192 protein-coding genes, 13 tRNA genes, 6 rRNA genes, 6 pseudogenes and 1 riboswitch (2 of these 218 running past the window's edge) are annotated in these 230,686 nt (G+C 40.2%); of the genes and pseudogenes, 67 read left to right on the top strand and 150 right to left on the bottom strand.

Going from position 1 to position 230,686, the window contains the following annotated elements; all coding sequences use genetic code 11:
- Positions 1 to 232: the end of a (2E,6E)-farnesyl diphosphate synthase gene (gene ispA / locus HWV01_RS03485; protein ID WP_211674081.1), read on the top strand. 659 nt of this gene lie to the left of the window's left edge; only the last 232 of its 891 coding nucleotides appear in the window; the start codon falls outside the window, past its left edge; its stop codon occupies positions 230 to 232.
- 33 nt (positions 233 to 265) lie between these two features.
- Entirely contained in the window at positions 266 to 2,131 is a 1,866-nt protein-coding gene (gene dxs / locus HWV01_RS03480) for a 1-deoxy-D-xylulose-5-phosphate synthase (RefSeq protein ID WP_211674080.1), read from the top strand.
- 74 nt (positions 2,132 to 2,205) lie between these two features.
- Here the strand turns inward: dxs and HWV01_RS03475 are convergent, their stop codons facing one another.
- The 11 genes from HWV01_RS03475 to glyA form a co-directional block, all read right to left on the bottom strand.
- The gene (locus HWV01_RS03475; RefSeq protein ID WP_211674079.1) at positions 2,206 to 2,709 is read right to left on the bottom strand and encodes a phosphatidylglycerophosphatase A; all 504 of its coding nucleotides are present in this window, start codon (positions 2,707 to 2,709) and stop codon (positions 2,206 to 2,208) included.
- A complete protein-coding gene (thiL, locus tag HWV01_RS03470; RefSeq protein ID WP_211674078.1) occupies positions 2,706 to 3,773 on the bottom strand; it encodes a thiamine-phosphate kinase in 1,068 nt (355 codons plus the stop codon). The genes HWV01_RS03475 and thiL overlap by 4 nt, the downstream gene beginning before the upstream one ends.
- A gap of 180 nt (positions 3,774 to 3,953) precedes the next feature.
- Positions 3,954 to 4,376: a transcription antitermination factor NusB gene (gene nusB / locus HWV01_RS03465; protein ID WP_211674077.1), complete on the bottom strand. Its 423-nt coding sequence runs from the start codon at positions 4,374 to 4,376 to the stop codon at positions 3,954 to 3,956.
- On the bottom strand, positions 4,373 to 4,858 hold the full coding sequence (gene ribE / locus HWV01_RS03460; RefSeq protein ID WP_211674076.1) for a 6,7-dimethyl-8-ribityllumazine synthase: 486 nt from the start codon (positions 4,856 to 4,858) through the stop codon (positions 4,373 to 4,375). Before ribE ends, nusB begins: the two co-directional genes overlap by 4 nt.
- Positions 4,859 to 4,990: 132 nt before the next feature.
- The gene (gene ribBA, locus HWV01_RS03455) at positions 4,991 to 6,100 is read right to left on the bottom strand and encodes a bifunctional 3,4-dihydroxy-2-butanone-4-phosphate synthase/GTP cyclohydrolase II (RefSeq protein ID WP_211674075.1); all 1,110 of its coding nucleotides are present in this window, start codon (positions 6,098 to 6,100) and stop codon (positions 4,991 to 4,993) included.
- 48 nt (positions 6,101 to 6,148) lie between these two features.
- Complete coding sequence (locus HWV01_RS03450) at positions 6,149 to 6,814, bottom strand: riboflavin synthase (RefSeq protein WP_006031694.1); 666 nt, start codon at positions 6,812 to 6,814, stop codon at positions 6,149 to 6,151.
- Positions 6,814 to 8,163 carry a bifunctional diaminohydroxyphosphoribosylaminopyrimidine deaminase/5-amino-6-(5-phosphoribosylamino)uracil reductase RibD gene (ribD, locus tag HWV01_RS03445; RefSeq protein ID WP_249185433.1) on the bottom strand — a complete coding sequence of 450 codons (1,350 nt, stop codon included), beginning with the start codon at positions 8,161 to 8,163 and terminating at the stop codon, positions 6,814 to 6,816. The genes HWV01_RS03450 and ribD overlap by 1 nt, the downstream gene beginning before the upstream one ends.
- Complete coding sequence (gene nrdR, locus HWV01_RS03440) at positions 8,135 to 8,584, bottom strand: transcriptional regulator NrdR (RefSeq protein ID WP_067041250.1); 450 nt, start codon at positions 8,582 to 8,584, stop codon at positions 8,135 to 8,137. The genes ribD and nrdR overlap by 29 nt, the downstream gene beginning before the upstream one ends.
- Positions 8,585 to 8,758: 174 nt before the next feature.
- The gene (locus tag HWV01_RS03435) at positions 8,759 to 9,919 is read right to left on the bottom strand and encodes a DUF4124 domain-containing protein (protein ID WP_249185432.1); all 1,161 of its coding nucleotides are present in this window, start codon (positions 9,917 to 9,919) and stop codon (positions 8,759 to 8,761) included.
- Positions 9,920 to 10,178: 259 nt separating this feature from the next.
- Entirely contained in the window at positions 10,179 to 10,472 is a 294-nt protein-coding gene (locus HWV01_RS03430) for a hypothetical protein (protein WP_211674073.1), read from the bottom strand.
- A 312-nt stretch (positions 10,473 to 10,784) separates the two neighbouring features.
- The gene (glyA, locus tag HWV01_RS03425) at positions 10,785 to 12,038 is read right to left on the bottom strand and encodes a serine hydroxymethyltransferase (RefSeq protein ID WP_075471986.1); all 1,254 of its coding nucleotides are present in this window, start codon (positions 12,036 to 12,038) and stop codon (positions 10,785 to 10,787) included.
- A 225-nt stretch (positions 12,039 to 12,263) separates the two neighbouring features.
- Here glyA and torD point away from each other — a divergent pair, with 225 nt between their 5' ends.
- The gene (gene torD / locus HWV01_RS03420; RefSeq protein WP_211674072.1) at positions 12,264 to 12,917 is read left to right on the top strand and encodes a molecular chaperone TorD; all 654 of its coding nucleotides are present in this window, start codon (positions 12,264 to 12,266) and stop codon (positions 12,915 to 12,917) included.
- A gap of 72 nt (positions 12,918 to 12,989) precedes the next feature.
- On the opposite strand, the gene galU is transcribed toward torD, so the two are convergent.
- From galU to HWV01_RS03405, 3 genes are all read right to left on the bottom strand, one after another.
- Positions 12,990 to 13,925: a UTP--glucose-1-phosphate uridylyltransferase GalU gene (galU, locus tag HWV01_RS03415; protein ID WP_211674071.1), complete on the bottom strand. Its 936-nt coding sequence runs from the start codon at positions 13,923 to 13,925 to the stop codon at positions 12,990 to 12,992.
- Between the two features lie 60 nt (positions 13,926 to 13,985).
- The gene (locus tag HWV01_RS03410) at positions 13,986 to 14,993 is read right to left on the bottom strand and encodes an NAD-dependent epimerase (protein ID WP_211674070.1); all 1,008 of its coding nucleotides are present in this window, start codon (positions 14,991 to 14,993) and stop codon (positions 13,986 to 13,988) included.
- Positions 14,994 to 15,056: 63 nt separating this feature from the next.
- Positions 15,057 to 16,223, bottom strand: a complete 1,167-nt coding sequence (locus HWV01_RS03405) for a nucleotide sugar dehydrogenase (RefSeq protein WP_211674069.1) — start codon at positions 16,221 to 16,223, stop codon at positions 15,057 to 15,059.
- A 234-nt stretch (positions 16,224 to 16,457) separates the two neighbouring features.
- Between HWV01_RS03405 and HWV01_RS03400 the strand changes: the two genes are divergently transcribed.
- Positions 16,458 to 17,525 carry a hypothetical protein gene (locus HWV01_RS03400; protein ID WP_211674068.1) on the top strand — a complete coding sequence of 356 codons (1,068 nt, stop codon included), beginning with the start codon at positions 16,458 to 16,460 and terminating at the stop codon, positions 17,523 to 17,525.
- An 87-nt stretch (positions 17,526 to 17,612) separates the two neighbouring features.
- Here the strand turns inward: HWV01_RS03400 and pseI are convergent, their stop codons facing one another.
- The 9 genes from pseI to pseF all read right to left on the bottom strand — a co-directional run bounded on the left by pseI (position 17,613) and on the right by pseF (position 27,503).
- Positions 17,613 to 18,662, bottom strand: a complete 1,050-nt coding sequence (gene pseI, locus HWV01_RS03395; RefSeq protein ID WP_211674067.1) for a pseudaminic acid synthase — start codon at positions 18,660 to 18,662, stop codon at positions 17,613 to 17,615.
- A gap of 22 nt (positions 18,663 to 18,684) precedes the next feature.
- Positions 18,685 to 20,202: a UDP-2,4-diacetamido-2,4,6-trideoxy-beta-L-altropyranose hydrolase gene (gene pseG, locus HWV01_RS03390; RefSeq protein ID WP_211674066.1), complete on the bottom strand. Its 1,518-nt coding sequence runs from the start codon at positions 20,200 to 20,202 to the stop codon at positions 18,685 to 18,687.
- A gap of 61 nt (positions 20,203 to 20,263) precedes the next feature.
- Positions 20,264 to 21,550: an aminotransferase class III-fold pyridoxal phosphate-dependent enzyme gene (locus HWV01_RS03385; RefSeq protein WP_211674065.1), complete on the bottom strand. Its 1,287-nt coding sequence runs from the start codon at positions 21,548 to 21,550 to the stop codon at positions 20,264 to 20,266.
- Between the two features lie 28 nt (positions 21,551 to 21,578).
- A complete protein-coding gene (locus tag HWV01_RS03380; RefSeq protein ID WP_211674064.1) occupies positions 21,579 to 22,313 on the bottom strand; it encodes a cytidylyltransferase domain-containing protein in 735 nt (244 codons plus the stop codon).
- A 4-nt stretch (positions 22,314 to 22,317) separates the two neighbouring features.
- A complete protein-coding gene (locus tag HWV01_RS03375) occupies positions 22,318 to 23,202 on the bottom strand; it encodes an aldo/keto reductase (protein WP_211674063.1) in 885 nt (294 codons plus the stop codon).
- Between the two features lie 122 nt (positions 23,203 to 23,324).
- Positions 23,325 to 24,485 (bottom strand): UDP-4-amino-4,6-dideoxy-N-acetyl-beta-L-altrosamine transaminase, encoded by a 1,161-nt coding sequence (gene pseC / locus HWV01_RS03370; RefSeq protein ID WP_211674062.1) that lies wholly within the window; start codon positions 24,483 to 24,485, stop codon positions 23,325 to 23,327.
- Positions 24,486 to 24,492: 7 nt separating this feature from the next.
- Entirely contained in the window at positions 24,493 to 25,506 is a 1,014-nt protein-coding gene (gene pseB / locus HWV01_RS03365; protein WP_211674061.1) for a UDP-N-acetylglucosamine 4,6-dehydratase (inverting), read from the bottom strand.
- A gap of 174 nt (positions 25,507 to 25,680) precedes the next feature.
- Entirely contained in the window at positions 25,681 to 26,700 is a 1,020-nt protein-coding gene (locus HWV01_RS03360) for a FemAB family protein (protein WP_211674060.1), read from the bottom strand.
- 89 nt (positions 26,701 to 26,789) lie between these two features.
- Entirely contained in the window at positions 26,790 to 27,503 is a 714-nt protein-coding gene (gene pseF, locus HWV01_RS03355) for a pseudaminic acid cytidylyltransferase (RefSeq protein ID WP_211674059.1), read from the bottom strand.
- A 404-nt stretch (positions 27,504 to 27,907) separates the two neighbouring features.
- Here pseF and HWV01_RS03350 point away from each other — a divergent pair, with 404 nt between their 5' ends.
- Positions 27,908 to 29,182, top strand: coding sequence for an O-antigen ligase (locus tag HWV01_RS03350; protein ID WP_211674058.1), 1,275 nt, complete (start codon positions 27,908 to 27,910; stop codon positions 29,180 to 29,182).
- A 64-nt stretch (positions 29,183 to 29,246) separates the two neighbouring features.
- Here HWV01_RS03350 and HWV01_RS03345 read toward each other — a convergent pair whose 3' ends face one another.
- The 31 genes and pseudogenes from HWV01_RS03345 to HWV01_RS03200 all read right to left on the bottom strand — a co-directional run bounded on the left by HWV01_RS03345 (position 29,247) and on the right by HWV01_RS03200 (position 59,716).
- Complete coding sequence (locus HWV01_RS03345; RefSeq protein WP_211674057.1) at positions 29,247 to 30,680, bottom strand: MBL fold metallo-hydrolase RNA specificity domain-containing protein; 1,434 nt, start codon at positions 30,678 to 30,680, stop codon at positions 29,247 to 29,249.
- A gap of 142 nt (positions 30,681 to 30,822) precedes the next feature.
- The gene (galE, locus tag HWV01_RS03340; protein WP_211674056.1) at positions 30,823 to 31,836 is read right to left on the bottom strand and encodes a UDP-glucose 4-epimerase GalE; all 1,014 of its coding nucleotides are present in this window, start codon (positions 31,834 to 31,836) and stop codon (positions 30,823 to 30,825) included.
- Positions 31,837 to 31,909: 73 nt separating this feature from the next.
- Positions 31,910 to 32,575 (bottom strand): type II toxin-antitoxin system HipA family toxin, encoded by a 666-nt coding sequence (locus HWV01_RS03335; RefSeq protein ID WP_211674055.1) that lies wholly within the window; start codon positions 32,573 to 32,575, stop codon positions 31,910 to 31,912.
- A 45-nt stretch (positions 32,576 to 32,620) separates the two neighbouring features.
- The gene (locus HWV01_RS03330; RefSeq protein ID WP_249185431.1) at positions 32,621 to 32,866 is read right to left on the bottom strand and encodes a hypothetical protein; all 246 of its coding nucleotides are present in this window, start codon (positions 32,864 to 32,866) and stop codon (positions 32,621 to 32,623) included.
- Positions 32,867 to 32,875: 9 nt separating this feature from the next.
- Positions 32,876 to 32,947, bottom strand: a pseudogene (locus tag HWV01_RS22455) (hypothetical protein); the annotation flags it as partial.
- A gap of 33 nt (positions 32,948 to 32,980) precedes the next feature.
- On the bottom strand, positions 32,981 to 33,130 hold the full coding sequence (locus tag HWV01_RS03325; RefSeq protein WP_211674054.1) for a hypothetical protein: 150 nt from the start codon (positions 33,128 to 33,130) through the stop codon (positions 32,981 to 32,983).
- Positions 33,131 to 33,252: 122 nt separating this feature from the next.
- A pseudogene (locus tag HWV01_RS22355) lies at positions 33,253 to 33,354 on the bottom strand (helix-turn-helix domain-containing protein); the annotation flags it as partial.
- A gap of 288 nt (positions 33,355 to 33,642) precedes the next feature.
- Entirely contained in the window at positions 33,643 to 35,532 is a 1,890-nt protein-coding gene (locus HWV01_RS03315) for a nucleoside-diphosphate sugar epimerase/dehydratase (RefSeq protein ID WP_211674053.1), read from the bottom strand.
- Positions 35,533 to 35,730: 198 nt separating this feature from the next.
- A complete protein-coding gene (locus tag HWV01_RS03310) occupies positions 35,731 to 37,674 on the bottom strand; it encodes a nucleoside-diphosphate sugar epimerase/dehydratase (RefSeq protein ID WP_211674052.1) in 1,944 nt (647 codons plus the stop codon).
- Between the two features lie 139 nt (positions 37,675 to 37,813).
- On the bottom strand, positions 37,814 to 38,362 hold the full coding sequence (locus HWV01_RS03305; RefSeq protein WP_211674051.1) for a sugar transferase: 549 nt from the start codon (positions 38,360 to 38,362) through the stop codon (positions 37,814 to 37,816).
- On the bottom strand, positions 38,359 to 39,339 hold the full coding sequence (locus tag HWV01_RS03300) for an SDR family oxidoreductase (protein WP_211674050.1): 981 nt from the start codon (positions 39,337 to 39,339) through the stop codon (positions 38,359 to 38,361). The genes HWV01_RS03305 and HWV01_RS03300 overlap by 4 nt, the downstream gene beginning before the upstream one ends.
- A gap of 11 nt (positions 39,340 to 39,350) precedes the next feature.
- Positions 39,351 to 40,481, bottom strand: a complete 1,131-nt coding sequence (locus HWV01_RS03295) for a glycosyltransferase family 4 protein (RefSeq protein ID WP_211674049.1) — start codon at positions 40,479 to 40,481, stop codon at positions 39,351 to 39,353.
- A 477-nt stretch (positions 40,482 to 40,958) separates the two neighbouring features.
- Positions 40,959 to 41,873 (bottom strand): annotated as a pseudogene (locus tag HWV01_RS03290) (IS1595 family transposase).
- Positions 41,874 to 42,055: 182 nt separating this feature from the next.
- On the bottom strand, positions 42,056 to 42,877 hold the full coding sequence (locus HWV01_RS03285; RefSeq protein WP_211674048.1) for a polysaccharide deacetylase family protein: 822 nt from the start codon (positions 42,875 to 42,877) through the stop codon (positions 42,056 to 42,058).
- A 14-nt stretch (positions 42,878 to 42,891) separates the two neighbouring features.
- Positions 42,892 to 43,947 (bottom strand): hypothetical protein, encoded by a 1,056-nt coding sequence (locus tag HWV01_RS03280; protein ID WP_211674047.1) that lies wholly within the window; start codon positions 43,945 to 43,947, stop codon positions 42,892 to 42,894.
- 365 nt (positions 43,948 to 44,312) lie between these two features.
- A pseudogene (locus HWV01_RS03275) lies at positions 44,313 to 44,513 on the bottom strand (transposase); the annotation flags it as partial.
- A gap of 54 nt (positions 44,514 to 44,567) precedes the next feature.
- Positions 44,568 to 45,484, bottom strand: a pseudogene (locus HWV01_RS03270) (IS5 family transposase).
- Between the two features lie 206 nt (positions 45,485 to 45,690).
- The gene (locus HWV01_RS03265) at positions 45,691 to 46,716 is read right to left on the bottom strand and encodes a hypothetical protein (protein ID WP_211674046.1); all 1,026 of its coding nucleotides are present in this window, start codon (positions 46,714 to 46,716) and stop codon (positions 45,691 to 45,693) included.
- Positions 46,713 to 47,900: a hypothetical protein gene (locus HWV01_RS03260; RefSeq protein WP_211674045.1), complete on the bottom strand. Its 1,188-nt coding sequence runs from the start codon at positions 47,898 to 47,900 to the stop codon at positions 46,713 to 46,715. The genes HWV01_RS03265 and HWV01_RS03260 overlap by 4 nt, the downstream gene beginning before the upstream one ends.
- Positions 47,893 to 48,369: a hypothetical protein gene (locus tag HWV01_RS03255; protein ID WP_211674044.1), complete on the bottom strand. Its 477-nt coding sequence runs from the start codon at positions 48,367 to 48,369 to the stop codon at positions 47,893 to 47,895. The genes HWV01_RS03260 and HWV01_RS03255 overlap by 8 nt, the downstream gene beginning before the upstream one ends.
- Positions 48,370 to 48,441: 72 nt before the next feature.
- A complete protein-coding gene (locus HWV01_RS03250; protein WP_211674043.1) occupies positions 48,442 to 49,359 on the bottom strand; it encodes an IS5 family transposase in 918 nt (305 codons plus the stop codon).
- Between the two features lie 339 nt (positions 49,360 to 49,698).
- The gene (locus HWV01_RS03245) at positions 49,699 to 50,430 is read right to left on the bottom strand and encodes a hypothetical protein (protein ID WP_211674042.1); all 732 of its coding nucleotides are present in this window, start codon (positions 50,428 to 50,430) and stop codon (positions 49,699 to 49,701) included.
- A complete protein-coding gene (locus tag HWV01_RS03240; protein ID WP_211674041.1) occupies positions 50,400 to 51,059 on the bottom strand; it encodes a glycosyltransferase family 32 protein in 660 nt (219 codons plus the stop codon). Before HWV01_RS03240 ends, HWV01_RS03245 begins: the two co-directional genes overlap by 31 nt.
- Positions 51,046 to 51,924 (bottom strand): GT-D fold domain-containing glycosyltransferase, encoded by an 879-nt coding sequence (locus HWV01_RS03235; protein ID WP_211674040.1) that lies wholly within the window; start codon positions 51,922 to 51,924, stop codon positions 51,046 to 51,048. Before HWV01_RS03235 ends, HWV01_RS03240 begins: the two co-directional genes overlap by 14 nt.
- Entirely contained in the window at positions 51,899 to 52,825 is a 927-nt protein-coding gene (locus HWV01_RS03230) for a glycosyltransferase (RefSeq protein WP_211674039.1), read from the bottom strand. The genes HWV01_RS03235 and HWV01_RS03230 overlap by 26 nt, the downstream gene beginning before the upstream one ends.
- Positions 52,822 to 53,691 (bottom strand): NAD(P)-dependent oxidoreductase, encoded by an 870-nt coding sequence (locus tag HWV01_RS03225; protein ID WP_211674038.1) that lies wholly within the window; start codon positions 53,689 to 53,691, stop codon positions 52,822 to 52,824. Before HWV01_RS03225 ends, HWV01_RS03230 begins: the two co-directional genes overlap by 4 nt.
- Positions 53,688 to 54,392 carry a sugar phosphate nucleotidyltransferase gene (locus HWV01_RS03220; RefSeq protein ID WP_211674037.1) on the bottom strand — a complete coding sequence of 235 codons (705 nt, stop codon included), beginning with the start codon at positions 54,390 to 54,392 and terminating at the stop codon, positions 53,688 to 53,690. The genes HWV01_RS03225 and HWV01_RS03220 overlap by 4 nt, the downstream gene beginning before the upstream one ends.
- 14 nt (positions 54,393 to 54,406) lie before the next feature.
- Complete coding sequence (locus HWV01_RS03215; RefSeq protein WP_211674036.1) at positions 54,407 to 55,597, bottom strand: UDP-N-acetylglucosamine 4,6-dehydratase; 1,191 nt, start codon at positions 55,595 to 55,597, stop codon at positions 54,407 to 54,409.
- Positions 55,598 to 55,777: 180 nt separating this feature from the next.
- Positions 55,778 to 57,970 carry a polysaccharide biosynthesis tyrosine autokinase gene (locus tag HWV01_RS03210; protein ID WP_211674035.1) on the bottom strand — a complete coding sequence of 731 codons (2,193 nt, stop codon included), beginning with the start codon at positions 57,968 to 57,970 and terminating at the stop codon, positions 55,778 to 55,780.
- A gap of 111 nt (positions 57,971 to 58,081) precedes the next feature.
- Positions 58,082 to 58,513: a protein tyrosine phosphatase gene (locus HWV01_RS03205; protein ID WP_211674034.1), complete on the bottom strand. Its 432-nt coding sequence runs from the start codon at positions 58,511 to 58,513 to the stop codon at positions 58,082 to 58,084.
- A 39-nt stretch (positions 58,514 to 58,552) separates the two neighbouring features.
- The gene (locus HWV01_RS03200; RefSeq protein ID WP_211674033.1) at positions 58,553 to 59,716 is read right to left on the bottom strand and encodes a polysaccharide export protein; all 1,164 of its coding nucleotides are present in this window, start codon (positions 59,714 to 59,716) and stop codon (positions 58,553 to 58,555) included.
- A gap of 674 nt (positions 59,717 to 60,390) precedes the next feature.
- Between HWV01_RS03200 and HWV01_RS03195 the strand changes: the two genes are divergently transcribed.
- Positions 60,391 to 61,575 carry an LPS O-antigen chain length determinant protein WzzB gene (locus tag HWV01_RS03195; protein WP_211674032.1) on the top strand — a complete coding sequence of 395 codons (1,185 nt, stop codon included), beginning with the start codon at positions 60,391 to 60,393 and terminating at the stop codon, positions 61,573 to 61,575.
- Between the two features lie 87 nt (positions 61,576 to 61,662).
- On the opposite strand, the gene HWV01_RS03190 is transcribed toward HWV01_RS03195, so the two are convergent.
- The 4 genes from HWV01_RS03190 to hpt form a co-directional block, all read right to left on the bottom strand.
- Positions 61,663 to 62,364, bottom strand: coding sequence for a tRNA (guanosine(46)-N(7))-methyltransferase TrmB (locus HWV01_RS03190; protein WP_211674031.1), 702 nt, complete (start codon positions 62,362 to 62,364; stop codon positions 61,663 to 61,665).
- Positions 62,365 to 62,444: 80 nt separating this feature from the next.
- Positions 62,445 to 63,215 carry an ABC transporter permease gene (locus tag HWV01_RS03185; RefSeq protein ID WP_211674030.1) on the bottom strand — a complete coding sequence of 257 codons (771 nt, stop codon included), beginning with the start codon at positions 63,213 to 63,215 and terminating at the stop codon, positions 62,445 to 62,447.
- Complete coding sequence (locus HWV01_RS03180) at positions 63,212 to 64,207, bottom strand: ABC transporter ATP-binding protein (RefSeq protein ID WP_211674029.1); 996 nt, start codon at positions 64,205 to 64,207, stop codon at positions 63,212 to 63,214. Before HWV01_RS03180 ends, HWV01_RS03185 begins: the two co-directional genes overlap by 4 nt.
- Positions 64,208 to 64,409: 202 nt before the next feature.
- The gene (gene hpt, locus HWV01_RS03175) at positions 64,410 to 64,943 is read right to left on the bottom strand and encodes a hypoxanthine phosphoribosyltransferase (protein WP_211674028.1); all 534 of its coding nucleotides are present in this window, start codon (positions 64,941 to 64,943) and stop codon (positions 64,410 to 64,412) included.
- 316 nt (positions 64,944 to 65,259) lie between these two features.
- On the opposite strand from hpt, the gene HWV01_RS03170 reads away from it, so the two are divergent.
- Positions 65,260 to 65,889 carry a TetR/AcrR family transcriptional regulator gene (locus HWV01_RS03170; protein WP_211674027.1) on the top strand — a complete coding sequence of 210 codons (630 nt, stop codon included), beginning with the start codon at positions 65,260 to 65,262 and terminating at the stop codon, positions 65,887 to 65,889.
- Positions 65,890 to 65,946: 57 nt separating this feature from the next.
- On the opposite strand, the gene HWV01_RS03165 is transcribed toward HWV01_RS03170, so the two are convergent.
- Genes HWV01_RS03165 through HWV01_RS03155 form a run of 3 tightly spaced genes read right to left on the bottom strand, consistent with a single transcriptional unit; the run spans position 65,947 to position 68,802 of the window.
- Complete coding sequence (locus tag HWV01_RS03165) at positions 65,947 to 66,570, bottom strand: flavin prenyltransferase UbiX (protein ID WP_211674026.1); 624 nt, start codon at positions 66,568 to 66,570, stop codon at positions 65,947 to 65,949.
- Positions 66,571 to 66,626: 56 nt separating this feature from the next.
- A complete protein-coding gene (gene mpl, locus HWV01_RS03160; RefSeq protein WP_211674025.1) occupies positions 66,627 to 68,093 on the bottom strand; it encodes a UDP-N-acetylmuramate:L-alanyl-gamma-D-glutamyl-meso-diaminopimelate ligase in 1,467 nt (488 codons plus the stop codon).
- A gap of 4 nt (positions 68,094 to 68,097) precedes the next feature.
- Positions 68,098 to 68,802: an AhpA/YtjB family protein gene (locus HWV01_RS03155; RefSeq protein WP_211674024.1), complete on the bottom strand. Its 705-nt coding sequence runs from the start codon at positions 68,800 to 68,802 to the stop codon at positions 68,098 to 68,100.
- 102 nt (positions 68,803 to 68,904) lie between these two features.
- On the opposite strand from HWV01_RS03155, the gene serB reads away from it, so the two are divergent.
- Positions 68,905 to 70,056, top strand: a complete 1,152-nt coding sequence (gene serB / locus HWV01_RS03150) for a phosphoserine phosphatase SerB (RefSeq protein WP_211674023.1) — start codon at positions 68,905 to 68,907, stop codon at positions 70,054 to 70,056.
- A 90-nt stretch (positions 70,057 to 70,146) separates the two neighbouring features.
- Here the strand turns inward: serB and HWV01_RS03145 are convergent, their stop codons facing one another.
- The 14 genes and pseudogenes from HWV01_RS03145 to HWV01_RS03080 form a co-directional block, all read right to left on the bottom strand.
- Complete coding sequence (locus tag HWV01_RS03145) at positions 70,147 to 72,507, bottom strand: PilZ domain-containing protein (protein WP_211674022.1); 2,361 nt, start codon at positions 72,505 to 72,507, stop codon at positions 70,147 to 70,149.
- Positions 72,508 to 72,736: 229 nt separating this feature from the next.
- Positions 72,737 to 73,116: pseudogene (locus HWV01_RS03140) on the bottom strand (GGDEF domain-containing protein).
- Positions 73,117 to 73,385: 269 nt separating this feature from the next.
- Positions 73,386 to 75,056 (bottom strand): energy-dependent translational throttle protein EttA, encoded by a 1,671-nt coding sequence (gene ettA, locus HWV01_RS03135; protein ID WP_211675647.1) that lies wholly within the window; start codon positions 75,054 to 75,056, stop codon positions 73,386 to 73,388.
- Positions 75,057 to 75,361: 305 nt separating this feature from the next.
- Positions 75,362 to 76,228, bottom strand: a complete 867-nt coding sequence (locus tag HWV01_RS03130; RefSeq protein ID WP_211674021.1) for a hypothetical protein — start codon at positions 76,226 to 76,228, stop codon at positions 75,362 to 75,364.
- Between the two features lie 30 nt (positions 76,229 to 76,258).
- A complete protein-coding gene (locus HWV01_RS03125; RefSeq protein WP_211674020.1) occupies positions 76,259 to 76,990 on the bottom strand; it encodes a glycosyltransferase family 2 protein in 732 nt (243 codons plus the stop codon).
- Positions 76,987 to 78,567: a capsular biosynthesis protein gene (locus HWV01_RS03120; protein WP_211674019.1), complete on the bottom strand. Its 1,581-nt coding sequence runs from the start codon at positions 78,565 to 78,567 to the stop codon at positions 76,987 to 76,989. Before HWV01_RS03120 ends, HWV01_RS03125 begins: the two co-directional genes overlap by 4 nt.
- Positions 78,558 to 78,938 (bottom strand): HAD hydrolase family protein, encoded by a 381-nt coding sequence (locus HWV01_RS03115; RefSeq protein ID WP_211674018.1) that lies wholly within the window; start codon positions 78,936 to 78,938, stop codon positions 78,558 to 78,560. The genes HWV01_RS03120 and HWV01_RS03115 overlap by 10 nt, the downstream gene beginning before the upstream one ends.
- A gap of 288 nt (positions 78,939 to 79,226) precedes the next feature.
- A complete protein-coding gene (gene deoD / locus HWV01_RS03110) occupies positions 79,227 to 79,940 on the bottom strand; it encodes a purine-nucleoside phosphorylase (protein ID WP_211674017.1) in 714 nt (237 codons plus the stop codon).
- A gap of 100 nt (positions 79,941 to 80,040) precedes the next feature.
- A complete protein-coding gene (locus HWV01_RS03105) occupies positions 80,041 to 81,255 on the bottom strand; it encodes a phosphopentomutase (protein ID WP_211675645.1) in 1,215 nt (404 codons plus the stop codon).
- 62 nt (positions 81,256 to 81,317) lie between these two features.
- On the bottom strand, positions 81,318 to 82,649 hold the full coding sequence (deoA, locus tag HWV01_RS03100; RefSeq protein ID WP_211674016.1) for a thymidine phosphorylase: 1,332 nt from the start codon (positions 82,647 to 82,649) through the stop codon (positions 81,318 to 81,320).
- A gap of 191 nt (positions 82,650 to 82,840) precedes the next feature.
- Positions 82,841 to 83,614 (bottom strand): deoxyribose-phosphate aldolase, encoded by a 774-nt coding sequence (deoC, locus tag HWV01_RS03095; protein ID WP_211674015.1) that lies wholly within the window; start codon positions 83,612 to 83,614, stop codon positions 82,841 to 82,843.
- 663 nt (positions 83,615 to 84,277) lie between these two features.
- Positions 84,278 to 85,501: a NupC/NupG family nucleoside CNT transporter gene (locus HWV01_RS03090; RefSeq protein WP_211675643.1), complete on the bottom strand. Its 1,224-nt coding sequence runs from the start codon at positions 85,499 to 85,501 to the stop codon at positions 84,278 to 84,280.
- A 658-nt stretch (positions 85,502 to 86,159) separates the two neighbouring features.
- Positions 86,160 to 87,383, bottom strand: coding sequence for a NupC/NupG family nucleoside CNT transporter (locus tag HWV01_RS03085; RefSeq protein WP_211674014.1), 1,224 nt, complete (start codon positions 87,381 to 87,383; stop codon positions 86,160 to 86,162).
- 219 nt (positions 87,384 to 87,602) lie between these two features.
- Positions 87,603 to 88,370 carry a TatD family hydrolase gene (locus HWV01_RS03080; protein ID WP_211674013.1) on the bottom strand — a complete coding sequence of 256 codons (768 nt, stop codon included), beginning with the start codon at positions 88,368 to 88,370 and terminating at the stop codon, positions 87,603 to 87,605.
- Between the two features lie 122 nt (positions 88,371 to 88,492).
- Here HWV01_RS03080 and HWV01_RS03075 point away from each other — a divergent pair, with 122 nt between their 5' ends.
- On the top strand, positions 88,493 to 89,524 hold the full coding sequence (locus tag HWV01_RS03075; protein ID WP_211674012.1) for a GGDEF domain-containing protein: 1,032 nt from the start codon (positions 88,493 to 88,495) through the stop codon (positions 89,522 to 89,524).
- 80 nt (positions 89,525 to 89,604) lie between these two features.
- On the opposite strand, the gene HWV01_RS03070 is transcribed toward HWV01_RS03075, so the two are convergent.
- The 4 genes from HWV01_RS03070 to dauA form a co-directional block, all read right to left on the bottom strand.
- The gene (locus HWV01_RS03070; RefSeq protein WP_211675642.1) at positions 89,605 to 91,671 is read right to left on the bottom strand and encodes a S9 family peptidase; all 2,067 of its coding nucleotides are present in this window, start codon (positions 91,669 to 91,671) and stop codon (positions 89,605 to 89,607) included.
- Positions 91,672 to 91,841: 170 nt separating this feature from the next.
- Positions 91,842 to 93,716, bottom strand: coding sequence for a DEAD/DEAH box helicase (locus HWV01_RS03065; RefSeq protein WP_211674011.1), 1,875 nt, complete (start codon positions 93,714 to 93,716; stop codon positions 91,842 to 91,844).
- A 344-nt stretch (positions 93,717 to 94,060) separates the two neighbouring features.
- Positions 94,061 to 95,647 carry a peptide chain release factor 3 gene (prfC, locus tag HWV01_RS03060; protein WP_211674010.1) on the bottom strand — a complete coding sequence of 529 codons (1,587 nt, stop codon included), beginning with the start codon at positions 95,645 to 95,647 and terminating at the stop codon, positions 94,061 to 94,063.
- A gap of 80 nt (positions 95,648 to 95,727) precedes the next feature.
- On the bottom strand, positions 95,728 to 97,452 hold the full coding sequence (gene dauA / locus HWV01_RS03055) for a C4-dicarboxylic acid transporter DauA (RefSeq protein WP_211674009.1): 1,725 nt from the start codon (positions 97,450 to 97,452) through the stop codon (positions 95,728 to 95,730).
- A gap of 318 nt (positions 97,453 to 97,770) precedes the next feature.
- On the opposite strand from dauA, the gene HWV01_RS03050 reads away from it, so the two are divergent.
- The gene (locus HWV01_RS03050) at positions 97,771 to 98,688 is read left to right on the top strand and encodes a manganese-dependent inorganic pyrophosphatase (RefSeq protein WP_211675640.1); all 918 of its coding nucleotides are present in this window, start codon (positions 97,771 to 97,773) and stop codon (positions 98,686 to 98,688) included.
- Positions 98,689 to 98,782: 94 nt separating this feature from the next.
- On the opposite strand, the gene HWV01_RS03045 is transcribed toward HWV01_RS03050, so the two are convergent.
- The 9 genes from HWV01_RS03045 to HWV01_RS03005 form a co-directional block, all read right to left on the bottom strand.
- Positions 98,783 to 100,570 (bottom strand): long-chain fatty acid--CoA ligase, encoded by a 1,788-nt coding sequence (locus HWV01_RS03045; RefSeq protein ID WP_211674008.1) that lies wholly within the window; start codon positions 100,568 to 100,570, stop codon positions 98,783 to 98,785.
- 155 nt (positions 100,571 to 100,725) lie between these two features.
- Positions 100,726 to 101,166 carry a ribosomal protein S18-alanine N-acetyltransferase gene (gene rimI / locus HWV01_RS03040; RefSeq protein WP_211674007.1) on the bottom strand — a complete coding sequence of 147 codons (441 nt, stop codon included), beginning with the start codon at positions 101,164 to 101,166 and terminating at the stop codon, positions 100,726 to 100,728.
- Between the two features lie 11 nt (positions 101,167 to 101,177).
- Positions 101,178 to 101,579, bottom strand: coding sequence for a DNA polymerase III subunit psi (locus HWV01_RS03035; protein ID WP_211674006.1), 402 nt, complete (start codon positions 101,577 to 101,579; stop codon positions 101,178 to 101,180).
- Between the two features lie 34 nt (positions 101,580 to 101,613).
- Positions 101,614 to 101,689, bottom strand: a tRNA-Trp gene (locus HWV01_RS03030).
- Positions 101,690 to 101,766: 77 nt separating this feature from the next.
- Positions 101,767 to 101,842: transfer RNA gene (locus tag HWV01_RS03025), tRNA-Trp, on the bottom strand.
- 71 nt (positions 101,843 to 101,913) lie between these two features.
- A 5S ribosomal RNA gene (rrf, locus tag HWV01_RS03020) occupies positions 101,914 to 102,029 on the bottom strand.
- A 152-nt stretch (positions 102,030 to 102,181) separates the two neighbouring features.
- A 23S ribosomal RNA gene (locus HWV01_RS03015) occupies positions 102,182 to 105,075 on the bottom strand.
- A gap of 220 nt (positions 105,076 to 105,295) precedes the next feature.
- Positions 105,296 to 105,371: transfer RNA gene (locus tag HWV01_RS03010), tRNA-Glu, on the bottom strand.
- Positions 105,372 to 105,490: 119 nt separating this feature from the next.
- Positions 105,491 to 107,035, bottom strand: a 16S ribosomal RNA gene (locus HWV01_RS03005).
- The 16S, 23S and 5S rRNA genes sit together here with 3 tRNA genes alongside, the layout of an rRNA operon.
- Before the next feature lie 559 nt (positions 107,036 to 107,594).
- Here HWV01_RS03005 and rapA point away from each other — a divergent pair.
- From rapA to HWV01_RS02990, 3 genes are all read left to right on the top strand, one after another.
- Positions 107,595 to 110,507, top strand: coding sequence for an RNA polymerase-associated protein RapA (rapA, locus tag HWV01_RS03000; protein WP_211674005.1), 2,913 nt, complete (start codon positions 107,595 to 107,597; stop codon positions 110,505 to 110,507).
- A gap of 132 nt (positions 110,508 to 110,639) precedes the next feature.
- The gene (locus HWV01_RS02995; RefSeq protein ID WP_211674004.1) at positions 110,640 to 111,329 is read left to right on the top strand and encodes a pseudouridine synthase; all 690 of its coding nucleotides are present in this window, start codon (positions 110,640 to 110,642) and stop codon (positions 111,327 to 111,329) included.
- 27 nt (positions 111,330 to 111,356) lie between these two features.
- Positions 111,357 to 112,172 (top strand): DUF3530 family protein, encoded by an 816-nt coding sequence (locus HWV01_RS02990; protein ID WP_211674003.1) that lies wholly within the window; start codon positions 111,357 to 111,359, stop codon positions 112,170 to 112,172.
- On the opposite strand, the gene djlA is transcribed toward HWV01_RS02990, so the two are convergent.
- Entirely contained in the window at positions 112,169 to 112,960 is a 792-nt protein-coding gene (gene djlA / locus HWV01_RS02985) for a co-chaperone DjlA (RefSeq protein ID WP_211674002.1), read from the bottom strand. The genes HWV01_RS02990 and djlA overlap by 4 nt on opposite strands.
- 211 nt (positions 112,961 to 113,171) lie before the next feature.
- Between djlA and lptD the strand changes: the two genes are divergently transcribed.
- From lptD to putP, 7 genes are all read left to right on the top strand, one after another.
- A complete protein-coding gene (gene lptD / locus HWV01_RS02980; RefSeq protein WP_249185429.1) occupies positions 113,172 to 115,583 on the top strand; it encodes an LPS assembly protein LptD in 2,412 nt (803 codons plus the stop codon).
- Between the two features lie 252 nt (positions 115,584 to 115,835).
- Positions 115,836 to 117,134 carry a peptidylprolyl isomerase SurA gene (surA, locus tag HWV01_RS02975; RefSeq protein ID WP_211674000.1) on the top strand — a complete coding sequence of 433 codons (1,299 nt, stop codon included), beginning with the start codon at positions 115,836 to 115,838 and terminating at the stop codon, positions 117,132 to 117,134.
- A 12-nt stretch (positions 117,135 to 117,146) separates the two neighbouring features.
- Positions 117,147 to 118,130 (top strand): 4-hydroxythreonine-4-phosphate dehydrogenase PdxA, encoded by a 984-nt coding sequence (gene pdxA, locus HWV01_RS02970; RefSeq protein ID WP_211673999.1) that lies wholly within the window; start codon positions 117,147 to 117,149, stop codon positions 118,128 to 118,130.
- Positions 118,127 to 118,945, top strand: coding sequence for a 16S rRNA (adenine(1518)-N(6)/adenine(1519)-N(6))-dimethyltransferase RsmA (gene rsmA, locus HWV01_RS02965; RefSeq protein ID WP_211673998.1), 819 nt, complete (start codon positions 118,127 to 118,129; stop codon positions 118,943 to 118,945). Before pdxA ends, rsmA begins: the two co-directional genes overlap by 4 nt.
- A 14-nt stretch (positions 118,946 to 118,959) precedes the next feature.
- The gene (locus HWV01_RS02960; protein ID WP_211673997.1) at positions 118,960 to 119,337 is read left to right on the top strand and encodes an ApaG domain; all 378 of its coding nucleotides are present in this window, start codon (positions 118,960 to 118,962) and stop codon (positions 119,335 to 119,337) included.
- 59 nt (positions 119,338 to 119,396) lie between these two features.
- A complete protein-coding gene (locus HWV01_RS02955; RefSeq protein ID WP_211673996.1) occupies positions 119,397 to 120,221 on the top strand; it encodes a symmetrical bis(5'-nucleosyl)-tetraphosphatase in 825 nt (274 codons plus the stop codon).
- Positions 120,222 to 120,436: 215 nt separating this feature from the next.
- Complete coding sequence (putP, locus tag HWV01_RS02950) at positions 120,437 to 121,927, top strand: sodium/proline symporter PutP (protein WP_211673995.1); 1,491 nt, start codon at positions 120,437 to 120,439, stop codon at positions 121,925 to 121,927.
- 129 nt (positions 121,928 to 122,056) lie between these two features.
- Here putP and folA read toward each other — a convergent pair whose 3' ends face one another.
- The 6 genes from folA to HWV01_RS02920 all read right to left on the bottom strand — a co-directional run bounded on the left by folA (position 122,057) and on the right by HWV01_RS02920 (position 126,669).
- Complete coding sequence (folA, locus tag HWV01_RS02945) at positions 122,057 to 122,545, bottom strand: type 3 dihydrofolate reductase (RefSeq protein WP_249185428.1); 489 nt, start codon at positions 122,543 to 122,545, stop codon at positions 122,057 to 122,059.
- A 13-nt stretch (positions 122,546 to 122,558) separates the two neighbouring features.
- The gene (locus HWV01_RS02940; protein ID WP_211673994.1) at positions 122,559 to 123,026 is read right to left on the bottom strand and encodes a threonine/serine exporter family protein; all 468 of its coding nucleotides are present in this window, start codon (positions 123,024 to 123,026) and stop codon (positions 122,559 to 122,561) included.
- A complete protein-coding gene (locus tag HWV01_RS02935) occupies positions 123,023 to 123,880 on the bottom strand; it encodes a threonine/serine exporter ThrE family protein (protein WP_249185427.1) in 858 nt (285 codons plus the stop codon). Before HWV01_RS02935 ends, HWV01_RS02940 begins: the two co-directional genes overlap by 4 nt.
- A gap of 68 nt (positions 123,881 to 123,948) precedes the next feature.
- On the bottom strand, positions 123,949 to 124,737 hold the full coding sequence (locus tag HWV01_RS02930) for a heme ABC transporter ATP-binding protein (RefSeq protein WP_211673993.1): 789 nt from the start codon (positions 124,735 to 124,737) through the stop codon (positions 123,949 to 123,951).
- 4 nt (positions 124,738 to 124,741) lie between these two features.
- On the bottom strand, positions 124,742 to 125,794 hold the full coding sequence (locus tag HWV01_RS02925) for an iron ABC transporter permease (RefSeq protein WP_211673992.1): 1,053 nt from the start codon (positions 125,792 to 125,794) through the stop codon (positions 124,742 to 124,744).
- Between the two features lie 8 nt (positions 125,795 to 125,802).
- Positions 125,803 to 126,669, bottom strand: a complete 867-nt coding sequence (locus tag HWV01_RS02920; RefSeq protein WP_211673991.1) for a hemin ABC transporter substrate-binding protein — start codon at positions 126,667 to 126,669, stop codon at positions 125,803 to 125,805.
- A 216-nt stretch (positions 126,670 to 126,885) separates the two neighbouring features.
- On the opposite strand from HWV01_RS02920, the gene hutX reads away from it, so the two are divergent.
- Complete coding sequence (gene hutX / locus HWV01_RS02915) at positions 126,886 to 127,422, top strand: heme utilization cystosolic carrier protein HutX (protein ID WP_211673990.1); 537 nt, start codon at positions 126,886 to 126,888, stop codon at positions 127,420 to 127,422.
- A 27-nt stretch (positions 127,423 to 127,449) separates the two neighbouring features.
- Positions 127,450 to 127,986 carry a heme utilization protein HutZ gene (gene hutZ, locus HWV01_RS02910; RefSeq protein ID WP_249185426.1) on the top strand — a complete coding sequence of 179 codons (537 nt, stop codon included), beginning with the start codon at positions 127,450 to 127,452 and terminating at the stop codon, positions 127,984 to 127,986.
- Positions 127,987 to 128,104: 118 nt separating this feature from the next.
- Here hutZ and tilS read toward each other — a convergent pair whose 3' ends face one another.
- The 18 genes from tilS to rpsB all read right to left on the bottom strand — a co-directional run bounded on the left by tilS (position 128,105) and on the right by rpsB (position 149,078).
- Positions 128,105 to 129,427 carry a tRNA lysidine(34) synthetase TilS gene (tilS, locus tag HWV01_RS02905; RefSeq protein ID WP_249185425.1) on the bottom strand — a complete coding sequence of 441 codons (1,323 nt, stop codon included), beginning with the start codon at positions 129,425 to 129,427 and terminating at the stop codon, positions 128,105 to 128,107.
- 203 nt (positions 129,428 to 129,630) lie between these two features.
- Positions 129,631 to 130,581, bottom strand: coding sequence for an acetyl-CoA carboxylase carboxyl transferase subunit alpha (gene accA, locus HWV01_RS02900; RefSeq protein WP_211673989.1), 951 nt, complete (start codon positions 130,579 to 130,581; stop codon positions 129,631 to 129,633).
- 66 nt (positions 130,582 to 130,647) lie between these two features.
- A complete protein-coding gene (gene dnaE / locus HWV01_RS02895; protein WP_211673988.1) occupies positions 130,648 to 134,127 on the bottom strand; it encodes a DNA polymerase III subunit alpha in 3,480 nt (1,159 codons plus the stop codon).
- A gap of 76 nt (positions 134,128 to 134,203) precedes the next feature.
- Positions 134,204 to 134,803, bottom strand: coding sequence for a ribonuclease HII (rnhB, locus tag HWV01_RS02890; RefSeq protein ID WP_211673987.1), 600 nt, complete (start codon positions 134,801 to 134,803; stop codon positions 134,204 to 134,206).
- Position 134,804: 1 nt separating this feature from the next.
- Complete coding sequence (lpxB, locus tag HWV01_RS02885) at positions 134,805 to 136,028, bottom strand: lipid-A-disaccharide synthase (protein WP_249185424.1); 1,224 nt, start codon at positions 136,026 to 136,028, stop codon at positions 134,805 to 134,807.
- Between the two features lie 25 nt (positions 136,029 to 136,053).
- Positions 136,054 to 136,824, bottom strand: coding sequence for an acyl-ACP--UDP-N-acetylglucosamine O-acyltransferase (gene lpxA / locus HWV01_RS02880; RefSeq protein ID WP_211673986.1), 771 nt, complete (start codon positions 136,822 to 136,824; stop codon positions 136,054 to 136,056).
- Positions 136,824 to 137,240, bottom strand: coding sequence for a 3-hydroxyacyl-ACP dehydratase FabZ (gene fabZ, locus HWV01_RS02875; protein WP_371816355.1), 417 nt, complete (start codon positions 137,238 to 137,240; stop codon positions 136,824 to 136,826). The genes lpxA and fabZ overlap by 1 nt, the downstream gene beginning before the upstream one ends.
- 78 nt (positions 137,241 to 137,318) lie before the next feature.
- Positions 137,319 to 138,329, bottom strand: coding sequence for a UDP-3-O-(3-hydroxymyristoyl)glucosamine N-acyltransferase (gene lpxD / locus HWV01_RS02870; RefSeq protein ID WP_211673984.1), 1,011 nt, complete (start codon positions 138,327 to 138,329; stop codon positions 137,319 to 137,321).
- A 91-nt stretch (positions 138,330 to 138,420) separates the two neighbouring features.
- Positions 138,421 to 138,918 (bottom strand): OmpH family outer membrane protein, encoded by a 498-nt coding sequence (locus HWV01_RS02865; protein WP_211673983.1) that lies wholly within the window; start codon positions 138,916 to 138,918, stop codon positions 138,421 to 138,423.
- A 76-nt stretch (positions 138,919 to 138,994) separates the two neighbouring features.
- The gene (bamA, locus tag HWV01_RS02860; RefSeq protein ID WP_211673982.1) at positions 138,995 to 141,445 is read right to left on the bottom strand and encodes an outer membrane protein assembly factor BamA; all 2,451 of its coding nucleotides are present in this window, start codon (positions 141,443 to 141,445) and stop codon (positions 138,995 to 138,997) included.
- Between the two features lie 35 nt (positions 141,446 to 141,480).
- On the bottom strand, positions 141,481 to 142,836 hold the full coding sequence (gene rseP / locus HWV01_RS02855) for a sigma E protease regulator RseP (RefSeq protein ID WP_211673981.1): 1,356 nt from the start codon (positions 142,834 to 142,836) through the stop codon (positions 141,481 to 141,483).
- Positions 142,833 to 144,029 carry a 1-deoxy-D-xylulose-5-phosphate reductoisomerase gene (gene ispC, locus HWV01_RS02850; protein ID WP_211673980.1) on the bottom strand — a complete coding sequence of 399 codons (1,197 nt, stop codon included), beginning with the start codon at positions 144,027 to 144,029 and terminating at the stop codon, positions 142,833 to 142,835. Before ispC ends, rseP begins: the two co-directional genes overlap by 4 nt.
- Positions 144,030 to 144,041: 12 nt before the next feature.
- Complete coding sequence (locus tag HWV01_RS02845) at positions 144,042 to 144,938, bottom strand: phosphatidate cytidylyltransferase (RefSeq protein ID WP_211673979.1); 897 nt, start codon at positions 144,936 to 144,938, stop codon at positions 144,042 to 144,044.
- Between the two features lie 58 nt (positions 144,939 to 144,996).
- Positions 144,997 to 145,767: a polyprenyl diphosphate synthase gene (gene uppS / locus HWV01_RS02840; RefSeq protein ID WP_211673978.1), complete on the bottom strand. Its 771-nt coding sequence runs from the start codon at positions 145,765 to 145,767 to the stop codon at positions 144,997 to 144,999.
- 68 nt (positions 145,768 to 145,835) lie between these two features.
- A complete protein-coding gene (frr, locus tag HWV01_RS02835; RefSeq protein WP_211673977.1) occupies positions 145,836 to 146,393 on the bottom strand; it encodes a ribosome recycling factor in 558 nt (185 codons plus the stop codon).
- Positions 146,394 to 146,546: 153 nt separating this feature from the next.
- Positions 146,547 to 147,284 carry a UMP kinase gene (gene pyrH / locus HWV01_RS02830; protein ID WP_211673976.1) on the bottom strand — a complete coding sequence of 246 codons (738 nt, stop codon included), beginning with the start codon at positions 147,282 to 147,284 and terminating at the stop codon, positions 146,547 to 146,549.
- Positions 147,285 to 147,361: 77 nt separating this feature from the next.
- On the bottom strand, positions 147,362 to 148,240 hold the full coding sequence (tsf, locus tag HWV01_RS02825) for a translation elongation factor Ts (RefSeq protein ID WP_211673975.1): 879 nt from the start codon (positions 148,238 to 148,240) through the stop codon (positions 147,362 to 147,364).
- A 109-nt stretch (positions 148,241 to 148,349) separates the two neighbouring features.
- A complete protein-coding gene (gene rpsB, locus HWV01_RS02820) occupies positions 148,350 to 149,078 on the bottom strand; it encodes a 30S ribosomal protein S2 (RefSeq protein ID WP_211673974.1) in 729 nt (242 codons plus the stop codon).
- Between the two features lie 484 nt (positions 149,079 to 149,562).
- On the opposite strand from rpsB, the gene map reads away from it, so the two are divergent.
- From map to dapD, 3 genes are all read left to right on the top strand, one after another.
- Positions 149,563 to 150,402 carry a type I methionyl aminopeptidase gene (gene map, locus HWV01_RS02815; protein ID WP_211673973.1) on the top strand — a complete coding sequence of 280 codons (840 nt, stop codon included), beginning with the start codon at positions 149,563 to 149,565 and terminating at the stop codon, positions 150,400 to 150,402.
- A gap of 89 nt (positions 150,403 to 150,491) precedes the next feature.
- Positions 150,492 to 153,107 carry a bifunctional uridylyltransferase/uridylyl-removing protein GlnD gene (gene glnD / locus HWV01_RS02810; protein WP_211673972.1) on the top strand — a complete coding sequence of 872 codons (2,616 nt, stop codon included), beginning with the start codon at positions 150,492 to 150,494 and terminating at the stop codon, positions 153,105 to 153,107.
- 152 nt (positions 153,108 to 153,259) lie between these two features.
- A complete protein-coding gene (dapD, locus tag HWV01_RS02805) occupies positions 153,260 to 154,291 on the top strand; it encodes a 2,3,4,5-tetrahydropyridine-2,6-dicarboxylate N-succinyltransferase (protein WP_211673971.1) in 1,032 nt (343 codons plus the stop codon).
- Between the two features lie 60 nt (positions 154,292 to 154,351).
- On the opposite strand, the gene ptsG is transcribed toward dapD, so the two are convergent.
- The 3 genes from ptsG to HWV01_RS02790 form a co-directional block, all read right to left on the bottom strand.
- Positions 154,352 to 155,779 (bottom strand): PTS glucose transporter subunit IIBC, encoded by a 1,428-nt coding sequence (ptsG, locus tag HWV01_RS02800; protein ID WP_211673970.1) that lies wholly within the window; start codon positions 155,777 to 155,779, stop codon positions 154,352 to 154,354.
- A 439-nt stretch (positions 155,780 to 156,218) separates the two neighbouring features.
- Entirely contained in the window at positions 156,219 to 156,974 is a 756-nt protein-coding gene (truC, locus tag HWV01_RS02795; RefSeq protein WP_211673969.1) for a tRNA pseudouridine(65) synthase TruC, read from the bottom strand.
- A gap of 41 nt (positions 156,975 to 157,015) precedes the next feature.
- Entirely contained in the window at positions 157,016 to 157,342 is a 327-nt protein-coding gene (locus HWV01_RS02790) for a YqcC family protein (protein ID WP_211673968.1), read from the bottom strand.
- Between the two features lie 148 nt (positions 157,343 to 157,490).
- Between HWV01_RS02790 and HWV01_RS02785 the strand changes: the two genes are divergently transcribed.
- The 5 genes from HWV01_RS02785 to HWV01_RS02765 all read left to right on the top strand — a co-directional run bounded on the left by HWV01_RS02785 (position 157,491) and on the right by HWV01_RS02765 (position 160,454).
- Complete coding sequence (locus tag HWV01_RS02785) at positions 157,491 to 158,546, top strand: DUF3549 family protein (RefSeq protein ID WP_211673967.1); 1,056 nt, start codon at positions 157,491 to 157,493, stop codon at positions 158,544 to 158,546.
- A gap of 51 nt (positions 158,547 to 158,597) precedes the next feature.
- Positions 158,598 to 158,894, top strand: a complete 297-nt coding sequence (locus HWV01_RS02780) for a DUF3301 domain-containing protein (protein ID WP_211673966.1) — start codon at positions 158,598 to 158,600, stop codon at positions 158,892 to 158,894.
- 64 nt (positions 158,895 to 158,958) lie between these two features.
- Positions 158,959 to 159,186 carry a DUF2789 domain-containing protein gene (locus tag HWV01_RS02775; RefSeq protein ID WP_211675630.1) on the top strand — a complete coding sequence of 76 codons (228 nt, stop codon included), beginning with the start codon at positions 158,959 to 158,961 and terminating at the stop codon, positions 159,184 to 159,186.
- Positions 159,187 to 159,259: 73 nt separating this feature from the next.
- A complete protein-coding gene (locus HWV01_RS02770) occupies positions 159,260 to 159,589 on the top strand; it encodes a DNA-binding protein (RefSeq protein ID WP_211673965.1) in 330 nt (109 codons plus the stop codon).
- Between the two features lie 97 nt (positions 159,590 to 159,686).
- Positions 159,687 to 160,454, top strand: a complete 768-nt coding sequence (locus HWV01_RS02765) for a Zn-ribbon-containing protein (protein WP_211673964.1) — start codon at positions 159,687 to 159,689, stop codon at positions 160,452 to 160,454.
- 77 nt (positions 160,455 to 160,531) lie between these two features.
- Here HWV01_RS02765 and syd read toward each other — a convergent pair whose 3' ends face one another.
- The gene (gene syd, locus HWV01_RS02760; protein ID WP_211673963.1) at positions 160,532 to 161,101 is read right to left on the bottom strand and encodes a SecY-interacting protein; all 570 of its coding nucleotides are present in this window, start codon (positions 161,099 to 161,101) and stop codon (positions 160,532 to 160,534) included.
- A gap of 163 nt (positions 161,102 to 161,264) precedes the next feature.
- Here syd and queF point away from each other — a divergent pair, with 163 nt between their 5' ends.
- The 7 genes from queF to HWV01_RS02725 all read left to right on the top strand — a co-directional run bounded on the left by queF (position 161,265) and on the right by HWV01_RS02725 (position 170,379).
- Complete coding sequence (queF, locus tag HWV01_RS02755) at positions 161,265 to 162,119, top strand: NADPH-dependent 7-cyano-7-deazaguanine reductase QueF (RefSeq protein WP_211673962.1); 855 nt, start codon at positions 161,265 to 161,267, stop codon at positions 162,117 to 162,119.
- Between the two features lie 163 nt (positions 162,120 to 162,282).
- Positions 162,283 to 164,565, top strand: a complete 2,283-nt coding sequence (locus HWV01_RS02750) for a lipopolysaccharide assembly protein LapB (RefSeq protein ID WP_249185422.1) — start codon at positions 162,283 to 162,285, stop codon at positions 164,563 to 164,565.
- 90 nt (positions 164,566 to 164,655) lie between these two features.
- Positions 164,656 to 166,176 carry a GGDEF domain-containing protein gene (locus tag HWV01_RS02745; RefSeq protein WP_211673961.1) on the top strand — a complete coding sequence of 507 codons (1,521 nt, stop codon included), beginning with the start codon at positions 164,656 to 164,658 and terminating at the stop codon, positions 166,174 to 166,176.
- Between the two features lie 98 nt (positions 166,177 to 166,274).
- Positions 166,275 to 167,636 (top strand): nucleotide 5'-monophosphate nucleosidase PpnN, encoded by a 1,362-nt coding sequence (gene ppnN, locus HWV01_RS02740; RefSeq protein WP_211673960.1) that lies wholly within the window; start codon positions 166,275 to 166,277, stop codon positions 167,634 to 167,636.
- Positions 167,637 to 167,654: 18 nt separating this feature from the next.
- Positions 167,655 to 168,434: a flap endonuclease Xni gene (xni, locus tag HWV01_RS02735; protein ID WP_211673959.1), complete on the top strand. Its 780-nt coding sequence runs from the start codon at positions 167,655 to 167,657 to the stop codon at positions 168,432 to 168,434.
- Between the two features lie 230 nt (positions 168,435 to 168,664).
- A complete protein-coding gene (locus HWV01_RS02730; RefSeq protein ID WP_211673958.1) occupies positions 168,665 to 169,672 on the top strand; it encodes an isocitrate dehydrogenase in 1,008 nt (335 codons plus the stop codon).
- Positions 169,673 to 169,875: 203 nt separating this feature from the next.
- Complete coding sequence (locus HWV01_RS02725) at positions 169,876 to 170,379, top strand: hypothetical protein (protein ID WP_211673957.1); 504 nt, start codon at positions 169,876 to 169,878, stop codon at positions 170,377 to 170,379.
- A gap of 98 nt (positions 170,380 to 170,477) precedes the next feature.
- Here the strand turns inward: HWV01_RS02725 and rlmM are convergent, their stop codons facing one another.
- The 8 genes from rlmM to hemA all read right to left on the bottom strand — a co-directional run bounded on the left by rlmM (position 170,478) and on the right by hemA (position 178,662).
- Positions 170,478 to 171,614: a 23S rRNA (cytidine(2498)-2'-O)-methyltransferase RlmM gene (gene rlmM, locus HWV01_RS02720; protein WP_211673956.1), complete on the bottom strand. Its 1,137-nt coding sequence runs from the start codon at positions 171,612 to 171,614 to the stop codon at positions 170,478 to 170,480.
- 199 nt (positions 171,615 to 171,813) lie between these two features.
- Positions 171,814 to 172,722 (bottom strand): transcriptional regulator GcvA, encoded by a 909-nt coding sequence (locus HWV01_RS02715; protein ID WP_211673955.1) that lies wholly within the window; start codon positions 172,720 to 172,722, stop codon positions 171,814 to 171,816.
- A 317-nt stretch (positions 172,723 to 173,039) separates the two neighbouring features.
- Complete coding sequence (gene kdsA / locus HWV01_RS02710; RefSeq protein ID WP_211673954.1) at positions 173,040 to 173,894, bottom strand: 3-deoxy-8-phosphooctulonate synthase; 855 nt, start codon at positions 173,892 to 173,894, stop codon at positions 173,040 to 173,042.
- 39 nt (positions 173,895 to 173,933) lie between these two features.
- A complete protein-coding gene (locus HWV01_RS02705; protein WP_249185421.1) occupies positions 173,934 to 174,842 on the bottom strand; it encodes a SirB1 family protein in 909 nt (302 codons plus the stop codon).
- Positions 174,842 to 175,216: a SirB2 family protein gene (locus tag HWV01_RS02700; RefSeq protein WP_211673953.1), complete on the bottom strand. Its 375-nt coding sequence runs from the start codon at positions 175,214 to 175,216 to the stop codon at positions 174,842 to 174,844. The genes HWV01_RS02705 and HWV01_RS02700 overlap by 1 nt, the downstream gene beginning before the upstream one ends.
- A 2-nt stretch (positions 175,217 to 175,218) precedes the next feature.
- Positions 175,219 to 176,058 carry a peptide chain release factor N(5)-glutamine methyltransferase gene (gene prmC, locus HWV01_RS02695; protein WP_211673952.1) on the bottom strand — a complete coding sequence of 280 codons (840 nt, stop codon included), beginning with the start codon at positions 176,056 to 176,058 and terminating at the stop codon, positions 175,219 to 175,221.
- A 14-nt stretch (positions 176,059 to 176,072) separates the two neighbouring features.
- Complete coding sequence (gene prfA, locus HWV01_RS02690) at positions 176,073 to 177,161, bottom strand: peptide chain release factor 1 (RefSeq protein WP_211673951.1); 1,089 nt, start codon at positions 177,159 to 177,161, stop codon at positions 176,073 to 176,075.
- 250 nt (positions 177,162 to 177,411) lie between these two features.
- The gene (gene hemA / locus HWV01_RS02685; RefSeq protein WP_211673950.1) at positions 177,412 to 178,662 is read right to left on the bottom strand and encodes a glutamyl-tRNA reductase; all 1,251 of its coding nucleotides are present in this window, start codon (positions 178,660 to 178,662) and stop codon (positions 177,412 to 177,414) included.
- 149 nt (positions 178,663 to 178,811) lie between these two features.
- Here hemA and lolB point away from each other — a divergent pair, with 149 nt between their 5' ends.
- From lolB to HWV01_RS02610, 15 genes are all read left to right on the top strand, one after another.
- Entirely contained in the window at positions 178,812 to 179,423 is a 612-nt protein-coding gene (gene lolB, locus HWV01_RS02680) for a lipoprotein insertase outer membrane protein LolB (RefSeq protein WP_211673949.1), read from the top strand.
- Positions 179,407 to 180,264 (top strand): 4-(cytidine 5'-diphospho)-2-C-methyl-D-erythritol kinase, encoded by an 858-nt coding sequence (ispE, locus tag HWV01_RS02675; protein WP_211673948.1) that lies wholly within the window; start codon positions 179,407 to 179,409, stop codon positions 180,262 to 180,264. Before lolB ends, ispE begins: the two co-directional genes overlap by 17 nt.
- 178 nt (positions 180,265 to 180,442) lie before the next feature.
- Positions 180,443 to 181,387 (top strand): ribose-phosphate pyrophosphokinase, encoded by a 945-nt coding sequence (locus tag HWV01_RS02670; RefSeq protein ID WP_211673947.1) that lies wholly within the window; start codon positions 180,443 to 180,445, stop codon positions 181,385 to 181,387.
- Between the two features lie 250 nt (positions 181,388 to 181,637).
- Positions 181,638 to 182,228 (top strand): aminoacyl-tRNA hydrolase, encoded by a 591-nt coding sequence (gene pth, locus HWV01_RS02665; RefSeq protein ID WP_211673946.1) that lies wholly within the window; start codon positions 181,638 to 181,640, stop codon positions 182,226 to 182,228.
- An 88-nt stretch (positions 182,229 to 182,316) separates the two neighbouring features.
- On the top strand, positions 182,317 to 183,408 hold the full coding sequence (gene ychF, locus HWV01_RS02660) for a redox-regulated ATPase YchF (RefSeq protein WP_211673945.1): 1,092 nt from the start codon (positions 182,317 to 182,319) through the stop codon (positions 183,406 to 183,408).
- A gap of 382 nt (positions 183,409 to 183,790) precedes the next feature.
- A tRNA-Met gene (locus tag HWV01_RS02655) sits at positions 183,791 to 183,867 on the top strand.
- Positions 183,868 to 183,883: 16 nt separating this feature from the next.
- Positions 183,884 to 183,958: transfer RNA gene (locus HWV01_RS02650), tRNA-Gln, on the top strand.
- Positions 183,959 to 184,060: 102 nt separating this feature from the next.
- Positions 184,061 to 184,145, top strand: a tRNA-Leu gene (locus HWV01_RS02645).
- A 34-nt stretch (positions 184,146 to 184,179) separates the two neighbouring features.
- Positions 184,180 to 184,254 (top strand) — tRNA-Gln (locus HWV01_RS02640).
- A gap of 96 nt (positions 184,255 to 184,350) precedes the next feature.
- Positions 184,351 to 184,435: transfer RNA gene (locus HWV01_RS02635), tRNA-Leu, on the top strand.
- Between the two features lie 34 nt (positions 184,436 to 184,469).
- Positions 184,470 to 184,544, top strand: a tRNA-Gln gene (locus HWV01_RS02630).
- A 48-nt stretch (positions 184,545 to 184,592) separates the two neighbouring features.
- A tRNA-Met gene (locus HWV01_RS02625) sits at positions 184,593 to 184,669 on the top strand.
- 23 nt (positions 184,670 to 184,692) lie between these two features.
- Positions 184,693 to 184,777: transfer RNA gene (locus HWV01_RS02620), tRNA-Leu, on the top strand.
- A gap of 41 nt (positions 184,778 to 184,818) precedes the next feature.
- Positions 184,819 to 184,893: transfer RNA gene (locus HWV01_RS02615), tRNA-Gln, on the top strand.
- A 404-nt stretch (positions 184,894 to 185,297) separates the two neighbouring features.
- Positions 185,298 to 186,908: a methyl-accepting chemotaxis protein gene (locus HWV01_RS02610; RefSeq protein WP_211673944.1), complete on the top strand. Its 1,611-nt coding sequence runs from the start codon at positions 185,298 to 185,300 to the stop codon at positions 186,906 to 186,908.
- A gap of 10 nt (positions 186,909 to 186,918) precedes the next feature.
- Here HWV01_RS02610 and HWV01_RS02605 read toward each other — a convergent pair whose 3' ends face one another.
- Positions 186,919 to 188,091, bottom strand: a complete 1,173-nt coding sequence (locus HWV01_RS02605; RefSeq protein ID WP_211673943.1) for an FAD-dependent oxidoreductase — start codon at positions 188,089 to 188,091, stop codon at positions 186,919 to 186,921.
- 224 nt (positions 188,092 to 188,315) lie between these two features.
- On the opposite strand from HWV01_RS02605, the gene miaB reads away from it, so the two are divergent.
- The 5 genes from miaB to lnt are packed head-to-tail and all read left to right on the top strand — an operon-like array spanning position 188,316 to position 193,799.
- The gene (gene miaB, locus HWV01_RS02600) at positions 188,316 to 189,743 is read left to right on the top strand and encodes a tRNA (N6-isopentenyl adenosine(37)-C2)-methylthiotransferase MiaB (RefSeq protein ID WP_211673942.1); all 1,428 of its coding nucleotides are present in this window, start codon (positions 188,316 to 188,318) and stop codon (positions 189,741 to 189,743) included.
- Positions 189,744 to 189,774: 31 nt separating this feature from the next.
- Positions 189,775 to 190,812: a PhoH family protein gene (locus HWV01_RS02595; protein ID WP_211673941.1), complete on the top strand. Its 1,038-nt coding sequence runs from the start codon at positions 189,775 to 189,777 to the stop codon at positions 190,810 to 190,812.
- Positions 190,809 to 191,270: an rRNA maturation RNase YbeY gene (gene ybeY / locus HWV01_RS02590; protein ID WP_211673940.1), complete on the top strand. Its 462-nt coding sequence runs from the start codon at positions 190,809 to 190,811 to the stop codon at positions 191,268 to 191,270. The genes HWV01_RS02595 and ybeY overlap by 4 nt, the downstream gene beginning before the upstream one ends.
- Before the next feature lie 42 nt (positions 191,271 to 191,312).
- On the top strand, positions 191,313 to 192,197 hold the full coding sequence (corC, locus tag HWV01_RS02585; protein WP_211673939.1) for a CNNM family magnesium/cobalt transport protein CorC: 885 nt from the start codon (positions 191,313 to 191,315) through the stop codon (positions 192,195 to 192,197).
- Between the two features lie 57 nt (positions 192,198 to 192,254).
- Entirely contained in the window at positions 192,255 to 193,799 is a 1,545-nt protein-coding gene (lnt, locus tag HWV01_RS02580) for an apolipoprotein N-acyltransferase (protein ID WP_371816354.1), read from the top strand.
- A gap of 99 nt (positions 193,800 to 193,898) precedes the next feature.
- On the opposite strand, the gene HWV01_RS02575 is transcribed toward lnt, so the two are convergent.
- Positions 193,899 to 194,273 (bottom strand): SirB2 family protein, encoded by a 375-nt coding sequence (locus HWV01_RS02575; RefSeq protein WP_249185420.1) that lies wholly within the window; start codon positions 194,271 to 194,273, stop codon positions 193,899 to 193,901.
- A gap of 179 nt (positions 194,274 to 194,452) precedes the next feature.
- On the opposite strand from HWV01_RS02575, the gene HWV01_RS02570 reads away from it, so the two are divergent.
- Entirely contained in the window at positions 194,453 to 195,082 is a 630-nt protein-coding gene (locus HWV01_RS02570; protein WP_211673938.1) for an MBL fold metallo-hydrolase, read from the top strand.
- A 714-nt stretch (positions 195,083 to 195,796) separates the two neighbouring features.
- Here HWV01_RS02570 and HWV01_RS02565 read toward each other — a convergent pair.
- From HWV01_RS02565 to HWV01_RS02550, 4 genes are all read right to left on the bottom strand, one after another.
- Positions 195,797 to 195,873: transfer RNA gene (locus tag HWV01_RS02565), tRNA-Asp, on the bottom strand.
- Between the two features lie 83 nt (positions 195,874 to 195,956).
- Positions 195,957 to 196,072 (bottom strand): 5S ribosomal RNA (gene rrf / locus HWV01_RS02560).
- A gap of 141 nt (positions 196,073 to 196,213) precedes the next feature.
- Positions 196,214 to 199,107: ribosomal RNA gene (locus tag HWV01_RS02555) — 23S ribosomal RNA — on the bottom strand.
- Between the two features lie 291 nt (positions 199,108 to 199,398).
- A 16S ribosomal RNA gene (locus HWV01_RS02550) occupies positions 199,399 to 200,943 on the bottom strand.
- 532 nt (positions 200,944 to 201,475) lie between these two features.
- On the opposite strand from HWV01_RS02550, the gene HWV01_RS02545 reads away from it, so the two are divergent.
- Positions 201,476 to 203,410 (top strand): methyl-accepting chemotaxis protein, encoded by a 1,935-nt coding sequence (locus HWV01_RS02545; RefSeq protein WP_249185534.1) that lies wholly within the window; start codon positions 201,476 to 201,478, stop codon positions 203,408 to 203,410.
- Between the two features lie 14 nt (positions 203,411 to 203,424).
- Here HWV01_RS02545 and HWV01_RS02540 read toward each other — a convergent pair whose 3' ends face one another.
- Positions 203,425 to 203,973, bottom strand: coding sequence for a DUF924 family protein (locus tag HWV01_RS02540; protein ID WP_249185419.1), 549 nt, complete (start codon positions 203,971 to 203,973; stop codon positions 203,425 to 203,427).
- 446 nt (positions 203,974 to 204,419) lie between these two features.
- Here HWV01_RS02540 and nhaD point away from each other — a divergent pair, with 446 nt between their 5' ends.
- The gene (gene nhaD, locus HWV01_RS02535; protein ID WP_211673936.1) at positions 204,420 to 205,667 is read left to right on the top strand and encodes a sodium:proton antiporter NhaD; all 1,248 of its coding nucleotides are present in this window, start codon (positions 204,420 to 204,422) and stop codon (positions 205,665 to 205,667) included.
- 48 nt (positions 205,668 to 205,715) lie between these two features.
- On the opposite strand, the gene HWV01_RS02530 is transcribed toward nhaD, so the two are convergent.
- Together HWV01_RS02530 and HWV01_RS02525 are read right to left on the bottom strand one after the other, a co-directional pair.
- A complete protein-coding gene (locus HWV01_RS02530; RefSeq protein ID WP_211673935.1) occupies positions 205,716 to 206,939 on the bottom strand; it encodes an HlyD family secretion protein in 1,224 nt (407 codons plus the stop codon).
- Positions 206,933 to 207,226, bottom strand: coding sequence for an MFS transporter (locus tag HWV01_RS02525; protein WP_211675619.1), 294 nt, complete (start codon positions 207,224 to 207,226; stop codon positions 206,933 to 206,935). The genes HWV01_RS02530 and HWV01_RS02525 overlap by 7 nt, the downstream gene beginning before the upstream one ends.
- A gap of 244 nt (positions 207,227 to 207,470) precedes the next feature.
- On the opposite strand from HWV01_RS02525, the gene HWV01_RS02520 reads away from it, so the two are divergent.
- A complete protein-coding gene (locus HWV01_RS02520) occupies positions 207,471 to 208,673 on the top strand; it encodes a histidine kinase (protein WP_211673934.1) in 1,203 nt (400 codons plus the stop codon).
- A complete protein-coding gene (locus HWV01_RS02515) occupies positions 208,666 to 209,259 on the top strand; it encodes a response regulator transcription factor (RefSeq protein WP_211673933.1) in 594 nt (197 codons plus the stop codon). The genes HWV01_RS02520 and HWV01_RS02515 overlap by 8 nt, the downstream gene beginning before the upstream one ends.
- 292 nt (positions 209,260 to 209,551) lie before the next feature.
- Here HWV01_RS02515 and HWV01_RS02510 read toward each other — a convergent pair whose 3' ends face one another.
- The 4 genes from HWV01_RS02510 to rluD all read right to left on the bottom strand — a co-directional run bounded on the left by HWV01_RS02510 (position 209,552) and on the right by rluD (position 215,895).
- Complete coding sequence (locus HWV01_RS02510) at positions 209,552 to 210,991, bottom strand: sodium:alanine symporter family protein (protein WP_249185418.1); 1,440 nt, start codon at positions 210,989 to 210,991, stop codon at positions 209,552 to 209,554.
- 124 nt (positions 210,992 to 211,115) lie between these two features.
- Positions 211,116 to 211,211, bottom strand: a riboswitch (glycine riboswitch).
- 269 nt (positions 211,212 to 211,480) lie between these two features.
- A complete protein-coding gene (clpB, locus tag HWV01_RS02505) occupies positions 211,481 to 214,054 on the bottom strand; it encodes an ATP-dependent chaperone ClpB (RefSeq protein ID WP_211673932.1) in 2,574 nt (857 codons plus the stop codon).
- A gap of 98 nt (positions 214,055 to 214,152) precedes the next feature.
- Positions 214,153 to 214,908 carry a peptidoglycan editing factor PgeF gene (gene pgeF / locus HWV01_RS02500; RefSeq protein WP_211675615.1) on the bottom strand — a complete coding sequence of 252 codons (756 nt, stop codon included), beginning with the start codon at positions 214,906 to 214,908 and terminating at the stop codon, positions 214,153 to 214,155.
- A 6-nt stretch (positions 214,909 to 214,914) separates the two neighbouring features.
- Positions 214,915 to 215,895: a 23S rRNA pseudouridine(1911/1915/1917) synthase RluD gene (rluD, locus tag HWV01_RS02495; RefSeq protein ID WP_211673931.1), complete on the bottom strand. Its 981-nt coding sequence runs from the start codon at positions 215,893 to 215,895 to the stop codon at positions 214,915 to 214,917.
- Between the two features lie 137 nt (positions 215,896 to 216,032).
- Between rluD and bamD the strand changes: the two genes are divergently transcribed.
- Complete coding sequence (gene bamD, locus HWV01_RS02490; protein WP_045111887.1) at positions 216,033 to 216,770, top strand: outer membrane protein assembly factor BamD; 738 nt, start codon at positions 216,033 to 216,035, stop codon at positions 216,768 to 216,770.
- Positions 216,771 to 216,901: 131 nt separating this feature from the next.
- On the opposite strand, the gene hemE is transcribed toward bamD, so the two are convergent.
- Complete coding sequence (gene hemE / locus HWV01_RS02485; protein ID WP_211673930.1) at positions 216,902 to 217,966, bottom strand: uroporphyrinogen decarboxylase; 1,065 nt, start codon at positions 217,964 to 217,966, stop codon at positions 216,902 to 216,904.
- 503 nt (positions 217,967 to 218,469) lie between these two features.
- Here hemE and rsd point away from each other — a divergent pair.
- Positions 218,470 to 218,958 (top strand): sigma D regulator, encoded by a 489-nt coding sequence (gene rsd / locus HWV01_RS02480; protein ID WP_211673929.1) that lies wholly within the window; start codon positions 218,470 to 218,472, stop codon positions 218,956 to 218,958.
- 123 nt (positions 218,959 to 219,081) lie between these two features.
- Here the strand turns inward: rsd and fkpA are convergent, their stop codons facing one another.
- Complete coding sequence (gene fkpA / locus HWV01_RS02475; protein ID WP_211673928.1) at positions 219,082 to 219,834, bottom strand: FKBP-type peptidyl-prolyl cis-trans isomerase; 753 nt, start codon at positions 219,832 to 219,834, stop codon at positions 219,082 to 219,084.
- A 253-nt stretch (positions 219,835 to 220,087) separates the two neighbouring features.
- Here fkpA and HWV01_RS02470 point away from each other — a divergent pair, with 253 nt between their 5' ends.
- Complete coding sequence (locus HWV01_RS02470) at positions 220,088 to 220,309, top strand: SlyX family protein (RefSeq protein ID WP_045111891.1); 222 nt, start codon at positions 220,088 to 220,090, stop codon at positions 220,307 to 220,309.
- Between the two features lie 166 nt (positions 220,310 to 220,475).
- On the opposite strand, the gene slyD is transcribed toward HWV01_RS02470, so the two are convergent.
- The gene (gene slyD, locus HWV01_RS02465; RefSeq protein ID WP_211673927.1) at positions 220,476 to 221,048 is read right to left on the bottom strand and encodes a peptidylprolyl isomerase; all 573 of its coding nucleotides are present in this window, start codon (positions 221,046 to 221,048) and stop codon (positions 220,476 to 220,478) included.
- Positions 221,049 to 221,099: 51 nt separating this feature from the next.
- Entirely contained in the window at positions 221,100 to 221,303 is a 204-nt protein-coding gene (locus HWV01_RS02460) for a YheV family putative zinc ribbon protein (RefSeq protein WP_045111893.1), read from the bottom strand.
- A 189-nt stretch (positions 221,304 to 221,492) separates the two neighbouring features.
- On the opposite strand from HWV01_RS02460, the gene HWV01_RS02455 reads away from it, so the two are divergent.
- Positions 221,493 to 223,406, top strand: a complete 1,914-nt coding sequence (locus tag HWV01_RS02455; protein WP_211673926.1) for an ABC transporter ATP-binding protein — start codon at positions 221,493 to 221,495, stop codon at positions 223,404 to 223,406.
- A 46-nt stretch (positions 223,407 to 223,452) separates the two neighbouring features.
- Here HWV01_RS02455 and HWV01_RS02450 read toward each other — a convergent pair whose 3' ends face one another.
- The 8 genes from HWV01_RS02450 to HWV01_RS02415 all read right to left on the bottom strand — a co-directional run bounded on the left by HWV01_RS02450 (position 223,453) and on the right by HWV01_RS02415 (position 230,361).
- Positions 223,453 to 224,493 carry an oxidoreductase gene (locus tag HWV01_RS02450; RefSeq protein WP_211673925.1) on the bottom strand — a complete coding sequence of 347 codons (1,041 nt, stop codon included), beginning with the start codon at positions 224,491 to 224,493 and terminating at the stop codon, positions 223,453 to 223,455.
- Between the two features lie 186 nt (positions 224,494 to 224,679).
- Positions 224,680 to 225,039 (bottom strand): nuclear transport factor 2 family protein, encoded by a 360-nt coding sequence (locus tag HWV01_RS02445; protein WP_211673924.1) that lies wholly within the window; start codon positions 225,037 to 225,039, stop codon positions 224,680 to 224,682.
- 147 nt (positions 225,040 to 225,186) lie between these two features.
- Positions 225,187 to 226,536: a hypothetical protein gene (locus HWV01_RS02440; RefSeq protein ID WP_211673923.1), complete on the bottom strand. Its 1,350-nt coding sequence runs from the start codon at positions 226,534 to 226,536 to the stop codon at positions 225,187 to 225,189.
- Entirely contained in the window at positions 226,523 to 227,227 is a 705-nt protein-coding gene (locus tag HWV01_RS02435) for an energy transducer TonB (protein ID WP_211673922.1), read from the bottom strand. Before HWV01_RS02435 ends, HWV01_RS02440 begins: the two co-directional genes overlap by 14 nt.
- The gene (locus HWV01_RS02430; protein WP_211673921.1) at positions 227,199 to 227,600 is read right to left on the bottom strand and encodes a biopolymer transporter ExbD; all 402 of its coding nucleotides are present in this window, start codon (positions 227,598 to 227,600) and stop codon (positions 227,199 to 227,201) included. Before HWV01_RS02430 ends, HWV01_RS02435 begins: the two co-directional genes overlap by 29 nt.
- Entirely contained in the window at positions 227,601 to 228,107 is a 507-nt protein-coding gene (locus HWV01_RS02425; RefSeq protein ID WP_211673920.1) for a MotA/TolQ/ExbB proton channel family protein, read from the bottom strand.
- Between the two features lie 2 nt (positions 228,108 to 228,109).
- The gene (locus HWV01_RS02420) at positions 228,110 to 229,546 is read right to left on the bottom strand and encodes a MotA/TolQ/ExbB proton channel family protein (protein WP_211673919.1); all 1,437 of its coding nucleotides are present in this window, start codon (positions 229,544 to 229,546) and stop codon (positions 228,110 to 228,112) included.
- On the bottom strand, positions 229,546 to 230,361 hold the full coding sequence (locus tag HWV01_RS02415) for a DUF3450 domain-containing protein (RefSeq protein WP_211673918.1): 816 nt from the start codon (positions 230,359 to 230,361) through the stop codon (positions 229,546 to 229,548). The genes HWV01_RS02420 and HWV01_RS02415 overlap by 1 nt, the downstream gene beginning before the upstream one ends.
- Before the next feature lie 162 nt (positions 230,362 to 230,523).
- Here HWV01_RS02415 and HWV01_RS02410 point away from each other — a divergent pair, with 162 nt between their 5' ends.
- A protein-coding gene (locus tag HWV01_RS02410) for a YheU family protein (protein ID WP_211673917.1) crosses the window boundary here: on the top strand, positions 230,524 to 230,686 show its 5' portion. Its footprint extends 65 nt past the window's final position; the window shows 163 of its 228 coding nt (coding positions 1-163); it begins with the start codon at positions 230,524 to 230,526; its stop codon lies beyond the right edge, outside the window.

Raw genomic sequence — 230,686 nt, 5'->3', positions numbered from 1 at the left:
AGTACAAGATGACATTCTCGATATAACCAGTGATACTGAAACGCTCGGTAAACCTCAAGGTTCAGATGTTGAATTAAATAAATCAACATACCCTGCATTACTCGGTTTAGCTGGGGCACAAGAAAAAGCCCAAGCACTGTATCAACAAGCGATGTTCGCCTTAGAAACAATTCCGCATGATACGACCGTTCTCGCTTTATTTACGCAGTACATCATCGAGCGAAATAAGTAACAGATTCTAACAAAGTATAAAATTATAAACATTATGAGCTTAGATATTTCGAATTACCCTACATTAGCATTAGCAGACATCCCAGAAGAGTTACGTCAATTACCAGCGGATCGTCTGGATGACTTATGTGATGAACTGCGCAGCTATTTACTACATACTGTTGGTATCAGTGGCGGTCACTTTGCTTCAGGCTTAGGTGTCGTAGAATTAACCGTTGCCCTGCATTATGTCTACAATACCCCATTTGACAAATTATTATGGGATGTAGGTCATCAAGCCTACCCGCACAAAATTTTAACGGGTCGTCGTGACCGTATGTCAACGATTCGCCAAAAAGGGGGGCTACATCCATTCCCTTGGCGTGATGAAAGTGAATACGACCATCTCAATGTTGGTCACTCATCAACCTCAATCAGCGCGGCTCTCGGTCTTGCTGTTGCTGCAGATCAAGAAGACAAAAACCGTAAAACAGTCGCCATTATTGGTGATGGTGCCATTACCGGTGGTATGGCATTTGAAGCGTTAAACCATGCTGGCCATATCGACAAAGATGTACTGGTTATTTTAAATGATAACGATATGTCTATTTCAGAAAATGTCGGTGCGGTAAACAAACACTTAGCAAAATTATTGTCTGGTGTTGCTTACTCAAATTTCCGTGAAAACGGTAAGAGAGTACTGTCAGGTATTCCACCAATTAAAGAGCTTGCCCGTCGCGCCGAAGAGCATTTAAAAGGCATGGTGGTACCGAGCACATTATTTGAAGAATTCGGATTTAACTATATTGGTCCGATTGATGGTCATGATGTGAATGGCTTGGTTGAAACACTGCGTAATATGCGTAGTCTTAAAGGCCCACAATTCTTACACGTAATCACCAAAAAAGGGAAAGGTTACGCGCCAGCCGAGCAAGATCAGCTTGGTTACCATGCCGTGCCTAAATTCAATCCAGAAGAAGATACATTGCCAGTCGCAGCCGCATCAAAACCAACTTTCTCAAAGATATTTGGTAATTGGTTATGTGACGTAGCAGCAACAGATAACAAGCTCGCAGCTGTTACACCGGCAATGGGCGCAGGCTCGGGTATGATCAAGTTCTCTGAGACTTATCCAAAGCAATATTTTGATGTCGCAATTGCCGAACAACACTGTGTGACTTTCGCAGCAGGTCTCGCGATTGGTGGTCATAAACCTGTGGTTGCTATCTATTCTACATTTTTACAACGTGGTTATGATCAGCTGATTCACGATGTGGCCATTCAGGATATTCCAGTATTATTTGCTATTGACCGTGCAGGTCTAGTGGGTGCAGATGGTCAAACACACCAAGGTGCGTTTGATATTAGCTTTATGCGCTGTATTCCTAAAATGGTGATCATGACGCCAAGTGACGAAAATGAATGTCGTCAAATGCTGCATACGGGCTACCAGTATAATGGTCCTGCCGCAGTACGTTATCCTCGTGGCAGCGGTACTGGCATTGACGTTGAGCAAGCATTTACTGAATTTGAAATCGGTAAAGGCATCGTTCGTCGTCAAGGCGAGAAGGTAGCAATCTTATGTTTCGGTACGTTAATGCATAAAGCTATTCCAGCAGCTGAACGTTTAAATGCAACCGTTGTGGATATGCGCTTTGCCAAACCCTTAGATGAAGTATTGTTAGCTGAGATGGCGAATAGCCATGATATCTTAGTCACTATCGAAGATGGTGCGATCATGGGCGGTGCCGGTTCTGGTGTGAATGAATACCTAATGGCGAATAAGTTAATGACACCAACATTAAACTTAGGTCTGCCAGATAAGTTTATTCACCAAGGTACTCAAGATGAGATCTACGCTGAATTAGGCCTAGACGATATTGGTATTGAAGCGAGCATTAAGGCCTTTATCGCCCTATAATTTTAATGATTACAAATTGATAACGATTAAAAAAGGCGCTACTCGATTAATATCAAGTAGCGCCTTTTTGATTTTTACAGCGTAATGTAATAAATAAGTTGAACGCTCGCTAAGGCAAACACACCAGCCAGTACATCATCAACCATAATACCAAAACCACCATCAGTATTTCTATCTAGCCAACCAATCGGTCCTGGTTTCACAATATCAAAAAATCGAAATAGCGCAAAACCGAGAATAACCCAAACCCAGCCTTGTGGGGCCGCAATCATAGTAATGCCATAACCGGCGATTTCATCCCAAACGATGGCGCCATGATCGTGTACACCCATCGCTTTACTGGCACTTGCACAAATATATACACCAATCACTGACGCCAACGCGACAATGCCGATATATTGCCATAAGCCCAACTCTAAGACGCTCGTCATCAGCAAATACAACGGGATAGCAACAAGCGTTCCCATCGTACCAGGCGCTTTAGGAAATAAACCACTACCAAAACCAACAGCAGCGAGATGCACTGGGTTAGCGTAGTTTAATTTTTGTAATTCTGGCGATAAAAAATCTTTTTTCATTGGAAGTGATCCCATCCTTGCAAAGCTAACGTGGTTAATTGCTTGTCGTTAAAATAGTTAATTTGTGGTTCTCGTTGTTTCTGTTGCTCTATTTGTTTAAGTTGATCAGCCGAAACACTGGCTATTTCACCAATATGCGTAAATGGTAAATCATGCTCAGCCATCACTTTTTCTAGTTGCGCTCTATTCTCTGGCGATACTGTAAATAATAATTCATAATCATCACCACCAGCAAGTGCATACTGCGGCCATAACGCGTTACTTACATAAGTTTGCAATGCTGTTGATAAAGGTAACGCAGTTAGCTCAATATTTGCCGTCAGATTAGTACCACAAGCACGACTAGAGGCATTAAGTATATGTTTTAAGTCTGACGCCAAGCCATCAGACAGATCAATACAGCTGCTTGCAACATCAACCAGCGCTTGACCCGTACTGACTCTTGCGGTCGGACGTTGATGACGAGCAATCAAAAAACCTTTCTCGGAGTCCGTTAATGCTACTTCATTGGTATTTTCAGAGATAGTGTTATCAGGGTTATTCGCATCGATAAGTAATTTTAAGCCTGCGGCTGCATCTCCAATCGAGCCACTGCAATAAATTAAATCACCAGCTTTGGCACCGTGCCTCGGTAAGGCTTTACCTTGATCAACAAAACCTTGTAAAGTAAGTGTCAACGTCATATTGCCTTTCGTGGTATCACCACCAATCAAACTCACACCATAACGATGTAATTGTTGATGTAAACAATCACTGAAAACCGTTAACCACTCACAATCATAATTTGGTAAAGTGAGCGCCAATGAAGCCCACGCAGGTTGCCCCCCCATCGCGGCAATATCACTAATGTTCACTGCAACCAGTTTATGCGCCACATCCGCAGGGTTCGCATCACTAAGAAAATGAATACCACTGACCATGGTATCTGTGGTCACGACTAACTGTTTGCCCGCAGGCACAGACAAGATCGCACAATCATCACCGATTCCAGTGATGACATCGTCACGTGGAACCGATTTATTCGTAAAATATTGTCCAATTAAATCAAACTCGCCTGTCGCCATAGTACTGCTGTATCCATTATGATACCCAAACGGCTTGGGTATAGGTTGCAATTAATCTTGTTATTGTACTTTTAATTAAGGCCTAATTGTATTTTTAATTAATGTCTAGAGTGTGAATTTTAGGCATAAAAAAAGCCAGCAACCTGTGCTAGCTTTTTTGCATTGAAGAAAATAATTTAATTATTTTTTCAAACGTAATTGCAATTTACTTACAATTTTATCTAATACGCCGTTAACGAATTTGTGGCTATCTTCAGCACCAAAATCTTTCGCTAATTCGATAGATTCATTGATCACAACTTTATAAGGTACATCTTGACGCTTTAGTAGCTCAAATGTAGAAAGACGTAAAATCGCTTTCTCAACCAAGTCTAAATCATCCATAGGACGAGATAGGAATGGGCTCATCAACTCATCAAGTTCAGCATGATTTAAGCTTACGCCTAATACCAATTCACGGAAGTAAACTGCATCTGTGTCACTAAAATCTTGATCTGTTACAAATTGGTGTTCAATATTTGCAACAGTTTCTTGCGTCATTTGCCATTGATAAATTGCTTGTGTGGCAAACTGACGTGCCTTACTACGTTCCGAAGGTTTCATTTTTTCTCCAATAATACATCAACTTGATGCAAAACATTCACCATTTCAAGTGCACTTAGAGCAGCCTCCGACCCTTTATTACCAGCCTTGGTACCAGCACGCTCAATTGCTTGCTCAATTGTGTCAGTTGTTAACACACCAAATGCAACAGGAACATCATAGTCCATTGCAACTTGAGCAAGACCTTTATTACATTCGCCAGCTACGAATTCAAAATGTGGTGTACCACCACGAATTACCGTACCTAAAGCAATAATTGCATCAAACTGTTTTGTCGCAGCTACACGCTGAGTAACAAGCGGTAATTCGACAGCGCCAGGAACACGCACAATAGTGATGTTGTCTTCGCTAACTTGGCCAAAACGTTTTAGTGAATCGACAGCACCCGCTAACAAACTTTCATTGATGAAGCTGTTAAAACGAGAGATTACAATTGCAATTTTTGCTTCTGGAGCAGGAACATTTCCTTCGATAACTTTCATGTGTACAAATCCTATATCACGGCGCGTAATTTTACGGCCAATTTTAATTATTATGAATCGGCTGACGAAAGGGCTCGGATTGTACCAAGCTTTCGCCAGCAAGCAAACTTATTCTACGCCTATCTCTAAAACTTATTTAGAGATATATTCGACAACTTCTAGGCCAAAGCCAGATAGTGAATGGTAACGTTTGTCTGAGCTTAATAGCTTCATCTTAGACACGCCCATATCAGCTAAAATTTGAGAGCCTACACCGACACGGCGTGAAGTACCCTGCCATTTTGCTTTTGGCTGTGTTTCGCCTTTATCTTCTTGAGCAAATTGTTTCACTTTTTCAATGATATCGTTAGAGTCTTCTTCATTGCCTAAGATAACCATTACACCACCATCACGACCGATACGTGCCATCGCATCCGCTAATGACCATGAGATTTTACTCGCACGGTCGGTATGCAAAATATCTGTCATGGTATTTTGTACATGCACACGTACTAATGTTGGCTGCTGGGCAACAACATCACCTTTGCGTAGTGCATAGTGAACTTGATTATCAATAGTGTCACGGTAAGTCACTAAATCAAAATCACCGTGTTCGGTTGGTAGTTTACATTCAGCTACACGTTCAATGGTGGTTTCATTACTGTTACGGTATTCAATTAAATCAGCCACGGTGCCCAATTTAAGGCCGTGTTTTTCTGCGAAGATTTCTAGATCTGGACGACGCGCCATTTCACCGTCATCTTTTAGGATCTCAACAATCACACCAGCAGGCTCACAACCCGCTAGACGTGCAAGGTCACAACCCGCTTCAGTATGACCAGCACGTGTTAGTACACCGCCGTCTTGCGCTGCAAGTGGGAAAATATGCCCAGGCATAACAATATCAGCTGGTTTCGCATCGCCAGCAACCGCAGATAATACAGTTACCGCACGGTCAGTAGCAGAGATACCAGTAGTCACGCCTTCAGCCGCTTCAATCGACACAGTGAAATTAGTTGAGAATTGCGCCGTATTATCTTGAACCATCAAAGGCAGTTGCAGTTTTTCTACACGCGCTTTGGTTAACGTTAGACAAATTAAACCGCGACCGTGTGTCGCCATAAAGTTAATCGCTTCTGGCGTTACTTTGTCAGCGGCCATGATCAGATCACCTTCATTCTCGCGATCTTCATCATCCATCAAGATAACCATTTTACCTTGGCGGATGTCTTCAATAATATCTTCAATACGACTTAGTGCCATGCTCATAGCCCTTTTATAACAATTAAAAACTGATCGTGAATAGATGTTTTACTTTAAAAATCCATTACTCGCAAGAAAATCCATAGTGATGCCCTGCTCAGGTGTACTTGATTCAGCGGCTTTATCACCTAGCATAATGCGTTCTAAATAACGGGCAATAACATCTACTTCTAAGTTAACTTTACGACCGACTACATAACTTTCTATCGTTGTTTCTAATGCAGTATGCGGTACGATCGTCAATTTGAATTTAGCGCCGTCAATTTCATTAATAGTTAAACTGATACCATCAATTGTAATTGAGCCTTTTTCAGCGATATAACGGGCTAATTCGTTCGGTGCTTGTAACCAATACTCAGTCGCACGACCAAGTTTACTGATCTTAACAATCTCAGCAACGCCATCGACATGGCCACTGACTAAGTGACCACCAAGACGCGTGCTTAAGGTTAACGCTTTTTCTAAGTTTACCTTATCACCAATACGGTAATGCGCAAAACCAGAGCGTTTAATCGTTTCTAATGACACATCTGCGCGGTAACCATTGCCAAGTAATTCAACAACAGTAAGGCATACGCCATTCGTCGCGATACTATCACCGAGTTTTACGTCACTTAAATCAAGATCACCACTATCAACAGTGATGCTCACATCGGCCCCTTTTGGGGTTAAACCTGTGAGCGTACCCACGGTTTCAATAATTCCTGTAAACATTAGTATTCCGGTTTTGCTGTAATTCGAAGATCGTCACCGATCTGCGTGATATCGGTAAAGCTAAATGTAGGCACTTGCGCCATTTCAGTTAGCTCGCTTAATACTGCGAGTCCTCTGGCACTATCACCCATTAGCTTAGGTGCCAGATAAATAATTATCTCATCCACCAGCTTATTTTCAAGTAATGCGCCAGCCAGTGTCGCGCCTGCTTCAACCCACAGGTCATTAATATCCTGCTGGGCTAATACGGTCATTAACTGTTTTAGATCTATGTTATGGTGACGATCTTGCTCAATTTCAATTCGCGATACCGATTCATTCACTAATAACTGCTCGACAGCAGGATTTTCAGTCGCACCATTGACTATATTTTTAACACCATTAACTAATAGTATCTGACCGGGCTGTGAAAATAGCTTCAATTCACTATTCACTTTAGCAAGGTGTGTATCTAGTCGCCGATGATTATCCAGTACCACTCGTATTGGCTGACGTAGCTGTGGTTCTAATAACTCATCGTGAGACAAAGACTTGTCTACTTGAATTAGTGGCTTATCTGTTTTAATTCGTGGATAGTCGACTTGGCTTGCACCTAACTCACTATAACGCACATTAAGTGAAGCATCGTCCATAATAACCGTGCTGGCAGTCGATAAAATTGCACTGGCTTGTGCGCGGTATACTTGCACATCAGACCGTGCAGCAGGACCGGTGATCCATTTGCTCTCACCGTTTTTCAATGCTGTACGTCCGTCTAAGCTTGCCGCCATTTTTAAGCGTACAAACGGACGTTGTTCCTGCATGCGTAAGATAAAACCAGGATTCAACGCATGCGCTTGCGTTGATAATAAACCGAACCGTACTTTAATGCCCGCCGCGATGAGGATCGCAATGCCATTACCTGCTACTTTCGGATTGGGATCGACCATAGCAATGACGACTTCATTTACGTTCGCATTAACCAAGGCTGCTGCGCAAGGGGGTGTACGACCATAATGACTACATGGTTCAAGCGTCACATAACAAGTGGCCCCCTGAGCATCATCACCTGCGGTATTTAAAGCATGGATTTCAGCGTGAGCCTCACCCGCACGTAAATGAAAACCTTCACCGATGACTTTGCCAGCTTTAACAAGCACACAGCCAACATTTGGATTCGGAGCCGTGGTAAAACGGCCTTTTTGTGCAAGTGCGAGCGCACGTTGCATATGCAAATGGTCAGTATCATTGAACTGACTAATGGATACAATTTCTTCCAATAGTAGATCTAGCTCGGCACGTGATTTGTTTGGCATAATCAATGAGGACTCAGATAACGGATTATTTGTCGAGCTTGGCGATTTCTTCATTAAATTCTTTTACATCTTCAAAAGAACGATAAACAGAAGCGAACCGTACATAAGCGACTTTATCGAGCTTTTTCAATACGTCCATCACCAGTTCACCCAAAAAGCTTGATTCGATTTCACGCTCACCAGTAGCTCTTAAACTCGATTTTATTTGATTAATACCGAGTTCAATCTGCTCTGCGGCAACCGGACGTTTTTCTAGCGCACGATAAATACCATTAACGAGTTTATCTTCGTTAAAAGGTTCACGTGTATCATCCGTTTTAATGATACGTGGCATCACTAATTCTGCAGTTTCAAAGGTAGTAAAACGTTCATGACATTTCGCACACTCACGGCGGCGACGCACCTGATGGCCTTCAGCCACAAGACGAGAATCGATAACTTTAGTTTCAGTCGCAGAACAAAATGGACAGAACATAAACAATCCTATTGAATAATATTATTCTGAGTCTATCGTTAAATAGCAGGCGGGTACAGAAAAGTGAAGGTAATTTCGTGGAATTAATAAATAAGTTAACAGATTGTTGAATAATCAGTCGGTTTTCAATCACTATTGAAATGAGATAAAAACCGACCAATATTTTAGGATTGCTTATTCTGCACTGTGATTTACGTCACTGACAAACTGACTTGATACATCAATACCTTGTCTAACGAGTTGGCTCATTCCGGCCCGTGATAAGGGTAAGCGCGCATTGTGATTATAGCTTAGTCGACTTAACATTAACGCGGAGTTAACCTGTTTTTCTGAAGGTTGTTTCACGTCATTCGATTGATGACTCCGACTGCTTATTTCACTTTCAATCGCTTTAATTTGATCTGCGCTCTGCGTTAATTCTTTATTTTTCGCTGCCGCGCGACCCTGCCCCTTCGCACGAATAATCGACTCAGACTTAGCCAATTCAGCCACAGGGGTAATATCAGAGCTAAGTTTCGCTCGGAATAACTTTTGATTAATTTCAGCTAAAAATTTATTCTGCACTTGTTCAAGTGTAGCTTGCCGTTTGTTATCACGACTCGATTCACTTTTGCTCGCAACGAGCACAGGTTTATCAATGGTCAGCCCTTTATCTTTACGATTTAATTTTTTGTTAACACCCGCTAAAAATACGTTAGTCGCGTCAAAAGGCGCTAAGATATATGTCGGTGCAGGCATTAACTCAACAGCCTTAATCAAAGGCTTGGACTTAGGTTTAGCATGAACAACGACGATAGGAGCAATGCTTGGAGAGGCTTGAACAGTTTGCGGTGCATACTGACGTTTTAATTTATTCTGAATTTCAGCTAAGAATTTATTATGCTGCTTTACGGCAACATTCTCAATAACGGTTGAATCTTTCGGCCTTGTGGATGCAAGCTGTGTCGGTGTAATAGCGTGTATATTATTTACCGCAACAAGGGCTTTTTCTTTTTCAAGTGCAGCTTGTTTCGCAATAACGAGTACACGCTGCTGCGATTGCTTACGTAAGCGTTGTTGTTCAATTAGAACCAACTGAGGATCACGACGCGTCAGTACCTTTTCAACTTGGCGTTCGACGTTCGCATTAGCAATAATATCATCAAGCCCATCCAATAAGTTACTATTTTGGGTTGCTGATAAATCGTTTACGATATCATTCATTTCGACTGGCTTACGACTAGCGCGACTCTGTGCCGCATTTTTTTCCACAATCTGACGTGGAAACTGACTATAATGCATTGCACCATCGGTATCACGCCAACTATATACTTTAGCAAATGTAGAATAGCTCATTGAACCACATACTAACGCTAATATTAACCGCTTATAATTACTTATTGAATTCAGCATCATCCTTTATACCTCACTCTACTTATAGCCAAATTTGAGAATGCTATCTCAAGTGTTTATTTAGCTATTTATGTCATCCATCTATAACTACCTAACCGCAAATAGAATGAAATGTTGCCAACATGTTAACACCCACAAGTGTGATTTAAAACTCTCTCATTAAATTTAATTCGTAGGCTTCACAATTAAGCGATTAAATATGCTAACTACAATTAAATATAAGTGTATTGAATATGCGGTTAGCGTCAGAGTAACGATTAGTTAGCTCTGCATTTTTACCATACTTACCACAATGTTCCTGCGCCATATCAACTACTTCTATCGTGTCAAATTGACCGAGTTGATATTCATAAGAAGCACCATTTTCGGTTTTAGTTAATATATCAACAGAGCTACAACCAGTCACCACAACAACAAATGCTGTAATGCTTATCCTTTTACATATTTGCACGGGTATTTTTTTTACTGCATTTTTTAATAGAGGTTTATTCATCATATTTCCCATCCTTGGTCTATGAAACTGGATTAACAGCTGATCATACGATCGTAAGGCAATGAGAAAGCATGGAAATAGCATGGTTTCATCCATGAGTAAGTATGAAGGTATGAAGGTATGAAGGTATGAAGGTATGAAGGTATGAAGGTATGAAGGTAGAGAGGGTAATATTGTGATCATGAAAAATAAATACAAAAAAACCGTAAATGACAAACTTAAACTTTAATTCAAGTTAAGCATCATTTACGGTTAACAAATTAATCGTATTATTATAAACCGTTAGGCCTATAAATTAGATTACTTGCATACAGACTATTTATATACAGGGTACTCGGCACATAGCGCTTGTACGTTAGCACGTACTGTTGCAGCTACATCTTCATTACCGATGTTATCTAATACGTCACACATCCAACCTGCAAGTGCGCCTGCTTTATCTGCAGGGATACCACGGCGAGCCAGAGCAGGCGTACCGATACGTAGACCAGATGTAACAAATGGTGAACGTGGATCGTTTGGTACCGAGTTTTTGTTTACTGTGATATGTGCATTACCCAGTGCAGCATCTGCATCTTTACCTGAGTATTCTTTGCCAATCAGATCAACTAAGAATAGGTGATTTTCAGTACCGTTAGAAACGATCTTGAAACCACGTTCTTGCAATACTGCAACCATGCTTTTCGCACAATCAAGTACATTTTGTTGGTAAACCGCAAATTCAGGTTCCATCGCTTCTTTAAATGCAACCGCTTTAGCAGCGATAACGTGCATTAAAGGACCACCTTGACCACCAGGGAAGATTGCTGAGTTTAATTTTTTCTCAATCACTTCGTCTGCTTGCGCAAGGATCAGGCCACCACGTGGACCACCTAATGTTTTATGCGTCGTTGTTGTAACAACGTGTGCATGTTTCATTGGATTTGGATATAGACCAGCTGCAACTAAACCTGCAACGTGTGCCATATCAACGAATAGGAAAGCACCTACTTTATCAGCGATTTCACGGAATTTAGCCCAATCAACAACACCTGAGTACGCAGAGAAACCAGCAACAATCATTTTTGGTTGATGTTCAATTGCTAACGCTTCAACTTCAGCATAATCTAGCTCACCCGTTTCAGGATTAATACCGTACTGAACTGAGTTGTAGATTTTACCCGAGAAGCTTACGCTTGCACCGTGTGTTAAATGACCACCATGAGCAAGGCTCATGCCTAGTACAGTATCACCTGGTTTAACTAATGCCATGTAAACTGCAGCATTTGCTTGTGAACCAGAGTGTGGTTGTACATTCGCGTAATCAGCACCAAACAATTGCTTAGCACGTTCGATTGCTAAAGACTCAGCAATATCAACATACTCACAACCGCCATAGTAGCGTTTGCCTGGGTAGCCTTCTGCATACTTATTTGTAAGCTGAGAGCCTTGAGCTTCCATTACGCGTGGGCTTGTATAGTTCTCTGAAGCAATAAGCTCGATATGATCTTCCTGACGAGTTACTTCTTGTGTCATTGCTGCCCATAATTCTGCATCATAGTCAGCTATATTCATATCACGTGTAAACATCCGTTTTCTCCTGATTGAGATAATACAAGTTGGTTTGTAAACTAAATTTCGGCCACATTGTAACGCGACTAATACCAAGTTCCTACAATAAAGACTTGAGAAAATTTCAATTTTGCGTGAAAAGACTGCATTTTAATTTAACTTTGATCAAAACTGACTCCTCGGTTAAATTTATTCGCTATAATACTACGCAATTACAGCACTCATACCCATTTGGAGAACACAATGGATGAACTAACCCAATTATGCCAAACCCGTTCAGAGATCTACTGGTGGCTTTCAAGCACACTTGCAACAGAATTATCTGATGAGCAACTGGGTCAATACCAGTCAGCAGAAATCCAAAGTTTCTTACAAGGCTTAGCAGCAACACCCGCGTTAACCGTTTCAGTTGAAAAGCTAATCAGTTCATTAGCGGCAGCAAACCTACGTAACGACGCACGTTTAGAGTTATGTGCCGACTACGCACAAGTTTTTTTAGGCAACAGTAAATCATCTGCGCCCCCGTATGAGTCTGTGTTCACTAGTGAAGAAGGTCACTTGATGCAAGAAGCGTATCAAAAAATGATGACGCTACTCGATAAGCACAACATCAATATCAGTGATAAATACAGCGAGCCAGCCGATCATATTGCGATTCAATTAGACTTCATGGGTAACTTGATCTTAAAAACATTAGATTCGGAATCAGAAGCACAGATCCGCGCTAACTTCGCAATGCAGCACGACTTTTTACAAACGCACTTACTTAACTGGTTAGGCGATTTTGAAATTAAGGTTAAAGACTGTGATAAATTTGGGTTTTATGCGGCGGTAGTAGAATTGCTATTAGCATTCGCACAGCTAGATTCAGATTGGTTAGAAACTGAATTAGATTAATCTCTATTTAGATACAACAAAGGGCAGTAAACTGCCCTTTGTTTCATAACATTATAATTTCAAACTCACGTGTTATTTCAAGCCACTAATAAATGCTTGTAAATCAGCGCCTACTTCAGGGTGACGTAAGCCATACTCAATGAATGCTTTCATGTAACCTAATTTTGAACCACAATCATGTAACTTGCCGCTAATGTGGAAAGCTTCAACGGTTTCTAACTTCATCAGGTCATCAATCGCATCTGTTAACTGAATCTCATCACCTGCACCAGGTGCAGTGCGGGCAAGCAGATCCCAGATCGCTGCTGGTAAGACATAACGCCCTGCAACAGCAAGATTTGACGGCGCTTTATCTTGTGCTGGTTTTTCAATCACCGCAGTCATCTTAGTTGATTCACCTGCGCTAAGCTCAACACCACCACAATCAGCAACACCGTAACCAGACACTAAGTGCATTGGTACAGGTTCTACCATGATCTGACTAAAACCGGTTTCATTAAAGCGCTGCATCATGCTAGCTAAGTTTTCAGTTTTTAGATCTGCACTCACTTCATCCATCAGAACGTCAGGTAATACTACCGCAAACGGTTCATCACCAATAATCGGTTTCGCGCACAATACTGCATGCCCTAACCCTTTCGCTACACCTTGACGGATATGCATGATCGTCACACCTTTTGGTGCAATTGCTTGTACTTCCGCTAATAGTTGACGTTTAACTCGGTGCTCTAACGTTGATTCTAGTTCAAACGACGTATCAAAATGATTCTCGATGGCATTTTTAGAAGCATGCGTAACAAGCACGATCTCGGTAATACCCGCAGCCGCACATTCATTAACTATGTACTGAATAAGTGGCTTATCTGCGACTGGTAACATCTCTTTCGGGATCGCCTTGGTTGCAGGTAACATACGAGTACCTAAACCAGCAACAGGAATGACCGCTTTTGTTATTTTTGTTTGCTTCAAAATCTTATCCTTTTTGCACTTAATATACGGTATTTTCATATACAATATTTTTTATATACGGTGTTTTTTATATACGGTGTTTTTTATATACGGTGTAGTTTACACGTTATAAAAGTCGCGATACCAATCGACAAAGGCTTTCACGCCTTCTTGTACTTTTACTTTCGATGTGTAACCAGTCACTGCAAATAAATCTTGAGTATCGGCATATGTCGCGTAAACATCACCCGGCTGCATTGGCATAAAATTTTTCTTGGCTTCAATACCTAAAGAATCTTCTAACGCTTCAATGTAATCCATTAGTTTAACCGGACTACCATGGCCAATATTATACACTCGATAAGGCGCACTGCTGGTTGCGGGGCTACCCGTTTCAACTTTCCAGTCCGCATCCGGTGTGGGTATTACATCTTGAATTTGTAATACGCCAGCAACGATATCATCAATGTAAGTAAAATCACGTAACATATCGCCATTGTTATACACATCAATGGTTTCACCAGCAATAATTGCCTTGGTAAACTTGAATAACGCCATATCCGGACGACCCCAAGGACCATACACAGTAAAGAAGCGCAAACCAGTTGTAGGTACGCCATATAAATGTGAATAAGTATGCGCCATTAATTCATTCGATTTTTTGGATGCCGCGTAAAGTGAGATTGGATGGTCAACACTATCACTGGTACTAAACGGGGTTTTGTTATTTAAACCATAAACCGAGCTTGATGATGCGTAGACTAAATGCTTCACTTTATTATTACGGCAGCCTTCTAATACCGTTAAAAAACCGGTTAAATTACTGTCGGCATACGCCATTGGATTGTCAATGGAATAACGCACACCCGCTTGAGCGGCAAGGTGGATCACGCGATCAAATTGATGTTCAGCAAACAATGCCGCAACACCGTCACGATCGGCAAGATCGAGCTCAATAAAAGTAAATGACTCAGATTTTTTAGTATTAGCTAAACGAGCAAACTTTAAGTTCACATCGTAATAATCATTTAGATTATCAACACCAATAACCTGATGGCCTTGTTGACATAATAGTGCTGCACAGCGCGAACCAATAAATCCTGCTGCGCCTGTAATTAAATATTTCATTTGTTATTCACTTCCTGAATTCGGATATTAAGTGCAATTTTACTGATTCTAATCGAGACCAATCTAATCATTACCAAATAAGTCACGAGTATAGACTTTATCCGCAACATCAAGCAGTTCATCCGCTAAACGGTTCGATACTATGACATCAGCAAGGGTTTTAAATTCATTCAGGTCCGTCAGTACCGGTGACTTAAAGAATTCGCTCTCGGTTAATACTGGTTCATACACGACAACTTTAATACCCTTCGCTTTAATTCGCTTCATGATGCCTTGAATCGATGAAGCACGGAAATTATCCGAGCCAGATTTCATGATCAAACGGTAAACACCAACAACTTGCGGATTTTTTTCAATAATAGCATCGGCGATGTGATCTTTACGTGTCGAATTAGCATCAACAATGGCACTGATTAAACTGTTTGGTACATTTTTATAGTTCGCACGTAATTGCTTGGTATCTTTTGGTAAGCAGTAGCCACCATAGCCAAATGACGGATTATTATAATGACTACCAATACGCGGGTCTAAACCTACACCTTGTATGATCTGACGGGTATTTAAACCGTGGGTTTCGGCATAACTATCCAGTTCATTGAAATAAGCCACCCGCATCGCAAGGTAAGTATTCGAGAACAGTTTAACCGCTTCCGCTTCGGTAGAATCCGTAAACAACACATCTATGTCAGTTTTAACCGCACCTTGCATTAACAGATCAGCAAATATTTGTGCACGCTCAGACTGTTCACCAACAATAATACGTGAAGGGTGTAAGTTATCGTACAAGGCACTGCCTTCACGTAAAAACTCAGGTGAGAACAAGATATTATCGCAGCCAAGGCGCTGTTTGACTTCTTTGGTATAACCAACCGGTACCGTGGATTTAATCACCATGACCGCATTTGGGTTAATTGCCATCACATCTTTAATTACCGCCTCTACTGATTTGGTATTAAAATAGTTATTTACCACATCATAATCAGTCGGCGTTGCGATAATCACATAATCAGCACTCTCATAGGCAAGTTTCTTGTCAGTTGTTGCGGTAAGATTAAGCGCTTTATTGGCGAGAAAATCTTCAATTTCGGTATCGGAAATAGGTGATTTTTTAGCATTAATGAGATTAACTTTTTCAGCAATAATATCTAACGCTATCACGTGGTTGTGCTGTGCGAGTAACACGGCATTTGATAAACCAACGTAACCTGTACCTGCAATGGTAATGTTCATGGTGCAACCTGATTAGGGGTGGAAATAATATATTCCTGTATTCTAACAGTAAAATAATAATTATAGCCAAACAACATCAATTTGTTTGAGGTAACGATTCAATATGAATTCTAAAAGTCCCTATACCAGTCCTTATAAAGGATATGTTATTATTCGATTAATTCTTTAGTTTCTATTGAATAATACTTTGAAACCCACGTAATCATATTTAGCTAAATCAACCAAGGTAGTGTTATGAACTTATACGTATGTTCAACTTTACGGCATCTTCTTTTTTCATTATTAAAAGCATTCTCACAGCCCGATAAAAAAAGTCACATTTTTATGATCTCGGATCAACAAAATATTGATGCAGCCAATTTCGATCTAAGTAGCCTACCCGCGAATATTGAAGTTCACTTTATCCAGCGCCAAAGCATTAGAGCGACACTGTATAAAGGTATTTTTGGCAAGTTGATCAAATTAATGGCAATAAGAAATTTTAAATCGTCACCCGCAATACGTGAACATGTTCACCATGCGTTGTTCAAAAAAACGCTAGGAATCGATATACCACAATCGCCTGAAAATGAGCTATTTCTTTATAATGAAAGAAATAAAATGTCACGCTTATTTCGTTTAGCATTTGCAGAGTATTCCATCATCGAAGAAGGTGTAGGCAACTACATTGGAGTAAAGCTGAAAAAATCAGAAAAGATAATTGATTTTATCTTCAAGATAAAGCGCCAACATCGACACTTTGGTGATGACGCTCGCTGTAAACATATCTACTTACTAAATCCAAATAAAGGCCCTAAAGCACTGCAGCATAAAATTAAACCGATTAACTTTGTTAATGATAAAATCATCACCCAATATGGCTACAAGTTCTTCAAGTATGACGCGCAATACAATTACACCTTCATTATTGCAACTCAGCCTCATGTAATTGAAGAGTTTGACTTGCTCGTATACCAAAAATTTATACAAACATTAAATAAAAAAGGTATTCCATATGCGATCAAAGTTCATCCACGCGAAGATATTGAGTATTATAAACAAGCATTCCCAGGCGTCACGTTAATTGAAAGCAAAATACCCTTAGAGCTAATCATTTTTGGTGCAGAAGATAAGTGTCGAATACTCTCGATTTGCACATCAGCTGGTACTGGGTTTGAAAAATATTGCACGAGACTAAACTTGATTAAAGATGATGAATTGGAATCATTATATGAAATTTTTGATGATTTAGTGAAAGATACGAGTTTAATAGACAAACGTATTAAGCATTTATTTTCGGACGATCCAATCCTCGGCGCATAAGATTAACCGTTAATATTGGTAGCGAATAGCGTAAAATCAAGGATGACATTGAATCACCCTTTGCTAACGCTACCAATTCAATTTATTTTATTTTATAACATCAAATGTTAAAGCTGTTCCTCTCGGAATTAAACACTTCGCTTTTTTACCTAAGATTGCATCATAATGCTTTGGCGCTAAGCCAAATCCAGGACGAATACTCCTTACATTTTCAGCCGTCAACGTTTCTCCTGCTGCGATATCTTTTACCACATACAACGAACGTCTAAACTTCACATTACCTTGCTCAGCTTCAGTTCTCTCGTAATTTACCTTACCCATCGCTTGCCAAGCTATCTTCGTATCCGTGCATAATTCTGCAAGCTCTTTCGGTTCTAAAGAAAAGCTATCGTCAGCACCACCGCCGCTACGATCTAGAGTAACGTGTTTTTCAATCAGACATGCGCCTAAAGCAACCGAGGCAACAGCTGTAGCATTCTCTATCGTGTGATCAGATAAACCAGAAAGTACATTAAAACGAGTCGCGATATCCGCGATTGTTCTTAAATTATATTGATCTGCCGGTGCAGGATAACCGCTCACACAATGTAGTACGACTAATTCTTCACAGCCATTCTCTCTTGCTGTTGTAATAGCTTCTTCGATCTCAACTTTATTCGCCATGCCGGTTGAGATAATCATTGGCTTACCCGTTTGTGCTACGCGCTTAATCAAAGGTAAATCAATAACTTCGAACGAAGCAATTTTATAAGCAGGCGCATCTAGATCTTCAAGTAGGTCAACCGCAGTAAAATCAAAAGGGGAACTAAAAATAGTCATATCCAGTTCTTTTGCTTTTTCAAATAAAGGTTTATGCCAAGCCCATGGCATATGTGCGCCTTTATATAACTCATATAAAGTTTGGCCATCCCACAGCCCACCCCTAATTTGAAATTCATCAGAATCACAATCCATGGTAATGGTTTCATGGGTATAGGTTTGCAGTTTTATCGCATCCGCGCCAGCGTTCTTTGCTTCTTCCATAATTCTAAATGCACGGTTGATGTCACCGTTATGATTAGCTGAAAGTTCAGCAATAATATAGGGCGGATAATCAGGGCCAATTTTACGGCCATCTATTGTGATATATGATTTCATAGTAGTCTCAAATGTAATGTTTTTAAAACAGTGGGGGGCGAATAAAAGTATCACGTGAAAGACGTTGATAACTCGCCGAAGTAAATAGTTTTTGAGAGGCCAAATTAGCCTCTAATACCCTTGCATGTATTGTGATATTCGGGTGTATGCAGTCAATATAAGCGAGAGCTCGTTTCGCTATACCCTTACTATAAAAAGCAGGATCAATAAAGATGGAAACGAGGTACTCTCCAGGTCTAATGCGGTCAAGTCTAACAACACCAACCCTTTCTTGCTCCAAAGGACACTCAAGAAGATAAAAGTAGTCTTGATAACACGTCAACTTTTTCTTCATCCAACTTTGATGCTCATTCCAACTAGGAACAGCTGAATTTAAAGCGTACTTTCTCGTTTCAGACAGGCACTGCCATTCATATACCTTTTCAATATCAGAACTGCTTGCGCGGCGTATTTCCAAGCTAGCAAGATCATTATCAAACAACATCTGAATATGATGTAACACCCTTTGCAACCCCAACCCATCGCACAATGCCAAATTGGTATCACGAAATGAATTCCATTTAGTAAGCAAGGTTAGATAACCGCTAAGTAACTCTGATGATAAAGCGGTGATATTAACTCTAATCGCCGCTTCACAAGCCACTAAGTTCTGACTAATCGTATTTTGATTTTCGGCTAAAGGAACAATGATACTTGGAATGCCAAGACACGCACGCTCCCAAGATGTCGTTCCAGGTGCACCGATAGCAATACTATGTTCAAGCATCAACTCCGCCATGTTTTCGACAAAATCAATATGCTGAATCCAATCCTGATTCTCAACACAAAATGCTTTAACCTGCTCGTAATTGGGCGCTTTAGGCCCAAGTAATACCGTAACACAAGGTCTTAGTAAGGGATCTAGCGCTAACGCCTCGAGTACTTTTAGCGTAGCGTTAGGTTGATCAATCCCCCCCATTGAAATTAACACCTTTGGTTCAGCAGGTAGTAAATCGTTATCTAACGCTTGTTCACGGTAACGTGAAAAAAATGGATTCAATAAAGCAAATTCACAACCAGTCAGTATTTTCGCAGATTGATTGTGTTCTTGATACTCATCGACGACACGCATTAACGTTTGATCTAAAATCAAATCCGCATCATGCGTACGAACCAGATCATCAATCACAAATACTTTACAACCCAGTTGTTGTTTCACCCACGTTTGCCATTCTTGGTTTAAAGCATAGTGATCCACAATGAGCAAATCCGCATTACAGACTTGCTTGCATAAACTTTGCGCATCATCTAACCAAGGTACTTGTAACCAAGCTTGATAATCGCCGCTATTGCTAGGTTCAATAAGCGTTTGAGCTTGAACCAACTCATCGACATGAAAACCTTTATTACGTACAAATTGAATCAAGTCACCCGCTTGTGGACGACAAGCAAAACTAACCTTGTGCCCTTGTAATACAAGTGCCTGTGCAAGTACTAAGCAACGCATTACGTGACCACTACCGATGTGAATTGAAGCATCGGTGCGAATAACAATTTTCATTAAATTACCTTATCTTATTGGGTCTGCAGAAGAAGTCTGAATCTCGACTTAAAGCAACCGACTAACGAACCTTAAATAATGGCACTAAAGGTTCACATTCCAAGCGTGTTAGTAAATCTTTGTTTACCAGTGCTGTTTTCAAAATTGGTAATACTTGTTTATAGCAATTCATCAATGTATCGATATCTGCTCGACTATGTGAATAACTGATATTATGCGTACCTAATGTCAATATGCCACGCTTCAACATTTCTTGCATAAACAATGTTTTGATCTCATAACTGCTGTTTTCAGCTGTGTCCGAAATCAGTAAAAATGACCACGAAGGATGGCCGGCTGTCGATAAAAAATGTTCGCACTCTAATTCTTTAATTAATGCATTTAGTTCATCTAAGAGATACTCACCAGTAGCCAATAACACAGCCGGTACATTAAGCTTATCAACCTTATCCAATACCACTTTTGCAGCCGCTAAGGACGCAGTTTCGCCACCAAACGTCCCCGAAAAGAAGATATCTTCCATCAAATCCATAATTTCAGCTTTACCAACAACCGCTGATAATGGGAAACCATTCGCAAGCCCTTTACCGAAGGTTGCTAAATCAGGAGTCACACCAAAGTATTCTTGAGCACCACCTTTAGCAAACCGACAACCGGTAATGGTTTCATCAAAAATAAATACAGCCCCTGCTTCTTTCGCTACCTGCTGTACAGCCTGTAAATAACCCGCTTCCGGATACGTCACATTCATCGGTTCCATAATAATAGCCGCGATCTTTCCGTCGTGAGCCTTCACCAGCGCAGTCAGAGAGTCGATATCATTATATTTAAATACTTTGGTTAAATCCTTAGTTGACTCTGGCACACCTAAGCTTCGTGTCGTAGAACCAATATACCAATCTTGCCAGCCATGGTAACCGCAGACTAGTATCAGTTCTCTGTTGGTATAAGCGCGTGCTAAACGAATCGCGGCAGAGGTAGCATCACTGCCGTTTTTGCCAAATCGCACCTTTTCAGCACAAGGTATCATCTCAACCAGCTGCTCAGCGACTTCCATCTCCAACCTATGTGGCAACGAAAAACTCACCCCCGTCTTGATTTGATCACATACCGCGTTGGTAACATCTTCGTCAGCATAGCCAATCGACACACATAATAATGCGCTCATAAAATCGAGATATTCATTACCATCAACATCCCATACCTTAGAGCCTGCGCCTTTTTCTAAAAATAGAGGTGCAGCACCGACCGGGAATTGAACCGTGCTCTTAGAAAATGTCTGTGAAGCCAAAGGGATTGTTTGTAACGCTCTTTCAAGCATTTGCTCCGATATTTTATAACGTGTCATTCTATGATTCCTGTAATATGGCTCGCGACTAAGGGTTTATAAAACCTTCATTACGCTGAATATTTGTATTTATCTCTTGAAGTTCAGGTTTTTCTGCAAGTAATTTATAAATCGCATTAGCATCAAAATATTGCTCTTTAGCACCTAATATTTCATAGACTTGCGTTACAAATTCAAAATCTTGAGGTTCGTCAACTGTCCAACGATAACTTGAGTTATCAACATCAGAAATATATGCGCCCTTAATCAATCTTGGGTTATTGCGGATATAAGGGGTCACATGCTCTAAATCCACTTTAAACTTCGCATTTAGCCAAGCATCTTTTAAAGCAGAAAAACTCATTACTTCAACATCAAGTCCATCTGGAAATGTTTCGGGATCGACATTCGAGGTATAATCATTTTTATCGGCGATATGTTTCGCAATCACCGCATCTATAATTTCGGCATCCGAAAGTGGACAATCTCCCGTTAATCGCACGACAACATCCGCATTAGCCTGTAACGCGGCCTGATAAAAACGATCGAGCACATTATCCAGATCACCGGCAAAATACGCGACACCGATTGAAGTGCATAACTGCGTAAGACGGACATCACTCTCTTGGTTTGAGGTAGCAACAACCAATTCATCGATCAGTTTACTGCGTAATGTTCTCTCAATTTGCCGCTGTAACATAGGCTTACCAAGAATGGGCTTCAATACTTTATTTGGCAGTCGACGAGAACTGCATCGAGCTTGTAAGATCGCGACTACTTTCATCGTATCACTTCCATAATGACGGGTTAATTAACTGTTCAGAAGATGAAGCAAGACAACTTAAATCAAGCTTATTTTTAAACTGCGGTTCACTCAACAATTCTTGTACATAGTTAGATGCATCCGTAATTTCTATCAGTTGCTGTCGATTAAGACAACCGACGACACCGTAATCCATACATTCATTATTACTTAAATACAATAATGCTAACTGTAGCGGGGTCAACGACAATGTTTTGGCCAAATCAAAGTAACGCGTTAATTCAGGCTTAAATTGTTGTAGGTAAGTGGGCAGTTGATTATTCTCACTTAATAACAGCCCCTGCAAAAACAATGATCTGACATGGATTTCAACGCCCTGACGCTTAGCTTCATCTAATAACCCTGACTGTTGAAAACGTTGATCTAAACAATTAGCCGGAATTTGAATGATATCCAAGTCATGCATCGCAAGCGCTGATTCAAGTGCGTCGGGGCTATAAAAAGAAGCCCCTATATGCGCAATTTTTTGTTCACTTTTAAGTTCTGAAAGTATCTCAAAACTTTGCTTCGATTCTTTACTAAGCACATCTTGCTGATCATGAAATAAAATAGCGTGTAATTTACTGGTCTGCAATCGACTTAATGATTCATCAACGGACTTACGAATGTCCAAAGCATGTGTTTTTGAAGAGGGTATCTTAGAAATAAGATTAAACTCATTTCGTTTGTGACAAAGCTTACCAAGCACAGTCTCACTGTCGCCATATGCAGCCGCCGTATCCAACAGGTGAATACCAGCATGACTGGCGACTTGTAGAATATGTTGCGCTTCTATCGTACTGACTTTACCACTTTCATTAGTGATACCATAATCCAGACCAAACTGAACCGTACCTAAGATTAAATTCATGATGTTTACTTAGTGTTATATTTAGCGGAGTGAATAAAACGATAACAATTAACAGAATAAAGGGGGGAATGGACCTTCCCCCTCAATAGAATATGCACGCTTATAGAATTAACGTGACAATGCTAAGTAATTATTTTTGTAATCGAGTCTACAACTTGCTGCTGCTGAAGCGTCGTCATATGGTGATAAAGAGGAATACTAATCGCTTGCGTATAATAATCCTCGGCTTCAGGGAACTGTCCTTTACTAAAACCTAAGTCCTGATAATAAGGCTGTAAATGCACGGGGATATAATGCAGATTAACCCCAATTCCCGCCTCTCTAAGCGCAGTAAATACCTCAAGATGCGACAATTTTATCTCATCAAGTTTTAATCGGATCACATACAGGTGCCGACCCGAATAAGACGCGTTTATCTGCTTAGGTAATATTAACGGCAGGCCTTGCAATAACGTATCATAACCTGCGGCAAGTTGATTTCGTTTCGCAACAAAATCATCTAACCGAGTCATTTGACTTACACCTAACGCGGCTTGCATCTCTGTCATCCGGTAATTATAACCCAGCTCAATTTGCTGATAATACCAGCCACCATGTGTAGGTTCAGTCATTAACTCAGGATCACGAGTAATACCATGGCTACGTAACAATGCCATTTTATCTGCTAGTTGCGTATTATTGGTCGTCGCAGCACCACCCTCTGCTGTCGTGACAATTTTTACAGGGTGAAAACTAAATACCGTAATATCACTGTATTCACAGTTACCAATAGGTTGATCTTGATAACGACCACCAATCGCATGCGAAGCATCTTCAATAATAGCAAACCCATATTCTTGACCCAGGCGGTGGATCGCTTGCATTTCACAAGGTTGACCGCATAGGTGCACAGGGATCACGACCTTAGGTAAAGGCAAGTTATGTGCTTTCGCATATGCGAGCTTGTCTGCTAATTTTTCAGGGCTAAGATTGTATGTCTCTGCATCGACATCAACAAAATCAATATCAGCACCACAATAAAGCGCGCAATTTGATGACGCAACAAAGGTGATTGGCGTTGTCCATACCACATCACCCTTACCAACCCCAAGCGCTAAGCAAGCAAGATGCAATGCTGACGTAGCAGAATTAGTCGCCAGTGCATGACTTGCACCAGTAGCATTCTTAATCGCACTTTCAAATAACGGAACCTGCGGTCCTTGCGTCAAAAAATCAGACTTTAATACATTAATAACAGCATCAATATCATGCTGTGTAATCTCTTGCTTACCGTATGGGATCATAGGTTACTCACACTTCAAAATTAGCATCAACATGCTCTTTAATTAACTCTCGTAAGCTCTCAACCGTTTCCCACTCTGTATTAGTACCCGAAGTGTATCTAAATCCGAAGGGTACTTTTTTAGCCTTGTGATGAGAAAGGTAATCCTGCTCATTATAAGTAAATGATACTGAAGGTAAAATAGCGTAATAAGGACCAAGATCTATCGTATTTAAAGAATCGGTATCAGTCAGCATCTCTTCATGTAACTTCTCACCAGGTCGAATACCAACAATGCGTTGCTTACATTCAGGTGCAATCGCTTTTGCAACATCAAGGATCTTGTATGAAGGGATTTTCGGAATGAATATTTCGCCTCCAAGGTGATTACCCAGTGCAAACATAACTAAATTTACACCATCTTGTAACGAAATATTAAAACGTGTCATTTCTTCATGGGTAATCGGTAATACACCGTCTTTTTTCTTATCCATAAAGAATGGGATCACAGAACCACGCGAGCCCATCACGTTACCATAACGAACAACACTAAAACGGATGTCTTTAGAACCGCGTATGTTATTTGCTGCAGCAAAAAGCTTATCTGACGTTAGTTTCGTCGCACCGTATAAATTGATCGGTGCACAAGCTTTATCTGTAGAAAGCGCAACGACATCATTGACACCACAAGCCAGCGCAGCGTGAATGACGTTTTCAGCACCATCGACATTAGTACGTATGCATTCTGTCGGGTTATATTCTGCTGTATCTACTTGTTTAATGGCGGCAGCATGAATAATAACATCGACACCTTCACAGGCTTGCGTTAAGCGCGCTTTGTCTCGCACATCACCAATAAAGAAACGCAGTTGAGGATAATCAAAATCTGGATACTGCTGTTTAATGACTGATTGTTTTAGCTCATCACGAGAGTAGATGATGATTTTTTTTACATCTGGATAACGAGCTAAAATGGTTTCGATAAACTTTTTACCAAATGACCCTGTGCCACCAGTAATAAGAACTGATTTATTATTAAGCATTATTTCACCATCTTTTATTTAAATTATAATCATTTAAAATGACTGCGTTAAAACGCCAAAAAACAATGGCGTGTTAACATGATATTCTGATTTAATCCGCGTTTATGGCGGTTATTATATTCTTCTCGAGCATAAAAAAATACAGTCGATACGTTAAATGTTAATGAAGCCCTGTTAACCAAAGATAAATGCAGGGTACATATGGGTTGCAAACCCTTCTTTAAAGTAACCAATTTGAACTTCTTTCTCTGTCGGTGTATTACGATCGTACGGATAAGGTCGTTGTCCAATGCAATACGTCGTCAACCCTTGCGATTTCATATACTCAATCGCTTTATACTGCACAGCATGGCCCAAGGGTTGATCAAACAGTTCCCGTTTATAAACACCAACACCGTATAGACCTTGTTGTTGATTGATCATGAAATAACCCGCACCCACTAACTCACCGACATCATCTCTTAAGGTAACAAGGAAAGCATGTCCCGATAGTATCGCGGCATGCTGAGCATCCCAGGTTGACTGGGGACGAGTCTCACGTCCCGCTACAGCAATATGCAGTAACCTAAACTCTTCAAAAATAGCAGGACAGCTATCTGTAATAACGTTAATATCCCAACTGCGTAATCCCTTCGTCACCAACGGTCGAAAACTTTTTCTGAATCCACCTTTAATCACCTGCAAATCAAGCTTCAGATCAATGTATAAATAATGCGTAACATCAAGCCGTTTATATTGGTCTTGTAATGATTTATACCACTGCGAACACCCTTCACTAAGCATGTTATATTTAAACGTGCAGTTTGCTGATTTTGCAGTTCTGATTTCAGCTAAGATCAAATGCGCTGAATTAACTACCTTTTTAGCGACTTTTTCAGCCAAATTAGGAATTAATAGCGGGGGTAACAATTCACAACCGCTAGTGCCTAAACTAACTTTAGTGTCAGACTGTGAAATACTCAATGGCCATACAGCAACAGGTTTACCGCTAGCATAAAAAATCATTGATTGTTGTTGAAACTCGAGCGCTGACGAAAAATATAAATCATGATAGTCAATAGTATCCAGATCATAATCAACCATATGATTTGGTGCAGCTGACAGAACCACATTCCAGTCATCCCGAGACTCATCAAGATGACGAACGGTTAACCCACTATTTTTTATCAATTCTTTAATACTATCAAAATTCATATATTATCTAATCCAATCAAGCATGAATAACTAAGCGTTTTAGTCTTTGACAATAGCATCTACCGAAGCCATAGCCAAAATGGCGAACATTATAGCATTATTAAGGCATCATCAACCGAATCATTACGTCGCAACAACTCATACAAAAACACCGCCTTATTCCAATCGTCGTTTGTATCGATGTCCTGAACCTGAGATGCGTTCAAAATTAAAGGCTTCGCGTTTGATGAGAAAATAGGTTTCCCCGCAGAAAAGGCACCATAGGTACCCCAATAAAATTGTCCAGCGTCATGATAAGCAGACTCAAGATCCTGAGAGCGCGTATTAAAATATTCAGGTTGAAACATCTCAACCCTGCCCGTCTGATTCAGCCGAAATGCACGCTGAATAGGGAAAGTGAACTCAGTGGCACTAAAACAATAATCCAACCCTTCCGCAGTTAACATTTCAAGTCCTTTAACTAAGCTTCTCGGTGTGATGAAAGGAGCTGTTGCGTACAAGCAACAAATTAAAGCCGAGTCCTCCAATGCTAGTGTAATTATAGCATGCTGTATCACTTCAATTGTGGTCGCATAATCATCAGCAATACATGCAGGACGAAAAAAAGGGACTTCGGCGCCATGCTGTAAAGCAATATCGGCAATCTCTTGATTATCGGTAGAAACAATGACTCGCTCAAAGCACCCACTTGCTAAAGCAGCCTCTATTGAGTAAGCGATGATGGGCTTACCGCAAAATAATTTAATATTCTTTTGCGGTATTCTTTTACTGCCTCCACGGGCTGGGATGATCGCTATCTTCATACTCAAGTATCCTTTATATACGCCAACCAAATACAGCATTAGCAAATTCTACAAATATTGATAATATGCTGTTGTTATAGGTCACTATGTACATAAAACTAAAAATTGAGATTCAGAAACAGCTTGTTGTAATTACATTATGTCAGATTGACTAAATCATTTTAGTTACAATGTAAAACAAAGTGAAGTATATCAAACTATCTTCTTATATGTGAATAACCATGATAGATTCAGCCTTCAAATTTAGAGATCAAACCGGATCATATTATAATTTACTTTATTACTGATAAGTGTAAGAATCGCTCAATTAAAAACAACCTTATCAATAAGTCATTTAAAGACTACTGTCAGCATGACTTAACGTTGTCTCATAACATTCACAAATAGCTTAAAGTAGTAACACAATGAATATTGAACAAAATCACACACAAGACAATTTAGCACCAGAGCCGTCCTCTGGCTGGACAACCCTATCAACAGCAGGGGTGGTGATCTGTGCTTTACTTATTTTTCTATATCCGAAGGGATATATTCTTGGTACGATAATCTTACTCGTCATATCTATTACAGCAGGATTTTATAAAAAGTTAACTTGGCATAAAAACTTAACGTTATTAGCAGTAGCGATTATCATTTTTACTATTCCGCATATTATCAGCCTAATACAAGCAAGCGGGGATATCTCCAGTGTAAAAAAAGCAGCCAGAGGCATACCATTACTGCTTGCTGGTGCGTTCTTGATCCGTTTTAAACCAAAACAGCAATTTGTTTATGCTAGCTTTTCCTTAAGCCTTATCATTGCTTTTATAATCATGATTAACGAACAAATGACAGGATTTGACCGAGTTAACTATGCCGGGTTTAATATAAATCCATTAATGATTGCCATTGTTGCCGTTATCTCTTTTACTTTACCCAATATTCATACCAACAATATCAAGCTTCGTATTTTAACTTATAGTGGATTACTCTTAGGCGCTTCTACTGTGATAATTTCGAGTTCTAAAGGCGCAGCTCTAGCGCTGTTGACTGTTGTCTTAATTTTCTTATTGATGCCATCTAATTTTAAACGTGTGTCGAAAAAGGCATATGCGGGTATTATTTGTCTGCTAGTGCTCGGTTCCATCGCACTAACGTCTATCGGCAGCAATCCACTTAGCTCCCGATTCTCTTATGCTTCACACAATTTCATCACTCATATGAATTCAAATTCAGAAAACCAAATATCCTCAACTGCGATTCGTTTAGAACTATGGAAAGGAGCATTAGCCTTAGCACAGGAAAAGCCCATTTTTGGTTACGGTACCTTTCCAGCACAAAAACGAATGGGCGAGTTATATGATGAAGGCTACTTAGCTAGATATATGGCTAAGCAAACGCAAACACACTTCCATTCAATATATTTTCAAGCCCTCGGCAATCGAGGTGTTTTTGGTTTGTTCACAGTAATACTATTATTACTAATCCCTGGCTATATTCTACTTAAGAATAAATTAATCAATCCGACTTATTCACTCAGTGGTTTACTTGTGATAGTCAGTTATATAATAAGTGGTATTGGTGATGTATCGCTGTCGAGTACCTTAGCATCTATAACTTACTTTATACTGATGACTATCTGTATATCCCAAGTGTCGAATTACAAAAATACAGCGTTATATGCTAAAGCTAATACGTAACGTTAAATATAATGCCGCTAAAATGAAGAGTTATAACCTGTTTATCACTCTTCTCCTTTCAAATTTAAAATACCTTATTACTTGGCAATAATACCTGCGCATCCGGCACCAGTTCCCCAAGCTTTTCCGCAAACACCGTTTTCGCCCTTTCATCACCATGCACAATACGTATCTCCCGTGGTTTATGTTTGATGTGTTTTACAAAGTTAAGCAGGTCTTGCTGGTCTGCATGGGCAGAATAGCCACTAATGGTATGAATATCGGCATTAATGCTTATGCGCTTACCGTTAAGCTCAACATAGCCACCCCTTGGTCCATACTGTTGGATATCTCGACCTGGGGACCCCTGGGCTTGATAACCCACAAAAATCACATCGGCAGTGGCATCAGGTAAAAATTGCGTGAGGTAATTAACGATACGGCCACCGTTGCACATACCACTGGCAGCAATAACAATTGCGGGTTTCTTACGTTTAGATAAGTATTTCACTACGCTGAGGTGATCCTGATGACTGTCGATGGTGTGAAGTTGCTCAAAATCCAGTGGATGGCGACCCTGTTTTAACTTGCCTAATGCCTCTTTATCCCACAAGACTTTAAAGTCGCGGTATTTACTGGTGAAGTTTGCTGCCATTGGCGAATCGACGATTATTTCAATATTTTTCCATAAACTCGTCTCTGGGGCGCTGTGAATAAATTGCTCGATTTCGTAGAGTAGTTCCTGGGTGCGACCAATACTGAATGCGGGGATCAAGACCACACCATTATCACTCACCGCATGTTCAATGACGGCTTGTAACTTTTGGCTACGTTGATTACGGTGTTCGTGCCTTTTGTCACCATAGGTACTTTCAATAATTAAGGTGTCGGCGCGGTATGGCGATCGGGGGGATGATAATAATGGACTGTAGGAAGCGCCGAGATCACCGGAAAATACAACACGGTGACGGTGAATAGGTTTATCGGTGGCGAGTTCGATTTCGACATAGGCAGAACCAAGGATATGCCCAGCTGGACAAAAACGGATCTTTTGGCGTTGATAACAAACGTCATCTGCACTTATATCCTCTTTGGGTATTTTTAATACGTCAATGGAACACCACTTTTGATAGGGTACAGGAATAAGCTGTTTTTGTAATAATGAAAGGCAAGCTTGGATGAGTTTTTTATCGCGGGTAACGCCGACTTTAAGGGCGTCTTCGATAACAAGGGGAAGGAGCGCTGCTGTTGCTTCCGTCGTGTAAATAGGGCCAGTGAACCCTGCGGCTAATAAGTAAGGAATGCGACCGACATGATCGATATGGCAATGCGTGATGATAAGCGCTTTAACGGTGCGCACATTAAAATCGATAGCGTGTTGGTCTTTATTGTTGTTACCAGCGGCTTCAGAACCTTGAAATAAACCACAGTCGATCAGCACTGAATTATAATCATTCATATATAGCTGATGACAAGACCCGGTCACACCATTGACCGCACCGTGATGTAAAATACGCATTGTTCCGTCCTTGGAAAGTCATTAAACGATAAATAGAGCTATCAATTTAGAAATAATAGAACTATTAGTTTAAAGATAGATTCCAAGGAAGGTAATAGGTCAATGCGCTTATTTAAGTACGGCTTTAGCGCTTAATAATACTTTACAGCTTATAGCCATCGGGATTATTTGATTGCCAGCGCCACGTATCTGCGGTCATATCAGCAATACTACGCTCTGCTTTCCAGCCTAATTCTCGCTCGGCAAGATCGGTTGCAGCATAACATTGCGCAATATCACCTTCACGACGTGGTGATATTTGATAAGCGACTGTTTTACCCGAAGCCTGTTCAAAGGCTTTAACCATTTCTAATACACTGTAACCTTGACCTGTACCTAAGTTATACGTCACTAAACCTGGGTTAGTCATTAGCTTGTCTAAAGCTTTTAAATGCCCTAATGCTAAATCAACCACGTGAATGTAATCACGAACGCCAGTGCCATCAACCGTTGCATAGTCATCACCAAACACGCTTAATTGCTTCAGTTTACCCACAGCAACTTGTGAGATGTATGGCATAAGGTTGTTAGGGATGTCATTCGGATCTTCACCAATCAAGCCACTGTCGTGTGAACCCACTGGGTTAAAATAACGTAAACGGGCAATGTTCCAACTGTTGTCAGACTTATACAGGTCGGCAAGTATCTCTTCGACCATTAACTTAGAACGACCATAAGGGTTTGTTGCAGACGTTGGGAAACTTTCATCAATGGGCACAGAGGCTGGATCGCCATACACAGTAGCAGAAGAACTAAATACAAAGTTCTTTACATTGTGCACCGTCATCGCTTCTAAGATGTTAACCGTCGCCGCAATGTTGTTACGGTAATAAGTTAACGGGATCTGATTAGACTCCCCTACCGCTTTTAAACCGGCAAAGTGGATCACTGCTTTAATAGCATGTTTAGTGAAGATACGAGTTAATAATTCACTATCCAGTACATCACCTTGATAGAAGGTTACTGACTTACCAGTGATCGCTTTAACGCGCTTTAATGATTCTTCTCTTGAATTACATAAGTTATCAATCACCACCACGTCTTGATCGCTGTTTAATAACTCCAATACGGTGTGGCTACCGATATAACCTGCACCACCTGTGACTAAAATTGTCATGAATTTCCCTGTAGATTAATAATTGTGATTTAGAGTAAGAGAGCACGGTTTCGTTATCATCATACTGTCTTTTTTAAGTAAATTTACGTTTTTTATCATGTCGATATGTACTTTTACTAAAGCTAACCGACATGACTTTGGCAACTGACAACTCTATAGATTGGCGTAACCCAACAAACAATTTAATTTCATTGCTCTTGGTTAAATAATCCAAAATACCAGCCGCTAAATGATCAATCATTTGTTCTGCGTCGCGCATTTTAAAATCACCGCACTGGGCTAATTTAATCAGCTCTGCTTTGTCTGGAAAGACTTTACTACCGGCTAATTTCAATGCCATTTTATTATCAATGGTGTCATAAATCAGCGTATGGGTAATATCAAAAGGCGGTGAGACGAATACCTTTTGCATATCAGGGGTGTATTGCAATGCAAAGTTTTTAAGATGAGCATCACCATTACCAATCAGACAATTAAATACGATCAACTTATACATCTTTTTTACTTCATTTAAGTTATCAGTATATAAATGCGTGGCTTTGAGTAAGGTTTCATAACTACCAGTGTATTTTGCATCTGGGTTATTTGGTTTTTTCAGTAGTGTTGTAAAGTCTTCATAGCCTAACGAGGCATTATCTTCTTTATCAAAACGTTCAATAACAAAGGTTTCCAACTTTTCCAAGTTTTCAGATAAATAGGTCTTAGGTGGATTTAGTCCACAATACTCTGCCGCTTGCATACATACAAATTCATTCACCGTTAACAAATCAAATTCTTCATCAAATTATTTCACGATAAGGTCTTTTTGCTGCGATGTCCTATCTGTTCTTGGAATGCTGACTTTTGGCTGCACACCCGACAAGGCATTGCGTAAATAATATTGATTCAATAACTTTGGAAATAAAGGTTCTGGACTTGAATAAGATAAAATCTCATCAATTGATACAGCATCGACTTGTGGTAACTGTAACTCACTTTTATAAGTCAGCATGCCAACACCATTATCTTCTTGTAAAGCAAGTAAATACATATCATTGACATTGGCATAACGCGCCAGTTTTTCGGCTATATAACGACGGTTAAAACCTTCTGGTAAGTTTTGACGAAATATAGGGTGTAATGCACCAGATTTATAACCATCTAATTACGGTTTAGTCATTGTCAAAGATACATGTTGTAACGTTTGTATTGGCTGGAAATGGTGGACAGAGCCTTGGGTTAATAAACCAAGTTCGATGTTATTAGCATAAATTTGGATGCGGTCTATCTTCGGCGGTAATTTTGACAAGGTCATTATTCATCCCCAAACAAAGTATCAAGTTCATCCCAGTTCGGTAATTGACGTTTTTTAGGCTCTACCGTTAATTGTAAATCAAGCGCATCAAGGTAGCGCTCTAAAATATCCAAAGAACCACTAAATTTACCATTTTCAATTTGCGATAGTGTCGCTTTATTAATACCTGTTGTTGAAGCCAGCTGTTTCTGCGTTAAATTAAGCTCTTTTCTTGCTAAGGCAATTTTACGCCATTGTTCTTTCTTCGGCTCATTACAATCTATCCATCAGTATTACTATATACACTCCTAGAGTTTAGTATATAGCAAACAATGAGAGATAAAAACATAGATGTTACTATATAGCAAACAAATGCAGTGCATGCTTGTCAATTAGAAGGATAATAACCAGACTAGGCAACACCGCTGCATACGATCATCAAGGATCAGGCCACCACCATACGAATTTTGGAGAAGCGCAGTTCCATTTTCACAGATTAATTTGAAACTCAATGTTTCCGCTTCTAATTATCCTTAAGAAGCCTTCCAAACCAGATCGCAAATGCCATCTTTTGGCACAAACCCGGTTGGTGCGGCTAATAATAATTCACGGATCACTAAATTATCAAATCCCTGACATGCTATTTCTAATTTTGCTAATATTTGCTCTAACTCTTTCCAATTTAAGCAGATTTCATTAGCTGTCATGATCCGGCTATGATCGGTGTTTTCAACGTTATCACCAATCAGCAACTCTTCATAGAGTTTTTCACCTGGACGTAATCCAGTGATTTTTATTTCAATGTCACCATTGGGATTATGGTCACCTTTGACATCAAAACCACTTAAATGGATCATTTTAGCCGCGAGATCGTAAATCTTAATCGACTTACCCATATCTAATACAAACACATCGCCGCCTTTGCCCATCGCACCAGCCTGGATCACTAGCTGCGCAGCTTCCGGTATGGTCATGAAATAACGGGTGATATTTTTATCCGTTAAAGTAACAGGTCCACCTTTAGCAATTTGCTTTTTGAATAGCGGCACAACAGAGCCTGATGAGCCTAATACATTACCAAAACGTACCATACAGAAACGGGTATTGTGTGGCTGTTTCGCTAATGCTTGCAATACTAACTCGGCCATACGTTTGGTTGTGCCCATTACGTTGGTTGGACGTACCGCCTTATCCGTAGATATCAGCACAAAGTTACTGACATTAGCAGCAATAGCCGCTCTTGCTGTATATAAGGTACCAAAGATATTGTTACGTACGCCATCAACCACGTTATGCTCAACTAAAGGCACATGCTTATAGGCAGCGGCATGATAAACCGTTTCAACTTGGAAGGTTTCCATAACTGAAATTAACCGAGATTGGAATTGCACGCTGCCCATTAACGGAATAAGTTCAACAGTCAAACTATTATCGGTGATGTATTCTCGTAATTCTTTTTCGATGCTATATAAGTTAAATTCAGAATGCTCAAACAATACTAATTTTGTTGGTTTTAAATTAATAATTTGACGACATAATTCAGAACCGATAGAGCCACCAGCACCTGTCACCATCACCACTTTATGACTAATATTATCGGCCATTAATTCAAGATCTGGAGCTACGCTTTCACGGCCTAACAGATCAGCAATATCCACTTGCTTAAGCTGATCTACTTTATATTTTCCGTCAATTATATCTGGCGTACCAGGTATGCTCAGAACTTCAATATGTAGATGTTCAAGTTTCACCAATATTTTTTTACGCTGGCTAATGGAAGCACTTGGTATCGCTAGTAATACTTTTTTAATAGCAAACTCACTGATCAGCGTATCAATATCAGCAACAGACTTCACCTGTAAGCCCTGCAGCATTGAATGATGCAACGTATTATCGTCATCGATATAACAGATCGGACGGTATTCCATGGAGTGTATTAACGCTAAATTAAGCTGGCGACCCGCACTGCCAGCGCCATAAATAAGCACTGGAATGCCTGTATTTTTAGTCGTTTGTTGAAATACCATATTGCGTAACATCATACGTGCGCCGCCAATTAAGATCAGGGCATAAGCGAAGTAACTGAAGAAGAATCCAAACGGAAACTGAATACCCATAAATTTAGTCACAATATAGGTAATGATGATGGAGAAAATAATGCAACCGAAGCTTATTTTGTAGGCTTCAATACCAGAGTAACGAAAGATAGCTCGGTACATTCCGTATTTAATAAACAGACAAACAGAAAGCAATATCGATGGAATAACAATAAGCGCAATATTAGTCATGGCTATATCATCAATAGAGGGATGACTAATAAAAGCGATAAAGAAACTAAATGCCAGCGCGCAGGCATCAAATGCCAACGCAATGCCACGCTTAGTGACGCGTGATAAATTAAAAAAATAATTCAAACTATTCATTACAGTAAATCCAGAATATAAATTAAAGCCGGTACTGAGTTAGCAACCTTTGCTATCACATCAGGCAGAGGATAACATTATATGCTTGATATAAAAAAAGCCAATATTGAGTGTCCAGTTATTAGGGACACTTCAATATTAGCCTTTCAAATTAATGCTGCTAGTATTATAAATAAATTATTTTTCTTTAAACAACCACTAACTTACTAAAGATATAACATTATCTTCTTCTGTATTGGTTAATTTATTTTCATTGGTTTCTAGCCAAAGCAGATCGCAAATACCATCTGAAGGGGCAAATCCAGTCGGGGCATTCAGCAACAAAGTTCTTATTTTTTCATGCTCAAAGTGATGACAAGCATTATCAAGGTTATCAAGTAACACTTGCAGTGCAGACCAAGGTAAGTGGATCTCGTTTGCCGTCATGATACGTTTATGAGCAGTCCCTGCGACATTACCACCGATCAGTAATTCTTCATAAAGTTTTTCACCTGGGCGTAAACCACTAAATTCGATACTGACATCACCATCTGGGTTGTTGTCGTCTTTAACGCTAAAACCGCTAAGGTGGATCATTTTACTGGCCAGATCAACAATTTTAACTGACTTACCCATATCTAATACAAATACATCACCGCCTTTGCCCATAGCGCCCGCTTGAATAACCAGTTGTGATGCTTCTGGTATTGTCATGAAGTAGCGGGTGATATCAGGGTGTGTGACAGTTACAGGCCCACCACTGGCGATCTGTTTACGAAATAGCGGTACTACAGAACCTGATGAACCAAGTACATTGCCAAAACGCACCATGCAGAAACGAGTATTGTGCTGTTCTTTTGCTAATGCTTGTAGAGTCAGTTCTGCCATACGCTTAGTTGCACCCATGACATTAGTAGGACGCACAGCTTTATCGGTTGAGATCAGTACAAAGGTTTCGACTTTAGCGGCAATAGCAGCTCTGGCAGTGTATAGGGTACCAAAGATATTATTACGTACACCTTCAACAACGTTGTGTTCAACCATAGGCACATGCTTATAGGCTGCAGCATGATAAACCGTTTGTACTTTAAAGGTTTGCATAATGGCTTGTACACGGTTTTCACGTTGCACTGAGCCCATCATTGGCAAGATTTCAATATCTAACCCTTGCGCTTTAGCGCTTAAGCTTAACTCACGGTCAATCGCATAAAGCGCAAATTCAGATAGTTCGAATAAGATCAGTTTTTTTGGCGACTGTTTTAATATTTGGCGACATAACTCAGAACCAATTGAACCGCCAGCACCAGTGACCATGACAATTTTATCTTTGATATTAGCTGTCATGAGTTCACTATTCGGCGATATAGCTTCACGACCCAGTAAGTCTTCAATCTCGACTTCTTTGATATCACTATAAAGTTTATCACCACTGACTAAGTCAACCATTGCAGGAATGGTCATCACTTGCATTGCTAATGGTTCTAACGTCCGTAATATCGCTTGGCGATGTGAACGACCGATACTCGGCAGTGCCAATAATATTTTTTTCGCTTCTTTTTGCTCGACTAATTTAGCTAACACTGATGGCGAATAAACATGAATACCTTGAATACTTGAACCATGTAATGATTTATCGTCATCAACAAAAGCGCTCGGGTAATATTCATGGCTTTGCATTAATGAAGTTAATAATTGTCGACCACTGACACCAGCTCCGTAAATGATCACGGGTTCACCAATACGTTTAAGATTTATGCCTACAATTGAACGTAATAGAAAACGACTACCACCAACAAGGATAAGCGCAAATGCAGTATAAACAATAGGAACGGTACGGGGTATATTAACGTTAAAGAAATAAGCAAAGACAACGATACTAACTGCAGATATCGCGATACCAATTACAACAGCTGATAAGGCTTTAGAACCCATATAACGTAATATAGCGCGGTATAAACCAAACTTAACAAAAGCTAAGATACTGATTGGGCATATTAATGTCACTAACATCCAGTTCTGATTATTTAGGAATATATCGGTGCTATCTAAACGAACAAATAGCGATAACCAAAATGCAACAAAGATAAATAAGATATCGATAGCAACGCTGACGATACGTTTTTTGCTACGATTAAGGGAGAAGATATGTTGCAAAGGAGTCATTTGTTGTTCCAAATTAAAATAAATCACAATGAATTTAGCTCGTAAAGTAACGCGAAATAATAAAATGGCCAAGATGTTAGCTGAATTAAATTCATCGAAACATAGCGACCATTGATTTAGGCTATAACGCTAGAAATGGTTATTTAACTGCATCACCAGAACCACTGCCCGTGACAGTCATTACTATATATTTAAAATAATCTTTAACATTAAGAGTATCTATCATTTTCTTATCAGTTTTAGCTAGCAGTACAGGTGTAGACATATCAATATTTTGTACCTGTGCTAGACCCGTCACACCAGGTAAAACATCATATACCCCTAATGCATCACGTTCTTTAATCAATTCATCTTGATTAAACAAATTAGGTCGAGGACCAACTAAACTCATTTCACCTTTTAACACATTAATTAATTGCGGTAACTCATCAATTTTTGTTTTACGAAGGAAGCCACCCATCTTAGTAATAGATGCATTATTAGCTAAGTGACTCGCCACTGATTTGGTTTCAATAGACATAGTTCTAAACTTAATCAATTGAAACGGTTTTTTATTTTTCCCTACACGGGTTTGAATAAAAACTGGAGAACCTGTATCAAATAAGCCAATAATTACAACAAAAATTAAAATTGGCCATAAAAAAAGTAAGCCAAAAAAAGCAGCTAGAATGTCTAAAACACGAGTCATTTATTTATCTCTTTAATTATCTTATTATTATTCAAAAATGCTTCCGCAGTCTCTCTAAAACCGTCCTCAAGTGTTTGAGGCGGCATCCAGTTTAATGTTTCTTTAGTATGTGAAATATCCACTTGTAAAGAGCCTAATAAACGTTTAACTATGTCTTGTTTGCCAAATATTTTACCCACCAAATAATAACACCACAAAGGCATGGGAAATATTCTATTCGATTTACCTAATGCTTTAGACATCTGATTAATCATTGAAGCTGTAGACACGTCATTATCATCAGAAACCAAAAACACCTGATTCACAGCATTGGGATGATCAATACAAGTTATAATTAAATCGACTAAATTTTTAACTGATACCAAACTACGCTTATTCTTAGTAATACACCCAAATGGAAGTGGTAATCCTTTGGATACTAAATTTATCAACGAAGCAAAGTTTGCTTTAACACCTGGACCATAAACCAATGTAGGGCGAATGATCACAACTTCTAATCCAGTTTGTTCTGCTAGTTCCAATAATTGCTTTTCCGCTTCGGATTTGGATTGGGCATAAAAATCTTCAGGTGTTCGTTTATCCCTTGATGTGAAAGGCTTTCCTAATCGGGTAAGTTCTCCGTTTACTTTAATCGAACTAACAAAAATAAAACGCTTAACTCCAGATTCCATAGCTTGCCGTGCAAGATTCATTGTACCAACAGTGTTGACTTCACGATAATCATTCAACGAATTGCTAGATTCATCATTCATAACATGAACACGGGCGGCACAATGTATTACGTAGTCTTTCCCAGTCAATAGCTTAGACCAATCAGTGTTAGAATCAATATCAGCGATTTCGTTAACCGGCCAGTACTCTTGCCTGTTGCGGTTCCGTACACTTCCCTGAACAACGTAACCTGAGTTGTGTAAGAAAGAACAAACCGCTTTACCTACAAATCCATTAGCGCCTGTAACTAAAAATTTCTTTGTCATAAATTAGAAACCTATTTACTATTAAAATCATAAATATCAAAAAAAGACTTAATTATCGAACTGTGATCAAAAAGTTCTAGCGCCTTAATTCTACTAACAACCCCCATTTGACGGACCAAATCTGGCTCTTCGACTAATTTTGATATTAAGCTAACAATACTATCAGAATTTTGGGGTTCAAATAAGACGCCATTTTTACCATCAAAAATCATCTGTCTACAGCCAGGTACATCAGTAGTCAAAATTGCCACACCACAAGCAGCGGCCTCTATGAGGGACTTAGGTAACCCTTCTCTATAAGAAGGTAAGCAAGCTACATTACATTTTTGATAAATCGCTGCTATATCGTTTCGCTGTCCTAAACAATCTACGTATCCAAGTTGATGAGCTAAATCGATATCCGATTGTAACAAGGAAGATGTATTATTTTCATCAATAGAGCCCACGAGCAGCAATTGAGCATTGATGTTGTTCTTTTTGATTTTTCTACCCGCATCGATATACTCTCTAACTCCTTTATCTTTTAAAAAGCGAGCAACCATAACGACCTTCAATGGTTCAATCTCTCTAGATTCAGGAGGACAAAAAAATGACGTATCAATACCAGCACCATTAACTACAAATGCATTTGAATCCAACACGATGCCTAATTGCACGAAGTGGTTCAAATCGTCTCTATTTTCAAATACTACCTTTACATTTGAAAGACCCAAAGACAACTTATATACCTGCTTCAATAGCATCCACAACAACTTACCTTGAAAACTCCGAGATAAAGATGCCGAACCTAAACCTGTAATTGAAGCAATATGTAATGGAGCCCTTATACCACGGAACATTCTATTGATTAGCCCAGAATAAATTACTGGTTTAATAGTAAAGGCATGTACAATATCTGGCTTTATTCTACATATAACTCCACGCAGATTAATTATCGAAGAAATTTCAGAGAATACATTTATCCCTTTTCTAGAAAGGGTTAGTTCAACAAAATTAAACCCCCTATCCACCAGTTCAGTTCTTTTTTCTTTATCTCCTGCCGCAACAAATACTTCAGCACCCTCATTCTTGACTGATTCTGCAAGAGTTAAGAAATGAGAACAAAAAAAAGAAGATGAATTGACTATATATAAAACCTTCACTATAACCTCATTAGTATCAATCTGATAACAACATCAAATTTTAAAGCTAACTTATCAATATTTTTTACATTTAGACAACTAAACTAAAAAATACAACACTCGTTAATAACAAATATCCAAACAGGGCAAGATTGCAAAGTTCCCCACCGGTATGGATTAGTGGTAGGTACTAGTTATTTATTCCTACTTTTGTTTACTTTCTTTTTAGCCCTGCATTAAACAATTCATTTTCATTCATGCCAGCATCGAGACGCAATGCAGTTATAATCCTATAGACCAATATGAACAAGTAGCGCCTAGCACCTATACCTAATTGAGTATTACTGGAATGATATATTATTTATCGCAATATCGCAGGGTACTACATTACCAACTTGTCGTATCAAAGCGACTATGCCAACCGTCGTTAATTATGGTCAGTCAAAGCAATTTAGCCAAACACTGAAGTATATTGTATGACTAAAGATAATCGAATTTCTATTCGCCAGAGTCCTTTTTCTTATCTGATAACCACCGAACCTCAGCCAGCTTAAGCAGACGTTGAGGCATCAGTGCCGTTCGAATACTTGATACGATTAACGGCTCAAGCATATTTTTTAAATTAAACAGTCGATTAAACTTCAAGCAAAACTCTACCAAATATCAAGGTAAATGCTTTTGGTTAATAGCATGATAAGTACCGTGCATTGAATTTTTAACATTACTTATCATTGTATTAACCCATTTAAAGTAAGGCCACTCAACAATATCTGGACCACCGCCAGTGACGACTGTAAGATGTAGCATCTCGGCATCTTTAACCGCACGAAAGCACGCTAGACCATCTGAAATAACAATCGCCTTCGGTGTGAGGTGACTTTAGCCCAACGCGTTATTTCTACTTTGTTGAATCCATCTACAGCGCTAAAACGCATACCAATCGGATGACCTTCATCATTGATTGATACAGCTGCAATAAAGGGGCGTTTTCCTTTGGCGCCACAGCCTCTAACACCACGTCTTACGCCTCCCCAGTAAGCATCATCTATCTGGACATAATCAATTAATTGTATTTCATCATCTCGCTCTTTCATTGCTTGCATTAACTTCTACTTTAACCGCCAAGTCGCGTTATACGAAATACCAAGTAACCTTGATAGTTCAAGCGCTGAGATACAGTTCTTTTCTTGCGTTACAAGATATATTGCAAGAAACAAAGTTGTTAGTGGCAACTTAGAGTGAGCGAAAAGTGTTCCAGATATCAATGAAGTTTGAAAATGACACTTATTGCTTTGATACAGCGCTCTCGATTTTAGTTTACAGCACTTGTTGTGGTCACAATTAGGACATCGATAACCCATCGGCCAACTTATTCGATATGCCGTTTTGAAACTGTATTTTATTTCTAGCTATGACCTAAACCTCATTACTACACTCATTTAAGTATAGTTTACGAGGGCTGAGCATTAGTGGTCATCAGATTTTCTTATGTACTATCTTATGTACTAATAAGTATTGGCCAGATTCTTCAAGCTACTCAAAACTGAAATAATTAATCAAGCTTGTTCTATGAAGCCCTACCAAATATAGGGTCATCATGATTCCCCCCTGTTAGCACTTAGTTTCCTTATATTCGAAGCTTGTTTAGTAAGCCATTCCCCCCAACCTTCAATGTAGCCAAAAGCAACAAAATGATTTCTCATGCCAATATTGGTTCTGGGTATCTGATAGGGGAAATTATCGGGGCTAATAAAGTTAGAATCTGACGTAAATGCAAACTTAAACCCAAGATTTGAGACTATAGATAAGGACTCACTATTATAACGGCCAAAAGGATATGTAAAACAGTCAATATCAGTTCCAATTTTTTCTTCCAATCTATTTTTGTCCTTTTGAATATTCCCCACTTTACACTCAAAGGTCAGAGCGTTTGAAATCATATCAATATGAGACCATGAATGACCACATATCATAGCTCCATTATCATACAAAACCCTAAGTTCATCCCAATCTAACGAGTTTTCTTGCCAGGTTTTTATATTATTCTTACAATAAACTTTAGCATCACATACATTTAACCCTATGAAATCAGAATTAACAGATAATATTGGCTTTATGTTATATTTATTAAAAATTGGAAGACCATATAAATACCAAGATTCATAACCATCATCTAGTGAAATAATGACATTGACCTTGGATTTAGATATATTTCCTCTAACATAATCTTCAAAAGAAATAACATTATACTTAAGAGATATTTTTGATATTAACGATTCAAAAATATCTAAACTATCAATATGATGAAATACAATAATCCTAGTCTTACCAATATTTTTATTATGCAAGCCCCTAAAGATAAAATCAGCTACAACATATAATGAGCCAATAATAAAGTTTCTAATTTCTTTTTTCATAATAAACGACCAAATTAAGAATGTATGATTTTTAAAATATTATTAAGACTAATATCTAACTGTTCTGTATTGCAAACAATGTGCCGATCAAATTTAACAACATTTAATATCGACTTTTGGCATAGATCAATTTCATGAACAGATAACTCTTGCTTCCGTCCATAAACGATTTCTGGTTCAGCATAAAGTACAACAAAATAATCTGGCTTGATTGATAGCTTATAAAAAAGCCGATTTATTTTACTAAGAGAACCTGTTGCATGTATAGATGATCTATTCGTTCCTGGAAATCGGTCGATTAATACAGTTACCCCTAACATTCTAAATAAACGTACTTTTATCCCACGTAAATAATTTTCTATAAAGAATAAGATATATACAAATCTATTGTAGGGACTTGGAATCTTTAATAATAGTTTGTATATAGGTAATAGGAAAAAGAACCAATCCCCCATATACTGTTTTTTTGATACGCTAGAGTGTTGCAATAAATCAATAATATAGCTTTTCCCTGAGCCATCTGGGCCAATAAAAGCAAAAGATTTACCTTTCCCTAATCTCGAATAGCGATATTTAAGACTAGCTATAACCCTATAAATAATACGATTCTTCGTGATTTTTTTATATATCAAGTTAAGTCCACAAATTTCCCCATCAAGTGAAGATTTGTAATTTGAACTGTCTTTAAAGAAAGATACCAAACGCCCATCAGAATCATCGAACATATCCTTATTGATGAATCTCTTTAATCTTTTGGCAAGTATAGGGTCCTGACCAAGTCGAGTATTTCCTACATCTGATATAGTAAAGTCAAATAGATCGAAAGTTAACATATTGTAGTTACTCACCAAATCAAAAATATATAACTTTGCGTCTTCATATTTTAAAGCCACGCACTGATTGATATTTTTAACTTGAAAAACAAATCCAAACTCTTCACATATTGCTGCAGCATTATTCATTTTCAAAGGAGGTACGTATATATCGATATCACCCGGAGCTTCTTTTAATTGACTGTGCTGAACAACACCATCAATGGCCAAAAGTATCTGTAAACAATTTTTTATCACAATATTAATACACCCCAAAGAAAAATTTACGAAATGATATATTCATTAGTATCTTCCAACTTATATCATTCATATTTAAAACGAAATTACATATTTATAAAATCGCAGAGATTCATCGCTTCTATTTTAAATAATAATACCACTATCTATTATAGTCTCCACCAAATATGACTGGACCAAGGATAAAACTTAATTAGTTAAGTAACCTGAGACTACCCCCGAGTTTACTTCTGATTTACCCCTCTAGATTTACATCTTCTAAAAATTAATTTTTCACAACATTCCAACTTTTTAAAGTATTAAAAAAATAGGCACAATCACCTCCAAATAGCAATCTGCATAAGAGTCGGCATCACAGGGCAAGATTACGAAGACCAGCTCCCAGCAAGGAGCCGAGATAGGTACTCATTATTTCGGCCAGCCTTTGTTTGTTTTCTTTTAAGTCCTGCTGTAAACGACTTATCGGTGTTCAATAAATTTAATGCAATATGTCTAATTACAGCCAAATTTTCTCCACCTTCGCCTCGTATAATCCTGCAACTGTCTTCATTCATACCAACGTCAAGGGGCGTTGTTGATCAAATCAGCTAGAGGTTTGATCATCCCCTTTCTATCAAAATCTAAATACTTGTCTTTCTTTCAGGCATTCCTAGTCTAATGACTTTGTTGATCGCTTTGATCATTGGCATAGACTTCGCCAACTTGAGCATTGTAACAACGAAGTGATAGTGTGCCCCTCGTGAGCGTTTTATACCGATACATCGCCGTTTCCGATAACGATCTATCATGGTAGCCAGTATCGATTTTCCACTGTTTCAGTTCGCCCGCTTTGAGTGCCGTTACAGCTTCATTTCTCGGATGTCCCGTTTCCCATAACCCTGCATTTTCGTGGTGGGATGAGTGGTTTTATCTTTTTTTGCTTAAGCACTTTATGACACTCTTTAGTGTCGTACGCACCGTCACCTGAAACTTCTGAAATCCGTCGACGCAGAGGGTTTAGCAAAGTGGGTAACACTTCACTGTCACCGACATTAACGAGGCTCATTTCGGCAGAAATGATCTCATGAGTATCAACATCGACCGCAAGATGGAGCTTGCGCCACGTTCAACGCTTTTCACTACCGTGCTTCTTCACTTTCCATTCACCTTCGCCAAACACTTTTAAGCTCGTCGAATCGATAGCGATATGTCGGATAGCACCTCTCGATGGGTTACGATATTTTATTTCAACCGTGTTGGCTCGTTTACTAATACTCGAATAATTGGGACTACGTAGTGGCACATTCATCAGAGAAAAAATGGAATCGATAAAGCCTTGTAATGAGCGTAACGGCAGAGAGAATACACCTTTCACCATTAGCGCAGTTTCAATCGCCACGTCAGAAAATTGAAATCCTCTACCACGCTTTCCATGGTGTTTAGTGCAAGTCCATGCTTCTATCGCAGAGTCGTCGACCCAAAATGTAATCGAGCCACGTTGAGTTAACGCACGATTATACTCTGGCCAATTTGTGATTTTGTTCTTCGACTTACCCATTAAGTGAACCTTTTTAAATCCGTGATAATGATCTGATCACAAGATTTACGAAAGGTTCCCTGATTTAGTCAACAAGGCCGTATAAAACCGTCAAATTTGTAATATTACACAAAATGATTAGCTTCGATAGGATTAGATTAACTTCTCACCCTTTTGAAACTCTTGCCACATAAGGGATCTTCATGATCGGCCCCTGTAAGTATCGGTCATTCAGTAGAAAACTCATTCTTAGCCCCGAGCAAAGCGTAAAGAAACGTTATAGAGAATAACAAAGTTGCTGTTGTTAACTCTCCTTTTAACGGAGTTATGAACAGAACGCAACCGAGTAAAATATTATATATTGACTTTTTGTAAGATAAGAAAAACAGTAACATTAAATTGAGAAGAAAAACCAAACTAAACGCCAAAAATCCAGCCTGTAATAACCATCGAGTATAACTAGGATCAGCCCCTCCAAGTTCAGAATATCGAGGAAAACCATTTCCTATAATAAATTCTGAAAATGTGGGGAGTCTGTAGTGGGAAATCAAATCCCTTGAACTATAGTCCGCCTTCAAATCCAAACCAAAGATTACATTAAACGCAGGTAAAACTCTCTCATTAAAGTGCCATACTAAATTTTGTATAAGCTCTGCATTAACAAAACTAACAAGAAAATATGAAAAAAATAAAAAAATAGATACCTTAAGTTTTAATCTAAAAGAAAATTTAAAAATAAAGAAAATCGGTATCATAAAAAAAATAGGCATCAAGAATGTTCTTGCTGAAAAAAACAATGCACATAATTGTATAATGATAAAATATTTAAAAATTTTCGGCTGATACATAAGATTTAAAACCAGTCCAAAAAATATAATGTAAGAGCTAGTTAGGATTGAATTTAAAAAACCAGGCTTCCTCATAAGTTCATTTTCCACCCCCCAAAAATCCACTAGAGAATTAAGATTGGTACTTATATAACCGAGACTTTCTATAACTTGTAAAATAACAACAAGGGAATTAAGAACTGAAACTAATACAATAAAATTTACTAAACACTTAAAATTTACTAATTTATATTTTATCACAAGAACAATTATAACTGCTTCAGCAAACAACCGAATTGAACTACTAACAGCTTCTGTACTTTCATAATAAAAAAAATAGTTAAAAACACTTACAATCAACAGAGAAAATGTCAGAACTATTATTAATTTCGGGCCATATCGATATGGATTATTGTAAAAAATCATTTTTTATCCAGAATCAATTTAGTCATAAGACTAAGTAATACATTTTTTATAACCAAAGCAGAAAGATACCCACTGATCCCGAAGAGACCACCCAACAAATACATAAGAGAAAAAGTAATTACATTATTTACCAAGGAATGATAAATAAATAATTTAGCACCTCGATTTAAATATATTTTTTGAGTGAAGTAAAACTCTACTGACTGAGTCATTATTAATATAGTAGATAAGGAAATATCTACATAGCCATATACAAATTCCTTACCAAACACAAAGCCAGACAGATTTGAGAAAGTAAATATATATACCGGTATAAACATACAGATTGATAAAAAGATAAAAACGACTCTTTTATCGAGCTTATCTATTTTATATTTTTCTAACGACTTATAAATATATGGTATAAATGAATCTATTAACTTTGCTATTTCTTGAGGCACCATTATAAGTATGCTGTATAAAGCTAGATATTGAGCACCCATAAACTGAAATACCATAAGTTTATCGATACTAAAAGCTAATGTAGTAAAAGCTCCGGCAACAGTACTAGAGGCGCCACTTAATAAAAGTGTTCGAGACGGAACAGACTTCCAATCTAGCAGAAATATTTTCAACCGTAGGATTCTAAAATAAATCACAGTCTGAGGAACAATCAACGAAATAAGGAATGATGGTATGACATAAATATATTCTAAATCAAATAGAAACACCACTAATAACAAAATGTAAAAAAGTAAAACACTTGCAATTTTTGATGTGAAGTATGCACTTGCAGCCTGACGTGAAAAACCACGACCAATCAAGTAATTCTTGTATGAACTAAACAGTTCATACAATGGGATTAATAATAAAACATATTGTAAAACAATGAAGTATTGTTTATCACCCCCATACCCATATTCTATTAAACAGTATATAACAGCACAAATAAAAGCTGATGAAGTAAATTTTACTTTTACAATATCAACAAGTTTGATACGAGATTTATCAAAGCCTGCTTTCAAGACTACACTATCAAACCCAGGAAGGCTTGCTATGACGACGAGAGGAATCAAAGTCATTACATAACGTAAATCACCAAATTCTTCAATTGAATAAAATCTAGAACAAAATAATGTAAAACCTAAAGATATAGAAACTGAACATATAGACGTAAGAATATTAATCCCAAATAATTTATGCATCTGAATTAATCACCATCAAGTTCGCACCCGCCAAATTGATTATTGCTTTTTGTATATTATCTACTTTCTCAATTGAAAGCCTCTGCTTTTTCGAAGAAACCTCTTCTAGTGACGAAAACAACAGTATTATTACATTTAATTTTTTAATACATTGGAATGATAATTTAATCAAAAGAACCAACGGTCCTGATTTAATAATATTACCATCAGTATCAGGAAACCAATCAACGGCTACGACAAAACCACCTAACTTATAAATAGCTACTCTAAATGTTTTAATAAAATCGTCAAAAACATATGAAACACTATTATAAGGGCTTTCAAGACCTATCAATTTATTATAAAACAATTGCGACTTAAAAAACCAATATCCCATGTAGATATTAATCTTATGAAAGGGGTAACTAAATTTATCCGTTTTTCTTTGGCATAAACATCCGACAAATTGATGGAGTCTTATATTTCCCATTAGCTTTCTATTTCCAATTGGCGTTGTTGATCAAATCAGCTAGAGGTTTGATCATCCCCTTTCTATCAAAATCTAAATACTTGTCTTTCTTTCAGGCATTCCTAGTCTAATGACTTTGTTGATCGCTTTGACATTGGCATAGACTTCGCCAACTTGAGCATTGTAACAACGAAGTGATAGTGTGCCGCTCGTGAGCGTTTTATACCGATACATCGCCGTTTCCGATAACGATCTATCATGGTAGCCAGTATCGATTTTCCACTGTTTCAGTTCGCCCGCTTTGAGTGCCGTTACAGCTTCATTTCTCGGATGTCCCGTTTCCCATAACCCTGCATTTTTTCGTGGTGGGATGAGTGGTTTTATCTTTTTTTGCTTAAGCACTTTATGACACTCTTTAGTGTCGTACGCACCGTCACCTGAAACTTCTGAAATCCGTCGACGCAGAGGGTTTAGCAAAGTGGGTAACACTTCACTGCCACCGACATTAACGAGGCTCATTTCGGCAGAAATGATCTCATGAGTAACAACATCGACCGCAAGATGGAGCTTGCGCCACGTTCGACGCTTTTCACTACCGTGCTTCTTCACTTTCCATTCACCTTCGCCAAACACTTTTAAGCCCGTCGAATCGATAGCGATATGTCGGATAGCACCTCTCGATGGGTTACGATATTTAATTTCAACCGTGTTGGCTCGTTTACTAATACTCGAATAATTGGGACTACGTAGTGGCACATTCATCAGAGAAAAAATGAAATCGATAAAGCCTTGTAATGAGCGTAACGGCAGAGAGAATACACCTTTCACCATTAGCGCAGTTTCAATCGCCACGTCAGAAAATTGAAATCCTCTACCACGCTTTCCATGGTGTTTAGTGCAAGTCCATGCTTCTATCGCAGAGTCGTCGACCCAAAATGTAATCGAGCCACGTTGAGTTAACGCACGATTATACTCTGGCCAATTTGTGATTTTGTTCTTCGACTTACCCATTAAGTGAACCTTTTTAAATCCGTGATAATGATCTGATCACAAGATTTACGAAAGGTTCCCTGATTTAGTCAACAAGGCCTTTCCAATTTAGAGAAACCATATTGATGAAAACTGAGAGAAATACACGGCGCAATTATACTTAACATCCAAGATATGCAGTTGGCATTTACATAAATCACATCGATTATTACGCCATCACGCCTCTCTACCAACGAAACATCGCATTTTTTCAAAAACAAATCAACATCGCCTATCCTTTTAAATCTGATACGAAAATCAGTATCACTGGGATATGAACTTATGTCTCTATGTAATTTTATAGTGACATGATTCAATAGTTTATTTACTAAACACATTAATCCTCAGCCCTAAACAAATCATTAAAAATAAATATATTATAGGTAAACTGAGTTTAGCTAAAAGTTGATTTCTACCCGCTTTTTTCCGAAATATTCTGACATTATTCACATACTTCAAAAGCATTATTATATCTCTAAACCTAAATCTATAACCATAACGATCTAAAAAAACGTTAGAGTATTTAAAAAATCCAAATGGATTCAAAAGAGTCAGCTTCATACCTTTAGAATCCATAATAGAATGTAAAAATGAAAAGACATCATGCCTCTGCTCACCGTATAACATGTCTTTTCTAAAACCTAACAGCGCAGGAGGGTTCGAATCTATAACATATATTTGATCCGCATTTTTAAATAGATTATGTAAAACAAAGTCTGAATGCATCAACCCATCCACCTTATGTATAGCACTTAATATCTCAGCAGATTTTTCAATTAGATTAGCAAAGTCATGCTCATATATTAGATCTGAAAATGAAACCCCTAGTTCATGAAGTGAATATCGAATAGATTTTCCATTTTGCTCAATACAAACAGGAGATATAACACCTTTTACATCGCTTAATGATGTACTAACGTCCATTGAATGTACGAGTAGTTGGTTCACTTGTTCAAATGTTAAATTTAGGAATGTTTTTTCAAATATTCCATCTTCTAAGATGATTCTATATATTTCTTGATTCATATACACTTTTTTAATTTGTGATAACATCTGATAATTCCGAGTCTCCGTAAAACCCTTCTTAACCCGACAAACTTGACCCAACTTTCATCCCATAAATGAGTTGTGTAAGAAGAGTGAAGATCTAAAATATCATACGATTCTTCGCTAGAAATAGGGTAAAAAAAGTTACTTGAGTATATTTTACTTTGTAATGTTTTATATTCATAAAAAACCTTACTCAGTACTTCTGGTGATGTTATTAAATCGAAAGAATTATAATTTTCGTAAAATTTCATAGCTTGTAAAGCTATTGAGTTACCAGGTTCACAACCAATTATCCCACAATATATATGACTTTTCTCTCTGTTGTACCCTGAAAAAAAATCAGCATCAAGAAAATCGCTAAAATCCCTTAGTACATACATATCAGTATCTAAATATATCCCTCCGTCCTCGAACAGATATTTAAATCTCAGATAATCAGATACAAATGCCCAAAGTTGTTTGTCATAACAGTATTTAATAAATGGAGGTAGTATATTGTAATCACAATCCGTATGTAGGATATGCTGATAGTCTTTATTTTGGAAATTAGATGATTCAATACATTTCTTCACATTTTCTGGTAATTCAGAACTACCAATCCAAATATGATGTATTATTTTAGGCACGCTCATTTTTAAATACTTCCTCCATAAATTTTTTATCCGCAAATTCGAACATATGCCCCGTATCCCAAACTCTTATATCATAACTTAAAAGTTCATGTGCTAGGATACAAGCTGTTGGACCTAATGAAGCAAACACTATTGTATTTTTTTTATCTAACTTATTTCCTTTAATACAGTCTAATACTCTCCCCTCAATTACATTTAAATTAGAGAATGCATCATTAGTACCAACATCTATAAAGTAAGTCGTATTACCAATACTTAAATGTTTAATAGCTTTGGTATTTCCCGTAACTACTATAACATCGTAATTTTCGACATAATTTCTAAATATATCCCATTCAAAGTCTGGTGCATTTTTTTTTATAAATAAGTGACAATGCCCATACTGTCTTCCTTCATGAAGAAATTTCCACATCATTCTCTTCATGTCAATCCACATATTGTACTCAAAAGGTATCTTATGTTGCTTTTCTTTTGTCGACAGAAACGTTTCTTTAGGATCGACTGCAATAAATAGCCGATCATCAGTTGATGATAACACTTGTTTTAGTTTCTTTTCCAATTCTGAGCTCCACAGTTGAGACCAGTTAGAATCAGGTGGGTATATCCCCGCACCTGTTAATATATCAAACTCACCATCAGAGAAACGTGCAAAAGAACAATGATTAGAAACCAATATTTTTAACGTTTCATTCGGCTCCAATATGTCAATATTTTGATACTTTGAGCTATAATCCTTTCTGTCAAATTTATACCAAATATTTTTAATTATTAAATGTAAAAGATACTTTGGGTTATCAATAATCTGTTGAAGCTTTATAAACGGAAACTTTCCAAAAATACTAATCTTTCTTAATGATATATTCATTTACTTTATCCCAATCCATTTTTTTCCAGTTAACAATTAAGAAACTATAGACTTTTGCAATTTCTATAAAGTTGTCAATTGAAATGCTACTTTTACCCAACAATAAAATATTGCCCAACATTGAAAAACAATACTTGAATATATTTCTTTTTTGTAAAATGTTACGAAAATATAAATGTCTATATAACACCCTCATCCGTAGAGTCTGTATGTTGTAATCTCCGCTAGTTTCTTCAGGTGCATGTATAACGTTTAAATTAGGTAATATTCTTAATGTTATACCATACTCATTAGTTAATTTAGCCCCAAGAATAACATCCTCTAAGAATGACCATTTAACCATTTCTTCTTCATTATTTAAGCGATTTAAAGCTTCAGCCCTATAAACACCGTTACAACCAAAAAGCCATTCAGCATCACTCTCTTTACTCGCATGTTCTAGGCGTACATAATCAGCCCATCCCGAACTAATTAGACTATTAGAACGACCATTACCATATATGAAAAAGAACTTACCGATTAAAGTAGATAACTTCGATCTGTTTTTTGTAAAATTATCTTCATATGTACCACCAACTCCGTTGTAGTTATAATTACCTTCTAGAAAACCAACAGCAGAAGACAAATAATCATTATCAATGATAATATCATCATCTAAAAAAGCTACGTATTTTGAACAAGTCAAGCTCAACCCGTACTTTCTAGCGCCAAGTAAAGACAATCCTTTTTTATACTCAACACGAATATTTTGTAGTGGAAAAACATCCATTTCCCATTGAAAACCGGACGCTTCAATTATAATAATGTTTTCTATTGGGTAGTCTTGCCGACTTAAACATTCGATAATCCTATATAAGGTTGCCGGCCTTCCCATAGTAGAAATGACAATTGAAAGACTCATAATAAATCTTGGCTCTTAACTTTTGAATTCAACATACCTCTGATACCATCTTCAATTGATATTATTGGTTCCCAACCATAATCCTTATTGATTTTTTCATATGAACCTAAACTATCCATAATTTCGTTTTTTCGATGTATGTCTTTGTTTATTATTTCCACAGCGTATGGCAAATTTTCTACAATTTTTTGAGCGATCGTTTTTACTGAAAAAGATGTTCCACTGCATATATTATATACCCCGCCCCTAAATTTTTCTTCCGGTCGGATAATACATATAATAGCTGACACCACGTCTGCGATATGAACATAGTCTCTTTTAGGACGTATATCATTAACAACTATTTTTTTTTCCTTACATGCCTGCTCAATCATCTGTCCAAGTAAAAAACTGTTGCTTTGTTCTGGACCGTACACATTGAACAAGCGAAGTATTGCAGCATCCACACCATAATATTTTGTATAGAACTCAATAATTTCTTCCTCAATTTTTTTTGATAACGCATATGGATTATTTGCTACTCGCTGTTGCTCTTCATCTACAGGCAATTCTTTAGAATTTCCATACATATAACTGCTAATAAAAATCAATTTTACTTTGTTTATCCTGCAATATTTCAGAACATTCAGAGTTATCGAAGTATTATTTTCAATATAATACTCTGGTGTATTCCAACTTTTTTCGACAGATGTTAATGCAGCCAGGTGAATAACTGTATCTACCTTTTCAAGCATTTCCCAATATTTAGATGACGATAGGTCAAAATTTTTTCTAGTCAAAGATATTACATTAAATGTTTTTTGAAGTTCGGGTAAAATTTCACGCCCAATAAAACCTTCTGCTCCAGTTAAAATAAGAGTTCTCATAGATTATACTTTCTTTCATTATCTTCAAATTCATCAATAGCAACTTCATAGTCATCAGGTCTACCTATATCTAGCCAGTCACCCTTAAAATCATAAATGTTGACAGCGTCACCATTTGACAACATTTTCAACATTAATTCATCAAACCCAAAATATTTTTGGGCTGGCATATATTTCATCACCTTTCGGCTTAATATATAAACGCCCATACTTACTTGGTAAGTAGAAATAGGCTTCTCTCTAAACCCTATTAACTTATTATCTAGTACATCAAGCACGCCATAGTCATTCACTTGTTCCCGCTTTTTTGATGCAATAGTAAAGTTGCACTTCGATTGAATATGAGTTTGATATAGATCATCAAAAGAAATGTTAGTCAACACATCGCCATTCATGACTAAGAAGTTTTCAGGGAGGTCATTAATAATAGTTAAAGGCCCCATAGTTCCAAGTCGTTCAGTTTCTAATGAGTAGTCAATTTTAACACCCCATTTCTCTCCACTTTGAAAAAAGGCTTTTATTATGTCAGCTTGATGATTAACAGCTAACGTAATATGACTAAAACCAGCATTAGCTAATTGTCTTATGACAATTTCTAAAATTGGATACTTCCCTACAGGCATCAGAGGCTTCGGTAAGGACACTGTATAAGGTTTTAATCTTGTCCCCAGTCCACCAGCTAAAATAATTGCTCTTTTCATCACATACTCCTTAATTACATTTTGCTATCTAAATATTTGCCAGTTTCTTTATGACCAAAATCAGGGACCATGGTAAAGAATAATTCCACTAATTGCTCTTTAGTCCAAGCACAATCGGTTTTCATTTCTGTGATGGAATTTTCAAATAATGTCACTAACTCAGCATCAAATAGAGCTTCATTTTTAATGACACCCAGATTATTAAAACGTTGCATATCTAACGTTTCGTTATCCGTAAAGAACTCTTCAAAATCTTTTTCACCAGTTGTATCACTGTCCATAAACAGGCATGGCCATTTACCTTGCTCAGGTAATGTATCAACTAATGTACGGGCTTCATCTTCGTCTTTACATAAATGCGGTTCATAACCTAACTGTTGTAAGTATTTAACAGCGATATCGGCAAACGAGATCAAGTGCAATGATTCACTTAATTTAGGGAAAAAGATATCGCGATTTTCACCAAAAATACATGACATTAAACATAACTCGCCCGACTCTTTCGGTGTCACGAAATAGCGTTTAATATCTTGAGGTGCCACGATAGGTTGACGCTTTTGAATGCGTTGATTGAATCCATGTAATAACGAACCATCAGAAAATGCAACGTTAGCAAAACGGGCTGTTGAAATAGTAATGTCAGCACTGCGACGCATGAGGAACATTTCCATAATACGCTTTGACGCGCCCATCATATTCACCGGATTCGCTGCTTTGTCGGTAGAGACACAGAAATACTTTTTTACACCTTCAGAAGCAGCTTGTTGCATGGTTTTTTCAGTATTAAATACATTAACATCAATCATACGCATCAAGGTATACGGGTCTTTTTCACTACGCACATGTTTTAGTGCCGATAAGTTTAAGACGTAATCATATTGACCATCCGCTTTAATAAATGCGTCGTATTCTAATGAACCGATATCTAATGCAAATGTTTGAAAGTCACCGTCAATATAACCAAATGAACTGCGGATATCACGCACCAATTCAACCATGTTATTTTCACTGATATCGACAACGTGCAATTTCTTTGGCTGACGCTTAAAGATCTCTTTTGTTACTGCTTGACCAATTGATCCTGCACCACCTAAAACTAAAAAACGAGATTGAGATACAATACGCTTTAATTCTTCGCCATGATCATTTATATCATTAGTAAATAGTTCGTTATTTCGACCAATTAAAGATAAAATATTACTCATTCGATCAATTCCTAATTTAACTATATTGAATTTATTCAATTTGCAGCCTCGTAATAGAAGTATCACTGAGCCAGTTTATATTCATAATGAGACAGATAGCTATGATGAACTATTTGTAATTGTTTGATTTGTTATATTTTACGCAACAAACTCCAATAGGTCCTGTTTATAATGAAAAACTTAAGACTTATCACTCTCATAGCTATAGTTATAATAACCATACCCATAAGACGTACTCGCCTTCTTCTCAACCGCATTCAGAATGAAGCCTTTCACTTCAATGCCAGCCATTTCAAAGCGATGACGTGCAACTTCAATTTCTTTTACTGTATTCTGGCCAAAACGACCAACCATTAATGTCGTACCCACTAACGCACCAACAATACTTGGATCTGTTACAGCCAGTACCGGGGGGGTATCAATCAGCACTAAGTCATATTCACTTGATGCCCATGTGATAAAATCGCTAAAGCGTGGGTGCATTAACAATTCAGAAGGGTTTGGTGGTATTTGACCACGGGTAATAATATCGAGATTTTCAATACTCGATGGTTTAATGACATCTTTAGTGTCTAATTTACCCGACAGCATTTCTGATAAGCCGCGATCCCAGTCAAGATTGAAGTGACGTTGTAAATAGCCTTTACGCATATCGCCATCAACGAGTAATACTTTCTGGCCAGTTTTCGCAATTACAGCAGCAAAGTTAGCTGATACGAATGACTTACCAATGCCAGGCGCAGGGCCCGAGATCATCACTACGTTATTTTTGGCTTCTATCATGGCAAAATGCATGCTGGTACGTAGACCACGTAATGCTTCAATGGATAAATCAGCAGGGTTCGATTCTGCTAGTAACGTCTCGTGTAACTCAAAATTCTTCTTACGTTTATTGTGTTTAAGCTTAACGTCCATTTCTGCCTGCCAATCCGACATCGGGATGCTGGCATAAACCGGTAAACCTAACGCTTCAACTTCATCTGGGTTTTCAACGCCTTTATGCAGCGCAGCACGAACAAGCACAATAGCAACCGATAACATGCCACCGAATAAGGTTGCGAATACCACAATCAGTGATTTTTTCGGTTTCACTGCTTTGCTATACGCTTGCGCTGTATCAAGAATACGTACATTACCGACCGTACCCGCTTTTAAGATATTCAGTTCTTGCACCTTGTTTAACAACTGAATATAAATCTGCTGGTTTACTTCAACATCACGCTTCATGCGTAATACGTCACGCTGGGTTTTTGGTAATTGTTGAACTAGTTCATCAAGATGTTTTTTCTTAGCTAACAAAACTTTACGTTTATCTAATAACGATTTATAAGCAGGGTGATCTTTGGTGAATCGTTGGCTTATTTCACTCTCTTTAAAAGTTAATTCATTTAACTGCGATTCTAACGCGACCATTACCTTTAACGTTGACTCGGCTTCTAACCCTAAATCGATTGATTCGTTGTCTTGTCGAAAACGGTTTAGGGTATCTTCAGCCGCAGTTAACTCAGTTTTAATGTTTGGTAGGTGACCTTGTAAAAAGGCTAAGCTTTTTTCTGCTTCTGCCGAGTTACGTTGTACATTTTGTAAGAAATAGTTTTGGCTTACATCATTCAGAATATCTTCGATTAAAGCTTTATCTTCGCCACTGAAAGATAATTGTAAAATACCGGTTTGTTTACCGCGTTCACTTACCGATAAACCAGCTTGTAACCATTGAATGGCATCAAATTTAGATTGCTTAACTACTGTAAACTCATCAGTATTATTACCCACTAAGGCTTGCACAAACAAACGATAATCATTGCTCTGGGCCAATTCACCAACCACACCAGATAACACCTTGCGCCCGTCATCGTCATAAACCGAATATTCGCCTTTGCTAGCATCATCAATGGTCAAGCTAAATAGAGGTGCGGCATAACTTGGGATTTCAAAACGACTGATCGTAATGCTTTTTTGTTGCTCGCTCATGCGTGCTAAGCCTTTGCCTATATACGGTAGGTATTTAGGTTCGGCAATTGTGGTTAAATTAATTTTATCAACAGTTTGGCTTAAGATCATTCTTGATTTAATGATCTCAACTTCAGTCGTTGCAGAAGATTCACTCGAAAACATATCCCCCATGTCACCGACAAGGGCAGACATACCGCCAGTTTTTTGCTCAACTTGGATTAATGCATCGGCTTTATAAACCGGCGTTGCTAATAACGCATAGCCAACACCAAATATCGCAAAAATAAAGGTAACCGCGACAATAGTCCATCGCGCGTCCAGTAATATACCGAATAACTTACCTAAATCGATTTCATCCGCACCACTACTTGGTAATGATTGCTGCGACTTGTTTGTTTGATTGAGTGTATTGCTGCTCATAATAGTAATCAAATTCCAATGTTTAAATTTAAGCGCTAAGTAGCTTACGTAATAAGTAGCCATAGTCGTTCGATATTAATGGCTACTTAACGGTTATTAACCTAGCTTTTTTTAACCTAGCTTTTGGGCCCATGCTTTTGCAGAAGCTTCAATTAGGTTGTAAGCATGCTCAAACGCTTCTTTACTTTGGCGGTACGGATCCGGGATATCTTGCTTTTGTAACCATTGGCTGAATAACATGGTTTTACCACGCGCTTCAGGGGCAATGTTAGTCACCGCATTAATATGGCCTTGCTCCATTACTAAAATCAAATCAAATTCACGACACAATGCCGAGGTGAGTTGACGACCTTGATGACCGACTAAACTGATGCCGTTTTCTTCTGCTACCTGACAAGCCAGTTTATCTGCAGGTTTACCGACAAGCGCACCAACGCCTGCCGAAGCAATGTTTTTATTCGGCAATAACGACTTAAGCAAATACTCGCCCGATGGTGAGCGGCAAATATTACCCACGCACACCACTAAAATATTATTAAACATAACAACAACCTTTCGATTAATTCTTCAATTCAGGGTTAATTACCAAGTACGAGTACGGTTAATGCCTTCAGCCAGGTTATTAAAGCCTGATATTGTAGGCAATATCTGACCGATAACACGGTTCCAGCGGGTAATTGGTGCTGCCGTCACATAGACAATATCATAAGGTTTTAATTCAAATTCAGTGCCAATAACCAGCGCGGCTGCATTCGTTATGTCTAATTGATAAATATCTGCAATGGTATTACTGCTAGTATCTGTCTTAGTTTCTGATTCAGCACTGCGGTTCGCGCGCACCACAAAGATACCAGTAGCATCGGCAGCCAGTTGATTAATGCCACCAACATTGCTTAATGCTTCAGTTAAACTCATGCCCGCACGATCAATCGTTAATAATTTAGGTTCGTTCACTTCACCCATGACAAACACTTTTTGACCATCATTACGTGGGACGTGAACAATATCGCCAGGAATTAACAAACGATTCTGGGTTAAATCACCACGTTGCATTAAGGCATGCAAAGATAACTTTTGCTCAACACCTTGACGCGTCAGAGTAACATTACGCCAATCAGCATCAGCTGCTAAGCCGCCAGCATGGTTTACTGCATCTAATAATGTTAGTGGCACATTGCTAATAAATTGTTGACCGGGTTTGTTCACTTCACCCGTAATGTAGGCTTTTTTAGAACGGAACGCGGCTACGTTAACGTCGACTTGCGGCGTTTCAATGAACTTGGCTAATTTTTCCGTTAGCATGGCGCGGATTTCAACGACCGTTTTACCTGCAACAGCCACAAAACCAATATAAGGATAGAAAATTGTACCGTCGGCATGCACCCAGTTACCCGATTCACTCGCGCTACGATAAGAGCCCGCAGGAATGGTTAATTCTGGATGGTCCCAAATTGTTACATTTAAAATATCGCCCGCACCAATACGGTATTCATAGGCGGCTAATTTGGCATCTAATTCAGGATTAATTTGCGCACTCAAACGGGGTGCTTTATACCTTGCCATTTTGTCTGCTGTTAATGGATATAGATTAACACGCTCTAAAATATCAACGGTTTCTGAACTATCATCATTGGCACTTGCAGATGCCTGCTTATAGCCTACATTTAAGTAAGTCCCAGGTACAGTACAACCGGCTAGAATCACAGGGAAAGCAATAACTAGCAGTAATTTTTTATAATGCTTCATATGATCCAATATTTATTTTAAATAAAGCGGGATTATACCGCGATGATGGGAAAAAAACACGCTACCGCCCTAGGGTTGCAGTACCCCAAGACCGATAATTAACCAAATTATAAAGTGTTATTAAGCATTTATACTAAATAGATAAACATCGATTCGTTATCTTTAATTGCATGCCCCTTAATAAGGAGAGCAATATTCGCATATTCCCTTACGTTGAGCAAGACTTTGAGGTTGTAAATTAATTATACCTTAATAGATAACTATATACCTCATTGACTATAATAAAAGTTACTTGGCATTGATAACTAAAACGTAACGATATGGCAATACTTAAGCTGACAATCATGACTAAGCATTATGTTTAAAACCATTCCTCAACCGTATATGCTTACAATCTAAACTACGACTAAGGTGAGATGTTGCACAACTATATCAAATACAAAAATAAATAATGTAAGTAAGTGTAAGTGGGCTGTTGTAAATCGACTACCTTATTCTTGGCTTATTTAACACCTAAAAATTACGTTAAAATCGATTTTACGTCTTCAAACCATTTGAAGAACTCTTTCATTCCCTTCTAAATTACAGTAGAATACCTGCTAAATTTATCATATTTACACGTTATCTTGCCATTTAAGTGATGATAACTCATTTGACGAAACCTCGAGAGCTAAATGATCAACCAACCTCAACAACTTAGCAGTTATGATAATAACGATGAAATAGATCTTTTTGAGCTATTTTCCACTCTATGGCAAGAAAAGCTAAAGATTATCTCAGTGACACTCGTATTTATGACCGTCTCTCTTGTTTATGCTTTAAATGCTACTGAGACTTGGTCAGTAAGCGCCACAATTGATACCCCGACTTCACAACAAATAAAGCAATATAATCTCAATCGGGTACTGATTAACGAAGGTATTAAGACATTAAAAAATAATGCAGGATTAAACAACGGTGCTGAATTAAACACTACTGAACAAGTGATTAATATTACCACCAACAACAACGGCAACGACAACGACAACAACGAGCTACCCACTATTAAAGAATTACATGAGTTGTTTGTTAGTGAAGCGCGGATGACGACTAACCAAATTAAATTTTTTAAAAGTCAGTCATTATTTAAAACCGTAGTCGCCGAAGAACAGCTTGATCTGGTCGCACAAAACAACTACGCGTATGAATGGGTAGAGAAGAATATATCCTTTACTGCCGAGAATCTTAAAAAAGTCAATTTTAATGACAAGATTGGTACTAATATTAGTATCAGTGCAATCAAACCCGCAGATGCATTAGCGCTTAATCAGGCTTATCTCAACTTTATTAATGAGATGATGATGGTACGCCTTCGTAATCTCATATCCTCGGAATTATCTCTAGCCCTACAACAACTGGTTAGTTATAACGAAAACACAACCAGTAGCAAAAAAATCATACTCGAACAAAAAATAAACGACATTGCGATAAATATTCAAATCGCAAAAAGAGCGAATATTAAAAACTTTGTGACTCAAAATATTTCGCTCGAATCAGCACCTAAATATGCCAAAGGTTACGAAATATTATCAGCAGAGAAATTTGTATTAAGTCAACAACTAGCTAGTTATGAAAACAATGCAGTGATAAACAGTAATGCCCTATTAATAGACAAATGGCTTAATTTCGATAAGACAATGCAACTCGATGATTTTAACTTCTATCGCTTTACAGATGAGCCTAAGTTACCAAAAACACGTGATAAGCCAAAACGTGCGCTTATTCTAGTATTAGGTACATTGCTTGGTTTAATGCTTGGTGTTGCATATGTATTAGTTATGAGTGCAGTTCGCAATCATAATAAACCTAAAGAAGCTTAATTCCTTCCTGTTTTACATTTGAGATCAAAAAAGCCTAATGGAGACATTAGGCTTTTTATATTTACGGGTTTAAAGCTAATTCGAACGTTATAACTTAGCGATTAACTGCCAAGACGTTTGGCCACTCGCCCAATACTTACGCTCAAATGGCGTGGTAGCTTCTAATGCTTTATACGTCTGTAATTCACTTTTTACATTCGCCAGTGATAAAGCGTATTGAAATTCTTGTAAGTACAATTGCCAGTTGCTACGCAGCTCTAATTCACCACCTAACGCTAAGATTGACGGAAATACCGCCGCACCATGCCAGCGTCGTTGTAAATGTTTGGCTTTTGGCCATGGATTTGGATACAAGATATAGTGTTTATGTAACTGCCAGCCTGCATCCACGGCTAAACGCCACAGATCGTTTAAATCCACCTGAAATAAGTGATATACCTGTCCATCGATTTGATGCGCATGACGATGCTGTTCGTTACGCTCCAAGCGGTCTGCTGACTTATCCATACCAAATACCAAACAGTCAGGGTGCAGCTGCGCAATCTTCGCAGTGCTTTCACCAACGCCGCAGCAAGAATCAAAAATAATCGGGCGTGGGTCTGCGGCTACAATAGCTTGCATCTGTTCAAACGCTTCAACGGTATGCTGACGGTATGGCTTACGGAACTTGTGCTTAAGGTGTTTTAATACAACTTCATCTAGGTGCTCGTTTAAGCCCGTTTGGTTAGTTGTGATCTCTCGAGAGTTACCCATCGAATCGTCTTGTGTTGTTTGCTGCTGAGTATTCATTTGTTTTACCGATTTGTTAATACGAGTGATAACCCCTTCCCTTTACCAAGCCGAGGATTAGGGAGGAAGTATTTTTATTGTTAACTTCTTAAACCAACACCTTTACTGATCAAACGATATACCAATGCATAAAGCACAGCAATAAAACCGATAATGACAGTAAATGAATAGAATAATGGAATGTTTTCGATGCCTAAGAAACCATCACGGAATGCGCTGACCATATAAATGATGGGATTAGCATGTGAAATAGTTTCCCATACCGGTGGTAACAGTGACGTTGAATAAAACACACCACCTAAATAGGTTAATGGCGTTAATACAAACGTAGGGATAATCGAGATATCGTCAAAACTTTTTGCAAAGATAGCATTTAACAACCCTGCTAACGAAAACAAGATAGCGGTAAGTAATAACGTGCTCACTATCACTAATATACTATGAATTTGCAGTGGTACAAAAAACAGCGACACACAAGTCACAATAAAGCCCACGAGTAAGCCACGCGTAACACCGCCACCGACATAACCGGCGATAATGATATAAGTGGGTACCGGTGATACTAATAACTCTTCAATATTGCCTTGAAACTTGGCGCTGTAAAACGACGACGCTACATTTGAGTAAGAGTTGGTGATCACCGACATCATGATCAAACCAGGAACAATAAACGCCATGTAGCTAAACCCTTCCATCTGGCCGACACGAGAGCCAATCAGGTTGCCGAAGATAACAAAGTATAACGACATGGTAATTGCTGGCGGTACTAAGGTTTGCACCCAAATACGCGTAAAGCGGGTGATTTCCTTATTCAGAATACTGTTAAACGCGATTAAATAATTTTTTTTCATTCTGCTAACCCACTTAAGTCTTTGTTACGCCCCTGCTCTACTATATCCATGAATAATGCTTCGAGACGGTTTTCTTTATTACGAATCCCCTGAACTTGAATGTTCATTGCCGCCAATTGCGCGAATAACGAATTTAAACCGCGATTTTTAGCCACATCCACTTCTAAGGTATGATCATCTAATAATCGACAGCTGTAACCGTCTAATTCAGGTTTGATTAATTTGCTGTTTATATCCAGCTGGCTGTTTATATCAAGTCGACTCTTTATATCAAATCGACTTTTTATATCAAGTAAATAGGACTCACTATTTAATTGTGATAATAGGGCTTTCATTGAGGTATCCTCAATTAACAAACCTTTGTCAATAATGCCGATATTACGACACAGCATTTCTGCTTCTTCTAAATAATGCGTGGTAAGAATAATCGTAATACCTTGCTCGTTCTTACGCTGCAAGAATTCCCACATGGTACGACGTAATTCAATATCAACACCGGCCGTTGGTTCATCTAAAATAAGCAGCTCTGGATCATGCACTAATGCACGCGCGATCATTAATCGACGTTTCATACCACCAGATAAATTACGCGCCGCTTCATGGCGTTTGTCCCATAATTCCAGTTGTTTTAATAATGCTTCACAACGCACTAACGCTTCTTTACGCGGTACACCATAATAACCCGCTTGATTGACGATAATATTTTCAATCTTTTCAAACGGATTAAAATTAAATTCTTGTGGTACTAAACCAATCTTACTCTTGGCCGCTTCCAGATCCGTATCAATATCAAAACCGAAGATCTTAACTTGCCCGGCAGTTTTATTTACCAGTGAGCTCATCACGCCGATAGTCGTCGACTTACCCGCACCGTTAGGCCCTAACAGTGCATAGAAATCACCTTTGGCTACGGTAAGGTTTATATTTTTGACCGCTTGAACTCCGCCAGAATACGTCTTCTTGAGCCCTTTTATTTCAAGTGCTAACGTCATGAGATGAACAAACCTAGTGAAGAATGGGAGATGAATTATACTGGAATGGTGTAGAAATGCGAGGATGGAGTAGAGACTCCAGCTTAAACTCGCCATGAAAGACTAAAGTCTACCAAAGGCAATAATAAAAACGGGTCGTTTAAAGTAAGATCTGCTATTGCGGCTGAACGGCTTTAAACGACTCGAACAGATTAAGTAAAACTTAACCTTCTAACGGTACCACTTTACCTACGTAAGGTAAGTTACGGTATTTTTGACCGTAATCGATACCATAACCAACCACGAACTCATCTGGGATCTCGAAACCAACCCAATCAACCGGTACCGTTACTTCACGACGAGACGGTTTGTCTAATAGTGTCGTAATAGTGATTGATTTAGGATCACGCAGTTCTAACATCGTTTTGATTTTGCTCAGTGTGAAACCAGTATCAATAATGTCTTCAACGATAAGTACATCTTTACCTTTAATGTCGCTATCTAAGTCTTTTAAGATACGCACATCACGGTTACTTTCCATTGAATTACCGTAGCTTGATGCTGTCATGAAGTCTAACTCAATCGGTAAATTAATATGACGACACAGATCTGACATATAAATAACTGAACCACGTAATAAGCAAACGATGATTAGCGTTTCAGTATCTTTATAATGCGTTTCAATTTGTGCCGCTAACTCTTTTACTTTTGCTTGCACGTCAGCTTCAGTGATCATCACTTCAACAGTGTGTTTCATGGTAATTTCTCCAAACGATCCCAGCACCACCAGCAAATAACCGATAAATACCGCTCTCTAAAAATGTATGTCTAAAATATACAACCTCAAAAATAACGATTCTCAACGTTGATATCTAAAAATTGCGCACAGTCTAACAGCCTAATGGCAATAGTCGAAATAGTTTCATTAAAAACCACTGAGATTGTGATGATTAAATACGAGTTATTATCACTCAGAAACGAGATTAGTTGCACGTCACGGTTGAACTCGGTGCAGGCCTAATGATAACATTAACAATAAATTAACATTTGATTATTATACTTGGATGCAACATATGGAAATGCCAGCAGTAGTCAGACGGCGTACCCGTCTCTCTCCCGAAGCTCGTCGCGAACAATTAATGCAGTGTGCGCTAGAAGTATTCTCTAAACGCGGTCTTGGCCGTGCTGGTCACGCAGAAATCGCAGAGTTAGCACAGGTGTCCGTCGCCACTGTATTTAACTATTTCAGCAACAGAGAACAACTGGTAGACAGTGTATTAATACAAATTGAAGACTTCTTTAGCCATATGGTACGTAAGAACTTTATTGACCTTGCAGGGCAACCAAGTAAAAGCGCGCATCAAGCCATTCATAACTATTTAGCCGATTTTGTTGACGCCGCCATCAATAATCCACAGTTCACTTACATTTGGTTAGAATGGAGTTCCTCTATTCGAGAAGATACTTGGCCGCGTTATCTCGCGCTACTCGATAACAACATCGCCATTATCAGCAACAAGATAGAACCTGCTATCGCATCGGGTGAAATAAATACCTATTTAACCACCACTGAATTTGCCCGTAGTCTATCCAACCAAGGTTATATGATCTTACAATTAGTGAATCAACCTCAAGCAATGGATAAAAAAAGGATTATTGAGTTTTTAGAAAAGTATGTAACGTCAGCATTAGCGAAAGCTTAACGCGAGCACGGATTCCCCCTCCCCTTACGGTCAAGGGAGGGGATCGATATCTAACGCTTAACGTCCCCATCCCGCATAAATAGACTGGTCAACGTCCAAGTGGTCAAGAATACGTGCGACCATCAAATCAATAAGATCATCAAGCGTTTTCGGTTTTCGATAAAAACCCGGTGCGGCAGGCATGATGGTGACCCCAAGGCGTGACAACTTCAGCATATTTTCTAAATGGATCGGTGATAGTGGTGTTTCACGCGGGATCAATACCAGTTGACCACGTTCTTTTAATACTACATCAGCAGCACGGTGTAATAAGTTAGTCGACATGCCTTGCGCCACGGCAGCAACGGTCCCCATACTACACGGACAAATAACCATTTGTTTTGGTGCACCTGAACCAGAAGCAACTGGCGAGAACCAATCTTTATTGCTTGGCACCAATAACTGCCCTGCTTTCGCTTGATATTTATCGGTTAAAAACAGCTGTAATGCTTTATTGTCTGCTGGCCATTTTTCATCAGTTTCGGTTGCCATGACTACTTTAGCCGCATCCGACATCAGTAAATGTACTTGTACATCCGCCGCTAATAATAATTCCAATAAACGTATAGCATATTGTGAGCCTGACGCACCACTAACCCCTAAGGTAATGCGTTTGCTAAATTCAGCCGTTTTAGTTTGCATGGTAGTCATCGCCTTTCTTCATATATTTCATCATTTTCGAGTGTTCATTTATCTAATTATGATTTAACTTCTAATTTAGCTAACAATTTATCATGAATACCCGCAAAGCCACCATTACTCATAATTAGTACATGGCAAGGACCTGCCTGTGCTTTCGCCCGCGTTGTGATCTCAGCGATCAAACCATCAATGTGCTGATGAATAGCCGCTTTATGACGATTATCTATACCTGACGCATTTATCGCACCCGAACCATTAGTAGTACATAGCTCATCAGCAACCGGTTGTAGATTCCAATCTAAACCTTCGGGTTGATATAACAACACATCATCAGCCTGCATTAATGATTGTGCTAATGCTTGTTGATGCGTGCCCATGCGCATGGTGTTTGAACGCGGCTCTAATACGGCAATGATTCGTTCACTACCGACAGCAGCACGTAATCCAGCTAATGTCGTGGCGATCGCCGTCGGGTGGTGCGCAAAATCATCATAAACGCGGATACCCTGCACTTCACCTTTAATTTCCATGCGGCGTTTCGGGGTTTTAAACGCCCCTAGTCCCGCAATGGCTTGGTTTAACTCAACGCCCGCATAATGCGCAGCTGCGATCGCCATCATGCCATTTTGTAAATTATGATCGCCAATCAAGTTCCACTTAACCACACCAGCTAACTCACCTTGGCAGTAAACTTCAAATTGGCTGGCATCTTCACGTAATTTCTTCGCTTGCCAATGGCTGCCTTCAGCGTCTAATAATTTATTTTCAGAACCCTGAGTTTTATTCTCTAAACATAAAGACTGCACTGGCGTCCAGCAGCCTTGTTGTATCACGTCATCCAATGCTGGTACATTCTCTGGCATTAAGATCAGGCCATTACTAGGGACGGTTCTGACTACGTGATGAAATTGACGTTGGATCGCCGCTAAGTCAGGAAAAATATCGGCATGGTCATATTCAAGGTTATTCATGATCAGTGTATTTGGTTGGTAATGTACAAACTTAGAACGTTTATCGAAAAAGGCGGTATCGTATTCATCCGCTTCAATGACAAAGAAATAGCCACCACCTAAGCGTGCTGATTCAGTGAAGTTCTGTGGTACGCCGCCAATTAAGAAACCCGGTTCGAGTCCCGCATATTCTAAGATCCATGCAACCATAGCCGCTGTCGTGGTTTTACCATGGGTCCCCGAAGCTGCAATCACATAACGGTGTTGTAATAAATGTTCAGACAGCCACTGTGGCCCTGAAGTATAAGCGAGCTTTCGGTCTAACATGTATTCGACACAAGGATTTCCACGTGACATAGCATTACCTACAATCACCATGTCTGGCGCAGGATTAAGCTGACTCGGGTCGTAACCTTCGATAAGCTCGATACCTTGCTCTTCTAGTTGGGTGCTCATTGGCGGGTACACATTGGCATCTGAGCCCGTGACTTTATAACCTAGCTGTTTAGCCAGTACTGCAATACCACCCATGAACGTGCCACAAATACCCAGAATATGTATATGTTTAGACATTTGATTACCCTTTTGAACGAAACTTATGATGAACGCGGTTGATCGTCACACCGATCATGACACCAAACAGCAATAACAATAAAAACAAGATTAAAATAGACTTAGTGGCGTCAAACTGAAAAATAGTGAAGGTTTTAAGCATTTGTTGATAACTAAAATGCAACTGTAAAAAACCCACAGGTTTGTTGTCTGCCAATATCGGCTTAAGATAAACACGCACCCCCTTGGGTGCTTCATATTGTTTTTTAGCCAGTAATTCGGCCATATAGTCTTCTTGAGAAGAACTTAATAACTTACCATCTTCAGCAAAAATATGCAGGCTAGTTACATACTGATTTTCGCTGACTTCATCCACCAGCTGTTGCAGCTGTTTTTTACTGTTAACGCGGGTATTAAGATCGGTCGACTCACGGGCAACAATCAAGTTAGCCGCCATTTTGGTCGGATAATCCAGTAATGAATGCACCAACATATCAACCTGGTGATAGCGAGAGGCCGTGACATTGTTATATAACGAGATCGCAATAAAAATGAAGAGAGAACTAAGACTTAGCGCAATCAATAATGAAGTTTGACGCTTTAAGAACTTATTACGACCATTAGATTTACCATCTTGATTATACTTGCTCGTCTGGTTTGTTGCTAAATGTGGCTCATGCGGAACCAGCTCTGTATTTACAGGATTGTCATTATTCTTACCTTTAACCACAACGAGCTCCTTTCTGAATACCGTAATTACGAATCGCAATTTTAAGTCGAATACGTTATCTTTGCTAGCAGTAACCTATCGATTACAAGGATTAGTAGCAAAATGACTCAACTCGCTGAGACTTTATTTAGTAATACCCCGCCAATAGCATGGCCACAATTGTTAACCTTGCAAAGCACTGAAATAAAACATGTCACTTATTGTCAGGGTCAATTTAATATTTCGGCGCAAGAACTACCAATAAATAGCCGAAATAGTAGTAATAACAGTCGTTACTATTATCTCACTTTAATCGCGCCAAGTATAACAAGTGACGCACTGCTAAACCTACTGTCAGCATTGAGTCAACTGCAGCTGTCAATGCAAGGCTCTGGCGATATTATCCTATATCCACCAGCCAACTATGCATTAAACCATAACGCATTAACCGACACGCAAGCGCAACGCACAACAGCCGCCAGCCAAGGTGACATTATTGTTTTAGGCTTTACCACGTTATCAGATGAACTACAGATGCAATTTAAAGATACGTTAGCAAGCTGGCGTAATGATTACCATGTAGATTATGCATTAAGCCAAACACTACCGAGTTTAAAGCAACCAGGGGTGGTATTAATGGATATGGATTCAACGACTATTCAAATTGAATGTATCGATGAAATAGCCAAACTTGCAGGCGTCGGTGAACAAGTCGCAGCCGTAACTGCACGCGCCATGAATGGTGAATTAGATTTTTCTGAAAGCCTACGTTCGCGCGTAGCGACGCTAACCAACTGCCCGGAAGCCGTATTAACCCAAGTTGCTGATGCCATGCCGCTAATGCCCGGTTTAGAGTTATTGATTGCCACCTTGCACCAAGCAAACTGGAAAGTAGCAATCGCGTCAGGCGGGTTTACTTACTTTGCTAAGCGTCTACAAGATGATCTGGGGTTTGATGCTGTTTATGCCAATGAACTCGAAATCGTCGATGGCATCTTAACGGGTCAGGTTATTGGCGATATTGTTGATGCGCAGGTGAAAGCCGATACCCTGCAATCACTCGCACAGGAATATCAGATTGCTCCGCAGCAAACAGTCGCGATTGGTGATGGCGCTAATGATTTAATCATGTTGAAAAGTGCGGCTCTCGGTGTGGCTATTCATGCTAAACCTATTGTTCAACAGCAAGCGCAAGTGGCATTAAATCATCATGATCTGGAAGGGTTAGTCGGACTGCTACACGCAGCGAACTGTGTGGACGCGAGCTGGTCGTAACCTAATCTAAAGCAAATAGGCGTCCACGTTAGCGGTTGTTTACGTGGACTCTATTAATCAATCGCCGAACAACAAATAGAGCAGTGCTCATTAACGCATGCGGCGTAGGCCTAGTCTATATAACAACTCATCAGACACATCAATCAGATCCACCACTCCGCGTACACTCCATAATTCGTCTTCAAGCTTTTGTGCTCTGTGTATCGCATAATGGCTGACGTAGTTAAGTTCTTTTTCAATGTATTCCATATCCGGCCGCCCAGTACGAGACAGCATCACTTGGATCGCAAAGAAAGCGCCTTTTTGTAAACTATGGGTAATGAACTGACGGCGTTCATGCTCATCACTAAAATCTTTTTCAAATCGCGTTGTGACTACCGAATCACTGGTTGCGATCGTAATATAAAGCACCTGCTGCCAAGGGCGATAAGTGGGTTCTAACCCGGCTAATGCATCATCGAACACCTGTTTAATATTATTATCTGATAACAAAGGGTACAAATTATAGCGGGATTCAGCTTGACCAAAATATTCAAACAGTGGTGCCAAACTGTTTTCGTTCGGGCTAATGCCTATCCTGTCCATCTGATAACTCGTGTTTACCTTATGAATATACAAGGGCATGGTCGCTAAATGCTGACAATACATATTCCGTAATACTGCCGTGACACCCGGTGATTGCGTTGGCTCTGGGGTACTTTTTAACTTGTCTTTATTGCTACGGATTAACAAACTAAAAAATTTACAGCCAATATGCGCCTCTTTATCGCCGACAATCTGCAAGTGTAGAATTGTTTTCGCTTTATTACAGCCAACAACACTGTAAGGTAAATTGGCAAGCGCTACTTTCTTCGACAGTTTTTGTAACATCGGCAGTTCAAGGTAAACGCGATGACCGATCTGCACATCCAACGGCGATTCTAGTTCGATCTGTAATCCTTCAGTCGAAAAATCATTACTCCAACCTTTAATACTACGTTCGGTATGACTCACTACAATCGCCGTTTTGTAACTGAATCGAGCTTCTTTACGCAGTTGTACAAACTTAAACTGGGCTAATATCGCGCGTTGATCCGCAGCCGGTAAACGATATTGATGCAGCAGGTTAAAGTCACTACTGTGCTGCGCATACGCTTTATAATCATTCAGAATATTTTCATTGGTAATATCTTGCAGCAACCCAACCCAACGAATATCTTGTAATGCCGCGAGCATTGTCGACCCTATCGGCTGTTGGTGACATTCAGCTTCCAGTAAATGTTTCTTTTCATCAAATGCTGACGGGTATAATGAAAATTTAAATGCTCTGAAATTAGGACGTTGACAAGCAAAAGACAAAAATAAGGCTTTCAAACCTGACTTAGCCAAGCTAATCGCGTCGGCGGCGTAAAAGTACAAGCGCCCATTCTGCGTATAATAAAAACTGTAAATAGTCGTTTCGATACTTTTCTTGGTTTGTAATAGCCCTTGCATCCAATCTGTCTGCCAACATGCTTCAAGCTGACTTTTAGATTCTTCATTGATCCAATAATCGTATACACCACGATTATTTTCATTCAACAACAAATGACTCAATACAGGCTGTTCATCACCCGAGATATACAGGGGTAAGCCTGACATACGCGGTAAAAAAAACTGTTCATACCCTTTTACAACAACATTCTCTTCCTGATAACGGACGTTAACTTTGTATTTACTTTTATTTTGCGCGATCAATTTACTGATAAAGGTATCTAATTCATTATTTTCGTCAATCCGCATTAAGCGTAAATAATCAAACTTCTCTTCTTCATCGATGCCCATGAGTTTATAAGCAAAAAAATCACGTAATAAATGGTTAGCATATTCTTGACGTAAGCTCGAAAAGTTCACATTCACTAAACTGCCTGTCACAATGGCGTGATTTTTATTCACTTTAACTTTAATGCCACTGGTGGATAAATCAGAGGTCATGGCATCAATAACACGGTCGCCAAACCGCATTTTTATCGCTGAACTGTAGTGCATACGCTCTTCGTCACGCACAAAATATGACGCATACTGAATCGGATCGACCGCAAATTTAGCCGTGGGTTCAACCGTTATAACATTGCGCTCATTTACTGGTTTACTACGTTCACGTTGATGAAAATCCAATACTTCTTCATAGATACCCAGCGTATAATTACCTTGGTGCTGAGCTAACAATGTTTCTAAAAACTTAATTTCGACCGGATTAATGTGATGTAAAATACCATCATACTCATACGCTACCGCGCCACTGTCACCACGTTGACGAAAATCGAGGATCCGTCGTGTGGGCGCAGAAAGGCGATTGACCTCCATCTTGATCAAAAAACGTTTACTGTTCGTTTCACCTTCAGTCAACTGTGCGAACAAAAGACTAAAATCAGGTTCATGATACAAGGTCGTTAATTTTTTAATTATGTCGGTGTAATGAGATAATTCCATGCTGGCGATCACTGCTTAAATTGGAAAATGAATACAACTATTACGGCTAGACACTTACGACTAAAATAAGTACAGCTAAAATAAGCGACGGTTAAATGCATCAGTATGAGATGACATAGAAAACACGACCATCGTTATTTACAGGAAAAAGTCTGCACGTTACTACTGAGTACACGTACAAAGCGTCAAGTAATAGATAATAACGTGAAACAAGCAAAATAAGTGCCACTTAACAGACTATTTGCTTTCTTTTTTGATGATGCTCACTTTTTATTTCGTACATCTGGTTATCAGCACCTGTTAATAGCTCATCAGCACTCATATCGTGGTGATAAACGCTATAACCAATACTAATACCGATAGATACATTACACACGGATAAGGCAAATGATTGCAATAAAGTACGTTCGATTAGGTCACTTAGCTGACCAGCATAACGGAGATTCGAATTTGGCAATAAAACCACAAACTCATCTCCACCTAACCGCGTTAATAACTCACCAGGCCCGCCAAGTAAACGAGACATACGCTGCGCAGCGGCAATAAGTAGTCATCTCCTGCCGCATGCCCATAGCGGTCGTTGACTAGCTTAAAGCGGTCCAAATCCATAAATAATCCATAAATAATCCATTATTTATATTGTGTCGCCATTCTGCCAAGTTGTTAAATCGAAATCAAAATTTCACCACAAACACCTAACGAACAACAACTTATTTACCATTCTAAATCAGAGCAATAACCACACCTCATCGCAATTTAAAGATAAAGGCGTTATACGTAGTGAATAAAACAAGCAAAAAAAAGCCCGTAATATCATAATTACAGGCTTTTACTCTTAATTCACATTTGTCGTTATTTAGTCAAAAATGACGACAAAATTAACTAATGCGTTTGTATTTAATACGGTGTGGTTGTGCCGCTTCTGGCCCTAAGGTTTTCTTCAACCATGCTTCGTAATCTGTGTAGTTACCTTCGTAGAAGTTCACTTTACCTTCATCACGGTAATCTAGGATATGCGTCGCAATACGATCAAGGAACCAACGGTCATGGGAAATAACCATCGCACAACCAGGGAACTCGAGAATAGCTTCTTCAAGTGCACGTAGTGTCTCGATATCCAAGTCATTGGTTGGCTCATCCAGTAGGATCACGTTACCGCCAGACTGTAAAAGCTTAGCAAGGTGTAAACGACCACGTTCACCACCAGACAGCTGACCAACACGTTTTTGCTGATCAGTACCTTTGAAGTTAAAACGACTACAGTAAGCACGTGATGACATTTCAGTATTACCAACTTTGATAATATCTAAGCCATCTGACAGTTCCTGCCATACAGTATTATCACCGTTCATGTGATCACGGAACTGATCTACACTTGCTAGTTTTACTGATTCACCCACTGAAACCGAACCAGAGTCTGGAGACTCGCTGCCATCTAGCATTTTGAATAGTGTTGACTTACCAGCACCATTGGGACCGATAATACCAACAATTGCGCCTTTTGGCATAGAGAATGACAAGTTATCAATTAATACACGACCGTCATACGCTTTACCTAGATTTTCAACGTCAATGACTTTGTCACCTAAACGCTCACCCGGTGGGATGAACAGTTCATTGGTTTCGTTACGACGTTGATAATCTGATTGATTAAGCTCTTCAAAACGAGCCATACGCGCTTTACTTTTCGCTTGACGACCTTTTGGATTTGAACGAACCCATTCAAGTTCTTTTTCAATCGATTTTTTGCGTGCACTTTCTTGCGATGCTTCTTGTTCTAGACGCGCATCTTTCTGTTCTAACCAAGAAGAGTAGTTACCTTCCCATGGAATACCTTCACCACGGTCAAGCTCTAAGATCCAACCCGCAACATTATCAAGGAAATACCTATCATGCGTAATCGCAACAACAGTACCTTCATAATCATGTAGGAAACGTTCTAACCAAGCCACAGACTCAGCATCCAAGTGGTTGGTTGGTTCGTCTAGTAATAACATGTCTGGTTTTTCTAATAACAAACGACAGATAGCAACACGTCGACGTTCACCACCCGATAGGACTTTAATTTTAGTGTCCCATTCAGGTAAACGTAATGCATCTGCAGCACGCTCTAGTTGGTTTTCGATGTTGTGACCATCGTGCGCTTGAATGATAGATTCAAACTTTTCTTGTTTCTTCGCTAGCTTATCAAAATCAGCGTCAGGTTCTGCATAATCAGCATAAACTTGGTCGAGACCAGCCATAGCATCTTTCAGTTCTGAAATCGCTTCTTCAACAACTTCACGAACTGTTTTTTCTAGATCCAGTACAGGTTCTTGCGGTAAGTAACCAATTTTAGTACCTGCTAATGGACGAGCTTCACCTTCGAAGTCTTGATCTACGCCAGCCATAATACGTAATAAGCTTGATTTACCAGAGCCATTTAGACCCAATACGCCAATTTTAGCGCCAGGGTAAAAACTAAGCGAGATGTCTTTAAGAATTTGACGCTTCGGTGGCACAATTTTGCCAACACGGTGCATCGAATAGATAAACTGAGGACCAGCCATTATGTTCTCTTTTAACAAGGAATAAGGAATGTGGGATAAGTTTAAACCTTGGATGCTGTTGATACAAGTATTCATCAACTCCACACAGGAGAGCGGTGATATTCAGCACGATTATCTAATATAAAAAATGTAGAATAAAAGCAGAAATAAAAATGTCCGCCAATATCCATAAGCGGGCATTGCTCAACAATAATTTTTTTAATCTTCGATTAACACAGACTCGAGAGCCATGATGATCATATCATTGAAAGTTAATTGACATTCTTATGCCGTAGTAACTTCACCGGTACGTATATGATCAGATACTAACGCTTAAACTTGTTTAAAATTATTTGTTTAAAATCTTCTTTTGATTCCAAATTATTCAAGAATAATTTATCTTCAGCAAAGTTAGTTACCCTTTCTCCTCGCCAAGTCATATTCTTTAATATAGTTTCAGGGCCGGGTGTAAAGTTGTTAATCCAAGAATTAGTCACGTAGTTAAATTTAAACAAATTAATTTTGATTTTCTTCATTAATTTTAGCGGTACTAACGTTTTTGTTCCTAAATAACTAGACCAGCAATAAAATAAATCTTTATGTACTAATCTATCAACTTCTTTAGACTCTAAGTAGTGTGAACAAAGTTTATTTAGTAATGAAACTTCTCCGGCAAAATAAAGGTCGGGAAGTTCATCTGCTTCAAGGATATTACTAGTATTCATCCAAGGAACTACAACTTTATTGTGTTTAATTGATTCTAGTGCAACGTCAAGCAAACAGTCATAATTTGAGAATTGATCGGTTCTAACTTTTACAGCAAGCTCACACCCTAACTGAGAAAGTAAATCTAGTCCCTTTTGCGTAGAAAAGAACTGCCGATATTTATTATTATCACTAATAATTGGGCCTCGTGAGTTAATTTTCTTTGTCTTATCATCTAGTATTAAGACACTTTCCTCACCGAGAATAGTAATCACATCTTTTAGCTTGGACCTGTCTTCGGTATTCCAAGTTACACAAATAATATGATCATAAATATCTTTAAACTCATTATAAATGTTCGCTATATTTGCTACACAATCATAATCTACAACGTCAGTTTCAGTTACTTTGCTAAAGCCTATATTTATAGTTCGTCCAGTTCTGCCTCTAGATAGAAGCGGCCCTTGTATAACTAAACCTTTTTTCATCCTCCCCCCTAAAGTAGAGTACATCTATTTTTATTGGTTATAACCATCTACTTCAAAAGCATCAAACTCATCAGGCGTACCGCAAAAGACAACATCACTGCGAGCTATTAAATTATAATTTATCTCCAGTCCTGCTTTTATCAAGATATTGTAGAGTGGGGCAATATATAACTCACCTTTTTCCCAAGATGTTGTTGGCAGGTCGCAGTATTTGGAGTAACAATAATGATAATCTTTAACACTCAAAAAATGATATAACCCTGTACTACATAAATCCGATATTGGCCTTTTTTCTGCTGTTTCTGAGACCCTCTGACTATTATTATTTAAAGGTTTTGCAAAAGACCAATTTTCGCCTTCCCCCTTAAATACTTCTAAATAGCCTTTGCCTTTGAAAGCGACATCTGGGAATCTAAAATCAGGTCGGAATGTATCAATATTAAAAATAGTGATTGTACCATCATATTCCATATCAGCTAAACCTAAAGCGACGGTCTCAGCCTGCCCTCGAGTTTCTCCCTCAAGGATAGTAATATGATAATCTACAATTCCAAGAGCCTTAATGCGTTCTAAAACAAAATCATACGTTTCATATACATCACGAATTATAAATAAGAATTTTTCTGTTTTAAAATAGTATTTAAAACTTTCTACGGAGTGATCAAAAAGTGTTTTACCATGTGATTTAAGCATATATTTTGGCTGAGTATAACCAGCTTTAAAAAAACGCGAGCTTAAACCAGCCATTGGAATAATAATCATTGCTCACACCCTATCATTTTTTCATACAATCTAAATGCATTCGCCATTAGTGCATCCTGCCTCTTTGGTTCATCGGCATGTAAAGGTAACATAGAAAGAAATAACTGAATTTGCATCGCATATAAATTCGTTGCTGTTAGTCCATATTTTTCTTCAACAAGTTTAATAAATATTTGCTGAATTTCTTTATGTTTCTTTAATCCAAAAACATGAAAATCAATATTATCATCACTAATATTAACATCATAATATCCTGCAATGATCCAATCATACATACCTAATATAGAATGACTTAACTTAGCTAAATCATATCTAAAATCACCATATATAGTTAGTGTATTATCAAAGGTGAGGCCTCTTGGATCAATAGTTTTAATTTTATTGATTCTAAAGTCATATAAAATATTACTAAAACAAAAATCACCATGCATCACTGTTGATGTGACATTTTTCTTGGGCAAGAATAACTCAGATTGATTAATCAAAAAATCTAACGAAAGCTCCATTCCGTTATAGTTCCATTGCTTATGCCTATCATAATTTCGAGAGCAGCAATATTGATTCACTCTTGATTCTGTTTTTTGATTAAATAATTCATTAAGATTAGAGCTAGAGTCATTATTTGGTTTCAGATACTCAGTACATGCATCAATAAAGCATAAAGCACTTGATATAATTTGAGTCCACACTGCTGAAGATATCTCAGCAAAAACAAATAATTCATTAAGTGAGGTATGATGTAAGTATTCTAATCTATAGCTAAAGTTATCATTAACATCCAAGTCACCGAGGTACTGTGGAGTAAATGACCTTAGCATAGGGGGAATAGAATCAAACCAATGCGCTTCAGCTTGTATCTTTTCTTTCTTATAACTCGATTTTTCTATCCAGTTCGGGTTTATAATTAAATCATTAAAGGCACGTTGCGTTGTAAATTCAGCTTTAGAACGGTAGTAGGTATTTACATGGCCAAAGTCTAACCACCCCTTAGCTTTAACCACAGATAAGCCAACATCCTGGTGATAAGCATTAACACCATCAAGAAAGTTCCACTTATGAAGGGTTATACATCTTATTATTTTTTTAATCTGACTAAATTTAAAATAACCGCTTACGATATGATGTTTAGAATTAAAGTCATTGCCAACATCTTTAAATAAATTTTGTTCATTATTACTAATATAGGCCCAATCATAACTATCTACTGCACCGGAAATTGCGATGACATCATCTCCTTGAGGCAAATGTTGCAGTAATGTATCTCCAAATAGTACATGTAAAAACCGATCGAGTGGTTCCTCAATCAGATTTAAAACCGCAACTAATGATGCCCCCAATTCAAGATTATCAGGGATAGGAATCACTGTAACTTTTTTATTGTTAAGCCAATCTTTATCTACTTGAGAAACTTGGAAAGATTCTGGGATAGACATGTAAATTTTCTTTCCATCAGGAACCAAATTAATTTGATGTTGAAATAATCTACGATTGCCTAGCGGTAAAAAAGTTGGTGGAATATGTCCAAATTCCGCTCTTAACTCCTGCTCAATGTAAGCTGCCGACATAATCAAAAACATTGTTTTTCTTCTTCTAATAAATTATTAATTTCACTTAAAGACAACGCTGAAAATTCAGATGGTCTAATTGCACGATCATCGATATAGAAACCGTCATGTCCACACCAAGGTTTGCCTACAATAATTTCATCATAAGGTACCTGATGTCTATCTAGCCATTCCACTATTATAGGTAGTGTATGTATATTAATTTTACCTACATTGCCTTCAAATGTTCTCATATTTCTAGCTGTGAAAATTGTAATCGAAAAGCCTTTTTGTTGGTATTCTTTTAGCCGTTCAATGACACTAATATTTGGAAGAACATTTTGATAATCAGATGTATTAGCTAGAGTGATTGTTCCATCTAGATCTACGACTAATTTTTTCATAACATACGACCTTAGATTGAGAGCAGAATTAATTTTTAAATACAATTGTAGTGGTCACTAAATTCGGTAACCAGAAAGTACTGTTTAAGTAATTCATTATTATTAAATATACTAAAAATGGCAAGTAAATTAGGATGTATAAAAATGTGGGGGATCTTGAGAATAAATGTTGTAGCTTGTGATATGTGTATAGAAATGACAGGCTTGAATTAAATCAAGCCCTGTCATTTTATATTTTGAATTAAATCAAACCCTGTCATTTTATATAAAGTTATAATTAATCTTCAATTAATCTTCAATTAACACAGACTCGAGTGCCATGATGATCATATCATTGAACGTTAATTGACGTTCTTCTGCCGTTGTAACTTCACCAGTACGGATGTGATCAGATACAGTGCAGATACAGATAGCATTTGCGCCGAATTCAGCAGCTACACCGTATAGACCAGCCGCCTCCATTTCTACACCTAATATTCCCAATTTTTCCATTGTATCAAATGACTCAGGCTTTGGTGTGTAGAATAGATCAGCAGTGAAAATGTTACCTACCTTCGCATCAATATTACATGCTTTAGCTGCACGTGTTACTTTACTTAATAATTCCCATGATGCGATGGCTGCAAAATCATAGCCATCAAAACGTGCGCGATTGACCCCAGAATCAGTCGATGCACCCATACCGATCACAACATCACGTACTTTAACATCAGTGCTAATCGCACCACAGCTACCAATACGGATCAGATTTTTAACACCGAATTCTGTAATTAACTCTTTTGCATAGATAGAGCAAGACGGAACGCCCATTCCAGAAGCCATAACAGAAATACGTTTACCTTTGTAAGTACCAGTGAACCCTAGCATGTTACGCACGTCATTCACTTGTTTAATATCTTCTAAAAATGTTTCTGCGATGTATTTAGCGCGTAGTGGATCACCTGGGAATAATACCGTTTCAGCGAAATCACCTTTTTCTGCATTAATATGTGGAGTTGCCATTATAGTTACCTTCTTTGTTTTAGTTATACTCAGCATTCTTAACTAAGTACTTTATTTATAAAAATGAGTTTGTAAAAATAGTATTTATAAACATTGTTATTTATAAAAAGCTTTTACCGTATTCAAGCTTTGGTAAACCGTGATACGCCGCAATTGACTGACCAATATCAGCAAATGTATCACGTAAACCCAGCGGACCTTTTGGTACATTTTGACCATAAAAGATGACTGGAATATGTTCACGGGTATGATCGGTTCCCGGAGCTGTTGGATCACAACCGTGATCGGCAGTTAATACCACAATATCGTCTTCGCCGAGGATCTCAAGTAACTCAGGTAAACGCGTATCGAAATACTCTAGCCCTTTTGCATAACCAGCAACATCTCGACGATGTCCCCATGATGAGTCAAAATCAACAAAGTTAGTAAATACGATAGTTTGATCACCCGCTTGCTTTACTTGTTCTAACGTCAGATCAAATAAAGCTTCAAGACCAGTGCCTTTCACTTTTTTAGTAATGCCTTGCTGTGCGTAAATATCTGCAATTTTACCGACACTCACGACTTCACCACCCGACTCAGCCATACGGTCAAGTAAGGTTGGCGCTGGCGGTAACACTGAATAATCACGACGATTACCAGTACGTGCGAAATCACTCTTATCAGCCCCAATAAATGGACGAGCAATAACACGGCCAATGTTGTACGGTTCTAATAATTTACGTGCTAATTCACATAACTTAAGTAAACGTTCAAGACCAAAGGTCTCTTCGTGACATGCAATTTGGAATACACTGTCTGCCGAGGTATAAAAAATTGGTTTACCCGATGCCATGTGCTCAGCACCCAACAAATCTAAGATCTCAGTACCTGAAGAATGGCAGTTACCTAAATAACCCGGTAAGTCCGCTTGCTCCACTAACTGATCCAGTAATTCTTGTGGGAAGCTGTTTTCGGTATCCGAGAAATAACCCCAATCAAACAACACAGGTACACCTGCGATCTCCCAGTGACCACTTGGCGTGTCTTTACCACTTGAGATCTCTTGTGCGTAACCGTATGCACCAATAACCTCTGCGCTTTCATCTAAGCCTGCAGGAAATGAACCCACACTATCACCGCAAGCATGCGCAAGACCTAGTTTGGTTAAATTAGGAATATGTAATGGGCCTTCACGACCCTCATCCGCTTTTCCTTCGGCACACCATTGAGCTATGTGACCAAACGTGTTGCTGCCTACATCACCAAATTTATCAGCATCGGCAGAAGCACCAATACCCAATGAGTCCAACATTAATATAATTGTACGTTTCATCATTATGACCTATTTTTATTATCTATTTTTAACTATGCTCTACATTAAATATTAACCAATTGTTAAACATCTGAAAGTCTAATTTGTTGATAAACATCAGCACTTGCAGCAGGCTGTATGTCACCGATATGAATCGATTTCAAGATCTCTGCTTGTGCAGCTTCAAACTGTGCATCACTACGAGCATGCACCATAGCAATCGGGGTTTGTGCATCGAGTTGTTGACCCAGCGCTGCAATATCAGATAAGCCAACAGCATAATCGATTTGATCTGTCGCCACACGACGACCACCACCCATAGCAACAACCGCCATGCCGAAACCACGCGTATCCATCTCAGTTAAATAGCCACTTTTTGCTGCATATACGGGACGAAAAATTTCGGTTTTTGGTAAGTGTAGGTCATAGTTGTCAACAAAATCAGTTGGACCGCCTAAACCTGAAACCATAGTGCCAAATAATTCTGCCGCTTTGCCATTATCTAATACTGCTTGTAATTTATTACGTGCATCATCTACGTCTGTCGCTAGATTTGCTGACAATAACATTTCCACACAGAGTGCCATTGTTACAGCAAATAAACGTGGGTTACGGTATTCGCCCGTTAAGAAACGTACTGCTTCACGTACTTCAACTGCATTACCGGCACTACTTGCTAATACTTGGTTCATATCTGTAATCAGTGCAGAAGTTTTACAGCCCGCACCGTTCGCTACAGATACAATGCTTTTTGCTAGTGCAACAGACTCCTCATGCGTAGGCATGAAAGCGCCACTACCCGATTTAACATCCATCACTAATGCATCAAGACCGGCTGCTAACTTTTTCGATAAAATAGAAGCTGTGATCAGCGAAATAGATTCGACTGTTGCAGTAATATCACGTACACCATAAAAACGTTTATCGGCAGGCGCTAAGTTTGCAGATTGGCCAACAATCGCCACACCACTGGCTTTTACAACTTGGCGAAATTGCGTATTATCAACTGTTGTTTGGTAACCAGGGATCGCATCTAATTTATCTAATGTACCACCAGTATGGCCTAAACCACGGCCAGAAATCATAGGAACAAAGCCACCACAGGCAGCAACCATAGGACCAAGCATCAGTGAAATAACATCACCAACGCCACCAGTTGAATGCTTATCAACGATTGGACCATTAAGTTGCATTGTATTCCAACTTAATACGTCACCTGAATCTCGCATTGCAGATGTGATCGCGATACGCTCGTCCATATTCATGTCATTAAAATAAGTCGCCATCGCAAATGCGCCTATTTGTCCTTCCGAGATACTATTATCAGCAATACCATTAACAAAATATTCAATTTCAGCACAACTTAGTACTTCGCCATTACGTTTACGACGAATAATCTCTTGCGGTATAAACATAACTACCTATTCCTTAAATAAGAAAAAGCTACTCCTTAAAATGGGAAGAGCTTAGTTAAATACAGAAAGTTAGGATCGAATAAGCACGTGTTATATTGATTACCCATGTCAGGAATAACTCACATTTGGTCTTAATCAATACAACACACTTTATTTGGGGATATTACTTTATCGAACCCAGAACGAGATAGTTAGTAACCGCTGCTATCAGCTGCTTTCTCTGCTAACTCAAGCTCAGCTAATAAGTTAGCAAGCAGGCTTGAAGCACCGAAGCGGAACTTGGCTGGAGATACCCAGTCTTGACCTAGAATTGATTCTGCTAATGCAAGGTATTCACCTGCTTGCTCAGCATTTTTAACACCACCCGCGGGTTTGAAACCAACATCGGTGTTTTTCTCACTGATCACAGTAAGCATGATCTTCGCGAATTCGAGTGTTGCATTCACAGGCACTTTGCCTGTTGATGTTTTAATGAAGTCTGCACCTGCATCAATCGAGATCTCACTCGCTTGACGAATCAATGCTTCAGTTTTAAGTTCGCCAGTCTCAACGATAACTTTAAGTTGTACGTTAGCAGGACAAGCTGCTTTACATGCTTTAACAAGCTCAAAGCCAACGTCCGCATTTCCGGCCATTAGTGCGCGGTATGGGAATACTACGTCAACTTCATCAGCGCCGTATGCTACAGCCGCTTTCGTTTCAGCAACTGCAATAGCAACATCATCGTTACCATGTGGGAAATTAGTTACCGTTGCTATTTTTACCGTTTCAGCACCAATTGCATTCAATGTTTTACGCGCGATAGGAACAAAACGAGGATAAATACAAACAGCAGCCGTATTGCCCGCCGCACTTTTTGCTTTGTGACACAGTTCAATTACTTTTGCATCTGTATCATCATCATTAAGCGTCGTTAAGTCCATCATGTTTAATGCACGTTGCGCCGCAACTTTAAAGTTACTCATATTAAGTCTCCAAACTTATTTAAATTTTATAAAAAACAGTGAAACCAGAGCAATTACACTAATTGCTGACTACAGCTACTCAAGGATGACTTTAATAAAGAAGTGTTTACCTTAAGCTAATGGCTTAAAGTAAATAGATGACGTATAACGATTAATATTTTCTATCAATATAAGTATTAATATATGTATTAATCTAACTATCGACATAACTATCTTTAAGATAAATATCCATGAAGAATAACTATGCGGACTTGGTTCCGTGAAGACTTGATATGACTATCAATTAATATCCCTATAACCGCGCTAATACAGCTTCTCCAACCTTTAATTAAGGTTAAAAAAACAAGCTATATTGAACGAAAAACACCAAAAGTACATCATGTACGATCAGTTAAATTACATTACTAAATCTACGCTAAGTGACAAAGAAATCAAGAAATAAATGCCATCATAACCGACCTACTTCTCACTACGAGCAAATAAACGACAATAAAACAATATATTAAATGTATGGCTATGTAAGCTCGTTATTTTATCGAATAATGAATTATTACATTGCTGGTTTTTCAGGCAAAAAAAATACCCTCAAACCGTTAATAATACAGTTTGAGTGTATATATTCGTTATCCCCTGCTATAAAAATAGAGGAAGAGCGAGGTTATATTAAGTGAGGAATAGACCCGCTAATGTCGCACTCATTAAGTTAGCTAAAGAAGCAGCAAGTATCGCTTTCAGACCCATGCTTGCGATGTCTGCTCGGCGTGAAGGGGCCAAACTACCTAAACCACCCAGTAAGATGGCAATTGATGAGAAATTAGCAAAACCACAAAGTGCAAAAGAGATGATTATTTGAGTATGCTCAGACAGTTCGTTATTTTTGATATAATTAACAAAATCTAAGAAAGCAACAAATTCATTCACAACAAATTTTTGGCCGATGAAGCTACCAGCAGTAACGGCTTCATGCCATGGCACACCAATAACGAATGCAAGTGGCGAGAACACCCAACCTAAGATCATTTGGATTGTTAGTTCTGGCATATCGAACCAAGCACCGATACCACCTGTGATACCGTTTGCTAATGCAATTAGACCAACGAATGCAATTAACATTGCACCGACGTTAAGCGCAAGCATCATACCTGAAGATGCACCTGCAGCTGCAGCGTCTAGTACATTAGCTGGTTTTTCCTCTTCGCTATCATCGAGATCATCAAGTGTAATTTTCGGTGTTTCTGTTTCTGGTTTAATGATTTTAGCCATTAATAGACCACCCGGAGCCGCCATGAATGACGCAGCAACCAAGTACTCAATCTTAATACCAAGACCCGCATAACCCGCTAGTACTGAACCGGCGATAGAAGCAAGACCACCAACCATTACCGCAAATAGCTCTGATTTAGTCATTGATTTAATGAACGGACGTACAACAAGTGGCGCTTCAGTTTGACCAACAAAGATATTTGCAGTTGCAGAAAGTGATTCTGAACGACTGGTACCTAATAACTTCTGTAAGCCACCACCAATAAAGTTAATTACCACGCTCATTACACCTATATAGTATAAAACAGCAATTAGTGATGAGAAGAAAACGATTACTGGTAATACGTTAAACGCAAAGATGAAACCAAGTTTGAATTTCGCTAAGTCACCAAATAAGAATTGAATACCTTCATTACCATAAGCAATTACGTTTGCTACACCAGTAGAGAGACCTTGTAGTAACTCTTTGCCCGGAGGAAAATATAAAATGAAAGCACCAATAACAACCTGAATAGCGAATGCGCCACCGACAGTGCGTAAATTAATTGCTTTTCTATTATCAGATAACAGTAGCGCTAAACCGAGTAGAGCGAAAACGCCTACAATGCCCATTACAAAATTCATCAAGAATCATCTCCAAATTTATTGAAATTTTTATAAACCAATAGTGAAATCGCAGTAATTAAAATTAATTACTGGCGGTAGCTATTCTGGAATAATTCAAATAAAGAAATGCTTAACCGAAGATTAAAACCTAAGGTAAATCGATGACGTATAAGTGATCCATACTTATCTTGTAATAAGCACAAATCGGACTATCGACATAACTATCTTTAAGATAAATATCCATTAAGAATAACTATGCGGACTTGGTTCCGTGAAGACTTGATATAATGATCAATAAACATCCGTGTAACCGCGCTAATACAATTGCCTATCACCTAGATCTAAAGTGTAAATAGTCAGTTATATTAAACGAAGCATACCAAAAGTACTTCATGTACGTTCAGCTAAAACTACTCATTTGAGGTTACTCTCAGTACTGATAAAATCAAGCGATAGATCCCCTCAGAATCGACCTATATCTCACTATGAGAAAATACATATAGCACAATCTACAGACGTGTCTAAGTGTCTCATTTATAGACTGTTTGGTTATGATTTAGTGATGAACATTTGATTTATACAGACAAAAAAATGCCCCCAAACTGTGACTTAAACAATTTGGGGGCATTATCTATTTTATAGCCGTCATCGATACAGCTTATAAATTATCAGTACATTAAACTAAGAATAGACCCGCTAATGCAGCACTCATTAAGTTAGCTAAAGAAGCAGCAAGTACTGCTTTCAGGCCCATGCTTGCAATGTCTGCACGGCGTGTTGGTGCTAAGCTACCTAAACCACCAAGTAAGATGGCGATAGATGAGAAGTTAGCAAAACCACATAATGCAAATGAGATGATGATTTGTGTATGATCAGATAGCTCGTTGTTTTTAATGTAGTTAACGAAATCTAGGAAAGCAACAAATTCATTCACTACCAGTTTTTGACCGATGAAGCTACCAGCAGCAATCGCTTCGTGCCATGGCACACCAATAACGAATGCAAGTGGAGAGAAGATCCAACCCAAGATCATTTGGATTGTTAGTTCTGGCATATCGAACCAAGCACCGATACCACCTGTGATACCGTTTGCTAATGCAATTAGACCAACGAATGCAATTAACATTGCACCGACGTTAAGCGCAAGCATCATACCTGAAGATGCACCTGCAGCTGCAGCGTCTAGTACGTTAGCTGGTTTTTCCTCTTCGCTATCATCGAGATCATCAAGTGTAATTTTTGGTGTTTCTGTTTCTGGTTTAATGATTTTAGCCATTAATAGACCACCCGGAGCCGCCATGAATGACGCAGCAACCAAGTACTCAATCTTAATACCAAGACCCGCATAACCCGCTAGTACTGAACCGGCGATAGAAGCAAGACCACCAACCATTACCGCAAATAGCTCTGATTTAGTCATTGATTTAATGAACGGACGTACAACAAGTGGCGCTTCAGTTTGACCAACAAAGATATTTGCAGTTGCAGAAAGTGATTCTGAACGACTGGTACCTAATAACTTCTGTAAGCCACCACCGATAAAGTTAATTACCACGCTCATTACACCTATATAGTATAAAACAGCGATTAGTGATGAGAAGAAAACGATTACTGGTAATACGTTAAATGCAAAGATGAAACCAAGTTTGAATTTCGCTAAGTCACCAAATAAGAATTGAATACCTTCATTACCATAAGCAATTACGTTTGCTACACCAGTAGAGAGACCTTGTAGTAACTCTTTGCCCGGAGGAAAATATAAAATAAAGGCACCAACGGCAACCTGGATAGCAAATGCGCCACCCACAGTGCGAAGGTTAATTGCTTTTCTGTTATCAGATAACAGAACCGCTAGACCGAGTAGGACAAATACGCCTACAATACCCATTACAAAATTCATCAGGAATAATCTCCAAGTTTCGCTTCAGAAGTGTTTTTGTTTATTTACGTAATAACCAAAATAGTCAATTAAAGTGTAATTAATAGTAAATTTACGATTTAATCATTGATTATAACAATTGGCGAGATTATAACTGTTATTAGCCACTTGTTAAGTGCTTGAGATCAGACCTCTCAAAATAGTTTCAAAAAAGTTGTTTTTTTTTCAAAAAGGGCGCTTTTACGACAAAAACAGCTCAACAAACGAACTAAAGCTAGCTTTAGCAATTAATTCTTCCGGCTCTCGCCGTAGTTTTGTAAGTATTTGTAACACTTCTGTAATGTTAGCCGGCTCATTTCGCTGCCCTTGATAACCCAATATAGGCATATCTGGCGAGTCCGTTTCTAACAATAACGAGGTTAACGGCAATTCACTGACCGCTTGCCTGGTTTTTACTGCTCTTGGATATGTAATCACCCCACCAATACCTAATTTAAACCCAAGTTTTATATATTGCATCCCCAATTGACTGCTACCACTAAAGCCATGGAGTACGCCACCACGTGGTAATTTCACCAGTTGTAATAACTGAATCAATTCGTTGTGTGCTTTACGGCAATGTAAAATAACCGGCAAATCATAGTGTTTAGCGAGCAATAGTTGTTGCTTACAAATCTGCAATTGTTGTTCGAACGGAAAACCGACCGCTTTATCAAGTCCAAACTCGCCGACAGCAACAATGCCCTTTCCTGCCGCTAAATGTGCATCAAGTAATTGCAAATGGCTATCATCAAAGTCGGCCAGAAAATACGGATGAATACCTAACGCTGGATAAACCCCTTCATGCTGATTGGCTAGCGCCAATACTGCTTGCCAATTTTTAGCGCTAATACCTGGCACTAAAAAATGTTTCACGCCCTTATCTCTCGCGCGATTTAATACCGCTATCAAGTCGTCATTAAAATCCACAAAGTCTAAATGGCAATGGCTATCGATGAGTTCTATCACTAAATACGTCGCCTTTTTGATTCTTCACCCAAACAGTGAAATAAAGAGATAGTGTAACTTACTGCATAATTTGATTTAATAGCGGGGTTAATCATTAATCAAAAACCTCTATGGAATGGTGCATGTCTAAAAAACTCTTTGCTTTATCTGCTCAATATTTAAAAAAAGCCATGCCGCTGATGATCCAGTATCAAATTCCAACAACGCCAACAAACTACGCGCTGTGGTATCACTACGTTTCTGATAATAATAGTGCATTACAAAAACATCTCGATGACAAGATTGCCCAGCACGGTACTTGTACCCCAGCGGCGAGTGAAGAGCTGTATCAGCGCTTTATTGTTGATAAGCGTGAGCAGGAAATTACTCAATTACGTACCGAACTCGACTCGATGACCAATGAATTAAGCAGTTCACTACACGATACACTTAATGATACCAATGAATTTGATCGGATGTTGAATAAATGTTTGAACGAATTATCAAGTGTTGAAGAAGATGGTTTTTCGATTGAGAAAACATTCTCCGCGGTACGAGAACTGGTAAAAGAGTCTCACGATGTACGTTCATCAACGCGTCATTTCAAAAGCCAATTGCACGAAGCACAAGCTGAGATTGCACAGTTACGTGAAACATTATTAGAAACACAGCATGATGCCATGCATGATAGCTTAACTGGCCTACTCAACCGCCGGATATTTAGTAAAGAAATTGAAACCTTTTGCAGTAACCCAAGTTTAAACCGCACCTTTTCAATTTTAATGGTCGATATTGATAACTTCAAAAGCTTTAATGATGATTTTGGCCACCAACTCGGAGATCAAGTATTAAAAGCCATTGCGAAACGTATCTCAGATAGTTGCCAAGAAGGTGAACAGGTATTTCGTTATGGTGGTGAAGAATTTGTACTTATCTTACCAAATAAGACATTTACCGTTGCTCGTCAAAACGCAGAGTCAATTCGCCGCGCTATTGAACGCCTAAGCATTCGTGATAAGCGCTCTGGTAAAGTAATTGATAACATTACCGTATCAATTGGTGTAAGTGAAAATAAACCCCGAGATACTAGCCATGATATTTTGACCCGCGCGGATCTGCAATTGTATGAAGCAAAACGTCTTGGCCGCAATCGCGTAATGCCCTTACCACGCTAGCCACATACCCTGATTTTATTATTAAGAGCAAGTATCCTAGCCTACAAGATATAGCTTAGATCACTTGCCCTTTATTTATTTTACAGCGCTGTACACTTAGCTAAATCAAGCATGAAAGCATATTCTTTAGCGGTATCATGGTAATGCTGGAAGCGTCCTGATTTACCGCCGTGCCCGGTCTCCATATCCGTATGTAATAACAATACATTCGCATCTGTTTTTAATTCACGCAATTTCGCAACCCACTTTGCTGGTTCCCAATATTGCACTTGTGAATCATGTAATCCAGTCGTCACCAATAAATTCGGATAAGCTTGTGCTGTCACTTGATCATAAGGGCTGTATGACAGCATATAATGATAAAACTCGGCGTCGTTCGGATTACCCCACTCGTCATACTCACCTGTTGTCAATGGAATAGATTCATCAAGCATGGTACTCACGACATCAACAAATGGAACAGCAGCAACCACACCATGGTATAACTCCGGCGCAATATTAATCACAGTCCCCATCAATAGACCACCTGCAGAGCCACCCATAGCATAAACACGTTTAGGGTCGGCATAACCTTGTTCGACTAAACCCTTGGTTACAGCGGTGAAATCCGTAAAGGTATTCATTTTATTGAGTAGCTTACCATCTTCATACCAATGACGACCTAATTCTTCACCACCACGAATATGCGCAATGGCATAAACAAAACCACGATCAAGTAAGGTTAATAGCGATGCACTAAAGTAAGGGTCAATACTCGAACCATAAGAACCATAAGCGTATTGCAATATTGGATTAACATTACTTTTCGAAAACAGTGCTGTTTTATATACTAAGGACACCGGGATCTTAACGCCATCTTCAGCAACAATCCAAACACGTTCACTCTGGTAATCTTGCGCACAGAAATCACCAACAACGGTTTGCTGTTTTAATATTTCACGTTCTCCACTATCAAGATTTAACTGATACGTTGAGGTTGGCGTTGTTAAACTCGAGTAGCCATAACGTAATTTGTCGGTATCAGGATCTGGATTTGTGCCAAGCCATGCCGTATAGGTTGGATCGTCAAATTTAATGATGATATCGGCCTTTGTCTGCCAATTAATTTGTCTTAAAAACGTTAAACCTTGCTCACGCTCTTCTACTACTAGCCAGTCTCGGAATAGTTCATAACTTTCTAGTAGCACATCATCACGTGCAGGAATAATGGTTTGCCATTGCAGAGTATCTGCCACCGTCGTCAAGGTCGCGGACATCAAAGCGAAATTCTTGCCTGTTTTATTACTGCGAATGTAAAACTGCTGGCGGTAATGATCGACACTATATTCATGACCTCGTTCACGCCCACGCAGTAACGTAAATGCCTCAGTCGGATTATCTGCTGATAATACATGTACTTCAGTTGTCATGGTGCTACTTAGCGACAACATGATGTAATCATCAGAAGTCGATTTGTAGATATCCGTATAGAAAGTATCATCTGATTCTTCATATACCAGTACATCTTCACTAATGTCAGTACCGAGTTGATGACGATAAACTTGATAAGGTAATAACGTCGTCGGATGTTTTTTTACATAGAATAGCGTTTTACTGTCATTTGCCCACACCACAGATTCGGTATCTTCAATTTCTTCAGGGTATGCTTTACCGGTATCAAGATTAAGGAAACGTAAACGATATTGGCGACGGCTAACCGTATCTTCAGAAAAAGCCAATACCTGATGATTTGGACTTATCGCTAGTTCACCTAGTTGATAGTACTGATGATCTTTAGCACGTTCATTAGCATCAAGTAATACCAGCCATTCGGCATCGGCATTATCCTTGCGCCAGCTATACACTGGATACTCCTTACCTTTCGAAAAACGGGTTTGATACCAATAGCCTTTCTTCAAATAAGGCACTGATGCATCTTCTTGTTTTACCCGCGCAACCATTTCATCATAAAGTTCGGTTTGTAATGAAGCTAATGGCGATAAAACCGCTTTCGTATAGTCATTTTCTTGTTCTAAATAGTTTAAAACTTGTTTGTTTTTACGTTCATCGTCACGTAACCAAAAATAGTCGTCTTGACGAGTATGCTGATGAATGGTCATTGAGTGCGCTTGCTTCATCGCAACTGGCGCAATGGTAGAGAGATCCATTTTCACAAGAAAAAATCCTATAAATTAACTGAAAGAGTGTTACTTATCTATTAATGCATAAGTACTAATTACATTAAATATTTATGTAATGTCATGAGTACTAATATCCCAGATGCAAAAAAGGAGCGCAAGCGCTCCTTTTCATATATTTAACTATTAACTAGCTAAAATTAGTCACGACGTGGACGACGTGGACGACGTTCACCACCGGTAGACTCACGACGTTCGCCACCGTTAGAATCACGGCGTTGGCCACGATGACCACGGTCGTTGTCACGAGCTGGACGATCATTATCACGTGCTGGACGGCTACGTTCTTGACGACCTTCAGCTGCAACACCTTCAAGTTTGCTCATGCGTAATGCTTTGTTACAAACATAAACTTGTTGTAGTTGTTGTAACTGCTCGCTTGGCATACCTTTTGGTAATTCAATTGTTGAGTAGTCATCATGTAGACGGATACCACCGATGTTACGGCTGTTGATATTCGCTTCATTAGCAATAGCGCCAACGATATTCTTAACTTGAACACCATCTGTACGACCAACTTCAATACGGAAAACTTCCATTTCTGCAGCTGGACGACGCTCACCACGTTCAGGACGGTCACCACGTTCAGGACGGTCACCACGATCACGGCGGTCGCCACGGTCGTTGCGATCACGGCCACGATCACCACGGTCATCATCACGGAAGCTACGTTCACGACGTGGTGCTTCTGGTGGTAATACTAATGGTTTTTCTTTCTGAGCCATGAATAATAACGCAGATGCAAGATCTAATTCGCTTAGTTCTAACTCTTCAGAAAGTTGACCAACTAAGTTTTTGTAGAAATCTAGGTTTTCTTCACCAGAAGAAAGTGTAGATAACTGATCACGGAATGATGCAATACGTTTTTTCGTCACATCATCACGTGAAGGTAGATCCATCATAGTTAATGGCTGACGTGTAGCACGTTCGATCGCTTTTAATAAACGACGTTCGCGTGGTGCAGCAAATAGGATTGCAGTACCTTTACGTCCAGCACGGCCTGTACGACCAATACGGTGAACGTATGATTCTGTATCCGTTGGAATATCGTAGTTAACTACTAGGTCAATACGAGGAACGTCAAGACCACGTGCAGCAACATCAGTCGCGATTACGATATCTAATTGGCCATTTTTCAAACGGCTTACAGTGCGCTCACGCATTGCTTGGTTTAAATCACCGTTTAGTGCCGCAGCAGAGTAACCGCGAGCTTCTAATTTCTCAGCAAGTTCAACAGTCATTGTCTTAGTACGAGCAAAGATGATCACACCATCGTAGTCTTCAGTTTCAAGAATACGTGTTAGGCCGTCAAGTTTTGCTTGTAAACCACCAATGATTAAACATTTTTGTTCAATGTTTTCAACAGTTGATGTTTTAGTTGCAATTTTAACTGATTTTGGTTCAGTCATAAAACGTTTCGTAATACGACGAATTTCTTCAGGCATAGTTGCAGAGAATAACGCCATTTGACGCTTCTCAGGTGTTTTAGACAGAATTGATTCTACATCATCAATAAAGCCCATGCGTAGCATTTCATCAGCTTCATCAAGTACTAACGCTTTAATACCAGAAAGATCAAGCGTACCACGGTTAATGTGATCAATCACACGGCCAGGAGTACCAACAATCACTTGTGGGTTGCGTTTCAGTGCTTTTAACTGAATCGGGTAGCTTTGACCACCGTAGATAGGTAGCACATGGAATCCACGCATATGACGTGAGTATGCTTGGAATGCTTCAGCAACTTGAATCGCTAACTCACGAGTTGGTGCTAATACCAATATCTGTGGTTTAGTCAGTGACGTATCAATACGACTCAATAATGGTAATGCAAACGCAGCTGTTTTACCCGTACCAGTCTGTGCCATACCTAGCACATCACCACCATCCTGTAGTAACGGAATACATTCAGCTTGAATTGGTGAAGGTGTTTCATAACCTAGATCATTCAACGCTTTTAAAATTGGTTCAGGTAAATTTAAATCAGTAAATTGTACGGGTGATGTATCAGACATTCACGGGCCTCAGGTAGACGGGTCTTTGAATAAAGCTATATCAATTATAGCTCCACATGTTGTATTTCGTGCGCAAAATTAGTGGTCTTTTGCTCAAACTCTCTTAACGAGCGAAGCCACATAAAAAGGCTGACGTAGTGTACATCATTTTTAAAAAAAAATCCGGATATATGCGAGCTAAATCACACAAAATTAAAAAATACTCAAAAACAAAAAAAGTTTTTCTATAAATCAACCACTTAAAACTTGCGAATGAAAGGCTATTACAATCATAAATTATAACAAAAAAAAAGCCTCACCTCTTTAGAGGTAAGGCTTTATGCTTGTTTCACTAAATAATATAATTAGTGTTCACGCGTCTCACGGAATACAACATCTGGATAACGTTCTTGTGCTAAACGTAAATTAACCATAGTCGGGGCAATATACGTTAAGTTATCACCACCATCTAATGCAATATTGTCCCACGCTTTCTTCTTGAATTCTTCTAGCTTGCGCGGGTCTTTACAATCAACCCAGCGTGCTGTCGCAACGCTGATGCCTTCATAGATAGCATCTACTTTATATTCGGTGCGTAAACGATGAACCACCACGTCAAACTGCAGCACACCAACCGCACCCACGATTAAATCGTTTGAGCGTTGTGGGCGGAACACCTGCACAGCACCTTCTTCAGATAGCTGGATCAGACCTTTTTGCAATTGCTTTTGCTTTAGTGGATCTTTTAAACGAATACGGCGGAACATTTCTGGCGCAAAGTTAGGAATACCGGTGAATTTAAGTAATTCACCTTGGGTAAATGTATCACCAATTTGGATCGTACCATGATTATGTAGACCAATAATATCACCAGGGTATGCTTCTTCAGTTTGAGTACGATCACCCGCCATGAAGGTTACCGCATCAGAAATACTGACGTCTTTATTTAGACGCACATGCTTCATCTTCATGCCTTTGCTATATTTGCCAGAGCAAACACGCATGAAAGCAATTCGGTCACGGTGTTTTGGGTCCATGTTCGCTTGGATCTTAAAGATGAAACCAGAGAAGTTTTCATCATCTGGTTCAACAGTTCGTGCATCTGTTATACGCGGTTGCGGCTTGGGTGCCCACTCAGCTAAACCATCAAGTACATGATCAACACCAAAGTTACCGAGTGCAGTACCAAAATATACTGGTGTTAATTCGCCAGCCATGAATAGATCATAATCAAATTTATTCGCAGCACCTTCAACAAGTTCCATTTCTTCACGTAATTGCTCAGCGTAATCGCCAATTGCGTCGTCAAGTTCAGGGTTATTAATGCCTTTAATCACACGACTGTCTTGGATCATATGACCCTGACCGATGTTATACATGATCACTTCGTCACGTAAAATGTGATAAACACCTTTCAGTTCTTTACCCATGCCGATCGGCCAAGTAATGGGTGCACATGCAATTTTTAATACTTCTTCAACTTCATCCATCAAATCAATTGGATCGCGAATATCACGGTCAATTTTATTCATGAAGGTAATAATTGGCGTATCACGTAGGCGTGTTACTTCCATCAATTTAACAGTACGTGCTTCTACACCTTTTGCCGAATCAATGACCATTAGACATGAGTCAACCGCAGTTAAGGTACGGTAAGTATCTTCCGAGAAATCTTCATGTCCAGGGGTATCAAGTAAATTAATGAGGTGGTCACGATATGGGAACTGCATTACTGACGTTGTTACCGAGATACCACGTTCTTTTTCCATTTCCATCCAGTCAGACTTAGCATGCTGACCCGATTTCTTACCTTTCACAGTACCGGCTTTTTGTAATGCGTTTCCGAATAACAATACTTTTTCAGTGATTGTTGTTTTACCAGCATCGGGATGCGAGATAATCGCAAAAGTACGTCTTTTCGACACCTCTTGCTCAATAAGGCTATTTGACATGAATGAGTCTTCTCATTGGGTTAAATCTAATAAGCGCTATTTTCGCTGAAATTACGATGAGACACAAGGAAGACCTGCAATTAATAGTTCGCTATATCACGTAATGCTTCATGTAATGTCGGGCTAAAAGAGGTCACGCCACCAATAGGCTGCACGCCTGCTCTCGCCAAGGTTTTTAAGGGTTGGAATTGCAGATCACAAAATATAACTTGAGTATTGTAGATCTTACATTGATTAATAAATTGATCCATTGCTGCGAGTCCGCCAGCATCAAGTAACGGCACACCCTCAAGGTAAAGTACTAGACCATCAACGTCTGTAGTTTTAGTCGCCAATTCTGAAAACACGCGATCTGCCGCAGCAAAAAATAACGGCCCATTAATTTTGAATACGCGCCAATCGGCTGGAATATCAGCCGCTACTATCCGTTTATTATTGGTAATATCAGTTACTTTAACCATTTCAGCTATTTCTTTCATGAACAATACGGCCGCCAACAAAATACCCGCAGTAATAGCCAAAACCATATCGAACAAGATGGTAAACGAAAAACAAATAGCAAAAACCCAAAGATCACTTTTCGGCGCAGTCTTTAATAAATGTAATACTTTGCCTGCTTCACTCATATTCCAAGCGACAACTAATAATAATACCGCCATCGAAGGCATAGGTAAATAAGCGAATAATGGTGCAAATAACACTAAACTCGCCAACACAACTAAACCATGGATAACGGCTGATATCGGTGTTTGCGCGCCGGCTTTAACATTCGCAGCAGAACGTGCAATAGCCGCTGTTGCGGTAATACCACCAAAAAAAGGCACCACGATATTACCAATACCTTGGCCCAGTAATTCACTATTTGCACTATGCCGTTTACCTGTCATACCATCAAGTACCACGGCACACAATAATGATTCAATCGCCCCTAACATGGCAATAGCAAACGCAGCAGGTAATAAATCAGACAGTAACGTCCAACTTAATACTAACGCTTGACCATTCACTCCCGCTTGTAACCAAGGCCACTCGAAAGTAGGTAAGTAAGGAGGGATCCCAGCACCTTGACTGCCATCAGGCAATAAGTAATGAAAACGACTACCAATAGTCGCAATTTCCATCCCCATATTATTTAATACAAGTGCGAATAAACTGCCAAAAATAACGGCAGGTAGATGTGCTGGAATAACAGTTTTAAATTTTGGCCAAATTAGCATTATAACAAGCGTAAATATGGCTACCGTAAAACTGGGTAAGTGTAACTCAGGTAATGCAGTCACTGATGATGCAAGTTTATCCCAATCGTGCTCAGGCAAACTCTCAATCGATAGACCCAAAATATCGTTGAACTGTAATGTCGCAATCACGACCGCGATACCAGCAGTAAAACCTAAAGTCACCGCTTCTGGGATGTATTCAATAAAGCGGCCAAGACGTAATATCGCCATGATCACCAAGATCAATCCAGACATTATCGTCGCCAATAATAAGCCACCAAAACCATATTGCTGAACAATCGGATACAAGATAACAACAAAAGCAGCCGTTGGACCAGAAATGCTGTAACGACTACCACCCGATATTGCAATCACAATACCACCAATAATCGCGGTATAAAGGCCATATTGAGGTGCAACACCACAGGCAATAGCAAGTGCCATTGCTAAGGGAATGGCAATAATACCAACGGTAATACCCGCTAATAAATCTTTTCCGAATTTAGTCGAGTTATAACCATTGCGGTTAATCGACTCACGTAAAGCATGTGCAATACGTAACGAAAAAAGATGAGCCCTTTGTTGCATTCTATATGCCTTAAACTGTTAGTTAGATCACGCAATTATAATCTTCTTTACAGCAGATACAATCAAGGCCACATCATTTGGCAACAAAAAAGTTGTTTGCTTGATTCATATCAGAATTACCGACTAATTACCTTAATTTGTTGTAATGCTCACATTAAAAATCCAATGTTATACTTAAGTAATGAATAATAAACGGTCAATAGCGATCTCTAACTGAGCTAAATAATGCAGTGATTAAGCAGATTAGGTTGCACAGCTTAACCGAGATCACTATTATGTTCGTTAATCCATAAACCTATAATTAATTTGGAAGCAATGATGTTAGTACTAGGACACACAAACCCTGATTGTGACAGCTTAGCAGGCTCAATCTCTCTATCTGCATTTTTAACAAAACGCGATGGCAAAACAGTAACACCAATCATGCAAGGCGAACCAAATGCAGAAGGTCTTTTCTTGCTTGAACAAGCTGGACTAGCGTGCCCTGAAATTCGTACATCAATCGCAGATGAAGACGTTTGGATCATTGATTACTCAGATTTTAACCAAGCTCCCAAAGATGCACGCCAAGCTAAAATTCGCGGTATCGTTGATCATCACAAGCTAGGTGACTTCGAAACAGATGAACCACTTGAAGCATGGATCTGGCCTTGTGGTTGTTCAAACACAATTGTTTACAACATGTATAAGATCCACAACATCGAAATAGACCAAAAAGTGGCAGTGATGATGTTAGGTGCAATCTTAAGTGACACCGTACATTTCAACTCACCTACATGTACTCAAATCGATATCGATGCAGCACACGAGATTGCAAAAATTGCAGGTATTGATGATATTGATGCATTCGTTACAGCACAATTTGCAGCGAAATCCGATATTGCAGCAATACCTTCTGAAGAACTCATTTTACGTGACCTTAAAGTTTATACAATTGGCCAAAAAGACTTCTCAATTGCACAAATAGAGATCACTAACGTTGATTCAGCACTAGCACGTAAAGAAGAACTACAAGCTGAGCTCGTTAAATATAAAGCAGAGCACGGTTACCACACTGCATTAGTATTACTGACTGATATTACCAACCTAAACTCTATCGCTTTAATCGAAAGTGAAGAAAGTGAGTTAGTAGCAGAAACGCTAGGTGGTACATTCGTTGGTGAACTTATCGACCTACCAAATGTTGTAAGCCGTAAAAAACAAGTATTACCACCATTACAGACTAAATTTAAGTAAGTCTTAATCGACCACTTATTACCTCTAGTAAAAACTGTAAATGTGAATGTAAAAAGGGAGCTAATTAGCTCCCTTTTCTATACATACAAAGCAATTATTTTTTATCGCTTTTATACATTTCATCAATGTCTTTCTTATATTCACTTTCAATCACTTTACGACGTAATTTCAGTGTTGGGGTTATCTCACCTTTTTTCATACAAAATTCACGACTAAGTAGTTTGAATTTTTTCACTTTTTCAAAATTAGCTAACTCACTTTGTAAATCTTGCACTCGTTTCTCAAACATAGTCACAATATGACTATGGCGTAATAGTTCCGCTTTACTTGAGAATTGCAGGTTAATCGAGTTTGCATATTCTTCTAAGGCTTCGAATGATGGCACAATTAACGCGCTAACAAAATGGCGAGAATCTGCAACAATCGCAACCTGATCAATAAAGTGGTCTTTACTTAAGGTACCTTCAACCAACTGCGGCGCAATATATTTACCATTTGATGTTTTCATTAACTCTTTAATACGCTCGGTCATCACGACTTCACCATTCGCTAATATTTTACCCGCATCACCGGTTTTCAACCAACCATCAATAAAGTTCTTTTCGGTTTCCTCAGGCATTTTGTAATAGCCCTTCATGATCGTATCACCACGCACTAATATTTCGTTATCATCACCGATTTTCACTTCCATATCTGGCAGTGGTAGACCAATGGAACCAAAATCATACCCAGTACCACGATGACAGCATACTGTCGCAGTTGTCTCAGTCATACCGTAGCCAGCTTGCAGTTCAATACCGATGGATTGGAAAAAAATATTTATGTCAGGATCAACTTTCGCACCGCCACAAGGTAAAAAACGTGTGTTACCACCGAAAATACCGCGCAATTTAGAAAAAATAAGCTTATCAGCGAGTTTATGCTGAATTGATAATAATGATGATGGCTGCTGATTACTGTGAATAAACTTGAAGTGTGCTAAACCAACGTTAATAGCCCAGCCAAACAACGCTTTTTTCACTGGGGATGCTGATTCTAATCGACTATGAATGGTACTGTATATTTTTTCATATAAGCGCGGTACAGCGACAAATAGCGTAGGCTTAACTTCTGCGATAACATCAATAATCAGTTTTGGGTTTTCGAGATGCACATTTTGCGCACCACAATGCATCAGGTAAAAAGACCAACTACGCTCAAGCACATGACTTAATGGTAAGAACGCAATTGAGGTATCGGTTTCCGAAACATCAATCATTTGATCATGACTACTGAATGCGGCTGCAAAGTTAGTGTAATCTAACATCACACCTTTTGGCTGCCCTGTCGTACCTGACGTATAAATAAGGGTAACTAAGTCATCCATACTCGCATCAGTCAGTCGCTGTTCAAACTCAGCGTCAGCGGCTCCATCACCTTGCTGAATAAACTCAGAGAAGTACATCGCATTCGATGCGCCTCTTAAATCGATTGTATCCGTCAGCGCAACAACCAACTTTAAGTCATTGCTTATTAACAGCTCAAGCGCTTTATCAAACTGTTCTTGTCCGCCAACGAATAAATAATCGATATCTGCATTATTAATAATATAGCGCGTTTGCTCTGTGGTATTCGTTGGATAAATAGGAACCGTCACACAACGCGCAGCTAGAATACCTAAATCAGCAAAACTCCACTCTGGGCGATTGTTTGCAAAAATACCGACTTTAGTTTGAACCTCACAACCCAAAAATAGTAATGCTTTAGCAACGCGGTCTGAGTTATCCAGTAGCGCAGACCAAGTAATATCTTGCCATTCACCATTTTCTTGAAAGCGAATTGCCGTGGTTGCTTTACGTACGGCAAATTTAGATCTAAAACTGTTTACTAAGTGTTGGCTCATTAGTTACTCTGATTATCCATAAATAGCATTAACGATCATCCATAAATAGAATTAACGCATAATATGTCACGGATAGTAATCATTAATCAGGAATAAGTATATAAGCAATTGCCTTCCCCAATGGCAAAAACACGAAAAAATCACCCTGTCTTGTTTTAGACAATGTAGCACATCATAATGGCATCTTCTCTACCCGTTGCCGCAGGATAATAGCCAAAACGACGATCAACTTCATTAAAACCAATATTTAAATACAACTGATAAGCTGCATGGTTCGACTCACGAACTTCTAACCATAATTGAAACAGATCTTGCTGTTGACATTGTTGGATAAGATGATTAATAAGTAGCTTTCCGTAACCCTTGCCTTGATGTGCAGGGGCTACTGCAATATTGAGCAAACTTCCTTCTCCAGCGACTTGACTCGCGAAGTAATAACCTAAAATTTGCTCATCTTTTATCAATAAGAAATTAAAGTATCGAGCGCCGAAATTACTGGCTAAAACTTTATCCGACCAAGGAAATGCATGGCTCGCAATTTCAATTTGTTGAATTAAAGGTAAATGTTCAGGTGTTAGTGGAATGATTTTTGGCATTAAAAGACTCGTTATTGCATATAACTGACGATTTGTTGCCAAAGCTGCTTTTTCGCTTGAGCAGAATGCAACAGTACATCTAAATGAGGTGATGATAGTTGCTGTTTTGCAGCAAGATCTGATTGTTTACAACCGATAGTCCAAATCCATTTCGGAGTTTGGTAATAATACTTTAACTCATCTTCAGTAATGATATGGCTTTGATTGAGTTCAAGCTGTAATGTACGCAAGACTTGTTTGATAAATTGACTGTGCGGTGTAACTTTATCATTGGCGATAATCAGAATTTGGCAATGCTTAGGTAATGGTTTTTTTTCGGCCTGGCTAGCAAGATGAGGAAATTGTTCAGGCTTATGACATTGCCATAATGTGATACCCATTTGCTGCAAGTAATAACGTGAAAAATTACTCATTGGATAACCATATCTGAAGATTTACAGAAGAAAGTGGCAGGGGTGGAGAGATTCGAACTCCCATCACGCGGATTTGGAATCCGCTGCTCTGCCGTTGGAGCTACACCCCTACAAGATGAACAGGATTATAACTTAATTAATGATTAAAGTTAAATCTGTTTCTTTGATTTGATAGTACTTATAAAATTGGCAGGGGTGGAGAGATTCGAACTCCCATCACGCGGATTTGGAATCCGCTGCTCTGCCGTTGGAGCTACACCCCTAAAACTGTCTGTTTAAGACTACGTCATAAACAATATTTACTCAGACCTGGTCTAAATAAATAGTAATTGGCGCTTGGCGATGCCCTACTCTCACATGGGGAAGCCCCACACTACCATCGGCGTTATTACGTTTCACTACTGAGTTCGGAATGGGATCAGGTGGTACCGCAACACTATGGTCACCAAGCAAATCTGGTTTGCTTTCTATATAGAAACTTACGTTTCATTTTAAATCTGAAAAGCTATAAATAAAGAAGTCTTTAAAACCTATCTTTCGATAAATAGTAGTGTTCAATCTATTCTTAAGTCGATATTTCAATTAATCATACTTTAATTTGTATGGTTAAGCCTCACGGGTAATTAGTACAAGTTAGCTCAATGCCTCACAGCACTTACACACCTTGCCTATCAACGTTGTAGTCTCCAACGGCCCTTCAGGGAGCTTAAAGCTCCAGTGAGAACTCATCTCGAGGCCTGCTTCCCGCTTAGATGCTTTCAGCGGTTATCAGTTCCGAACTTAGCTACCGGGCAATGCTATTGGCATAACAACCCGAACACCAGTGGTTCGTCCACTCCGGTCCTCTCGTACTAGGAGCAGCTCCTCTCAATTCTCAAACGCCCACGGCAGATAGGGACCGAACTGTCTCACGACGTTCTAAACCCAGCTCGCGTACCACTTTAAATGGCGAACAGCCATACCCTTGGGACCAACTTCAGCCCCAGGATGTGATGAGCCGACATCGAGGTGCCAAACACCGCCGTCGATATGAACTCTTGGGCGGTATCAGCCTGTTATCCCCGGAGTACCTTTTATCCGTTGAGCGATGGCCCTTCCATTCAGAACCACCGGATCACTAAGACCTACTTTCGTACCTGCTCGACGTGTCTGTCTCGCAGTTAAGCTGGCTTATGCCTTTGCACTAACCACATGATGTCCAACCATGTTTAGCCAACCTTCGTGCTCCTCCGTTACTCTTTGGGAGGAGACCGCCCCAGTCAAACTACCCACCAGACACTGTCCGCAACCCCGATAAGGGGCCTACGTTAGAACATCAAACGTACAAGGGTGGTATTTCAAGGTTGACTCCACATCATCTAGCGACAATGCTTCAACGTCTCCCACCTATCCTACACATGTAGGTTCAATGTTCAGTGCCAAGCTATAGTAAAGGTTCACGGGGTCTTTCCGTCTAGCCGCGGGTACACTGCATCTTAACAGCGATTTCAATTTCACTGAGTCTCGGGTGGAGACAGCGTGGCCATCATTACGCCATTCGTGCAGGTCGGAACTTACCCGACAAGGAATTTCGCTACCTTAGGACCGTTATAGTTACGGCCGCCGTTTACCGGGGCTTCGATCATGAGCTTCGACCTAAGTCTAACCCAATCAATTAACCTTCCGGCACCGGGCAGGCGTCACACCGTATACGTCATCTTTCGATTTTGCACAGTGCTGTGTTTTTAATAAACAGTTGCAGCCACCATTTCTCTGCGACCAACAATAGCTTACGGAGCAAGTCCTTCACCATCATTGGCGTACCTTCTCCCGAAGTTACGGTACCATTTTGCCTAGTTCCTTCACCCGAGTTCTCTCAAGCGCCTTAGTATTCTCTACCTAACCACCTGTGTCGGTTTGGGGTACGATTCTCTTATATCTGAAGCTTAGAGGTTTTTCCTGGAAGCCGGGTATCAACTACTTCATCTCCGTAGAGACTCGTCATCAGTTCTCAGCCTTAATGTGCGCCCGGATTTACCTAAGCACACAGCCTACAACCTTAAACATGGACAACCATCGCCATGCTAGCCTAACCTTCTCCGTCACCCCATCGCAATATAAGTGAGTACAGGAATATTAACCTGTTTCCCATCGACTACGCCTTTCGGCCTCGCCTTAGGGGTCGACTCACCCTGCCCCGATTAACGTTGGACAGGAACCCTTGGTCTTTCGGCGTGGAGGTTTTTCACCCCCATTATCGTTACTCATGTCAACATTCGCACTTCTGATACCTCCAGCAAGCTTCTCAACTCACCTTCGACGGCTTACAGAACGCTCCTCTACCATGCAAAGAACAAGTCTTTGCATCCGTAGCTTCGGTGGTATGTTTAGCCCCGTTAAATCTTCCGCGCAGACCGACTCGACCAGTGAGCTATTACGCTTTCTTTAAAAGATGGCTGCTTCTAAGCCAACTTCCTGGCTGTCTGAGCCTTTCCACATCGTTTCCCACTTAACATACACTTTGGGACCTTAGCTGACGGTCTGGGTTGTTTCCCTTTCCACGACGGACGTTAGCACCCGCCGTGTGTCTCCCGCGATTGAACTTATTGGTATTCGGAGTTTGCAAAGGGTTGGTAAGTCGGGATGACCCCCTAGCCTTAACAGTGCTCTACCCCCAATAGTTAGACGCGAGGCGCTACCTAAATAGCTTTCGAGGAGAACCAGCTATCTCCCGGTTTGATTGGCCTTTCACCCCCAGCCACAAGTCATCCGCTAATTTTTCAACATTAGTCGGTTCGGTCCTCCAGTTGATGTTACTCAACCTTCAACCTGCCCATGGCTAGATCACCGGGTTTCGGGTCTAATCCCAGCAACTATTCGCGCAGTTAACACTCGGTTTCCCTACGGCTCCGCTATTCGCTTAACCTTGCTACTGAAATTAAGTCGTTGACCCATTATACAAAAGGTACGCAGTCACAGAACAAGTCTGCTCCCACTGCTTGTACGTATACGGTTTCAGGTTCTATTTCACTCCCCTCACAGGGGTTCTTTTCGCCTTTCCCTCACGGTACTGGTTCACTATCGGTCAGTCAGTAGTATTTAGCCTTGGAAGATGGTCCTCCCATATTCAAACAGCATATCACGTGTGCCGTCCTACTCGATTTCACAGTAAGGTCGTTTTCATGTACGGGACTATCACCCTGTATCGTGAAACTTTCCAGAATCTTCCACTAACTTCCAAACTGCTTAAGGGCTAGACCCCGTTCGCTCGCCGCTACTAAGGGTATCTCTATTGATTTCTTTTCCTCGGGGTACTTAGATGTTTCAGTTCTCCCGGTTCGCTTCGTAACGCTATGTATTCACGTTACGATACTCTACAAAGTAGAGTGGGTTCCCCCATTCGGAAATCTGTGGATTAACGCTTTTTATCAACTCCCCACAGCTTAACGCAGATTAACACGTCCTTCATCGCCTCTGACTGCCTAGGCATCCACCGTATACGCTTAGTCACTTAACCATACAATCTAAAGTCGACCGTACAATTGAAATAACTAGGTATTATCTAGTTTTTTTCGCCTCAAGAATACTCAAGAACACTATATTGTTATTGCCGAAGCAATAACGTGTTTTAAGAACTTCTTTATTTATTCAGCTTTCCAAATTTTTAAAGAGCAATTTGCTAAAAAGCAAAGATAAGCATTAACTGCTTAGCTTTGATTTTTAATCAGAAAGAAAAGTGGTATCCCGTACGAGATTTGAACTCGTGTTACCGCCGTGAAAGGGCGGTGTCCTAGGCCTCTAGACGAACGGGACACTATTTACTTTCTACGTTTGGATTTCATCCCAAACGTTGTCTTATTTTCATAAGACTGTCTTTAACGTTTCTATTCAAGCAATTTGTGTGGGCACTTACAAAAATTAACAACTTTACGTAAGGAGGTGATCCAGCCCCAGGTTCCCCTAGGGCTACCTTGTTACGACTTCACCCCAGTCATGAACCACACCGTGGTCATCGCCCTCCCGAAGGTTAAGCTAATGACTTCTGGTGCAGCCCACTCCCATGGTGTGACGGGCGGTGTGTACAAGGCCCGGGAACGTATTCACCGTGACATTCTGATTCACGATTACTAGCGATTCCGACTTCATGGGGTCGAGTTGCAGACCCCAATCCGGACTACGACGCACTTTATGGGATTCGCTTACCATTGCTGGTTTGCAGCCCTTTGTATGCGCCATTGTAGCACGTGTGTAGCCCTACTCGTAAGGGCCATGATGACTTGACGTCGTCCCCACCTTCCTCCGGTTTATCACCGGCAGTCTCCTTAGAGTTCCCACCATTACGTGCTGGCAAATAAGGATAAGGGTTGCGCTCGTTGCGGGACTTAACCCAACATTTCACAACACGAGCTGACGACAGCCATGCAGCACCTGTCTCATAGTTCCCGAAGGCACCAATTCATCTCTGAAAAGTTCTATGGATGTCAAGAGTAGGTAAGGTTCTTCGCGTTGCATCGAATTAAACCACATGCTCCACCGCTTGTGCGGGCCCCCGTCAATTCATTTGAGTTTTAACCTTGCGGCCGTACTCCCCAGGCGGTCTACTTAATGCGTTAGCTTAAGAGCCCAGTTCTCAAGGAACCAAACTCCGAGTAGACATCGTTTACGGCGTGGACTACCGGGGTATCTAATCCCGTTTGCTACCCACGCTTTCGCATCTGAGCGTCAGTTACTTGCCAGGTGGCCGCCTTCGCCACTGGTATTCCTTCAGATCTCTACGCATTTCACCGCTACACCTGAAATTCTACCACCCTCTCAAGAACTCTAGTTTGCCAGTTCGAAATGCAGTTCCCAGGTTGAGCCCGGGGCTTTCACATCTCGCTTAACAAACCGCCTGCATGCGCTTTACGCCCAGTAATTCCGATTAACGCTTGCACCCTCCGTATTACCGCGGCTGCTGGCACGGAGTTAGCCGGTGCTTCTTCTGCGAGTAACGTCACAGTAGTAAAGTATTAATTTACTACCTTTCCTCCTCGCTGAAAGTACTTTACAACCCTAAGGCCTTCTTCATACACGCGGTATGGCTGCATCAGGGTTTCCCCCATTGTGCAATATTCCCCACTGCTGCCTCCCGTAGGAGTCTGGACCGTGTCTCAGTTCCAGTGTGGCTGATCATCCTCTCAGACCAGCTAGGGATCGTCGCCTTGGTGAGCTCTTACCTCACCAACAAGCTAATCCCACTTGGGCTCATCTAGTCGCGAGAGCTTTCAAGAAGAGGCCCCCTTTCACCCGTAGGTCGTATGCGGTATTAGCAGTCGTTTCCAACTGTTGTCCCCCTCGACTAGGCAGATTCCCAAGCATTACTCACCCGTCCGCCGCTCGACGCCAGAATAGCAAGCTATTCTTCGTTTCCGCTCGACTTGCATGTGTTAAGCCTACCGCCAGCGTTCAATCTGAGCCATGATCAAACTCTTCAATTAAAAGTTTTTTGACTAATCAACGATGTTGATTAAGTCGGCTCAATGAATTCTGTACTTCAACAACAAACCGAAGTTTGTTGTTTATAAAACCAAATCTTTCGATTTAATTTAATGTTCACAATTACATTGATATAATTTTTGGTCATTATATCTCTGCAAGTGCTCACACAGATTGCTTGAATAAATTGTTAAAGAACATACTGAGCGGCTGTTGCCGTGTCAGTGGGATGCATTATAGATAATGGTGCTCCATTGGCAAGTGATTTTATAAATTTCGTTCCATTTTAAAGATAAACCTTAAAAACCGAACAGAATTCAAACAAAACAAATTAAAAACAAGCAACAGTTCACCTAGCCATGCTCTTTTCGACAAATCATTCACGTCATTATCATGATTTAGAGGGTTACTTATTCAATTTTTATATTTTATTTACTTATATAGGTAGAATTTACTTACTGGGTCAATTTAAACTATTATTTAATTTGTCTTTAATACGTGACCTAACTCTCTGGTTTAGGTAACATGCGCCCTTTTTACGGTTTTGGAGTTTGAATATACATGCCCTTCCAACTTGGTCAGCGCTGGATCAGCGATACGGAATCAGAATTAGGATTAGGAACAATAGTTGCCATAGAAGGCAGAATGTTAACGCTATTATTTCCTGCAAGTGGTGAGAACCGTTTATATGCTCGTAACGAAGCGCCGATCACTCGAGTCATGTTTAATGTCGGTGATCAGGTACTCTCTCATGAAGACTGGAGCTTAACCGTTACTGAAGTAACAGAAAGCTCAGGTATCATTACTTATATAGGTATTCATCAAGACTCCGGTGAAGAAGTTTCTTTACGTGAAACATTCCTGAACAATTTTATCAAATTTAATAAACCGCAAGATCGCCTATTTGCAGGCCAAATTGATCGAATGGATCGATTTGTATTACGCCATCAAACATTACAGCATCAGTTTTCTCAACAACAATCTCTATTAAATGGCATTCAAGGTCCACGTGTCAGTCTGATCCCACATCAATTACATATTGCAACCGAAGTGGGTCAACGTCATGCTCCTCGAGTTTTACTTGCCGATGAAGTGGGTTTAGGTAAAACCATTGAAGCAGGTTTGATCATTCACCAACAGCTGACAGCTGGCCTTGCTAGTCGTGTGTTAATTCTGGTACCAGAAACATTACAACACCAATGGCTAGTGGAAATGATGCGTCGTTTCAATCTACACTTTAGTATCTTTGATGAAGAGCGTTGCATCGAATCGCTCGCTGAAGCAGATAACCCATTCGAAACTGAACAGCTGATATTATGTAGTCTGGACTTCTTACGTAAAAAACGTCGTCGTTTTGAGCAAGCCGTGGGGGCAGATTGGGATTTACTGGTTGTTGATGAAGCCCATCACCTTAAATGGAGCGAAACAGAACCAAGTCGTGAATACCAAGTCGTCGAATCATTGGCACAAAAGTCTCCAGGCGTATTACTACTCACAGCAACCCCAGACCAACTAGGTCACGAAAGTCACTTTGCACGTTTACGTTTATTAGATCCAAACCGTTTCTATGATTATGCCGCATTCGTTTCTGAAGAAAATAGTTATTCTGTTATTGCACAAGCAGCACAAGAACTATTAGATTCACCAATCGTTTCTCCCGAAACAGCAACATCATTAACTAAATTATTAAGTGAAGTTGATATATCAGACAAGCTGACTTTAATTCAAGCATCACCAGATTCAGATGAAGCACAGCAGGCGAAGCAATCAATCATCAGTCAATTATTGGATCGCCATGGCACAGGTCGTTTATTATTCCGTAATACGCGCTCTGCAATCAAAGGTTTCCCGACTCGTCACTATCAGCCAATTCCTTTAGCACTACCAGACCAATATAAAACGTCATTAAAAGTCGCACAAATGATGAACGGCTCAGCAAGTTATGCGGAAGCTGCGCGTCGTGGTCTATACCCAGAAGAAATATTTTTAGAATTCGAAGGCAAAGACGCATCTTGGTGTAGTTTTGACCCACGTGTTGAATGGTTACAAAACTTCTTACTTGCCAATAAAAATGAAAAAGTATTAGTCATTGCAGCTAATGCCGAAACAGCTATGTCAATCGAAGAATCACTGCGAGTAAGTGAAGGCATTCGTGGAACAGTATTCCATGAAGGTATGTCTATTATCGAGCGTGATAAAGCAGGCGCTTACTTCGCTCAAGAAGATGCAGGGGCACAAGTTCTACTTTGTTCTGAAATTGGTTCTGAAGGTCGTAACTTCCAATTTGCACAACACCTCGTATTATTCGATTTACCATTAAACCCAGATTTACTTGAGCAACGTATTGGTCGTTTAGATCGTATCGGTCAGAAAAATAACATCAGTATTCACGTTCCTTTCTTTACCAATACCGCACAGGATGTATTACAAAACTGGTATCAAAATGGCCTAAATGCGTTTGAGCATACTTGTCCTATCGGTGGCGATATTTTTGCAGAAGTAAAAGATGAATTACTGACTCAGCTAGCCGCAAAAGAAATTGATGTTGCAGCAACGGATGCATTGATCACTGATACACGTAGTCAATACGATGTATTAAAAGCAAAAATGGAAAGTGGCCGAGATCGTTTACTGGAACTAAATTCTAACGGCTTGGGTAAATCAGACGATATTATCGCGCAATTAAAAGCCAATGATGATAGTCCTACGCTACCTATTTTTGCGATACGATTATTTGATGTTATTGGTATAAACCAAGAAGATCGTGGCGAGAATATGCTGGTATTAAAACCGACAGATCAAATGTTAGTACCAAGCTTGCCACATCTATCTGAAGACGGCATTACAGTTACCTTCGATCGTGAAACCGCATTATCGCGTGATGATGTACATTTCCTTACTTGGGAACATCCATTAATACGCGCATGCATTGAATTAATCATGACGTCTGACACAGGTTCAACTGCTGTTTCACTATTAAAAAATCCAGCCCTACCTGCTGGCACTATTTTATTAGAACTACTTTATGTAGTAGAAACCTCGGCACCACCTTATTGTCAAATTAATCGTTTCTTACCCGCAACGCCAATACGCCTGCTGCTCGATAAGAATTGTAACAATTTGGCATTAAAAGTAGACTTTGATAGTTTCAATCGTCAGCTTAATGCGATTAATCGCCATATTGCGACCAAGCTCGTTTCAGCATCACAAACTATTATTCACGACCTTATTGGTAAATCAACAGCGGTCGCTGAAGATCAAAAGCAAGCAATCACCAACGCAGCACTGGCAACAATGCAGCAAAACATGAGTGTCGAGCTTGAACGTCTACAAGCATTGCAAAAGATTAACCCTAATGTACGTGATGAAGAACTGGCCTTTGTTGAAAAACAAACCGTAGAACTCACTACACACATTAATAATGCTCAGCTTAAACTAGATGCGGTACGCTTTATTGTCGTTACACCGAACTAAATAAAGGCATATTATATTGACGAGCAACAAAGGTGCTAATTTCGGTTAGCCCCTTTGTTATTACTTTTTATTATTAACAAGCGGTAATTTAAAGCTTACCTTCTAAATTATTCACTATATTGTATATACCCTATGCCCGATTTTATTTATGCTCCGCCGCTACACCCTCGATTAGATATTATTTATCAAGACGATGCCATTATTGTATTAAATAAGCCGAGTGGATTACTAAGCGTACCAGGGCGATTACCTGAACATACCGACAGTATTGCGAGTCGGGTGCAAGAATTATTCCCCGCAGCGACAATTGTGCACCGTTTAGATATGTGTACTTCCGGTGTGATCTTAATGGCATTGACTAAATCCGCGCAAAGCCACATCAGCAGACAATTTCAACAACGCTCAACCGCAAAGTATTACTATGCTCGTTTAGAAGGTATTCCAACTGCTGAGTCTGGCAGCATTGATTTACCATTACGCTGTGATTGGCCAAATAGACCAAGGCAGCTTGTTGATTTCGAGGAGGGTAAACCTGCACTCACGCATTGGCAGGTTATTGCAAAACAACAAGAACATGGCGATAACAATCAACAAGCCAGTGCCACAGTATTACTCAAACCTGTGACAGGCCGCTCTCACCAACTACGTGTGCATATGTTAGCATTAGGCACTCCTATCTTGGGTGATGAGCTATATGCATCGGCAAAAGGTATTGCCAGTGCAGTGCATTTACAACTGCATGCCGCGATGTTAGAAATTGAACATCCCCTAACATCAAAAAAAATCACATTTAAGGTCAAACCACCTTTTCCAATTGATTAGTATGATTATTTACTTTAGGAATGATGAATGCTTAAGGCGCTTGTATTATTACTTTTATCCACTTTGTCGCTACAAATATACGCTGAAGAGAATAATGCTGAAGAGAGTAAAGACAAAAATGAGACCAATAAGCCGACAATCGCCTTCCCAATTTCTCAGCAACGCGTGTTTGATCAAGACTTAACTAAATACAGTAATGCAAGCGAAGTGGCTTGGTTAGGTGATAAAGAAAATCGATTTTTTACTTTATGGCTTGAACAAACGACAGCAAAAGTCACAGGTACAAGTTGGATTTTTGCCGATACCTATACCTCAGCTAATAACCCCAACATTATCCAAACTCTGCGCTATCAGCTCAATGATAAAGGATTACATACCTATTCTATATCGCCATTAAGTCAAACCTTAACATCAGAGCAAGCAGAGCAACGTTTACAAGCGCAATTACGCATCTTACAAGACAAAATAGTGAGTCAAGATAGTAAGCGATTACTAATCTTACAAGGCGCTAATTGCCAGGCAATGGTAAACGTATTGATTAAAAACAAAGATATTTACGTCGATGCGATTGTGTTACTTAGTGTACATAGCCCCACCCCAGCGTTAGCATCTCAACTAATTAGCCAAATGAACCAACTAAAAGTACCTATTTTAGATTTGTATGCGCAAACAGATAGCTTAGCGATAATTAATCAAGCAAAATTAAGACAGATAGCAGAAAAGCGTATTAACACAGATAAGTACAGGCAAACTGAAGTGATAGGCTTACAGGGACAAGTTGAGACTCAAATCGCAACCAGCCAAATAATTTATGGCTGGTTGGTTAAACTCGGCTGGTATTAGCGCATTTTTCTCGATTCTTTTACTACGTCATAAGCACCTTGGATATCTTGGGCTTTCTCTTTAGCAATAATCATCATTTCTTCTGGCAAACCTTTCGATACCAATTTATCCGGATGATGTTCATTCATTAATTTACGATAAGCACGCTTAATTACTTTGTCGTCATCCTCAGCACTCACACCTAATTGCTGATAGGCGTTAGTTAATGCTTCTTCACGGCTTACTTTACTACCATGGCGATGCGAACGTAACTCCGCTTCCATCATGCGTAATAAATTATCCATGTCCTGAGTCGTCACACCCAAGATCGCACCGATACGATGAAGGATATCACGCTCTGCTGTGGACAATTCAAGATCGGCAAAAGCAGCCTGAATTTGTATCTCCAGGAACATTTTAATCAGATCTCGACGTAACACACTTACACGGCGAAAATCTCGAACCGTTTGCTCTAACGGAAAATCAGCTTCTTTACCCTGATTGAATGATACTTGAGCTGCACGACGAGTTTCGCCTGTCAGTTTCATTCGGTCCATTAACTGCGTCGCGACATGAATTTCAGCTTCGGTAACGTGACCGTCCGCTTTTGCCATGTGCCCCATCACCGAAAATGAGGTATGTAAGAAAATATCCTGACGCTTATGCGCAGCAGGCCGAGTATCAATTCCGAGTCGAGGTCCAAACTGGCGCTTTAATATAGAGCCAACCCAGATCATAAAAATCGCACCAAAAAATCCGCCGAATTTAATACCAATCGCGGATAATAAAATGTAAAACAACATATTCATAAAAGTAGCTACCAAGCAAAAATGACATATATTTATATAAGCGCTGTATTATGACTGTTTAAAATGTAACAAATCAATCAATCTCATCATCTTTTTGCAGGTTTACGGGATAAAACCAGCCATTAAATGGTCTATCGCTGTAATATGGATTATTATATCCAACTATTTATTAATTTTAATGAAATTATCGATGACAAAATGGATTGTTAAAATGCGCCTTTTTACCTTATTCTCAACACTCAGCGGTGTCGTATTCTCAGCTAGCGCAGCTACAATTATCACCAATGAGGATGGTATTTCAACTATCATTGATGACGTTACAGCTGCGTCCGAATTAGCTGAGTTAAACTTGTTTAAACAATGCTTCCCTTACGTGCCTGCGATAAAACCTCCAATTGCAGATACTAAAGCCGCTAACGAGATCCAACTATTATCAGATGATGCAAAAGTAATCCAAGGTAACAAAGCTATTTTTACCGGTGATGTGAACTTTACTCAAGGTAACCGAGAATTATCCGCTGATGAAATTATTCTGTATCAGTTAACCAATATTTTAACCGCCGAAGGTAATGTTGTATTAGAGGGCAGTACGGCGACAATGAATGGTCGCTCATTGAAAGCAAACTTAGACACCAAAGATGCCGAACTAACACAGGTAGATTATTTACTACATGGTCAAGCCGCTAATGGTAAAGCTAAAAAGATTTATGTTACTAATAGTGGCGACAATATTTTAATGCAGCGCTCGACTTATACCCAATGTCCCTATGGAGATAATAGCTGGGTGTTACGTGCATCTTCTATTGACATCGATAATAAAGATGAAGTTGCTGAAGCTTATAACGCAACGCTGTACTTTAAAGAAGTTCCCATTTTCTATATGCCATATTTTACTTATCCAACGACAAATAAGCGTAGAACAGGTTTATTATTCCCATCATATGAAGAGACATTAGGAAATGGTGTTACCTTCTCTCAGCCATTCTATTGGAATATAGCGCCAAACTATGACATGACAATAACACCGACTTATATGAAGAAGCGTGGTGTCCAATTAACCACTCAATTTCGTTATTTAGTCGCTGGGCAAAGTGGTAATATTAATGTTGAATATCTTGGTGATGATAAAAAAGTCCAAGCCGACAATGATGCAAAGACTGATAGTAACAAAAAAAATACTGATCGCGTCCTCTACCATTGGGATCAGAACGGTAATTTAAATGACAATTTAAACTTCAACGCTAGCTATACACACGTTAATGATGACGACTATTTTTCTGACATTACTACGACAGTAGGTTCTCGAAACAGCAATACACTACTTCGGACAGCAGCCTTAACTTACAATACCGATATGACGTCATCACAATTTGAAGTCCGTGATTTTCAAATTTTAAGTGATGCTATAACACCACATAAAGTATTGCCGAAGATCGCTTTTACCGGTTACCAACAATTCGATAATAACCCGATTGAACTGTCCGTATATAGTGAAATGACTAATTTTTCACACTCTAACAGTCAAGTATACAGCGGTATCAGAACCCACATAGAGCCAGGAATTAGTTTCCCTTATAAACGCCCTGCAGGTTTTGCGGTTGCCGAATTTAAACTACCAATGACTTACTATACTCAGACATTTAACGAGTCCGATAATGGCAATTTTAAGAATGGCTATAAAGGTAAGTTAGACGAAGAAGTTGTTCGTGTAATACCAACAACCAAATTATACGCAGGTTTAAATTTTGAACGTTCTACGTCTTGGTTTAGTAATCAATTCACTCAGACTTTGGAGCCGCAAGTTCAATACTTATATATTCCATATAAAAACCAAGACAACATTGGTATTTACGATTCAGCAACGATGCAACAAGATTTCCTCGGTTTATATCGTGATCGTACTTATATTGGCTTTGATCGTATTGCAGATTCAAATCAATTTACAATCGGTTTAACAAGCCGTGTATTCGATGACATAGGCAGTGAACGATTCCGCTTTGCGCTTGGTCAAATCATTTACTTTGGTGATACTCAAGTTGGTATCTCTCCAGAGGCTAAGACGAATACAGATAACACTGACGTGACGACATCAAGTATCGTAATGGAAACAGATGTTAAGATTAACGATAATTTATTCTTTAATAACAGTATTGAATATGCTCACGAAGATGATCTAGTACGTCGTGCAGATGCCGCGATTGAATATCGCTTTGACCGTGGTCAACGGGTACAATTCAACTACCGTTATATTGAAGATACCGCATCTATACTGGAAAATCCAAATCGCACAGTTAATTCGACAATCAACCAAGTTGGTTCAAAATATATCTTACCAATCAATAATCAGTGGGACATGGGTGCAAGTTATTACTACGATGTTGAAAATAAAATAACCCAAGACGCTTTTGTCGGTATTAAATATGAATCATGCTGTTGGGCAATTCGTCTTGATTATGGCTATCGCCTGAAAACACACAATATTAGTACTGGCGAAACAGAGTTTGATCAGGGTCCATCACTGATGTTCGAGCTAAAAGGTTTGGCCGGTATTGGGGGTAATATTAATAGTATAGGAGCTGAAAGTTTATTTACATACGGTCAACCGTTCCAATTACGTGAATAAGTGTGGTTTATAAAATTTTAGACATACACCTTAGGCATGATAACGGTGGTAATTAACCCGCCGTTATCAGTCAAAAAGGGATTTACAGCTAATGACGATTGCATTGAAAGCCTGACAAGGTATACTTCCGCTTACTTTTTCACCTCGGTTTTCAGTGAATTACACAATCCTCATACTTTCCCGTGGTAAAATTGATAGTTTTCAGCCTACTGCTGTCTCAGTTATAGTCGATATTGAATAGGAATTAATAAAGTGATTAAAAAAGTAATTAAGACTCTATTATCCGGAGTCATAGTTGTAGCGAGCTGGCAAGCTCAGGCCGAGCTAACTAAGCTCGATGAAGTGATTGCGATTGTTAATGAAGAAGTTATTTTAGCGAGTGATGTCAACGCATTAACAAGCTCGGTAACGAAACGAGCAACAAAAGCAGGCCAAACTTTACCGTCGCAAGAGATACTGACCCAGCAAGCGTTAGATAAACTCATCATTGATAGCCTACAGTTACAAATGGCAAAGAAAATGGGCATGCGTATTAGTAATGCTCAGCTCGATGATACGTTAAACAATATTGCGAAAGATAATAACCAAACCGTTGAACAGCTGCGTGAAAGCATCCTTGCGGACGGTGGTAATTTTAACGACTATAAAGAAGAACTACGCATTCAGTTATTAACCAACGAAGTGCAGCGTATGCAAATGCGTCGTCGTATCACCATTTCGGATCAAGACGTTAATAACCTACTTGCGATCATCAACGAACAGGGACAGAAAAATATACAATATCGTGTAAGTCATATCATGCTACGTGTCCCTAACGAAGCAGATAGTGCGACAATGGAAGCATTACAAACTAAAATTGCCGATATACAAACACAGCTAAATGCAGGCGAAGTATTTTCAAGTCTCGCTTTAGCCGTCTCTGCAGGTCCAAAAGCGCTTGATGGTGGCGATTGGGGCTGGATGAATATCAATGAAATGCCGACACTATTTGCAGAAGCAGTGGCCAATGCCAAAAAAGGTGACATCATAGGCCCAATCCGCAGTGGAGCTGGATTGCATATCATCAAAATTACCGATATGCGTGGCGTAGAAACGGTAATGACAAAAGAAGTCAATGCACGGCATATTCTGGTTAAACCATCAGTAATCTTAAGCGACGACAAAGCGAAATCATTATTAAATGATTATTTAGCCCGAATTAAATCAGGTGATGCGGACTTTGCTGAACTCGCGAAAGCCTATTCAGATGACACAGGCTCTGCCCTCAAAGGCGGTGAATTGGGCTGGGCAGATCCAAATATCTATGTACCTGCATTTAAATTAGCGCTAAAAGACTTGAAGAAAGGTGAAATTAGCCCTGCATTTCGTTCTAGCCATGGCTGGCACATAGTACAACTACTTGATAGACGTACACAAGATACGACAGATAAAGCAAATCGCCAAAAAGCATGGCAATTGTTGTATAATCGTCGTGCAGCTGAAGAAAGCCAAGCTTGGTTAAATGAATTAAAACAAGAAGCTTATATTCGTATTTTAGATAATGAATCGTAAACAGGTGAAAATGTGACTCATCGAATAGCAATCACTCCAGGTGAGCCAGCTGGCATAGGTCCAGATCTTGTACTGGAATTAACGAAGCAAGACTGGCCAGTAGAGCTCGTACTTTGCGCAGATCCAGAACTCATTTTATCTCGAGCAAAAATACTGGGTAAAACGATTGAATTAATCGAATATAACCCAAGTATACCAGCACAGCCGCAACGTGCTGGCACCCTAACTATCGCACCAATGAAAATGGCAGTACCTGCAGAACCAGGTAAGCTTAATGAAACGAATGGCCGCTACGTATTAGATACTCTGCAATTCGCATGTGAAAAAAACATGTCTGCAGAGTTTAGCGCTGTCGTAACAGGACCTGTAAATAAAGGCATTATTAATAAAGCGGGTGTGTCTTTTAGTGGTCACACTGAGTTTTTTGCGCAGCAATCAGAAACCGCCGATGTGGTAATGCTACTTGCAACAACTGGATTACGAGTGGCATTAGTAACCACACATATTCCACTAGCGTATGTCGCAAAAGCGATAACAGAAGAGCGATTAAGTAATATTATTCGCATCCTTCACGCTGAAATGAAAACTAAATTTGGTATTGAACAACCAAAAATTTATGTATGTGGACTCAATCCACATGCAGGCGAAGATGGACATCTAGGTCGCGAAGAAATTGAAATAATTTCTCCGACGTTAATGAAACTTCGCGATGAGGGTATGGATTTGACAGGCCCCCTCCCTGCAGATACCTTGTTCCAACCTAAGTATCTTAACGATGCTGACGTTGTATTAGCAATGTATCATGACCAAGGATTACCGGTATTAAAATCGGTTGGTTTTGGCAGCTCAGTAAATATTACCCTGGGCTTACCTTTTATCCGTACATCAGTTGATCACGGTACTGCAATTGAACTTGCAGGTACTGGAACAGCCGACGCCGGCAGTATGTTTACAGCAGTAAACCAAGCAATAGAAATGGTAGAGAAACACGCATGAACGACAAGGTCCATTTAGGTCACACCGCGAAAAAACGTTTTGGTCAAAACTTCTTACATGATGCCTATGTAATTGGTCAAATTGTTGCATCGATTAATCCGCAAAAAGGTGAAAACCTAATTGAAATTGGTCCAGGTTTAGGCGCCTTAACCGAACCTGTAGCAGCTTGTCTCGATAAGATGACAGTTGTTGAGCTAGATAGAGATCTTGCTGAACGCCTAGAGCAACACCCGGTACTGTCTAAAAAGTTAGACATTAACCAAGCAGACGCAATGCGTTTTGATTTTAATCAGTTAATCAAACCGAACATGAAAATGCGTATTTTTGGTAATTTACCTTACAATATTTCAACGCCATTAATGTTCCACTTATTTGAATTCCATGAAGATATCCAAGATATGCACTTCATGTTACAAAAAGAAGTTGTACAACGTTTAGCCGCTAGCCATAACACTAAAAGTTACGGTCGCTTAACAGTAATGACGCAATACTACTGCAGAGTAACACCAGTACTTGAAGTCGGCCCTGAAGCATTCAGACCAGCACCAAAAGTAGATTCAGCGGTTGTTCGTTTAGAACCACATGCTGTATTGCCGCATCCAGCGAAAAACTTCAAAGTACTTAACCATGTAGTGAGAAGTGCCTTTAACCAACGTCGTAAAACAATTCGTAATAGCTTGAAAAAAGTGATTTCGGTTGATGACATTGAAGCGCTAGGAATTAATGTTTCTCTACGCCCTGAAAACTTAACGCTTGAAAACTATGTTACGATTGCAAATTTCGTAACCGATAATCCAATGCAAGCAGCGGATTAAGACGGTCCGTATCAATGGTAAGTATCGCTGATTCATTCACTCTTACCATTGACACCGAATATATCGAAGAAGTATCTGTACCAGCACAACACAGGTACTTCTTTACTTATACCATTACGTTAACCAATCCATTAAGCCAATCTGTTAACTTATCAAATATCCAGCTATTACTCACTGACGGCGACGGCACCGTTTCCGAATTAAACAACCCATTTCAAGATAATGATTATCTTATCTCTTCACAACAAGATTTTTGCTATAGCAATGATATAATTGCCCATTCTCCATTGAGTATCGTTCAGGGAAAGATAGAATTACAACTCAATGCCAGTGAATTAGTGGTGATCACTATCGAACCATTTCGTCTTGTCACACCAAATCTTTTACACTGATCAATTAAACGCATTAACGTATATACTTCATCACGCTCAGCTAGAAAGGTAATTTATACATGGCAACTTATTTTGTTGGTGATATTCAAGGTTGTTTCGACGATCTGCAACATTTGTTACATCAAGCTAATTTCGATCCACGCCAAGATAAACTTTGGTTAACAGGGGATCTTGTTGCCCGAGGCCCAAAGTCATTAGAAACACTACGTTTTGTTAAACAACTCGGTTCTGCTGCTGTCACCGTACTTGGCAATCATGATTTACATTTACTCGCTATTGACGCAGGGTTCGCTAAGCTAAACCCTAAGGATAAAACCCAAGCGATCTTTGCAGCAGAAGACAAAGATGAATTGCTATTATGGTTACGTCAGCAACCACTACTTGCATATCATGATGCCTTCAATATTATCATGGTACATGCCGGTATCAGTCCACAATGGACCCAGCAACAAGCAAAACACTATGCAGAAGAGGTTAATATACAATTGCGTGGTGATGATTACTTGGCATTACTCGCAAACATGTACGGTGCTCAACCTGATTATTGGCGAGAAGAGCTACAAGGTTTCGATCGCTTGCGCTTTATTATTAATGCCTTTACCCGAATGCGTTTTTGCGCACCGAATGGACAGCTAGAGTTTCACAACAAGCATTCACCAACGACAAATAATAATATACAGCATATTCCTTGGTATGAAGTCACGGGTTCACACCTTGAAGGCGCCCATGTTATTTTTGGTCATTGGGCCGCATTAGAAGGAAACTGCAGCCATAAAAATGCGACAACACTTGATACTGGCTGCGTATGGGGAAACAGCTTAACCATGTTACGCTGGGAAGATAAGGCAGTTTTTTCCGTTCCATGCCCATCACATGCGACATAATTGACTAGAATAAGATTAAATAATAAGCGGGTTATCACAGTGTTGCCTTAATGTTAAGTAATAACATAACTGTTCGTATATACTTCACCCTAATTTTAGCCAACCCACATCAATATTACCGCAAACAAGTATATTGACGTGGCTTGGTTGAGTTTAGCTATAAAAATAAAAAGTAAAAAATAAAAATAACGACTTTACAACTAAGGCTTATATACATGATTGAAAATAATTTCATTATTACAGCTACATTCCTTGTTTACCTTGCTGTTATGCTTGGTATCGGTGTGTATGCTTATCGACAAACCAAGAGTTCAACGGACTATTTTTTAGGTGGCCGTAATTTAGGTCCTTGGCCTGCGGCCCTATCTGCAGGTGCTTCAGACATGAGCGGCTGGTTGCTACTTGGCTTACCGGGCTATGCGTATGCTGCCGGTATGGAAGCTATCTGGTTAGCAGGTGGTTTATTAATTGGTACTTGGCTTAACTGGCTGATCTGTGCGAAACGTTTACGTACCTACAGTATCGTAACTAAGTCAATTACCTTACCAGAATTCCTATCACGTCGTTTTAAAGACAACTCAAAGGCCATTCAAATTTGTTCAGCATTCTTTATCCTAATGTTCTTCTTGTTCTATACAAGTGCAGGCTTAGTGGCTGGCGGTAAATTATTTGAAACAGTATTTGGTCTAGATTATCAAATCGCAGTTGTACTCGGTACGGCATGTGTGGTTTCTTATACGCTATTCGGTGGTTTCCTTGCTGTATCTTGGACTGATTTAGTACAAGGTCTGTTGATGTCAGCTGCACTATTAATCGTGCCTCTCAGCGCGATGGACGGTAGCTTTAGCGATCTAGCATCTGCCATGAACGACATTAATCCGGAACTACTGACAATATGGCAAAACAGCAAAGGTGAAGACCTGAGCGCAATTGCAATCATTTCATTAGTTGCTTGGGGCCTAGGTTATTTCGGTCAACCACATATTCTTGCGCGTTTCAAAGCAACACGTAGTAATAAAGACCTTGTTAAAGCACGTCATATTGCGGTTGCTTGGACTTCATTATCTATGTTTGGTGCAATGTTAGTGGGTCTAGTGGGTCTGGTGTATACGAATACGAACAATATCACTATCGCTGATGCTGAAACGATCTTCATGTTATTAGTGAACAGCATCTTCCACCCTGTTGTTGCAGGTATTCTACTTGCTGCGATCTTAGCTGCAATCATGAGTACTGCTGATTCACAACTACTTGTATCATCATCAGCACTGGCTGAAGATTTCTACAAACAGTTAATTCGTCCACAAGCAACAAGTGAAGAGCTTGTTACTGTTGGTCGCTTTGGTGTGGTTGGTCTGTCTATCATTGCATTGTTGCTTGCCCTTAACCCTGACAGCTCTGTACTTGGCTTAGTATCTTACGCATGGGCTGGTTTTGGTGCTGCATTTGGTCCAGCATTAATCATCTCGCTATACTGGCGTGGTATGACGCGTAACGGTGCGCTTGCAGGTATTATTGTTGGTGCAATAACAGTAGTGGTATGGAAACAGTTAAGTGGCGGTATCTTTGACCTGTATGAGATCGTACCAGGTATCATCTTTGCTTCTCTCGCGATTGTTATCATTTCACTGATTGGTAAACAAGAAGACGAAAGTATCCACGCTCAATTCGACGAGTTCGAATCTAGCTTAGATACAATGGCGTAATAGCCACCAGCACGCACTAAGTTAATGGTAAAAATTAACGATAAAAAATGCCGCGCTATCACTAGCGCGGCATTTTATTTTCTAATTCAGTCTAATTCACTCTGCGTCATTCTATTCGTCAGCTAATAGCTACTTCACTCGTTCAAGTAAACTAAAGCGGTAATCGTGCGGATTTTTATCATCTGCCGTATAGTACTCGTGTTCAATTTCTTGCCAATTGTACTGCTCATAATCAGGGAACCAAGTATCCCCTTCTGTTGTTAATTCAATATGGGTCAAATACAAACGGTCAGCAGCGGCTAAGCATTGGTTGTAAATCGTCGCCCCGCCAATGATCATCAACTCTTCCACATCACCAGCTGCCACGACTGCATCATCTAGCGTAGCAACAACAGTAACGCCTTCTGGCTTATAATCTGTTTGTCGACTTAATACGATGTTTAAACGCCCCGGTAATGGGCGACCAATTGATTCAAAGGTATTACGTCCCATCACTATAGGTTTACCTAGGGTCGCACGTTTAAACAGTTGTAACTCAGCAGGTAAATGCCACGGCATCTTATTATCTAAACCAATCACGCGGTTATTCGCCAGTGCGGCGATCATTGAAACAATCACAACAACTCCTTAATCAAACAATAGGTTTGTTACGGTACACCAGCACAGGCGCGATCGCCAGACCAAAACTTAAGCCAATTAAAATAAAAATAGTCAGTAAACCATTTTCAAGCACTTGCTGTTGTAATTCCACGCTATACCCTTGATGGTGTAACGTCATCAATCCTGTCATAGCTTTGTAAGCATAAACTCCAGGGATCATCGGGATCACAGCTGCAACCGTCACCACAGGTCGGGGAATCACCACTTTTCGAGACCAAGGTACCGTAGCCAGCCCCAGCAAGGTAGCTGCAATAAATGATGCCCATTCAATAGGCACGTTTGCATGTAGTAGTAACGTACGCACCGCATGCGCACTGGCAGCGAATAACACACACGCCAATAATGCTTGCCGGGGCACATTGAATAACAACGAAAAACCAAATGCAGCGATACCAGCAAATACAGCGTCATCCACCAGCATGAGCAATAACTCACTCATAACCAACCTCCCAATTGCGCTAACTGCACAGCCAAGACAATACCAAGTGTTGAAGCAAGTGTTAACAAGGTCGCCGTCATCCATCTTGCCATACCGATAGTCACGTGCCCTTTCACCATATCTGATACTGCATTAATTAATGGGAAGCCAGGGACTAGCTGCAATACGCTCGTTACCATGATCAATTCGGGTTTATTCCCCCAATCAAAAGCACTAGCAAAACTGCCTATAAAAGTAGCTGTGAATGCGGTAATAAAAAACACCGTGAGTAAATTATGATGTAACAGAATTAACCATTGGCGAACTCGCATCGAAATAAAACTTGTTAACCAGGTAGCAATAAATACAACGCTATCGCCACCAAATAAGTGACTGAAGCAAGCACAGGATAACGCCACAAAACACGCGACTATGACTGAATTATATTTCGGTACAGCTAAGTTATCTAAACGTTGCTTTACCTGCTCGACGTCATAAATCTGCTTTTCTGCAAGAATACAAATACGTTGTACTTCACAGACTATCCCCATATCAATACCATGGGCTTTCATAGTGCGCGTTGTAGTAACACAATGGTCGTTAGATCGAGAAGTAAGAATAAAGGCTTTGGAGGTAAGTGCTATTTCAACACTGTCTAAACCGAACGCCATGCCAAGGCGCTCAGTGGTCTGTTCGATGAGCCGGCTTTCAGCGTTATACGCCTGTAATAATTGCCCCGTGTGGGCTATCACACGAGTAATAGCAGCTTGCTCTTCATGGCTAATTATTTTATGACTCAAACCGTGTTTATTCGTACTATGTTGACTCGTACAACGCTCACTATTGGTCATGTTGTCATTACACTTTGGGCTCATGACAACACCTTAACACCTATCACTTAATGAATAGTTGGTTATGATCCCAAAAGTAGAAACAAGTAAAATTACATCACAATTGGGTGCGAAAACTCAACATTATTAATCACCGTACTTTCATAGCCATAGACATCACGGATATTATCAGTGGTCACCACCTGCTCAGCGCTGCCATTGGCGCAGATATTACCTTCTTTCAATAAGATGATCCGGTCAGCATACTTAGCCGCCAAATTAAGATCATGTAATACCGCAATAACCGCCACCCCTGCCTGCGCTAAATGCTTGGCACTCTTTAATAATTGATGTTGATAATTTATATCTAACGCTGCTGTTGGCTCATCTAATAATAATAGCTGCGGTTTTTTCTTATTGCCCACAGCTAGCTGCAACAGTACTCGTGCAAAGTGCACGCGCTGTTTTTCACCTCCCGATAAGGTGGGATATGATCTGATCCTTAAATGGTCTATCTCTTGTTCAACAAGAATAGCATCAGCAAGTGCTTGTACTTTAGTTTGACCACAATCAGCTTGTAATCCGCCCATCAGCACCACATCAATCACCTGAAATGCAAAACTTAAACTGGCACTTTGCGGCAATACCGCCAACGTCTTCGCGATCTCACTCATGCTAATGCTGTTACGTACTTCACCGTTTAAGAATATTACCCCCGAGGTAGGTTTCAGCTCTCCGGTGATGGCTTTAAACAATGAGCTTTTACCTGCACCATTAGGGCCGAGAACAGCCAAAAACTCCCCTTCCTCTAACGTCAAATTGAGATCATTAAAAATACATTTACCGGCAATATGATAGTTTAGCTGCTGGCAATGCAGTACCGGTTTTGTCGTGTTTGACATCAAACTATATTCCTAATTTAGAGCGTTGTTGGAGTAATAAGATAATAAAGAAAGGACTGCCTAATAACGCAGTTATAATTCCTACAGGTACTTCACTTGGAGCCATGACAGTACGCGCTAAAATATCGGCAAGTAATAATAACAATGCACCTAACATCGCCGATAATGGTAATAAACGCTGATGGTTAGGCCCCACTAACAAGCGGACTAGATGTGGAATAATCAAACCAATAAACCCAATCATACCTGCGATTGATACCGCAACCCCGAGCCCGATAGCACAGCAAAATATTAACCGACGTTTTATACGTACAATATCGATACCAAGATGTACCGCTTCCGCATCCCCCAATAATAAAATATTCAATGCTTTCGCTGATGACATAAACACCACCAGCAAAAATACCAGAGTGATACTACTGATAGTAATACTGATCCAATTACTGCCCGCCATTGAGCCCATTTGCCACAAACTCAAATCACGCAGACTTTGATCATCGGCAATATACGTAAGCATGCCCATCCCCGCGCCAGCGATCGCACTGATTGCTACACCCGCAAGTAACATCACCACCACAGAACTGCCTTGGCTACTCGTCCCTAATTTGTAGACTAATAAACAAACCGCTAAAGCAAAGGTAAATGCAAAAAAAGACACCGTACTCAATTGTAACCAATCAGGTAAATCAACCATCAAATCAGCAAAAATAACAATACCTAAACCCGCACCCAGTGCAGCACCACTGCTGACCCCAATAATACCAGGATCAGCTAACGGATTACGAAACACACCTTGCATCACGGCGCCAGTTAATCCCAATATACCGCCAATAGATAAACAGAGTAGCGTGCGAGGAAAGCGAATATGACTCACCACAATAGCGTTTTGAGTGCTTACTGGCGATTGCCAATTAACCCAATTAACCAATAATGCTTTAATACTGTCAGCAAACGAGATCGCCATTGGTCCCACAGAAACAGATAACACCACCATAGAAGCAAGACAAAATAAAATAAAACTCGGTAACAACAATGGCCAACGGCTATTAACAAACATATACGCCCTTAATACTCTAATTCAAGTTCTAAATTTTCAGATAAGTGAGGGTATATCTTACGCTGTAACTGCTTTGCTTGTTCGACACTACTCAGTCCCAGACCACCGATTAGCGCACTGCCATCAATGACATAAATCGCTTTATTACGACCTGCAGGTGTTTGTGCTAATAATGGCATTGCCGCAATTAAGGTATCGATATCTTGATACTTTTTCCAATGACGGCCACTGACTAAAATACTTTCTGGCGCCATCGCTAAGAACGCCTCTGCTGATAATGCTTGGTAAGAATTAAGCTCTGCCGCAGGGTTAACCGCGCCTGCTAATGTCATCACCGAATGTGCAGTCGTATTACTACCCGCAGCAGTATAAGTGCCTTTATCATTCAACAGTAAGAACAACATTTTTTTCGCCGTTTTGATCTGCTGTTGATTTGTTTCTAGCTGGTTAATGTCACGTTTAAGCTTGGTAATTAATTGTTTAGCTTGTAACTTTCTATCTAATTTATCACCAAGTAGGGTAATCGTATCAAGTAAGTTTGTCGTTGTTGTTTCTGTCGGTAACACCATCACTTCAACACCACTTTGTGCTAACAAATCGAGCGTTGATTGCGGGCCCATTTCACTACTACCAATCAGTATATCTGGCGCTAATGATAATAACCCTTCAGCAGACAATTGACGGTGATAACCAACCACTGGTAATTTCGATACGGCCGGATAACGGCTGGTCAAATCGACGGCAACTAAGTCATCTTGTTTATCCAAAGCGATTAATAACTCAGTAACACCCGCGCCAGCACTAATGATACGTTCCCCGGCAACACTACCGAATGACAATAATAAACAACAAACGCCAATCCAAACCTTATGCATCTTAATTCCAACCCAGTGTTAATATAATATTTTTCATAGTTAAGTAAAAATAGATGTTTCATCTAAAATACAGTCATTAAATTTAACTCGTACTTGCTCGACAGTGTAAATAACAAACCCCAACAATGCAAATGCGAATTGGTTGCATTATCATTACAACTATATTAATCTGCAACTATTACGATAACGATGAGTCGTTTAAAAAGGCTAAACAGTATGCAAGAAAATACTACCCATAATGACATTCGTCAGTTGATGGCTGATCAACCTCGATTAAGAAGCATTGAAATTGCGCTTGAACTTAATTGCAGTGAATTACAGGTAATCCAAGCATTGCCAGAGCAAGAAGTGAATATGCTGCCAGCAGAACAAGCACAACGCTTATTATCTAATATTGCAGACTGGGGGAAAGTGACTTGTATTATTGAAGTATCTGGTTTTGTATTTGAAGTAAAAGCGCCTTTCCCGAAAGGAAGAAATGCTTACGGCTATTACAATTTATCGCATGATAGTGACGGCTTACAAGGTCATTTAAAGCTTGATAATGTATCTGCAATTGCCTTACTTACACGTAAAGTGCGTGGTAAGTTAAGTTATTACGTGCAGTTTTTTGACCATGAGGGTCACAGCGTATTTAAGATTTATCTCGGTCGTAATAAAGACGGCGAAGTGAACCCAGAACAAATAGCACGTTTTCATGCACTATCAACACAAACAGTAAGCGACGAAACTATCGCTATCGTTACTAATTAAACATAAATAACGGACACGAAGGTCATTATGATAAATAAAAAAGAACGCTTAGAAAATCGCTTACAACCAAAAATTGCAGAGTTTAGAGAAGAGCGTCAAACTTTAATTTTATCAACATTAAGCGCAGACGGATTTCCACATATTAGCTATGCACCATTTGTTCGTTTAGAAGATGGCTATTACATCTTAATCAGTGAAGTTGCTGAACATACGCAAAACTTATTGGTTAATAAGAATCTGTCCTTTATGCTGTTGGAAGATGAACAAAATTCGAAACAAATTTTTGCTCGTCACCGTCTTACATACAAAGCGAATGCCGAAGTCATTGCCCGTGAAAGCGAATCTTGGTCACAAGCAATCCCAGCATTAGAAGCACGTTTTGGTGAAATAATTACGAACCTAAGTGGTTTAAGTGATTTCCGTCTATTCCGTATAGAACCACAGACAGGTCGTTACGTAAAAGGCTTTGGTCAAGCTTATACCGTTAACGGTAATGACGATATTGACTTCGTGCACCTAGAACAAGGTCATCAACAAGTCAAAGAAAAAGTTGAAGCTGGATAACTCGTTCAGCATAAGCTACAAACATAGATAAAAGCAGATGAGATCTATTCATCTGCTTTTTGTGACTCTCTCAAATACGCCGATTCCAATTTTGAAAATGTACAGTCATTACACACTATCACTCGCGAGTGACATACCAATATAAGCCTTCTTGCGCTTCGTAGCCCTTGCACACCCAAAGCCCGACCGCACACACCAGTTCTTCGCCATAATAGATTAATGGGATACGATCGCGTAGCCAAGGTGCTACCTGATACTCTTGATATAATTTTTTAATACTACGCGAGCCAATACGCCCAACAGGATGACACTTACCCTCACCGCGGAAACGAATGGTCACCTTTTCATGTTCGAGTGGCGCTTTCAAACAAATCGTACTGGCACCGTCATCAATTGTATTACCGGTATCAACGCTACGATTATCTTGTATCGAGTCTTGTAAATACAAGAAGCCGATATTGTCTGGTAACACAATACGTTGAGATTTAGTATGCCTAAGCCCTATCACTACGTCTTTTAGCTCAGCGTATTTCTGCTGATTATAAAGGACACCTTGATAACGGCGAAACTCACCCGCCTGCCAGCTCAATTGTGGATTAGCATCATCAGCGGCATTCACTACTTCTAACCATACCTTATCTAAATGGTGACGGCTTGGCATCGGTAGCTGTTGACTCGCAAGCCAAAAACGAATGAGATTGTTACGGCGAATTTTTGATAACTTATCTAATTCAACAACCTTTAACCCAGCTAAAGTATGTTCACAAGTAACAAGATCCATTTGCGCAATCTCATCCGCTAACGCTTGTTGCTCGGCACAGAGTTCTGCGCTGCGGTGGACAGCATGCGCTATACCTGGCCAACGCTGTTTTAAACTGGGGATAATTTGATGGCGTAAGAAGTTACGATCATAGCTCTGGTCATTATTGCTTTCGTCTTCGACCCAATATAATTGTGCTTGGCTGGCATAATCTACCAACATTTGTTGCGAATGAGTCAGTAAAGGACGGACTATTTGGCAGTTTTCTTGTAATGAAAAAGGCATCTGCGCAGCCATTGCCGACAAGCCTTTTACACCAGCACCACGCTTAAGCTGCAACAAAAATGTTTCAAGCTGATCATCAAGATGCTGTCCAAGTAATAATAATGATCCATCATTGAGATACTTTGCTATCGCTTGATAGCGGGCGGTGCGCGCTTGTGCTTCTAAGCTTTCTCGACTGCTAAGATTAAGCACGACCTTTTCAGCGATAAAGTTAATCCCTAACGCCGCAGCAGTTTGCTGACAATGCGTTAACCAAGCATCCGCATTGTCACTTAAACCGTGATGAACATGCACGGCAAGGTAATCATGCTGAGAATATAATTGCTGATAACGGGCAAGTAAATGTAATAACACATGGGAATCAAGACCACCGCTATAAGCAAGTACAATCTGCATAGGCTTTGTCGTTAACGATTGTAACGAGTGCTGAAATGTTGAGAAGAGATCGACGTTAGTAACCACAGGTATCATCACAATTAGAATAGACCAGAACAGTATATACCGAAAAGTGGTAGATATAAAAAAACCGCTGATAAAGCTATCAGCGGTTTAATCAATATTATTCGATTATCTTTATAACAATCTAGTGTTATAGCGGCTTACATGCCAAATGACATTAGACGCTCATAACGTTGTTCTAGCAATGTTTCATGCCCAAGCGGTGTAAGCTCAGCAAGATCCGCTTTAATACACTCTTTCAAGTTAGCTGCCATTAAAGCCATATCTCGATGTGCGCCGCCGAGAGGTTCTGAGATAACGGTATTAATCAAATCTAAGCTCTTAAGTCGATCAGCAGTGATCCCCATTGCTTCAGCAGCTAAAGGTGCTTTATCAGCTGACTTCCATAAGATTGACGCACAACCTTCAGGAGAGATCACCGAGTAAGTACTGTATTGCAGCATGTTAACACGATCACCAACACCAATCGCCAATGCACCACCCGAACCACCTTCACCGATCACAGTACAAATAACCGGAACTGTAAGCTCAGCCATTTCTTTCAAATTACGTGCAATCGCTTCACTTTGACCGCGTTCTTCAGCACCAACCCCAGGGTAAGCACCTGGAGTATCAATAAAGGTAATGATAGGCATCTTGAATTTTTCTGCCATTTTCATTAAACGTAACGCTTTACGGTAACCTTCTGGACGCGGCATACCAAAGTTGCGTTTTAATTTTTCCTTGGTATCACGGCCTTTTTGCTGGCCAATGATCATTACAGGCATACCATCTAAACGCGCTGTACCACCAACAATCGCTTTATCATCGGCAAATGCGCGATCACCAGCAAGTTCATCAAAATCGGTAAATACATGCTCGATATAATCAAGGGTATAAGGACGCTGTGGATGACGAGCCATCTTAGCGACATCCCAAGGTTTCAGACTACTGAATATCTTTGTTGTTAGTTCTGCATTCTTCTTTTCTAAACGAGAGATCTCATCTTGTAGATCAACATCATCAGAATTGTTAGTCACAAGTTTTAATTCATCGATTTGAGCCTGCAATTCTGCAATCGGCTGTTCAAAATCTAAAAAATTTATGGCCATGAGGCGCTGCTTCCTTATCTAATATTATTACTAATGGCTAATGACGACAACCTTGTAACGTCAGCACTAATCAAATTCAAGATCAACATTTCCCGACCCTAACATCAGCTCTAATCCATATAAAAGCTCATCAGTGGGCGATACTCGCCATTCGACACCTAAAGTTAATTTAGCCCTCGCGTCGGCGCGTTGATAATATATATTTATGGGACAAGTACCCGCACGATAAGGTTCAAGTGTATCCATAAACTTACCCATAAACGTATCATTCATTTTGTCTGCATTTAACTGCAATGTGAGGCCACGCGCATAACGCTCTCGCGCAGCTTCAATATCCATAACTTCTCTGGCGGTCATCTTATACCCACCATTGAAATCGTCAAAGCTGACCTCTCCAGTAATAACTAAAATACGATCTTTAGCTATATATTCTTCATAACGTTCAAACGCTTCTGAGAAGAACATCACACTTAAGCGGCCACTTTTATCATCAATCTCTAAGATCCCCATGCGGGTACCTTTCTTCGTCACTTTAACTTGTGCAGAAATAACTAAACCAACCGCTGTCACAACTTTACCACGTTCGGTCGGTTTTACATCTTTCAAGCGATTACTTGAATAACGTTTAACTTCTTTAATATACTGATTAATTGGATGACCAGTAAGATAAAGACCTAAGGTTTCTCGCTCACCTTCTAGCCATACTTTATCAGGCCATTCAGGAACATCAGCAAACTTACTTTCAACTTCTTCCGGTTCTGTGGTTAAAATACCAAACAAGTCACTTTGACCGTGTGCTTCGGCTATCGCATGTTGCGCTGCCGCTTTCATGGCTTCAGGTAATGTCGCATGCAAGGCCGCGCGATGAGGACCTAATTTATCTAATGCTCCGGCGTAAATGAGCTTTTCCATAATACGTTTATTGATCTTTTTCAAATCAACACGATTACAGAAATCAAACAGGTCAGAGAACTCACCACCACTTTCACGGGCGGCAATAATGGCATCAATAGGTCCTTCACCTACGCCTTTAATTGCACCTATACCATAAATAATGGTCTGGTCTTCATCGACATTAAACTTAAATAAACCTTTGTTTACATCAGGCGGTAACAAGGTTAGTCCCATGCGTTCCACTTCATCAACCAAGGTAACCACTTTCTCGGTATTATCCATATCAGCAGACATTACAGCCGCCATGAAGTAAGAAGGGTAATGAGTCTTCATCCACAGCGTTTGATATGATACCAGTGCATAAGCCGCGGAATGCGATTTATTGAAACCATAACCCGCGAACTTTTCTACCAGATCGAAGATCTTCATCGACAGGTCACCGTCGACACCGTTATTTATCGCGCCTTCTTTAAAAGTACCACGTTGTTTTTCCATCTCTTCTGGTTTTTTCTTACCCATAGCACGACGTAACATGTCGGCACCACCGAGGGTATAACCAGATAAGACTTGGGCAATCTGCATTACTTGTTCTTGATACAAGATAATGCCGTAGGTCGGATCAAGGATTTCTTTCAACGATTCATGTTGGTATTGAGCATCTGGGTAAGATACTTCTTCTCGACCATGCTTACGGTCAATAAAGTTATCTACCATGCCTGATTGCAATGGACCGGGACGGAACAAGGCCACCAATGCGATCATATCTTCAAAGCTATCGGGTTTTAGGCGACGGATCAGATCCTTCATACCACGAGATTCTAACTGGAATACCGCGGTCGTCTCTGAGCGCTGTAATAAATCAAAACACCTTTGATCGGTAATATCAATCGACTCAATACGGATCGGTTCTTTACCTTGCTTCACGAGATGCGGATTCGCCATATCCAGTGCCCACTGAATAATGGTTAAGGTTCGTAGACCCAAGAAGTCAAATTTAACCAGCCCGGCTTCTTCCACATCGTTCTTGTCAAACTGGGTAACAGGGTTATTACCAACATCATCGCAATACAATGGGGCAAAATCAGTGATCACGGTAGGTGAAATAACGACACCACCGGCATGTTTACCGGCGTTACGTGTGACACCTTCCAGAATACGAGCCATATCAACCAGCGCGCGTACTTCTTCATCACCCTGATACATTTCATCCAAACGCGGTTCAACATCCCACGCTTTGGCTAAGGTCATGCCAGGATCACCCGGGATCAGCTTAGAAATACGATCAACAAAACCAAACGGATGACCCAGTACACGACCAACGTCACGAATAACCGCTTTTGCCGCCATCGTACCAAAGGTAATAATCTGACTTACCGCATCGCGATTATACAATTCGGCCACGTGATCAATCACTTCGTCGCGACGATCCATACAGAAATCGACGTCGAAATCGGGCATGGAGACACGTTCTGGATTTAAGAAACGTTCGAACAGTAATTCGTATTCCAGTGGATCAAGATCGGTAATTTTCAATGCATAAGCGACTAACGAACCGGCACCGGACCCTCGACCTGGTCCAACTGGAATATTGTTATCCTTACTCCATTGGATGAACTCCATCACGATCAGAAAGTAACCCGGAAAGCCCATGTCGTTAATTACTTTTAATTCAATATCGAGGCGGTCTTCGTACGCAGGACGCTGACGTTCACGCTCTTCGGGATCGGGAAATAAGAAATCAAGACGTTCGACTAGGCCATCTTCAGATACTTTGACTAAGAAATCTTCTGTCGACAACTCACCCGTTGGGAAGTTAGGTAAGAAATATTCTCCTAAGCGTACAGTCGCATTACAACGTTTTGCAATTTCAACTGAGTTAGCCAGCGCTTCTGGAATATCAGCAAATAACTCACACATTTCGTCTTCACTGCGTAAGTACTGTTCTTTACTGTATAGCCTAGGGCGACGCTTGTCCTCTAACGTATAACCATCATGAATCGACACACGAATTTCATGGGCATCAAATTCATCTTCATGTAAGAACACCACATCATTGGTGGCAACAACAGGTAACTGATACTGGGTGGCAAAATCGACAGCCATGTGCAGATAGGCTTCTTCATCCTGGCGTCCGGTACGGATCAGTTCAAGATAATAACTATCAGGAAAATGGGTTTGATAAAACTGTAAACACTGCTGTGCAAGTGCATCATTACCTTTTAATAGTGCTTTACCTATATCACCATTACGCGCGCCAGATAATAAGATGACACCTTCTGCATGCTCAGCTAACCAAGCTTTATCAATAATCGCTCGACCATCAACATGACCACGACTATAAGCTTTAGAGATCAACACCGTGATGTTGTTATAACCTTTATTATCTTTGGCTAAGGCGGTTAGCTTAAATTGCTCATCTGGGTATTCTTCACTTTGCACCCAAAAGTCAGCACCAAGAATGGGTTTAACCCCTGCCCTTTGCATCGCACCATAGAATTTAACCAATGCACACATATTAGTTTGATCGGTTAATGCGATCGCCGGCATATTGAGTTCTTGTAAACGGGGTGCTAGACGTTTCATACGTACTAAGCTATCCACCATTGAGAATTCAGAGTGTAAATGCAGGTGAATAAAACGAGGTTCTGCCATAATTAAGACTTTCTGCTAATTGAGAGTAGATAAAATTAAAAACAATAACGGTAAAGTGGCGCGAAGCCACCAGACTTTATTTTAATAAACCTAACGCACGTTGCACAGGTTTAAAACTTTTTCGGTATTCTTCTGTTGGTCCAAGCTCCGCTAACTTTTCCATGTGTGCTTTAGTTGGATAACCCTTATGTTGCGCAAAACCATATTCAGGGTAACGTTCATGCAGTTCATCCATTTCAGCATCTCGTACTACTTTTGCCAAGATCGACGCTGCACTTATTTCTGCCACGCGCAAATCGCCTTTCACAATGGCTTCTGCAGTCATTGGTAATACAGGGCAACGGTTACCATCAATAAACACATGATCTGGTTGCAGAGCGAGTCCAGCAACCGCTCGCTGCATTGCGACCATAGTTGCTTGTAAGATATTAAGTTCATCAATCTCACTTGGGCTGCAACGACCAATACTCCACGCTAATGCTTTTTCTTTAATCTCAGGAAAAAGCAACTGGCGCTTCTTATCACTTAATTTTTTTGAATCGGTTAGCCCCAAAATAGGGTTGTTAGGATCTAATATCACCGCTGCGGTAACAACATCACCGACTAATGGGCCGCGACCCACTTCGTCAACACCAGCAACAAGTTTCCCCTCAGGGTAAATTACTTCATCATACATATTATTTACCTGTCTTTTCTAGCGTTGTACTATTTTTATCATGATTTTGTTCACTATCACCAAAGGCTATACTAGACGCGTTATCATTAATCAATTCAAGCACGGCATCCGCGGCTTGTTTATCCGCATTACAACGGATCTGTTGATGTAGTTCGGTAAAGTGTGCAATCAGTTTAGCATTGTCTGTTTCTAATAGTTTGGCCATTTCGTCAGCCAATATCTCGGGTTGACAGTCATCTTGTAAACGCTCGGCGACAATTTCTTTTTTTGCTAACAAGTTTGGTAATGACACAAATGGGGCTTTCATCAAGCGCAGCATGATCTTATACGTTATCGGCTTAACACGATAACCAACCACCATAGCACGCTTCATCAACATAGTTTCGAGCGCTGCAGTACCTGATGCCAATAATACAGCATCCGCAACAGCCATTGCTTCACGTGCATGGCCATCGAGCACGATCACCTCAAGTTCAGGTGCGACTTCTTGCTTAATTGCTAAAAATTGTGCTTTACGCTCCTCATTCACCATTGGCACAACGAACTGTAAATCACTGAATCGCTGCTTTAATAACATCGCAGTTTCTAAAAAGCTTGCTGACAGCAACCCGACTTCGCCTGCACGACTACCTGGTAAAATAGCTACGTAACGTTGCTGAGGATCGAGTTTTAATTGGGTAATAGCAGCCTGTTTATCCGCGCCTTCCAGTGGAATAGAATCGGCCATGGTATGCCCAATAAAACGGCAAGGTACATCATATTCATCATAAAATGCTTTTTCAAATGGCAGAAAGGCGAGCACCATATCCACGGCTTTTTTAATTTTGAAAACGCGTTTTTGACGCCATGCCCAAACTGAAGGACTGACATAATGTACGGTTTTTATACCGCTCGCTTTTAATTTTAATTCAATGGGAATATTAAAATCGGGCGCATCAACACCAATAAAGATATCAGGCGGATTTTGTTTAAAATGGGCAAGTACTTCTCGCTTGACTTTAAACAGCCGAGGGAGACGGCCAAGTACTTCGACAAGACCAAATACAGATAACTCTTCCATTTCGAATAAGGTGTTAAAACCAAGCGCTTGCATACGAGGTCCGGCAATACCCTCGAAAATGGCATCAGGATGACGAGATTTAATTTCTTTGATCAGGGCGGCAGCTAAAATATCGCCGGAGACTTCCCCGGCGATAATACCAATACGTAATGGTTTCGTTGTCATTGTAAGCTATCTATAAAGAATACGATTAACGAATAATACCACGTTCATTGGTTTTTAAAAATTCTGTAAACAAAGCAACGCTCGGTTGTTCTTTTGCACTTGCTTCTAATACTGTTAAAGCTTCAGCAAGGGTATTGTCTTGACGGTATAATACACGGTAAGCACGCTTAACCGCTTTAATCGCATCAGCATCAAAACCGCGGCGCTTTAGACCTTCAGAATTGATACCAAAAGGCTTAGCGTGATGACCCGATGCCATTACATACGGTGGAATATCTTTAATGATAACCGAGCCACCGGCAATAAAGGCATGAGAACCTACTTTACCAAATTGGTGGATCGCAGCATGACCACCAAAGATCACAAAATCACCAATGTGTACATGACCAGCTAATGTCGCGTTGTTAGCAAAAATACAGTTATCACCAATGATCACATCATGGGCAACATGGACATTCACCATAAATAAGCAATTACTGCCAATTTTGGTTAAAGCTTGATCTTGTACTGTACCACGGTGAATTGTTACGCCTTCACGGAACACGTTATTATCACCAATCTCAAGACGCGTGTTTTCACCTGCGTATTTAAGGTCTTGGCATTCTTCACCAATTGAACCAAATTGGAAAAAGCGATTGCCTTTACCAATTTTACAAGGACCATTGATAACAACATGAGAAGCGATCACACAATCATCACCAATCTCAACGTTTTCGCCAATGGTAGTCCAAGGACCAATTTTTACATTGTTACCAATTTTTGCGCTTTCATGCACAATAACTGTTTCATGGATCACTATTTCGCCTCTCGTCTTGCACACATGATCTCTGCGTCACAAACTACTTTGCCATCAACTTTTGCAATTGCAGTAAAGCGACCGATACCACGGCGTTCTTTAATTAATTCAATATGCAGATGTAATACATCCCCCGGTACTACAGGTTGACGAAAACGCGCCTTATCAATACCGGCAAAATAATACAGCTCATTATCGCTAGGGCCACCAGATGACTTATAACCTAGAAGACCAGATGCTTGCGCTAATGCTTCTAAAATTAATACACCAGGGAAAATAGGCTGTTTTGGGAAATGCCCCGTAAATTGAGGTTCATTTACCGATACATTTTTAACTGCATGTAAGGATTTACCCGCTTCGAAATCGAGTACTCTATCAACAAGTAAAAATGGGTACCTATGTGGCAATAATTCCATAATTTCTTGTATTTCAATTCTATTTAGTTGTTCACTCAAAATTTTATTCCTGTCACAACGAAAGCTTATTCCGTTTTTCTAACTTGATTTTTCTAATTTAGATAAGCGTTTGTGCATATCATCAATTTTCATTACACGGGCAGTTTGACGACGCCATTCACGGTTGGCTTGTGCTGGAATACCTGATGAATAAAGACCCGCTTTATCAATCGGACGCATTACCATCGACATACCAGTAATATTAACGTTATCGGTTATTTCCATATGACCATTGATAACACTACCACCACCAATCATGCATTGTTTACCTAGTTTTAAGCTTCCAGCTAACAGAGTACCACCCGAGATAGCCGTATTTTCACCTATTTCAACATTATGACCGACTTGACATTGATTATCTAAAATAACGCCATCGGCAATAATGGTATTATCTAACGCGCCACGATCAACCGTTGTACACGCACCAATCTCAACACGGTCACCAATAATAACACGACCCAATTGTGGGATCTTAATCCACTTACCAGCATCATTGGCATAACCGAAACCATCGGCACCAATCACAGCACCACTTTGGAACAAGCAATCACTGCCAATTTCGATGTTATGATAAATAGTAACATTTGCCCACAATTTAGTGCTCTGACCAATTCGGGTATTTTTACCAATAAAACAGCCCGCACCAATTATCACGTTATCCGCGAGTGATACGCCTGTTTCAATAACCGCGTTAGCACCAATAGCTACATTGTCACCTAATACCACATCATCAGCAATCACTGCACTCGGGGCAATATCTGTTGCTGGCGCAGGTGTAGTATCAAGTAACTGCGCAGCTAATGCAAAACCAACATAGGGATTTTTCATAACTAATGCATTGGTATTACACGCGGCAAGATCATCCGGTTTAAGAATCACAGCGGACGCCGCAACAGTCGCTAATTGAGCGCTGTATTTGCTATCACTTAAGAAAGTGATACTACCTGACTGTGCATTTTGCATCGAATTAATTGCATTAATCTCGATGCTACCATCGCCGTGTAGTTCAGCTTGAATTGCAGTTGCAATTTGTTGTAACGTCAGTGCCATGTGAAACCTTATCTATAAAAATTCTTATGCTATTTTACTACATTTTTTAGGCCGTTAAATATAGTGACTTACTTAATGTTGTAAAATATAGTTACTTACTTAATTCTTGAATTATTTTGTCAGAAATATCTAATTTTGGATCGACAAATAGCACAGCTTGATTGGTAACTACAAGATCATAGCCATCACGCTTAGATACAGTCTTAATTGCATTTTGTAATAGCGCTAATAATTTGTTATTTTCTTCTTGGCCACGACGTTGTTGATCTTCTTTAAATGCCTTACCTTTTAATTTCAGTTGCGCATCTAATTCTTCTAACTTACGCACCAATTTCGTTTGCTCAGCTGGTGTCATTAATGCCGCATCACGTTGACGCTTTTCATTTAATTCAACCAATTCTTTCTGCAATTTATTCAGCTCAACAGCACGTGTTTGAAACTCTTCATTCAAACGCTTACCAATCGCTTCACGTTGCGGTAATTGCTGTAAGACCTTACCTGCATCAACAACAGCATAACCCGCTGCACTTGCAGTAAATGATGCACCAAGAGCCAGTGCTAATGCCGTTGCTTTAATTAATTTTTTCATTTTAGTTCCTAGTGAAGTTTCAACTTAAAGCGTACTTTCAGTGCTGAAAGTACGCATTTAATCAATATGAGTTAACTTAGAAAGTAGTACCTATATTAAAGGTAAATACTTGAGTTTTATCACCGTCATATTTTTTCAGCGGTTTTGCTAATGAGAATACTAACGGGCCCATTGGAGACAGCCACTGCAAGCTGACGCCCGCAGAACCACGCAGTCGCGTTGGATCTGAATAGTCACCGTAGTATTGACAACTACCAAGACAAGTCTGTGATTCATATACTGATGCATCAAATTCAGTATCCCATACCGAACCAGCATCAACAAATACCGTTGTACGTACTAAATTGGCATATTCTTCACTTAAGAATGGCGTAGGGAAAATCAGTTCCAAACTCCCGGTTGCTAATGCATTACCACCAATAGAAGAATCTGTTGCTACATAGCCATTATCGCCGCCACCTGGTTTAGGTGCGGTCTGTATACCTTTTGGACTGATGGTATTACTGTTGAAGCCACGTACAGAGTAGAAGCCACCGGCATAATAATTTTGATAAAATGGTAACACATGATCATCACCATCTGATGTCTGACCATAACCATTACCGTAAGCAACACGACCACGCATTAATACTGACCAGCGGTGGTTTGTTGATAGCGGTACATAATATTTGTTATCAAAACTCATTTTAAAATACTGTACATCCGAACCTGGTACTGTCATTGTAAAGTTGGCTTTTTGCTCCGACCCCGATGTTGCAAACACACCGCGGTTTAAGGTGCGACGACGCCAAGACGCTGACAAATCAAAACCTTGGAATACCACGAAGCCACCATCTTCATCGACATCTTTTTCATAGATGTCCCAAAATTTCTTAGTTTGCGCATAGGTCGTGGTTTTCGAAATTTTATTCCATTCATAACCTAAGCTAAAGCTTAAGGTATTATTTTCATTAACCGGGAAACCTAAGCTGCCAGAGATACCATAGGTACGGTTGTTATAATCAACAATATCCGCTTCCTTTGCTTCAAAATCAGTAGCGTAAATTTTACCACCAAAACTCACACCATCGACAGTGAAGTAAGGGTCAGTATAGTTTAAGCTCACCTGTTTCGAGTAATCATTAGTACTAAAATTAATACCGGCCTTGTTACCTGTACCAAAGAAGTTATCCTGTTGAATCCCCATATTTAAACTTACGCCAGATTCAGAACCATAGCCAATACCTGCATTAAATGAACCCGCAGCCTGTTCTTTCACTTGCACATTAACATCAACCACATCCATTTCACCTGGTACACGTACCGTATTGGTGTTTACGGTTTCGAAGAAACCAAGCTGATTTAGACGGGTTTTAGAGCGATCAATTAAACGATTCGATAACCAAGTACCTTCCATTTGACGCATTTCACGACGTAGTACTTCATCTTTAGTGATATCGTTACCCGAAAAGTTAATACGGCGCACATAGATACGAGGACCCGGTTCGACGGCAATCGTTAGATTAACCGTATGATCTTCATCATTGATTTCTGGGTAAGTAGATACTTTTGGATAAGCGTAACCGAAGCGGCTTAAATAACGACTTAGGCTTTCTTCCGTTGCTGTTACACTTGCACCACTGTATAGCTCGCCAGAGTTAAGCGCCAATAAGCCGCGTAACTCTTCTTCTTTGTCTAATAAGTTACCTGTTAGGCTAATATTACCAAGTTTATATTGCTCACCTTCATCAAGTTTAAGGGTAATATAAATACCTTGCTTATCTGGCGTCATTGATACTTGCGTTGATTCTGTCTTAAAACGAATATAACCGTTATCAACATAGTGACTACGCAGTTTCTCTAAATCACCTGCAAGCAACTGCTTTTGATACTGTTGATCCGCCATAACGTTCCACCATGGCGTATGATCACTTAGCTCAAACAGGTTTTTTAATTCTGATGTTGAATAGACTGTGTTACCTAAGATATTAAGCTGTTTAATTTCTGCTGATTTGCCTTCAACAAAACTGAATTTAATATCAATACGGTTACGGGGTAACGGGGTAAGAATGGTATTAATTTTAGCACTGTAACGGCCAGCACCATAATAGAATTCTTGTAGTCCCTGCTCTACTGAACGAATAATAGTACGATCGATAGGCTCACCGACACGAATACCAGATGAACTAAGACTTTCTTTTAACTGCTCTTCTGGAATCGCATCATTACCAACAAACTCAATACTACTGATCGTGGGTAATTCAGTGACTTTAAAAACAAGCGTCGAACCGTCGCGGTACAGTTTGATATCATCAAAATTACCTGATGCATATAATTTTTTCACCGCGAGAGCCGTATCGCTACGAGTAATGCTATCCCCTTCACGTAATGGAATATTCAACAATGCAGCACCTAATGTCACGCGCTGTAAGCCTTCGACTTGAATATCTTTAACAATGAAGCTACCAGAAGCGGCTACCGCTGTCGTACTTGTAAATAAGCAAGCACTTGAAAATAGTACGCCAGCTAAATATTTATTAATTATCATTCTGATTAAATAATCCCTAAATGCAATTCAATGACTTATAAACGAGAAAAATCATTAAATAAGGCAAGTCCCGTTAATAGCATAATTATGACTGAACCAACTTTGAAACCGACTTCTTGGATCTTTTCAGATACAGGTCGACCAGTGATAAGTTCAAATGTGTAAAATACCAAATGACCACCATCTAGTACAGGAAGTGGCATTAAATTCATTAAACCCAGATTAACACTAATCAAGGCGAGGAAACCCAAAAAGTAAACCAAACCATAGTCGGCACTGGCTCCGGCACTTTTGGCAATGGAAATCGGTCCACTTAAATTGTTCAGCGAAATATCACCTGTCACTAAACGGCCAATCATCTTAAACGTTAGCGCAGTAAGTTGCCAAGTACGCTCAACAGACTGCTGTACAGAATCTAGAATACCATATTGAATATCAACAAGATAATCTTCAGGATAACTCGCAACAACAGGGGCAACGCCTAAATAACCTTTTAATATCCCATCCGTACCAATTTTACCTTTTGGCATAACATTTAATTCTAGCTGCTGGCCATTTCGAAGTATGGTTACAGCTAACATTTTATCAGGGCTGTTTTGAATCTTTTCAACCAACATTAGCCAGTTATCAATCGGTTGTTGTGCGACCGCAATAATTCTATCTCCGGTAAGCAGACCACCTTTCTCACCAGCGCTACCTTTAATCACTTGCGCTAATTCTTGACTCACAGCTGGTTGATAAGGAGTCAAACCAACGCTTTTTATCGGCGACTCGCGCTCAGGATCAAATTTCCAATCCCGTAAATCTATTTGACGAGACACGGTGTAGTTAGTGTCCTCAAGATATAACTGAACAGCCATCGATGGTTCACCCATGTGTTCAATTATTTTAAGGCTTACATCATTCCAATCTTTTACTTCTTGGTCATCAATCGCGGTTATAATAGCCTTGTCAGTAACACCCGCTTGTGCCATCACCGAATGAGGAGCAACCTCACCAATCACAGGTTTCACACTCGGCACACCGATCATGAACATAAACCAAAATGCAACAATGGCTAATGCAAAGTTTGCTAAAGGCCCAGCGGCAACAATTGCTATTCTGGCTAGTACAGGTTTACGATTGAATGATTGAGATTTTAATGCTTCAGGTACGTCATCAACACGCTCGTCGAGCATTTTAACAAAACCACCGAGCGGGATCATTGCAACTACATATTCAGTGCCATCTTTACCCGTACGCATCCATAGGGTTTTACCAAAACCAATCGAAAAACGTAATACTTTAACGCCGCATCGACGTGCCACCCAGAAGTGGCCAAGTTCATGTATAGCAACCAAAATACCTAGGGCAATAATAAATGCACCTAAATTCCATAAAGACGATATCATTTTGTTACTCTATTAATTGTTTGTTGTGCTGCTGCTCGAGCCATGCAATCAATATCAATCAAGCCATCAATATTATTGGGTTCAGAGATGGTCATCGCATCTAATACAGTCTCGTTTACACGAGCAATATCAGTGAAACCAATCTGACCGGTTAAGAAGGCGTCTACCGCGATTTCATTCACAGCATTTAACGTCGTTGTCGCAGCTTGACCTTGATAGCAAGCATCAATCGCCAATTTCAAGCAGGGATAACGCGCATAATCAGGCTTTAAAAACGTTAATTCACCCATTTCAAAAAAGTCTAATGGTTTTATACCAGAAGGCACTCGCTGTGGATAAGCCATTGCATGAGCTATTGGCGTGCACATATCCGGTTCACCCATTTGTGCTAATACTGAACCATCAGTATATTGCACCATTGAGTGAATCACTGACTGCGGATGAATCACCACTTGAATTTGTGCTTCATCCGCATTAAATAACCATTTCGCTTCAATATATTCGAGACCTTTATTCATCATGGTAGCAGAATCAACTGAAATCTTCTGCCCCATTGACCAATTAGGGTGTGCACAGGCTTGTGCTGGCGTGACTGCTGATAAATCAGCAATATCACTATAGCGGAATGGACCACCTGAACCGGTTAATAAGATCTTACTGATCCCCTCAGCAACCAGATCACAAAAACCCAAATTAGTTTGTACCGCAGTTGGCATTGCTTGAAAAATAGCATTATGTTCACTATCGATTGGCAATAATTCAGCACCACTGGCTTTTACTTCTTCCATAAATAAAGCGCCAGACATCACTAACGCTTCTTTATTTGCTAGTAGTATCCGTTTTCCCGCGCGAACAGCGGCTAAGGTTGGCATAAGACCTGCCGCGCCGACGATTGCTGCCATCACCATGTCGGCATCGTCAAGCGTAGCAACCTGACATAATGCATCCATTCCAGAAAGCACTTCAGTAGAGCAATTAAGTGATTTAAGTTGTTGCGCTAACTGGCCTGCTGCAACATCATTAAGCATAACGGCGTAGCAAGGTTTAAACTCTAAACATTGCGCCAGCATCTCAGCAACATTACTATTAGCCGTTAAAGCCTGTACCCGAAAGCGCTCAGGATTTTGACGAATAACTGCAAGGGTACTTTTACCGATCGAGCCGGTTGCACCCAGTATCGTTAATCCAATCACAATAACGCTCCCTTAAAACCAAACTAAATAAATAACAGCAAATACCGGTAATGCAGCAGTTAAACTATCAATCCGATCAAGGATACCACCGTGGCCAGGTAATAATGTACCACTGTCTTTTACACCCGCTTCACGTTTAAACATACTCTCGTTAAGATCACCTAATGTTGATGAAATTGACGTTACAAAGCACGTGAACAGAACTACGACAAGCTTAGAGCCATCAAGTTCCCCTGAAGGTGATACAGTCATCACAACTGCAGCAATTAACGCAATAATCATTGATACTGCAACACCACCAAGAAAACCTTCACGCGTTTTACCAGGGCTAACTTTTGGTGCTAGTTTATTCTTACCGAATTTTTTACCGGTAAAGTAAGCACCCGAATCCGCGCCCCACACTAAGAACATCACGAGCATCACTAACCACGCACCTGACAACTGGTCATGCGCATAATCATAAGAGCGTAGTGCTAACATAGCCCAGAAAAAAGGCACTAGCGTAACGATACCAAACACAACTTTAACAAGTGTATTTTTAGTCCATACTTTAGCGCTATTTGGATACGTCAAAACTAATGCTGCACAAATTAACCACCACACTGCACCGACAGTTAAAATACCTTTGACTAATGGTACTAAAACAATTTCACCATCAGTAACTTGCCAGATATTACGAACATCAGGTGGAATAACTAATAATGATGCACCAAGAATAAGGGAATAGCCAACAATCAAAGCATTGGGTAATTTACTGTTATTCTTATCAACCAATACAGCCCATTCTTTTGTTGCTAAGATAAAAACACCGGCGATTGCAAGCGCATACCATTGCAGGGGTAACAAAAAAATAGCGGCAAGCGCTAATGGCGCTAAAATTAACGCGGTCGTAATTCGTTGCTTAAGCAAAGTTGTTCTCCTATTGAAAAGTACTCAGAATGAGAGCTAAGTACTTACTTATATGTGTTTATTGCTGCTTTGTTAAAATAGCTCTGACTTGTTCGCCAGTACCGCCAAAACGACGTTCTCGGTTTACAAAGCTAAAGATGGCATCTTCAAAGGCTATATTGTCAAAATCAGGCCATAATATATCACTGAAATATAATTCTGCGTAAGCCAATTGCCATAATAGAAAATTACTAATTCGATGATCACCGCCAGTACGGATCATCAGATCCACGGCAGGCTGATCAGCCATTGCGACGTGTTGACCCAGCATTTTATCATCAATTTGTTCAAGACTAATTGCACCAATTTTAACGGCTGCAGCAATTTTCTTAGCTGCATGTGCAATATCTGATTGGCCACCGTAATTGGCTGCAATATTAAGGGTTAACTTAGTATTATTCATGGTTAATGCCTGAGCTTCAGCGATCTTGGTTTGAATGGCAGGACTAAAGGCAGATATATCGCCGATGATGTTTAGACGGATTTGATTTTTATGTAGTTTTTTAACTTCTCGAGTTAACACTGTCATGAATAACTTCATCAACATGCTAACTTCAGCTTCAGGTCGACGCCAATTTTCACTGCTAAAAGCAAATAACGTAAGTGATTTAACTCCAATAGTTAATGCACTACTCACAACTTGGCGAACAGATTTCACGCCTTCATGGTGACCTTTAATACGTATTTTTCCACGCTGCTCAGCCCAACGTCCATTGCCATCCATGATGATCGCAACATGCTTGGGTTTCGAGTCATTAACTAACGCTTCGAGTTCGCTGGTGTTTACCATTACAATTTCTATCCATCAAAAATTAAAACGCCGTGTCAAAACACGGCATTTTAAAGCATGTAAATAAATTACACTTCCATTAAGTCTTTTTCTTTATCTGCCAATACAGAATCAACTTGCTTGATATATGTATCAGTCAGTTTTTGAATATCATCTTGTGCACGACGCTCGTCATCTTCGCCGATTTCTTTTTCTTTTAGTAGTGCTTTAATATCACCATTCGCATCACGACGGATGTTACGGATCGCCACACGGCCTTGTTCAGCATCTCCACGCACAACTTTGATTAAGCTCTTACGACGCTCTTCAGTAAGTGCTGGTAATGGAATACGGATATTCGTACCTGCAGACTGTGGGTTAAGACCCAAATCAGACATCATGATTGCTTTTTCTACCGCTTGTACCATAGTCGCATCAAATACAGTAATGCTAAGTGTACGTGAATCTTCAGTACCAACATTACCAATTTGGTTTAGTGGAGTGTTAGCGCCATAGTAAGAAACCGTAATACCGTTTAGGATACTTGGGTGTGCACGGCCAGTTCGAACTTTAGATAGTTGACCTTTCAATGCTTCGATACTTTTGCCCATTCGGGTCTGAGCGTCATCTTTAATTTCGTTGATCACAACGTCTTCCTTAAATTTGTCGAGCAGTGCTTAACACTGTCTTATCTATGAGAATTTACTTACTTAGTGTAAATCAATTCAATTTAGAGATCTTGTTATAATCCCTCTAAACTTTAAACTATTGTATTTATTTACTGAATTTGAGATCCAGTTTTATTTCTTTGCTGCATTTGAAATCAATGTGCCTTCAGCTTCACCCATGATAACACGACGTAAAGCACCTGGCTTAGTCATGTTAAATACACGCATAGGTAAGTCATGGTCACGCGCCATAGTAAACGCAGATAAATCCATGATTTTAAGTTCTTTTTCTACAACTTCACGATACTCAAGATTAGCGTAGAATTCAGCATCTGGGTTTTTCACTGGATCTTCAGAGTATACACCGTCAACTTTTGTTGCTTTCAATACAATATCAGCTTCAATTTCAATACCACGTAAACACGCAGCTGAATCAGTTGTACAGAATGGGTTACCTGTACCCGCCGAGAAAATAACAACTCGACCAGTTTTTAATAAGCTAATTGCTTCAGCCCAATTATAGCTGTCACATACGCCACGTAATTCAATTGCAGACATTAAACGAGCATTCACATAAGCACGGTGAAGTGCATCACGCATTGCTAAGCCATTCATCACAGTCGCTAACATGCCCATGTGATCGCCCACTACACGGTTCATACCCGCTTCAGCCAGACCTGCACCACGGAATAGGTTTCCGCCACCAATAACCAAACCAACTTGAACACCTAACTCAACAATTTCTTTGATTTCTTGTGCCATGCGATCCAGAACTTTAGGATCAATACCAAAATTCTCGTCTCCCATCAGCGCTTCACCGCTAAGCTTTAATAAAATACGACGATATGCAGGTTTCGGGTTGGTAGTCATAATGATCTCTTTATCCTAATTGTGGAAAAACCGCAGCCTAAGCCGCGGTCTGTATTAAATCTTAAGCAATAATTAAATTATGCTTTTTTAGCTGCTGCTACTGTAGCTGCAACTTCAGCGGCGAAATCGTCTTCCGCTTTCTCGATACCTTCACCCACTTCGATGCGGATAAATGTTTCAACGTCTGCGCCTTCTTCTTTAAGAAGTTGACCAACAGTTTTTGAAGGTTCCATGATGAAAGCTTGGCCAGTAAGGCTAACTTCACCAGTGAATTTCTTCATACGACCAACAACCATTTTCTCAGCGATTTCTTGTGGTTTGCCACTGTTCACTGCGATTTCGATTTGGATCGCTTTTTCTTTTTCAACTACAGATGCAGGAACATCTTCAGGTTTAACGAACTCAGGCTTAGCTGCTGCTACGTGCATAGCAAGTTTCTTAGCTAATTCTTCATTACCACCTTTAAGTACAGTAACAACACCGATAGTGCCGCCGTGTACGTATGCAGCCATGTTGTCACCTTTAACTACAACTGAACGACGAACATTGATGTTCTCGCCAATTTTAGCAATTAGGTTAGCACGCGCTTCTTCAACTGTTAATTCAGCGTCAAATTTAGCGGCTAGTAGTGCTTCAGCAGTGTTAAATTCACCAGCGTGAGCAACTTCAACAACTTGGTTAGCAAATGCTAAGAAGCTTGCATCTTTTGCTACGAAATCTGTTTCTGAGTTGATTTCAACTAGAACAGCAACGCCGTTAGCAACTTTAGTTTTAACAACGCCTTCAGCAGCAATACGACCTGCTTTTTTAGCCGCTTTTACAGCGCCTGATTTACGCATGTTTTCGATTGCTAATTCCATGTCGCCTTCAGCAGCAACAAGCGCTTTTTTACAATCCATCATGCCTGCAGCTGTACGTTCGCGCAGTTCTTTAACCATTGCAGCAGTAATTGCCATGGGTAATTTCCTCAATTTCTTATACGAAAAAAAACAGGAGCCATACGGCTCCTGTTAACTAAATAGTGCACTTAGTTAATAAGAGCATCGATCAAATCGAAAAGCTTTATTATTTAGCTTCTTCGATGAAATCGCTTTCAGCTTGTGCAGCGATGTCTTGATTACGGCCTTCGTTTACACTTGCAGCTACTGCGCCAGCGTAAAGTTTGATAGCACGGATCGCATCATCGTTACCAGGTACAACAAAATCGATGTTGTCTGGGTTTGAGTTAGTATCAACGATAGCTACTACTGGGATACCTAGGTTGTTAGCTTCTTTAATAGCGATGTGCTCATGGTCAGCATCGATAATGAAAAGAACATCAGGTAAACCGCCCATAGTTTTAATACCACCAAGGCTTTTCTCTAGTTTGATCATTTCACGAGTGTTCATTAGAGCTTCTTTTTTAGTAAGTTGCTCGAATGTACCGTCTTGTGATTGTGCTTCTAGAGTAGTAAGACGTTTGATTGATTGACGAACTGTTTTCCAGTTAGTCAACATACCGCCTAACCAGCGATGATCAACGTAGAACTGGTCACATGAAAGTGCAGCTTCTTTGATTGTTTCGCCAGCAGCTTTTTTAGTACCAACAAAAAGAACTTTACCTTTTTTGTCTGCAACGTTCTTGATAAAACCAAGTGCGTCGTTGAACATAGGAACAGTTTGCTCTAGGTTGATGATATGTACTTTACTACGAGCACCAAAGATGAATTGCTTCATCTTTGGGTTCCAGTAACGAGTTTGGTGACCGAAATGAACACCGGCTTGTAGCATATCGCGCATTGATACTGTAGACATTTTAAATTCCTTAAATTTGTATGGGGTTAGGCCTCCACACATCCCATTTTTTCGACCTTTATTTCTAACTAAAAGCGAGCTAAAGCAAGCAATTAACAAACAAAATAAAAGCACCCCGACAAATGTGACGATGTGTGTGTGATTTATATAAAATTTATGTGTATGAGATTTAGCAAATAACCAGTTACAGACATTTACCAAATTCATTGCGCGCTTTATATCATATTTAGATAAATAGCACAAATTTTGTGGTGGTCTTTTTGCGGTTGGTCCAGTAAATAAATACACCGACTAACCTTTAATCTAGCGGCTTAGTAGGATATTTATCGGCATTAAATTAATTATTTATTTATCCCTGAATACCGATGAATAGCAGGCGCTTAAATAGAGTCATTAATCCACAAAAAAAATTTAGGCTTCTTACTCTCATTAGCGTTACAATAATAGCTATAAAACAAAAAACCTACATATTAAAGAGTGAAAAATGAGCGTAATCATTAAAACTGAAGATCAAATCGAAAAAATGCGCGTTGCGGGTAGATTAGCAGCACAAGTACTAGAAATGATAGAACCGTTTGTAGTTGCCGGGGTGACTACTCAGGAATTAAATGATCGTTGCCATGAATTCACTTTAGCAAACGACGCATTATCTGCACCACTGTTCTACCCAAGTTATGATGAAAATGATGACACAGCATTTCCAAAATCGATCTGCACATCAATTAACAGTGTTGTTTGTCACGGTGTGCCAGATGACCGCCCGTTAGAAAATGGCGACATCGTTAACCTTGATATTACCGTCATCAAAGATGGCTTACACGGCGATACATCCAAAATGTTTCTCGTTGGTGACGTTTCACCACGTGATAAGCAGCTATGTCGTATTGCGCAAGAAGCATTATACGAAGGTTTACGTCAAGTTAAACCAGGTACGCGTTTAAGCCGTATTGGTGAGATCATTGAGAAAAAAATCAAGACTCATAATAAAGCGAACCCAACACGTAAATACTCAATTGTAGAAGAATACTGTGGTCACGGTATTGGTGAAAAATTCCATGAAGAACCACAAGTATTACATTACAAATCACGCTTCAACGAAAGCAACCAAAATCTAGTGCTTAAAGAAGGCATGTGCTTCACGATTGAACCTATGATCAACGCGGGTAAAAAACACAATGAAGTCGCCGATGACCATTGGACAGTGTTAACCAAAGACAATAAAAACTCAGCGCAATGGGAACATACGATTGTTGTAACCAAAGACGGTTGTGAAATTATGACATTACGTGATGAAGAAACTATTCCGCGTATCTTAAAAAACTAAAAAATAGATAACGCTAATGTTATATTAGCCAACATGGGATCAGCGGCCTGCTGCTCCCATCTCTCTATCGAACTCCAGGAAGGCGTCGTATGGATCCAACTCAATATGCCCCCGCATTACTCTTAGATGAAGAGTTAACACTTCGTCATTGTAAATCACACATGCAAGAGTTTCAGGCTTGGCTTGAACAACGATTTTTTGGTGGTGATGATATTATTGCGTTAGTATCTTGCCGCGCAGAATACATGGATCAGTTACTCAACCGCCTTTGGCAAAAGTTTGGTTTGGCAAAACAGTCTGAACTCGCTTTGGTTGCCGTTGGAGGGTATGGACGTGGTGAATTACACCCTAAATCAGACATTGATTTACTCATTACAACAACCTTGCCATTAACCACAGAACAAGAGCAGGCAATATCACTCTTCATCACTATGTTATGGGATTTACGCTTAGAGGTTGGCCACAGTGTTCGCACCATTAATGAATGTTTAGAGCAAGGTTTAGCTGATATTACTATTGCGACTAATTTATTAGAGTCGCGCTTGATCACGGGTTCTGAAGACACTTACGCACAGTTACAAGACATTATAGATCCTGAAACTTTTTGGCCAAGCCAAGATTTCTTCCAAGCCAAGCATGAAGAACAACTCGCTCGTCATCACCAATTTAAAGGTTCATCTTATAACTTAGAGCCTGACCTAAAGAGCAGTCCCGGAGGCTTGCGCGATTTACAGACTATTCTGTGGATCACCCGTCGTCATTTTGGCTCAAATAGTTTCTTCGAATTAACTAATCACGGGTTTTTAACCAAAGGGGAATACCACGAGCTTGAAGATTGCCAAAATTTCTTATGGCGAGTACGCTTTGCGCTGCACCTAGGTTTAAAACGCTGTGATAACCGCCTATTATTCGACAGGCAAACCACGGTCGCAGAAGCACTCGGTTACCGCGGTGAAGGTAATCAAGCTGTCGAAACCATGATGAAACAGTTTTATCAGACTATCCGCCGGGTCACCGAGCTAAATGAAATGCTGTTGCAGCTATTTAATCAAGCGATCCTCGGGCATGTGGGGATGGATGTGCGCAATATTACCGCAGACTTTCAACTCCGTGGTAGTTTAATTGATACCACCAGCACCGACCTATTTACGCGTCGCCCGAGTGCCATTATCGAATTGTTTTATCATATTGCGGATAACGAACATATCACTGGCATTTATGCGAGCACCATTCGTGAATTACGTGACGCCAGACGTAAGCTCACGACCTGGTTAGAAGATATTCCCGAGTGTCGTGAACAGTTAATGCAATTATTTAAACATCCCAACGCGTGCGGCTTAGCAATAACATTAATGCACAAGCATGGGGTTATTGCTGCCTATATTCCACAATGGAGTCGCATCCTCGGCCAAATGCAGTTTGATTTATTTCATAACTATACTGTGGATGAACATACCCACCGTTTAGTGAAGATCATTAACTCTTACAAATGGGACAAGACCAAAGAAACCCATCCATTGTGCTGCGAGATATTCCCACGTTTAGAAAAACCGGAATTATTGATCATTGCGGCCATTTTCCACGACATAGGGAAAGGCCAAAAGGGCAATCACTCTGAAATCGGTGCTATAGACGCCCGCGCATTCTGTAAGAAACACGGGATCAATAAGGCTGACCGAAAAATGGTGTCTCGATTAGTCAAATACCATCTATTAATGTCCGTAACCGCACAACGTCGTGATATTCACGATCCAGAAATCATTACCGAGTTCGCTCGGACCATTGGTGATCAAGAACATTTAAATTACCTTTATTGCCTTACTGTCGCCGATATTTGCGCGACGAATGACAGCTTATGGAATAATTGGAAAGGTTCACTGCTACGTGAATTGTATTTCTTAACTCAACAAGCATTACGCCGAGGTTTAGAAAATCCACTCGATGCAAAATTCAGAATTAGAAATAATAAAGATACTGCGTTGGCCTTCTTGGAAAATAGCCGTTTTAGCACTGAACAGATCCAAGCATTGTGGACCACATTTCGTTCCGAGTATTTTTTACGTAATGATCCCAGTCAGATCTGTTGGCATACGACAGGTATTCTCAATCACGAAGATCCCACTCAACCACTGGTTCTGATCAGTCAAAATAGTACCCGCGGTGGTAATGAAGTATTTATTTATGCCAAAGACAATAAGCATTTGTTCGCTTCAGCTGTATCTACATTAGGGAATAAAAACTTAAACATTCATGATGCGAAAATCACCTCAAGCCGTAATGGTTATGTACTCGATAGTTTCGTGATCTTGGATCAAACCGGTGATACTCTTGCTACGGATCGTGTTTATGCATTACAAGCAGCATTAGAGACGGTATTAAAGACAGGTAAAGCGCCTGTATTAAGAAAACAGCGTATTCCACGACAAATTAAACAGTTTTCAGTAAAAACCAAAGTAACGTTCTTAGCAACCAAGAAAAAGCGTACTTTTGTCGAGATCATCACCTTAGATACCCCAGGGCTACTAGCCCGAATCAGTGCTATTTTGAGCTCAGAAAATATTATGCTGCATAACGCCAAAATTTCAACTATTGGTGAGCGCGCAGAAGATTTCTTCATTATTTCGGGTAATAACAATCAGCCGCTATCACCAGAACAGCAAGCGGAATTACGCCATAATTTGATTACCGCATTGGCTGATAACTAATTGCTCTAAAAATAACAATGGTAATTTTCTTTGAAACAACAAAGACAAATGTGATAGAACTAACGGTAATATTGTAATAAATAGAAAAAATACTCAGATCCGGCGTGATGTATGAATATCACGCCCTTATTCTAAACGGAGATTTCTCAGCTATGGCCACTTTTTCACTCGCTTTCGGTAGTACTACTAAAAATACTGCAGGTAAAATTATCGAAGCTTTTTTCCCTAATCCTCTGCTAAACCCAAGTGACAAACTGGTTGCCGACATTAGTGAAATAGTTAATTACTCAGGTCAAAATCAAGTCATTGAAGTAACGCCAGCACACGCAACACAACTTGCAACTGCATTCGCCGCAAATGATGATGCCGCTAATGCTAAATTTGCAACAGCCGCAGCGAACAGCAAACAACCACTTGTACTTGTTATACTTGCTACGGATGAAAAACCCACATCTGTTGCAGAAGGTTATCTGAAGCTACAACTGATTTCACATCGCCTAGTTAAACCACATGGAACGGTACTTGACGGTATCTTTGGTCTATTGCATAACATCGCATGGACTAACCAAGGCCCTATCGATTTACCTGAGCTTGCAGAGCGTCAAATTGAAGCACGTCTTGCAGGTGAAGTATTGACCGTGAGCTGTGTTGATAAATTCCCTAAAATGACAGATTATGTGGTACCTACAGGTGTACGTATTGCGCATACTGCGCGTGTGCGTTTAGGTGCTCACGTTGGTGAAGGCACAACTATCATGCATGAAGGCTTTGTTAACTTTAATGCTGGCACAGAGGGTGTAAGCATGATTGAAGGTCGTATATCTGGGGGTGTTATAGTTGGTAACGGTTCTGACATCGGTGGCGGCGCATCTATCATGGGGACATTAAGTGGCGGTGGCCAATTAGTTATCTCGATGGGCGAAAATTGCTTACTTGGCGCAAACGCTGGTTTAGGTATACCACTCGGTAACCGCTGTACCATTGAAGCAGGCTTATACATTACAGCTGGTTCTAAAGTTCAAATGCTAGATGCAAGTAACCAAGCTGTAGAAGTAGTTAAAGCACGTGATTTAGCCGGTAAAGATGACTTGTTATTCCGTCGTAATTCAATCTCAGGCACGATTGAATGTTTAACCAATAAATCAGCGGTTGAACTAAACGCAGAGCTACATTCAAACAACTAGTTTTTAGATTCACAAAAAAGCCACTGCAAGTGCAGTGGCTTAACTCAATCTAGTGAGTCATTATAGCGTGTTGATATAGTCTTCCATATCAGTACGTAGATTATCAGACTTAGTACCGAAGATAGCTTGAATGCCACTGCCTGCGACAACTACCGCTTTAGCACCAAGTTGTTTTAGCTTGTCTTGATTAACATTATCAACCGAATTAACGCTTACTCGTAGTCGAGTAATACAGGCATCTAGGTTAGTGATGTTATCTTTACCACCGAATGCCGCAACTAATTCAGCCGCCATTTCATCTGTAGATACCGCAACTGCAGCAACCTCATCGTCATCCTCGCGACCTGGTGTTTTCAAGTCCAGCATACGGATCACTGTACGGAATACGATATAATAGATAATCGCATAAATAACGCCTAGACCGACTAACAGCAGCATATTTTCAGCGTGAGGAGCTTGTACTACAAAATCAATAAAACCGTTCGAGAAGGTATGACCGTGAACAATACCCAAAGAGTTCGTTAATACATACGCAAGGCCTGCAAGTAAAGCATGGATTGCATAAAGTACAGGAGCAATAAATAAGAATGCAAATTCAATTGGTTCAGTAATACCCGTTAAGAATGACGTCAACGCAGCAGATGCCATAATACCCATGACTTTAGCGCGATTTTCAGGTTTCGCAGAATGCGCAATCGCAATTGCCGCAGCTGGCAAACCAAACATTTTAAATAAATAACCACCAGCAAGTTGACCAAAACCATTACCCGCAGCACGTGTTGCATCATCAGCAGTTAGGAAACACGTCATAATACCATGCACAACTTCACCAGCATTATTGGTACAAGTACCCGCTTCATAGAAAAATGGTACATTCCAAATATGGTGTAAACCAAATGGGATCAGCGCACGTTCAACAACACCGTAGATACCAAACGCCAATGTAGGATTTTGATGGGCTGCCCAGTCTGAGAAAGTGCTGATCACCGCACCAATTGGTGGCCAAACAACAGAAAGTAACGCTCCAAGCGCAATGGCACAGAAACCCGTGATGATTGGCACAGCACGCTTACCGGCAAAGAAGCCCAAGTATTCAGGCAATTGGATCCGATAGAAACGGTTAAATGCCCAACCAGCTAAGCCACCAACAAAGATACCACCAAGTACACCAGTGTTAATACTTTCAACGCCCATCACTGTCGACATTACGTTTAACGTGGCGGTCATGATACCGTAGCCAACAATAGCAGAAAGGCCTGCAACACCATCATTTTTGGTAAAACCTAAGGCAACACCAACGGCAAATAGCAACGCCATCTGACCAAATACCGAGCCACCAGCTTGCTCCATTAATTGTGAAACAACTTCAGGTAAAAAACTAAAGTTGGCCGCACCAACACCTAATAAAATACCTGCAACCGGTAACACCGATACAGGTAACATTAATGACTTACCTACTTTCTGTAGATTTGCAAACGCGTTACTCATCTCTCACTCCTAATAGTGAACAAACTAAATATTACTGCAACAGCGAGCTGAGACAGTTGAAATTTGTTGAGGATGCATGGCTAGCTTCCTTTGTTGCGTTAACTATAGCCTGCCAAAAACAATAGTCATAACAATTACCGGATCGACAGTTTAGATTTGAATAGCCACTCACAATGGTACAAAACGGTACAATTGGGCGTACTTTTTAATGACGGCGTCAGTACATAAACAACCAAGATGATTGCATAGACGGCTTTTGCTTTAGGAAATGCGTTACAAAGCTGTAATTTAGCCTGGAACACAGTAAAAGAATGGGTGTTGGCGTATTAGTGAAGATTAATGAAATAAAAAATAACCGATGATGATATCAGTTTTACAGATAAACTTACGTAACAAAGTGTAGCCTAAGTTTATCTGTACGTTAACAATCGAAAAAACGCTATTTTTCTGCTGTTTGCGGTAAATAATTACTTTCTTGTGCAGGCCAACCAAATTGCTCGAATAACCCTAATACTTCTTCACCAACGGCGGCTTCGATATGTACAGGCTGCTCTGTAACTGGGTGAATAAAAGATAATGATTTTGCAATAAGTAACAGACGTGACAACTCAAAGTGCTCGCGATAAAACACATTATGACGACCATCACCGTGGGTAGTATCGCCCACTATTGGGTGGAATAAATGCTTCATATGACGACGCAATTGGTGTTTACGACCTGTTTGAGGTTCAAGTTCCATTAAGCAATAACGACTCGTCGGGTGGTTTTTACTTATCGCATACGGAATTTCCACCTGATGCAAAGGTTTATAATGCGTTACAGCCTCTTGTGCTTCTTTATCTTGCGTTGCTTGCTTATCCGCAATCTTATCGAGTTCTACTTTCAGGGCGTAATCTAATGTCCCCGTTTCATTTATCCAACCACGTACCACAGCAAGGTAACGTTTAGTTAACTCATGAGCCTGAAATATCTCGCTCATCTGTCTTGCTACTTCGCTTGATAATGCAAATAACAATACGCCTGATGTGGGTCTATCTAAACGATGTACAGTATAAACATGCTGACCAATCTGATCACGTACCATTTGCATAGCAAACTGAGTTTCATGACTGTCTAACCAACTGCGATGAACTAACAAACCTGCTGGTTTATCAATCGCGACCAAGTATTCATCTTGATATAAAATATCTAACATTATGCTTTATTACCTAATTCGCTTTATTTAACTATTTTTATTTAATTCTTTTTATTTAACAGCTGATCAAACGATAAGATCAGGGCTAATAACTCTCGCGTATCCGCAGGTACTGCTTTAAAGGCTTCTTCCGCCATCGGGTGGATTGCCATTTTATTTGGTAATGGCATTTGCATCACCACCAGTTGTTCCATTTTCACTAAAAAAATAAACTGCAACCAATCTGTAAAAGGCATGGTATCAACACAAAATGGCGTCGTACTCGCGAAGGCTTCCGCACTTGGTGTAACATCATTCCATAAAGCCTTGCTTTTCAATTCAGCTTCAATCGCCACTAATAACTGCTGAGCCTGCAGATAGATCGTCATAATATTATCTCATGAAACAAATTTAGCGGCATTATACGCCAGCCACGACCAGATACAAAAGCGCATCGTAATCCAATTCGCATCTTGATAAGGTTTGCGTATAATACTCCGATACTTAAGCTCCACTTTTAACTTGGACACATTGATCATGGCAAATATGCATACCCTCAACACGCTATCGGAATTTCTGTTACAAGCAAAGACTCAGTTCCGCGTGTATGATATGGGTCGTAAGATCAGCAAAATTTCTACCGACGACTTTATGCAATTTGAATCCGCACAGCAAGCTTATCCAGCGCCACTACAACGCCATGCTCAATTTGCCATTACCTTTTGGAACAAAAATGAGAATAATCAGCATTACATCTGGTTTCTTAAGTTCCCACTTGATGAGCAAGGTTTACTTATCCAAGGTACACGTAACACCTTCCTCAACATGGTTGTTGACTCGCTTGGTCTGATGTTAGAAAAAACCCCCAGTAAAGAAGAACAAGAACACCTAGCCACCAACCCATACGTATTCAAACCAAGCACAGATAAAGTGGCTATGTTAAACGCGGTCATCAACCGTGATTTTATTCGCCCAGAAAGTAAATACTACCCAACGGCCCACAACTATTTTGCCAATAAGCTTGGTTTTGAGCAATGGCAAGATGTCGGTGTACAAGGTATTTGTGATATCGCCACACGTTTAAACCGCGATAATAATGCTGAGCACCTTGCAGCTGCATTACCAAAACTGCCAACTGAACCTTTATATTCACTTTGTCTGGCGCTTGAACATGAAGCTTTACCAACAATCATAAGTGAAGCCTTAGCGCAGTTAATAAGCCAAGAAGTAGCACAAGAGAAACCCGATGATGTACGTTTATCAATGTTGATACGTGCATTATCAAGCGCTCCTGCACAAGGCCTACGTACCGCACTCTACCCAGCGCTATTTAAACATAACGACATTAGCCAAACAATTGTCGCGTTAGCGGGACGTTGCTGGCACGACTTTAATGACGACACACAGCTATTGGCGTTCTTTGAAGCCGCGGTACAACAGCAACAAGGCGAAGAACTGTTTATCTACCTATTCTCTGATTTAGTTGCAATACCAAGTCTACGTAATAAAGTATTAGCCATGCTGCGTAACCCTGAGCGCAGTAATACGCTTGGTAGTGCTATCGGATTGCTGTTTCGTCAAAAACGCAGCTAATAATTAGCGTAATACCAAATAAGACAATCGTCATTACGGAGTAAATTGAATATGGGAAGTTTGTTAGCCATTGTTGTTGGGTTTATCGGGGTAGTGATCTTTATACACCTGCGTAAACAATCAGAACAAGCCAATGCATTGATTAAACAGTATTGTGAGCAACAGCAATTACAGTGGCTAGCAACAGCACAAGCGGGTATTTCTTGGTTTCCACATAAGGGAAGCTTATTCCGTTATAAGTTTAATTTTGACTTTAGCAGCAACGGCGAAAACGCATATCAAGGAACATTGATCATGGCTGGGCCAAGGGTTTTACACTTTGTCGTCCCCCCTTATGCAATAGATTAACCGTGATAAACTAACGCTGTTGCTCATCTCTGGCTATACTGAAAAAAAACACAGGAGCCAGATGATGTTTTTAGCCACGCAAACCTTAGAAATGCTATTTGCGCAACTCGGATTAGAAAATGACGAGTTGAGCATGAAACGCTTTATTCATCAGCATAAATTACAATCCGGTGTATTATTATTTGAAGCGCCATTTTGGAACGATTCGCAAGCGATGTTTCTCAAAGAAGCCATTTACGAAGATGCCGACTGGGCTGAAGTGATTGATCATCTTGATGCTATGCTGCGTTGATAATCAAACCTAGAGGTCTCATTTGCCATTGTTACGCTAATCACACAATCAGAGATACGGAAGAAGGAATACCATGAGCCTACAACACATTGTCGATGCCGCAAACCAGCTTGCTCTCGAAGGAAAGAAGCCCTCAATGGCACTGATTAAATCACGACTCACACAACCAGCAAACATGCGCGATATTATTGAGACTCTAAAAACATGGCGCTTTGATCCGAATGCAGTCGTCCCACCAAAAAATACGCCTGCATCTACGAGTATAGATGTAGCAGATCCAACCGCAGCGCTGATTGCAACCGCGATCGCATCGGTACGCGAAGAGATTGCACCACTACGCCAGGAAGTGAGCGAGCTAAAAGCTGAAATAATCGAATTGAAAAAAGCCCTATTAACGCAATAACGCAATAACGCAATTATACCAACCACACGCTACTGACGATTGTTATTAAATCAAAAATAAATAAAACAATGCCAGTAGCCGTCATTGAGAGAATACCTTGTTTACTGCAGAACTCACTTTTGAATGTTACCAAGACACCACTATTGATGCTGTCGATAGTGCGATTACCCAACTTATTGACGCCTTACGCTACAACGGCCAAATACTTGGTCGAGAATTTCCAACCAGTATGGATGACGGCCTCTTTACCACCCGTGTCGTCTGTCCTGAAGAAGAAAGCCTACACCCAAGACATCATTCCAGCATTGTTGAAAGACGCTTACAAGCCTTAAGTGAGGCAGGTTTACTCGCGCCTAAGATCCGTCTGACAGGCATGGATTTACATTCAGATAATACTGATCCTTGTCAGCAACCTGAATGGCAAGTGTTATATACCCATTATCTCAGTACTTGCTCACCTTTACGTTGCGGAGAACATCTCGCCCCTATCCCACTATATAAGTTACCAACACCAGCGATAGGTGATCACCAAGCGTTGTTACGTTGGCAAGTCGATTGGAGTTCAACAGATGAACTGCAAATGCACGGCACCACATTAAAACAAGCCTGTAGTGAAACCTTGACGGATATGAAGAGCCCGTTAAATAATGCTGGATGGCAACTCGCTAAAGATATTGAGCAACAAACGAATATCCCAACCTATTATTATCTTTATCATTTAGCGGATGCAGCAGAACAAGAAGATCAAGCACAAACGCGTCCTTGCCCAAGCTGTGGCGGTGAATGGCAATTGGAAGTTCCATTACACGGTATCTTTGATTTTAAATGTGAGCCTTGCCGTTTATTATCCAATTTACCTTGGTAGCAGCTAACAAAACATAAGATTGCCAAGAAACAGCGCGAGTTAATACTTGCGCTGTTTAATAAAAATGAAACAGCGGTTTACTGTTCGAGTAAGACAGGTGTTAATTGACCAATAAACGTCGCTAGGTCTGGCGCTAATACTTCAGAAATGCCTTTCCCCAGCACTTCACGCACGACTTCACCACTGACGTTATCTAGTGCAATGATCTGCATGTCATCCGCACAACTAGCAATAAACAGCGTCGGCGGCTGTTTTAGGGTTTTCTTCATCATTAAATGCGCGATCGTATTTTCTTGCAAACGCTCAAAGTCATCGGTACTCCATACTTGTACCAATTCAATAATCTCATCATTAAAACGTGCAGGCATATGGTCACTGAAATAAGCGCCAAAAAAATCGGCGATCTGCGAGTCAAGCTCGATACTTAACGCCGACTCAATATTACTAAATGATGTTATCTCATCACGTTTTACTGGCAACCAAGCTTTATTACCCGCAAGCAGTTGAGGATTATTTGAATCCGCAATAAAGCACGGTGAATCCCACTCTGGATCAAACGCCTGTTGTGGTAAATAATCTTGTGTTAGCCAAAGTTGTTCACAACGCGCATAAAAAGCAATCAATGCATCGGTTACAGCTGAAGTCATTATATTCCCCATAAAAATGATTAAATCTGCTATAGCATATCACTACGCAGTAAAATTTATTACAATCTCGCCACTGATAAGTAAATTAACTATACCCAAACTACCTGAATATGCACCTTGAGGGAGCTTGGCTATATTACGCGCTAACCGATGAGAATAAACCATGACAATTACAAACCGTTACCAAGATTCAACTGCACTGGATAAATTAAACCTAGGGCAAAAAACGGAATACATATCTCAATACCAACCTAGCTTGTTACAACCAGTGCCAAGACAATTAAATCGCGATGATCTTGCATTATCCGATCAATTGCCTTTCACGGGTTGCGACTTATGGAATTTATATGAGCTGTCTTGGTTAAATAGCAAAGGTAAGCCAATCGTAGCGGTTGCAGAAGTTAAAGTTTGTGCTACATCAGTAAACTTAATCGAATCAAAATCATTCAAACTCTACTTAAACAGTTTTAACCAAACCCGTTTTAGCTCTACAGCAGAAGTAACCGAAACACTACAACGCGACTTAGGAGCCTGTGCACAAGGCCCTATTGAAGTGGTTATGTTTGATGATTTAGATAAAGCGCCAAGTCAAATCACAAAAATAACAGGTACATGCATTGATCATCTGGACATTGATGTTGATGATTATGAATTTAATGCCGACTTGCTCAACGCCGCAGCAGACAACAATAGTGTTGTTAACGAAGTTGTTTACAGCCATTTATTAAAATCAAATTGCCTCGTAACCAATCAACCCGATTGGGGCAGTGTTTATATTGCTTATCAGGGAAATAAAATCGACCAGGAAGCTTTATTACGCTATTTAATCTCATTTCGTCAGCATAATGAGTTTCATGAGCAATGCGTAGAACGTATTTTTACGGACATTATGCACTTTTGCAAACCAGAGCAATTAACTGTATATGCACGCTATACCCGCAGAGGCGGGCTGGACATAAACCCATTTAGAACCAATTGTAATGCTAAAATAGGTAATATTCGCTTAATCCGCCAATAACATGCCCGAGACTGGGTATTTTTTAAATATCCAGTCATTAACAAAGCCAGTAAAATAGTTTAGTATTTGAAGGCTGCAATCAATACTATAAAATCTTCTATCAGTATAAGATTACAGCACCAACCTCACTCAGGTGGAGGCCTGAATTAGCAAAGGAAAGCTAATGTTAATAAGGACATGTGATCATAAGAATGTGATAGCAGCCTTTCTATTCGATATCAAACACATGATTTTACGTTTTGTTTATGCTCTTGTATTTCTTCTCTTTAGCACGACTGCAGCTGCCAGTTTATTTGATCAGCTGATCTTACCGAATGAACTCAAGCGCAGTCAGTCTGTGCAATACAGCCAACCTTATCAATGTATTCAAATTATTGATGAATTTTTACAAACACAAAAACAAGACATCATCACTGAAGTCTCTCGTATGAGTAAAATCAGAGAAAAATCGGTAACGCCTTCAGATCTTGCGCTCATCAAACAACAAAAAGCACTCTGCTATTTCTATGCAAATAATATCGGTCAAGCCGTTGTTACGCTCGATAAAATGCTCGCTGAAAAATCGAATTCCGTACCACTGCATTTAAAACAACAAAGTTTATTAATCAAAAGCCATATTCTAGCACAATCTAATACGCTCGCTAATTTCCAACTTGCACAAGAAACTATTAACAAAGTCATCGATAGCATGAATGACAATACTTATAACCCTACTGCTAATGGCTCTTTTGCACTCAAGATTATTTCCGGTGAGATTGCTTTAAAACTCAATAATTACGAAGAATCAATGCAACTATTTCGCGAAGCTGAACAATATGGTGTCCAAACCCCACTCACGAACAATGCCGCTTGGGCTGCTTACGCAATTGGGTATAATTACCAACAGCAAAATAAATTAACCTTAGCGATTAATTTTTACAATAAAGCCCAACAAAAACTACTTGATAACCAAGATACCCTCAATGGCCTACTAACTAAAAAAATGAGCCAAGCCTATATCGCCCAAGACAACTTTAAATTAGCGATCAGCTTTGCCAATCAATCTGCCCAGTACTATCAAAATCTGGGCAACAAATTACAACTCTCCGATTCTTTATTAGCACTTGCCAGTATGCATCGTAAAATTAAGGAATATAACTTATCGCTCGTTTATTATTTTAACGCACTCGATTTACTGAAGGTGTATGATGAGAAAAACAAATTAAACGCAGTCTATTTCGAAGTGGGTAAAACTTACTTACAAATGGGCAACTATAGTTTAGCCGAACAATATTTATCGAATGCAGAGCAGTTGTTTTACAGTAATGGTCAAACAGATTTATTACTTGAATCACTCGTACATCTCGCTAATTTAGCGATTCAACAACAACATTACGACACCGCATTAATACGTTTAAATAAAGCGTTATCGCTCGCCAGTAAACTAAACAATAGTAAACAATTTGAAACCGTCTATCTGTATCTTGCGACAGCCTATGAAGAAACAGATCAATATGCGAAAGCCCTCGACAGTTATAAGCAGTTTATACGTTATAACAAGCTCTCTCATTTTGAAGCAAAAAAAGCATTTCCCGTATCGAATCAACACAAAGAAAATAATGAAATAAAATCGCAAAAGATAAACCAATTACAAGCGCAAGTACTCAAGCTAAAACAATCAAAACATAATTTGGTGATTAATGTTTTCTTACTTGCTTCAATCATGCTGATTATTCTTTATTTGTACTACATCAATACGCAAAAAATGAAATTACAAAAACAAGATGTTGAGCAGTTAGAGAATAACTACAATATTCATTCAAATACAGGCTTGAATAACATCCACAGTCTGAATCAATATATACCGACGCCACTGCAAGAAGCACGATTTTATTCTGATTGGGAATATTCAGATAAGCAAAACAATGTACATAGCTGCGCAATCATTAGTCTCGATTTTTTACTTCCTTTACGTCAAAAATTCAGCCTTTCACTAGTAAATAAAATAGAAACGGAATTAGGCGCATATTTAAAACATCAACTACATGATTCAGAACGCTTATTCCAGTTGAACGACACCCAATTATTATTGATTAAGAAAGTAAACAAAAATTACGATCCAGCCATCATTGCCGACCGAATCTTAGACTGGTTCGAGCAATTTGATTGCCAGCTTAATTTTGACAAAGATATTTCGATTGGTATGGTTTCCCACCCCTTCTTATTTAAATACCCAACGGCAATAGACAGTAAAAAACTGTTAAATATTGCCACCTTAGCTTTGTCAGGTGCGATCCAGTTAAGTCGCAAACATAAGAGAAATAGTTGGGTTAAATTAAGTGCCTTGACCTATACACAACCGGCATTTTTCCATGGTGATATCTGGAATAGATCCAAACAAGCCATTGAAAAAGGCTTAGTAAAAGTCACCTCATCAACAGACAAAAATGATATTAATTGGCTGTAAGCTTACATTTTAACACCAAACTATTTTATAGATGTATATATAGTGGTAAGCTAATCTTCATCTTTGATTTAACTTATGTGAAAAGTATTCATGCAGACATCACAAGATTCGCACTCAGCAACACAGCAAAGTGATGCCAGCGGGTACACTAAAATTAACACTGCCATGTTATTAGCATTTATAAATCGTTTACTGGGTGCCACGCGAGGTATCGATACCGAGCTAAACATTGAAGTAAGTAAGCTAAAAGCAATTCTTGAACGCAGTGCGTCTGACAATGATCTTATCACTCAAATCAAACAGGTTGAGCGTCAAGTGATGCTACAACCACATATCTTATCCGATACCTTAAAAATTGGTGATGGCGCTACAATTCAAGCCACTAAATCATTGATTAATTTGTTACAGGACGATCCAAAACTCACCGCCGAGTTGCAATTACTATTAGCAGAGCCCAAAGTTACTGCAGTGGCGGAATTGCAAACGAAAGTACAATCGCTATTCTGCATTTACCAGAGCGCAATCAAGAATTTACAAAACAATCGCAGTAATAATGGCGGTGTAACGGCAACCATACACAAAAAAATATGTGACGATTTACAACGCTTAATCAATGAACTTGATTTTGCCGGTGGGTTTGGCTCAAATCTTCAAAAAATTCGCCAACGTTTATTGCAAGGTGTCGAAATCCATGAGCTAGTTGATATCTGTTTGCAGATAATCAACAATATTATCGAAGGGGCACGTGAAGAACGCTTAGCATCGAAGACGTTTTTACATGCGATTGTCGAAGAACTCAATAATATCGCTTATAAGTTTGATAACTCATTAGTTGATAGTAGTAAAATAAATAAAAAACAAATGAGTTTGTTGGAAAATTTAAAAGAGCGAATTGATATTTTAGACTTAGATATCAGTACTTGTGAAAACTTAGAAGACACGAAGTTACACGTTCAACAAGGGCTTGAAATCATCTCGAGTAGTATCCAACAACAAGAACAATTACTACAAGAAAAAATTCGATTAGAACAACAAATAAAAGCAGTTCAGAGCCAACTTGAGCAACTCAAAAAAGAAACATTACTACATACACAACGCTTAGAAGCACAACAACATAAACTGTACCTTGATTCTTTAACGCAAGTATACAATCGCACAGCATTAGACGAACGCTTTAAACTTGAGTTTAAGCGTTGGCTACGTTATCAAACCAACACTACAATCGCGATTATCGACATTGATCACTTTAAAAATATCAATGATACCTTTGGTCATATTGCGGGAGACAAAGCCCTTAAAATAGTCGCTAGAGCCTTACAAAAATCGATTAAGAGTAAAGATTTTATCGCCCGCTTTGGTGGTGAAGAATTTGTCGTATTACTTGCCGATTTAGAACCACATGAAATACAAGCAATTTTAGATAACCTGCGCAAGACAATTAAAAATATACCATTTAGATTTAAAGGCGAACAAATCTCAATAACAATCTCAATTGGTGCAACTCAATTTGCACCAGAAGACAATGAAACCGTTGAGCCTTTCGAGCGAGCGGATAAAGCCTTGTATCAAGCAAAAAGCTCAGGACGAGATAAAGTTATCATTAGCAACTAAACTTAATGAGACCTGCGGTAATAAGTACGTCCATATTCATTTTTTATCAATCGGTTATACGTGCTTAATGCCAGCTTATCTGACATGGAGTTTAGCTTATGATCACGCACATTAAACCCGTTGGCAGTATGGACTTGCTTTCACAGCTTGAAGTCGACCGACTACAACAAACTGCCACCAGTGATTTATATTTATTATTCCGAAATTGCTCACTAGCCGTATTAAACTCAGGCTCTCGTACTGATTCCAGTAGTGAAATTTTGAAAGCATTCCGCAGCTTTGATATCAGTGTTGGACAACGTGAACGCGGCGTAAAGCTCGAACTGCATAACGCCCCAGAACAAGCGTTTGTCGATGGTGAGATTATTCGAGGTATTCAAGAGCACCTATTTTCAGTATTACGCGATATTCTTTATGTTAATAGTTATATAGAGCAAGAACCCGTCCCCAAAAAAGAATTATCTTCATTTTTAACTAACCAAGTATTCTCCATTTTACGTAATGCGCGCGTGATCAAATCAGATTCCGATCCAAACATGGTCGTTTGCTGGGGAGGGCACTCCATCCGCTCACCGGAATACGAATATGCGAAAGCCGTTGGTCATGAATTAGGCTTACGCGAGATAAACATTTGCACGGGTTGCGGACCTGGCGCAATGGAAGGCCCAATGAAAGGGGCTACAGTTGGCCATGCAAAACAGCGCGTGAAACAACGCCGCTATCTTGGCTTAACCGAACCCAGTATTATAGCAGCCGAACCACCTAACCCCATCGTTAATGAACTCGTCATTTTACCGGACATTGAAAAACGTTTAGAAGCCTTTGTACGCCTGTCTCACGGTATTATTATTTTCCCCGGCGGTGCTGGTACCGCCGAAGAACTGTTATATTTACTGGGTATCATGATGCACCCAGAAAATAAACGACAGCCGTTGCCGATTGTACTGACCGGGCCTAAAGAAAGCGAAGACTACTTTACCACCATTGATGAATTTGTCGGTTTAACCCTTGGTTTTGAAGCGCAAAAATACTATCAGATTATTATTGATGATGCCGCAAGTGCAGCACAAATAATGAAACAAGCCATGCATAAAACCTATGAATATCGTCGTGCCATTGGTGATGCTTATTCATATAACTGGAGCTTAAAAATAGAATTAGATTTTCAAATGCCATTTATTCCAAGCCACCAGCATATGGCGGCATTAAACCTCAACCTTGATCAAGCCCCTGAAGTATTAGCAATGAACCTGCGAAAAGCCTTTTCCGGTATCGTCGCGGGTAATGTTAAAGACTCAGGGATCAAATCAATTGAAAAAAATGGTCCATTTAAATTGCAAGGCGACCCCAAATTAATGCAATTAATGGACAATTTATTAAAAAATTTCATAAAACAGAATAGAATGAAACTTCCAGGTAGTAAGTATGAACCTTGCTATGAAATAATAAAGCCCAATTAACTTTGATGAAACACGGATATGGCCAGAAATCACTTATTAATTATCGATGCGTTAAACCTGATCCGTCGAGTTCATGCAGTACAACTAAATCAAAGTAATGATCCGGTTGCGCAAATAAGCGCAACGCGCGAAACCATTAAGCAAGCAGTTCGAAAATTATTAGCGATCACGGCTCCGACGCATGTCGTCGCGGTCTTTGATGCTGAGCAAACGGGCTGGCGCCATGAGGTCTACCCCGATTACAAAGCGAATCGTAAGCCGATGCCAGAAAGCTTGCAGCAAGCACTCAACTTAATCCAAGATGACCTGTGGGATTTGAACGTAGACTCTTTATTAACAGAACAAGATGAAGCGGATGACCTGATTGCAACACTCGCCATCAAAATGTCAGCACGACAGCAACAAGTCACCATTATTTCGACTGATAAGGGTTACTGCCAACTGTTGAACCCTTACATTCAAATTCGTGATTATTTTAACAAACGCTGGTTAGACCAAAACTTTATTGACGATAAATTCGGTGTACAACCACAGCAACTTGCCGACTACTGGGCCTTAACAGGGATCAGTGGTAGTCATCTCGCTGGCGTTGCAGGAATTGGACCTAAAACAGCCACCCAATTATTAACACAGCATGTTACTTTAGACGCGATTTATGCGAGTGAAGAGCTAAAGCCCAAACTTCGTGAAAAGCTTGATACACATAAAGAAATGGCTTATATCACCCAGCAGCTAGCGCAGCTCAAAATTGATATTCCATTAGGGTTTAATTTAAAAGATTTACGGTATCAGCCTTAATCATAAAAATGACGCTTAGAGTAACAAGTCGAGTATTCGCACTAAGCGTTAATAGTACAAAAAAAGTGAAACTCTATATCTACGTCTAACAAATGGCACCCCTGCAAAGTTAAACGCTTTATTTACTAAAATAACAGCAGTAACTACATTAACAATCAGGTAATACTTTGTTACCATACGGCAACAAAACATTTTCATTTGAAAGTACGCTAATTAAATAAGGAATATGTATGACACAAAGAAGAATTACAGTGATCCCGGGTGATGGCATTGGTCCGGATATTATTGAGTCTGCAATTCAAATTTTAGATAAGGCTGGCTGTAATTTCGCATATGACTTTGCTGATGCTGGTCTTGCTGCACTACAAACTTCAAGTGAACTGCTGCCAAAAGCAACATTAGATTTAATTGAACAGAACAAGATAGCATTAAAAGGTCCGTTAACAACACCTGTTGGTGCAGGCTTTACGTCAATCAATGTATCATTACGTAAGCATTTTAATTTATACGCTAACTTGCGCCCAGTAGTCTCTTTTAAAGGTACACGTAGCCGCTACGAAAATATCGATATTATTACTGTGCGTGAAAATACCGAAGGTATGTACTCTGGCGCAGGCCAAATTATTGCCGATGATGGTAGCGAAGCCGAAGCGAAAAGTATCATCACACGTGCCGGTGCAGAACGTATTTGTGTGGCCGCATATGAACTAGCAAAATCAGAGAACCGTAAAAAAGTAACTGCTATCCATAAAGCCAATATTCTGAAAACAACATCAGGTCTATTCCTAGAAGTTGCACGTGAAGTGGCCAAACGTTACCCTGAAATCGAATCAGAAGAAATGATCGTTGATGCGGCATGCATGAACCTGGTTATGTACCCTGAACGTTTCGATGTTATCGTGACTACGAACTTATTTGGTGATATTTTATCTGACTTATGTGCAGGTCTCGTTGGTGGTCTTGGTATGGCTCCGGGCGCAAATATCGGTGAAGATATCGCTATTTTCGAAGCTGTTCACGGTAGTGCACCTGACATTGCAGGTAAAAACCTAGCAAACCCGACATCCGTAATTCTAGCCTCTATCCAGATGCTAGAACACCTAGAAATGAAAACAGAAGCTAATAATATTCGTAACGCAGTGCGCGATGTCATTGAGTCAGGTGATAGAACAACGCGAGATCTGGGTGGTACGCATGGTACAACAGACTTTACTCAAGCAATTTTAGAGCGTTTATAAGCAGCATTATTAAATACAATTAGTTAGGTATACTCAAACTAATTAATTCAGTTGCTTAGCATCACAGATGTTAAGCGGCTGATAACCTCTTCCACCTCCTTATATACCGCTCTATACACGCTTCAGAGAGTAATTAAGCCCACAGCTAGTAATTTGTCGATACCAAGCTATAGTTAAGGTCTCATCAGCAGCTTTGGTGATATATGGCATATAATAACCTTTTGATCATATTCTCAATAAGTTTATTCAGCGAGATCGCTCTTGCGGCAGAAGATCAGTTAAGATCCTATATACCAGAGCGGCATTTTTCTAACCGCTATAGTCAAACCGAACTAATGGCAACAGCAGCCGTGAACCCAAAATTTGAGTTTAAACAGTCGCTGTTTGTTATCAAAAAAAGCAAAAATAAGCGTAAGCATACCGCGCGATTACAACTGCTTAATATGTGGATAGACCCCGATATTACTCGCCTCTTTATCCCCAGACTCAAAGATATTGGTAAGCTAAGCTTAAACTTGCATTACAGCTTAAAGCGCAGTCCTTATTTATTATTTGATTACGAACGCGTCACCATCAAAACAAAAATTAAATCAAGCGGCATTCTACAGCACGAGGCCTATTATAATATGAATATCGAGGGGGCTATCATTGGAATTAAAGTACGTGGCAAGGATCCACTATTATATTTTCGTTATCGTTTTAAATAACAAAGCCATTAAATAAACCACAGATATGGTATTTAATGGCTTGGTATATAAGAGGACATACTGGACGTATCCCCTCCTTCTTATTTTATTACTCTATACTATTTGTCTTCAGGAATGAAGTGTGCCCAAGCAACATGCACAGTCACTTCATCACGATCATGATAAAGGTGCTTAGCTTGAATAACAAAACGATCGTCAAGTTGCTTATCTAAGATAGCTAAACAATCTTCTAATGTATGGTAACGGCGTTTTAATGGCAGTTTAAGGTTAAAGATTGCTTCTTTACACCATGCATTTAATAACCATTTGCACATTAGACGAGCAACACGCTCTGGTTTCTCAATCATGTCACATACCAGCATATCAACTGGTGGGTTCTCAGGAACCTTGATCTTATTACCGTTTAATTTACGGTTGGTCCACGCAATCGTCGTTTTAGCAGGCTCATATTTAAAGCCGTCTTCTTCGAAGTGCTTAACTTGACCGGTTTCCATTAGGCTATCCGCCATTGCACCGTTATCAATAGCAACAACAAACATGCTTCGTTGTACTAACTGATACGTCCAGCCACCAGGACAAGCACCTAAGTCAACCGCACGCATTGCTCCACCGATACGTTTATCCCACTGATCAGCAGGGATAAATGTATGGAATGCTTCTTCTAGTTTCAATGTCGAGCGACTTGGTGCTTTCGAAGGGAACTTAAGGCGCATAATACCCATAGGTAATGGCGAGTTATTAAAGCTATATGAGTAACCAATATAAACACTGGTATTCGTAATGAAAAATACGTGCAGTACTGGACGGTTTTTATTTTCTTTTGATAATAAGTGATCACCTTTACGTAACGATTGACGAAGTGGCACCGTATACTTACGGCAAAATTTAGACAGCTCTTTACCTTCGTTAGTATCAGGCATTTCAACACGTAGCTCGCCCATGGCTTCGATACCGTCACAGGCAGCAACCACTGGGTTTACACGGTCGTAAAGCGGCATATCATCAACACGTGCGTGTAATGCGATCATTTGACGTGCAAAGATCAATGATGAGAGTGGTAATTTTTTCGCTATTGAATCTACATCTTCAGCAGAGTGACATTCAAACACAACATAACCCGAATTCAGCGTTACTTTAGCAAAACCATACGCCTCCATGGCAGTCGCTCGTGCTTGAATTTCAGCGGCACATTCTTTTTCATAACCAGGACGGCAATATAATAAAATACCATTCATTTTCTAATAACCTCATTTTCGTCATCAACATGGCTGACGATATACACTCAGTATAGATACAATACCAAGATTCAAAATTCATAAAATATACACAAACCAGTACAGAATACGGGGTATCTTGAACTGGTTTGCATACAAAAGCCGCACAGTCTAAACCCTTGACGATATAACACCAAGGATTTAGTGACTTCGTGATGAATTAATTCTCCACAAACTCTTGCTGTTCTTCCTCTACTAAAGACAGCATCCAATCTCGGAATGCCACAATTTTACCAAGTTCATCTTGCTCTTCACGGCAAACGACGTAATACGCGTTTTTACTCACTAAGACATCAGTAAAAGGACGCACAAGACGACCGGCATCAATTTCAGGCTGTGCTAACACACTGTGTCCCAACGCGACACCTTGACCATGTATTGCCGCTTGTAATACCATCGAAGTATGACTAAAAATAGGCCCTTGATTAACATTAACACCGATAATATTGCCTTGCTTAAACCAAGCCGTCCAATCACGACGAGACGTATCATGCAATAAGGTGTGCTGTTTTAAATCATCCGGCGTTTTGAGTGGTTTAACACCATTCAGTAATCGTGGAGAACACACAGGTACTAAATACTCGGTATGTAATTTCTGCGCATATAAATCTTTCCACTTTCCTCGACCATAATAGATCGCGACATCCACATCATCAGTCAGTGATCCATCATCCATATCAACCGCTTTAATACGGACATCAATATCTGGATAGAGTTCTGAAAACAAAGATAAACGCGGTACTAACCACTGAATCGCAAAACTAGGCTGTAAACTAACCGTCAACGAGCCTTTTGCACCTCTGGCTAATAAACGTTCTGTCGCATCAATGAGTGAGGTGAAAGTATCTTTAATATCCAAAAAATAACTTTGCCCTTCTTCCGTTAAAAATAACGCACGGTTTTGACGACGAAACAATTTAATGCCTAAATACTCCTCTAGCGCTTTAATTTGATGGCTTACAGCCGCTTGCGTCACATAAAGTTCTTCAGATGCACGGGTAAAACTAGAATGTCGAGCTGCGGCTTCGAAAACACGTAGCGAATTTAATGGCGGAAGTCTGCGTGACATAGTGTCGTCCAGTTAGATAAGAAAAACTAATGCGAAACATTATAATTTGTCAATTGTAAGAATACTAGAAAATAACTATAGTGCGCGTATGTATATAGGACATAATACTTATTTCTACTAATTTTCATTAATTAGTATTATTTATATAAGTTAGTCTTTGTTATGTAATGTTGTGTTTGTTTGCTTAAACTTTTTGGTTTAAGCCTTTAAGTAGAGATTACTTATTTCAAACCTTTGATAGTATGCTTAATACACTTGTATTAACAGTCATAGGTTTTTAGCGCTGTATGATTACAGCGCTTTTTTTATGCCTGAAATTAATCGATATCAATCGCAGTAAAACTCTTAATTAGATCATCAATCGCTTTTGCTTGTGTTAAAAATGCTTCTAACGTAGCAAAGGGCAGCGCTGAAGGACCGTCACAACGCGCTTGTGCTGGATTCTCATGTGCTTCAATGAAAAGACCCGCAATCCCCGTCGCTAAACCCGCATAGCTTAATTCAGGTACTTGTTTACGACGACCACCCGACGCAGCACTACCTGCATCACGCTGTTGTGTTGCATGGGTACTGTCTAGAATGATTGGTGTACCTTGAGTAAGCTCTTTCATTACACCAAATGCTAGCGGATCAACGACCAGGTTATCGTAGCCATGGCAATGACCACGTTCACATAAAATAACTTGATCATTACCACATTCAGCAAACTTATCAACGATATTGCCCACTTGATGCGGAGACATAAATTGTGGTTTTTTAATATTAATAACAGCGCCCGTAGCCGCCATTGTTTGCACTAAGTCCGTTTGACGTGCAAGAAAAGCAGGGAGTTGGATCACATCAACAACATCAGCCACTGGTTGACACTGTGCTTCAGTATGCACGTCGGTAATGATCGGCACATTAAACTCAGCTTTCACACGTTGAAAAATGTTTAAACCTTTTTCCATGCCTACACCACGGAAAGAATGGATACTAGAGCGGTTGGCTTTATCAAATGACGCTTTAAATACAAAAGGAATACCCAGTTTATCCGTCACTGTTTTATATGCTTCTACAGCGCGTAGAGTCGACAGTTCGTCTTCTAATACATTGATGCCACCAAATAACACAAATGGTAGATCGTTGGCACAAACAATATCATTACCAATTTTTACTATTTTTGCATTCATAATTATTACCTTAAAGGGTCCATTTTATATCAGTTAATTTTAATGAATCGTATCATCAGTCGCAGCAAGCTCATCTATTTGTGCTTTTAGAACTCTTGTGATCGGATCGTCTGGACATTGTTCAATAAAATAAGCAAAATCTTCACTGGCTAACTTTTTACAATCAAGTTGTTGTAACAAAAATCCACGGTCTCTAATTTCATAAGGTTCATCAGGATCGATCTCTAAAATGAGGTCAATACAGCGTAATGCATACGAGAAATGTTCATCACGAATTAACGCCGCTTTTAATACCTGTAATAAACGCAAGTAATGCATTTCATTCGTAGCTTCGAATAAATCATCATCAGATAGCAGTGCATGATTACCTTCGATACCACGTAGCAATACCTGTAGCTTATGACGACTCAATACCTGTCCATCAGCAGGATCAATATACATCCCGTCTTGTTTACTACCGAAACGTAACACAAATTGGCCAGGGAATAAGATCCCAGTCACATCCACTTCAAAATGCTCGGCAAAGTACATAAATACAGTGCCTAGTGACAGCGGCACACCATTACGACTGCTAATGACTTTATGTAATAATACACTGTCGAGTTCTAACCACTTACGCCAATCGCCGGCAAAGCCAAGTTGCTGATAAAACAAATACAATAACTGGTCACGTTTCTCAACATCACAGGTAAAGCCTTGCATATCAACTTCGATAAGTTCAATGAGCTCATCCAATTCAATAATCGCCTCTTCGAGTAACGTTTTCTCCGTAATTTCCTCAATGGCTGATAATGTTGCGAGCATGACGTTATCAATCATCAGCACTTCTTCTGCAAGCTCATCATCGTATTCTTCAGGTTGTTCACTATCAATAGCGTGATTATCTACTGCTATATCTTCTGCCAGTTCTGTTTCTGTCAGCGCTGCATTTGCATCTAATTCCATCATTACCTCAGCAAATATGCTTCGCCATTAACGGCTAACGAGTACACATAAAATAACCAGCCGATACTACCGGCAAACGCAAAACAGCGGAAGAATAGATTCTTACCTTGCTGTAATGACATAAACATCATAAAGGTGATGGCCAGTGTCGACACTAATTTTTCTGTCATGACCGTTTCAACAAACGGAGCACGACCTGAAACCATACACACTAACGCAATCATCATCACAGTGATCATATCTATCACCTTACGTGATTTGATAAAACCTGTATGCTCAAGATACGGTGATTGCTTTACTGTGAAGGCAAAATTTACAAAATACATCAGCACACTTAATAACAGCGTCGCGATGTGCAGCGGAATAACAATATCCATGATTAAGCTTCTTTTCGTTGTCCGACAGTAATACGATCGTTATTACCATAATCTTTATGCGTAACAACCTGATGATAATTGGATGCGGTAAATAGTGCGCGTACCGCAGCACCTTGTTCAAAACCATGTTCAACTAACAACCAGCCATCCGCGGTTAAAAACTGATAACCTTCACGAATAATGTGCTTTAAGTCAGCCAATCCATCATCAGCAGCAACTAACGCAGTTAACGGTTCAAAACGCACATCACCCATAGCCAGATGTGGATCATGTTCTTCGATATAAGGTGGATTACTGACTATTACATCAAAACGTTGACTGGCTTGTAAAGGTTCAAACCAACTACCTTGCAATACCGCAATATCAAAACCACAGCGTTTGGCATTTCGACGTGCTAATGCAGCCGCGCCTTGCTGATATTCAATTGCGGTCACTGTCGCTTGTGGTGATTCAGATGCTAAGGCCAGTGCGATAGCGCCCGTACCTGTCCCTAAATCTAATACTTGGCAAGCTTGATTCGGCATGCAAACAAGTGCTTGTTCGACTAAGACTTCGGTATCAGGTCTTGGAATTAACGTATCAGGTGACACTTCTAATTCTAAGGACCAAAACTCACGATAACCAAGAATATGAGCGACAGGTTCACTCGCCTGACGACGTGTGATAAGTGCAGTAAAACGACGAATAATATCATCATCCATTACCTTGTCATCCCAAGTGAAAAGATAACTGCGATCTTTATCGAGTAGGAAGCAAAGGATAACGTCGGCATCAAGCTTCGGGCTTTCGCTGTCAGTGAGCTGTTTGACAGCCCACTGCAGTAATTGTGCAATTGTTTTCACAGTACTCGACACACCTAATCTGCTTCAGCAAGCGCCGCTAACAGATCCGCTTGATGTTCTTGAATGATTGGTTGGATCAATACGTCTAGCTCACCTTCCATCACTTCATTTAGACGGTAAAGTGTTAGATTGATACGGTGATCACTAACGCGACCTTGTGGGTAGTTATAAGTACGAATACGTTCAGAACGATCACCACTTGCCACTAGGCTACGACGGGTACTTTCTTCTTCAAGACGCACAACTTCATCAGCAGCCGCTTGAATTCGAGCTTGTAGAATAGACATCGCACGTGCACGGTTTTTATGCTGTGAGCGTTCATCTTGACACTCCACCACTGTCCCCGTAGGAATGTGGGTAATACGGATCGCAGAATCGGTTTTATTTACGTGCTGACCACCAGCACCCGATGCACGGAACGTATCAACTTTAAGATCCGCAGTGTTAATACTAATTGCTTCTGACTCAGGGATCTCAGGCATAACAACCACAGTACAAGCTGAGGTATGGATACGACCTTGTGATTCAGTTTCAGGCACACGTTGTACACGGTGACCACCTGATTCAAACTTCATGGTGCCGAATACCGCCTCGCCTTCCATCTTAACGATAACTTCTTTGTAACCGCCTTGATCACTGTTACTTAAGTTCATGACTGATAAACGCCAGCCTTTTTTCTCCGCATATTTGCTGTACATGCGGTAAAGATCGCCTGCAAAGATGGCCGCTTCGTCGCCACCAGCACCCGCACGGATCTCTAAGAAACAGTTATTGCTATCATTTGGGTCACGTGGCAACAATAAGACTTCTAATTCATCACTGACACGCGCAACCGTTGCTTTGCTTTCTTTATATTCTTCAACAGCCATTTCACGCATGTCTGGATCATCGTCCTTTAACATCTCTTCTGCTGATTCAAAATCTTCTTTTGCGTCTTGGTATTCTTTAAAACAAGTAACTAACTCTTCTAATTGCGCGTATTCTTTTGTTAGTGCACGGTAACGGTCTTGATCACTGATGATCTCTGGCTCACCTAATAGTGCTTGAACTTCTTCATGACGTTCGATTAGGGCTTCTAATTTTGTAATGATCGATGCTTTCATCTTTACTCTCGTATTACCGTTAAATAGATCACCGAAGTCTTACAGGTTGCTTCAGTAATTGAATATGGATTATTTCTTTGTTGTGATCGGCAAGGATACCTATATGTAAGGAAATAGTCGATTGCTTTCCGATAATTTACTATTGATATACCGAATATATACTAAAACAGTTTGAAATAGAGTAACCCGTTGCTAATGAATTTCAATTATCAATAATGGTCATATCTATTTTATTTTAGGGACGTGAAAACTAATCAAGACCAATGACACGACGCACTAATAATAGCTCGTCATCTTGATTACGCTTGCCTGCACTCACGAGTGCTTGCGTCGGCGCATGGATAAGTTTGTTGGTTAACTTATTGGCTAACTCTGTTAATACACGTTCGTGGTCAGAGCCATTTTGCAGCGCGGCTATCGCTCTTTCAAGTAACAGCTCTTTTTCAGCCATTGCCGCATTCCGGTATTCTTTAATAGAATCGACACTTGATAATGAAGCACTCCATTCAACAAACAGTTGTGTTTCTTCAGTAATGATGTGCTCTGCTTGCTCTGCAGCATCTTGACGCGCTTCTTTATTCTGTTCAATGATGCCCTGCAGGTCATCGACAGTGTATAAATATGCATTACCTAACTCGCCAACTTCTTCTTCAATATCCCGGGGCACGGCAATATCAACCAGGAAAATAGGTTTTTGTTTGCGTAGTTTTAATGCACTTTCGATCATCCCTTTACCGATAATAGGTAATGGGCTTGCCGTTGAACTGATGACAATATCCGCATTATGTAAATGTTGTGGGATCTCTTCTAGGGTCATGGTGCTGGCACCAAACTTGTCACCCAGCACTTCCGCACGGGATAAAGTACGGTTAGCCACCATCATCTCATAGACATTTTGATCTGCAAGGTGCGTCGCAACCAGATCAATGGTTTCACCCGCCCCAATCAGTAACACACGCGTTTTAGATAAATCATCAAAGATATGTTTACTTAAACTCACCGCCGCAAAAGCCACGGAGACTGCATTAGCACCGATTTCAGTTTCGGTACGCACGCGCTTAGCGGCTGTAAACGTTTTTTGAAATAGTTTATCTAGAGTTTGAGCAACAGCATTTAACTGTTTCGCTTTCGCAAAGGCTTGTTTTATCTGCCCTAAAATTTGCGGTTCACCTAATACCAGTGAATCTAAGCCGCCAGCCACTCGCATGAGATGGCGTACCGCATCGGTATCGTAATGGCGATAAGTACATGTTGCTAATTCATCAATTTTCACCTGATGAAAATCAACTAACCACTGCGTAACGCGTTCGGGCTGTCCTTGCTCAATTTTGCAATATATCTCGGTACGATTACAAGTTGAAACAATCACTACTTCCGACGCGATACCCTCAGCCGTAATGCTGGCGAACGCCTCTTCAATATTGTCAGGTGAAAAAGCAACCTTTTCACGTAATGATACAGGTGCTGTATTATGATTTATACCTAGTGCTAACAGAGTCATGTATTACTTACTGTTGATAGTTGTAAAACAAATAGGAGGCTATTCTACGCAAAAAGTATGTATTTTTAAAGTGACAAAACCAAGCATATCTGTTTTTATAACCCCATGCTTGCTCTTTATCATCATTACTTTATTTTTTTGAGTATCTTATGACATTTCAGCGTTCTATTTACATTTTTATTATGAGTATATTACTCAGTGCCTGTAGTAGTACAACACGGGTACAACCCCCGGTGGGTAACCCACAACAATTATGGCAGCAACACCAAGTTCAATTACAAAGTATTCGGACTTGGCAACTGCAAGGACAAATTGCTTTTATTAGTCCTGATTCACGTAATTCTGCTACCTTAAACTGGCAACAATATGACCATGATTTCAAGATTAATCTAACTGGACCATTTGGTATTCATGTACTTACGATTAAGCGCAGTGATAATATCTCCACGCTAATTTTAAATGATGACCGTCAATACCAAGGCCGCAACACTCAAACACTGGTCAACCAACTCAGTCCAATCCCAATTCCCGTGAATGAATTACGTGCTTGGATCATTGGAGACCCATTAACTGACGATGTTCAACTCGATAATTATGGTCGTGTCACCCAAGCTAATCATCCACTCGGTTGGCACATCAGTTATACTCACTATCAATTAATCGATAATATTTGGTTACCTAAAAATATCGTTATCAAAAAAGACGACATGCGTATAAAAATTACGACTCGAAACTGGAATTTAAATGCAACAAAATACTAGCCATTGGTCAGCACCCGCAAAACTGAATCTATTCCTGTATATTAATGGCCGTCGCCCCGATGGTTATCATGAATTACAAACTTTATTTCAATTTGTTGATATCGGGGATGAGTTAGCCATTACCCCAAACCTTAGTAATGATATAACCATTACGCCAGAGATCCCAAGTATTCCTGTTACCGACAATATCATCTATCAAGCCGCTATGGCGCTTAAAGCGCACTCAGTGCTGCCATTGGGTGCAGATATTCAACTAACCAAAAACCTACCAATGGGCGGGGGTCTTGGTGGCGGTTCTTCAGATGCTGCAACCACCTTAGTTGCATTAAATCAACTTTGGCAGTTACACCTCGATGAGGATCAATTAGCCGAAATAGGCGTTAAGCTCGGTGCGGATGTACCCGTATTTGTCCGTGGTCATGCCGCATTTGCTGAAGGAATAGGTGAGCAACTTACCTCTATTGAGGTGGATGAGAACTATTATCTTATTGTCGTACCTGACACTCAGGTCAATACGGCAAAATTATTTGCTGATCCAGAATTAATACGTGATACGCCAAAACGCCCGCTGCATCAGTTATTACAAGACGAATGGCGAAATGACTTTGAACCAACTGTGAAAAAACGTCATCCTGAGGTTGCAAAAGCATTGGAGTGGTTGCTAAAATATGCGCCATCTCGACTGACAGGTTCCGGTTGTTGTGTTTTTTCTGAGTTTAAAACCAAGTCTGATGCATTAACAGTATTAGCGAAAGCGCCTAAAAGCATGCAAATTTATATCGCGAAGGGCTTAAATAAATCACCGCTATTACGTGATTTAAAAAACGCGACTATTGCATGATTGAAAAATACGGCGCAATAATAATGAACACAAGAAAATAAATACGATACCTGAATCTTCGCTATTAAGTTGTTACCAAATTTTAAGAGATTAACGCTGGGGATCTCTACTAGGCAGTTCGCTGACTAGGAGTATAATTATATCCCAGCCAAATACATCGATTACCTGAGGTTACACCGTGCCCGACATGAAGCTCTTTGCTGGTAACGCTACACCAGAACTTGCACAGAAAGTTGCAGACCGCCTTTTCATTCAACTTGGCAAAGCCAAAGTTGGTCGCTTTAGCGATGGTGAAATTAGTGTTGAAATTGAAGAAAATGTACGTGGTGGAGATATCTTCATCCTACAATCTACTTGTGCACCAACGAACGACAACCTAATGGAATTGATCGTTATGGTTGATGCGATGCGTCGTGCATCAGCGGGTCGTATTACTGCTGTTATTCCTTATTTTGGTTATGCTCGTCAAGATCGTCGTGTACGTTCTTCTCGCGTGCCAATTACAGCAAAAGTTGTAGCCGATTTCCTTTCAAGTGTTGGTGTTGATCGTGTATTAACGGTTGATCTACACGCAGAACAAATCCAAGGCTTCTTCGATGTGCCTGTTGATAATGTATTTGGTACGCCAGTATTATTAGAAGACATGCAAGAAAAGAATCTTGAAAATCCAGTTATCGTATCTCCAGATATCGGTGGTGTGGTACGAGCACGTGCTAACGCTAAATTACTTGATGAAGCTGACCTTGCGATTATCGACAAACGTCGTCCAAAAGCAAACGTAGCACAAGTAATGCACATTATTGGTGATGTGAAAGACCGTGATTGTATCTTGGTTGATGACATGATCGACACTGGCGGTACATTATGTGCAGCAGCAACAGCCCTAAAGAAAAATGGCGCGAAACGTGTATTTGCTTACGCGACTCACCCAGTATTCTCAGGTAACGCGGTTGATAATCTGCGTAACTCTTGCATTGATGAAATTGTGGTAACAGACTCAATTCCACTATCTCCAGAAGTAGCAGCACTAACAAACGTACGTGTATTGAGTCTTAGCCCTATGCTAGCTGAATCAATCCGTCGCGTTAGCAACGAAGAATCTATCTCAGCAATGTTTAAATAATTAAATTAACCCATAATTTAATTTAAGCAATGCAATAAAAACCGAGTTTGGTATTACCAGGCTCGGTTTTTTGTTTATCTAAAGCAGCGAATACTTTAAGTCATAAGCGCACTATACATTCAACTTGGTGAATACGTCAGTTGAGCTTTGCGCTGACACAAGGTAAAATAGCGCGTTTTTTATCCAATGAGTAAGGGTCGACTGACTCGAATACGCATTAAGCCATCATTACAGTAATAATAGGTATACCATGAGCAACGACATTCGTTTAATTGTCGGCCTGGCTAATCCAGGACAAGAATACAGCCGCACCCGTCATAATGCCGGAGCTTGGTTTATTAACGAATTAGCGAAATGGCACAACACGCAATTACGTGAAGAGACTAAATATTTTGGTTATACAGCAAGAATAGCGATTGCCGGCCAAGATGTGCGACTGTTAATCCCGACCACATTCATGAATCTAAGTGGTAAGTCCGTTTCAGCATTAGCTAAATTTTATCGTATTGATGTGACACAAATCTTAGTTGTTCATGATGAACTCGATTTACCACCTGGTGTGGCTAAATTTAAGCAAGGCGGCAGCCATGGTGGCCATAATGGTCTGAAAGACATTATTAGCAAGATGGCGAACAGCAAAGAATTCTACCGTTTACGTATTGGCATTGGTCACCCAGGCCATAAAGACAAAGTAACCGGTTACGTACTTGGCAAAGCACAAGCCAAAGAACAAGAACAAATGGATGCAGCGATTGATGAAGCAGTACGCTGTATCGATATTTTAGCTAAAGACGGCATGACCAAAGCGATGAGTCGTTTACATACGTTTAAAGCGCAATGATTAATAAAAAAGAAATAATTCAACACACACGGATAAATAATTTAACTGTGTGAACCAATTTTAGTACATAGCAAAGAAGGTAAAAATCATGGGTTTTAAATGCGGTATCGTAGGCTTACCAAACGTAGGTAAATCAACACTATTTAATGCATTAACACAAGCTGGTATCGAAGCTGCCAATTTCCCATTCTGCACAATCGAGCCGAATACGGGTGTTGTGCCTGTACCAGATAAGCGTTTAGATGCACTATCTGCAATCGTAAACCCAGAGCGTATATTACCAACTACAATGGAATTTGTTGATATCGCAGGCTTAGTAGCTGGCGCATCAAAAGGTGAAGGTCTAGGTAACAAATTTCTAGCAAACATCCGTGAAACAGATGCAATTGGTCACGTTGTACGTTGTTTTGAAAATGAAAACATCATTCACGTGAACAACAAAATTTCACCATTAGATGACATCGAAATCATTAACACTGAACTTGCACTAGCCGATCTAGACAGCTGTGAACGCGCACTGCTACGTTTAGCTAAAAAAGCCAAAGGCGGCGATAAAGACGCTAAATTTGAAGTGCCAGTTGTTGAAAAGATCATCGCTCACCTTGCTGAAGGTGAAATGATCCGCTCTTTAGAACTAACTAAAGAAGAAGTTGCAGCGATTGACTACATGAATTTCTTAACGCTAAAACCAACTATGTACATTGCTAACGTTGATGAAGATGGCTTTGAAGATAACGCGCATTTAGATGCAGTACGAGCACTGGCTGCAACAGAAAATGCAGTCGTTGTCGCTATTTGTGCATCAATGGAATCTGACATTGCTGAACTTGAAGACGAAGAGCGTGCAGAATTCATGGAAGACATGGGTATTGAAGAACCAGGTCTTAACCGTGTAATTCGTGCAGGTTACGAACTACTGACACTACAGACTTATTTCACTGCGGGTGTTAAAGAAGTACGTGCATGGACTATCCCTGTGAACGCTACAGCACCACAAGCAGCTGGTAAAATCCATACAGACTTCGAAAAAGGTTTCATCCGTGCAGAAGTTATACCTTATGCTGCTTTCATCGAAAACAAAGGTGAAGCTGGCGCTAAGACTGCAGGTCAATGGCGTCTAGAAGGTAAAGACTATATCGTTAAAGATGGTGATGTTGTACATTTCCGTTTCAACGTATAACTTTACCTAAGCTAAAAGCCTTTACCTATATCTAAAAATATACTTAAAGTAGCAAAATCAAACGCTGGCAATTGCCAGCGTTTTTTATTTCTATTCATCGCAGTAGCTTTATTTTCATCACACAGCCACGTATTGACTGAAATAACTAAATACAGAAAAATAGTTCAATAATTAAAGATTCACTTTACTAGCTTAAAACCATCAACAATTGCAGTTTTGCTACAAATAGCATAGAGTGACAACAGGATTCGTACAGAATTTCAACAGGCGTAGTTAAAAACGTTTTTTAACTAAAAAATAGTTGACGAACTTGGCTGTAATTAGCATAATGCGCCCCGTTCCAACGAAACAGTTAACTGCTAGTCGGAATGAGATTTAAGATGGCCATGTAGCTCAGCTGGTTAGAGCACAGCACTCATAATGCTGGGGTCACAGGTTCAAGTCCCGTCATGGCCACCATCTTAATTCAAATTGTAGGGATATCGCCAAGCGGTAAGGCACCGGGTTTTGATCTCGGGATTCTGAGGTTCAAATCCTCATATCCCTGCCATTATATAAACGATTGGCTATTTAGCGGATTGTTAAATTTATAAACACTGTTTCTCATTAATTTGATTAACACTACCAAGTTTATAAATATAAAGAATATTGTGCGGAAGTGGCGGAATTGGTAGACGCGCTAGATTTAGGTTCTAGTATCGCAAGGTGTGAGAGTTCAAGTCTCTCCTTCCGCACCATGCTTTAACATGACATTGTCATGAAACAGATTGTAGGGATATCGCCAAGCGGTAAGGCACCGGGTTTTGATCTCGGGATTCTGAGGTTCAAATCCTCATATCCCTGCCATATACCAACACAGACTTAGGTCAGTGTTAACTTTATAAGGTTTATTGAACTCTAACCATTCAATACTACCAACCTTGTAAAGATAAAGAATATTGTGCGGAAGTGGCGGAATTGGTAGACGCGCTAGATTTAGGTTCTAGTATCGCAAGGTGTGAGAGTTCAAGTCTCTCCTTCCGCACCATGCTTTAACATGACATTGTCATGAAACAGATTGTAGGGATATCGCCAAGCGGTAAGGCACCGGGTTTTGATCTCGGGATTCTGAGGTTCAAATCCTCATATCCCTGCCACTTTATTTTGCACGTATTTATACGGACAAAATGAAAAAAAGTAAGAATGGCCATGTAGCTCAGCTGGTTAGAGCACAGCACTCATAATGCTGGGGTCACAGGTTCAAGTCCCGTCATGGCCACCATTCTTATTTTAAAATAAAACATTGCGGAAGTGGCGGAATTGGTAGACGCGCTAGATTTAGGTTCTAGTATCGCAAGGTGTGAGAGTTCAAGTCTCTCCTTCCGCACCATGTTTTATAAAACAATACAGCCCAGCTGTAGAAAGAATTGTAGGGATATCGCCAAGCGGTAAGGCACCGGGTTTTGATCTCGGGATTCTGAGGTTCAAATCCTCATATCCCTGCCACTTCTTTCCAACTATCACCCCCCCATGAATACCTCTTCTAATTTCTAATTTCTAATTTCTAATTTCTAATTTCTAATTTCTAATTTCTAATTTCTAATTTCTAATTTCTAATTTCTAATTTCTAATTTCTAATTTCTAATTTCAGCATTTTAAATACGCATGTAATTCACTATGCAAACTTTAATACCTTAATTTCCTCTCTCGCTTATTCATCCCCTTATATTCTACTTAATTTACTTATTTTTAACATTTCAGTCTAATAAAATACCTCTTTTGGTCGATATCACATATGTACCAGTATTATTTTGTTACGATTAACCCTACTTATTACAGTTGAATTAAAATACCAATGGCTATCATTAAGTGTTTGATCTCCCTTGGTTGGTTTCTGATGGGAAAAAACAATGTTACAAAACTTATCTATAACTAGAAAAATAAACCTCGCGTTAAGTACCCTTTTTATCCTGATACTCGCGATCTCGGCATTATCACAGAGCAAGCAAGAGACAGCACTGGTTTTATCTATTTTAGAGCAACAGGCGCATGAACAAGCTGATACTTATTTTGACAGTTTAAATACCATGATGCTCACCGGCAGTATTGGGCAACGTGAAACCTTACGTCACAAAATGCTAGAGAACGATAACATTACCGATATTCGCGTAGTCAGAGCCGATAAGGTTAATCAACTTTATGGTCTAGGACTAGGGAGCGAACAAATCAAAGACGATTTTGACCGCCGTGCACTTGCAGGCGAAGAGATCACCCAAGTCATTAGCACTCTCCAAGGTGAAACCTTATTGATAACAAAGCCCCTTATCGCATCAAAAGATTACCGCGGTACTGATTGTACAGCTTGTCATAATGCGCAAGAAGGTGATGTACTCGGTGCGGTTAGATTAGAATACTCCTTAAATAACTTCTACCAGCAAGTGCAACAAAATATTTTACGGTCAAGCGCTATCTTAGCCGTGGTATTATTTGCGGGATTGTTACTGACGTTGTTTATTATTCGTAACATCATCCTAAAACCAATCAGTGACCTGACTGACAGTATGGAATTAGCCAGTGACACCCAAGATGTGACAACATTAATTGAAGTAAAAAATCATGACGAAATAGGCCGTATGGTCACCGCCTTTAACTACATGATGAGTAATTTTCATTACAGCCTTACTCATGTACTTAATACAGCAGAGAAATTAGAAGACATTTCGACAAAACTAAGTACAGCATCAACACAAACCTACAATTCCGCCAACCAACAAAAACAAGAAGCCGCGACAATCAGCACCAGTATCATCAATATGCAAACACAAGTTGAAGATATTAAAGCGAAAGCAAATATGACCACCCTAGCATCAACACAAGCAGCATTACAAACCGATAAGGGCAATGCATTAGCGAGTGCAACAATTGATGAAATCAGTACACTGACAACACAACTCGACCACGTCGTCGATAAGATGCATCAGCTCGGCGAGCAGACCCACAATGTGACTAAAATATTAGGTGTGATCAACTCCATTTCAGAGCAAACCAATTTATTGGCGCTCAACGCAGCCATCGAAGCCGCTCGAGCAGGTGAAAGAGGCCGAGGATTTGCTGTAGTTGCAGAAGAGGTACGCGCATTGGCCATTAAAACCAATAATTCGACCAAAGAAATACAAACTATTGTTAGCTCATTGATTGAAACATCAAACAGTTCATTTTCAGCGATGGATACAGCCAAAGTAACCGCGGCAGAAGGGGCGATAAAAGTATCGCAGTTAGCGAACATGTTAAATGAAATTGCACGAGAAATGCAGGAGATTAATCAGTTGAATAATTCGGTTGCCGAATCATCGATAACACAGCAAGAGTTAACCACAAATATTCAACACAACATTGAAACTATCGCAGTCCACTCCGATGAAACAACGCTAGTAGCAACACATGCAAGCAGTATCAGCCAAGAACTATTAAACTACTCGACCGAACTACTCACGAAAGTGAAAGAATTTAAGTTAAGCTAAGATGATGTAATTAACTTAAGCCTATCGCATAACGTAGCGCCTGACGCTTTAAGGGTCCGGCGCGCTGTGCAACAGCAAGTCCAACGTTACGCAGTATCTTCGCTGGTGCAGAATTATTACTAAATACAGAATAAAACAGATCCATACTCGTCTGCATTAACAAATTATCAGGCTTTCTGCTACGTTGATATTGTGCGAGTAAAGCTTCACAGTCCCAAGCTTCACCTTCTATCACTGCGCTTCTAATTAACTCACATAACACATTCACATCTTTAAAACCGATATTAACGCCCTGTCCTGCCAATGGATTAATTGTATGTGCCGCATCACCCAGTAACACCACTCGACCTTTATAATATTGCTGGGCATGACGTCGTGTCAGAGGGAATGAACCATGGTTAGTGATCTCAAATCCACCAATCAGATCGGGAAAATGTTGTTGTACTTCCACTTTAAGTTCAGCATTCGACAGTTTACTTAAATAGTTGATGTGCGCGGTTTGATGATACCAAACCAACGATGCTTTATGCCCGGGTAACGGTAATAATGCCATTGGTCCCGTTGGTGAAAACTCCTGCCAAGTAACGTCTTGCTGCGATTGTTCAGTATCAATATTAATTAACATGCAGTTTTGGCGATAATCCCAACTGCTAATACCTATATTACTTTGCTGACGAATAATTGAGTTAGCACCATCGGCGGCAAGCACCAACTTAGCACGTAGTTTAGCGCCAGAGGTTAACGTAATTTCAGCATATTCACTGCTTTGATCAAGTGTGGCAACTTTCTCAGGACACATCAACTGTACATTACTGTGACGTTTCATTGCTTCGAGTAAGCCTAATTGGATCACCCGGTTTTCAATGATGTAACCTAACTTGTCGTAACCAATATCGTTAGCATGGAATTTTATTTCGCAGCCACCTTGATCCCACGTTTCTAAACGACGATAAGGGCAAAGACGCATTTCTCTGATATTGGACCAAGCACCTGTCGCAACAAGCAGTTGCTGAGAGGCCAGACTGATCGCCGATACACGCAGATCCATCGGTTGCTCAAATGAAAAAGCGGGCGGCGCTTGCGCTTCAATTACCGCAATTTTAAGTCCCGAAGGTGCGAGTAGATTAGCGGTACTTGCACCAACCATTCCACCGCCAACAATAATTACATCAAATTCCTGCATCGTGCTTCCTGAACCGTTTAAGGCTAAATTCTTATCTGAATCAGAATTCTACCAAGCTTTACGTCGAAATGATTGCTTTGTACTACGAAAATTACAGTAAATTTATGCATAGAAGCGATGATAACGTCTAGTCAACAGACTATTAAGGCAGTAGAATACGCGATCTTCTGTGTGTTCTCACACAACCCGAATATAGCAACAAATAATAAAGAGCAACGTGGATAATGAGTAAAAAACTGCACATTAAAACCTGGGGCTGCCAGATGAACGAATACGATTCATCAAAAATGGCAGATTTGTTAAATGCCGAGAATGGTTTTGAACTGACTGATAACCCAGAGGAAGCGGATGTTCTTCTATTAAATACCTGTTCTATCAGAGAAAAAGCGCAAGAAAAAGTATTTCACCAACTGGGTCGCTGGAAAAAGCTAAAGAAACGCAATCCGAAATTAGTGATTGGTGTTGGTGGCTGCGTAGCATCACAAGAAGGTGCAGAGATTCAAAAACGTGCACCCATTGTAAACCTGGTATTTGGTCCGCAGACTTTACACCGCTTACCAGAAATGATCACACATGCCCAAGCAGGTAAAAAAGGCCTTGTTGATGTCAGCTTCCCTGAAATCGAAAAGTTTGATCGTTTACCAGAGCCGCGTGCCGAAGGAGTATCAGCATTCGTGTCTATCATGGAAGGCTGTTCAAAATACTGTACATTCTGCGTTGTACCATATACCCGTGGTGAAGAAGTAAGCCGTCCTCTTGATGATATCTTATATGAGATTGCACAACTAGCAGAGCAAGGTGTACGTGAAGTAAACCTACTTGGTCAGAATGCTAATGCTTACCGTGGTGATATGCATGAAGGTGACATGTGCTCATTCGCAGACTTATTACGTTATGTCGCTGCTATTGATGGTATCGATCGTATCCGTTATACCACCAGTCACCCGATTGAGTTCACAAGCGATATTATTGAAGTATATAAAGATACACCTGAAGTTGTGTCCCACTTACACCTTCCAGTGCAGTCAGGTTCAGATCGTATCTTAACCTTGATGAAACGTGCGCACACAGCATTAGAATATAAATCATTGATCCGAAAATTGCGTAAAGCTCGTCCAGGTTTAGTGATGAGTTCAGACTTCATTATCGGTTTTCCAGGTGAAAGCCAACAAGATTTCGCAGATACAATGAAACTAATTGAAGACATTGAATACGATATTAGCTTCAGCTTCATCTACAGTGCGCGTCCTGGAACACCTGCTGCAGATTTACCAGATGACGTCTCGCTAGAAGAGAAAAAACAACGTTTAAGTATTTTACAAACACGTATTAGCCAAATGTCACAAAAAATTGGCCGTAATATGGTAAATACAACGCAGCGTATTCTAGTTGAAGGTCCATCGAAGAAAAATATTATGGAACTGACTGGCCGTACCGAAAACAACCGTGTTGTTAACTTCGAAGGCTCGCCAGATCTAATCGGTACGTTTGTAGATGTAGACATTGTGGATGTATTCCCTAACTCGATCCGCGGTGTATTCATCCGTGGCGAAAATGAGATGGGTCTACGTAGTGCCGTCAAACCAAGCGAAATTTTGGCGCGAGCTACCAATCAACCTAATGAGCTAGGTGTTGCTAAGTTCAACCCATAAGAGATAGACTAAGAGCCATTAATGACCTTTAATGGCTCTGCCTAATGAGATGATTTTGAATAAAAATACGACAACGCTCGATATATTTTTAGAACCCGCAGACGGTGCGCGAGTCGCTCATTTATGTGGCCCATTTGATGACAATCTAAAACAACTTGAACGTCGTTTAGAAGTTGAAATTACTTATCAAAATAATCAATTCCATATTACCGGAAATCCGGTTAATGCGCACAGCTGTATGGATATTCTTCGTAACCTTTATGTTGAGACGCAACCTGTTAAAGGCCAAGTAATCGACATTGAGCCAGAGACAATTCATCTTGCGATACAAGCATCTCGATTACTCGAACCAGAGCCTAAGCCTAAGCAAACCGTAGCTAGTTTTAACACTGTGATTAAAACTAAACGAGGCCTAATTAAGCCGCGTGGTGACAATCAAGCCAATTACATTGCCAATATTTTAACCCACGATATAACCTTTGGTATTGGTCCTGCCGGTACAGGAAAAACCTATTTAGCCGTTGCGGCAGCTGTCGATGCCTTAGAGCGACAAGAAGTCCGTCGTATTTTATTAACACGCCCTGCAGTTGAAGCCGGTGAAAAGTTAGGTTTTCTACCCGGTGACTTAAGCCAGAAAGTTGATCCTTATTTACGTCCACTCTATGATGCGTTATTTGAGATGCTTGGCTTTGAAAAAGTGGAACGTTTAATTGAGCGCAATGTCATAGAAGTTGCACCACTTGCATACATGCGTGGCCGTACATTAAATGATGCGTTTATTATTTTAGATGAAAGTCAGAACACTACTATTGAACAAATGAAAATGTTTTTAACCCGTATTGGTTTTAATTCCAAAGCGGTGATTACTGGTGATATTACACAAGCTGATTTACCGAAACACATCACATCAGGCTTACGCCATGCTATGGATGTACTTGAGCCAGTAAAAGAAATCAGTTTTAATGTTTTTATATCCAATGATGTCGTTCGTCATCCTGTTGTTGCAAAAATTGTCGATGCTTATGAACACTTTGAAAATAGCATTGCCCGTAAGGATAAAGACCAATGAATACTACGCTAGATTTACAAATTGCGACTGAAGATGAAAAGCAATTACCAACCGAGGCACAATTAACAACTTGGCTCAATGCGGTCATTAAACGTTTTCAAGAGAGTGCTGAAGTAACGATTCGCATTGTTGATAACGAAGAAAGCCAACAATTGAATAACGATTACCGTGGCAAAGACAAACCAACCAACGTACTTTCGTTTCCATTCGAAGTACCTGAAGGCATTGAATTAGACCTGCTTGGTGATTTAATTATCTGCAAACAAGTTGTTGAACACGAAGCACAAGAGCAACAAAAACCCCTGACCGCACATTGGGCGCACATGGTTATTCATGGTACTTTACATTTACTCGGCTATGATCATATTATCGATGAAGAAGCAGAAGAGATGGAAGGTCTAGAAACCGAAATCATGCTAGAGCTAGAATTTGAAGACCCCTATATTACTGAAAAGTAATATTAATACCATTAACGTTACATAACTTAGGTACAACAAACTATGAACGGCGACAAACCTCACTCGACAAACGGTTCATCAAAAAAAGGTTTTTTTGACAAATTTTCTCAATTATTCCAAGGTGAGCCGAGAAACAGAGAAGAGCTTGTAGAAGTTATTCAAGATGCAGAAAATCGCGAACTGATCGATCAAGACACAAAGGATATGATTGAAGGTGTGCTCGAAGTTTCAGGACTAAAAGTACGCGACATCATGATCCCACGCTCACAGATAATTACTATCGATAAGAGCCAAAAAGTAGAAGAGTTTTTACCTATCATGATTGACTCTGCGCACTCGCGCTTCCCTGTCGTCAATGAAGATAAAGATCATATCGAAGGGATCTTGTTAGCCAAAGATCTGCTTAAATTTGTGTTTAGTGGCGCGCCAGATAGCTTTGAGCTGTCTTCTATTTTACGCCCAGCAGTTGTTGTACCAGAAAGTAAACGTGTTGATAAACTCCTTAAAGAGTTTCGTTCTGAACGCTATCACATGGCCGTAGTGGTTGATGAATTTGGTGGTGTATCAGGTCTTGTTACCATTGAGGATATTCTTGAAGAGATCGTTGGTGAAATTGAAGACGAATTCGATGAAGATGAATCAGCACAAGAAGACATCCGCCGTATTAATAAAAGCGTATTCTCAGTGCAAGCATTAACACCAGTTGATGACTTTAATGACTACTTCGCATCAGACTTTAGCGATGATGAAGTTGATACAATTGGCGGTATGATTGCCCATGCATTTGGTCATTTACCAGAGCAAGGTGAGATCATCACAGTTGACGACTTCCAATTTAAAGTCATTTCTGCTGACCGCCGTCGTATCATCCAATTACAAGTGAAAGTACCTGAAGCACAACAGAATCGCTTAGCTGAATCAGCTTAACCGTCTCAGTGGCAGGTTACTCCACTTGTCGCTGTAAATTGCTCAAAGGAATAACCTATCAAATCACTGATTCATAAAATAGGTGCGCCACTCGCTGGCGCACTTAGCGTCTTTGCTTTTGCACCGTTTGATTACAGCATTAGCTTATACGTTTCATTATTTTTCCTACTCTTTATCATTGACAATAAATCAGCAAAACACGCCGCCGGATATGGCTTTCTGTGGGGGCTTGGATTCTTTATCGCTGGTCTCCACTGGATTTCAGTGAGTATCTTAGATTTTGGTGGTTTACCTGCACCTGTAGCATGGTTATTAGTTCTGCTATTGTGTGCTTACCTTGCCATTTACCCCGCGCTTTGTGCTTATCTCGTTAATCGATTTAGCGCACATTCAGCCTTAGTACGCTACTTTATTGCCTTTCCTGCAATCTGGCTAATCACAGATTGGTTACGCGGTTGGGTGATGACAGGTTTTCCTTGGTTAGAGCTTGGTTATAGTCAGATGAATACCCCCTTGGTTAACTACGCGCCAATTCTCGGTGTAGAAGGGATTACTGTCGCTGTTTGCTTCATCACCGCCAGTTTGTATTATGTTTGTCGTGAACGTAAATTCATCATGCCTGCCGCCGTTATATCCCTTATCGTATTGTCGGCAATGGCCTTACAAGGCCGACAATGGACAACACCTGAAGCCGTAAAATCAATCGCACTAGTGCAAGGTAATACCGATCAAGATGAAAAATGGCTACCAGAAAAACGTGCTGATATTCTCAATGAATACTTAAAACTAAGTTTGGAGAATACCGATGCAGATATTATTATTTGGCCAGAATCTGCCATCCCAGCATTGGAATTCCAAGTGAAAAGCTATTTAGATTATGTATCAGAATTAATGCGCGAAACGAATACCACTCTTATCACTGGTATCATTAACTACCAACGTGTTGATAATATTGATGAGTATTACAATGCTGTGATAGTACTCGGTCAACCTGAACAGCATGACGGTCACTCCCCTGTTAATGACCGTTATTACAAAAACAAATTATTACCCATTGGTGAATTCGTACCGTTTGAAGATCTGTTAAGACCGATTGCGCCCTTATTTAATTTACCGATGTCATCATTTCAACGTGGTGGTGAAGAACAGTTAAATCTATCAGCAAGTAACGTACATATTGCCACTGCAATTTGCTATGAAATAGCCTTTAACCAGACCCTAGTACACACTGTAACGCCTGATACAGGCTTTATTTTAACGGTGAGTAACGATGCCTGGTTTGGTACCTCGATAGGTCCAGCTCAGCATTTAGAAATCGCGAGAATGCGTGCATTTGAATTCCAGCGTCCGGTAATCCGCAGTACTAATACAGGTATCACGGCTATTTACGATGCACAAGGTCAAGAAGTGGGCCGTATAGCTCAATTCGAAAAAGCTGTATTACGTGCACAAGTAACGCCTTATCAAGGGACGACCCCTTTTAACCGTTATGGTAATACACCCTTATTGATACTGGCCTTTATGTTATTCGCAGGTGTAATAAGTCATCATTTATTGACGAAGAAAAGCAAAACGAAAAATCAGCTCAACGTCTCCTTATAAATAAATCGCGTAAAAAACTAAGTAAAAAATGGCACTCTAGAGTGCCATTTTTTCATTCAATATCTCCGTATGAGTCGTCGATCACGATAACACCAGTATTTATATAAACAACGCAACTTTAGTTTTCGCAATATAAAAAATAGTCACAAAAAATATCATCGTAACTGCAATACAGACCTGACGTACTTTTAAGTTCATCTGAGGCTTAAACGCTAACATCGCAAATCCAACGTAAACGAATAACAGCACAAACTTTTCAGTTACCCAAGCATCAACAAATGGGTATTGATTGATAGTCACACATAACGCGAAACCAGATAAAATAAGCACCAAGTTAAGTACTTTATGGATCTTAAATAAAATTACATTATTAATATATTCAGAACCTTTGATCGCCCAAAATGTCCGTAATGCAAAACTTAGCAGACTAATCAACAGTAAAGCCAAATGCACTTTCAGTAATAATGGATACATAATAATTCCGTTAATAGAATAGAAATAAGAATAGCTATGATAACTATCAATAAAAAATCTGTTTTGACACAGATCATCAAGTAACAGTAGCGTAACAATTTAGACCGTATACTCTTGTCCTACAAATCGGTAAACTAGCGCAACTATATATACGACTATCTAGCCAAGAGAGATAAGCAATGCAAGTTAAAGTCATTCCAGTAACACCTTTTGAACAAAACTGCAGTCTGTTAATCTGCCCTGAAACCAATAAAGCCGCTATTGTTGATCCCGGTGGTGACATTGAAAAGATTATTGGCCAAGTAAAGCAACATGGTGTAGAAGTAGAGAAGATCTTTCTAACACATGCTCATATTGATCACGTTGGCGGCACTGAAGCACTTGCTGCAGCATTGAAGGTATCTATTGAAGGTCCACATATTGCGGATAAATTTTGGTTAGACAAACTACCAATGCAAGGTCAGATGTTTGGCTTTCCAGAAGTTCCACCATTTGAACCACAACGTTGGTTAGAGCACGGTGATATTATTGCATTTGGTAATCAAGAACTAACTGCTCTGCATACCCCAGGTCATACACCCGGGCACGTGGTATTTAATCATGTAACAACAAAACAAGTAATTGTTGGTGATGTATTATTCAATGGCTCTGTCGGTCGTACTGATTTCCCACAAGGTTGCTTTAATACCTTGATGACCGCGATCAAAGGCCAGTTATGGACATTGCCAGAAGAAACCGTATTCTTCCCAGGTCATGGACCAACATCGACAATCGGTCATGAAAAAAGAACTAATCCGCACGTAAGATAACGTGTATTAAGGAATGGTTTTAGCCCAAGTATTATAGAAAAATACTTGGGCTTTTTTGTACTCTGAATTTCAGGCACAAAAAAAGCCTCTATTTCTAACAAAAAGTTTTCGATTCAGGCTTTCGTTGTTTGTTGGCAAAGAGAAAGCGGACGGCTTTCTACAAACCACAACCCGCGATCCCCGGCGCGACAGGTCGCCTTTTTAGGTAAACAGTCTAACCAACTGAACTACCACTCCGAACAATCTGTATTTTTTGTATCCTGAATTTCAGGCACAAAAAAAGCCTCTATTTCTAATAAAAAGTTTTCGATTCAGGCTTTCGTTGTTGTTGGCAAAGAGAAAGCGGACGGCTTTCTACAAACCACAACCCGCGATCCCCGGCGTGACAGGCCGCTTATGTTTTTATAAAGAGTCTAACCAACTGAACTACCACTCCGAACAATCTGTATTTTTTGTACCCTGAATTTCAGGCACAAAAAAAGCCTCTATTTCTAATAAAAAGTTTTCAATTCAGGCTTTCGTTGTTGTTGGCAAAGAGAAAGCGGACGGCTTTCTACAAACCACAACCCGCGATCCCCGGCGTGACAGGCCGCTTATGTTTTTATAAAGAGTCTAACCAACTGAACTACCACTCCGAACAATCTGTATTTTTTGTACCCTGAATTTCAGGCACAAAAAAAGCCTGAATCTTTCGATTCAGGCTTTCGTTGTTGTTGGCGGAGTGGACGGGACTCGAACCCGCGACCCCCGGCGTGACAGGCCGGTATTCTAACCAACTGAACTACCACTCCGCACAATCTGTGCTAATGTTTCCATCAGTCTATTCTTTATACAAGGTATAAACCTTGATTGTAGTCTTTCGACTCAATTTGGCGCTTGGCGATGCCCTACTCTCACATGGGGAAGCCCCACACTACCATCGGCGTTATTACGTTTCACTACTGAGTTCGGAATGGGATCAGGTGGTACCGCAACACTATGGTCACCAAGCAAATTTGGTTTGCTTTCAAGTTGTATCTTTTAAATCTGAAAAGCTATAAATAAAGAAGTCTTTAAAACCTATCTTTCGATAAATAGTAGTGTTCAATCAATTCTTAAGTCGATATTTCAATTAATCATACTTTAATTTGTATGGTTAAGCCTCACGGGTAATTAGTACAAGTTAGCTCAATGCCTCACAGCACTTACACACCTTGCCTATCAACGTTGTAGTCTCCAACGGCCCTTCAGGGAGCTTAAAGCTCCAGTGAGAACTCATCTCGAGGCCTGCTTCCCGCTTAGATGCTTTCAGCGGTTATCAGTTCCGAACTTAGCTACCGGGCAATGCTATTGGCATAACAACCCGAACACCAGTGGTTCGTCCACTCCGGTCCTCTCGTACTAGGAGCAGCTCCTCTCAATTCTCAAACGCCCACGGCAGATAGGGACCGAACTGTCTCACGACGTTCTAAACCCAGCTCGCGTACCACTTTAAATGGCGAACAGCCATACCCTTGGGACCAACTTCAGCCCCAGGATGTGATGAGCCGACATCGAGGTGCCAAACACCGCCGTCGATATGAACTCTTGGGCGGTATCAGCCTGTTATCCCCGGAGTACCTTTTATCCGTTGAGCGATGGCCCTTCCATTCAGAACCACCGGATCACTAAGACCTACTTTCGTACCTGCTCGACGTGTCTGTCTCGCAGTTAAGCTGGCTTATGCCTTTGCACTAACCACATGATGTCCAACCATGTTTAGCCAACCTTCGTGCTCCTCCGTTACTCTTTGGGAGGAGACCGCCCCAGTCAAACTACCCACCAGACACTGTCCGCAACCCCGATAAGGGGCCTACGTTAGAACATCAAACGTACAAGGGTGGTATTTCAAGGTTGACTCCACATCATCTAGCGACAATGCTTCAACGTCTCCCACCTATCCTACACATGTAGGTTCAATGTTCAGTGCCAAGCTATAGTAAAGGTTCACGGGGTCTTTCCGTCTAGCCGCGGGTACACTGCATCTTAACAGCGATTTCAATTTCACTGAGTCTCGGGTGGAGACAGCGTGGCCATCATTACGCCATTCGTGCAGGTCGGAACTTACCCGACAAGGAATTTCGCTACCTTAGGACCGTTATAGTTACGGCCGCCGTTTACCGGGGCTTCGATCATGAGCTTCGACCTAAGTCTAACCCAATCAATTAACCTTCCGGCACCGGGCAGGCGTCACACCGTATACGTCATCTTTCGATTTTGCACAGTGCTGTGTTTTTAATAAACAGTTGCAGCCACCATTTCTCTGCGACCAACAATAGCTTACGGAGCAAGTCCTTCACCATCATTGGCGTACCTTCTCCCGAAGTTACGGTACCATTTTGCCTAGTTCCTTCACCCGAGTTCTCTCAAGCGCCTTAGTATTCTCTACCTAACCACCTGTGTCGGTTTGGGGTACGATTCTCTTATATCTGAAGCTTAGAGGTTTTTCCTGGAAGCCGGGTATCAACTACTTCATCTCCGTAGAGACTCGTCATCAGTTCTCAGCCTTAATGTACGCCCGGATTTACCTAAGCATACAGCCTACAACCTTAAACATGGACAACCATCGCCATGCTAGCCTAACCTTCTCCGTCACCCCATCGCAATATAAGTGAGTACAGGAATATTAACCTGTTTCCCATCGACTACGCCTTTCGGCCTCGCCTTAGGGGTCGACTCACCCTGCCCCGATTAACGTTGGACAGGAACCCTTGGTCTTTCGGCGTGGAGGTTTTTCACCCCCATTATCGTTACTCATGTCAACATTCGCACTTCTGATACCTCCAGCAAGCTTCTCAACTCACCTTCGACGGCTTACAGAACGCTCCTCTACCATGCAAAGAACAAGTCTTTGCATCCGTAGCTTCGGTGGTATGTTTAGCCCCGTTAAATCTTCCGCGCAGACCGACTCGACCAGTGAGCTATTACGCTTTCTTTAAAAGATGGCTGCTTCTAAGCCAACTTCCTGGCTGTCTGAGCCTTTCCACATCGTTTCCCACTTAACATACACTTTGGGACCTTAGCTGACGGTCTGGGTTGTTTCCCTTTCCACGACGGACGTTAGCACCCGCCGTGTGTCTCCCGCGATTGAACTTATTGGTATTCGGAGTTTGCAAAGGGTTGGTAAGTCGGGATGACCCCCTAGCCTTAACAGTGCTCTACCCCCAATAGTTAGACGCGAGGCGCTACCTAAATAGCTTTCGAGGAGAACCAGCTATCTCCCGGTTTGATTGGCCTTTCACCCCCAGCCACAAGTCATCCGCTAATTTTTCAACATTAGTCGGTTCGGTCCTCCAGTTGATGTTACTCAACCTTCAACCTGCCCATGGCTAGATCACCGGGTTTCGGGTCTAATCCCAGCAACTATTCGCGCAGTTAACACTCGGTTTCCCTACGGCTCCGCTATTCGCTTAACCTTGCTACTGAAATTAAGTCGTTGACCCATTATACAAAAGGTACGCAGTCACAGAACAAGTCTGCTCCCACTGCTTGTACGTATACGGTTTCAGGTTCTATTTCACTCCCCTCACAGGGGTTCTTTTCGCCTTTCCCTCACGGTACTGGTTCACTATCGGTCAGTCAGTAGTATTTAGCCTTGGAAGATGGTCCTCCCATATTCAAACAGCATATCACGTGTGCCGTCCTACTCGATTTCACAGTAAGGTCGTTTTCATGTACGGGACTATCACCCTGTATCGTGAAACTTTCCAGAATCTTCCACTAACTTCCAAACTGCTTAAGGGCTAGACCCCGTTCGCTCGCCGCTACTAAGGGTATCTCTATTGATTTCTTTTCCTCGGGGTACTTAGATGTTTCAGTTCTCCCGGTTCGCTTCGTAACGCTATGTATTCACGTTACGATACTCTACAAAGTAGAGTGGGTTCCCCCATTCGGAAATCTGTGGATTAACGCTTTTTATCAACTCCCCACAGCTTAACGCAGATTAACACGTCCTTCATCGCCTCTGACTGCCTAGGCATCCACCGTATACGCTTAGTCACTTAACCATACAATCTAAAGTCGACCGTACAATTGAAATAACTAGGTATTATCTAGTTTTTTTCGCCTCAAGAATACTCAAGAACACTATATTGTTATTGCCGAAGCAATAACGTGTTTTAAGAACTTCTTTATTTATTCAGCTTTCCAAATTTTTAAAGAGCAATTTGCTAAAAAGCAAAGATAAACAAGCGATTGCTTATCTTTGCTTACTAGCGTCTTACTATTAGTAAGACATACTATTCAACTTTCTATTCAAGCAATTTGTGTGGGCACTTACAAAAATTAACAACTTTACGTAAGGAGGTGATCCAGCCCCAGGTTCCCCTAGGGCTACCTTGTTACGACTTCACCCCAGTCATGAACCACACCGTGGTCATCGCCCTCCCGAAGGTTAAGCTAATGACTTCTGGTGCAGCCCACTCCCATGGTGTGACGGGCGGTGTGTACAAGGCCCGGGAACGTATTCACCGTGACATTCTGATTCACGATTACTAGCGATTCCGACTTCATGGGGTCGAGTTGCAGACCCCAATCCGGACTACGACGCACTTTATGGGATTCGCTTACCATTGCTGGTTTGCAGCCCTTTGTATGCGCCATTGTAGCACGTGTGTAGCCCTACTCGTAAGGGCCATGATGACTTGACGTCGTCCCCACCTTCCTCCGGTTTATCACCGGCAGTCTCCTTAGAGTTCCCACCATTACGTGCTGGCAAATAAGGATAAGGGTTGCGCTCGTTGCGGGACTTAACCCAACATTTCACAACACGAGCTGACGACAGCCATGCAGCACCTGTCTCATAGTTCCCGAAGGCACCAATTCATCTCTGAAAAGTTCTATGGATGTCAAGAGTAGGTAAGGTTCTTCGCGTTGCATCGAATTAAACCACATGCTCCACCGCTTGTGCGGGCCCCCGTCAATTCATTTGAGTTTTAACCTTGCGGCCGTACTCCCCAGGCGGTCTACTTAATGCGTTAGCTTAAGAGCCCAGTTCTCAAGGAACCAAACTCCGAGTAGACATCGTTTACGGCGTGGACTACCGGGGTATCTAATCCCGTTTGCTACCCACGCTTTCGCATCTGAGCGTCAGTTACTTGCCAGGTGGCCGCCTTCGCCACTGGTATTCCTTCAGATCTCTACGCATTTCACCGCTACACCTGAAATTCTACCACCCTCTCAAGAACTCTAGTTTGCCAGTTCGAAATGCAGTTCCCAGGTTGAGCCCGGGGCTTTCACATCTCGCTTAACAAACCGCCTGCATGCGCTTTACGCCCAGTAATTCCGATTAACGCTTGCACCCTCCGTATTACCGCGGCTGCTGGCACGGAGTTAGCCGGTGCTTCTTCTGCGAGTAACGTCACAGTAGCAGAGTATTAATCTACTACCTTTCCTCCTCGCTGAAAGTACTTTACAACCCTAAGGCCTTCTTCATACACGCGGTATGGCTGCATCAGGGTTTCCCCCATTGTGCAATATTCCCCACTGCTGCCTCCCGTAGGAGTCTGGACCGTGTCTCAGTTCCAGTGTGGCTGATCATCCTCTCAGACCAGCTAGGGATCGTCGCCTTGGTGAGCTCTTACCTCACCAACAAGCTAATCCCACTTGGGCTCATCTAGTCGCGAGAGCTTTCAAGAAGAGGCCCCCTTTCACCCGTAGGTCGTATGCGGTATTAGCAGTCGTTTCCAACTGTTGTCCCCCTCGACTAGGCAGATTCCCAAGCATTACTCACCCGTCCGCCGCTCGACGCCAGAATAGCAAGCTATTCTTCGTTTCCGCTCGACTTGCATGTGTTAAGCCTACCGCCAGCGTTCAATCTGAGCCATGATCAAACTCTTCAATTAAAAGTTTTTTGACTAATCGCCTAAGCGATTAAGTCGGCTCAATGAATTCTGTACTTCAACAACAAACCGAAGTTTGTTGTTTATAAAACCAAATCTTTCGATTTAATTTAATGTTCACAATTACATTGATATAATTTTTGGTCATTATATCTCTGCAAGTGCTCACACAGATTGCTTGAATAAATTGTTAAAGAGCATACTGAGCGGCTGTTGCCGTGTCAGTGGGATGGATTATAGACAACAGGGCTCCATTGGCAAGTGATTTACTAAACTTTATGATATTTTCACTTGATTAGACTAAAAAACACTCAAAACGTAACATTTAAAGACTTTTTAGTCGTGAACAATGACAAAAATAGTCTTATTATAGAAAATAGTCGCTGCTAACAGCGAGCTCAGCATCATATAATGGTAGAAATAGTCACTAATCTATGTAATTACTCTAAACATAGATAAACAAAACAATATTCATATAACTGTCATCTTTCGCTTTTAGACTGCAATGCATCAACATAGATAGCTTATCAGGATGATGACCTTGCGTATCACGACTCTTTCTCGAATCAGTTCCCTTACTTTAATCTGTCTTTCACTCTTAATGACCTATACCCTTTACGGTAGCCACCAGCAGCTTAATCGTCTTGAATACCAAAATTCGATGTTTGCGCAAATGAAAGAACAAGTCACTATTAAACTAAACCACTCAATCTCAGATTACTTACAGCAAGGTAATACTGCCGATTTACAACAGTCCGAACAAATTATCAGTCAGTTAATCACTTCACTTAAGCAACTGGCCAGTGCCATTAATACCTCTACATTAAACAAAGAACTCCATCAATTTGCAGGCCTTGTTGAAGGTCCTTTACGTTCGTCGGGTAAATTTGCCTCTGATCATTTTCAGCTACTGAATTTTAACGAAAAAGAACTCGCGGACAATTTATCGCTATTAAAGCGCCAATTATTAGAAAATAAGATACCGTTACGTCAACAAGACCTCATCCTCATCAGTGATATTCAGGCTAGCCTCGCGCATTTAACCAACCAACGCCAGCGCTACTTTAATCAGTTACAAACATCACAATGGCAAGAGTTGTTGATCCTAGTAAAAGAAACCGCTCTACTGATTAGTGAACTGTCCCAACTGCGCCATTATGACTCCAGCACTGAACTAACGATTGAAGATGATAACTTCTTAAATGACGAGGAAGATGAAGAAACTATATCAATTGTTGATGTTACCAATGAACTAAATAGCCTTATTAGCCGTTATCCAAAAGAACTATTGAATACTAAAACCGTCCTTTCTGAACAAACAGATAACCAACAACTCGTTTTAACGGCAATCAGTAATATTCAAGCCGCTATCTTAGCGTTAGAGAAACCAGTTAATGACTATGCCAGCACACAAAGACAAAACACCTATTTATACCTTGCGGTGATCGCACTCAGTTTGATCTTATTTGGTATTAGTCTGTTTTACTCTCAGAAATATTGGGTGGTAAAACCGTTAATTAAACTAGATAAAGCCCTCGCCTCTCTAGTTCAAAGCAATACCCGTGAACGCCTGGCCTTTGCCGATAATAAAAGTGAAATAGGTTTAATCGCCTTACACTTTAATCAGCTACTTGATAACGTTAAACAAGAGCAAGTCGCTAAACTCAACCAAGTAGAGCAAGTTACTCATGCGTTAAATTCGCTACAAGATGATTTCCAATCCATTAGCCAATACTCACAAGCAAGCAGTGGTACCATTGGTGATATAAGCAGTGGCGTCTCAGCAGTTAATGAATTAGCACAGCAAATCGATACCGAAACCCAGTCGGTGCATGACTTAACCCAGCAAACGAATCAAAAAATGCATAAAGCAGCGAGTCAGATTATCGATTTCAGCTTGGCTACTCAGCAGACACAGCAAGCCGGAACTGACAGCTTAAAAGCCATTAAAGCCTTAAATACCAACATGGAAAATGTCGAAACTATTGTCGCTTCGATTCATCATATCGCCGATCAAACCAATTTATTGGCACTCAACGCGGCAATTGAAGCTGCACGGGCAGGAGAGAAAGGACATGGTTTTGCAGTCGTCGCCGACGAGGTACGTAATTTGTCAAAAAAAACCCAACAAGCACTGGAACAAATCAGCAGTTTTCTCACTCAATTAAATAGTTCGAGCACATCACTCGAACATGAAATTGTTCATATCGCACAGCGCTGCCAACAACAGCTAGATAATGCGCAGGACATGCACAAACAAATTAATAGCGTCATTCAGCAATCTGAACAGTCACAACAAAATGCGGCAAATAGTCGTCATAATACCCATCAGCAAGTCCGCTATATTAGTGTCGTAAATGATCAAATGCAGGCGCTGAAAAATCACAGTGAAGACACGCATAATAAAACCCTGTCAGCACAACAACAGGTATCGACACAAGTTCAGCAGATATTAAGTATCTTTACCTAAACTAGACCTAGACACTAAAAACTTGAACCAGGGGTATCGAGAAACGCCAGTTCTTCGGTTGTCGATTCTCGGCCTAAAATATTATTACGATGAGGATAGCGACCAAACTGTTCAATAATCGCTTGGTGTTGTAATTCAAATTCAAGGTTAGTTTGAATATCATTACCTTGATATAAAAATACCGCTTGTTGATGAATCACTGATGATTCGCTATGCATAAAAGGCAAATAAAGAAAGCTGCATTGCAGCTGCGAGAGTTCTTTATCTGCACCATTCGCGATAGCTTCTTGGGCAAGCGCTAACGCCATATTGTCATAGATAAATGCACGCGACGTATCACGGTACATATTGCGCGAAAATTGATCCAAAATGATGATTTCTGCTAACCGTCCTTCAGCACTTCGGCGCCAATGAAATAATTCACCTGCAATCGCACGCTTATGAAACTCACTAAATCGAGTTACAATTGTCCGATCGAACTCAATGTCCTTAACCCACCACTTGGCTGGATTAACCTCTTCAAACCAAAACTTAATCACTTCTTTATACATAGTTAAACCCATCTCCAATGATCCCACCAATTGAGTATAGGTTAACGCGAATCACTGAGCCCAATTGATAACGACACCTAGATCTCAGTTCTCACATTTACGTACAGTTTTATTCTGTATTTCTAGCGCATGATACAATTTAGGCCTAAAGGCTCTGTATCATACACAGAACAAGTAGAACGAATAATCACAATATTCAGAACATAATCATAAGTGATAATAGCGACATATTTACAGATGGTCGTTTATAAGCCTCATTCGTTATACCAAACTGATTTATCACTACGATCTACGTGTAACTTCAGCATACTAATTAGCCTATAGACAATAAACATCCGATTTATATCTCATAACTTAATATTTTAAGGATTAACTTGATGTAGGTTAATCTTTTAGGATTAAGTTAATATAGGGTCTCACTCTCGTTTCTATAACACCAATACTTTTTGGAACCCCTTATGCTGTACACATTGTTAATATCACTTGCCATACTTGCATTATTGAGTATCGTATTTGAAGAAATCACTCATATCAATAAAGCAAAAACAACCTTGTTCTTAGGCTGTATCTCTTGGATTATACTTTTCATGGCCGCGGTAGATCCAAACCATGAAAAAATAATTGAAGCGCGATTAAATGAAAACCTATTAGAGATAGCCACACTTTGGTTATTTCTAATGTCGACAATGACTTTTGTGGCTTATTTAAATGCGAAAGGCATGATTCAAATAATTGTTCAAAAATTATTTCCACAACGTGTATCAGTGCGAATGTTAATGCTGCAAGTTGCGTTATTTTCATTATTTTTATCTGCCATATGCGATAACGTGACGGCAACACTTGTCTCTTTAGGCTTACTGACCACCTTCAAATTAAACAGCCAAATGAAACAGCGTATGGCGGTATTAATCATCTTTGCGGTGAATTCAGGGGGCGTATCTCTCATCACTGGTGATGTAACAACTTTGATGATATTTCTTGGTGGCCATGTATCAATGTCTGAACTATTGATGCTTTTTATTCCAGCAGCAATAAGTGTCATGTTACTTACAGTATTATTGTCCCTAAACGTGAAAGGTGAGGTATCTACAACTCCAATACAGCGTGATATTCAGAGAATCGATATTATAATTGCACTCATCTTCTTTTCAACAATTGTAATGACGATGCTACTTAATATTTTATTTGGCGTTCCCCCTGTACTTACTTTCTTGACGGGCCTTTCCATTATGTTTCTTGTTGGACATATGGCTCGCAGTAATAAAGAAGAACTTAGAATGCTCGAGTATATTCGTCAAGTCGAATTTGACACGTTACTCTTTTTCCTTGGAATCTTATTATTAGTTGGAATGCTAAAAGAAATTGGCACGCTAGATCTACTAACGCAAGCCTATGCCCAGTTTAACCCTAGTCTTTCTAATTTTGTAACAGGTATAGGTTCTGCACTATTAGATAACGTACCTTTAACCGCTGCATTATTAAAAGCAAACCCTTCATTAACAACACCAGATTGGCTTGGATTAACTTACTCCGTTGGTGTGGGCGGATCACTACTCGTGATAGGCTCTGCTTCTGGTATTATTGCGATGAGTAAAGTGAAAGAACTCACTTTTGTTAGTTACTTAAAATATGTACCAGCACTCTTTTTGTCTTATACCTGTGGGTATGCATTAACACTACTTTTTGCTCATTACCTTTATAGTTAAGTTAAGCTATGTATATAAAAAGGCGTCAATGACGCCTTTTTATTATACTTACATGGTGTAGAAATAATATATTTGTGATTTCATCCGAATAATAATACCGCGAATAACATCTAAGAAACCAAGAAAACCAATGGGTTTCACACCACTGATCCAGGCTAAACCAACAGCGCCAACGGGAATGTCATAATCCTCGGTCTCAATCAGTTTTAGACGCACAAAATGATGTTTATTCATTACATTCTGTCCAGTGGTAACTCGAACCGAGGTTTCTCTTGCCAGCAATGAACCTTGCGCTTCGCCTGTCGCTTCTATAATTCCTTCCACTTCAGCAGCAAAAATATGACCAGGGTAAACCGCGGACGCAAACTCTGCACCTTGGCCAACTTTGATATTGCGAATGGCTTGGTGGTTAACACGCATTAGTACGTATTTTTCATTGGTATACATTTGAATACGTGGCATCGCACCTATGTATTGACCTTCACGAATAATAAAATTTGTTAAATAACCATCGGCTGGCGCATACACACGAGTATTTTCTAAATTCCACTGCGCTTGTGCGTACACTGCGGTTTGATTGGCTAAATCAGCTTTACGACTATTCACAGCATGTTTGGATTTGATAGTATTAAGCTGGGCTTGTTGTGCACTTAGTACTAATTTTTCAGCTTGAGATTGCAACACTGTCAATTTAGCTTCCGCAACTTGTACCGCAGTTTTCTGCTCATCTAACTTACTTTCAGTGATGGTAAATGCAGCCACTTTGTTTTGATCAATATAGCGCTGCAATGTCGTCTTCTTCCAATTCATATCGACGTCTATTTCAGCTTGTTGATCGAGGTTGATCTTTATCTCTTTATTCGAGATCGCGTATTTAGATTCATTAATACGCACATCATCTAATGACGATGTTAACGCAACTTCAGCACTCTTCACTTGCGCAGCAGACTTATTCAGTGCGATCTGATAAACCTGATCTTCAAGTTCATAAATAAGCTGACCTTTGGTGACTGTTTGATTCGGTTTAACATAGATCGTTTTAATGTTGCCGGTCACCTGCGTTGAACCAGGGCGTAACTGAATATGTGGCGACTGCACTAATGAACCACCCGACAAATCCATTGGTGTATAAGTAATTAAACCAACCCAGACGAATAACAACCACGCGGATCCACCTATATAGGCAAAGCTCTTAGAATATTTATTCCATGGCATACCAATTAACCGTAATAGATAAATAAGGAATGCCCAGACAGCTAACCCTTCTAGCATGCGTTATTCCCCTCTGACTTCCAAATATCTCGTACTTTTGCAATGGCTTGTTCTGCATCAACAAACGCAATAATCACCGCAAGTACCCACACCCAATGCCAAATAAACCCGACCCAAGTTAATGTCGTGATCAAGGTTAATTGTTGATGGCTATTTTTATGCGCCTGATGAATAGGCACCTCATGAAACTTCCAAAAACCAATTCCTGCAGCAGCCACAGTTCCGATAAGCACAACAGCAGCAACAATATGTAATCCCGTATCAAAGCCAGTGCCTACAAAAGGCATAGATATTAAACTCACAGGTTAATTCCTTAATTAGCTAGCTTAGTACCTACAAATTAGGCCTAAAGTAAATAACAATAATGAGATCGATTATATTCGGGAAAGGAAGTGAAAAGGTACTCGTAGAATTGCTAGGTTTACGCATATCAACTATTTTTTTATAGCCAAATAGTACGCAGAAAGCCCATAATATATTACTGTAATGACACAAATGACATATACCTTAAACGTAATAAGGACGCTGCATATGCGGGAGCTGCCCAACATAAATGAGACTGACTTAAGTATCGAACAATTTACCTTTGAGGTTTCCAATTGGTTATTGGAAAACGATACCGTCGACTTACTGACTGCGATTGAGTCTTCGCTAACTGCTTTTTTGCCTTACATCCAAGTTCAACGCATGTCGTTGGTTCGTTTAACGCCAGATAATCGCTTTGAAGGCGCACTTGCTGTTGCGGCTCCTGGTTACAACCCCGTTTCTTTACCGGCACAGGGACTCTACTCACCTTATCTAGAGCAGTTAAGTAAAGGCGAACTCATTATTGCAGAAGGTAATCTGCTCGATATTATCAATCATGATGAATTGCTGCTCAAAAATATGGAAGGTATTATTTCTCATATTGTCGTGCCCTTTCGTGTGCGTGGCCGTATTTGGGGTGGTATTACTGCTAGCCGCTATATCGAACCGGTGCATTGGCATGAAGACACCATCACAGGGTTCCGGAGTTTTGGCCAGATCCTCGCATGCACTTACGAGCGTTACGCCTATTGGGAAAAACTTCAGCATAAAAATGAGAAGCTCGAGCTATTATCTCACCATTTAATGGATAGCCAAGAAACCGAACGTCGGCTGTTATCTCGTGAATTGCATGATAATTTCTCGCAACGCATGGCGCTATTAACCATTAAAGCATCATCGCTTTCGCAAACCTTGACTATCGACAGTGACAAACAATCCGCAAATGCACTACACCACGAGATCCAACATTTGGCTAAAGATATGCAAGCCTTATCACGATCGTTACACCCTGCGATCTTAGAGGATCTCGGTTTAATCACCGCATTAAAAGCAGAATGTCGACGCATATCAACAATCAAAGATATTGATATACAAACTTTATTCGACCCTATTCCGACCCTTAATAAAGAGCTATCTCTCAATCTTTACCGCATATTACAAGAAACATTAAACAACGTTACTAAGCATGCGCAAGCATCTGCTGTATTTGTATTGATGCAACACAATAAAGGTAATCTTCACTTTCAAATTATCGACGACGGGATTGGTTGCAACCTGGATTTAAACCAAACAAGAGGCAGTATCGGATTAATCAGCATTCAAGAACGCGCGCAATTATTTAACGGTACAGCTGCGTTCACCTCTCCAGAAGATGGCGGTTTTATCGTTGATATCATGATCCCGACCTTAAAGGAATATTATGAGTAATATAGTTTTAGCCGATGATCATCTGATTGTAGCGCAAGGCATCGCCAGTATTTTACAACCTGAGCATCAAATTTTAGCAATTGCCAAAGATGGCTTAGAATTGATCGAACAGGTCAAACAGCATCAGCCGGATTTAGTGATCACCGATATTAGCATGCCAGACATGACCGGGATCGCGGCTATTGCGGCGTTAAAGCGGATTAATAAAACCGTGAAAATTATTTGTCTCACGATGCATGACGAACAAGAATATGCCGAAAGTGCGATGGCTGCTGGCGCAAAAGGTTATGTACTCAAGCATGAGGCGAGCGAAAGCTTAATCGAAGCGGTTAACCAAGTATTGGCGGGAAATGAATATATCTCGACCTCTATTTCAGTAAATACCGATAAACCACAATTATCATCTCGTCAAATCAGCGTATTACGTCTATTAGCACAGGGGAAATCTGCACGCCAAGTCGCAGATGAACTGTTTATTTCACCGCGCACTGTCGAATTTCATAAATATTCGATTATGAAATTGATCAATGCAAAAACTAGTGCCGAGTTAATCCAATATGCACTTAATCATGGGTTAATGGATTAATAGGTTAAATCGTATTATCTCACTTATAGTTGTGATGAATAACTGTAATAAACTTACGCAACCAATGTAATTAAATTACGTAAGTTTATGACCAAACCGAGGTGCACATAAAACAACAGTTAAAACAGCAACTTAAAAACAGCCAGGCAATGTACACAGCCGTAACATTATCGTTACCTACCTCGATTCCAGCTATAAACAAAGGTGTGTTTGATTCTAACAGCCCCCCAATTCTGTTATATATCTTTGAAGAGGCAATAAAAACAACGTCTTTATTGCCGCTTTATGCTGGCTATGAGTGTTGCTGTTCCAGCGTTAATTTATCAAAGAATAATCGTGTTTCGGCAATCACCACATGACGTAAACCAATCAAACCAATTAAGTTCGGGATCGCCATTAAGCCATTCACAATATCGGCCAAGATCCAAATCAGATCCAACTGTAAGAATGCGCCACTAGCGACTAACAAAATATAAAAATACTTGTAAGGTTTAATGCCTTTCTGACCAAACAGATATTGCACACAACGTTCGCCATAGTAGTTCCAACCGAGAATAGTGGTAAAGGCGAAAAATACGAGCCCTAAGGTAATAACGTATTGACCAATTAACGGTGATAAACCTTGTTCAAATGCGAGCGTTGTCATCGCAGCGCCGGATGTTTCACCACTCCATACCCCAGTTAACACCAATGTGAGACCTGTCATGGTACAAATAATGATGGTATCGAAGAAGGTACCTGTCATTGAAATCAGCCCCTGCTTCACACAGGAATCTGTTTTTGCTGCCGCAGCTGCAATCGGTGCACTGCCTAAACCGGACTCATTAGAAAACACACCACGCGCCACACCACTTTGAATAGCCAACATCACAGTCGCGCCTAAGAAACCACCGGTTGCCGCTGTTGGCGTAAAGGCACTGCTGATCACTAAGCCAATTGCATCAGGCACCGCTTCGATATTAAATAATAGAACCAACAACGATGCGAATACATAACATACCGCCATAAATGGCACAGTACGTTGAGCAATAGCTGAAATAGAGCGAATACCGCCTAAAGTCACCATCGCGACTAATACCGTCAGTATCCCCGCCGATAACCACACCGGAATATTAAACGAGATTTGAACAGCATCAGTAATAGCATTCACTTGTGGGAAAGTACCAATACCAAAACACGCCACACCAATACCAAACAAGGCAAAGGCTTTCGCTAGCCAACGACTACCCAAACCATGTTCAAGATAATACATAGGACCGCCCGCCATTTGCCCATTGTCATCTACAACACGGTATTTCACCGCCAATAAACATTCCGCATATTTGGTTGCCATACCAAAAAAAGCCGCCATCCACATCCAAAATAATGCTCCGGGGCCACCCATTTTAATCGCAGTGGCTACACCGACAATATTACCGGTACCGATAGTGGCAGAAAGTGCGGTACATAATGCTGCAAAGCTACTGATATCACCCTGCTTTTTGTTATGCAGATCGCTGTCGTCTTTATCACCTGAAAACAGGTACTTTAGCGCTAAGGGTAATTTGGTGATTTGTAAAAAACCTAAACGCAAAGTGAGATACATTCCGGTGCCGACCAAAAGTAATAATAATGGCGGACCCCAAATAAAATGATCAATGCTTTGCAGAGTATTTTGTAGGGTTTCTAATAAAGAAGCTGGTATTGGTTGTAGTAAAGAAAATTGTAGTACTGCTAATTGTAAATAGTGCATTAAAAATCATTCCTCGAGAATGTGAATCTGAGGAGGATGTAATTATTCAAGATGGGTAAACGAAGCAAAAAAACCACAGCAAAAGCCACAGCAAAAGCAGACGTGAAAGTACGCAAAAAAAATAATCCTATCCTCTGTCCTTTGTACCTGAGAGTTTCAACGACATTGTCGCTTTGCTCCTTCGGCGTCCAATTGAATGGATCTCTCCAGAGGCTCGTCCAGTAACAGTCCATGCTTTTTCTTGCGAAATAAAGCGCCTGAAAGATTTACTTCTTCGGCGGGCACATTGGCCACTCTCCTGCTACCTTCATCCGAACTTAGTGTGGATATACTGCAGTATAAAACACTGCAGGCTGATAAATATTAACACGGATAACTTCAACAAAAACAAATATAGTAGTTTGAATGATTAACAATTAATCTTTAGGAAGAAAAAAGCCCTGTTAATCAGGGCTACTTTAATTATGCGTTATTTATGGTCATTCTCGATTATTGACTAACGCTTAACTCATCATCAACTACGCTTATCTTAATCGATTTACCAGGTACTACCTCTCCCGCTAAAATAGCATTGGCTAAGCGATTTTCAACCTGCTTTTGCAATACGCGCTTTAGCGGCCGAGCACCAAATAAGGGATCGAACCCGGCGTCAGCTAATTTTGCTAATGCACCAGGAGTAATCGACAAACTATAACCCAGCTGTTTTAATCGCGCCTCTAATGACTTCAACTGAATCGCAGCGATCTTCTCAATGTGATTACGCCCTAACGGGTGAAACACCACAGTATCATCAATACGGTTGATAAACTCAGGACGGAAGCTCTGCCCAAGTAACTCTAATAGGCGTAATTTCACCGTATCATAATCATGTTTACCGTATTCTTCTTGAATAATATCCGAGCCTAAATTAGACGTCATAATAATAACCGTATTACGGAAATCAACAGTACGTCCCTGCCCATCCGTTAAACGACCATCATCCAATACTTGTAATAGAATATTAAAAATATCCGGATGGGCTTTTTCAATTTCATCCAGCAAGATCACTGAATAAGGTTTCCGACGTACCGCTTCCGTCAGGTAACCCCCTTCTTCATAACCGACATAACCCGGAGGCGCACCGATTAATCGCGCAACTGAATGTTTTTCCATAAACTCAGACATGTCAATACGGATCATGGCTTGGTCTGAATCAAAGATAAAATCGGCTAAGGCTTTGCATACTTCGGTTTTACCGACACCCGTTGGCCCCATGAATAAAAAAGATCCCATCGGACGGTTTGGATCAGCCAACCCAGCACGGCTACGGCGTATCGCATTGGATACCACGCTAATCGCTTCGGTCTGACCAATCACCCGCTGATGTAAGTTATCTTCCATCGCCAGCAGTTTTTCTTTTTCGCCTTCCAGCATACGGTTAACCGGGATCCCCGTCCAACGCGATAAAATATCGGCAATTTCAGCTTCACCGACCTTATGCTTTAACAAGGTCATATCTTGCATTTCAGCTTGGGCGGCTAAATCCAATTGTTTTTCTAACATTGGAATAGTGCCGTATTGCAATTCTGACATTTTATTTAAATCACTCGCACGTCTGGCCATATCCAACTCAACACGGGCTTTATCTAACGCTGATTTAATGTGCTTAGTACCAGAAAGCGCAGCTTTTTCAGTCCGCCAGATCTCATCTAATTCGTTAAACTTATCCTGCTTCTCACCCAATTCTTCAGCAATCGTCAATAAACGTTTAATACTGGCTGAATCATCTTCTTTTTCCAGCGCTTGCTGCTCAATTTTAAGTTGGATAATTCGCCGTCCTAACTTATCTAAGGCTTCCGGTTTTGAATCCATCTGTAAGCGAATAGACGATGCCGCTTCATCAATCAGATCAATTGCTTTATCGGGTAATTGACGATCGGAAATATAACGATGAGATAAGGTCGCCGCCGCCACAATCGCCGGATCAGTAATATCAACATTGTGATGTAGTTCATAACGTGATTTTAAACCACGTAAGATGGCAATGGTGTCTTCAACACTTGGCTCTTCAATCAGTACTTTTTGGAAACGACGTTCAAGTGCCGCATCTTTTTCAATATATTTACGGTATTCATCAAGGGTGGTCGCCCCCATACAATGTAATTCACCACGGGCTAATGCTGGTTTTAGCATATTGCCAGCATCCATCGCGCCCTCACCTTTACCCGCGCCGATCATGGTATGTAGTTCATCAATAAACAGAATAGTTTGGCCTTCGGTTTGCGCCAGTTCTTTGATCACTGATTTTAACCGTTCTTCAAATTCACCACGATATTTAGCCCCAGCAATTAACGCGCCCATATCCAGTGATAACACGCGTTTATTCTTTAACCCTTCCGGCACTTCACCATTCACAATGCGCTGTGCTAAACCTTCGGCAATGGCGGTTTTACCCACCCCAGGCTCACCAATTAATACCGGGTTATTTTTAGTGCGGCGTTGTAATACTTGGATAGCACGACGGATCTCGTCATCCCGACCAATCACGGGATCGAGCTTACCGACTTCGGCACGTTCGGTTAGATCTAAGGTATATTTAGTTAAGGCTTCACGTTGCTCTTCTGCGCCTTGATTATCAACTTTGTCGCCACCACGGATCACATCAATCGCTTCTTCAATACTTTTACGTGTACCACCCGATTTTCGTAATAATTGCCCTAACCGCCCTTTATCTTCAACTGCCGCAAGCACAAACAATTCGGAAGAAATAAATTTATCTTTGCGTTTTTGAGCATATTTATCACACAAATTTAATAGCATATTCAACGCTGATGATAATTGGATGTCACCTTGGGTACCTTGTACTTTAGGTAAGCGATCAAGCTCATCAGCCAGCTGCCAGCGTAATGAATTTGCATCAATAGCCGCTGCGGTAAGTAAAGGGCGAAGGGAACTGTGATCTTGGTTTAATAACGCAATCATCAAGTGTATAGGGTCGATAAATTGATTATCTTTACCCAGTGCAAGTGACTGCGCATCGGAAATAGCCATTTGAAATTTGGTGGTAAGTTGATCTAAGCGCATAACGATGTCCTATCGGTCGTGGCTATAATTATAGTCGTTTAATTGGCTGGGAGTATTTAGCAAGGCACTAAAACCCATAATTATTATTTGGGGATTATTTATTGAGATTCAAGGTAAATCAAACTTGCCTGACGACCCGTTTGGTTATCTCGTCGATATGAATAGAATAAATCAATTTCGCGGTAAGTACAGTGGTCACCACCGTAAATATCAGCCGCATTAACCGTTAACGCTTGTAGACGTTGACGCGCTAATAAATATAAATCAGCTAACCATTTATCACCATCGGCAATAAACGCGCGGCTTGCTTTTGGATCATGTGCAATAAAGGCATCACGTACTTCACTGCCTACTTGAAAATATGCTTGGCTGATTGCTGGACCTAACCACACTAATAGTTCATTTGGTGTAGCAGTAAGCTTCGCAATAGTATTTTCAATAATACCATCGAGTAAACCACGCCAACCAGCATGAATAGCAGCAACTTGCGTACCCGCTTTATCGCAAATTAATAGCGGTAAACAGTCTGCCGTCATCACTAAACAAACTTGCCCCGTCATCTGTGTTACAGACGCATCAGCAGCAGGAAGTTGATTCGTATTGTGGGATTGCCCCACTAAACTAACAACCTCTGTACTGTGGGTTTGATTCAACCAATATGGCTGCTGCGGTAAACGAGCAGCGGTCATTAACAACTGCCTATTTTGCCACACCAACTGACTGTCATCTTGCACATGCAGACCTAAATTTAGTCCTGCATAGGGCACATGACTCAGCCCCCCCTCACGAGTAGTGCTTAGCGCCTTTATATTATCCGGCGCGGGCCAGTTTGGTTGAATAAAACGAGGCATAATCAATGATTAACTGATGAAATCATCAATCATGTTTAACGCAGTATCTTCACGTAGGATATGAATTAATGTATTCATATCAGACGGACGTTCTGCGCGCCACATCATCATTTCGCCTGTTACTGGGTGCTCTAATTTCAACATGCGAGCGTGTAGCGCCTGGCGGCCGAAACCACGTAGTGCTAAGACCAATGTATCAGTTGCATTACCCGGTGGCTTTGGACGACCAGCATACACAGTATCACCAACGATAGGATGCATAATATGAGTCATGTGTACACGGATTTGGTGAGTACGACCGGATTCAAGACGCAGTCTTAATAACGTATGCGCACGGTATTTCTCAGCAACACGGTAATGTGTTTTTGCTGGTTTACCCAGTGGACGAACAGCCATTTGCGTACGTTTAGTAGCGTGACGACCGATTGGCTCATCAACAAAACCACCCGCAGTCATAGTACCTGATACAACAGCTTCATATTCACGCGTAATACGGCGAGCCTGCAGTGCTGTTACTAAATGCGTTTGTGCTGGAATTGTTTTCGCAATAACCATCAAACCCGTTGTGTCTTTATCTAGACGGTGAACAATACCTGCACGTGGCACGTCAATAATGTCTGGATAATGGAATAGCAATGCATTAAGCACTGTACCATCAGGGTTACCAGCACCTGGATGCACAACAAAACCAGCTGGTTTGTTGATAACAAGAATGTCATCGTCTTCATACACGATATTAAGTGGCAGATCTTGTGGCTCGTAACGAACTTCTTCGTCAACTTCAGCGTTTAAGATAATTTTATCGCCGAATTGCATTTTTTCACGTGCTTTAACGACAACGTTGCCATTTAAGTTAACAAATCCTGCAAGAATCCATTCTTTCAGACGTGAACGAGAATAATCTTGGAACATCTCGGCTAAAACTTGGTCTAAACGTTGACCGACTTGGTGTTCTGCAACAACGGCAGAAAGTTCTATATGTTGGCTCATAGGTAGCAGGGACCCTCTTCGGTCCTAATTTTCAGTATAATTACAGGATTCAGGCTATTTTAGCCTTTTATTTTGCTGTAGCATATTGGCTACGTAACTATTTTTCGCATTAAGCAATTTGGAATTTATCCAACCTAATGAAAAAATCAATAAAATTAGCAATAAGTCTATCGCTCGCACTGGTTGTGGCAACAGGTTGTTCTTCAAAATCAGAACCGACTGTACCGGATAAACCAGCCATCGAGCTATACAGCATCGCTCAACAATCGTTACAAGCGGGTAATTTTGTTTCCGCTATTGAAACGCTTGAAGCGCTTGATACACGTTATCCATTTGGCCCGCACACTGTGCAAGTGCAGTTAGACTTGATCTATGCTTACTACAAGAATAGTGACACAGCACAGGCATTGGCCAATATAGATCGTTTTATTCGCTTAAATCCAAGCCATAAAGACATAGACTATGTCTACTATATGCGTGGACTTACCAATATGGGCGCGGATTATAACCTATTTCATGACCTATTTAATATAGATCGTTCAGATCGAGACCCAAGTTATGCAAATGCAGCCTTCAATGACTTCACGCGCCTGATCAAACGCTACCCAGAAAGTGAGTATGTGGCTGATGCGCAAAAGCGTGCGATTGCAATTAAAAGTCGCCTCGCACGTTATGAATTGTCGGCAGCTGAATATTACATGAAACGTAAAGCCTACATAGCGGCGATCCAGCGTGCACAGTATATTATCGATAATTTTGCAGATACAGAGTCACGAACTGGCGCATTAAAAGTAATGATTAAAGCGTACGACATTTTAGAACAGCCAACGCTTAAAGCTAACGCCGAAAAGATCTTAGCAGTTAACGCGGATTAATGATCTACGCACCTCGCTAACGATTATTAAGGCTAAAATAAAATATAAAAAAACGGCGTCTATGTAAATAGACGCCGTTTTTGTTTTCGATTACCGTATGCAAGTAATCGCCAGTTCACACAAATTGTAGCTTACTTGTGGTATTGCTTACTCAATTCGCCAACCGCTTCGATGAATACACCTGCTTTTTCAGGTTCAACATCTAAATGGATACCGTGACCTAAGTTCATCACGTGACCATTGCCTGTACCAAAACCAGATAAGATCGTGCTTACTTCTTCACGAATACGTTCTGGTGATGCATAAAGCATTGAAGGGTCCATATTACCTTGCAGTGCAACCTTATCACCAACACGGGCTTTAGCTTCTGCAATATCAATTGTCCAATCCAGACCAATCGCATCACAACCTGTTGCTACGATCTGCTCGATCCATTGACCACCGTTCTTAGTGAACAGCGTAACAGGCACTTTACGGCCATCGTTAAAACGCGTTAAGCCATCAACAATTTTGTGCATGTACTGCAGTGAGAAATCTTTGTAATCTCGTGGCGATAATACGCCGCCCCAAGTATCAAATACCATCACAGACTGTGCGCCCGCCGCAATTTGCGCGTTAAGGTAAGTGATCACTGAATCCGCTAACTTATCTAATAATAAGTGTAGCGTTTGTGGTTCAGCAAATGCCATTTTCTTAATTTTAGTGAACGTTTTAGTACCGCTACCTTCAACCATATAAGTTGCTAACGTCCATGGGCTACCAGAAAAGCCAATTAACGGTACTGAACCATTAAGGTTTTTACGAATAGTACGCACCGCGTTCATTACATATTGTAATTCGCCTTCGGGATCTGGGATACCGATCTTATCAACATCAGCTTTACACGTAATAGGTCGCTCAAATTTAGGACCTTCACCTTCTGAGAAATACAAACCTAAACCCATCGCATCAGGGATGGTTAAGATATCTGAAAACAGAATAGCCGCATCAAGTGGAAAACGGCGTAATGGTTGTAACGTTACTTCACAAGCAAGTTCTGCATTCTTACACAGCGACATAAAGTCACCGGCTTCAGCACGCGTTGCTTTGTATTCTGGTAAATAACGGCCTGCTTGGCGCATCATCCATACTGGTGTTTGGTCTACCGATTCTTTGGCTAACGCACGTAAATAACGATCATTCTTTAACTCGCTCATATCCTTTCCTGAATTGCGGCTCTAATATGGCGTGATTGTAACATTATTCAACAATTGACAAAATATTTGACGCCATTTTCACCGTTAATTTAACAACAAGTTGATCATAACAGGGGATTAACGCCAAAATATAAAAAAATGGGCCAAGATTACTGACTGAGCGAAGAAAAAAACAACAGCTTTAAATCGCCTATAACGGCTTACTCATCTATGTTTCAATTAGCGCAATTAATTTACGCAATTAGTACTAATAGAATCAGAGACCTTAATCACAATTCATTAACAAGCTCTCAATGCAAAACCAAAAATCAGTCATAACAAAGACTTATATGCTATGATTAGACATACAACAGTTTAAAATCAGTAATCGTCCTTTAGTAGATAAATCTATTACTGTGGTGCTAATTAATCAGGTTTGACCAGATAAAATAGTGTTGACGTTTTACGGTAAAAAATTTAGTAATAGGAAACCTTATTTTTTAAGGGTACATGGAGTAAGTCATATGTTAACCAAATTAGAACAAGCGCAACAAGCTTGGGGCGGCACGCACAACGCCATCGATCATTGGCTAGAAGAGCGACAAGAACTGATTGTCGATTATTGCAAACTCGAAGGCTTACCCCCATTTGAAAAAACAGCCACATTACCCAGCAAAGATGAACTGCAAGCCTTTTGCCAAATATTAATTGATTATTTATCTACGGGTCATTTTGAAGTTTATGACCAAATCGTATCTCAATGTGCAGAATACAGCGTAAAAAGCCTTGCCCTCGCACAAAAAATCCAACCTAAGATAGTGTTAACCACAGAAGCATTACTTGAATTCAATGATAAATACGCCGAAGCAAATCAAGATGACGACATTCTCCTGCTATCTTTAGATGAAGATATGTCAAAAATCGGAGAGCTATTAGAACAACGCTTTGAGTTAGAAGATAAATTGCTGTTTACCCTAGCGACTTATCACCGCGAAGTTGTCGACGCAGAATAAGTTCTGTTCATCTGATTTAACTCCAGCCAATAAAAAACCCATTCACATCGTCAGATATGAATGGGTTTTTATTTAACTGCAGCAACCTAAAAATAGGAAACTGCATTGTTAATATTAGTTTTATTACTTATCTTGACCAGCAATTTCTAATAATTCAACTTCAAATACTAATGTTGAATTTGGTGGAATATCTGCACCCGCACCTTGTGCGCCATAACCTAATTCAGATGGGATGTATAATTTATACTTACTACCCACGTTCATTAGCGCCACACCTTCAGTCCAACCAGGGATCACACGATTAAGTGCGAATGTTGCTGGTTCGCCACGTTCAACAGAGCTATCAAAAACGTTACCATTTAATAATGAGCCAGTATAATGCACAGTTACCGTATCACTTGGTGTTGCTTTCTTGCCTGTACCCGCTGCTAGCACTTCATATTGAAGACCAGATTCAGTCGTGGTGATACCTTCTTTCTTGCCATTTTCAGCAAAGAATTTTTTTGCATCTACTTCTGCTTTTTCGCTTTCTATACGTGCAGCTTCAGTTGATAGCGTATTCATTTTCTCGTCATACGCTTTTAATACAGTTTGTAATTCTTCATCAGATAACTGCGTGGATTCGTTTAACGCATCAGTAATACCTTGAACGATGATTTCCTTATCTAATGGTGCACCTAACTCTTCTTGACGCTTAAGGGGTGCGACCAAGTTGCGTGCAACGATTGAACCGATTGCATAAGCCGCTTGTTGATCTTCAGTGTATGCTTTAATGTCTGTTACTTTTTCTGCTGGAGCTTCTTGTGCTTCTTGACCACATGCCGCTAACAGAGATACTGCTGAAGCGAGTACCGTTACTTTAAAAAATTTTTTCATCGAAATACCTAATTAAAATAATGCAGTGTAATTCCACAACTACGTTCTAAGTTACTTATACCTAATAACTACTTAGTATTATCATAACTATTTGATGCTTCCATACAAGATATTAACAACTATAAATGTAAAAAATGATAAATCATCCAACTTTACTTAATTTTACATCCTATCTAGCCTAGTATTTCAGCTCAAATAAATCGACATTACATGTTAAACTTAGTTCATAAAATTACAGCCATAGCGGAAAAACATGGAAATTCAGCAATTAGAAGAGCGTGTTTGTGACTTAGAGATGAAACTAAGTTTTCAAGACGACACTATCGAACAATTAAATAACGCCATTATTGATCAGCAAAAAATACTTGAAGATCAAAAAGTACAGCTGACTTTTTTAATTAGTCGTATAAAAACAATGCAGGTGGGCAGTGGACTAGCAAGCGAAGCAGATGAGACACCACCACCGCATTATTGATACGTGAATGGCTGTGGTTGCCGAGAGCAAAAATAGCAGGCTATTTACTATAAACAATAAAATGCCAGTCACAGTGACTGGCATTTTGCTTTTAATTAAACCGAAATTTAATTGTTATTGTGGGTCATCGACAATCAATAACCGACGCCCCCAAGATGGCTAACGACTAGTGGCCGCCGCAACAACCATCTTTTTTCTCTTCTTTTGGTTCTTCAGAACCACAACAGCCGCCTTCATGATCATGGTCGTGTCCGTGGTCATGACCACAACCGCCAGCGCCATGAATATGACCATGCTCTAGCTCTTCTTCAGTTGCTTCACGAATACCGATAACTTCACCGTTAAATTGCAGTGTACGACCCGCAAATGGGTGGTTAGCATCAACAACAATAATGTCGTCTTCAACTGCCGTTACGATAACAGTACGGTGACCTGCATCAGTGTCAGCACTGAATGCCATACCCGGTTCAACGCCTTCAACACCCTCGAATAACTCAGCAGGTACTTCTTGAACAAGTTCTGGATCATAAATGCCGTAGCCTTGTTCTGGCTGGATAGTTACGTCAAATTCGTTACCTACTGCTAGGCCTTCTAATTCAGCTTCAAGACCAGGAACAAGGTAACCAGAACCCATTAAGAATTCCAGTGGTTGTGAATCACGCGTATCATCGATAAGCTCGCCTTTATCGTCTGTTACTGCGAAGTGTAGTACTACTACTGAGTTTGCTTCAATAAACATATCTATTCTCTTCATTCCTGATTAACTATATATGGTTGTCTTTAAACAAGGCTATTGCTTAAAAACACCAATCATTTGTTCAAAATCGCGGGTGGCGGTACTCACCTCTCCATCGGCTTGCGCTTGGGTATAACCACAGCTGACACATTCAATTGTTTCTACCCCATTCACTTGAAATAGCTGGATCACATCTATTTCATTGCACGTCGGGCATTTAGCGCCGGCGACAAAGCGTTTTTTCTTCCGTTCAACCACAGCAACCTCCCAGTCATTTACGATGTAAGTTAACTTAAATCATCAGCCTATCGTTGCTGATAATTGGTCTATTACCATCGTTTAACTATAAGTGTACTTTATTCTTAGTACAAATTTCAAAGTTTAACATTTTAAACTGCGCATAAATCCGCTAAAATCGCCGCAATTATAGTTACTAATAGCCCTCATATGATCATAGCTAGCGATATTGAACTTCTGCGTGGCGGCAAGCCGCTTATTACGAATACCAGTGCCAAAATCAATCCAGGTCAAAAGGTTGGTTTAGTCGGTAAGAATGGTTGTGGTAAATCCAGCCTATTCGCCCTTATTCGCCATGAAATTAGTTTGGATAACGGTAGCCTAACCTATCCAAGCAGCTGGCAAGTCTCTAGTGTGAAACAGGAAACGCCCGCGCTTGATCGTAGTGCCCATGATTATGTGCTGGATGGCGACACTGAATTCCGTCAATTAGAAGCTGGTCTTGCACAAGCTGAAGCAGCAGATAACGGTAATAAAATTGCAGAGTTCCACGGCAAGCTAGATGCGATTGGTGCTTACAGCATTAACGCCCGTTGCTCTGAACTGTTATCGGGTTTAGGGTTTACGGAAGACAAACAACAACTACCAGTACAAAGTTTCTCGGGTGGTTGGCGTATGCGTTTAAACTTAGCACAGGCACTGTTATGTCGTTCTGACTTATTGCTACTTGATGAACCAACCAACCACTTGGATTTAGATGCGGTTATTTGGTTAGAAAAATGGTTAAAACAGTACGATGGCACATTAATGCTGATCTCACATGATCGTGACTTCCTCGATGCCATTATTACTAAGATCATTCACGTTGAAGACCAAAAACTAAACGAATACACAGGTGATTACACCTCGTTCGAAAAACAACGTGCCGAGAAACTATCACAACAGCAATCGATGTTTGAAAAGCAACAGCGTGAAGTTGCTCACATGCAAAGCTATATCGATCGTTTCCGCTACAAAGCATCAAAAGCTAAACAAGCACAGAGTCGTATTAAAGCGATGGAGCGTATGGAGCTTATTTCTGCGGCCAATGCCGATTCACAGTTTAGCTTTAGTTTCTTAAAACCCGATGCCCTGCCACTCCCGTTGTTAACAATGGAGGACGTATGTGCAGGTTATGGCGATACCTTAATTCTAGATAACATTAAATTGAATCTCGTCCCGGGCAGTCGTATTGGTCTACTCGGTCGTAACGGCGCAGGTAAGTCAACACTGATTAAATTATTGTCTGCTGAAATGGAGCCGATTAGAGGCACACTCGAAGTTAACCCTAATTCAAAAGTAGGTTACTTTGCCCAGCACCAATTAGAATTTTTACGCTTAGACGATACGCCACTACAACACATGGTTCGTCTAGCACCAGACAAAACAGAATTAGAGCTACGTAAATATTTAGGTGGTTTTGGTTTCATCGGTGAAAAAGCGTTAGATATTGTGCGCCCATTCTCAGGTGGTGAAAAAGCACGGTTAGTATTAGCGCTGATCGTATGGCAAAAACCAAATCTATTGCTGCTTGATGAACCAACCAACCACTTGGATTTAGAAATGCGTCACGCGCTGTCAGTCGCCCTACAAGGCTTCGAAGGCGCTATGGTTGTAGTATCACATGATCGTCACTTATTACGCTCTACAACCGATGAGCTGTACTTGGTACACGATAAGAAAGTATTACCCTTTGATGGTGATCTCGATGATTACCATCGCTGGTTAAGCGAACAACAAAAAGTTGAGAAGCAAGCTACACAAATAGTGAATACTGGCGTCAACAGTGCGCAAGCAAAGAAAGATCAAAAGCGTAAAGCCGCTGAACTGCGTAAGTTGACACAACCAGTACGCAAGCAAATCGAAAAACTAGACAAGCAGTTAGAAACCTTAGGCGACAAGTTGACTGCCGTTGAAGCACAACTCAGTGAAACCAGTATTTATGAAGATCAAAACAAGGCCAAGCTAAAAACCGCATTAAGCGAGCAAGCGAACTTTGTTGTGGCGATTGAAGACGCTGAGACCACTTGGATGGACTTGAACGAACAGCTTGAAGAAATGATTGAAGAAAGCGAACACGCTTAACTGACATAGCAAGTAGAGGCAAATTTTATATCTGCCTCTACTGTCATTACAACGTCACAGATAAAGTCTTACCTAAGCGGCTACTTTCCATAGCCAGTTCAATTAATTTAATATTCAACAACGCTTCTCCTGCTGTTACCGGTGGTTTGGTCTGTAATCGAATCGCATTAGCCATTGTAAAAAAATACTGCTGATAACAACCACGCTCCGTTGTTATTATTTCAGCATCATCAGCGCTATATAGACAACCGTATTGTTCAGCGGTTTCATCAGCCCAGCATACATCGACAGGTAATACACCTGCAATTAAACGCGCTTCTTGTGGATCTAATCCATATTTCTCATAACTACCTTTCGACCCCTTAACGCTGAAACGTTTATTTGGACCAGCACTGAAGAGATCTGCATGTAGGGTTGTCACTTGATTGGGGTAATGCAGTACAAGATTAAAATAATCTACGTTCGTTGAATCCTCTCGCATTATTAAACATTGAGCGGTGATCGCATCTGGTACACCAAACAATGCCAACGCTTGATCAAGCAGATGCGGGCCTAAATCAAATAAAATACCACCACCATTAGCTGCTTGTTCGCGCCAACGTTGACGTACTGCAGGTCGGAAACGGTCAAAATGAGATTCGAAACTCTTCAGTTCCCCAATACGATCGTCTTCAATTAGTTTTTTAACGGTAAGGAAATCACCATCCCAACGACGATTATGATAAACGCTCAGAACAAGCCCTTTCTCGACGGATAATTCGATTAATGCCTCACCATCAGCAATATTGGTGACAAACGGTTTTTCGAGAACAACATGTTTATTATTTTCTAAGGCCTGTTTTGCTAAACAAAAATGAACATCGTTGGGCGCAGTAATAATGACAAGTTCGGCATCAGAGTTCGTAAAAAGATCATCGGCAGTCGTATAATGAGCTACGGTAGGAAAATCAGTAACAACCGCATCACGCTGGCTACTGCTAATCGCAACTAACTCAAAGTCAGGCAAGCTAGTAATAAAGGGGATATGAAAAGTTTTTGCAGAAAAACCATAGCCGATAACGGCTGTTTTAATCGGTGCTAAAGCCATAGTTATTAACTCTTTATTTATGAAGTAACGGTACGTGCACATCAAATCAAATCGTAATTTAATGTATGTCTATTTGCACGATAAAGTTACACGTGATACCTAAATAAAAAGTGATCGCAAGAATGTGCAGCGGAACTAATCCTATGATAACAAGCCCCGCTTTAAATTATAATGTCTCTCAATGGTTCAAAATAGGCGTTTCCATTGTTCAGTATCGACGAACCACCTTTCCTCATAAATTTTGTCACCTTCAAATCTGAACAAGACGGATAATGCGGAGAACTCTATTTTATTTGATTTCCACTCAACGATTGAGACGACTTCATTTTTGCCTTCAATCTGACGAAGTTCTATGATTTCGAAACCAGGTGGAAGTAAGCCACCCAGCTGGTCTAGCACAGTGCGAAACGTCGTCAGCCCTCTTACTATATTCTCCTGTCCCGGCATTATGAATGTAATATCATCTGTGTAATCAGCGACTAAGGTATCAAAATCACCTGCGTCAACGGCTTCCCAACCACGCTGTACTATATTAGATAGTTTCATTACGGTTGCCTTCAATAAATTTTTATCATTTAACTATAGAAGGCATTTAATAACCCTGCCCTAGTTATCATTAGATAAATACGTCACCAAAAGAAAGTTAACTAGCATATACAACTATTTTATCATCACTAAATATGACATTATGATTTACAACTGTGCTAACCAGCCTTTACTGTAACCTTGATATTGCTTGGTCTGTAATAGCTGTAAATTATCTTTTGCTTGTGCTTTTTTACCTTGTTCAATCTGGCTGACGGCTAATAAAAAACGCCATTTGTCAGCCATGAGTAAGCTCTTTTTATCATCGCCCTTAACACCATGAACCAGCAAAGCTGCATACGCTAATTCCGCTTCTGACCAACGTGCTTCTAAATACAATAACTGCGCTTGCTGTTGGTCATGTTTGGCAAACTTAATACCTGCGTCAGCAGCCTGTGCTAACACAATAAGTGCCATGCTGCGTTCACGCGCCATTAACCACGCATTACTCAAGCCCTTAAAATAAGCGCGATCTTGCTGCAATAATTTCTTTTCAGCTCCTTCTAAATACACAGCGGCGGCTAATCGAGGCTGTTGCTGCTGTAGATATAGCGAGGCTAATACGCGATAACCTTGTGCGGTGAGCAAACCTTGGTTACGGGTGATCGCCAATGTCGATAACGCGGATTTATTCTGCTCTAAAGTCAGGTAGCTATACGCTAATCGTTCCCAATAATCTTTTGCCTTAGGAAAATCCACGACCGCAATTTTAAGGTACTTATTAAGCTGTTTGTTCTGATCTAAACGCTGTAACAAAGCTAATAACAGTTGCAGATAAGATTCATTTTTGGGTACTAATTGATAAGCACGTTTTGATGGCGTAAGGGCGACGGTTAACTTGTCTTGTAAATAATAGGCTTGCGCTAATAATGCGGCATTACGGGCTTGTTTGGTTGTAGTTATTTTATATTTGGCGCGTTGTTTGTCATCGAGTTTGTCCACCAGCGTAAACCAAGCATTAAGGTGTTTTGCGACCACGCTCCACGACTTAGTTGCTTGTCCTTTCGTCGTAACAGCGTCTGCTGTTAATGATGCGGCTAACTGTGCAGCCAGTTGTTGGAATGTCAGTTGTTGCTCAAGTTCGAGCGATAAACCTAATAACTGATTCACCACCTGATAGCCTTGCTGATAATCTTCCTGCATGAGCAGAACTTGCAGCTGTAAATTACTGGCTAGCAATTGACGTTCTATCGAGTGTTCACGCTGCTGCTGGTAAAAATCAGTGATATCTTTAATCAAAATATTGTTAGATTGAACCTTGGCTTTGCTTTGCTTATCGTCTTGTGCAGACATTTTAGTAAAGGCTGTTGTTAAGCTAATATAACGACTATAAACAGATGCCGGAACTTGCTTCGCGTTTGCGTTAGTCATTGAAAGCAATAACAATAAAAACATCAAGCATAACGAGGTACCAGATAGCAAGGCTGAACAATGCTGTTTCACTCTAATTAAGTTCAAAACCCATTCTCCATTTTTTCCACACCTTAGTACCTATAGGGGCTTTTTCAAACTCCCAACGACGCACCGATTTACGCGATGTTTTAGCAAAGTAACCACGTGGTTTTTCTTCGATAACCTTAATCTCTTCTGCACGACCATCATCATTAATCAAGATATGTAACACCACATACCCTTCAATCCTGAGGCGTTTGGCTTTATACGGATATTGCGGTTCAGTTTTACGTAATATTTTTGCAAAACCAATTTCAGGTTTACCAGTAGTCGCTTGTACTACAGTCGCCACTACAATGGGCGTGACTTCGGCTTGGGGTTGAATATAACTCGTGACATCAACAAATTGTGGTGAGACATCAAAGGTCGGCACCGCTAACGCTGGCAAGGTTATACTGCTGTTTAAATTAATGTTCTGCACATCGAAACTAGGCTGTATCGATTGTGGCAGTGCAACCATATCTTGCTGTGGTTTCGGCTCTGGGAGCACCTCTAACTCAGGGGTAATGTCCTGCTCTTCCACATTCGAATCAGTGAACTGACGAAAGTTAATCGTGATCGGATCGTTCACTGGCGCTTTATTCCCGCCAATAGTGAGAGAATAAATTAATCCCGCTAAACTAATATTAACCAGTACCGCCAGTACAAGCGCGATTAAACGAAAGCGTTTACTGCCCCGCTGTTGCGACTGCAACATTGTCCACCCCAGCTAATCTAATTTGATCTAATACTTCAATTAAACGGCCGGTATCAACCGTGCGATCAGCATTCAACATCACTGAAGTATGATCACCACCACTCAAGGTCTTTACTCGGCTACGCAATTTGCGGATATCAACGGGTTCGCCTTCAATCCAAACGCCATTTTCAGCATCGATAGACACAACTAAACTCACAGACCCTTGCAGATCATTCGTCGCGCCATCGGGACGTTGAATATCAATCGCATTCATTTTATTAAACGATGCAGTCACTAAAAAAAAGATAAGTAAAATAAACACCATATCAATCATAGGTGTTAAGTCGACAGTGAGCGTATCACTATTATTTCGGCTAAATCGCGTTCTCATTTATATCCCTTTAACAACTAATTTTTGGGCCAGATCTGAGGTCAATAAATTTGCCCGTTTGTTCAAACTATGACAAAAAAACAAACCAGATAGCCCCGTGACCAACCCCGCTAACGTAGTTAATAATGCTTGGGCAATCCCACTGTTAAATAACTCCGATACACCGAGACTGTCAGACAACACGGCAAAATTATCAATCATGCCATCGACGGTGCCCAGTAACCCTAATAAGGGTAAAACCCCGGTTAAGGTTTTAATAAAAATAAGCTTACGAGTGAGCCGACTTTGTAATTCAGAAATAAAGCCATCGCGCACCGCGACAGCCAGTAAATGAGATTGGCCTTGCCATTGCGCCCATTCACCTTGGTAGTGTTTAGACAATGCAGGATATTGCAATCCATACTGTAAATAGCAGCGAGCAATCGTCCACCACATAACCACAGACAACAACATAATAACCCAAAAGATCACCGATGCATTGCTAAGAAAATCCATAAACCCAGACATACTTACACGTTACCTATCGCTTGCTGCTGATGAGTCATTACTCGAGGCTCTGCTTCATTGGCATATAAGCTGAGACGCTGTTGACGCTGCGCTAATAAACCTGCACTTTGATGTTCTATCACATGTAAGATACTGTCACTTTTACTGATTAATAAACTGTGTAATAACATCAGTGGTACAGCGGCAATCAAACCAAACTTAGTGGTTAACAAAGCTTGAGAAATACCACTTGATAGCACTTGTGGGTCGCTGTTGCCATAAGCGGTAATAGCTTGAAATGTTTCAATCATCCCCGCCACAGTACCTAATAACCCGAGCAGTGGTGCGATAGTCGCCAGTACAGCGATCGACCCTAACCCTTTACGACATTCAGGTAATTCAGCCAAAATCGCTTCATCAAGAAAACGCGCTAATTCATCAGTATTACTGTGTTCGTGACGCTCGGCAACACCGATGATGCGGCCGAGTGAGTTATCCGTCAGTTTATCTAATTGTTGTTTTTGTAATTCTATTTTCTTCGCTTCGCGCGTCAGAACCAACAATCGGAATAAACCGATTATCATGCCGATAATACCCACAGCGACAATAATGCCACCGACAACACCCGCGTCAGAAAATACCTGCCACCACGCGCTAGTCTGTGCAGCACGTACTAACAATGCACCACCGGATGGATCAATCAGCGTACTAACAAAACCTTCAGACGGTTGTGAAAATGCAGCAATACGTGCCGCCATATCCGTTGTGGTTGGCGTTAATAATTGATAACTTTCACTACCAGCTTGGTACAACAATGGGCCCTGTGCTGAAAACGCGGTGAAACCTGCGATTTGCGTAACAGCTAAGGTTTTTTTACGACCATCGGCCATAGTCACTAACATATCCGCAGTCGTCACTTTACTGCTCGTGACCATTTGTTCGGTAAACAATAACCATAAGTGTTTAATCGCAACTAGGTCCGGTTCGTAGTTTGCTTCACTGTATGGAGAAAGTTGTGTTGCACGTCCTGGCAGTGTTGCACTTAATGGGCTTTTATTTAATTGACCACGTAAGTCCTGACTGGCGCGGCGGAATTCACTGAACACTTTATCCAGATCAGACTTTTCACTATTGGCTAATTTTTGTTTGGCTAAAATCAGTTTGTTATTGCCTGCAATGGTATTTTGTAACTGAGTCATTTTTTGTTGTAACGCTTGGTTACGCTTAGCTTGTTTCGCTAAATTGGCTTTTTGCGTCGCTAAATTACTTTCAAAACGCGTTAACGCTTCGTTATCTATTTTGGTTTCTGCCACATTACTTTGCTTAACTTGTTTTAGCAGATCATCCAGTGGTGTGGCGTAGACGTTGAACATCAACAAACTAGTGGCAATAATAACGGCGTTACAACGTGTAGGCAGAGTACTAAGCACAACCCTAAGTAGAGAGATAATGATAGTCATTATAGCGCCTCCTGCTGTTGCGTAACTGGAACAGTGTGCGCCTTTAATAAAGATGTTTCTAATAAAGGCAGTGCTAATAACGTCGGTACGGTTTTGTTATCCGCGACGTCATAAGCTTGCTTCACTCTGGCTAACCAGCTGGCTGGTAGTGTTAACCAAGTACGGCTGCTGTTATCCCAATAGCCCGCATTGTTATGATCTGGCGTCAGGTAATATAAAGCCACCCGACCAACGCGGATAAGCTGTACGGTTTTGTCCGCATCGCTTAATGGCAATTGTGCTTGCCATGTTTCGATGGTGTCGCCATATTCAGTTTCGATTTGGTAAGCTTCGAGTATGCGGCGATATTTATCCGCAACACTAATATTAGGGTTATTTAATAAACGGTTGAGTTCAGCTAAACGTAATTGACGTTCTTGCCATAAGAAAGGGGTATCTTGTTCGACAAACAGGGTCAGTACTTGCACCATTTCTTGCATTAACGGGGTCAGTTCCATACGCGTTTCACGGACACTCGCCATGTTCTTTTCTAAACTGATTAATAATTGCTGCTGTTGCGAGACCTGCTTGTCTAACTGCGCTGTATAAGCGGTCAATACTGCATTTTCACGTAACAAGGCGCGGTATTCACTGACCGTTTCACTGGTTTTGTCATCGAGATCAGCAATATTCCCCTGAGTACGTTGTGCTTGCGCCTGTGATTGCTGCTTGCTACCAATAATATTATCAAGCTCGCTCGTTGCGGGAGCAGCCTGAGCAGGCATCATTAATGTACCTGCAAGTAACCCAATTGACCAAATTGCTGAATAGTTCATGTTATTCCACTACGACTAAATATGAAGTAAGAGTTAGAGAATTATAAATAGAAAAATCTAAATGAGAATCATTGTATTTAAGCTAACTGTATTTAGCAATCAATTAGAATAAATATGTTAATATTAGGCAAACTATTGGTACATACAACGTAGAGCTCAATTATGATTATTCCATATCAACAAATAGATAAGAATACGCTAAATACATTAATCGAACATTTCGTACTACGAGAAGGTACTGATTATGGCCCCCTCGAGATGTCAATGTCAGAAAAAGTATGTCAAGTAACCAAACAACTTGAAAGCGGTGATGTGGTCATCGTTT

This window comes from Moritella sp. 5, assembly GCF_018219455.1.
In the GTDB taxonomy this organism is placed as follows: domain Bacteria; phylum Pseudomonadota; class Gammaproteobacteria; order Enterobacterales; family Moritellaceae; genus Moritella.
The sequence above is the reverse complement of the archived record's forward strand: the minus strand, read 5'-3'. Positions and strand labels throughout refer to the sequence as shown.

Bases quoted from the DNA above. Each gene is read 5' to 3' on its own strand.
- rapA (WP_211674005.1), top strand. From the start codon at position 107,595: ATGCCCTTCCAACTTGGTCAGCGCTGGATCAGCGATACGGAATCAGAA.
- HWV01_RS02865 (WP_211673983.1), bottom strand. From the start codon at position 138,918: ATGAAAAAATTAATTAAAGCAACGGCATTAGCACTGGCTCTTGGTGCA.
- pseB (WP_211674061.1), bottom strand. From the start codon at position 25,506: ATGCTTAATAATAAATCAGTTCTTATTACTGGTGGCACAGGGTCATTT.
- HWV01_RS02725 (WP_211673957.1), top strand. From the start codon at position 169,876: ATGGCATATAATAACCTTTTGATCATATTCTCAATAAGTTTATTCAGC.
- rnhB (WP_211673987.1), bottom strand. From the start codon at position 134,803: ATGTATGATGAAGTAATTTACCCTGAGGGGAAACTTGTTGCTGGTGTT.
- ribE (WP_211674076.1), bottom strand. From the start codon at position 4,858: ATGAAAGTTATCGAAGGAAATGTTCCTGCTCCAGAAGCAAAAATTGCA.
- HWV01_RS03210 (WP_211674035.1), bottom strand. From the start codon at position 57,970: ATGAGCAGCAATACACTCAATCAAACAAACAAGTCGCAGCAATCATTA.
- HWV01_RS03345 (WP_211674057.1), bottom strand. From the start codon at position 30,680: ATGCGTATTTTACATCACGGTGCGGTCAATGGTGTGACCGGGTCTTGT.
- corC (WP_211673939.1), top strand. From the start codon at position 191,313: ATGAACGGCGACAAACCTCACTCGACAAACGGTTCATCAAAAAAAGGT.
- HWV01_RS03220 (WP_211674037.1), bottom strand. From the start codon at position 54,392: ATGAAAAGAGCAATTATTTTAGCTGGTGGACTGGGGACAAGATTAAAA.
- galU (WP_211674071.1), bottom strand. From the start codon at position 13,925: ATGAAAATACCGTATATTAAGTGCAAAAAGGATAAGATTTTGAAGCAA.
- HWV01_RS02750 (WP_249185422.1), top strand. From the start codon at position 162,283: ATGTTAATAAGGACATGTGATCATAAGAATGTGATAGCAGCCTTTCTA.
- HWV01_RS03130 (WP_211674021.1), bottom strand. From the start codon at position 76,228: ATGAAAAAAGGTTTAGTTATACAAGGGCCGCTTCTATCTAGAGGCAGA.
- galE (WP_211674056.1), bottom strand. From the start codon at position 31,836: ATGACAATTTTAGTCACAGGTGGTGCAGGTTATATCGGTAGCCACACC.
- rluD (WP_211673931.1), bottom strand. From the start codon at position 215,895: ATGAGCCAACATATAGAACTTTCTGCCGTTGTTGCAGAACACCAAGTC.
- queF (WP_211673962.1), top strand. From the start codon at position 161,265: ATGACAATTACAAACCGTTACCAAGATTCAACTGCACTGGATAAATTA.
- HWV01_RS02930 (WP_211673993.1), bottom strand. From the start codon at position 124,737: ATGTCAAACACGACAAAACCGGTACTGCATTGCCAGCAGCTAAACTAT.
- HWV01_RS02745 (WP_211673961.1), top strand. From the start codon at position 164,656: ATGCAGACATCACAAGATTCGCACTCAGCAACACAGCAAAGTGATGCC.
- fabZ (WP_371816355.1), bottom strand. From the start codon at position 137,240: ATGGAATTATTGCCACATAGGTACCCATTTTTACTTGTTGATAGAGTA.
- HWV01_RS03225 (WP_211674038.1), bottom strand. From the start codon at position 53,691: ATGAGAACTCTTATTTTAACTGGAGCAGAAGGTTTTATTGGGCGTGAA.
- hpt (WP_211674028.1), bottom strand. From the start codon at position 64,943: ATGAAACACACTGTTGAAGTGATGATCACTGAAGCTGACGTGCAAGCA.
- lolB (WP_211673949.1), top strand. From the start codon at position 178,812: ATGACATTTCAGCGTTCTATTTACATTTTTATTATGAGTATATTACTC.
- rseP (WP_211673981.1), bottom strand. From the start codon at position 142,836: ATGATATCGTCTTTATGGAATTTAGGTGCATTTATTATTGCCCTAGGT.
- nhaD (WP_211673936.1), top strand. From the start codon at position 204,420: ATGCTGTACACATTGTTAATATCACTTGCCATACTTGCATTATTGAGT.
- HWV01_RS03115 (WP_211674018.1), bottom strand. From the start codon at position 78,938: ATGAAAAAATTAGTCGTAGATCTAGATGGAACAATCACTCTAGCTAAT.
- HWV01_RS03200 (WP_211674033.1), bottom strand. From the start codon at position 59,716: ATGAAGCATTATAAAAAATTACTGCTAGTTATTGCTTTCCCTGTGATT.
- clpB (WP_211673932.1), bottom strand. From the start codon at position 214,054: ATGCGCTTAGATCAACTTACCACCAAATTTCAAATGGCTATTTCCGAT.
- bamD (WP_045111887.1), top strand. From the start codon at position 216,033: ATGAAAAAATCAATAAAATTAGCAATAAGTCTATCGCTCGCACTGGTT.
- dxs (WP_211674080.1), top strand. From the start codon at position 266: ATGAGCTTAGATATTTCGAATTACCCTACATTAGCATTAGCAGACATC.
- torD (WP_211674072.1), top strand. From the start codon at position 12,264: ATGGATGAACTAACCCAATTATGCCAAACCCGTTCAGAGATCTACTGG.
- HWV01_RS03430 (WP_211674073.1), bottom strand. From the start codon at position 10,472: ATGATGAATAAACCTCTATTAAAAAATGCAGTAAAAAAAATACCCGTG.
- HWV01_RS03250 (WP_211674043.1), bottom strand. From the start codon at position 49,359: ATGGGTAAGTCGAAGAACAAAATCACAAATTGGCCAGAGTATAATCGT.
- HWV01_RS02435 (WP_211673922.1), bottom strand. From the start codon at position 227,227: ATGTTGCAGTCGCAACAGCGGGGCAGTAAACGCTTTCGTTTAATCGCG.
- dapD (WP_211673971.1), top strand. From the start codon at position 153,260: ATGGCCACTTTTTCACTCGCTTTCGGTAGTACTACTAAAAATACTGCA.
- HWV01_RS02730 (WP_211673958.1), top strand. From the start codon at position 168,665: ATGACACAAAGAAGAATTACAGTGATCCCGGGTGATGGCATTGGTCCG.
- deoC (WP_211674015.1), bottom strand. From the start codon at position 83,614: ATGAGTAACTTTAAAGTTGCGGCGCAACGTGCATTAAACATGATGGAC.
- dauA (WP_211674009.1), bottom strand. From the start codon at position 97,452: ATGCAACAAAGGGCTCATCTTTTTTCGTTACGTATTGCACATGCTTTA.
- HWV01_RS02425 (WP_211673920.1), bottom strand. From the start codon at position 228,107: ATGTCTGGGTTTATGGATTTTCTTAGCAATGCATCGGTGATCTTTTGG.
- HWV01_RS02780 (WP_211673966.1), top strand. From the start codon at position 158,598: ATGGGAAGTTTGTTAGCCATTGTTGTTGGGTTTATCGGGGTAGTGATC.
- HWV01_RS03235 (WP_211674040.1), bottom strand. From the start codon at position 51,924: ATGAATATATCATTAAGAAAGATTAGTATTTTTGGAAAGTTTCCGTTT.
- kdsA (WP_211673954.1), bottom strand. From the start codon at position 173,894: ATGAATGCAAAAATAGTAAAAATTGGTAATGATATTGTTTGTGCCAAC.
- HWV01_RS03410 (WP_211674070.1), bottom strand. From the start codon at position 14,993: ATGAAATATTTAATTACAGGCGCAGCAGGATTTATTGGTTCGCGCTGT.
- miaB (WP_211673942.1), top strand. From the start codon at position 188,316: ATGAGTAAAAAACTGCACATTAAAACCTGGGGCTGCCAGATGAACGAA.
- HWV01_RS02525 (WP_211675619.1), bottom strand. From the start codon at position 207,226: ATGCCTTTTGTAGGCACTGGCTTTGATACGGGATTACATATTGTTGCT.
- HWV01_RS02515 (WP_211673933.1), top strand. From the start codon at position 208,666: ATGAGTAATATAGTTTTAGCCGATGATCATCTGATTGTAGCGCAAGGC.
- HWV01_RS02430 (WP_211673921.1), bottom strand. From the start codon at position 227,600: ATGAGAACGCGATTTAGCCGAAATAATAGTGATACGCTCACTGTCGAC.
- HWV01_RS02520 (WP_211673934.1), top strand. From the start codon at position 207,471: ATGCGGGAGCTGCCCAACATAAATGAGACTGACTTAAGTATCGAACAA.
- HWV01_RS03185 (WP_211674030.1), bottom strand. From the start codon at position 63,215: ATGAAAAAAAATTATTTAATCGCGTTTAACAGTATTCTGAATAAGGAA.
- HWV01_RS02925 (WP_211673992.1), bottom strand. From the start codon at position 125,794: ATGTTTGTTAATAGCCGTTGGCCATTGTTGTTACCGAGTTTTATTTTA.
- HWV01_RS03180 (WP_211674029.1), bottom strand. From the start codon at position 64,207: ATGACGTTAGCACTTGAAATAAAAGGGCTCAAGAAGACGTATTCTGGC.
- pseG (WP_211674066.1), bottom strand. From the start codon at position 20,202: ATGAAAATTGTTATTCGCACCGATGCTTCAATTCACATCGGTAGTGGT.
- HWV01_RS02785 (WP_211673967.1), top strand. From the start codon at position 157,491: ATGGCAAATATGCATACCCTCAACACGCTATCGGAATTTCTGTTACAA.
- HWV01_RS02545 (WP_249185534.1), top strand. From the start codon at position 201,476: ATGACCTTGCGTATCACGACTCTTTCTCGAATCAGTTCCCTTACTTTA.
- glyA (WP_075471986.1), bottom strand. From the start codon at position 12,038: ATGTTTACACGTGATATGAATATAGCTGACTATGATGCAGAATTATGG.
- lpxD (WP_211673984.1), bottom strand. From the start codon at position 138,329: ATGGCACTGACGTTACAACAAATTGCAACTGCAATTCAAGCTGAACTA.
- HWV01_RS02700 (WP_211673953.1), bottom strand. From the start codon at position 175,216: ATGGATATTGTTATTCCGCTGCACATCGCGACGCTGTTATTAAGTGTG.
- HWV01_RS03325 (WP_211674054.1), bottom strand. From the start codon at position 33,130: ATGACCTTGTCAAAATTACCGCCGAAGATAGACCGCATCCAAATTTAT.
- deoA (WP_211674016.1), bottom strand. From the start codon at position 82,649: ATGTTTATACCGCAAGAGATTATTCGTCGTAAACGTAATGGCGAAGTA.
- serB (WP_211674023.1), top strand. From the start codon at position 68,905: ATGACTCAACTCGCTGAGACTTTATTTAGTAATACCCCGCCAATAGCA.
- HWV01_RS03300 (WP_211674050.1), bottom strand. From the start codon at position 39,339: ATGACAAAGAAATTTTTAGTTACAGGCGCTAATGGATTTGTAGGTAAA.
- rlmM (WP_211673956.1), bottom strand. From the start codon at position 171,614: ATGAATGGTATTTTATTATATTGCCGTCCTGGTTATGAAAAAGAATGT.
- lptD (WP_249185429.1), top strand. From the start codon at position 113,172: ATGCGCCTTTTTACCTTATTCTCAACACTCAGCGGTGTCGTATTCTCA.
- ppnN (WP_211673960.1), top strand. From the start codon at position 166,275: ATGATCACGCACATTAAACCCGTTGGCAGTATGGACTTGCTTTCACAG.
- ptsG (WP_211673970.1), bottom strand. From the start codon at position 155,779: ATGAGTAACGCGTTTGCAAATCTACAGAAAGTAGGTAAGTCATTAATG.
- HWV01_RS03405 (WP_211674069.1), bottom strand. From the start codon at position 16,223: ATGAACATTACCATTGCAGGTACAGGTTACGTTGGTTTATCAAATGCC.
- ribD (WP_249185433.1), bottom strand. From the start codon at position 8,163: ATGAAGAAATCGCCAAGCTCGACAAATAATCCGTTATCTGAGTCCTCA.
- slyD (WP_211673927.1), bottom strand. From the start codon at position 221,048: ATGTTTATTGAAGCAAACTCAGTAGTAGTACTACACTTCGCAGTAACA.
- HWV01_RS02415 (WP_211673918.1), bottom strand. From the start codon at position 230,361: ATGAACTATTCAGCAATTTGGTCAATTGGGTTACTTGCAGGTACATTA.
- HWV01_RS03090 (WP_211675643.1), bottom strand. From the start codon at position 85,501: ATGAATTTTGTAATGGGCATTGTAGGCGTTTTCGCTCTACTCGGTTTA.
- pth (WP_211673946.1), top strand. From the start codon at position 181,638: ATGAGCAACGACATTCGTTTAATTGTCGGCCTGGCTAATCCAGGACAA.
- rimI (WP_211674007.1), bottom strand. From the start codon at position 101,166: ATGCCAAAAATCATTCCACTAACACCTGAACATTTACCTTTAATTCAA.
- HWV01_RS02960 (WP_211673997.1), top strand. From the start codon at position 118,960: ATGGTAAGTATCGCTGATTCATTCACTCTTACCATTGACACCGAATAT.
- HWV01_RS02595 (WP_211673941.1), top strand. From the start codon at position 189,775: ATGGCTCTGCCTAATGAGATGATTTTGAATAAAAATACGACAACGCTC.
- ychF (WP_211673945.1), top strand. From the start codon at position 182,317: ATGGGTTTTAAATGCGGTATCGTAGGCTTACCAAACGTAGGTAAATCA.
- ribBA (WP_211674075.1), bottom strand. From the start codon at position 6,100: ATGGCACTAAGTCGTATTGAAGATATTATTGAAGACATCCGCCAAGGT.
- HWV01_RS02990 (WP_211674003.1), top strand. From the start codon at position 111,357: ATGCTTAAGGCGCTTGTATTATTACTTTTATCCACTTTGTCGCTACAA.
- map (WP_211673973.1), top strand. From the start codon at position 149,563: ATGAGCGTAATCATTAAAACTGAAGATCAAATCGAAAAAATGCGCGTT.
- HWV01_RS02470 (WP_045111891.1), top strand. From the start codon at position 220,088: ATGGAAATTCAGCAATTAGAAGAGCGTGTTTGTGACTTAGAGATGAAA.
- putP (WP_211673995.1), top strand. From the start codon at position 120,437: ATGATTGAAAATAATTTCATTATTACAGCTACATTCCTTGTTTACCTT.
- HWV01_RS02715 (WP_211673955.1), bottom strand. From the start codon at position 172,722: ATGTCACGCAGACTTCCGCCATTAAATTCGCTACGTGTTTTCGAAGCC.
- rpsB (WP_211673974.1), bottom strand. From the start codon at position 149,078: ATGTCTACAGTATCAATGCGCGATATGCTACAAGCCGGTGTTCATTTC.
- HWV01_RS02445 (WP_211673924.1), bottom strand. From the start codon at position 225,039: ATGAAACTATCTAATATAGTACAGCGTGGTTGGGAAGCCGTTGACGCA.
- HWV01_RS02995 (WP_211674004.1), top strand. From the start codon at position 110,640: ATGCCCGATTTTATTTATGCTCCGCCGCTACACCCTCGATTAGATATT.
- HWV01_RS03315 (WP_211674053.1), bottom strand. From the start codon at position 35,532: ATGAATAGTTTGAATTATTTTTTTAATTTATCACGCGTCACTAAGCGT.
- ybeY (WP_211673940.1), top strand. From the start codon at position 190,809: ATGAATACTACGCTAGATTTACAAATTGCGACTGAAGATGAAAAGCAA.
- HWV01_RS02450 (WP_211673925.1), bottom strand. From the start codon at position 224,493: ATGGCTTTAGCACCGATTAAAACAGCCGTTATCGGCTATGGTTTTTCT.
- fkpA (WP_211673928.1), bottom strand. From the start codon at position 219,834: ATGAAAAAATTTTTTAAAGTAACGGTACTCGCTTCAGCAGTATCTCTG.
- HWV01_RS02420 (WP_211673919.1), bottom strand. From the start codon at position 229,546: ATGACTATCATTATCTCTCTACTTAGGGTTGTGCTTAGTACTCTGCCT.
- HWV01_RS02920 (WP_211673991.1), bottom strand. From the start codon at position 126,669: ATGCATAAGGTTTGGATTGGCGTTTGTTGTTTATTATTGTCATTCGGT.
- HWV01_RS03310 (WP_211674052.1), bottom strand. From the start codon at position 37,674: ATGACTCCTTTGCAACATATCTTCTCCCTTAATCGTAGCAAAAAACGT.
- HWV01_RS03190 (WP_211674031.1), bottom strand. From the start codon at position 62,364: ATGAATACTCAGCAGCAAACAACACAAGACGATTCGATGGGTAACTCT.
- HWV01_RS03165 (WP_211674026.1), bottom strand. From the start codon at position 66,570: ATGCAAACTAAAACGGCTGAATTTAGCAAACGCATTACCTTAGGGGTT.
- HWV01_RS02940 (WP_211673994.1), bottom strand. From the start codon at position 123,026: ATGAGTGAGTTATTGCTCATGCTGGTGGATGACGCTGTATTTGCTGGT.
- HWV01_RS03330 (WP_249185431.1), bottom strand. From the start codon at position 32,866: ATGTATTTACTTGCTTTACAAGAAGATAATGGTGTTGGCATGCTGACT.
- HWV01_RS02790 (WP_211673968.1), bottom strand. From the start codon at position 157,342: ATGACGATCTATCTGCAGGCTCAGCAGTTATTAGTGGCGATTGAAGCT.
- HWV01_RS02540 (WP_249185419.1), bottom strand. From the start codon at position 203,973: ATGGGTTTAACTATGTATAAAGAAGTGATTAAGTTTTGGTTTGAAGAG.
- HWV01_RS03215 (WP_211674036.1), bottom strand. From the start codon at position 55,597: ATGAGTAATATTTTATCTTTAATTGGTCGAAATAACGAACTATTTACT.
- HWV01_RS03245 (WP_211674042.1), bottom strand. From the start codon at position 50,430: ATGTTATCACAAATTAAAAAAGTGTATATGAATCAAGAAATATATAGA.
- HWV01_RS02570 (WP_211673938.1), top strand. From the start codon at position 194,453: ATGCAAGTTAAAGTCATTCCAGTAACACCTTTTGAACAAAACTGCAGT.
- HWV01_RS03335 (WP_211674055.1), bottom strand. From the start codon at position 32,575: ATGCAAGCGGCAGAGTATTGTGGACTAAATCCACCTAAGACCTATTTA.
- HWV01_RS03380 (WP_211674064.1), bottom strand. From the start codon at position 22,313: ATGAAAGTAGTCGCGATCTTACAAGCTCGATGCAGTTCTCGTCGACTG.
- syd (WP_211673963.1), bottom strand. From the start codon at position 161,101: ATGACTTCAGCTGTAACCGATGCATTGATTGCTTTTTATGCGCGTTGT.
- HWV01_RS02530 (WP_211673935.1), bottom strand. From the start codon at position 206,939: ATGCTAGAAGGGTTAGCTGTCTGGGCATTCCTTATTTATCTATTACGG.
- ettA (WP_211675647.1), bottom strand. From the start codon at position 75,056: ATGGCTGGTCCTCAGTTTATCTATTCGATGCACCGTGTTGGCAAAATT.
- HWV01_RS03120 (WP_211674019.1), bottom strand. From the start codon at position 78,567: ATGTTTTTGATTATGTCGGCAGCTTACATTGAGCAGGAGTTAAGAGCG.
- HWV01_RS02775 (WP_211675630.1), top strand. From the start codon at position 158,959: ATGTTTTTAGCCACGCAAACCTTAGAAATGCTATTTGCGCAACTCGGA.
- dnaE (WP_211673988.1), bottom strand. From the start codon at position 134,127: ATGGCAGAACCTCGTTTTATTCACCTGCATTTACACTCTGAATTCTCA.
- HWV01_RS03255 (WP_211674044.1), bottom strand. From the start codon at position 48,369: ATGGGAAATATAAGACTCCATCAATTTGTCGGATGTTTATGCCAAAGA.
- truC (WP_211673969.1), bottom strand. From the start codon at position 156,974: ATGTTAGATATTTTATATCAAGATGAATACTTGGTCGCGATTGATAAA.
- HWV01_RS03105 (WP_211675645.1), bottom strand. From the start codon at position 81,255: ATGAAACGTACAATTATATTAATGTTGGACTCATTGGGTATTGGTGCT.
- HWV01_RS03385 (WP_211674065.1), bottom strand. From the start codon at position 21,550: ATGACACGTTATAAAATATCGGAGCAAATGCTTGAAAGAGCGTTACAA.
- HWV01_RS02955 (WP_211673996.1), top strand. From the start codon at position 119,397: ATGGCAACTTATTTTGTTGGTGATATTCAAGGTTGTTTCGACGATCTG.
- HWV01_RS03400 (WP_211674068.1), top strand. From the start codon at position 16,458: ATGAACTTATACGTATGTTCAACTTTACGGCATCTTCTTTTTTCATTA.
- HWV01_RS03070 (WP_211675642.1), bottom strand. From the start codon at position 91,671: ATGGATCTCTCTACCATTGCGCCAGTTGCGATGAAGCAAGCGCACTCA.
- HWV01_RS02605 (WP_211673943.1), bottom strand. From the start codon at position 188,091: ATGCAGGAATTTGATGTAATTATTGTTGGCGGTGGAATGGTTGGTGCA.
- djlA (WP_211674002.1), bottom strand. From the start codon at position 112,960: ATGAATATGTTGTTTTACATTTTATTATCCGCGATTGGTATTAAATTC.
- HWV01_RS03475 (WP_211674079.1), bottom strand. From the start codon at position 2,709: ATGAAAAAAGATTTTTTATCGCCAGAATTACAAAAATTAAACTACGCT.
- HWV01_RS03265 (WP_211674046.1), bottom strand. From the start codon at position 46,716: ATGATTTTTTACAATAATCCATATCGATATGGCCCGAAATTAATAATA.
- HWV01_RS03450 (WP_006031694.1), bottom strand. From the start codon at position 6,814: ATGTTTACAGGAATTATTGAAACCGTGGGTACGCTCACAGGTTTAACC.
- HWV01_RS02935 (WP_249185427.1), bottom strand. From the start codon at position 123,880: ATGAGCCCAAAGTGTAATGACAACATGACCAATAGTGAGCGTTGTACG.
- tsf (WP_211673975.1), bottom strand. From the start codon at position 148,240: ATGGCAATTACTGCTGCAATGGTTAAAGAACTGCGCGAACGTACAGCT.
- HWV01_RS03285 (WP_211674048.1), bottom strand. From the start codon at position 42,877: ATGAAAAAAGAAATTAGAAACTTTATTATTGGCTCATTATATGTTGTA.
- HWV01_RS02610 (WP_211673944.1), top strand. From the start codon at position 185,298: ATGTTACAAAACTTATCTATAACTAGAAAAATAAACCTCGCGTTAAGT.
- lpxB (WP_249185424.1), bottom strand. From the start codon at position 136,028: ATGACAACGAAACCATTACGTATTGGTATTATCGCCGGGGAAGTCTCC.
- HWV01_RS03145 (WP_211674022.1), bottom strand. From the start codon at position 72,507: ATGGAATTATCTCATTACACCGACATAATTAAAAAATTAACGACCTTG.
- pseC (WP_211674062.1), bottom strand. From the start codon at position 24,485: ATGATCCCATACGGTAAGCAAGAGATTACACAGCATGATATTGATGCT.
- pyrH (WP_211673976.1), bottom strand. From the start codon at position 147,284: ATGACTACCAACCCGAAACCTGCATATCGTCGTATTTTATTAAAGCTT.
- HWV01_RS03435 (WP_249185432.1), bottom strand. From the start codon at position 9,919: ATGAGCTATTCTACATTTGCTAAAGTATATAGTTGGCGTGATACCGAT.
- HWV01_RS03050 (WP_211675640.1), top strand. From the start codon at position 97,771: ATGTTAGTACTAGGACACACAAACCCTGATTGTGACAGCTTAGCAGGC.
- HWV01_RS03205 (WP_211674034.1), bottom strand. From the start codon at position 58,513: ATGTTTAATAATATTTTAGTGGTGTGCGTGGGTAATATTTGCCGCTCA.
- xni (WP_211673959.1), top strand. From the start codon at position 167,655: ATGGCCAGAAATCACTTATTAATTATCGATGCGTTAAACCTGATCCGT.
- rsmA (WP_211673998.1), top strand. From the start codon at position 118,127: ATGAACGACAAGGTCCATTTAGGTCACACCGCGAAAAAACGTTTTGGT.
- HWV01_RS03240 (WP_211674041.1), bottom strand. From the start codon at position 51,059: ATGAGCGTGCCTAAAATAATACATCATATTTGGATTGGTAGTTCTGAA.
- nusB (WP_211674077.1), bottom strand. From the start codon at position 4,376: ATGAAACCTTCGGAACGTAGTAAGGCACGTCAGTTTGCCACACAAGCA.
- HWV01_RS02770 (WP_211673965.1), top strand. From the start codon at position 159,260: ATGAGCCTACAACACATTGTCGATGCCGCAAACCAGCTTGCTCTCGAA.
- uppS (WP_211673978.1), bottom strand. From the start codon at position 145,767: ATGGTAAACACCAGCGAACTCGAAGCGTTAGTTAATGACTCGAAACCC.
- HWV01_RS03375 (WP_211674063.1), bottom strand. From the start codon at position 23,202: ATGAATTTAATCTTAGGTACGGTTCAGTTTGGTCTGGATTATGGTATC.
- HWV01_RS03125 (WP_211674020.1), bottom strand. From the start codon at position 76,990: ATGATTATTATTCCAATGGCTGGTTTAAGCTCGCGTTTTTTTAAAGCT.
- HWV01_RS03350 (WP_211674058.1), top strand. From the start codon at position 27,908: ATGAATATTGAACAAAATCACACACAAGACAATTTAGCACCAGAGCCG.
- mpl (WP_211674025.1), bottom strand. From the start codon at position 68,093: ATGTCTAAACATATACATATTCTGGGTATTTGTGGCACGTTCATGGGT.
- prfC (WP_211674010.1), bottom strand. From the start codon at position 95,647: ATGTCAAATAGCCTTATTGAGCAAGAGGTGTCGAAAAGACGTACTTTT.
- ispE (WP_211673948.1), top strand. From the start codon at position 179,407: ATGCAACAAAATACTAGCCATTGGTCAGCACCCGCAAAACTGAATCTA.
- prfA (WP_211673951.1), bottom strand. From the start codon at position 177,161: ATGAAAGCATCGATCATTACAAAATTAGAAGCCCTAATCGAACGTCAT.
- hemA (WP_211673950.1), bottom strand. From the start codon at position 178,662: ATGACTCTGTTAGCACTAGGTATAAATCATAATACAGCACCTGTATCA.
- accA (WP_211673989.1), bottom strand. From the start codon at position 130,581: ATGGCCATAAATTTTTTAGATTTTGAACAGCCGATTGCAGAATTGCAG.
- HWV01_RS03065 (WP_211674011.1), bottom strand. From the start codon at position 93,716: ATGTCTGATACATCACCCGTACAATTTACTGATTTAAATTTACCTGAA.
- HWV01_RS02705 (WP_249185421.1), bottom strand. From the start codon at position 174,842: ATGATGGAATTAGATGCAAATGCAGCGCTGACAGAAACAGAACTGGCA.
- HWV01_RS03075 (WP_211674012.1), top strand. From the start codon at position 88,493: ATGTCTAAAAAACTCTTTGCTTTATCTGCTCAATATTTAAAAAAAGCC.
- pseI (WP_211674067.1), bottom strand. From the start codon at position 18,662: ATGAAATCATATATCACAATAGATGGCCGTAAAATTGGCCCTGATTAT.
- HWV01_RS02510 (WP_249185418.1), bottom strand. From the start codon at position 210,991: ATGCACTATTTACAATTAGCAGTACTACAATTTTCTTTACTACAACCA.
- hemE (WP_211673930.1), bottom strand. From the start codon at position 217,966: ATGAGCGAGTTAAAGAATGATCGTTATTTACGTGCGTTAGCCAAAGAA.
- pseF (WP_211674059.1), bottom strand. From the start codon at position 27,503: ATGAAGATAGCGATCATCCCAGCCCGTGGAGGCAGTAAAAGAATACCG.
- HWV01_RS03170 (WP_211674027.1), top strand. From the start codon at position 65,260: ATGGAAATGCCAGCAGTAGTCAGACGGCGTACCCGTCTCTCTCCCGAA.
- HWV01_RS02575 (WP_249185420.1), bottom strand. From the start codon at position 194,273: ATGTATCCATTATTACTGAAAGTGCATTTGGCTTTACTGTTGATTAGT.
- HWV01_RS03085 (WP_211674014.1), bottom strand. From the start codon at position 87,383: ATGAATTTTGTAATGGGTATTGTAGGCGTATTTGTCCTACTCGGTCTA.
- HWV01_RS03305 (WP_211674051.1), bottom strand. From the start codon at position 38,362: ATGACTCGTGTTTTAGACATTCTAGCTGCTTTTTTTGGCTTACTTTTT.
- HWV01_RS03260 (WP_211674045.1), bottom strand. From the start codon at position 47,900: ATGCATAAATTATTTGGGATTAATATTCTTACGTCTATATGTTCAGTT.
- HWV01_RS03360 (WP_211674060.1), bottom strand. From the start codon at position 26,700: ATGAATTTTGATAGTATTAAAGAATTGATAAAAAATAGTGGGTTAACC.
- deoD (WP_211674017.1), bottom strand. From the start codon at position 79,940: ATGGCAACTCCACATATTAATGCAGAAAAAGGTGATTTCGCTGAAACG.
- rsd (WP_211673929.1), top strand. From the start codon at position 218,470: ATGTTAACCAAATTAGAACAAGCGCAACAAGCTTGGGGCGGCACGCAC.
- HWV01_RS03035 (WP_211674006.1), bottom strand. From the start codon at position 101,579: ATGAGTAATTTTTCACGTTATTACTTGCAGCAAATGGGTATCACATTA.
- bamA (WP_211673982.1), bottom strand. From the start codon at position 141,445: ATGATAATTAATAAATATTTAGCTGGCGTACTATTTTCAAGTGCTTGC.
- HWV01_RS02455 (WP_211673926.1), top strand. From the start codon at position 221,493: ATGATCATAGCTAGCGATATTGAACTTCTGCGTGGCGGCAAGCCGCTT.
- hutZ (WP_249185426.1), top strand. From the start codon at position 127,450: ATGATAAATAAAAAAGAACGCTTAGAAAATCGCTTACAACCAAAAATT.
- thiL (WP_211674078.1), bottom strand. From the start codon at position 3,773: ATGGCGACAGGCGAGTTTGATTTAATTGGACAATATTTTACGAATAAA.
- glnD (WP_211673972.1), top strand. From the start codon at position 150,492: ATGGATCCAACTCAATATGCCCCCGCATTACTCTTAGATGAAGAGTTA.
- HWV01_RS03045 (WP_211674008.1), bottom strand. From the start codon at position 100,570: ATGAGCCAACACTTAGTAAACAGTTTTAGATCTAAATTTGCCGTACGT.
- HWV01_RS03195 (WP_211674032.1), top strand. From the start codon at position 60,391: ATGATCAACCAACCTCAACAACTTAGCAGTTATGATAATAACGATGAA.
- nrdR (WP_067041250.1), bottom strand. From the start codon at position 8,584: ATGTTCTGTCCATTTTGTTCTGCGACTGAAACTAAAGTTATCGATTCT.
- hutX (WP_211673990.1), top strand. From the start codon at position 126,886: ATGCAAGAAAATACTACCCATAATGACATTCGTCAGTTGATGGCTGAT.
- tilS (WP_249185425.1), bottom strand. From the start codon at position 129,427: ATGCAGATTGTACTTGCTTATAGCGGTGGTCTTGATTCCCATGTGTTA.
- HWV01_RS03230 (WP_211674039.1), bottom strand. From the start codon at position 52,825: ATGAGTCTTTCAATTGTCATTTCTACTATGGGAAGGCCGGCAACCTTA.